At 69.5% G+C, this 225691-nt stretch carries 215 protein-coding genes, 2 tRNA genes and 1 other RNA gene (2 of these 218 running past the window's edge); 88 read left to right on the top strand and 130 right to left on the bottom strand.

Annotated features, from left to right (window positions below; genetic code table 11):
• Positions 1–137, bottom strand: partial view of a hypothetical protein gene (locus A3862_RS18810; RefSeq protein ID WP_043757743.1) — the 5' portion only. It extends 379 nt beyond the left edge of the window; the window shows 137 of its 516 coding nt (coding positions 1–137); its start codon is at positions 135–137; the stop codon falls past the left edge of the window.
• A gap of 677 nt (positions 138–814) precedes the next feature.
• Between A3862_RS18810 and A3862_RS18805 the strand changes: the two genes are divergently transcribed.
• Positions 815–2971, top strand: a complete 2157-nt coding sequence (locus tag A3862_RS18805; protein ID WP_043757746.1) for a methyl-accepting chemotaxis protein — start codon at positions 815–817, stop codon at positions 2969–2971.
• Between the two features lie 23 nt (positions 2972–2994).
• Here A3862_RS18805 and A3862_RS18800 read toward each other — a convergent pair whose 3' ends face one another.
• Together A3862_RS18800 and A3862_RS18795 are read right to left on the bottom strand one after the other, a co-directional pair.
• Positions 2995–4404 carry an ATP-binding protein gene (locus A3862_RS18800; protein WP_043380636.1) on the bottom strand — a complete coding sequence of 470 codons (1410 nt, stop codon included), beginning with the start codon at positions 4402–4404 and terminating at the stop codon, positions 2995–2997.
• The gene (locus A3862_RS18795) at positions 4401–5156 is read right to left on the bottom strand and encodes a response regulator (protein WP_170861821.1); all 756 of its coding nucleotides are present in this window, start codon (positions 5154–5156) and stop codon (positions 4401–4403) included. Before A3862_RS18795 ends, A3862_RS18800 begins: the two co-directional genes overlap by 4 nt.
• A 125-nt stretch (positions 5157–5281) precedes the next feature.
• Between A3862_RS18795 and A3862_RS18790 the strand changes: the two genes are divergently transcribed.
• The 3 genes from A3862_RS18790 to A3862_RS18770 all read left to right on the top strand — a co-directional run bounded on the left by A3862_RS18790 (position 5282) and on the right by A3862_RS18770 (position 10805).
• Positions 5282–6526: an acyl-CoA dehydrogenase family protein gene (locus A3862_RS18790; protein ID WP_043757749.1), complete on the top strand. Its 1245-nt coding sequence runs from the start codon at positions 5282–5284 to the stop codon at positions 6524–6526.
• 106 nt (positions 6527–6632) lie between these two features.
• Positions 6633–8495, top strand: a complete 1863-nt coding sequence (locus A3862_RS18785; protein WP_111473893.1) for a glycoside hydrolase family 15 protein — start codon at positions 6633–6635, stop codon at positions 8493–8495.
• Positions 8496–9692: 1197 nt separating this feature from the next.
• On the top strand, positions 9693–10805 hold the full coding sequence (locus A3862_RS18770; RefSeq protein ID WP_111473892.1) for a hypothetical protein: 1113 nt from the start codon (positions 9693–9695) through the stop codon (positions 10803–10805).
• A gap of 728 nt (positions 10806–11533) precedes the next feature.
• On the opposite strand, the gene ssrA is transcribed toward A3862_RS18770, so the two are convergent.
• The 4 genes from ssrA to A3862_RS18750 form a co-directional block, all read right to left on the bottom strand.
• Positions 11534–11706, bottom strand: a transfer-messenger RNA (tmRNA) gene (gene ssrA / locus A3862_RS32625).
• Positions 11707–12178: 472 nt separating this feature from the next.
• A tRNA-Lys gene (locus tag A3862_RS18760) sits at positions 12179–12254 on the bottom strand.
• Between the two features lie 100 nt (positions 12255–12354).
• Entirely contained in the window at positions 12355–13920 is a 1566-nt protein-coding gene (locus A3862_RS18755; RefSeq protein ID WP_043757805.1) for a 2-isopropylmalate synthase, read from the bottom strand.
• A 341-nt stretch (positions 13921–14261) separates the two neighbouring features.
• Entirely contained in the window at positions 14262–15146 is an 885-nt protein-coding gene (locus A3862_RS18750; RefSeq protein WP_111473891.1) for a winged helix-turn-helix domain-containing protein, read from the bottom strand.
• Positions 15147–15340: 194 nt separating this feature from the next.
• Between A3862_RS18750 and A3862_RS18745 the strand changes: the two genes are divergently transcribed.
• The 4 genes from A3862_RS18745 (at position 15341) to ubiB (ending at position 19773) form a co-directional block, all read left to right on the top strand.
• The gene (locus A3862_RS18745) at positions 15341–16069 is read left to right on the top strand and encodes a carbonic anhydrase (RefSeq protein WP_043757808.1); all 729 of its coding nucleotides are present in this window, start codon (positions 15341–15343) and stop codon (positions 16067–16069) included.
• Between the two features lie 100 nt (positions 16070–16169).
• Complete coding sequence (leuB, locus tag A3862_RS18740) at positions 16170–17279, top strand: 3-isopropylmalate dehydrogenase (protein WP_043380654.1); 1110 nt, start codon at positions 16170–16172, stop codon at positions 17277–17279.
• A 114-nt stretch (positions 17280–17393) separates the two neighbouring features.
• Positions 17394–18179, top strand: a complete 786-nt coding sequence (gene ubiE / locus A3862_RS18735; protein WP_043345890.1) for a bifunctional demethylmenaquinone methyltransferase/2-methoxy-6-polyprenyl-1,4-benzoquinol methylase UbiE — start codon at positions 17394–17396, stop codon at positions 18177–18179.
• Between the two features lie 31 nt (positions 18180–18210).
• Positions 18211–19773 carry a 2-polyprenylphenol 6-hydroxylase gene (gene ubiB / locus A3862_RS18730; protein ID WP_043345888.1) on the top strand — a complete coding sequence of 521 codons (1563 nt, stop codon included), beginning with the start codon at positions 18211–18213 and terminating at the stop codon, positions 19771–19773.
• Between the two features lie 93 nt (positions 19774–19866).
• Here the strand turns inward: ubiB and A3862_RS18725 are convergent, their stop codons facing one another.
• Together A3862_RS18725 and zapE are read right to left on the bottom strand one after the other, a co-directional pair.
• The gene (locus A3862_RS18725; protein ID WP_043757813.1) at positions 19867–22824 is read right to left on the bottom strand and encodes a response regulator; all 2958 of its coding nucleotides are present in this window, start codon (positions 22822–22824) and stop codon (positions 19867–19869) included.
• Positions 22821–24053: a cell division protein ZapE gene (gene zapE, locus A3862_RS18720; RefSeq protein WP_043757815.1), complete on the bottom strand. Its 1233-nt coding sequence runs from the start codon at positions 24051–24053 to the stop codon at positions 22821–22823. Before zapE ends, A3862_RS18725 begins: the two co-directional genes overlap by 4 nt.
• Before the next feature lie 295 nt (positions 24054–24348).
• Here zapE and A3862_RS18715 point away from each other — a divergent pair, with 295 nt between their 5' ends.
• Positions 24349–24942: a GNAT family N-acetyltransferase gene (locus A3862_RS18715; protein ID WP_043757817.1), complete on the top strand. Its 594-nt coding sequence runs from the start codon at positions 24349–24351 to the stop codon at positions 24940–24942.
• A gap of 36 nt (positions 24943–24978) precedes the next feature.
• On the opposite strand, the gene A3862_RS18710 is transcribed toward A3862_RS18715, so the two are convergent.
• A complete protein-coding gene (locus tag A3862_RS18710; protein WP_043757819.1) occupies positions 24979–25740 on the bottom strand; it encodes a ComF family protein in 762 nt (253 codons plus the stop codon).
• Positions 25741–25770: 30 nt separating this feature from the next.
• The gene (locus tag A3862_RS18705; protein ID WP_043355746.1) at positions 25771–26016 is read right to left on the bottom strand and encodes a hypothetical protein; all 246 of its coding nucleotides are present in this window, start codon (positions 26014–26016) and stop codon (positions 25771–25773) included.
• Between the two features lie 158 nt (positions 26017–26174).
• On the opposite strand from A3862_RS18705, the gene A3862_RS18700 reads away from it, so the two are divergent.
• Positions 26175–27065, top strand: a complete 891-nt coding sequence (locus A3862_RS18700) for a methyltransferase domain-containing protein (protein WP_043380670.1) — start codon at positions 26175–26177, stop codon at positions 27063–27065.
• Positions 27062–27424, top strand: a complete 363-nt coding sequence (locus tag A3862_RS18695; RefSeq protein ID WP_043757821.1) for a DUF427 domain-containing protein — start codon at positions 27062–27064, stop codon at positions 27422–27424. Before A3862_RS18700 ends, A3862_RS18695 begins: the two co-directional genes overlap by 4 nt.
• A gap of 27 nt (positions 27425–27451) precedes the next feature.
• On the opposite strand, the gene A3862_RS18690 is transcribed toward A3862_RS18695, so the two are convergent.
• Entirely contained in the window at positions 27452–28966 is a 1515-nt protein-coding gene (locus A3862_RS18690; RefSeq protein WP_043761194.1) for a DUF6880 family protein, read from the bottom strand.
• A gap of 52 nt (positions 28967–29018) precedes the next feature.
• The gene (locus tag A3862_RS18685; RefSeq protein ID WP_020092122.1) at positions 29019–29258 is read right to left on the bottom strand and encodes a hypothetical protein; all 240 of its coding nucleotides are present in this window, start codon (positions 29256–29258) and stop codon (positions 29019–29021) included.
• 140 nt (positions 29259–29398) lie between these two features.
• Here A3862_RS18685 and A3862_RS18680 point away from each other — a divergent pair, with 140 nt between their 5' ends.
• The gene (locus tag A3862_RS18680) at positions 29399–29650 is read left to right on the top strand and encodes a hypothetical protein (protein WP_043380675.1); all 252 of its coding nucleotides are present in this window, start codon (positions 29399–29401) and stop codon (positions 29648–29650) included.
• A 3-nt stretch (positions 29651–29653) separates the two neighbouring features.
• Here the strand turns inward: A3862_RS18680 and fabI are convergent, their stop codons facing one another.
• From fabI to fabA, 4 genes are all read right to left on the bottom strand, one after another.
• A complete protein-coding gene (gene fabI, locus A3862_RS18675; protein WP_043757822.1) occupies positions 29654–30484 on the bottom strand; it encodes an enoyl-ACP reductase FabI in 831 nt (276 codons plus the stop codon).
• Between the two features lie 186 nt (positions 30485–30670).
• Positions 30671–30793: a hypothetical protein gene (locus A3862_RS32395; RefSeq protein ID WP_257787406.1), complete on the bottom strand. Its 123-nt coding sequence runs from the start codon at positions 30791–30793 to the stop codon at positions 30671–30673.
• A gap of 57 nt (positions 30794–30850) precedes the next feature.
• Entirely contained in the window at positions 30851–32077 is a 1227-nt protein-coding gene (gene fabB, locus A3862_RS18670; RefSeq protein WP_043380680.1) for a beta-ketoacyl-ACP synthase I, read from the bottom strand.
• Positions 32078–32217: 140 nt separating this feature from the next.
• Entirely contained in the window at positions 32218–32754 is a 537-nt protein-coding gene (fabA, locus tag A3862_RS18665; RefSeq protein WP_043355013.1) for a 3-hydroxyacyl-[acyl-carrier-protein] dehydratase FabA, read from the bottom strand.
• A 215-nt stretch (positions 32755–32969) separates the two neighbouring features.
• On the opposite strand from fabA, the gene irr reads away from it, so the two are divergent.
• Entirely contained in the window at positions 32970–33485 is a 516-nt protein-coding gene (irr, locus tag A3862_RS18660; RefSeq protein ID WP_012319639.1) for a Fur family transcriptional regulator Irr, read from the top strand.
• Between the two features lie 218 nt (positions 33486–33703).
• On the opposite strand, the gene A3862_RS18655 is transcribed toward irr, so the two are convergent.
• Entirely contained in the window at positions 33704–34267 is a 564-nt protein-coding gene (locus A3862_RS18655) for an SH3 domain-containing protein (protein WP_043355011.1), read from the bottom strand.
• A gap of 270 nt (positions 34268–34537) precedes the next feature.
• Between A3862_RS18655 and A3862_RS18650 the strand changes: the two genes are divergently transcribed.
• On the top strand, positions 34538–35536 hold the full coding sequence (locus A3862_RS18650) for a 2-hydroxyacid dehydrogenase (RefSeq protein WP_043380685.1): 999 nt from the start codon (positions 34538–34540) through the stop codon (positions 35534–35536).
• A gap of 24 nt (positions 35537–35560) precedes the next feature.
• Here A3862_RS18650 and A3862_RS32390 read toward each other — a convergent pair whose 3' ends face one another.
• The 3 genes from A3862_RS32390 to A3862_RS18640 all read right to left on the bottom strand — a co-directional run bounded on the left by A3862_RS32390 (position 35561) and on the right by A3862_RS18640 (position 38016).
• Positions 35561–35695, bottom strand: coding sequence for a hypothetical protein (locus A3862_RS32390; protein WP_257791599.1), 135 nt, complete (start codon positions 35693–35695; stop codon positions 35561–35563).
• Between the two features lie 257 nt (positions 35696–35952).
• Positions 35953–36579: a Crp/Fnr family transcriptional regulator gene (locus A3862_RS18645; RefSeq protein ID WP_043380688.1), complete on the bottom strand. Its 627-nt coding sequence runs from the start codon at positions 36577–36579 to the stop codon at positions 35953–35955.
• An 87-nt stretch (positions 36580–36666) separates the two neighbouring features.
• Positions 36667–38016: a flavin monoamine oxidase family protein gene (locus A3862_RS18640; protein WP_052083848.1), complete on the bottom strand. Its 1350-nt coding sequence runs from the start codon at positions 38014–38016 to the stop codon at positions 36667–36669.
• Between the two features lie 201 nt (positions 38017–38217).
• Between A3862_RS18640 and A3862_RS18630 the strand changes: the two genes are divergently transcribed.
• Both A3862_RS18630 and A3862_RS18625 read left to right on the top strand, forming a co-directional pair.
• Entirely contained in the window at positions 38218–38919 is a 702-nt protein-coding gene (locus tag A3862_RS18630; RefSeq protein WP_043757826.1) for a sulfate transporter family protein, read from the top strand.
• Between the two features lie 107 nt (positions 38920–39026).
• A complete protein-coding gene (locus A3862_RS18625; protein WP_043757828.1) occupies positions 39027–40301 on the top strand; it encodes an efflux RND transporter periplasmic adaptor subunit in 1275 nt (424 codons plus the stop codon).
• Positions 40302–40729: 428 nt separating this feature from the next.
• Here the strand turns inward: A3862_RS18625 and A3862_RS18620 are convergent, their stop codons facing one another.
• From A3862_RS18620 to A3862_RS18590, 7 genes are all read right to left on the bottom strand, one after another.
• Positions 40730–42112, bottom strand: coding sequence for a class II 3-deoxy-7-phosphoheptulonate synthase (locus tag A3862_RS18620; protein ID WP_111473890.1), 1383 nt, complete (start codon positions 42110–42112; stop codon positions 40730–40732).
• Positions 42113–42227: 115 nt separating this feature from the next.
• On the bottom strand, positions 42228–42545 hold the full coding sequence (locus tag A3862_RS18615; protein ID WP_043380700.1) for an RNA polymerase sigma factor region1.1 domain-containing protein: 318 nt from the start codon (positions 42543–42545) through the stop codon (positions 42228–42230).
• A gap of 55 nt (positions 42546–42600) precedes the next feature.
• Positions 42601–43983 (bottom strand): glutathione-disulfide reductase, encoded by a 1383-nt coding sequence (gene gor / locus A3862_RS18610; RefSeq protein ID WP_043380702.1) that lies wholly within the window; start codon positions 43981–43983, stop codon positions 42601–42603.
• Positions 43980–45200, bottom strand: coding sequence for an O-antigen ligase family protein (locus tag A3862_RS18605; RefSeq protein WP_100793964.1), 1221 nt, complete (start codon positions 45198–45200; stop codon positions 43980–43982). The genes gor and A3862_RS18605 overlap by 4 nt, the downstream gene beginning before the upstream one ends.
• 42 nt (positions 45201–45242) lie before the next feature.
• On the bottom strand, positions 45243–45833 hold the full coding sequence (locus tag A3862_RS18600) for a DUF2059 domain-containing protein (RefSeq protein ID WP_043380704.1): 591 nt from the start codon (positions 45831–45833) through the stop codon (positions 45243–45245).
• A gap of 44 nt (positions 45834–45877) precedes the next feature.
• Positions 45878–46591, bottom strand: coding sequence for a ribose-5-phosphate isomerase RpiA (gene rpiA / locus A3862_RS18595; RefSeq protein WP_043757834.1), 714 nt, complete (start codon positions 46589–46591; stop codon positions 45878–45880).
• Between the two features lie 130 nt (positions 46592–46721).
• Entirely contained in the window at positions 46722–47186 is a 465-nt protein-coding gene (locus A3862_RS18590) for a hypothetical protein (RefSeq protein ID WP_043380709.1), read from the bottom strand.
• A gap of 173 nt (positions 47187–47359) precedes the next feature.
• Here A3862_RS18590 and A3862_RS18585 point away from each other — a divergent pair, with 173 nt between their 5' ends.
• Positions 47360–48058 carry a phosphoglycolate phosphatase gene (locus A3862_RS18585; RefSeq protein ID WP_043345943.1) on the top strand — a complete coding sequence of 233 codons (699 nt, stop codon included), beginning with the start codon at positions 47360–47362 and terminating at the stop codon, positions 48056–48058.
• A 3-nt stretch (positions 48059–48061) separates the two neighbouring features.
• Here A3862_RS18585 and A3862_RS18580 read toward each other — a convergent pair whose 3' ends face one another.
• Complete coding sequence (locus A3862_RS18580; RefSeq protein ID WP_111473889.1) at positions 48062–49216, bottom strand: pyridoxal phosphate-dependent aminotransferase; 1155 nt, start codon at positions 49214–49216, stop codon at positions 48062–48064.
• Between the two features lie 210 nt (positions 49217–49426).
• Here A3862_RS18580 and A3862_RS18575 point away from each other — a divergent pair, with 210 nt between their 5' ends.
• The 4 genes from A3862_RS18575 to aat all read left to right on the top strand — a co-directional run bounded on the left by A3862_RS18575 (position 49427) and on the right by aat (position 53060).
• Positions 49427–50209, top strand: coding sequence for a DsbA family protein (locus A3862_RS18575; protein ID WP_043345940.1), 783 nt, complete (start codon positions 49427–49429; stop codon positions 50207–50209).
• Positions 50210–50366: 157 nt separating this feature from the next.
• Positions 50367–50840 (top strand): acetyl-CoA carboxylase biotin carboxyl carrier protein, encoded by a 474-nt coding sequence (gene accB / locus A3862_RS18570; RefSeq protein ID WP_043345938.1) that lies wholly within the window; start codon positions 50367–50369, stop codon positions 50838–50840.
• Between the two features lie 104 nt (positions 50841–50944).
• Entirely contained in the window at positions 50945–52297 is a 1353-nt protein-coding gene (accC, locus tag A3862_RS18565; RefSeq protein ID WP_043380714.1) for an acetyl-CoA carboxylase biotin carboxylase subunit, read from the top strand.
• Between the two features lie 79 nt (positions 52298–52376).
• Complete coding sequence (gene aat, locus A3862_RS18560) at positions 52377–53060, top strand: leucyl/phenylalanyl-tRNA--protein transferase (RefSeq protein WP_043757844.1); 684 nt, start codon at positions 52377–52379, stop codon at positions 53058–53060.
• Between the two features lie 66 nt (positions 53061–53126).
• Here aat and A3862_RS18555 read toward each other — a convergent pair whose 3' ends face one another.
• Complete coding sequence (locus A3862_RS18555; RefSeq protein WP_083683462.1) at positions 53127–53492, bottom strand: hypothetical protein; 366 nt, start codon at positions 53490–53492, stop codon at positions 53127–53129.
• A 69-nt stretch (positions 53493–53561) separates the two neighbouring features.
• The gene (locus A3862_RS18550; protein ID WP_043345928.1) at positions 53562–53768 is read right to left on the bottom strand and encodes a DUF2842 domain-containing protein; all 207 of its coding nucleotides are present in this window, start codon (positions 53766–53768) and stop codon (positions 53562–53564) included.
• A gap of 186 nt (positions 53769–53954) precedes the next feature.
• Between A3862_RS18550 and A3862_RS18545 the strand changes: the two genes are divergently transcribed.
• The 4 genes from A3862_RS18545 to A3862_RS18530 all read left to right on the top strand — a co-directional run bounded on the left by A3862_RS18545 (position 53955) and on the right by A3862_RS18530 (position 58894).
• On the top strand, positions 53955–55058 hold the full coding sequence (locus tag A3862_RS18545; RefSeq protein ID WP_053610676.1) for a COX15/CtaA family protein: 1104 nt from the start codon (positions 53955–53957) through the stop codon (positions 55056–55058).
• Between the two features lie 150 nt (positions 55059–55208).
• Positions 55209–55892: a PAQR family membrane homeostasis protein TrhA gene (gene trhA / locus A3862_RS18540; RefSeq protein WP_043345925.1), complete on the top strand. Its 684-nt coding sequence runs from the start codon at positions 55209–55211 to the stop codon at positions 55890–55892.
• Positions 55893–56032: 140 nt separating this feature from the next.
• Positions 56033–57232 (top strand): glycosyltransferase family 4 protein, encoded by a 1200-nt coding sequence (locus tag A3862_RS18535; protein ID WP_043757850.1) that lies wholly within the window; start codon positions 56033–56035, stop codon positions 57230–57232.
• 144 nt (positions 57233–57376) lie between these two features.
• A complete protein-coding gene (locus tag A3862_RS18530; RefSeq protein WP_111473888.1) occupies positions 57377–58894 on the top strand; it encodes an undecaprenyl-phosphate glucose phosphotransferase in 1518 nt (505 codons plus the stop codon).
• A gap of 42 nt (positions 58895–58936) precedes the next feature.
• Here the strand turns inward: A3862_RS18530 and A3862_RS18525 are convergent, their stop codons facing one another.
• The 9 genes from A3862_RS18525 to A3862_RS18485 form a co-directional block, all read right to left on the bottom strand.
• Positions 58937–59290: a hypothetical protein gene (locus A3862_RS18525; protein ID WP_078947280.1), complete on the bottom strand. Its 354-nt coding sequence runs from the start codon at positions 59288–59290 to the stop codon at positions 58937–58939.
• A gap of 212 nt (positions 59291–59502) precedes the next feature.
• Positions 59503–62073 (bottom strand): TonB-dependent receptor, encoded by a 2571-nt coding sequence (locus A3862_RS18520; RefSeq protein ID WP_043757855.1) that lies wholly within the window; start codon positions 62071–62073, stop codon positions 59503–59505.
• Between the two features lie 247 nt (positions 62074–62320).
• On the bottom strand, positions 62321–62959 hold the full coding sequence (locus A3862_RS18515) for a hypothetical protein (protein ID WP_043348195.1): 639 nt from the start codon (positions 62957–62959) through the stop codon (positions 62321–62323).
• Between the two features lie 13 nt (positions 62960–62972).
• Positions 62973–63866, bottom strand: a complete 894-nt coding sequence (locus tag A3862_RS18510; protein ID WP_043348198.1) for an ABC transporter permease — start codon at positions 63864–63866, stop codon at positions 62973–62975.
• Positions 63863–64612 (bottom strand): ABC transporter ATP-binding protein, encoded by a 750-nt coding sequence (locus A3862_RS18505; protein ID WP_043757857.1) that lies wholly within the window; start codon positions 64610–64612, stop codon positions 63863–63865. Before A3862_RS18505 ends, A3862_RS18510 begins: the two co-directional genes overlap by 4 nt.
• Positions 64609–64851: a hypothetical protein gene (locus A3862_RS18500; protein WP_043757860.1), complete on the bottom strand. Its 243-nt coding sequence runs from the start codon at positions 64849–64851 to the stop codon at positions 64609–64611. Before A3862_RS18500 ends, A3862_RS18505 begins: the two co-directional genes overlap by 4 nt.
• A complete protein-coding gene (locus A3862_RS18495) occupies positions 64851–65285 on the bottom strand; it encodes a hypothetical protein (RefSeq protein WP_100793965.1) in 435 nt (144 codons plus the stop codon). Before A3862_RS18495 ends, A3862_RS18500 begins: the two co-directional genes overlap by 1 nt.
• Before the next feature lie 67 nt (positions 65286–65352).
• Entirely contained in the window at positions 65353–66336 is a 984-nt protein-coding gene (locus tag A3862_RS18490; RefSeq protein WP_043348205.1) for a YVTN family beta-propeller repeat protein, read from the bottom strand.
• Between the two features lie 121 nt (positions 66337–66457).
• Positions 66458–67729 (bottom strand): ABC transporter substrate-binding protein, encoded by a 1272-nt coding sequence (locus A3862_RS18485; protein ID WP_111473887.1) that lies wholly within the window; start codon positions 67727–67729, stop codon positions 66458–66460.
• Positions 67730–67915: 186 nt separating this feature from the next.
• Here A3862_RS18485 and A3862_RS18480 point away from each other — a divergent pair, with 186 nt between their 5' ends.
• Genes A3862_RS18480 through A3862_RS18450 form a run of 7 tightly spaced genes read left to right on the top strand, consistent with a single transcriptional unit; the run spans position 67916 to position 73406 of the window.
• The gene (locus A3862_RS18480) at positions 67916–68443 is read left to right on the top strand and encodes a DUF3280 domain-containing protein (protein WP_043380837.1); all 528 of its coding nucleotides are present in this window, start codon (positions 67916–67918) and stop codon (positions 68441–68443) included.
• Between the two features lie 27 nt (positions 68444–68470).
• Positions 68471–69172 (top strand): (5-formylfuran-3-yl)methyl phosphate synthase, encoded by a 702-nt coding sequence (locus A3862_RS18475; protein WP_043757868.1) that lies wholly within the window; start codon positions 68471–68473, stop codon positions 69170–69172.
• On the top strand, positions 69169–69744 hold the full coding sequence (locus A3862_RS18470; RefSeq protein ID WP_043757870.1) for an amino acid kinase family protein: 576 nt from the start codon (positions 69169–69171) through the stop codon (positions 69742–69744). Before A3862_RS18475 ends, A3862_RS18470 begins: the two co-directional genes overlap by 4 nt.
• A complete protein-coding gene (locus A3862_RS18465; protein ID WP_111473886.1) occupies positions 69741–71303 on the top strand; it encodes a DUF6513 domain-containing protein in 1563 nt (520 codons plus the stop codon). The genes A3862_RS18470 and A3862_RS18465 overlap by 4 nt, the downstream gene beginning before the upstream one ends.
• A 4-nt stretch (positions 71304–71307) precedes the next feature.
• Positions 71308–71898 carry a DUF447 domain-containing protein gene (locus tag A3862_RS18460; RefSeq protein WP_043757877.1) on the top strand — a complete coding sequence of 197 codons (591 nt, stop codon included), beginning with the start codon at positions 71308–71310 and terminating at the stop codon, positions 71896–71898.
• A 21-nt stretch (positions 71899–71919) separates the two neighbouring features.
• Complete coding sequence (locus A3862_RS18455) at positions 71920–72453, top strand: SRPBCC family protein (RefSeq protein ID WP_043380734.1); 534 nt, start codon at positions 71920–71922, stop codon at positions 72451–72453.
• Positions 72450–73406, top strand: a complete 957-nt coding sequence (locus tag A3862_RS18450) for a YncE family protein (protein ID WP_043380736.1) — start codon at positions 72450–72452, stop codon at positions 73404–73406. The genes A3862_RS18455 and A3862_RS18450 overlap by 4 nt, the downstream gene beginning before the upstream one ends.
• Before the next feature lie 3 nt (positions 73407–73409).
• Here the strand turns inward: A3862_RS18450 and A3862_RS18445 are convergent, their stop codons facing one another.
• The 8 genes from A3862_RS18445 to A3862_RS18410 form a co-directional block, all read right to left on the bottom strand.
• Positions 73410–73610, bottom strand: coding sequence for a hypothetical protein (locus A3862_RS18445; RefSeq protein ID WP_043757880.1), 201 nt, complete (start codon positions 73608–73610; stop codon positions 73410–73412).
• A gap of 74 nt (positions 73611–73684) precedes the next feature.
• Positions 73685–74860, bottom strand: a complete 1176-nt coding sequence (locus A3862_RS18440) for a poly(ethylene terephthalate) hydrolase family protein (RefSeq protein ID WP_043757883.1) — start codon at positions 74858–74860, stop codon at positions 73685–73687.
• Positions 74861–74976: 116 nt separating this feature from the next.
• The gene (locus tag A3862_RS18435) at positions 74977–75177 is read right to left on the bottom strand and encodes a hypothetical protein (RefSeq protein ID WP_043347064.1); all 201 of its coding nucleotides are present in this window, start codon (positions 75175–75177) and stop codon (positions 74977–74979) included.
• Positions 75178–75254: 77 nt separating this feature from the next.
• The gene (locus tag A3862_RS18430; RefSeq protein WP_043347066.1) at positions 75255–75710 is read right to left on the bottom strand and encodes a response regulator; all 456 of its coding nucleotides are present in this window, start codon (positions 75708–75710) and stop codon (positions 75255–75257) included.
• A gap of 189 nt (positions 75711–75899) precedes the next feature.
• Complete coding sequence (locus tag A3862_RS18425) at positions 75900–76772, bottom strand: dienelactone hydrolase family protein (protein WP_111473885.1); 873 nt, start codon at positions 76770–76772, stop codon at positions 75900–75902.
• A gap of 81 nt (positions 76773–76853) precedes the next feature.
• Positions 76854–77258 carry a hypothetical protein gene (locus A3862_RS18420; RefSeq protein ID WP_043347060.1) on the bottom strand — a complete coding sequence of 135 codons (405 nt, stop codon included), beginning with the start codon at positions 77256–77258 and terminating at the stop codon, positions 76854–76856.
• 118 nt (positions 77259–77376) lie between these two features.
• Positions 77377–77871, bottom strand: a complete 495-nt coding sequence (locus A3862_RS18415; RefSeq protein ID WP_043757887.1) for a DUF192 domain-containing protein — start codon at positions 77869–77871, stop codon at positions 77377–77379.
• Between the two features lie 148 nt (positions 77872–78019).
• Entirely contained in the window at positions 78020–78625 is a 606-nt protein-coding gene (locus A3862_RS18410; protein ID WP_043757891.1) for a cold-shock protein, read from the bottom strand.
• 353 nt (positions 78626–78978) lie between these two features.
• Between A3862_RS18410 and A3862_RS18405 the strand changes: the two genes are divergently transcribed.
• Positions 78979–79986: a heparan-alpha-glucosaminide N-acetyltransferase gene (locus A3862_RS18405; protein ID WP_111473884.1), complete on the top strand. Its 1008-nt coding sequence runs from the start codon at positions 78979–78981 to the stop codon at positions 79984–79986.
• A 45-nt stretch (positions 79987–80031) separates the two neighbouring features.
• Here the strand turns inward: A3862_RS18405 and efp are convergent, their stop codons facing one another.
• On the bottom strand, positions 80032–80655 hold the full coding sequence (gene efp / locus A3862_RS18400) for an elongation factor P (RefSeq protein ID WP_197739341.1): 624 nt from the start codon (positions 80653–80655) through the stop codon (positions 80032–80034).
• Positions 80656–80853: 198 nt separating this feature from the next.
• Here efp and epmA point away from each other — a divergent pair, with 198 nt between their 5' ends.
• From epmA to A3862_RS18375, 5 genes are all read left to right on the top strand, one after another.
• Positions 80854–81909 carry an EF-P lysine aminoacylase EpmA gene (gene epmA, locus A3862_RS18395; protein WP_111473883.1) on the top strand — a complete coding sequence of 352 codons (1056 nt, stop codon included), beginning with the start codon at positions 80854–80856 and terminating at the stop codon, positions 81907–81909.
• The gene (locus A3862_RS18390) at positions 81906–82949 is read left to right on the top strand and encodes a lysine-2,3-aminomutase-like protein (RefSeq protein ID WP_043757902.1); all 1044 of its coding nucleotides are present in this window, start codon (positions 81906–81908) and stop codon (positions 82947–82949) included. The genes epmA and A3862_RS18390 overlap by 4 nt, the downstream gene beginning before the upstream one ends.
• A gap of 16 nt (positions 82950–82965) precedes the next feature.
• The gene (locus tag A3862_RS18385; RefSeq protein ID WP_111473882.1) at positions 82966–83577 is read left to right on the top strand and encodes a glutathione S-transferase family protein; all 612 of its coding nucleotides are present in this window, start codon (positions 82966–82968) and stop codon (positions 83575–83577) included.
• Positions 83578–83667: 90 nt separating this feature from the next.
• On the top strand, positions 83668–84318 hold the full coding sequence (locus A3862_RS18380; RefSeq protein ID WP_043356989.1) for a dimethylmenaquinone methyltransferase: 651 nt from the start codon (positions 83668–83670) through the stop codon (positions 84316–84318).
• 5 nt (positions 84319–84323) lie between these two features.
• Complete coding sequence (locus tag A3862_RS18375; RefSeq protein ID WP_043356991.1) at positions 84324–85139, top strand: YdcF family protein; 816 nt, start codon at positions 84324–84326, stop codon at positions 85137–85139.
• Here A3862_RS18375 and A3862_RS18370 read toward each other — a convergent pair.
• The 8 genes from A3862_RS18370 to A3862_RS18330 all read right to left on the bottom strand — a co-directional run bounded on the left by A3862_RS18370 (position 85088) and on the right by A3862_RS18330 (position 91695).
• Positions 85088–85384: a DUF3253 domain-containing protein gene (locus A3862_RS18370; protein WP_043356993.1), complete on the bottom strand. Its 297-nt coding sequence runs from the start codon at positions 85382–85384 to the stop codon at positions 85088–85090. The two genes, A3862_RS18375 and A3862_RS18370, sit on opposite strands and share 52 nt — an antisense overlap.
• Complete coding sequence (locus tag A3862_RS18365) at positions 85381–86154, bottom strand: DUF599 domain-containing protein (RefSeq protein WP_043380763.1); 774 nt, start codon at positions 86152–86154, stop codon at positions 85381–85383. The genes A3862_RS18370 and A3862_RS18365 overlap by 4 nt, the downstream gene beginning before the upstream one ends.
• Positions 86155–86233: 79 nt before the next feature.
• Complete coding sequence (locus tag A3862_RS18360; RefSeq protein ID WP_043356998.1) at positions 86234–86518, bottom strand: acylphosphatase; 285 nt, start codon at positions 86516–86518, stop codon at positions 86234–86236.
• A gap of 56 nt (positions 86519–86574) precedes the next feature.
• A complete protein-coding gene (locus A3862_RS18355) occupies positions 86575–87423 on the bottom strand; it encodes a formate/nitrite transporter family protein (RefSeq protein WP_043357000.1) in 849 nt (282 codons plus the stop codon).
• 146 nt (positions 87424–87569) lie between these two features.
• Positions 87570–88001 carry a gamma-glutamylcyclotransferase family protein gene (locus A3862_RS18350; RefSeq protein WP_043757905.1) on the bottom strand — a complete coding sequence of 144 codons (432 nt, stop codon included), beginning with the start codon at positions 87999–88001 and terminating at the stop codon, positions 87570–87572.
• Between the two features lie 408 nt (positions 88002–88409).
• Positions 88410–90413, bottom strand: a complete 2004-nt coding sequence (locus tag A3862_RS18340; RefSeq protein WP_043380765.1) for an acetyl-CoA carboxylase biotin carboxylase subunit — start codon at positions 90411–90413, stop codon at positions 88410–88412.
• Between the two features lie 100 nt (positions 90414–90513).
• Positions 90514–90954, bottom strand: coding sequence for a hypothetical protein (locus tag A3862_RS18335; protein ID WP_043355628.1), 441 nt, complete (start codon positions 90952–90954; stop codon positions 90514–90516).
• Between the two features lie 162 nt (positions 90955–91116).
• Positions 91117–91695: a L,D-transpeptidase gene (locus tag A3862_RS18330; protein WP_043380766.1), complete on the bottom strand. Its 579-nt coding sequence runs from the start codon at positions 91693–91695 to the stop codon at positions 91117–91119.
• Positions 91696–91887: 192 nt separating this feature from the next.
• Here A3862_RS18330 and A3862_RS18325 point away from each other — a divergent pair, with 192 nt between their 5' ends.
• Positions 91888–92817: a histone deacetylase family protein gene (locus A3862_RS18325; RefSeq protein WP_111473881.1), complete on the top strand. Its 930-nt coding sequence runs from the start codon at positions 91888–91890 to the stop codon at positions 92815–92817.
• Positions 92818–92968: 151 nt separating this feature from the next.
• On the top strand, positions 92969–93586 hold the full coding sequence (locus A3862_RS18320) for a LysE family translocator (protein ID WP_043355632.1): 618 nt from the start codon (positions 92969–92971) through the stop codon (positions 93584–93586).
• A gap of 6 nt (positions 93587–93592) precedes the next feature.
• Here A3862_RS18320 and ribB read toward each other — a convergent pair whose 3' ends face one another.
• The 4 genes from ribB to A3862_RS18300 all read right to left on the bottom strand — a co-directional run bounded on the left by ribB (position 93593) and on the right by A3862_RS18300 (position 97786).
• Positions 93593–94669 carry a 3,4-dihydroxy-2-butanone-4-phosphate synthase gene (ribB, locus tag A3862_RS18315; protein ID WP_043380842.1) on the bottom strand — a complete coding sequence of 359 codons (1077 nt, stop codon included), beginning with the start codon at positions 94667–94669 and terminating at the stop codon, positions 93593–93595.
• A gap of 32 nt (positions 94670–94701) precedes the next feature.
• Positions 94702–95802 (bottom strand): chorismate synthase, encoded by a 1101-nt coding sequence (gene aroC, locus A3862_RS18310; RefSeq protein WP_111473880.1) that lies wholly within the window; start codon positions 95800–95802, stop codon positions 94702–94704.
• Positions 95803–96038: 236 nt separating this feature from the next.
• Entirely contained in the window at positions 96039–96656 is a 618-nt protein-coding gene (locus tag A3862_RS18305; protein WP_111473879.1) for a DUF3578 domain-containing protein, read from the bottom strand.
• Positions 96653–97786 (bottom strand): anhydro-N-acetylmuramic acid kinase, encoded by a 1134-nt coding sequence (locus tag A3862_RS18300; RefSeq protein WP_100793966.1) that lies wholly within the window; start codon positions 97784–97786, stop codon positions 96653–96655. Before A3862_RS18300 ends, A3862_RS18305 begins: the two co-directional genes overlap by 4 nt.
• A gap of 123 nt (positions 97787–97909) precedes the next feature.
• Between A3862_RS18300 and tyrS the strand changes: the two genes are divergently transcribed.
• Complete coding sequence (gene tyrS / locus A3862_RS18295) at positions 97910–99181, top strand: tyrosine--tRNA ligase (protein ID WP_043757916.1); 1272 nt, start codon at positions 97910–97912, stop codon at positions 99179–99181.
• 40 nt (positions 99182–99221) lie between these two features.
• Positions 99222–99905 (top strand): response regulator, encoded by a 684-nt coding sequence (locus A3862_RS18290; protein ID WP_043757918.1) that lies wholly within the window; start codon positions 99222–99224, stop codon positions 99903–99905.
• Positions 99906–99920: 15 nt separating this feature from the next.
• Here the strand turns inward: A3862_RS18290 and tatC are convergent, their stop codons facing one another.
• From tatC to argS, 6 genes are all read right to left on the bottom strand, one after another.
• Entirely contained in the window at positions 99921–100721 is an 801-nt protein-coding gene (gene tatC, locus A3862_RS18285; RefSeq protein ID WP_043355639.1) for a twin-arginine translocase subunit TatC, read from the bottom strand.
• Positions 100718–101281 (bottom strand): Sec-independent protein translocase protein TatB, encoded by a 564-nt coding sequence (tatB, locus tag A3862_RS18280; protein ID WP_111473878.1) that lies wholly within the window; start codon positions 101279–101281, stop codon positions 100718–100720. The genes tatC and tatB overlap by 4 nt, the downstream gene beginning before the upstream one ends.
• A 103-nt stretch (positions 101282–101384) precedes the next feature.
• Complete coding sequence (locus A3862_RS18275; protein ID WP_043355642.1) at positions 101385–101657, bottom strand: twin-arginine translocase TatA/TatE family subunit; 273 nt, start codon at positions 101655–101657, stop codon at positions 101385–101387.
• A 156-nt stretch (positions 101658–101813) separates the two neighbouring features.
• Positions 101814–102818: a beta-N-acetylhexosaminidase gene (gene nagZ, locus A3862_RS18270; protein WP_043757921.1), complete on the bottom strand. Its 1005-nt coding sequence runs from the start codon at positions 102816–102818 to the stop codon at positions 101814–101816.
• Positions 102819–103088: 270 nt separating this feature from the next.
• The gene (locus A3862_RS18265; protein ID WP_043757923.1) at positions 103089–104462 is read right to left on the bottom strand and encodes an SPOR domain-containing protein; all 1374 of its coding nucleotides are present in this window, start codon (positions 104460–104462) and stop codon (positions 103089–103091) included.
• A gap of 48 nt (positions 104463–104510) precedes the next feature.
• Positions 104511–106262 carry an arginine--tRNA ligase gene (gene argS / locus A3862_RS18260; RefSeq protein WP_043349127.1) on the bottom strand — a complete coding sequence of 584 codons (1752 nt, stop codon included), beginning with the start codon at positions 106260–106262 and terminating at the stop codon, positions 104511–104513.
• A gap of 279 nt (positions 106263–106541) precedes the next feature.
• Here argS and A3862_RS18255 point away from each other — a divergent pair, with 279 nt between their 5' ends.
• A complete protein-coding gene (locus tag A3862_RS18255) occupies positions 106542–106970 on the top strand; it encodes a hypothetical protein (RefSeq protein WP_111473877.1) in 429 nt (142 codons plus the stop codon).
• A gap of 25 nt (positions 106971–106995) precedes the next feature.
• Here the strand turns inward: A3862_RS18255 and A3862_RS18250 are convergent, their stop codons facing one another.
• Positions 106996–108243, bottom strand: coding sequence for a deoxyguanosinetriphosphate triphosphohydrolase (locus tag A3862_RS18250; RefSeq protein WP_043757929.1), 1248 nt, complete (start codon positions 108241–108243; stop codon positions 106996–106998).
• A gap of 153 nt (positions 108244–108396) precedes the next feature.
• Between A3862_RS18250 and A3862_RS18245 the strand changes: the two genes are divergently transcribed.
• The 3 genes from A3862_RS18245 (at position 108397) to A3862_RS32385 (ending at position 110976) form a co-directional block, all read left to right on the top strand.
• Positions 108397–108723, top strand: a complete 327-nt coding sequence (locus A3862_RS18245) for a HesB/IscA family protein (RefSeq protein ID WP_043349135.1) — start codon at positions 108397–108399, stop codon at positions 108721–108723.
• A gap of 145 nt (positions 108724–108868) precedes the next feature.
• The gene (locus tag A3862_RS18240) at positions 108869–110791 is read left to right on the top strand and encodes a hypothetical protein (protein WP_111473876.1); all 1923 of its coding nucleotides are present in this window, start codon (positions 108869–108871) and stop codon (positions 110789–110791) included.
• 59 nt (positions 110792–110850) lie between these two features.
• A complete protein-coding gene (locus A3862_RS32385) occupies positions 110851–110976 on the top strand; it encodes a hypothetical protein (RefSeq protein WP_257791598.1) in 126 nt (41 codons plus the stop codon).
• A gap of 162 nt (positions 110977–111138) precedes the next feature.
• Here A3862_RS32385 and A3862_RS18230 read toward each other — a convergent pair whose 3' ends face one another.
• From A3862_RS18230 to A3862_RS18220, 3 genes are read right to left on the bottom strand one after another with little or no spacing between them, the layout of a single operon-like run.
• Positions 111139–111873: an ABC transporter ATP-binding protein gene (locus A3862_RS18230; protein ID WP_043757934.1), complete on the bottom strand. Its 735-nt coding sequence runs from the start codon at positions 111871–111873 to the stop codon at positions 111139–111141.
• Positions 111854–112591, bottom strand: a complete 738-nt coding sequence (locus A3862_RS18225) for an ABC transporter permease (protein ID WP_043349142.1) — start codon at positions 112589–112591, stop codon at positions 111854–111856. Before A3862_RS18225 ends, A3862_RS18230 begins: the two co-directional genes overlap by 20 nt.
• A gap of 51 nt (positions 112592–112642) precedes the next feature.
• A complete protein-coding gene (locus A3862_RS18220) occupies positions 112643–113623 on the bottom strand; it encodes an ABC transporter substrate-binding protein (RefSeq protein WP_043380795.1) in 981 nt (326 codons plus the stop codon).
• A 187-nt stretch (positions 113624–113810) separates the two neighbouring features.
• Between A3862_RS18220 and A3862_RS18215 the strand changes: the two genes are divergently transcribed.
• A complete protein-coding gene (locus A3862_RS18215) occupies positions 113811–114188 on the top strand; it encodes a 4a-hydroxytetrahydrobiopterin dehydratase (RefSeq protein WP_043349148.1) in 378 nt (125 codons plus the stop codon).
• A gap of 16 nt (positions 114189–114204) precedes the next feature.
• Here A3862_RS18215 and A3862_RS18210 read toward each other — a convergent pair whose 3' ends face one another.
• The 4 genes from A3862_RS18210 to A3862_RS18195 all read right to left on the bottom strand — a co-directional run bounded on the left by A3862_RS18210 (position 114205) and on the right by A3862_RS18195 (position 119898).
• The gene (locus A3862_RS18210; RefSeq protein WP_043349150.1) at positions 114205–114426 is read right to left on the bottom strand and encodes a hypothetical protein; all 222 of its coding nucleotides are present in this window, start codon (positions 114424–114426) and stop codon (positions 114205–114207) included.
• A gap of 180 nt (positions 114427–114606) precedes the next feature.
• The gene (locus A3862_RS18205; RefSeq protein ID WP_043380799.1) at positions 114607–117672 is read right to left on the bottom strand and encodes an efflux RND transporter permease subunit; all 3066 of its coding nucleotides are present in this window, start codon (positions 117670–117672) and stop codon (positions 114607–114609) included.
• 22 nt (positions 117673–117694) lie between these two features.
• Positions 117695–118798 carry an efflux RND transporter periplasmic adaptor subunit gene (locus A3862_RS18200; RefSeq protein WP_043757936.1) on the bottom strand — a complete coding sequence of 368 codons (1104 nt, stop codon included), beginning with the start codon at positions 118796–118798 and terminating at the stop codon, positions 117695–117697.
• On the bottom strand, positions 118795–119898 hold the full coding sequence (locus A3862_RS18195) for an efflux RND transporter periplasmic adaptor subunit (protein ID WP_111473875.1): 1104 nt from the start codon (positions 119896–119898) through the stop codon (positions 118795–118797). Before A3862_RS18195 ends, A3862_RS18200 begins: the two co-directional genes overlap by 4 nt.
• Positions 119899–119995: 97 nt before the next feature.
• Between A3862_RS18195 and A3862_RS18190 the strand changes: the two genes are divergently transcribed.
• Positions 119996–120559 carry a TetR/AcrR family transcriptional regulator gene (locus A3862_RS18190; RefSeq protein WP_043351415.1) on the top strand — a complete coding sequence of 188 codons (564 nt, stop codon included), beginning with the start codon at positions 119996–119998 and terminating at the stop codon, positions 120557–120559.
• A gap of 10 nt (positions 120560–120569) precedes the next feature.
• On the opposite strand, the gene A3862_RS18185 is transcribed toward A3862_RS18190, so the two are convergent.
• From A3862_RS18185 to A3862_RS18175, 3 genes are read right to left on the bottom strand one after another with little or no spacing between them, the layout of a single operon-like run.
• Positions 120570–121634 (bottom strand): sensor histidine kinase, encoded by a 1065-nt coding sequence (locus A3862_RS18185; RefSeq protein WP_051975973.1) that lies wholly within the window; start codon positions 121632–121634, stop codon positions 120570–120572.
• Positions 121631–122044 carry a response regulator gene (locus A3862_RS18180; protein ID WP_043351430.1) on the bottom strand — a complete coding sequence of 138 codons (414 nt, stop codon included), beginning with the start codon at positions 122042–122044 and terminating at the stop codon, positions 121631–121633. Before A3862_RS18180 ends, A3862_RS18185 begins: the two co-directional genes overlap by 4 nt.
• 36 nt (positions 122045–122080) lie before the next feature.
• Entirely contained in the window at positions 122081–123967 is a 1887-nt protein-coding gene (locus tag A3862_RS18175) for an MHYT domain-containing protein (RefSeq protein ID WP_043757941.1), read from the bottom strand.
• 430 nt (positions 123968–124397) lie between these two features.
• Between A3862_RS18175 and A3862_RS18170 the strand changes: the two genes are divergently transcribed.
• Positions 124398–125156 (top strand): hypothetical protein, encoded by a 759-nt coding sequence (locus A3862_RS18170; protein ID WP_236961373.1) that lies wholly within the window; start codon positions 124398–124400, stop codon positions 125154–125156.
• A gap of 5 nt (positions 125157–125161) precedes the next feature.
• Here A3862_RS18170 and A3862_RS18165 read toward each other — a convergent pair whose 3' ends face one another.
• Positions 125162–125440, bottom strand: a complete 279-nt coding sequence (locus tag A3862_RS18165) for a hypothetical protein (protein WP_043380811.1) — start codon at positions 125438–125440, stop codon at positions 125162–125164.
• A 447-nt stretch (positions 125441–125887) separates the two neighbouring features.
• Here A3862_RS18165 and frc point away from each other — a divergent pair, with 447 nt between their 5' ends.
• Together frc and A3862_RS18155 are read left to right on the top strand one after the other, a co-directional pair.
• Positions 125888–127165 (top strand): formyl-CoA transferase, encoded by a 1278-nt coding sequence (frc, locus tag A3862_RS18160; RefSeq protein ID WP_043351422.1) that lies wholly within the window; start codon positions 125888–125890, stop codon positions 127163–127165.
• A 182-nt stretch (positions 127166–127347) separates the two neighbouring features.
• Complete coding sequence (locus A3862_RS18155) at positions 127348–128280, top strand: methionyl-tRNA formyltransferase (protein WP_043757947.1); 933 nt, start codon at positions 127348–127350, stop codon at positions 128278–128280.
• 75 nt (positions 128281–128355) lie between these two features.
• Here A3862_RS18155 and A3862_RS18150 read toward each other — a convergent pair whose 3' ends face one another.
• On the bottom strand, positions 128356–129027 hold the full coding sequence (locus A3862_RS18150; RefSeq protein ID WP_043757949.1) for a class II aldolase/adducin family protein: 672 nt from the start codon (positions 129025–129027) through the stop codon (positions 128356–128358).
• Between the two features lie 100 nt (positions 129028–129127).
• Positions 129128–130405 (bottom strand): oxalate/formate MFS antiporter, encoded by a 1278-nt coding sequence (gene oxlT / locus A3862_RS18145; protein ID WP_043380816.1) that lies wholly within the window; start codon positions 130403–130405, stop codon positions 129128–129130.
• Between the two features lie 480 nt (positions 130406–130885).
• Between oxlT and A3862_RS18140 the strand changes: the two genes are divergently transcribed.
• The 4 genes from A3862_RS18140 to A3862_RS18130 all read left to right on the top strand — a co-directional run bounded on the left by A3862_RS18140 (position 130886) and on the right by A3862_RS18130 (position 133950).
• Positions 130886–131578, top strand: coding sequence for a GntR family transcriptional regulator (locus A3862_RS18140; protein WP_043357745.1), 693 nt, complete (start codon positions 130886–130888; stop codon positions 131576–131578).
• Between the two features lie 414 nt (positions 131579–131992).
• A complete protein-coding gene (locus tag A3862_RS31570) occupies positions 131993–132145 on the top strand; it encodes a hypothetical protein (protein WP_164706380.1) in 153 nt (50 codons plus the stop codon).
• Positions 132146–132254: 109 nt separating this feature from the next.
• A complete protein-coding gene (locus tag A3862_RS18135; RefSeq protein ID WP_043757952.1) occupies positions 132255–133328 on the top strand; it encodes an HD-GYP domain-containing protein in 1074 nt (357 codons plus the stop codon).
• A 166-nt stretch (positions 133329–133494) separates the two neighbouring features.
• On the top strand, positions 133495–133950 hold the full coding sequence (locus A3862_RS18130; protein WP_210274774.1) for a CAP domain-containing protein: 456 nt from the start codon (positions 133495–133497) through the stop codon (positions 133948–133950).
• A gap of 11 nt (positions 133951–133961) precedes the next feature.
• Here the strand turns inward: A3862_RS18130 and recJ are convergent, their stop codons facing one another.
• From recJ to A3862_RS18095, 7 genes are all read right to left on the bottom strand, one after another.
• Entirely contained in the window at positions 133962–135779 is a 1818-nt protein-coding gene (recJ, locus tag A3862_RS18125; protein ID WP_083683471.1) for a single-stranded-DNA-specific exonuclease RecJ, read from the bottom strand.
• Between the two features lie 132 nt (positions 135780–135911).
• Positions 135912–137309, bottom strand: a complete 1398-nt coding sequence (locus tag A3862_RS18120) for an NAD(P)(+) transhydrogenase (Re/Si-specific) subunit beta (RefSeq protein ID WP_043357739.1) — start codon at positions 137307–137309, stop codon at positions 135912–135914.
• 4 nt (positions 137310–137313) lie between these two features.
• Positions 137314–137769 carry a proton-translocating transhydrogenase family protein gene (locus A3862_RS18115; protein ID WP_043379880.1) on the bottom strand — a complete coding sequence of 152 codons (456 nt, stop codon included), beginning with the start codon at positions 137767–137769 and terminating at the stop codon, positions 137314–137316.
• A 24-nt stretch (positions 137770–137793) separates the two neighbouring features.
• Positions 137794–139011, bottom strand: a complete 1218-nt coding sequence (locus A3862_RS18110; RefSeq protein WP_043357735.1) for a Re/Si-specific NAD(P)(+) transhydrogenase subunit alpha — start codon at positions 139009–139011, stop codon at positions 137794–137796.
• 207 nt (positions 139012–139218) lie between these two features.
• Entirely contained in the window at positions 139219–139512 is a 294-nt protein-coding gene (locus tag A3862_RS18105; RefSeq protein ID WP_043357734.1) for an aa3-type cytochrome c oxidase subunit IV, read from the bottom strand.
• A gap of 122 nt (positions 139513–139634) precedes the next feature.
• Positions 139635–140996, bottom strand: coding sequence for an ABC1 kinase family protein (locus tag A3862_RS18100; protein ID WP_043757960.1), 1362 nt, complete (start codon positions 140994–140996; stop codon positions 139635–139637).
• A gap of 107 nt (positions 140997–141103) precedes the next feature.
• Entirely contained in the window at positions 141104–142975 is a 1872-nt protein-coding gene (locus A3862_RS18095; RefSeq protein WP_091955064.1) for a M3 family oligoendopeptidase, read from the bottom strand.
• Positions 142976–143225: 250 nt separating this feature from the next.
• Here A3862_RS18095 and A3862_RS18090 point away from each other — a divergent pair, with 250 nt between their 5' ends.
• The 3 genes from A3862_RS18090 (at position 143226) to A3862_RS18080 (ending at position 148609) form a co-directional block, all read left to right on the top strand.
• Positions 143226–144710, top strand: a complete 1485-nt coding sequence (locus A3862_RS18090; protein ID WP_043757964.1) for a sigma-54-dependent transcriptional regulator — start codon at positions 143226–143228, stop codon at positions 144708–144710.
• A gap of 246 nt (positions 144711–144956) precedes the next feature.
• Positions 144957–146966 carry a L,D-transpeptidase family protein gene (locus A3862_RS18085; RefSeq protein ID WP_043757967.1) on the top strand — a complete coding sequence of 670 codons (2010 nt, stop codon included), beginning with the start codon at positions 144957–144959 and terminating at the stop codon, positions 146964–146966.
• A 143-nt stretch (positions 146967–147109) separates the two neighbouring features.
• Positions 147110–148609 (top strand): DUF882 domain-containing protein, encoded by a 1500-nt coding sequence (locus A3862_RS18080; protein WP_111473874.1) that lies wholly within the window; start codon positions 147110–147112, stop codon positions 148607–148609.
• 88 nt (positions 148610–148697) lie between these two features.
• Here A3862_RS18080 and A3862_RS18075 read toward each other — a convergent pair whose 3' ends face one another.
• From A3862_RS18075 to A3862_RS18005, 15 genes are all read right to left on the bottom strand, one after another.
• Complete coding sequence (locus tag A3862_RS18075; protein WP_043379889.1) at positions 148698–148949, bottom strand: hypothetical protein; 252 nt, start codon at positions 148947–148949, stop codon at positions 148698–148700.
• A gap of 193 nt (positions 148950–149142) precedes the next feature.
• Entirely contained in the window at positions 149143–151833 is a 2691-nt protein-coding gene (gene ppdK / locus A3862_RS18070) for a pyruvate, phosphate dikinase (RefSeq protein WP_111473873.1), read from the bottom strand.
• A 165-nt stretch (positions 151834–151998) separates the two neighbouring features.
• Entirely contained in the window at positions 151999–152142 is a 144-nt protein-coding gene (locus A3862_RS18065; RefSeq protein WP_075380395.1) for a DUF3096 domain-containing protein, read from the bottom strand.
• A 108-nt stretch (positions 152143–152250) separates the two neighbouring features.
• Positions 152251–153348: a photosynthetic reaction center cytochrome PufC gene (gene pufC / locus A3862_RS18060; protein ID WP_043379892.1), complete on the bottom strand. Its 1098-nt coding sequence runs from the start codon at positions 153346–153348 to the stop codon at positions 152251–152253.
• 10 nt (positions 153349–153358) lie between these two features.
• Entirely contained in the window at positions 153359–154339 is a 981-nt protein-coding gene (gene pufM / locus A3862_RS18055) for a photosynthetic reaction center subunit M (RefSeq protein WP_043379895.1), read from the bottom strand.
• 80 nt (positions 154340–154419) lie between these two features.
• Complete coding sequence (pufL, locus tag A3862_RS18050; RefSeq protein ID WP_043379897.1) at positions 154420–155244, bottom strand: photosynthetic reaction center subunit L; 825 nt, start codon at positions 155242–155244, stop codon at positions 154420–154422.
• A gap of 82 nt (positions 155245–155326) precedes the next feature.
• The gene (gene pufA / locus A3862_RS18045) at positions 155327–155518 is read right to left on the bottom strand and encodes a light-harvesting antenna LH1, alpha subunit (RefSeq protein WP_012319766.1); all 192 of its coding nucleotides are present in this window, start codon (positions 155516–155518) and stop codon (positions 155327–155329) included.
• A 10-nt stretch (positions 155519–155528) separates the two neighbouring features.
• The gene (pufB, locus tag A3862_RS18040; RefSeq protein WP_043349888.1) at positions 155529–155765 is read right to left on the bottom strand and encodes a light-harvesting antenna LH1, beta subunit; all 237 of its coding nucleotides are present in this window, start codon (positions 155763–155765) and stop codon (positions 155529–155531) included.
• Between the two features lie 127 nt (positions 155766–155892).
• Complete coding sequence (locus A3862_RS18035) at positions 155893–156114, bottom strand: hypothetical protein (RefSeq protein ID WP_170861823.1); 222 nt, start codon at positions 156112–156114, stop codon at positions 155893–155895.
• Between the two features lie 35 nt (positions 156115–156149).
• Entirely contained in the window at positions 156150–157616 is a 1467-nt protein-coding gene (gene bchZ / locus A3862_RS18030; protein ID WP_043757976.1) for a chlorophyllide a reductase subunit Z, read from the bottom strand.
• Complete coding sequence (gene bchY, locus A3862_RS18025) at positions 157616–159145, bottom strand: chlorophyllide a reductase subunit Y (RefSeq protein WP_043757979.1); 1530 nt, start codon at positions 159143–159145, stop codon at positions 157616–157618. Before bchY ends, bchZ begins: the two co-directional genes overlap by 1 nt.
• Before the next feature lie 3 nt (positions 159146–159148).
• Positions 159149–160153, bottom strand: coding sequence for a chlorophyllide a reductase iron protein subunit X (locus A3862_RS18020; RefSeq protein ID WP_043761204.1), 1005 nt, complete (start codon positions 160151–160153; stop codon positions 159149–159151).
• Entirely contained in the window at positions 160150–161088 is a 939-nt protein-coding gene (bchC, locus tag A3862_RS18015; RefSeq protein ID WP_111473872.1) for a chlorophyll synthesis pathway protein BchC, read from the bottom strand. Before bchC ends, A3862_RS18020 begins: the two co-directional genes overlap by 4 nt.
• A 94-nt stretch (positions 161089–161182) precedes the next feature.
• Positions 161183–162319, bottom strand: coding sequence for a methyltransferase (locus tag A3862_RS18010; RefSeq protein ID WP_043757983.1), 1137 nt, complete (start codon positions 162317–162319; stop codon positions 161183–161185).
• Positions 162320–162339: 20 nt separating this feature from the next.
• The gene (locus A3862_RS18005; RefSeq protein ID WP_043352586.1) at positions 162340–163209 is read right to left on the bottom strand and encodes a polyprenyl synthetase family protein; all 870 of its coding nucleotides are present in this window, start codon (positions 163207–163209) and stop codon (positions 162340–162342) included.
• A gap of 109 nt (positions 163210–163318) precedes the next feature.
• Here A3862_RS18005 and crtD point away from each other — a divergent pair, with 109 nt between their 5' ends.
• Positions 163319–164854: a 1-hydroxycarotenoid 3,4-desaturase CrtD gene (gene crtD / locus A3862_RS18000; protein WP_043757985.1), complete on the top strand. Its 1536-nt coding sequence runs from the start codon at positions 163319–163321 to the stop codon at positions 164852–164854.
• A complete protein-coding gene (locus A3862_RS17995) occupies positions 164851–165711 on the top strand; it encodes a carotenoid 1,2-hydratase (protein ID WP_043757989.1) in 861 nt (286 codons plus the stop codon). The genes crtD and A3862_RS17995 overlap by 4 nt, the downstream gene beginning before the upstream one ends.
• Here A3862_RS17995 and A3862_RS17990 read toward each other — a convergent pair.
• Complete coding sequence (locus A3862_RS17990; RefSeq protein WP_236961372.1) at positions 165671–166924, bottom strand: glycosyltransferase family 87 protein; 1254 nt, start codon at positions 166922–166924, stop codon at positions 165671–165673. The genes A3862_RS17995 and A3862_RS17990 overlap by 41 nt on opposite strands.
• Before the next feature lie 226 nt (positions 166925–167150).
• On the opposite strand from A3862_RS17990, the gene A3862_RS17985 reads away from it, so the two are divergent.
• Genes A3862_RS17985 through A3862_RS17950 form a run of 8 tightly spaced genes read left to right on the top strand, consistent with a single transcriptional unit; the run spans position 167151 to position 178444 of the window.
• Positions 167151–168401 carry a glycosyltransferase family protein gene (locus tag A3862_RS17985; protein WP_043757995.1) on the top strand — a complete coding sequence of 417 codons (1251 nt, stop codon included), beginning with the start codon at positions 167151–167153 and terminating at the stop codon, positions 168399–168401.
• A complete protein-coding gene (locus A3862_RS17980) occupies positions 168398–169675 on the top strand; it encodes a glycosyltransferase family 4 protein (protein ID WP_043757997.1) in 1278 nt (425 codons plus the stop codon). Before A3862_RS17985 ends, A3862_RS17980 begins: the two co-directional genes overlap by 4 nt.
• On the top strand, positions 169663–171615 hold the full coding sequence (locus A3862_RS17975) for a glycosyltransferase (RefSeq protein WP_111473870.1): 1953 nt from the start codon (positions 169663–169665) through the stop codon (positions 171613–171615). Before A3862_RS17980 ends, A3862_RS17975 begins: the two co-directional genes overlap by 13 nt.
• Positions 171612–173453 (top strand): ABC transporter ATP-binding protein, encoded by a 1842-nt coding sequence (locus A3862_RS17970; protein WP_111473869.1) that lies wholly within the window; start codon positions 171612–171614, stop codon positions 173451–173453. Before A3862_RS17975 ends, A3862_RS17970 begins: the two co-directional genes overlap by 4 nt.
• Positions 173453–174319: a hypothetical protein gene (locus A3862_RS17965; RefSeq protein WP_043355095.1), complete on the top strand. Its 867-nt coding sequence runs from the start codon at positions 173453–173455 to the stop codon at positions 174317–174319. The genes A3862_RS17970 and A3862_RS17965 overlap by 1 nt, the downstream gene beginning before the upstream one ends.
• Complete coding sequence (locus A3862_RS17960) at positions 174316–176271, top strand: ABC transporter substrate-binding protein (RefSeq protein WP_043355097.1); 1956 nt, start codon at positions 174316–174318, stop codon at positions 176269–176271. The genes A3862_RS17965 and A3862_RS17960 overlap by 4 nt, the downstream gene beginning before the upstream one ends.
• Positions 176268–177284 (top strand): ABC transporter permease, encoded by a 1017-nt coding sequence (locus A3862_RS17955; RefSeq protein WP_043758002.1) that lies wholly within the window; start codon positions 176268–176270, stop codon positions 177282–177284. The genes A3862_RS17960 and A3862_RS17955 overlap by 4 nt, the downstream gene beginning before the upstream one ends.
• Positions 177285–177295: 11 nt before the next feature.
• A complete protein-coding gene (locus A3862_RS17950; protein WP_043761206.1) occupies positions 177296–178444 on the top strand; it encodes an ABC transporter permease in 1149 nt (382 codons plus the stop codon).
• Positions 178445–178489: 45 nt separating this feature from the next.
• On the opposite strand, the gene A3862_RS17945 is transcribed toward A3862_RS17950, so the two are convergent.
• Together A3862_RS17945 and A3862_RS17940 are read right to left on the bottom strand one after the other, a co-directional pair.
• Positions 178490–180706 (bottom strand): sensor histidine kinase, encoded by a 2217-nt coding sequence (locus A3862_RS17945; protein ID WP_111473868.1) that lies wholly within the window; start codon positions 180704–180706, stop codon positions 178490–178492.
• Positions 180707–180761: 55 nt separating this feature from the next.
• Complete coding sequence (locus A3862_RS17940) at positions 180762–181103, bottom strand: SelT/SelW/SelH family protein (RefSeq protein WP_083683805.1); 342 nt, start codon at positions 181101–181103, stop codon at positions 180762–180764.
• Between the two features lie 258 nt (positions 181104–181361).
• Here A3862_RS17940 and A3862_RS17935 point away from each other — a divergent pair.
• Together A3862_RS17935 and A3862_RS17930 are read left to right on the top strand one after the other, a co-directional pair.
• Positions 181362–181436: transfer RNA gene (locus A3862_RS17935), tRNA-Val, on the top strand.
• A gap of 158 nt (positions 181437–181594) precedes the next feature.
• The gene (locus A3862_RS17930; RefSeq protein ID WP_043379941.1) at positions 181595–183127 is read left to right on the top strand and encodes an acyl-CoA carboxylase subunit beta; all 1533 of its coding nucleotides are present in this window, start codon (positions 181595–181597) and stop codon (positions 183125–183127) included.
• A 38-nt stretch (positions 183128–183165) separates the two neighbouring features.
• Here the strand turns inward: A3862_RS17930 and A3862_RS17925 are convergent, their stop codons facing one another.
• From A3862_RS17925 to A3862_RS17915, 3 genes are all read right to left on the bottom strand, one after another.
• A complete protein-coding gene (locus A3862_RS17925; RefSeq protein WP_111474369.1) occupies positions 183166–183627 on the bottom strand; it encodes an ABC transporter ATPase in 462 nt (153 codons plus the stop codon).
• A gap of 76 nt (positions 183628–183703) precedes the next feature.
• Positions 183704–184258: a tellurite resistance TerB family protein gene (locus A3862_RS17920; protein WP_043761211.1), complete on the bottom strand. Its 555-nt coding sequence runs from the start codon at positions 184256–184258 to the stop codon at positions 183704–183706.
• 201 nt (positions 184259–184459) lie between these two features.
• Positions 184460–185380 (bottom strand): metallophosphoesterase, encoded by a 921-nt coding sequence (locus A3862_RS17915; protein ID WP_043758005.1) that lies wholly within the window; start codon positions 185378–185380, stop codon positions 184460–184462.
• 186 nt (positions 185381–185566) lie between these two features.
• Here A3862_RS17915 and hemC point away from each other — a divergent pair, with 186 nt between their 5' ends.
• Positions 185567–186490, top strand: coding sequence for a hydroxymethylbilane synthase (gene hemC / locus A3862_RS17910; protein ID WP_043758008.1), 924 nt, complete (start codon positions 185567–185569; stop codon positions 186488–186490).
• A 207-nt stretch (positions 186491–186697) separates the two neighbouring features.
• On the opposite strand, the gene A3862_RS32380 is transcribed toward hemC, so the two are convergent.
• From A3862_RS32380 to A3862_RS17895, 4 genes are all read right to left on the bottom strand, one after another.
• The gene (locus tag A3862_RS32380; protein ID WP_257791596.1) at positions 186698–186826 is read right to left on the bottom strand and encodes a hypothetical protein; all 129 of its coding nucleotides are present in this window, start codon (positions 186824–186826) and stop codon (positions 186698–186700) included.
• Between the two features lie 21 nt (positions 186827–186847).
• Positions 186848–187918 (bottom strand): phytoene/squalene synthase family protein, encoded by a 1071-nt coding sequence (locus A3862_RS17905; protein ID WP_043758012.1) that lies wholly within the window; start codon positions 187916–187918, stop codon positions 186848–186850.
• Positions 187899–189422, bottom strand: a complete 1524-nt coding sequence (locus A3862_RS17900) for a phytoene desaturase (protein WP_111473867.1) — start codon at positions 189420–189422, stop codon at positions 187899–187901. Before A3862_RS17900 ends, A3862_RS17905 begins: the two co-directional genes overlap by 20 nt.
• A 73-nt stretch (positions 189423–189495) precedes the next feature.
• Positions 189496–190920, bottom strand: coding sequence for a hypothetical protein (locus tag A3862_RS17895; protein WP_111474368.1), 1425 nt, complete (start codon positions 190918–190920; stop codon positions 189496–189498).
• A 277-nt stretch (positions 190921–191197) separates the two neighbouring features.
• Between A3862_RS17895 and fcl the strand changes: the two genes are divergently transcribed.
• From fcl to A3862_RS17880, 3 genes are all read left to right on the top strand, one after another.
• Positions 191198–192169 carry a GDP-L-fucose synthase gene (fcl, locus tag A3862_RS17890; protein WP_043357622.1) on the top strand — a complete coding sequence of 324 codons (972 nt, stop codon included), beginning with the start codon at positions 191198–191200 and terminating at the stop codon, positions 192167–192169.
• 75 nt (positions 192170–192244) lie between these two features.
• On the top strand, positions 192245–193267 hold the full coding sequence (locus A3862_RS17885; protein ID WP_111473866.1) for an SGNH/GDSL hydrolase family protein: 1023 nt from the start codon (positions 192245–192247) through the stop codon (positions 193265–193267).
• A 3-nt stretch (positions 193268–193270) separates the two neighbouring features.
• Positions 193271–193948 (top strand): GDSL-type esterase/lipase family protein, encoded by a 678-nt coding sequence (locus A3862_RS17880; protein WP_111473865.1) that lies wholly within the window; start codon positions 193271–193273, stop codon positions 193946–193948.
• Here A3862_RS17880 and ilvD read toward each other — a convergent pair whose 3' ends face one another.
• Positions 193949–195778, bottom strand: a complete 1830-nt coding sequence (gene ilvD, locus A3862_RS17875; protein ID WP_043357638.1) for a dihydroxy-acid dehydratase — start codon at positions 195776–195778, stop codon at positions 193949–193951. It lies immediately after the preceding gene.
• A gap of 128 nt (positions 195779–195906) precedes the next feature.
• Between ilvD and ade the strand changes: the two genes are divergently transcribed.
• Together ade and A3862_RS17865 are read left to right on the top strand one after the other, a co-directional pair.
• Complete coding sequence (gene ade, locus A3862_RS17870; RefSeq protein ID WP_111474367.1) at positions 195907–197628, top strand: adenine deaminase; 1722 nt, start codon at positions 195907–195909, stop codon at positions 197626–197628.
• Positions 197629–197714: 86 nt separating this feature from the next.
• Entirely contained in the window at positions 197715–198140 is a 426-nt protein-coding gene (locus tag A3862_RS17865) for an organic hydroperoxide resistance protein (RefSeq protein ID WP_043357630.1), read from the top strand.
• A 170-nt stretch (positions 198141–198310) separates the two neighbouring features.
• On the opposite strand, the gene A3862_RS17860 is transcribed toward A3862_RS17865, so the two are convergent.
• The 6 genes from A3862_RS17860 to A3862_RS17835 form a co-directional block, all read right to left on the bottom strand.
• The gene (locus A3862_RS17860; protein WP_111473864.1) at positions 198311–199144 is read right to left on the bottom strand and encodes an FAS1-like dehydratase domain-containing protein; all 834 of its coding nucleotides are present in this window, start codon (positions 199142–199144) and stop codon (positions 198311–198313) included.
• A gap of 1 nt (position 199145) precedes the next feature.
• Entirely contained in the window at positions 199146–200294 is a 1149-nt protein-coding gene (locus A3862_RS17855; RefSeq protein ID WP_111474366.1) for an acyl-CoA dehydrogenase family protein, read from the bottom strand.
• 10 nt (positions 200295–200304) lie between these two features.
• Positions 200305–201054, bottom strand: coding sequence for a glucose 1-dehydrogenase (locus A3862_RS17850; RefSeq protein WP_043356292.1), 750 nt, complete (start codon positions 201052–201054; stop codon positions 200305–200307).
• A 42-nt stretch (positions 201055–201096) separates the two neighbouring features.
• A complete protein-coding gene (locus A3862_RS17845; RefSeq protein WP_043758026.1) occupies positions 201097–202233 on the bottom strand; it encodes a CaiB/BaiF CoA transferase family protein in 1137 nt (378 codons plus the stop codon).
• Between the two features lie 154 nt (positions 202234–202387).
• Complete coding sequence (locus A3862_RS17840; RefSeq protein WP_043758030.1) at positions 202388–205552, bottom strand: efflux RND transporter permease subunit; 3165 nt, start codon at positions 205550–205552, stop codon at positions 202388–202390.
• Between the two features lie 49 nt (positions 205553–205601).
• Positions 205602–206855: an efflux RND transporter periplasmic adaptor subunit gene (locus A3862_RS17835; RefSeq protein ID WP_111473863.1), complete on the bottom strand. Its 1254-nt coding sequence runs from the start codon at positions 206853–206855 to the stop codon at positions 205602–205604.
• Positions 206856–207109: 254 nt separating this feature from the next.
• Between A3862_RS17835 and A3862_RS17830 the strand changes: the two genes are divergently transcribed.
• Positions 207110–207337, top strand: a complete 228-nt coding sequence (locus tag A3862_RS17830) for a hypothetical protein (RefSeq protein ID WP_043353185.1) — start codon at positions 207110–207112, stop codon at positions 207335–207337.
• A 454-nt stretch (positions 207338–207791) separates the two neighbouring features.
• Positions 207792–207971, top strand: coding sequence for a hypothetical protein (locus A3862_RS17825; protein ID WP_111473862.1), 180 nt, complete (start codon positions 207792–207794; stop codon positions 207969–207971).
• Here the strand turns inward: A3862_RS17825 and A3862_RS17820 are convergent, their stop codons facing one another.
• Genes A3862_RS17820 through A3862_RS17810 form a run of 3 tightly spaced genes read right to left on the bottom strand, consistent with a single transcriptional unit; the run spans position 207972 to position 209948 of the window.
• Positions 207972–208160 (bottom strand): hypothetical protein, encoded by a 189-nt coding sequence (locus A3862_RS17820; protein ID WP_236961371.1) that lies wholly within the window; start codon positions 208158–208160, stop codon positions 207972–207974. It abuts the gene before it with no gap.
• Between the two features lie 19 nt (positions 208161–208179).
• Positions 208180–208794: a cysteine hydrolase family protein gene (locus tag A3862_RS17815; protein ID WP_043353190.1), complete on the bottom strand. Its 615-nt coding sequence runs from the start codon at positions 208792–208794 to the stop codon at positions 208180–208182.
• Positions 208791–209948 carry a GNAT family N-acetyltransferase gene (locus A3862_RS17810; protein WP_236961370.1) on the bottom strand — a complete coding sequence of 386 codons (1158 nt, stop codon included), beginning with the start codon at positions 209946–209948 and terminating at the stop codon, positions 208791–208793. Before A3862_RS17810 ends, A3862_RS17815 begins: the two co-directional genes overlap by 4 nt.
• Positions 209949–210141: 193 nt before the next feature.
• Here A3862_RS17810 and A3862_RS17805 point away from each other — a divergent pair, with 193 nt between their 5' ends.
• From A3862_RS17805 to ureG, 6 genes are all read left to right on the top strand, one after another.
• Positions 210142–211155: a LysR family transcriptional regulator gene (locus A3862_RS17805; RefSeq protein ID WP_043379981.1), complete on the top strand. Its 1014-nt coding sequence runs from the start codon at positions 210142–210144 to the stop codon at positions 211153–211155.
• A 126-nt stretch (positions 211156–211281) separates the two neighbouring features.
• On the top strand, positions 211282–211902 hold the full coding sequence (locus tag A3862_RS17800; protein WP_111473859.1) for an urease subunit gamma: 621 nt from the start codon (positions 211282–211284) through the stop codon (positions 211900–211902).
• A 2-nt stretch (positions 211903–211904) separates the two neighbouring features.
• Complete coding sequence (ureC, locus tag A3862_RS17795; protein WP_111473858.1) at positions 211905–213632, top strand: urease subunit alpha; 1728 nt, start codon at positions 211905–211907, stop codon at positions 213630–213632.
• Positions 213633–213645: 13 nt separating this feature from the next.
• Positions 213646–214143, top strand: a complete 498-nt coding sequence (locus tag A3862_RS17790; protein ID WP_111473857.1) for an urease accessory protein UreE — start codon at positions 213646–213648, stop codon at positions 214141–214143.
• On the top strand, positions 214094–214819 hold the full coding sequence (locus tag A3862_RS17785) for an urease accessory protein UreF (RefSeq protein WP_442919044.1): 726 nt from the start codon (positions 214094–214096) through the stop codon (positions 214817–214819). Before A3862_RS17790 ends, A3862_RS17785 begins: the two co-directional genes overlap by 50 nt.
• A gap of 9 nt (positions 214820–214828) precedes the next feature.
• Positions 214829–215446, top strand: a complete 618-nt coding sequence (gene ureG, locus A3862_RS17780; RefSeq protein WP_043353197.1) for an urease accessory protein UreG — start codon at positions 214829–214831, stop codon at positions 215444–215446.
• 39 nt (positions 215447–215485) lie between these two features.
• Here the strand turns inward: ureG and A3862_RS17775 are convergent, their stop codons facing one another.
• The gene (locus tag A3862_RS17775; RefSeq protein ID WP_043379988.1) at positions 215486–215716 is read right to left on the bottom strand and encodes a hypothetical protein; all 231 of its coding nucleotides are present in this window, start codon (positions 215714–215716) and stop codon (positions 215486–215488) included.
• Between the two features lie 200 nt (positions 215717–215916).
• On the opposite strand from A3862_RS17775, the gene A3862_RS17770 reads away from it, so the two are divergent.
• The gene (locus A3862_RS17770) at positions 215917–216120 is read left to right on the top strand and encodes a DUF3311 domain-containing protein (protein WP_043353201.1); all 204 of its coding nucleotides are present in this window, start codon (positions 215917–215919) and stop codon (positions 216118–216120) included.
• Entirely contained in the window at positions 216117–217577 is a 1461-nt protein-coding gene (locus A3862_RS17765; RefSeq protein ID WP_111473856.1) for a sodium:solute symporter family protein, read from the top strand. The genes A3862_RS17770 and A3862_RS17765 overlap by 4 nt, the downstream gene beginning before the upstream one ends.
• A gap of 6 nt (positions 217578–217583) precedes the next feature.
• On the opposite strand, the gene A3862_RS17760 is transcribed toward A3862_RS17765, so the two are convergent.
• From A3862_RS17760 to A3862_RS17745, 4 genes are all read right to left on the bottom strand, one after another.
• A complete protein-coding gene (locus tag A3862_RS17760; protein ID WP_111473855.1) occupies positions 217584–218357 on the bottom strand; it encodes an ABC transporter permease in 774 nt (257 codons plus the stop codon).
• A complete protein-coding gene (locus A3862_RS17755; RefSeq protein ID WP_043353208.1) occupies positions 218354–219268 on the bottom strand; it encodes an ABC transporter permease in 915 nt (304 codons plus the stop codon). The genes A3862_RS17760 and A3862_RS17755 overlap by 4 nt, the downstream gene beginning before the upstream one ends.
• Positions 219269–219332: 64 nt before the next feature.
• Complete coding sequence (locus A3862_RS17750) at positions 219333–220391, bottom strand: ABC transporter ATP-binding protein (protein WP_111473854.1); 1059 nt, start codon at positions 220389–220391, stop codon at positions 219333–219335.
• 4 nt (positions 220392–220395) lie between these two features.
• Complete coding sequence (locus tag A3862_RS17745; protein ID WP_043353212.1) at positions 220396–221082, bottom strand: Crp/Fnr family transcriptional regulator; 687 nt, start codon at positions 221080–221082, stop codon at positions 220396–220398.
• A 244-nt stretch (positions 221083–221326) separates the two neighbouring features.
• On the opposite strand from A3862_RS17745, the gene A3862_RS17740 reads away from it, so the two are divergent.
• On the top strand, positions 221327–222229 hold the full coding sequence (locus A3862_RS17740) for a UDP-3-O-acyl N-acetylglycosamine deacetylase (RefSeq protein ID WP_043353213.1): 903 nt from the start codon (positions 221327–221329) through the stop codon (positions 222227–222229).
• A 27-nt stretch (positions 222230–222256) separates the two neighbouring features.
• On the opposite strand, the gene A3862_RS17735 is transcribed toward A3862_RS17740, so the two are convergent.
• Positions 222257–223303 (bottom strand): HD-GYP domain-containing protein, encoded by a 1047-nt coding sequence (locus A3862_RS17735; RefSeq protein ID WP_236952950.1) that lies wholly within the window; start codon positions 223301–223303, stop codon positions 222257–222259.
• Between the two features lie 276 nt (positions 223304–223579).
• Between A3862_RS17735 and A3862_RS17730 the strand changes: the two genes are divergently transcribed.
• On the top strand, positions 223580–225445 hold the full coding sequence (locus tag A3862_RS17730) for an ABC-F family ATP-binding cassette domain-containing protein (protein WP_043761218.1): 1866 nt from the start codon (positions 223580–223582) through the stop codon (positions 225443–225445).
• 108 nt (positions 225446–225553) lie between these two features.
• Here A3862_RS17730 and A3862_RS17725 read toward each other — a convergent pair whose 3' ends face one another.
• Positions 225554–225691 carry the 3' portion of an aspartate aminotransferase family protein gene (locus A3862_RS17725; RefSeq protein WP_043761220.1) on the bottom strand. 1164 nt of this gene lie beyond the right edge of the window, so the window shows 138 of its 1302 coding nt (coding positions 1165–1302); its start codon lies off the right edge, out of view; it ends in the stop codon at positions 225554–225556.

Here is a 225691-nt window from a genome sequence, read left to right as displayed (position 1 = left end):
GGCATGGACGCCAATGCCCGACAGCGCGCGACAAGGCTGACCCAGACGAGATGCGCGACGATCACACCCCCAAGCAGGACGATCGCGATCCAGAGGAGTCGCAGGACGCCGGCGAGGGCGTCGCTATTGATGAACATACCGTGCCTCCGCCGACGCGGCAGATGCGACCGAACTTACCGCCGCCAAGGGTCGCGCGGCAGCACCCGACTTGTCCAACCTCCGGATATCGGCTGCATCGTCGGCGGATGCTGCATCACAGCCCGAGATGGCGGGCTCACGAGCGGCCGAAGGCCCGCGCGGCGGGCCAGATCGCGGCGCGGTCTCGGGGATCCAGATCGCGCGTACGGCCGCGCAGGGCGGTCGACTGTTGCCTTTCGACAGTCGCAAACCGTTCGTTCGCCTGCCCCCAGCGGCGGCCCAACCGTCGCGCATCGGATCGCCGCCGGCCCGTGCGCATCCACGCCTTGGGTTCGGAGCCCGACCGGCACTGGGTCACCGTCAGATGGCGGAGTGCTTTCGAGGACGGTCCGTGGACATGACCGTGATGATCCGAGATTCCGGGAGCAGGAGAGCCAGCACGCGCGCCGGCCGGGTCCGCAATGCTGCAGACCCTCCGCCATGGCCGCAGGGCGGGTGACTATCGAAAACCGAAGGGGGCCCGTCCACAACTTGAATTCTTGGCAGAGCACGTTCTTTCAGGTTGTATAGTGCCAGTGCTCGATATCCGCGCGCTGCATCGATGTTTACGAGATTTTTATAAGAGTCGGGCCATTGGACTGGTTGGATCGCCGTCATTCAATAGTTCAGGGTCATCATGAAAACGCTTTCGCGGCTGAGCACGCGCCTTCCCGCGACGACCGTCGGCCTCGCGCTTCTGAGCGCCACCGCCATGGGTGGATTCAGCTGGTACTCGGCGCGGTCGGGCTTGATCACCGCGGCGCACGAGCGCCTCGAACTCGCCGCGGCGGCGCGGCGGGACGCGATCGAGCTGGTGGCGGACCGGATGCAGGCGGACTTCCAGGCGGTGGCGACCCATCCGCAGATCGTCTCGAATTTCACGGACCTGATAGAGAATCTCGACCCTGCGAAGCCCGACACCGCGAGCGTCATCGAGGCGTTCCAAACGCCTCAGACGGCTGAGGCGCGGATCGCCCTCGACGGCAGCGGCATGACGTCGATGTATGCCCGGCGCCACGTCAAGGTCCAGGAAGTGGCCCACAAGCTCGTGGCCCAGCCCGGCTACGCCGACCTGATGTTCGTCGATAACAACGGCCGGATCGTCTACACCACGACCAAGGGCGCCGATTTCGCCAAATCGGTCTCGGAGGATGGCTTGGCGGGCTCGGCGCTCGCGCGGCTCGTCGAGCGTCTCAAGTCCGCCGATCCGGGCGCGGTTCTCTTCGAGGATTTCGCCGCCTACCCGGTGGATGGGACCCCGGCTGCCTTCATCGGCCGTGTCATGACCAAGCGGGCGAACGTCGCCATGGGCACGGCGCAGGCGGCCGAGCGGACCGGCTACATCGTCATGCGGGTCACGCCGACCCTGTTCGATCAAACGCTGTCCAAGCGGACCGGTCTCGGCGAGACCGGGCAGATCCTGGCGGTCGGGACAGACGGCCTGTTGCGCAGCAATCCACCGCTGAACCCGGCTCTGCATGCCGGTGCAGGCCTCGCCGGAATCGGCCTGGCCGCCGACCGGATCAAGGTCGGCGGTCCGGTCGATTTCACGGCCGAGAACGGCGCACACATGGCGGCCGCCTCGCCGGTGACGGTCCTCGGCGCGCCCTGGACCGTGCTGGCTGAGCAGACCCAGGCGGAGGCGATCAATGCCGTGCAGGCCCTGTCTCGGACGCTGATCCTGACCGGTCTCATCGTCCTGGCCGTCACGGCGGTGCTCGGCCTGCTGCTCGCGCGCTCGATCGTGTCGCCGCTGGGAGCCCTGACCCGCGCGCTGAAGGCCCTCGCCGACCGCCAGGCCCTGACCGACGTTCCCGGCAGCAAGAGGCGGGACGAGATCGGCGACATCGCCCGCGCGGTCGTCACCATCCGCGACATGTCGCTTGAGGATGCTGCCCAGCAGCTTCAGACGACCGAGGCCGCGCGTCTGCGCGAGGAGCAGAGCCGCCGCGCCATGCTGAAAGACCTCGCCGACGGCTTCGAACGCTCGGTCGGGGCCATCGTCGAGGGCCTGACGGGGGCCGTCACGGAGCTTCAGGGAGCCTCGGGTACCATGCGGAGTGCGGTCGCGGGCACGTCCGAACGCTCGACCAGCGTCGCCAGTGCCGCCCAGCAGACCTCCGAGAACGTCAACACCGTTGCGGCCGCGGCCGAGGAACTCGGCGCCACCGTGCAGGAGATCGGCCGCCAGGTCGAGCAGGCGGCCGGGATGTCGGCGACGGCCGTCGGTGAGGCGCGTCGGGCCGAGCAGACCATGACGGAGCTGGCCGCCGCGGCGACGCGGATCGGCGACGTCGTCGGGATGGTCTCGACGATTGCCGGTCAGACCAATCTGCTGGCCCTGAACGCCACGATCGAGGCGGCCCGGGCCGGCGAGGCCGGGCGCGGCTTCGCGGTGGTCGCCTCCGAGGTCAAGGAACTCGCCGCCCAGACCAGCCGGGCCACCGAGGAGATCAGCCGGCAGGTCGCGGCGATCCAGACCGTCACCGGCGATGCGGCCGGTGCGATCCAGGGAGTTACGGCTCAGATCGAGGCGATGAATCACGTGTCGACCAGCATCGCGGCCGCGGTGGATCAGCAGGGCGTCACCACGCAGGACATCGTCCGCAGCATGGGCCAGGCGTCCGCCGGCACCGGCACGATGACCGTCGAGATCGCCGAGGTCGCCCGGGTCGCGGGCGATGCGGGTCAGGCCGCGGCTTCGGTTGCTCAGGCGTCCGATGCCCTGGCGACGCGCTCGGAGCAGCTCCGCGCCGAGGTGGCGCAGTTCCTGCGCAACGTGCGGGCCGCGTAGACCGGACGAGACCCGAGGCGGCCTCAGGCCGCCTCGGCCGGACGCGGCACGGGCTTCTGCGCCGCGCGCCCCGCGAAGGCCTGTGCGGCCAGGGGCAGTTCGATCGCGGCGCAGAGCCCGCCCCCGGGGCGATTTTCCAGCTGCAGGCGCCCGTTATGGGCCTCGACGATCGCCTGCACGATCGACAGGCCGAGTCCGAAGCCGCTCGCCTCGTTGAGGTTGCGGGCGCGGTCGCCGCGCACGAAGGGCTGGAGCATGGCCTCCCGCTCCGCCTCGGGAATCCCGGGGCCCGAATCCAGGATGCAGACCCGGACGCCGCGCTCGGACGCTTCCATCTGGACTTCGGCGCGGCCGCCGTACTTCACGGCGTTGTCCACGAGGTTGGTCACCGCCCGCTGGAGTTCCTCGGGCCTTCCCTGGACCAGGACGTGCCGGCTGCGGCTGACGCTGACCGGGGATCCGAAATCCGAGAAGTCGTCGCAGACCGTCTGGACCACCGATGCGAGGTCCACGAGGCTGTGGCTGTTCGCATCCCGGATCTGGCCGTCGCGCACGAAAGAGAGCGCTGCCTCGACGAGGCCGTTCATCTGGTCGAGGTCGCGCAGGGTGGAGGCGCGGGCGTGCTCGTCCTCGATGAACTCGGCGCGCAGGCGGAGCCGGGTGATCGGCGTGCGCAGGTCATGGCTGATCGCCGCCAGCATCTGCGTCCGGTCGTCGATCAGGCGGCGCACCCGCGACCGCATCCGATCCAGCGCCCGGGATACGGCGAGCACCTCGCGCGGGCCCGCCTCCGGCAGCGCCACGTGGTCGTCGCGGGCGCCGAACGCCTCGGCGGCACCGGCGAGCCGCTTCAGCGGCGCCGTGAGGGCCCGGGTGGCCCAGACGCAGAGCAGCGCCAGGGTCAGCGCCAGGAAGACGACGGTGAAGATCAGCGCACCCTGGCGGGGCCCCCGGAGGGGATCGTTCGGCAGCGTCGCCTGGAGCCGCGCGCCCGCCGGCGTGACGATGCCGATATGCAGCCGCGCGTCCGACCGCTCCCCGTCCGGATCGGCCGCGGAGAGGTCGGTGATTGTCACCGGCCGGCCGGCGCCGTTGCGCAGCCGCCGGATCACCGGCAGGTCGGGCGGCGACGTCGCCCCCGGCAATACGGTGCCGTCCCAGGGCTCGACATGGATCAGCGGCAGGCTGCGACCGCTCGCGAGCAGGGCCGGCCGCGCCGCCGGATCGGCGGCGTCCAGCAGTCTCACCAGCACTCCGAGGCGGCTCGCGGCCACACCCGGCAGCGTGTCGGGGTTCTGCGATTCGTGCAGAATCAGGAATGCCGCGGTGGCGACCACATGGGCGACCGCGATGCCGGCGACCACGAGCAGCGCGATCTGGCCCGCGATGGTCTTCGGACGCAGCCGCGCGCGAAGACGGCGCAGACCGCTCATGACCGCGTGACCTCCGGCGTGAACAGATAGCCGCCCGACCGGATCGTGCGGATGAATTCCGGATTGCGGGTGTCGCGCTCGATCTTCTGACGGATCCGGGAGATCAGCACGTCGATGCTGCGTTCGAACGGGCCGGCAGAGCGGCCCTGCGTGAGGTCGAGGAGCTGGTCCCGCGACAGAACCCGCCCGGGCCGGAGGCAGAGGGCGTGCAGGAGATCGAACTCCGCCCCGGTGATCGAGATGCGGGCGCCCTCGGGGGACAGAACCTGGCGCAGGGACACGTCGAGCGTCCAGCCCGAGAAATGCAGCCGCCGCCGCTCGTCCGCGTCGGGTGCCTCGGCCGCGACCCGCCGCAGGATCGCGCGGATGCGAGCGAGCAGCTCCCGCGGGTTGAACGGCTTGGCGAGGTAATCGTCGGCGCCGAGCTCCAGGCCGAGGATCCGGTCCACCTCCTCGGATTTCGCCGTCAGGATCAGGATCGGGATCTGCGACGTGCCGCGCAGGCGCTTGCACAGGCTCAGTCCGTCCTCGCCGGGAAGCATCAGGTCGAGGACGATCAGGTCGATCCGCGCTTCCGCAAGGACCCGGTCCATCTCGGCCCCGTCACCCGCCAGCGTGACCCGGCAATCGTTGCCGCGCAGGTAGCGCGCGATCAGGGCCGAGATCTCTCGATCGTCCTCGACCACGAGGATGTGGGGTGTTGCGGGTGCGTTCATCGCGAAGGAATCGGTCAGCGGTTCGGCCTGCATCATCAGGCTATTATGGCCCGATCCGCCGATTATTCGAAGGTGGGCGACGGAACCAATTTGTAAGCGCGTGTTTCCCGCACGGGCCTCAACTGAGTTGCCACATGGCGTCAAACCATACGGGGGTAACGATGACCGGATCCGAGGATTGGAAGGACCTGATCGCGCCGCAGCCTCCGGAACTCGCCTCGCCCTGGCGGACCGAGGCCCGGGCGGCGCTTCAGGCCGAGGCCCGCGCCTTCGCGCGCGACACGGTGCTGCCGATGGCCGACACGCTCGACCGGCAGAAGGCCGAGATGCCGCGTACGCTCATCGACGCCATGGCCGAGAAGGGCTGGTTCGGCATCACGATCCCCGCGGAGCACGGCGGCCTGGGCCTCGGCGTGTTCGAGTACTGCCTCGTCTCGGAGGAACTGGCACGGGCGTGGCTCTCGGTGGGCAGCATCCTCGCGCGCGGCCAGGGGCTGGGCACCCAGACCCTTGACGCGGAGCGCCGGGCGGAGCTGCTTCGCCGTTCGGCCCGGGGACAATGGATCGGCTCAATCTCCCTGTCGGAGCCCAATGCCGGCTCCGACCTCGCCGGCGTGCAGACCCGGGCGGTGCGGGACGGCGACCTCTGGCGGCTCACCGGCACCAAGCGCTGGGCCGGCTTCGCAAAGGGCGCCGATTTCATCGAGGTCCTCGCGCGCACCCGCGATCCGGAGCCCGGGGAATCGCGCTCCGCCGGCCTGGAGCCGTTTCTGGTGCTCAAGGAACGCGACAGCTTCCCGCCCGGCGTGACAGGCCGAGTGATCGACAAGATCGGCTACCACGGCTTCCAGACCTTCGAACTGACCCTCGAGGACGTGTGCGTGCCCGAGAGCGACCGCCTCACCGGACTCTACGGTGACCAGGGAGCGGACGCGGATTCCGGCGGCTTCGCCGCGGTGCAGCGCGGCCTCAACATCGCCCGGGTCCACACGGCGGCCCGGGCCGTCGGCGTCGCGCGGGCGGCGGTCGAGGATTGCCAGAGCTATCTTCAGGAGCGGGTCCAGTTCGGCCACCCGATCGGCGATTTCCAGGCGCTGCGCTTCGCCCTTGCCGACATGGCGGCCGAGGTCGCGCAGGCGCGGGCCTTCTGGCATCAGGTCGCCCACCTCCTCGACCAGGGCGAGGCCGCCGAGAGCGAATCGGCGATGGTGAAGCTCCTGGCCACCGAGATGGCGGTGCGGGTCACCAACCAGGCGATGCAGCTGCATGGCGGCAACGGCTACACCACCGAGCGTCGGGTCGAGCGCTACTGGCGCGACGCGCGGCTGACCACGATCTTCGAGGGCACGAGCGAGATCCAGCGCCGGATCATCAGCGACCGGATGCTGCCCCGGCCGGCGGCCTGATCGCTCGTGCGGCGAATCGTCGAGCGGGACTCCCCGCCCGGCGTACTCCGGCTACCTCAGGACTCTGTACTGCCCGGCGGACCGGGTGCCGCCAGCCGGAAGCCCTGTGTCGAAGCCCATCAGCGATTACGCCCTCATCGGTGACACCCATTCCTGCGCGCTGATCGCCCGCGACGGATCGATCGACTGGCTGTGCTGGCCACGTCACGATTCGCCGGCCCTGTTCGTGAAGCTCCTCGACGACGACACGGGTGGCTCGTGCAGCGTCGCCTTCGACGGGCCGACCGAGGCCGTGCGCCGCTACCTGCCCGACACCAACATCCTGGAGACGACCTTCACGACGGCGACCGGCCGGGCGCGCCTCGTCGACCTGATGCCGGTCAACCCGCCGAGCCCGGAGCCCGACGAGGGCCCGGATGGCGAGAGCGAGAGCCGGCTGATCCGGCTGCTCACCTGCGAGCAGGGCCGGGTGACGGGCGCGTTCCGGGTGCGGCCGACCTTCGATTATGCGCGACGCCCCTGCACGCCCCTGATGGCGGGCGGGTCCGTCCTGTTCGAGGCCGGAGACTGGCGTCTGCGCGTCAACGCGCAGCCCTGTCCCACCCTCGACGGGGATGCCGCCGAAGTGCGGTTCAGCCTGTCGGCCGGAGAGACCGCCTATCTGGTCCTGACCCATGGCGAGGATCAGGACGAGGCCTGCATCGAGGATTACGCCGGCGCCCGACGCCGTCTGGAGACCACCGCCGATTACTGGCGTCGCTGGTGCGCCCGCAGCACCTATCGCGGCGCCTACCGGGAGGCGGTGATGCGGTCCGCCCTCTGCCTGAAGCTGCTGACCTACTCGCCCTCGGGCGGGATCGTGGCAGCGGCCACCGCCGGTCTGCCCGAGGCGGTGCCGGGCAACCGCAACTACGACTATCGGTTCACCTGGATGCGGGACGCCGCCTTCACGGTCACCGCCTTCGTGATGCTGGGCTACGTCCGCGAGGCGTCCGAATTCCTGCGCTTCCTGCGCGAGCGCGACGGCACCTACGGGCGGGAGACCCGGCTGATGTACGGTATCGCCGACGGCATGCCGCCGGAGGAAGAGCTGAGCCATCTCGCGGGCTGGAACGGCGTGCGGCCGGTGGTGATCGGCAACGTCGCCGAGGCTCAGGACCAGCACGACATCTACGGCGAGCTGCTCCGGGCGCTGTGCATCTTCCTTGAGGCTGTGGACTACGACCCGCCCGAGAAGGTCAACGACCGCCTGCCGGAGGTGCTGCACAACCTCACCGCCCGCGCCATCCGTCACCGCCACGATGCGGATCACGGCATCTGGGAGCTGCGGACCGGGCCGCGCCAGCAGGTCCACACCAAGGCGATGATCTGGGTGGCCCTAAGGGACGCCGCCCGGATCGCCCGCAACATCGCGGGCGTGGCCGCGGAGACGATTGCCGAATGGGAGCGGATCGCTGCCGAGATCCGGGCGGAGTATCTCGAACAGGGCTGGAACGCGGAGAAGCAGGCCTATGTCGGCGCCTACGGCTCGCATCATCTCGATGCCGCGGTGTTGCGCGCGGCCCTGTTCGGCGCCCTCGATCCGACGGAGCCGCGCATGCGGGCGACCCTCGCGGCGGTCGAGCGGGAACTCGGTGTCGGCGACCTGATCTATCGCTACCGCATGGACGACGGCCTGGAGGGTGACGAGGGCACCTTCACGGCCTGCGCCTTCTGGCGGGTCGGCTGTCTCGCCCTCGGCGGACGGGCGGCCGAGGCCAAGGCCGCTTTCGAGCGGCTGATCGCCCGGGCCAACGATGTCGGGCTGCTCGCGGAGGAGATCGATCCGGCCACAGGGGCGCAGCGCGGTAACATGCCGCAGGGCTTCTCCCACATGGCCCTGATCAACGCGGCGCTGCGGCTCGAGAGCAGCATCGCGCGCTTCGAAGCCGACGATGGTGCCGATGCCATGGCCTCGGCGGCGGAATAGGGATTCGGATCTGCGATGGCACCCACCCGTCGGGCGGGAGGTTCGTCTCGACTTCTGTGTATGCGCGCGGATCGCGCTGGCGCCCCTCAGCCTGACGCGGCTGCGTCGGCGGTCCGCACGGATACGCCCCGCGATGCAGCCTCTCTCCGCCCTCCGGAGAGAGACGATGTCACGCGATGGACACCGGCCGTATCGGCCGGCAGATCAGCCCGGGTCCGGACCACATCCGGATCCGCGGGACCCGGACGGCGCCCCTGATCGGGCTGCCTCCGGGCCCAGCGCACGGTCCCCTCGAACTTCGGGACCTCTGGGCCGTTCCTGTGCCGCAGCACGCAGCACGGACACTTGTATGACCCGCACCACCATGACCTTCGCCGGCGTCCTGAGCATCGTTCTGGCCGTCCCTGCCGTTGCCCAGGTGGTCACAGGAGGCGCCGGGAACACCGGTGTCGCCCCACCCGCGACGGTCGGCGGCGTCCCTCCCGGCACCCGGGATCTGGGCCCCAGCCCGATCACACGGGGGAACGAAGCCAATCCCAGCAACTCATCGGTGCCGGGCACGACGCCAGATGTGAACATCGGCGGCACGCCCACCAGCGGGCCGCCCGGCACCGGGGGGACATCCGGCGGCCCATCGCTCGGTCGATAGCGGTGGGTAATATCCCCGCTGCTGACCAGCAGATCTGTGAGGTGAAGGTGGGCGAGGCGTGGACGCCGGTTAGCCTCGCGGAGGCACGCGGATTGTACACGATGACCCCGAAGCGATGCCCGGCCTGCCATGGCCAAGTGATCGTCGCCGGGAGCTACACCGGTACCGGTCGTTTGAAGCTACAGCACCGCCGCGCGCATACCGGCTGCCCCCTGAGGCCTCAGGGCTATGTGGGGACGCCGTCACCGCACCCCCAAGCGCTGACCTGACGGCCAAGCCTCGGCCGCTCGCGCCTGTCACGGCATAAACCGGCCTTCCGGGACAAGGGGCGAACCGGGACCACCCAGGCTCGGCGCTGCAATTCGGCCGATCCTCGGCATGTCGAAAAGAGACGTCTCGCTTTCCGAGATGGCCGGGCCGATGTCCGCGCTTGTGAGCCTGTGGGCTGACGCATGGCCAATCGCGCCGGCTGGCTTGGCTCCGGGGTCATGGTACCGGGTCGGCGATGCCGTAAATGGGTACGGCCTCTCTCGGACAGGGACCACCACATGATCCGTCGTCTGTCTATCGCGCTCGCGGCGTCCAGCCTTCTCGCCGTGCCTGCCCTCGGACTCGATACCTCCAAGTCTCCGTCCGGCGTCTTCAAGAGCCTGGAGATCGGCGCTCAGCGTCTGAACGGTACGCAATCTCTTGCCGTCGACCCGATCGATAATCCGACCGGAATCAATCAATCTTCATCCTACGGGGAGACATATTCGGCCTTCGAGAACAAAATGGAAATGATGCACCTTTGGAACTGTTACGCCACCAAAGGAGGAACACATACACATCCGCCCGATAGCTACTTCGTGAGCAAGGTGTGCGGCACTTTCGCGATGAAGCAGCGCGTCGGTTCCGGTCCGGCCTATGCCTTCAATACCATCCTCGGTATTGACCCCGGCGTTGGCGCACATGACAGCATTGGCCTGGAGGTCGACGTCAACAACAACAATATGGATTATGGAGTGCGCGGGCCGGGTGGCGAGAGCGGTGCAGTCGGTGCGGGGATCTACGTCTCGGGCAATGGTTCGAAAGCGCTCGGCTCGGGCCTGCTGATCAACATGGCGCAGGGTCAGTTCAAGCTTCGCCGCGGCATCAGCATATATAACGGCACCGTAGCGACGAACACCTACGAAGACCTGACGAACTCCGGTGGATCCGGCATTTATCTCGGTGGCACAAAGATTTTTGGCATCGATATGGGCGCGATGATCGCGCGATCCGCTGCGCTGCATTTTGCCAGCGCTCAATCCATAGCGTGGCGCAACAATGCCAACACAGCCGATCTTAACCTGGTCGGAAAAGACACCTCGGATCAGTTGATGCTCGGATATGGCAAGACGACCCGGATACAGGCTGCGGCCGATACCAACCTGCTGATGCGGGGGCCCGTGAGCCTTGCCGGTGGCTCTTCGATCACGTCGGCCAATGACGCGAACAGCGCTCTCAAGCAGCTGGAAATCGTGGCTTCAACTGTGCAAATTAGTTCGCCTTTGACGACTGCTGGGACCGTCACCGCACCCGCATACAACACATCGACCGCGGCCGGTGTTTCATGCGCAGCCGGAACGGTCAGCCTCTCCACGCTCGTCGTGACGAACGGCATCATTACGCACTGCTAGATCGGGCCCCTCCCCGCCCTCCTCGCCAACCTGCCGCGGTCGACATGGCGGCGGCTTCCGAATGGCTGACCGCTCGTCGTCCTTCGCCGCCAGGAAGCCCGATTGTTCGGCCCGGGACACTGCTCTCGGCGATCGCCGCGGTGCTGCACGTGATCCTGAAGAGGGTAGCCGATGGCGTCGTGCCAAAGAGCTAGGGGAACGGGGCGGGCTGATCGATGGCGGTCGCGATCCGGATCGCCGGGCCGATCCTCGTCACCACGCCCGACCCGAAGCCCGTCATCCAAATCATGCCCGAACCGGGCGTACGACGCGCTGCACGCCGCTACCCGGCCGCAGAGCCTCGGGGCTGAAGATCCGGATCCATCCCGGCGGGCCCCTGGTGGGGTGGGCATCGGCTTCTTGGTCGCCGGGTGGGCCGTGGATGAGCAGCGACCGCCGCCTGGCCGACATTCGGTCGCCAATGCCCGCGCCCGCGCCCTGGCTTCAGCTGCAGGGCCGATCGTCGTTCCTGGAAGAGAATTAGCGGGCCCCGAGGCCGAAGCCTCGGGTTCTGTTGCTAGGCGTGCCCACGCCCCGGAAGATTACGCCGCGAGGCGCATCTCCATGCCGACGTTGTCGTTGGCATTTAGAGTTTTGGTCAGGTGCTCGGAACGAGGGTTACCCGCGCCGAACCGGTCGAGTCCTTACCGAAAGCCGCATCTTACCCTGCCGAGGCAGGGCAGAACTCGCGATCCCTTTACCGTCCAGTCGAACCTGTTTCGCCCCCAGCAGAAGCACCCTGGCAGCGCGCTGTCCGCAACGCCGGACGCTCGCCCTCACCCCCGTGCGGTATCCGGGGCAGGATGCTTCTGGTGGAGGCGCCGGGTACCGCCCCCGGGTCCTGAAACGTTATTATGAACCGGTCATCAACCTCGCGGACACCTTACGCAGAAAGCGGCGCTCAGGTCTACTGGCCCACCGCCTGCCCTGGCCCGATGGCTCTGCGCTGGCGTCTCAGCCCGCTGGCTCGACCGCGAACCCCGGGTCTGACCGGAACCGCCCCGGCCGGCCGCGCGTAGATGGGCCTCTGATCCTCAGCACGACCCACCTTGAACCGCCCGGCTCCGGCCGCGGCGGTTTTTTCGTGTCTGGTGTCCTGCTGGCCTGCAGCGTGTGTCGGTTCGACCGTTTCTTCCAGGCCAATGAGCCCCGCCGGCATCACCGTGCGGGGCTTTCTGCTGATCACCCAGACCGTCACGATGAGCTGCCAGTGACGGCCGCAAATTAGCGCGATCAGTTCTGAGAGCGTCGATGAAGGAAAGCTAAACAGCTCGCCCCTCTTACCATGTGCCTACCAGACTGAATTACCGGTAATCAGGAAGTGGGCTAGATCTTGGTGGGCGCACTAGGGTTCGAACCTAGGACCCGCTGATTAAGAGTCAGCTGCTCTACCAACTGAGCTATGCGCCCGATCGCGTCTGCGACCGCCCGGTGGCCACCAAGTCCGTCCGGGGTGACGGGCTGATACCAACGCGGCCGGGGGGTGTCCACCCCCCGCCGCCGCTTTTTCTCATTCCGCCGCCGCATGCTGTGCATGCACGCGCACCGAATGGGCCGAGAGCTTGTTCAGCGCCGAGAGATACGCCTTCGCGGAGGCGACCAGCGTGTCGGGATCGGCGCCGCGGGCCGTGACGCTGCGCTCGCCGTCCCGCAGGCGCACCGAGACCTCGGCCTGGGCATCCGTGCCGCCGGTCACGGCATGGACCTGATAGAGTTCCAGCTGCGCCTGATGCGGAACCAGCGCCGAGATCGCGTTGAAGACCGCATCCACCGGCCCGTTGCCGTCCGCCTCCTCGATCCGCGTGCCGGCCTCGTCGGCGATGCGCAAGGTCGCGCGCTGCGGCCCGCGGGTGCCGGCGATCACCGACAGGGAGACCAGCCGGATGCGGTCGTGGGCCGTGGCGAGGTTCTCGTCGACCAGCGCCTCGATATCCTCGTCGTAGACGTTCTTCTTGCGGTCGGCCAAAGCCTTGAACCGGTCGAAGGCGTCCTGGAACTGGTTGTCCGACAGGTGCAGGCCGAGATCCTCCAGCTTGGAGCGGAACGCCGCCCGGCCCGAGTGCTTGCCCATCACCAGGGAGGTCTTGGTCAGCCCCACCGAGGCCGGCGTCATGATCTCGTAGGTCTCGGCGTTCTTGAGCATGCCGTCCTGGTGGATGCCGCTCTCGTGGGCGAAGGCGTTGCGGCCGACGATCGCCTTGTTGAACTGCACCGGGAAGTTCGTGGCGTGGCTCACGAGCTTCGAGGCGCGGGTCAGCATGGTCGATTCGACCCCCGTCTCGTAGGGCAGCACGTCCGCGCGGGTGCGCAGGGCCATCACGATCTCTTCCAGCGCCGCGTTGCCGGCCCGCTCCCCGATGCCGTTGATCGTGCACTCGACCTGCCGGGCGCCCCCCTCGATGCCCGCCAGGGAGTTGGCGATCGCGAGACCCAGGTCGTTGTGGCAATGGACCGAGAACACCGCCTTGTCGGCGTTCGGCACGCGCTCACGCACATTCGCGAACATGTCGCGGTACTCGGAGGGCGTGGCGTAGCCCACCGTGTCGGGGAGATTGATCGTCGTGGCGCCGGCCTTGATCGCCGCCTCGACGCAGCGGCACAGATAATCGAGGGGCGTGCGCGTCGCGTCCATGGCCGACCATTCCACGTCCTCCACGAGGTCGCGGGCCTGGGCCACGGTCTTCAGGATGATGTCGACGACCTCGTCCTGGCTCTTGCGCATCTGGTGCGCGAGGTGGATCGGCGAGGTCGACACGAAGGTGTGGATCCGCGCCCGCTGGGCATGGCGCACCGCCTCGCCGGCCCGGGCGATGTCGGCGGGAATCGCGCGGGCGAGCCCCGCGATGGTGGCGCGCTTGGTCCGCCGGGCGATCTCCGACACGGCCTCGAAATCGCCGTTCGACGCGATGGGAAAGCCGGCCTCGATGATGTCGACGCCCATCGTATCGAGCAGCTCGGCCACCGCGAGCTTCTCGTCGAAGGTCATGGTGGCGCCGGGGCATTGCTCGCCGTCGCGCAGCGTGGTGTCGAAGATTACGATGCGGTCGCGGGCGGAGGTGGTGTTCGTCGTGGTCATGGCATTACCCTGTCGCGGGCCGCCCGGCTCGAGATGGCGCGGCGCGGCGTGGTGCCCTCGCGGGCGGATTCGCGAATGGAAGAACTCCCCTGAAGGCCCAGGCGCGCGCCCGGACGGCCCTCAGGGGCGGGTAAGCAGAAGCGGAAGAGCAAGCCCGGCGCGGCGCGCGCGCGACCGCGGCGCCGTCATGGCGGCGCGGGCGATCTCGGGCGCTGAGCCGGCTCTGGCCAAGGCTCGTCTCTCCTGTCGGCGACCCACGCGGGATGGTCTCACGGCGCGGTGCAGCCCGTAGGTATCCCCGGAACGGCCGGAACACAAGCGAGCGCCGCGCACCCGGTGGATCAGGAGGTGCAGGCACAGTCCGGAACCCGTACGGCCGGCGGATCCGCGAGAACCGCCGCCGCCAGATCGTCGTAGAACAGCATCTGTCCGGCGGCCCAGTCCTCGAATTCCGCCAACACTGTCGGATCGAAAAAGGTCAGGCGTCTGTCGGCGATCCGGATCCATCCGGCCGCCTCCGCCTCGGCGAGCAGGTTGCCGACATGCGCCCGGGACACGTCCAGCCGCTCGGCGAGGCCGCGCCGGCTGAGCGGCGCGGCCGGCGGCGCCCCGGGAATCGTGGCGGCGTAGTGGGCGCCGACGAGGGCGGCGAGCAGCGGGTAGCCGCAATCCCGGCCGGCGAAATGCAGCACCCGGGGGAACGGCGCGATGAGCGTCCCGTGCCGCAGCACATGGGCCGCCGACCGGCGGACGAGTTCCCCGAGCCGGCCGGGCCCGTCGAGTCCTTCCGCGCGGCCCGGATCGCGACCCGCGACGGCATCCATGGCGACGACGAACAGGCGCCCGGACCGGCCGATCTCGGTCACCAGGGCCGGCGAGGCCTGCAGGCATTTCACGCGTGCATCATCCGGATCCGCCACCGCCGTGACGAACCGCCCGGCCTTCAGGGTCGACACGAAACCGGCCGTCTGCCGGTGGCTCAGTCCGACCATCGCCTGGATCGCCGTCAGGGTCGGACGGGGGCCGCCATGGTGGCGCCATGCGTAGTCGTTGTGGATCAGCATGAACGAGACCACGTAGCGCCCGATCTGATTGAGCAGCTTGTGACTCGGCCAAACAATCTGCGACGGCTCGATCATCCCCTGGCAGTAACCGGCGACCGCCCGACGGAAATCGCGCTCGGACCGAAGCAGAGCGATCCGGTCCCGAAAATGATCGTCCAACATCCGCGCCTCGCAGCAGCCGGATCCATGCCTTCGGGATGCCCGGCGCAGCCCCTTCGGTCCAGTATTTCCTGCAAAGTTTGGACTCGGCGGTGAAGATCCGCAGGGGATACGATCCGGAGTGCTCGGCCCGCTGCTGCCGGGACGAGCGGCTCGCCGGGCTCGGCCGGCAAGGACGACGAAGGGGACCGCCAAGCGTGTGCGATCTGCATCGACCCTCCCTCTCACGGCGACTCTCACGGCGCGGCCTGTTGACGGCCGTCGCCGTCGGCACCCTGGCCGGCGCGTCCGCACCGCCGTTTCGCGCCGAAGCGGCCTCCGACGGGGCTCGGTCGAAGGCCATCACGCCCGAGGAGGCTCTGGCTCGGCTGCTCGACGGCAACGGCCGCTACGCGGCCAACGCGCCCGCCAACAGGGATTTTTCGGCCGGTCGCGCGGCGCGGGCCGCGGCTCAGCATCCGATCGCCTGCATCGTCGGCTGCGCCGATGCCCGGGTCGCCCCGGACTTCATCTTCGACCAGGGACCGGGCGACCTGTTCGTCGTCCGCGTCGCCGGCAACTTCGTCAACACCGACGGCCTCGCCAGCCTCGAATACGGCGTGTCCGTCCTGGGCGCCCCGTTGATCCTGGTCCTCGGCCATTCCGAATGCGGGGCCGTGAAGGCGACGATCGACGTCATGCGGACCAAGGCGGTGCTTCCCGGCCATCTCCCGGTGCTGGTCGACGCGATTCGGCCCGCGGTCGATCTGGCCGCGAAGGCCCGGGCGCAGGATCCCCTCGCCGAGGCCATCGCCCAGAACGTCCGGCACACCGTCGGACGGCTGGAGCAGTCCGGGCCGATCATCGCGGAGGCCGTCGCCGCCCAGCGGGTGAAGGTCGTGGGCGGCTTCTACGACATCGCCACCGGCAAGGTCGCGCTCCTCTGAGAGGACGGACGCGCATCGACGATCGGGCCGGCGCCTTGCCAATGACGGGCCAGCCTCGATAAAGCCCGCCGGCACGTCGAGACCAACCCGCGAGACCGTCATGGCCAGCTACAAGCTCCTGCTCCTCCCCGGCGACGGGATCGGTCCGGAGGTGGCGGCCGGCATGCAGGTCGTGCTCGAGGCGCTCAAGGAGACCGGTCTCGCGACCTTCGAGACCGAGACCGACCTCGTCGGCGGCTGCGCGCTGGATGCCCATGGCAGCCCGCTCGCCGACGCGACCCTGCAGCGCGCCAAGGATGCGGACGCGATCCTGCTCGGCGCGGTCGGTGGGCCGAAATGGGCCGGCGTCGCCTACGAGAACCGCCCGGAGGCCGGCCTGCTGCGCCTGCGCAAGGAACTCGACCTCTTCGCCAACCTCCGTCCGGCGATCTGCTACCCGGCCCTGGCCGAAGCCTCGGCCCTGAAGAGGGAACTGGTCGAGGGCCTCGACATCATGATCGTCCGGGAGCTCACCGGCGGCGTCTATTTCGGCGAGCCGAAGGAGATCACCGTGCTGGAGGACGGCTCCAAGCGGGCGGTGGATACCCAGGTCTACACCACGGCCGAGATCGAGCGGATCGCCCATGTGGCCTTCGACCTCGCGGGCAAGCGCTCGGGACGGGTCGCCTCCGCCGAGAAGCACAACGTGATGAAGTCCGGTGTCCTCTGGAAGGAGGTCGTCACCAAGGTCCATGCGGAGCACTATGCCGACCTCCAGCTGGAGCACATCCTGGCCGACAACTGCGCCATGCAGCTGGTGCGCCGGCCGAAGCAGTTCGACGTGCTGGTGACCGACAACCTGTTCGGCGACGTGCTCTCCGACATCGCCGCCATGCTCACCGGTTCCCTGGGCATGCTGCCCTCCGCCTCGCTCGGTGCGGTCGATGCGGGCGGCCTGCGGCGCGCGCTGTACGAGCCGGTCCACGGCTCGGCCCCGGACATCGCCGGCCAGGACAAGGCGAACCCGATCGCCATGATCGGCTCGCTCGCCATGTGCCTGCGCTATTCCTTCGGCCTCGGCGACGCCGCCGACGCCCTCGACGGCGCCATCACCGACGCCCTGTCGGGCGGTGCGCGCACGGCCGACATCGCCGGCGAGGGCACGAACCCGATAGGCACCCGGGCCATGGCGGCGGCGGTGGCGGACGCGCTCCGCGCGCGCGTCGGCTGAGACAGGACTTCGGCGCGTCTCAGCATCGGGGTCGGTCCCCAAGCCGCGTGTTTCGACGCATGGCGGCCGGGCCCGACCTTCGCTATGACGCGCCCATCGAGGAATGGGAGCGTCATGAAGGCCGGAAACGGGGCGTCTGAGCGCGCGAGCGCGGATTTCGGCTTCGAGCGCGTGGCGCTCGACGAGAAGCAGGGGCGCGTCGACAGCGTCTTCCACTCGGTCGCCCGCCGCTACGACATCATGAACGACCTGATGTCGGCGGGCCTGCACCGGGCCTGGAAGGCGCAGCTCGTCTCGATGCTGCGGCCCTCCCAGAACCGGGCCTTCGCGCATCTCGATGTCGCCGGCGGCACCGGCGACGTGGCCTTCCGGGTCCTGGCCGCGGGCGGCCCCCGCACCCGGGTCACGGTTCTCGACATCAACGAGTCGATGCTGCGCGTCGGCGCGGAGCGGGCCCGGGAGCGCAAGCTCGACGAGGCCGGCGACCGGATCGCGTTCGTGACCGGGAACGCCGAGGCGCTGCCCCTACCGGACGCGACCTTCGACGCCTACACGATCGCCTTCGGCATCCGGAACGTGCCGCGGATCGAGACGGCGCTCGCCGAGGCGCGGCGGGTGCTGAAGCCCGGCGGGCGCTTCCTCTGCCTGGAATTCTCCGCCGTCGACATCCCGCTGCTCGACCGGATCTACGACGCCTATTCCTTCAACGTGATCCCGCGCATCGGCGCCCGGGTCGCCGGGGATGCGGAATCCTATCGCTACCTCGTGGAATCGATCCGGAAGTTTCCGACGCGCGGCGCCTTCGCGGGCATGATCGAGCGTGCCGGCTTCCGGCACGTCACCGACCGGCCGCTCACGGGCGGGATCGTGGCGATCCATTCGGGCTGGAAGGTCTCTTGACCGCCGCCGTGCGCGACGGGAGCCAGCACCGGTGATCAGCGCCGCCATCAACCTGTTCCGCGGCGCGCGGGTCGGCTTCGTGCTGGCCCGCGAGGGCGCCCTCGCCTTCGCCGATCCCGCGGAGCTGCCGCCGCATCTGCGGCTCGCCCTGCGGCTCGGCCGCTCCCTCGAGCGGCCGGGTCTCGACGACGGCGCCGCTCGGCTCTCGGCGGCCATGACCCGCCTCGGCCCGTCCTACGTCAAGTTCGGGCAGTTCCTGGCGACGCGGCCCGACATCGTCGGCATGCGGGCGGCCTTCGACCTGGAGAAGCTGCAGGACCGGGTTCCGCCCTTCCCGCAGGAGGTCGCGCTCCGCACCGTCGAGACGGCGCTCGGCAAGCCGGTCAGTCAGCTCTTCGTGTCGTTCAGCGAACCGATCGCCGCCGCCTCCATCGCGCAGGTCCACAAGGCGATCGTCCAGGATGCGGACGGCACGCAGCGCGCGCTGGCCGTGAAGGTGATGCGGCCGGGCGTCCGCGAGCGCTTCATGCGCGACCTCGAGGTCATGCGCTTCATGGCCCGGGTGGTGCACGCCCTGTCCCCGCAGGCGGAGCGGCTGCGTCCCCGCGAAGTCGTGGAGATCCTCGCCCGCTCGGTGCTGATGGAGATGGATTTCCGCCTGGAGGCGGCCGCCGCCTCCGAGCTCGCCGAGAACACCAAGGACGACCTCGACTTCCGCGTGCCGAAGCCCGAATGGGAGCTGACCGCCCGCGAGGTGCTGTCGGCCGAGTGGATCGAGGGCACCCGCCTGCACAGCGCGGCGGAGATCGCCGCCCAGGGGCACGACCCGCAGACCATCGGGCGGACCGTCATCCAGAGCTTCCTGCGGCACGCGATCCGCGACGGCTTCTTCCACGCCGACATGCACCAGGGGAACCTGCTGGTGGACGCCGAGGGCCGCCTGGTGGCGGTGGATTTCGGCATCATGGGCCGCCTGGGCCCGAACGAGCGCCGGTTCCTCGCCGAGATCCTGCTCGGCTTCATCCTGCGCGACTATCGCCGGGTGGCGAAGGTCCATTTCGAGGCGGGCTACGTGCCGGCCCACCATTCCGTGGAGGATTTCGCGCAGGCGATCCGGGCGATCGGCGAGCCGATCCACCAGCGCCGGGCCGACGAGATCTCGATGGCCAAGGTCCTGACCCTGCTGTTCGACGTGACGGCCCTGTTCGACATGAGCACCCGCACCGAGCTGGTGATGCTCCAGAAGACCATGGTGGTGGTTGAGGGCGTCGCCCGCTCCCTCGACCCGCGGCTCGACATGTGGACCACGGCCGAGCCGGTCGTGCGCGCCTGGATCGCCCGCAACATGGGCCCGGTCGGCCGGGCGCAGAGCGGCCTGGAGGCCCTGCGTGTGGTCTCCGACGTGGTCGGCGATATTCCGGATCTCGCCATGCGGTTGAAGCGCGTGCTGGTGCGCCTCGACGAGGCCGGAACGGGCGATGCCCGCCGCCTGGAGCGCTTCGCCCGCAACGAACGCTATCGGGCGATCTGGTCGACGCTGGCTCTCTGGGCGATTGCCGCCGGGGCGCTGATGCTGGCGTTCCGCGGTGGGTGAATCCGCACCGCGGGTCCGCGCGACGGGGGTGATCGCACGGTCCCGTCGGGCGCTGCCGGGTCGGCTCGCCCGGCTCGTGTTGCGGTTTCCCGGTCAGCCCGCGCCGTCCATCGTCGGGACCAGGGCCCGCAATTCCCGGGCAAGTTCGCCGAGACCGGTCGATCCTTTGGTGAGCACCCGGTCGGCCTGACCGGCCAGTCGGCGCCGATCCTCGGCCGTGATGTCCTTGGCGGTGAGCACGACCACCGGCACGTCGCGGCTGTCCGGGCGCGCCCGGAGCGCCCGCAGGAAGGCGAAGCCGTCCATCTCGGGCATCATCAGATCCAGCAGGATCAGGCACGGCCGTTCCGACTCGAGGGTCGCGAGGGCGCGCAGGCCGTTCTCGGCCTCGCGCACCGGAAAACCTTCGCGCTCGAGATAGGCGCAGACATGGCCCCGAACGTCCGCCTCGTCCTCGACGACGAGGATCGGCCCGCTACCGGCCGAAGGCCGGAAGCGGTCGACGATCTGGCGCAGACTTCCCCAGTCGATCGGCTTCTGCAGGTAGTCGGTGGCGCCGAGCGAGAAGGCGAGGTTCTGCTCGTCCAGGACCGTCACCATCACGATCGGTGTCGCGCCGATCTCGGGATCGGCGCGCATGGCCCGCAGCACTGCCCAGCCGTCCATCTGCGGCATGGTCACATCGAGGAGCACCGCCCGCGGGTGCAGGCTGCGGGCGAGATCGAGCCCCCGCCGCCCGTCCTCGGCGACCGTTACCGAGAAGCCCTCGCGCTCCAGGAAGCGGGCGAGCAGATCCCGGGTCGCGGCGTCGTCGTCGATCACCAAGATGGTTCCGCGTTCGCCGGGACCGGCGGCGCTGTCCGCATCCGCTTCCTCCGCCGCACCGGTCTCGAAGCGGACCGGCAGGGTCAGCGTGAAGGTGGTGCCCTCCCCTTGCCGGCTCTCCACGGCGATCGCGCCGCCCAGCATCTCGGCGAAGGCACGGGTGATCGCGAGGCCGAGCCCGGTCCCGCCGAAGCGGCGCGTCGTCGAGGCGTCGGCCTGGGTGAAGCGCTCGAACAGCCGCCCCACCTGCTCCGGTGTCATCCCGATCCCGGTATCGGTCACGGAGAAGCGCATCGTCGTGTCGGCCCGGGCGACCGACAGGGTGATCCGGCCGTTCTCGGTGAACTTCGCGGCGTTGCTCAAGAGATTGATCAGGCACTGGCGCAGCTTGGTGACGTCGGTGTGGGCGCTGCCCAGATCCGCCTCCAGCGCCAGCGCCAGGGTGTTGCCCTTCTTGGCGATCAGACCTTCGACCGTGACGGCGACCTCCTGCACCACGGTGGCGACGTCGAAATCCTCGGCGTAGACCTCGACCCGGTCGGCCTCGATCTTGGAGATGTCGAGCACGTCGTTGATCAGGCCGAGGAGGTGCCGGGCGTTGGTCTCGATCTTTTTCATGTCGGCGACCAAGTCGGCCTCGCCGATATCCTCCAGCTCCTCCTGCACCATCTCGGAATAGCCGATCACCGCCGAGAGCGGGGTGCGCAACTCGTGGCTCATATTGGCCAGGAACTGGCTCTTGGCGGCGTTGGCGGCCTCTGCGGCGGCCCGGGCCGCCTCGATGGCGGCCTCGGCCTCCTTGCGCTCGGTGATGTCCGTATGGGTCCCGACCCATTCGCGCAGGGTACCGTCGGATTCGAGGATCGGAACGGCGCGCACGCTCATGTGCCGGTATGCCCCGGAGGCCGCGCGGATCCGGTGCTCCGTCGCGTAGGGCTCAAGGCTGCTCAGGGCGCGGGACCACGCGGCCCGGGTGTGCGGGCGATCCTCGGGATGGACCGCATCCAGGAAGCCGAGCCCTGCATAGGCGGCCTCGTCCTGACCTGTGAAGCGGCTCCAGGCCACCTGGCGTCGGTGCAGGCTGCCCTCCGGGTTGGCGGTCCAGACGATGGCCGCGCTGGCCTCGATTAGCGAACGGAACCGCTCCTCGCTGCGGCGCAGACGGGCCTCGGCCAAATGGCGGATGGTCTCGTCGACCACGACGAGGCCGACGCCCTCCACGTTCTCATCGGTCGCGGCGCTCTCCACGCCCCGGAGCGGGTAGAAGCTCATCGAGAAGTGGCGGACACCGCCGGGAGCGGAGGGAGCCGGCACGGCCACCGGGACGTTCGGCGAGACCAGGCCGTCCTTCAGGGCCGCGGCGAGCTTCAGGGCGAGTTCTTCCCGGAGGGTCGGAAGCATGGCCCAGATCGGCGCGCCGAGATCGGCCCCGAAGCCGCGTTCGCTCATCGTGGCGAGCGCCCGGTTCATGTGCCGGATCTTCAGGTCGCGGTCGAGGAAGCCGAGGCCCACCGGCGCGTTGGCGAGCACGCCGTCGAGCAGGCGCGACATGCGCAGGGATTCCTGCCGGCGCACCAGAGCGAGGCGCGCGAGCAGCACGATCGCGCCCAGCGCCGCCGCCCCCGAGAGCAGGAACAGCAGGAGCCCGCGCCAACCCTCGATCGCCTGAAGGGTGGCGAGACGCTCCAGCGTCGCGGCCTGACGGGCCGCCGCCTCGGCGCGAATCGCGTCCATCAGCTGCTTGCCTTCGCCGGTGCGGACCAGCTCGATGGCCGGCTCGAACCCCTGATTGCGCCGCGCCGCCACGACCCGGGCCGCGAAGTCCCGCTTCTGCGCGATCAGTCCGGCGAGAGAGGGGCCGCCGGCGCGGACCGGATCCTGCGCGGCCGAGCCGAGGCCGGCGAGTTCCGTCTCGATCTTGGTGAGGGCGCTCGTGTAGGGGGTGAGGTAATCCTCGCTGCCGACCAGGACGAAGCCCCGCTCGCTCGTCTCCAGGTCCTTCACCTCGGAGATCAGGCGCTCGATCCCGGCGACGGTGTCGTTCGCGTGGGCCGTCGCGGTCCGGTCGGCCTCGCCGGTTAGGTAGTTCGCCGTGCCGCTGCCCAGGGCGACGACCAGCAGGACGAACGCCGCCGGGGAGCCCAGGAGCCAGCCGAGCGGGCCGGCGCTGCGCCAGTTCCGCCGACGCAAGGAGAAGATCGATCCGACGCGAGACGGGGCGCTCACGTCTCCACCAGCCCGGTGCTGGCACCCGACGCCTCGGAATCGGGCCGGCCGTGCGGCTGGGCGAGGTATTCCCGCGACCGCATCTCGATGAGGCGCGAGACGGTCCGGTCGAACTCGAAGGCCTCGCGGCCGGTCTCGGCGGTGTAGAGCTCCTGCGCGTCGGCGTCCGCGGAGGCCACGAGCTTCACGTGCCGGTCGTAGAGCGTGTCGACCAGCGTGATGAAGCGCTTGGCCTCGTTCCGGTCCGCCTCAGCCATGACCGGGATCCCGTCCAGAATGACCGTGTGGTAGGCGCGGGCGAGCGCCATGTAGTCGGAGGCGCCGAGCGGCTTGCGGCAGAGATCGTCGAAACCGAACCGGGCGACGCCGGTCGCCTGCTCGGGGACCTCCACGGCCCGGCCGTGAACCGTGACCGTCGCCGGAAGGCCCCGAACCTTTCCGGTCAGTCCCTTGAAGGCGGCGTCGAGGGCGGCGCGCGCCTTGGCGTCGGCGGGAACGTGATAGACGGCCGCGCCGCCGAGCTTCTCCAGTCGGAAGTCGGTACGGGCGTCGAGCCGGACGACGTCCACGCGCTCCTTCAGGGTCGCGACGAACGGCAGGAACAGCGCCCGGTTCAGCCCGCCCTCGTAGAGCCTGTCCGGCTCGACGTTCGAGGTTGCGACGATCGTGACGCCCCGCCGGAACAGGTGGTTGAACAGGCGACCCAGGATCATCGCGTCGGCGATGTCGGTGACGGTGAACTCGTCGAAGCACAGCAATGTCGCCTCGTCGGCGAGCTGGTCGGCCACCGGCCCAATCGGGTCGTCGCCCTTGACGGTGCCGGCCTTGAGCGCCTGCCGGTAGGCGTGGATGCGTTCGTGTGCGTCAGCCAGGAAGCCGTGGAAATGGACCCGCCGCTTCGGCTCGGGGGCCGCCTCGTGGAACAGGTCCATCAGCATGGTCTTCCCGCGCCCGACCGAGCCCCAGACGTACAGGCCCCGGATCGGTTCGGCTTCGTCCTTGCGCCGGAACAGCCAGCCGAGGGCGCTCGTCTTGCTGGCGCGCTTGCGACGCTGCAGGTCCAGGACCAAGCGGTCGAGGGCGCGCACCAGATGACCCTGGGCCGGATCGCGCTCGATCGCCCCGGTGGCGACCAGGGCCTCGTAGCGCTCGTGGACCGGCCCAGGCGAGACCGCGCTGGCCCGCGCCGCCGGCGACGGGGCGATGTGCTTGCCGGATCTGTCGTTCACGCCGCCGGTTCCTCGCTGCTGGTCGCGGCACCGGTTCGGCACCCCCCGCGCCCGCGTCGGCGGTCAACGACCCGGGACCTGTTCCAGTGCCGCGCAAGCTCGGCCTGAATCAACCCCGCGGCTGAACAGTCGCAGGAAAGCGTCCCATCGGCCCTGCGCATGGCAGATCCGCGGAGGGTCAGCCAAGCGTTTCGCTGCATTGCACAACGACTTTGAGGATGCGAGATCCGCTCCGTCTTTGGGAGGAGCGTCCGGATCTCCCTGCGCGGCACCGCGCACGAACCGGAGCTTCATCATGGCGGCACAAGCCCTCGAGGGTCTGGCCCACACCGTCCGCCGTCTGTGGCCGGCCGACCGCACGGCGGTCCTGAACTATTTCTTGCGGCTGGATCCGGAGACCCGGGCGAGCCGCTTCATGGGCAATGTCAGCGAGGCCGGGGTCCGGGCCTACGCCACGCAGGCCCTGACCGCCGAGGGCGTGATGTACGGCGCGTTCGTGGGTGGTGCGCTGCGCGGCCTCGGCGAATTGCGGCCCATGGGACCGGGTGCCTCGCGCTACGTCCTGGGGCCGCATGCCGAGGCGGCCTTCGCGGTGGAGCGGGCATTCCGTCGGCGCGGCATCGGCGCCGCCCTGTTCGCGCGGATCGCGCGCTCGGCGCGGCATCGCGGCGTCGTCGATCTGCACGTGCGCTGCCTGTCGGGGAACGGACCGATGCTGCGCCTCGCGGCCAAGCACGGGGCGGCCCTCCAGCACGAGGGGCGTGAGATCGAGGGCGCCCTCCACCTCGCGCGTCCGACGCCGTTCTCCCTCTGGTACGAAGGGATCGCGGAGGCTTTCGACTTCACCCTGGCGGCAAGCTTTCCGGAGCAGATGCGGCCCCCGGCCTGAATCCGCGAGCGCCTTCCACGCGGAGAGCCCGCGCGCTTACCCGGCGGCGTCGCCGACGAGCGCGAAGGTCAGGAGATCGACCGACCGTGCCCCGCCGCGCAACAATGCCCGAGCGGCGGCGTTGCCGGTCGCGCCGGTGGTCATGACGTCGTCCACGAGGAGGATCCGGCGCCCGCGGATCCGGTGCTGTTCGGCGGTTGCCACGCGGAAGGCGCCGCTCAGGTTCTCGGCGCGGGCCGCACGGCTCAAACCCACCTGGGACCGCGTCGCGCGGACGCGCACGAGCGCCGTGGCGACGAAGGGGAGCCCGGCCGGTCCGGCAATCGCCCGGGCCAGAAGGGCGGACTGGTTGAACCGCCGGCGCCACAGGCGTCCGCGGTGGAGCGGTACCGGGATCACGCATTCGGCGTCGGCGATCAGGGTTCGGCCGCTCGCGGCCATCATCCGGGCCATGACGCGGGCCAGATCGAGGCGGTCCTCGTATTTCAGGCGATGGACGAGGCGGCGCGCCACCGCGTCGTACAGGGCTACAGACCGGGCACGCTCGAAGACCGGCGGCTCGGCGATCGCCCGGGGTGAGAGCAACGGGCCGACCCCGAGATCGACCGCGAACGGCGTCCCGTAGCGCTGGCAGACCGGCTCCTCGATCAGCCGCAGGCTCGACCAGCAGGCCGGGCACAGGGCGCCGGGATCCGCGGTGGCGCCGCCGCAGCCCGCGCAGGTGGGCGGATAGATTAGCGAGACGACCCCGCGCGGCAGTCCGCGCAGGGTCCTTGCGACGGCCTCGAGAGCCGTCATGCGGCGGACGCGCCGCCCGAATCCGCGCCTCTACTGGGCCGAGACCGGGCGCGCCTGCGGCGCCATCTGCTGCTGCTGCATCTGGCGGTCGCGGGCGTTGGCGCGGTGACGGCCGATGGCGCAGCCGGCCGCAGCGCCGACGAGGCCGTGATGGCCGGCATAGTGCCCCGCGATGCCGCCGACGATGGCGCCCTTGATGCAGCCCTTGGCTTCGGCACCGCCGGCGGCCGCGAGGGTGGTGAGGGCCACGGCGGCCCCGACGAGCATACGCTTCATGATCAATGCTCCATGACGAATCTCGGCCGTTTAAGCCGGTTGCAGCAGGAACAGCGACGCTGCCGAGTCGTTCCGACATTCTAGCGCGGCTCACGGATCCGTGCGCGCGGCCGTGCGAGAGGTGGCGCGGGACGGCTTCAGATGCCATCTCCCCCGCAATGGATGCTCCCTCCGCCCTGTTCGACACGGCCCTCGCCCGCCGTCGCCTCGCCCGAGCCCAGGGCCGCGGCTACGCGGGCTTCCTCGTTGATCGGCTCGCCGAGGATCTCGATGACCGCCTGGGGGCGGTCCTGCGCCGCTTCACTTCGGTGCTCGACCTCGCGACGCCCGTCCCGGTGGCGGCCCGGATGCTCGCGGCCCGGTATCCGGAGGCGCGGCATCTCCGTCTCGCGGCCCGGCCCGAGACGGGCGGCGGCCTGATCGTCGGCGACCCGGAGGCGCTGCCGCTGGCGGCCGGAAGCCTCGACCTCGCCGTCTCGCTGCTGAGCCTTCACGCCGTGAACGACCTCCCGGGCACGCTGATCCAGCTGCGCCGCGCCCTGCGGCCGGACGGGTTGTTCCTCGGCTGCCTGCTCGGCGGCGCCACCCTGACCGAGCTGCGCCAGAGCTTCGCCCAGGCCGAGAGCGAGGTCGAGGGTGGGATCAGCCCGCGCGTGGCGCCCTTCGCGGCGGTGCGTGAGGCCGGCGGGTTGCTCCAGCGGGCCGGTTTCGCCCTGCCGGTGGCCGATACCGATACGCTGACGGTCCGCTACGCCGATCCGTTCGGCCTGATGCGCGATCTGCGAGCCATGGGCATGACCAACGTGCTCACCGAGCGGCGGCGGACGCCGCTGCGGCGGGCGACGCTCCTGCGGACGGCCGAGATCTATGCCGAGCGGTTCGCGGATCCGGATGGGCGCGTGCGGGCCACCTTCGAGGTGCTGTGGCTTTCGGGCTGGGTCCCGCACGAGACCCAGCAGAAGCCGCTTCGGCCCGGGACCGCGAAGACGCGTCTCGCCGACGCGCTCGGAACCGTCGAGTTGAAGCCCGAGGGAGGGAGCACGCCATGAAGGTGCCTGGACCGGACCACCCGATCACCATCGAGCCCGAGCCCCGCCGCGTCCGCGTCGTCGTGGCGGGTGTCGCGGTCGCCGAGAGCCGGAACGCCCTCCGGCTGCAGGAGGCCCAGTATCCGCCGGTCTTCTACGTGCCGCGGAGCGACATCCGGGCCGATCGCTTCGTCGCCTCGGCGCGCACCACACACTGCCCGTACAAGGGCGACGCCCACTATTTCGACCTCGTCGTCGACGGTACCCGGCGCCCCGACGCGGTCTGGAGCTACGGGGACCCGTACCCGGCCGTCGCGGCGATCCGGGACCACGTGGCGTTCTATCCGGACCGGGTCGACGCCATCACGCTGGAGGACTGAGCCGGTCACCCGCCCGGTTTACCCGATTCAATCCCGGACGAGGCTCCAGAACCCGTGCTTGCGGCCGTGCGTCTGCCGCAGCGCCGCGCGGTAGGCCTTCGGATCCGGCTCGGCATCGCCGGCCGCGAGGCGCCCCGCCAGGGCGTCGAGTTCCGCGAGGTAGCGCGCCCCATGCGGGTAGGCGGCGCTGCGGCCGCCCTCGAGGATGGAGTCGAGGAGCCGGCGATACAGGATCGTGGCCGCCCGGGGGTGTTCCTGGGCGAGCGCCTCGGCCGCCGGCGCCAGCACCGCGTACTGATCGCCCTGCCAGATCCCGGGCCTCGCGACCACCAATGTGGCGGCGCGGCGAAGATCCGGCCAAGCCGTCAGGAAGGTCAGAGCCCGGTGCGGCTGCGGGAAGGCCTCGGCATGGTCGAGGGCGCGCTGGAGCGCCTCCTCGTCCTCGAAATCCGGAAGCTTGGCGAGGAAGGTCCGCAGCATCGGCGCGTCGAGTTCCCGCTCGAATCGGGTCCACCGGAGGAGCTGTGCCTCGTCGGACCGGCCGAGGGCATCGAGGATCTCGATCTCCAGCGTCTGCCGTTCGCGCTCCGGCCCGCGCGTATCGAAACCCGCGATCAGATCCGCCCGCGTCGCGATGCGCAATCCCGGATCCTGCATGCGCCGGATCCAGTCCAGCGCCTCTTCCGTCCGTCCGGCGGCGAGGAGGCGCCGGGCAATCTCGACGCGGTTCTCCCGCCCCGGCAGCACCGTGCGCTCCAGGGCGATGAAGGCGTCCGGATCGCCGCGCCGGTCGGCTATGGCCTGCCGGAGGCGCAGGATCTGGATCCGGGCCGCCTGCCGATGATGCGTCGCCTCGCGGCGGGGATCGCCGCCCGTCGGCATCGCGGCGTCGGCCGCGGCGAGCCTGTCGTCGATCTCGGCAAGGGCCGACTCGGGCAGCGTCGGGATCATGTCCCCGAGGACGAGTCCCAGTGGACCGAACGGATCGGCCGCGAAGGGCTCGACGAGGCGTGCCGCCAACCCGGCGGCCTCCGCCGGAGGCAGGTTGCCCGCGATCTCCACGAAGGCCGTCGAGGCGCGATCGAACACGCCCTGCACCGCGCCGGTGCTGTCGTCGACACGGTTCAGGACCGCGTCGGCACCGTTGAGGAAGCGCCTCAGGCGATCGAGGGCGGCGCCCGCATCGAGGGGGCGCAGCTCGTCGAGGATCACCGTCACGGTGGCGTTGAGATCGGCCGCGAAGGTCCGTCGCTTTTGCCAGTCGATATAGCCCTGGGCCCCCTCCAGGGCCGTCAGCCGCCGGTCGACGATGGCCGCCACGGCGTCCGGCCCCTGGAGGGAAGCCAAAGCGGCGCTCACCAGCTTCTTGAAGGCGGGATTGCGCGCGGTCTCGCCGAGGATCAGCCCGATCAACCGGTCCGGGCCGAGCGCCGCCAGCGTTTCCGGCGACGGTGTCGTGCGGCGCACGCCCTTCGGGAGGGCGGGCGCCTTCCGGCGTCCCTGCGGCGGCGGTTCCGGTGTCACCCGCCGCGCGCGCGCCACGATGGCCTCCATCGATACGTCGGGTTCCACACGGCCGTCCCGTCCGCGCCGGCTACTCCACCACGCGGGCGCGGGGCCGATCGCTGCCCTGGGCGGTCTCGTCGTGCCAGCCGCCGGCCTGATCCTGGTAGCGGATGCCCTCGGTCGAGCCGGGGACCTGCTGCTCTGCCGCCGCGGCCTGGGCCGCCTGCAGCGCCTCCTCGCGACTCGGGAAGGTCTCGGAAAAGACGTCGCCGACCTTGTAGGCGAACCCGCCGTCGTGCTCGACGATGCGATAGGTAACCTCAGACATCACGCCTCCTGTTCACGCCCGGCATTGTTGAGCGCGAACCCGCCGGATGCGCTGGGGGTTCCAGGCGTGGTGCGTGGCGGCCTCCGATCCGCCGGAAAGTGCCGCTATCGGCAGCGGATCCCGATATCCAGACGATCCCGATGCAGCTTCGCCCGCTTCTCGCCCTCGCCCTTCTCCTGGTCGCCCGGCCCGCCAGCGCCGAGGAGGGGTTCCTCGACAAGCTCTTCGGCGGTTCCGGGCGCGGGACGCCGCCCAATCCGTTCGCCTCGAACTACCCGTCCGCGCCGCCCTCCGCGGAAGAAATCCGCGCCGTGCGGGCGCGGCGGGACGTGCGCGACGAACGCGGCGTCCGGCGCGGCCCGCTGCCTCCGGGCCGCATCCCGGAGGAGTGAGGCTCAGGCGTCGCCGACGACTCCGGCCGCGTCCTGGGCCTGAAGCACGTCCGGGCGCGGCATCGAGATGATGTTGTAGCCGGCATCCACGAAATGGACCTCACCGGTGACACCGCCCGAGAGCGGCGACAGGAGGTAGAGGGCTGAGCCGCCGACATCCTCCAGGCTCACCGTGCGCCGCAGCGGCGCATGGGCCCGCTGGTGATTGAACATCAGCCGCGCGTCGGCGATCCCGGCGCCCGCCAGCGTCCGCATCGGGCCGGCGGACAGCGCGTTGACGCGGATCCCGTCCGGACCGAGATCGCTCGCGAGGTAGCGGACGGACGCCTCCAGCGCCGCCTTGGCCACGCCCATCACGTTGTAGTTCGGCATGACCCGGGTCGCCCCGCCGTAAGTCAGGGTCAGCAGGGACCCGCCCTGCGTCATCCGCTTGGCCGCGCGCTGCGCGATCTCGGTGAACGAGAAGCACGAGATCGTCATCGTCCGCACGAAATTCTCGCGGGTGGTTACGTCGACATAGCGGCCCTTGAGCTGCGCCTTGTCGGAGAAGCCGATGGCGTGGACCACGAAGTCGAGGCTGCCGTCGAATCGCGCATCGAGGGCCTCGAAGGTCGCATCCACGGAGGCGAGGTCCTCGACGTCGCAGGGCAGGACGAGATCCGAATCGAGTTTGGCGGCGAGCGGTGCCACGCGGCGTCCCAAAGCCTCGCCCTGGTAGGTGAAAGCCAGGCGCGCGCCCTCAGCGTGCAGCGCCTTGGCGATACCCCAGGCGATCGAGTGATCGTTCGCGACGCCCATGATCAGGCCGCGCTTGCCTGCCATCAATCCCGTCATGCCGACTCACATCCTGACCAAGCACGCCGCCCCTACCAGGCGGGGACGGTCCGCGATCCGCGCAAGCGAACCGCCAAAGGGTGCCTTAGCGCGGCTCGCCGTGCGTTCCAAACCGGTCGGCGGTCGGACGGCAGGCAAAAAAAAGCCCCGCCTGTTGGCGGGGCGTTCCTGGCGGGGCGGCCGAACTCAGAAATGGCCGTCCGTATGCGACTGCGCCTCGTCGATGAGGGCTTGCTTCGCGTAGATCGCGGCGCAACCGGCGATGACCAGTCCGCTCAGCGTTCCGAAGATGAAAGTCCCCATTGCCACCACCAGATCTCAACATCCAGTAAACGCCGACCTCGAGCCGGCGGTTCCCTTCAGTAATCAGGCGTCGACGTGCTTCAGGACCAGGGTCGCGTTGGTGCCGCCGAAGCCGAAGGAATTCGTCAGCACGTGCCCAAGCTGCGCGTCGTCCCGACGCGCCCGCAGGATCGGCATGTCGGCGAAGGCGGGATCGAGTTCGTCGATATGCGCGCTCTCGCAGATGAAGCCGTTGTTCATCATGAGCAGGCTGTAGATCGCCTCCTGCACGCCGGTGGCGCCGAGCGAGTGACCGGTGAGCGACTTCGTGGCGGCGATCGGCGGGCATGCGTCGCCCCGGCCGAAGACCTCGCGGATCGCCTCGATCTCCTTGTCGTCGCCGACCGGCGTCGAGGTGGCGTGCGGGTTGATGTAGTCGATCCGCGCGCCCTTCAGGCCTTCCATGGCCTGCCGCATGCAGCGGACGGCCCCTTCGCCCGACGGCGCCACCATGTCGTGCCCATCCGACGTGGCGCCGTAGCCGGCCACCTCGCCGTAGATCCGGGCGCCCCGCGCCTTAGCGTGCTCCAGCTCTTCGAGGACCAGAACGCCCGCGCCGCCGGCGATGACGAAGCCGTCGCGGTTGGCATCGTAGGCGCGGGAGGCCCGGGACGGCGTGTCGTTGTACTTGGACGACATGGCGCCCATGGCGTCGAACAGCACCGAGAGGGTCCAGTCGAGGTCTTCGCACCCACCCGCGAAGATGATGTCCTGCCGCCCGCCCTGGATGATCTCTGCGGCGTTGCCGATGCAGTGATTCGACGTCGCGCAGGCGGAGGAGATCGAATAATTCACGCCGCGGATCTTGAACCACGTCGCCAGGGTCGCCGAGGCGGTGGACGACATCGCCTTCGGCACCGCGAACGGGCCGATGCGCTTGGGGCCCTTCTCCCGGGCGATGGCGGCGGCCTCGACGATCACCCGGGTCGACGGACCGCCCGAACCCATGATGATGCCGGTGCGCTCGTTCGAGATGTCGCCCTGTTCCAGACCCGCGTCCCGGATCGCCTGATCCATGGCGACGTGGTTCCAGGCGGTGCCGCCGCCGTGGAAGCGCATGGCGCGCCGGTCCACCACGCCTTCGGGGTCGAGGGTCGGCGCGCCCGAGACCTGGCTTCGGAAGCCGTGCTCGGCGTAGCTGGCGTCGCGCGCGATGCCCGAGCGGGCTTCGCGCAGGGAGGCGAGCACCTCCTGCGTGTTGTTGCCAATGGACGAGACGATGCCCATCCCGGTGATGACGACACGGCGCATGATGGTGACACTACCTCCGTCGCGGCCTCGGTCGCCCGGGCCACGTACCGGTCAGCTAAGGTGACGCGGACACAATCTCAACCACCGAGATCGTCCGGCGTTGCGGCCGAGCCGCGAACCGGACGCCCGGCCGACGCGTTTCAGCTCTGGAACAGGCCGACCCGCATGTCCTGAACCTGATAGACGCGCTCGCCGTCCGCTTCGAGCCAGCCGTCGCCGATCCCGAGGACGAGCTTGCCCTGACGGACGCGCTTCACGTCGACATTGTAGACCACCTTCTTCATCGTCGGCAGGACTTGGCCGGCGAGCTTCACCTCGCCGACGCCGAGGGCGCGGCCACGACCCGGCGAGCCGAGCCAGCCGAGATGGAAGCCCAGCATCTGCCAGAGCGCATCGAGCCCGAGGCAGCCCGGCATCACCGGATCGCCCTGAAAGTGGCAGGGGAAGAACCAGAGGTCCGGCCGAATGTCGAGTTCGGCGGTCACGTGGCCCTTCCCATGGGCGCCACCCTCGGCCGCGATGGACGTGATGCGGTCGAACATCAGCATCGGCGGAAGCGGCAATTGCGCGTTCCCGGATCCGAAGAGTTCGCCGCGCCCGCAGGCCAGAAGATCCTCGTAAGAATAGTGCGACCGGCGGTTCGCGTCCTGCGCTTGTGTCTCGGCGTCTGGCGGCATTGGGTTGGCTGTTTCCTCGGATGTGCGCGATCTTCACGTCGCGGGCGACTATACTCGGCCCGTCGGCTGGCGCGCGGGTTAGCACGGGGCGTCGCGCCTTCAAAGCCTGCGGCCGCAGGCATGCGGCAACGCTCGGGTTGCGACAGCCTGACCACTTCAATATACTCGGGCGACATCCGTTCCTTCAGGCCCCTCGTCGAGCGTTCAGTCCAGCGATGTCCGAACCGGTGCCATTCCAGGCCGTCTTCAACGGCCGGGTCCCCGCCCCCCAGTTGGAGGCCAACGGGACTCCGCGGCGCGGGTGCCCGCTGTCCGACCTCCGCGACCGCCTGCGTCGGGCCGGCCTGCGGCCGACGCGGCAGCGTCTCTCCCTCGGCTGGCTTCTGTTCGGCCGCGGCGACCGCCATCTCACGGCCGAGATGCTCTACGACGAAGCGATGCGCGCCAAGGTGCCGGTGTCGCTGGCGACGGTGTACAATACCCTCCATCAGTTCACCGAGGCGGGGCTGCTGCGCCAGCTCGCGCTCGACGGGTCGAAGGCCTATTTCGACACGAACCCGACCGAGCACCACCACTTCTACCTGGAAGACGAGAGCCAGGTCATCGACATGCCGGATTGCGGCATCACGGTTGATTCGCTGCCCGAGGCCCCCGAGGGGATGGAGATCGCCGGGGTCGAGGTGATCGTACGCCTGCGCCGCAGCCGGCCGGCGGGCCGCCGCCAGGGCTGACGCCACGGCACGGCTCGAGGAACCATCAGGATCGTCGCGAAGGCCCGGGTTCGTCCGGGCCTTTGCGTTTGCGCTCGGTCGCGCGACACCGGAGCGCCGGCCATTCCGGTCGGGGTGCGGCGCTCGATGCGGAAATCGGATACCGTCTGCTGCGCGGTCCCGGGATGGGAGTGTACGTGCCGGCCGGCATCGCCCGACGGCGATGATCGCGCCGGACGCTACTCCACGACCTCGTTCGGATAGACGCCCCACAGGCGGTTCTGACGGATATAGCCATCCACGTCCCGCTTGTTCGGCAGGGCGACGATCAGGCGGCACCACGTGCCGGTGCAGCTCTTGACGCTGCCGATCACCCCGGTCTGAAGCTTGGCCTCGTCCTCGGCGCCGTCGTCGGCCTTCGCGCGCAGCGATACGGCAGCCTTCTCGACGCCCTTGTCGGGGCCGGCATTCACGATGGCAGTCCGGCGGCCGGACAGCAGGGAGTGCAGCACCCAGCCTTCGGTCCCCTCCGAATCGCGGATCCGGCGCCAGGTCTCGAACTCGCCGATGATCTCGACGGGCAGGCCGGCCCGCTGGAAGACCCAAAGGGTGCGGTGATCCTTGGAGGGGCCCTCGCGGAGGTTGACGCGATCGGTCTTCAGGCTCGCGTAGCGCGGCAGCGGCAGCTTGGTCACCGGTCCGACCCCAGCCTCGGGGCCTGCGGGCGGCGCCGCCCGGGCACCGGTCGCGAGGCCGCCGGCCAGCATCGCCACGACGGCGAAGCTGAGGCGTGACACGCGCATGGTCGTCTCCCTATCCAGACGTGGCGTTGGTGGGCGCCGGACCTGTCGAAAGCAGGGCCGGTTCGACACGCGGACCGGGCCGCATCCGATTGTGTTCCGGCCCACCTCTGGTAGAGAGGCCGATGGGTCGGAACTGGCTCCGGAACCGGCGCCTCGTGACCGATCCTGTCTGGCCGAGTTCGGTTAACGGACGCTTGCGGGAAGCGGTTCGGGCGGAAGCCGCCGGGCGCGTGCCGCAATCAGGGCCGCGGGGCTGACGGGGAGAGAGACGTGTCGAAGCGCAAGCCGCTGGTGGTCGTGACGCGGCGCCTTCCGGATGCCGTCGAGACGCGGATGCGTGAGCTGTTCGACGTCAGGCTCAATGCCGACGACGCTCCGCTGGCGGCGGACGATCTGGCGGCCGCTTTGCGCGAGGCCGATGTCCTCGTCCCCACTGTCACGGACGAGATCGATTCCGGCCTGATTGCCCAGGCCGGACCGAACCTTCGGCTCATCGCCAATTTCGGTAACGGCGTCGATCACATCGACGTGGCGGCGGCGCTGGAGCGCGGCATCACGGTCACCAACACGCCCGGCGTGCTGACCGAGGACACCGCCGATATGACGATGGCGCTGATCCTCGCGGTGGCCCGCCGGGTGACCGAGGGCGCGCGGATCATCCCGGATGACGAGTGGACCACGGGCTGGTCGCCGACCTGGATGCTCGGCCGGCGCATCACCGGCAAGCGGCTGGGGATCGTCGGCATGGGCCGGATCGGCCAGGCCCTGGCCAAGCGCGCCCGCGCCTTCGGCTTGCAGGTCCATTACCACAACCGCCGCCGGGTGCCCGCCGCCATCGAGAGCGCCCTCGACGCCACGTACTGGGAATCCCTCGACCAGATGCTGGCGCGCGTCGACATCGTGTCGGTGAATTGCCCGCACACGCCGGCCACCTACCATCTGCTCTCGGCGCGGCGCCTGAAGCTGCTCAAGCCCGAGGCCATCGTGGTCAACACCGCCCGCGGCGAGGTGATCGACGAGAACGCCCTGGCGCGCCTGATCGAGGGCGGCGAGGTTTCGGCGGCCGGCCTCGACGTGTTCGAGCAGGAGCCCGCAGTCAGCCCCCGGCTCGTCAAGCTCGCGCGCCAGGGGAAGGTCGTGCTCCTGCCGCATATGGGTTCGGCAACCTATGAGAGCCGCACCGACATGGGCGAGAAGGTCATCATCAACATCAAGACCTTCATGGACGGCCACAGGCCGCCGGACCGCATCCTGCCCAGCATGCTCTGAGCAGCGCTGCGCCTTCGAGGGGCCTCAGGCCGCCAGCGGCTTTCTGGCGGCCTCGACGCTTTGGAACAGGCGCTCCGAGGTCGGCGCGAGGAAAGCGAAGCCGCATTCCGGGCTCTGATCGGAGAGGTCCTTCAGATCGGAATGGCCGACGCACAGCACCTTGCCCGGCTCCGCGCAGACCGCGAGGCGCTGCGCGCGTGCACCGGCGACGGAAGGCCCAATTCGCCCACGACACTGCCCGCGCCCGCCGCGAGACCGACTTCCGGAACCCGGAAGACGCCGCTCTCGATGCGGCAGATGGCCGGCCGTGTTTCCCTGGGGCAAGGCGCGGAGCCGGCGAACGGGATGGTTCGATCGCGCGGCGTGGACGGCCGGTCCGGAAGCGCAGAGGGTCCGCACGGGCGGTCTTGCCGCGATCAGAGGGCGTCGCCGGTCACCGCCTGGGGCTTGGCCATGCCCTGAACGCCCTGGAACAGGCGTTCGCTTGTCAGCTTCAGGAAGTAGAACCCGAATTCAGGGTTCTGGTAGTAGAGTTGCTTCACGTCCGAATAGGACACGCACAGCGCGTGACCCGCCTCGACGCAGACCAACGACGCGGTTCGGGCATTGCCGGGTGACAGCAGACCCAGCTCGCCGACGATCCCGCCCTTGCGCACCTCGAGGCCGACTTCCGGGATCCGGAACACGCCGCTCTCGATGTAGTACATCTCGTCGGCGAGATCCCCCTTGCGGAACACCACCTCGCCGACACCGAACGGGCGCCGCGAGCCGAAGGGCCGCAGCCATTCGAGGGACAGGTCGCCGTCGGCGGCCGTCTCAACGTCGCGGACGAGGCGCATCATCTGCCAGAGCCGATAGGCGTTGAAGGGCATCTGGATCAGCTCTGTGAGCACCACCGGCATGCTGCCGATCAGGATGCCGTAGGTGATCACGGCACAGCTTGCGCAGAGCGAGATGATCCGCAACGGAATCATCGTGCTCATGGCCGTCGCCGAAATGGTCAGCGCCGTCCCGAGATAGCCGATGCCCTCGACCCAATCCATGGCCGCCCCCTGAAGCGTGTCAGCCGGGGGATGCCTGTCTTGCCCCGCTCCGGCAAGCTTTTCGGGGCTTTCCGCGCAGCGGGGATCTCAGCCTGTGCCTGCACGGATACGCGTCCCGGCCCCGTCCGTGACGACCGCGGCCACGGCCTCGGCGGCTCGAACGCCCTCCTCGTAGGCGCCGCCGACGGTGCCCCACTGTTCCCGGGACAGCGCCTCGCCGGCGAACCAGACCGTATCGGCCACCGCGCCGCGCAGGGCCTGTCGCGCCGGCGCATGGCCCGGCGGGACCACCGCCCACGATCCGCGCGACCATCGGTCGTGGCGCCACGCGCTCACCGCCGGGATCGTGAGGTCGCGCAGCCGTGCGCCGCCGAAATGCTCGGCCAGGACCGCGCGGACATGGCGGCGCACGCCGTCTGCGCCGGAGCCAGCGGCGTCGATCGCCGCCGCCTCGTGCAGGTCGAGTTCATAATAGTGGAACGGCGTTCCGTCGATGCGGGTCAGAAGCCCCGGCGGCGCGTGACGCCCGCCATGGATCGCCGCGAGCCGGTCGCGGCCGCGGAACGGGCTCGACGGCCAGTGCAGCACCGCGTGCTCGTAGATGCCGGTGGTGAACCCGTCGATGGCGGCGCGGGCCGCATTCGGCAGCGGCGGCGAGAAGACCGGCCCCTCACGCAACACCATCATCGGTACGGTCACGATCACGGCGCGCGCGGCGTGCTCGGCTCCGGCCGCGGTTGTCGCGCGGACCCGGCCGCCCGACCAGTCGATCCGCGTCACCGCTGTCGCGAGCGCCACCGGCAACCCGTCCGCCAAGCGGGCGAGGTAGCTGCCGTAGCCGTCGGCGAGGAAGTAGTTGTCGCCGTATTCGAGGCTGGGGAAGTCCTGAAGCGAGACCTCGTTCAGCGGCCGGCCCGACACGAGGCCATGGACCTGCGCCACCCGCGCCCCCCAGGGCCCGAGCCCCGGCGGCAGCGCGCTGCCTGCCTGCCGGTCGAGACCGGGCTGCGCGGCGCCGCGGGTCATGGCCCGGTCGGCCCGGTCGAAGGCACGCCCGTTGGCCCGGATCTCGGCGGCGCGGCCGGGCCGACGCCCGACCCAGACGTGGCTCTCCTGCGGCGCACGGCGCAGCCGCTCGCCGCGCGTCCGACCGAGCGTCACCAGGGGATTGATCGGCCCGGCATGCAGCCAATGGGCTCCGAGATCGAGGGCATGTCCGCGCAGGGCGACAGTCAGGGCGCGGCCACCGACGCGGTCCCGTGCCTCCAGCACGGCCACCGAAACCCCCCGTGCGGCAAGAGTCCGGGCCGCGCCGATCCCCGCGGCACCCGCACCGATCACCAGCACGTCTGCCACTTCGGGAAGCGGCGCGAGGCGCGGCCTGTAGGCGGGGCGGAACGCCGGGTCGATCCATCGGGACTCCGCAGCCTGCGGCATCGCGACCTGTCCGGTGGTGCCCTGTCCGGTGGTGCCCTGTCCGGTGGTGCCCTGTCCGGTCGTGTCCTGTCCGGTGGTATCCTGCACGCGTTCTCCCCGCACCCTCTCGCCCCTGCGACGGCTCCCGGCCTTGCACCGGTCGCCACACCGCTCCACAACGCGCCTGCGCCGCTTTCGGCGCGGGCCGGAACACTTCGCCCGATGCTCGTCGAGTCCGCCGCGGCGGCGTTGCGCCAGACCTTCTCGCCACCGCTGCGGGCGATCCTGTGGAAATCCCTCGGCCTGACGGTCGGGCTCCTGCTCCTGGTCTGGCTCGGCCTGACCCGGCTCATCCAGGCGTTCCAGGCGAGCCACCACATCTCCACCCAGTACCCGATCCTCGACAACCTCGCCTACTATCTGGCGGGGGTCGGTCTCGTCGTGGTCCTCGCCTACCTGATGCCGGCGGTCTCGATCCTCGTGGCGGGCTTCTTCCTCGACGATGCCGCCGAGATCGTCGAGCGCACCGATTTCCCGAATGACCCGCCCGGACGCCCCATGCCGTTCGGAACCGCCATGCTCTATGCGGTGCGCTTCGCCGGCCTGACGCTTCTGGTCAATCTCGCGGCGCTGGTGATCTTCTTCGTGCCGGTGATCGGAATCGCGGCCTTCTTCGCGGCCAATGCCTATCTGCTCTCCCGCGAGTATTTCGAGATGGCGGCGGCCCGGTTCCGGCCCCTTCCGGAGGCCGCCGAGATGCGCCGCGCTTTCTCCGTCCGGACACTCGGTGCCGGTTGCCTGCTGGCGGCCCTGATGGTCGTTCCGATCCTCAACTTGCTGACGCCGCTCTTCGGAATCGCGCTGATGGTCCACCTCCACAAGCGCCTCGGCCGACGCCCGCTGGTGACCGGACCCCTGCGTTAGGCCCACGCATCTGCGAGGATGCGGCCCGTGACCGCTCTGGCCGGCCCGGCCGTCGCCCGCTACCTTCACCGTGACCCGACCGGACGTTCGGGGCGGAGAGCCGATCGATGAAGGCGCACGACGCGGGTGCGGACGTTCCACCGCCGCCCGGCAAGGTCCCGTTCTTTCTCGTAGGGCTTGCCGCAATGGGACTCCTGGCCTGGGGCGCCTACGGCCATTGGCAGCGCGACGCGGAGGCGACCGCGACGCTGGAGCGGATCAAGACCCTCGTGCCCCAGGTGCGGACCGTCGCGGCCGTGCGGGCGGAGGGCCCCGTCGATCTCGTGCTTCCCGGCGAGATGCAGGCCTTCACCACGGCGGCGATCGCCGCCCGCGCCACCGGCTACATCGCCGAACGCCGGGTCGATATCGGATCGCGCGTGAAGGCGGGCGAGCTGCTCCTGCGCATCGCCGCACCGGATCTCGATCAGCAACGCGCGCAGGCCGAGGCGCAGGTCGGCCAGTTGAGGGCGCAGTTGCTCCAGGCACAGGCGCAGGTCGAGCAGGCGCGCGCCAACGTCAACCTCGCCAACCTCACCAATAACCGCACCTCCACGCTCGCGGTGCAAGGTTGGGCGTCGCGGCAGAACGCCGACAACACCCAGGCCGGTGTGCTCAGTCAGGCCGCGGCGCTCGCCGCCGCAGAGGCCGGCGTGAAGGTCGCCACAGCCAACATCAAGGTGCAGGAGGCCGTCGTCGACCGCCTGAAGGCGCTCACTGCGTTCGAGCGCGTCGTAGCCCCGTTCGATGGCGTCGTAACGGTGCGCAATGTCGATGTCGGGGATCTTGTCCGGGCCGATAACGGCGGGACGCCGCTCCTGAGCATGGATCAGGACAGCACCCTGCGGATCACCGTCAACGTCCCGCAGAACGACGCCATCGGCGTCAAGCCCGGTGTCCAGGCAGCGATCACCGTCCCGCAGATGCCGGGCCGCCGCTTCGAGGGTTTCGTGGAGCGCAGCTCCGTTGCGCTGAACGCGGCGTCGCGTACGTTGACCACCCAGGTGGACGTGCCCAATCCCGACCGGACCCTGCGCGCCGGGCTCTATGCCTACGTCACCCTCAAGATCCCCCGGACCGAGCCCGGCGTAACGATCCCCGCCGAGGCGACGGTGTTCAACAGCAACGGCCTGCAGGTCGCGACCCTGGGCGACGATGACCGGGTGACATGGCGGACGATCCGCGTGCGGCGCGATCTCGGGCGCACGCTGGAGCTGGATTCCGGTCTCTCCGCGGACAGCCGCATCATCTACAGCCCGGCTCCGGACTTGCGCGACGGCCAGTCGGTCGAACCCGTGAAACCGCCGCAGTCGATGGAGCCGCTCCGATCGGCGCAACGCTGATCGGCCGGGAACAGCCCTCTGCAATCCGCGTCGGGCTCACCATCGGCCTCACCCTCGCGCCGAGCGACGGGACGAGCTGTGAGAAGCGCATCAAGAACGCCGAGGCCACCCGCGATCGCGGAAAAGGCCGAGGCGTGCGGCGCGTTGCGGTTCTTCGGGCCTGCGATGGATGAGCGCCCCCAGGTTCGCAGGATCCCGGAGTGCGATCTGCCCGATGTGCTCGCCGGGGAGATCTTCGAGGCCTGTGATCGGCTGGTCTACAGCCTCGGGGCGGATCGCATCTGCGCGTTCACGTCGGCACGCCTCATCACCGCTTTGCACGCGTCACTGCGGCGGACCGGATTGCCAGGACGGCGGCCGAAGCCGGACGCGCGCCGCCCCCGCGAGGAGGCCGCGCGCGCCATCGGTCTGTGGACGGAGGGACCGCCCTATTCGGCGGCGTCGAGGCGCGGGCGCTCCACGTGGCTGCGCTCGGCCTTGACCAGCTCGGCGGTCCGGAACGCCACCTCGAGGGCCTGCTCCGCGTTGAGGCGCGGGTCGCAGTAGGTGTGGTAGCGGTCCTGAAGGTCGTCGGCCGTCAGTGCCCGGGCGCCGCCCGTGCATTCGGTGACGTCCTTGCCGGTCATCTCCAGATGGATGCCGCCCGCGAAGGTGCCCTCGGCCCGGTGAACGCCGAAGAAGCCTTCTATCTCCTGCATCACCCGCTCGAAGGGCCGGGTCTTGTAGCGGCCCGCCGGGATCGTGTTCCCGTGCATCGGATCGCAGATCCACACCACCGAGCGCCCTTCCCGCTCGACCGCCCGGATCAGCGCCGGCAGGTGGTCGCCGACCTTGTCGGCGCCGAAGCGGCAGATCAGGCTGAGGCGCCCCGGCTCATTCTCCGGGTTGAGCAGGTCGATCAGCCGGATCAGGCCTTCGGCCTTCATGGACGGGCCGCACTTGAGGCCGATCGGGTTCTTGATGCCGCGGGCGTATTCCACGTGGGCGTGGTCGGGCTGCCGGGTCCGATCGCCGATCCACAGCATGTGGCCGGAGGTCGCGTACCAGTCGCCCGTGGTCGAATCGACGCGGGTCAGCGCCTCCTCGTAGCCGAGCAGCAGTGCCTCGTGGCTGGTGTAGAAATCGGTGGTCCGCACCTCCGGATGCGTCTCCGGATTGATGCCGATCGCCCGCATGAAGTCGAGGGCGTCGGTCATGCGGCCGGCCACATCCTGGTAGCGCGAGGATTGCGGCGAATCCTTCACGAAGCCCAGCATCCAGCGGTGCGCGTTCTCCAGGTTGGCGTAGCCGCCGGTGGCGAAGGCGCGCAGCAGGTTCAGGGTCGCGGCCGACTGACGGTAGGCCTCGAGCTGGCGGCGGGGATCCGGAACCCGCAACTCCTCGGTGAAGCCGATGCCGTTGATAATGTCGCCCCGGTAGCTCGGCAGGCTCACGCCCTCGAGGGTCTCGGTGGGCGAGGAGCGCGGCTTGGCGAACTGGCCGGCGATGCGCCCGACCTTCACCACGGGCGATCCGCCCGCGAAGGTCAGCACCATCGCCATCTGCAGGAACACCCGGAAGAAATCCCGGATGTTGTCGGCGGAATGCTCGTCGAAGCTCTCGGCGCAGTCGCCGCCCTGCAGCAGAAAGGCTTGGCCCACGGCGACGCGCCCCAGCGCCGCCTTCAGCTTGCGGGCCTCACCTGCAAAGACCAGCGGCGGAAAGCTCGCGATCTGCGACTCGACGGCACCCAGGGCGGCAGCGTCCGGATAGGCGGGCACCTGCTCGATCGGCAGATGTCTCCAGCTTTTCGGTGTCCAACGCTCGCCCATGGTCTCTCTCCGCGCACCTCTTCGTGCGATCGCGCCGTCGCGCGAAGCGCGGCTTATAGAGAGGTTCCTTCACACTTGCGAGTGCCGCGAAACCGGGGGCAGGCGCGCCTCGGCGTCAGGCCTCGCCGTCTTCCACCTCGATCCCGTGCTCGGCCAGGATCCAGAAGATCGCCTCCAGGTCTTCCGCCGACACGTCCCGGGGTGGCAGCGCCTCCTCTAGATCGTCGTAGGTCAGGTTGCGGCTGCGCTGCGCCTCAGCCTTGGCGAGCAGGCGGTCGATGGCCTGACGGATATCGGGCGGCAGGGCATCGTGGCTCGGTGGCCGATGGAAGGCCGGCCGCAGGGCGTCCGCCAGCAGGCCATCGATGATCGCCTGCCGCCGCGCATGCGCGTCGTCCTCGCGTCGTCCCTTGCCTGTGCTCGGCTTGCCCATGCCACAGATATGGCTCGGTCGCGCACCGCGTCGAGGCCCCGCCCGCACGGAGGTTTCAGCCGACGCCGACCGGATGCTTGGTGACCTCCGGAACCCGCATGGTCACGAGTTCCTCGGCGGCTGTCGGATGGACCGCGATGGTCCGGTCGAAATCGGCCTTCGTGGCACCCATGGTCACGGCGATACCGACCGCCTGGATCACCTCCCCGGCATCGTGGCCGAAGATGTGGACGCCCACCACCCGGTCGCTGGCGCAGTCGACCAGCACCTTCATGAGGATGCGTTCCTCGCGCCCGGACAGGGTCGCCTTCATCGGGCGGAAGCGCGCCTTGTAGACGTCGATCTTGCCGTAGATCTCCCGGGCGGCCGCCTCGTTGTGGCCGACGACGCCGATCTCGGGGGTCGAGAACACCGCGGTGGGGATCAGGCGGTGATCGACGCAGGAGGGCCTGCCGCCATAGACCGTGTCGGCGAAGGCGTGGCCCTCGCGGATCGCCACCGGCGTCAGGTTGGCGCGGTTGGTCACGTCGCCCACCGCATAGATCGACGGGACCTTGGTCTGCGAATAGGCGTCCACCGGGATCGCTCCGACCCCGTCGGTCTCGATCCCGACGCGATCGAGGCCGAGCCCGTCCACGTTGGGCCGCCGGCCGGTGGCGATGAGCACCTGATCGACCCGGATCTCGCTGCCGTCGTCGAGCTCCGCGCAGAGGCCGCCGTCCTGCCGTGCGATGCGCCGCAGCGTGCGCCCGAGCCGCAGGTCCATCCGTTGGCCGTAGGCCTCGGCGAGGGCGTCGCGGATCTCGTCGTCGAAGCCGCGCAGCAGCCTTTCGCCCCGGTGCAGCAGCGTCGTGCGGCTGCCGAGCGCCGCGAAGATGCCGGCGAATTCCACCGCGATGTAGCCGCCGCCGATCACCAGGATGCGCTCCGGCAGGCTCTCCAGCTCGAACACCTCGTTCGAGGTGATCGCCAGATCGATCCCGGGCACCGCCGGCTCCTTCACCGGATGCGCGCCCACCGCCACGAGGATGCGTTCCGCCCGGACCGTGCGGCCGGACTTCAGCAGGCGGACCGTGTGGGGATCCTCGATCACCGCCCGCTCGGGCACGATCTCGACGCCGGCGCGGATCAGGTTGGCGTCGTAGATGCCTTCGAGCCGGGTCACCTCCGCGTCGCGCCGGCTCTTGAGGGTGCCCCAGTCGAAGCGGGGCTGTCCCACCGTCCAGCCGAAGCCCGCGGCATCCGCGAACTCGTCGGCGAAGCGGCCGGCATAGACCATCAGCTTCTTCGGGACGCAGCCGCGAATCACGCAGGTGCCGCCGACGCGGTACTCCTCGGCCAGCATCACCCGCGCGCCGTATCCGGCCGCGATCCGCGCCGCGCGGACACCACCGGACCCGCCGCCGATGACGAAGAGGTCGACGTCGAACGCGCTCATGCCGGACCGTCCCGCTCGGATCTCTCGTTCGCGTCGGCAGGAGACGCCGCACGCATCCAGGTGATGGCAGCGCCGAGCCCCGCCGTCCACCATGCCGCCCAGCCGTTGTGCTCGACGAAGGCGATCGCGGCCGCGCAGGCCACGAGACCGAGGGCCGCGGCGCGGTCCGGCTGCGTCAGCCGCGCGATCCGGGCAAGCATCAGCATCAGCGTCAAGGCGGCGAGGAGGGCGCCGGGCAGGCCCAGCTCGGCCCAGATCTGCAGGAAGCTGTTGTGCGGATGCCCGACCCCGAGCAGGACCCGCATCTCGGGGGGCACCGTCTGCGCGACGGGCGTCTCGGCGAAGCGCGCGCTGGTGCCGAAGCCCGCGCCGCGCCAGGGATCGGCCGCCACGGCGGCGCCGAAGCTGCGCGCGATCGCGACCCGTGCCCGGGAGGAGGACTGGACGAGCCGCTCGTGCGCCGCCTCCGGCATGGCGCGGGCGAGAAGGTCGCCCTCAACCGGGGCGAGCGCCACGGCGAGGCCGAGACCGAGGCCGGCGAGGCCGAGACCTACCCGCAGGGGCAGCATCCGGGCCAGGGCGGCCATCGCGGCGCCGGCCAGCAGGCCGAGCTGGGCGGCGCCGCTGATCGAGCGGAGGACGCCGAGCGCCGCGAAGCCCAGCACCGCCGCCGCCAGGCCCCGGGCGCTGCCTTTCCAGAGCACCAAGGCCAGCGGACCGGCCACGAGATCGAGGGTCAAGGCCGGCCGGTTGTGAACGAAGGCGGCGATCCGGCGCCCGAGCGCACGCTCCAGGGCAAGATCGGAGGCGAGGTCGATCGCGATCAGGAGGCCTGCGAGCCCGACCGCGATCGCGCCGAGGCGCGGCGCGAAGGCCGGTATGCGGCCGGGCGCCAGACAGGCGAGCAGGTAGGCGGCCAGCAGCGTCGGCAGGAACTCCCCGAGAACCCGGAGCGACGCGGCCGGGAACGGGCTCCAGGCGAGTGAGATCAGGGCCCAGGCCAGGAAGGCGAGCGCTGCGCCGGCGAGCGGCGTCCGGAGCGGTCCCAGCAGATGGCGGCGCAGGGCGGCCGCGTCCTCCGCCCAGCGCCCGGCCAGGAAGGCGAGCGCCGCCAGCCCGCAGATGAGCGGGCTCGACCGGTTGGCGAGCACCATGGCGAGCGGCATGACGGCGAGGAGCACGCCGCCCGCCGCGTAGAGGCGGCCGGCCGCGCTCATGGTCGACCTCTCACGGCGATCGACCCGCGGGGGCGGCCACCCTCACTGCATCTGATGCCCGCGCTTGCCCATCTCGGCGCGGACGCGGACCATGACGTATTCCGAGACGTCCTGCGTCCAGTCCTGCATCTCCTGCACCATCTCGTCGAGAAGCTGCGGCTGCGCCTCGACATAGTGCTTCCCGGCGGGCGAGCGGAAGAAGGTCGCGATCTCCTTCAGCTCGGCTTCGGAGAATTTCGACGCGTAGGTCCGCGCCGCGATGTCGATCATGCGCTGCTTCTGCAGTTCCATCTCCGGCTGCAGCGAGGCCAGGACTTCCTCGAGATCCTTGGAAAGCTCGGGCCGGGTGACTGTCTGCTTGCGGATCTGATCGGCGAAGGCGGGCAGCACCGAGTCGAACGAACGGGCGATGCCGGAGCTGAGCATCACCTCGCGGGCGAGTGCCAGATGGCTCGGCGAAAAGGTGGAGGCCGCCGGCGTATTGGCGGCCGGGGTGCCGCCCGCCGGGGCATTCGGCTGCGCCGTCGGCTTGGTCGGCGCGGGTTTTTGAGGCTGGGCTGCAGCTGGATGCGGAAGCGCCAGGAGCGCGAGGCCGAGCGCGAGGCCGGGCGCGGCGATGAGGCGTCGGGACATGCTGGACTTTCTTGCGAGGATGACCTGCGATTGAGGACGGCGCCTCAGGCGAGGCTGCCGAGAACGGTGACCTCGGCCTGCCCGTCCCGCGCCGCCGCCAGGATCGCGGCGTCGGCGATGCCGAGGAACAGGCCATGCTCGACCACGCCCGGCACGGCCCACAGCGCGGCGCCGAGAGCCTCGGGATCGGGAATCGCACCGAGATGCGCGTCGAGGATGTAATGGCCGCCGTCGGTGACCAGGGGCTTGCCATCGGGCCGGCCGCGCAGCCGGACCGCACCGGAGCAGCCGGCCGCCGCGACCGCCGCCTCGACGGCCCGGTGCGTGGCCTTGAGGCCGAAGGGATTGACCTCGATCGGAAGCGGGAAGGCGCCCAGCCGCGCCACGTGCTTGGCCGCGTCGGCGATCACCACCATGCGGCGGCTCGCGCAGGCGACGATCTTCTCCCGCAGCAGGGCCGCGCCGCCGCCCTTGATCAGGCGCAGCTGGTCGTCGACCTCGTCGGCGCCGTCGATGGTCAGGTCGAGTTCCGGCTGCTCGTCGAGGGTCGCGAGGCGGATGCCGAGGCTCTCCGCCTGGGCCCGGGTCGCCTCGGATGTCGGGACCCCGAGGATGTCGAGTCCGGCGCCGACCCGCTCGCCAAGGAGCGCCACGAAGGCCGCCGCCGTGGATCCCGTCCCGAGGCCGAGCCGCATGCCCGGCTCGATGAGGTCCAGGGCGCGGGCGGCCGCAGCCCGGCGCAGATCCGGCCCGCTCACCGGGACACCGCCCGATCGGCGAGGTTGGGCGAGGAATCGCGCGTCATGGGCAGCCGGTCTCTCCGTGAGATTCGGTCGGCCCGTAGCACGGGACCGGGCCGACCGGAACGCCCGCGCCGGCAAGGCGGCATCACGGCCGCCCACCCTGTGTCGGCGTGGCGCTGGCCCCGGCCCGACCGGGCGCGGGTCCGGTCAGCGGCGCATCGGACGCGCTCTCGACCCCGGGCTTGCCCTGCTGGGTGCAGACGACCTGCTCCTTCTTAACCAGCACGAAGCAGATGCTCATCTCGCCGGTCCGGTAATTCACCCGGAAGACCCCGGCTTCGCGGGTGTGGCGGCTCGCCACCAGCCCGTATTCCGACGGGGTCTGGGGCCCGGCACCCTCGCCCGGCCCGAAGCAGACCGTCTGGCCGATTCCCCCCGCCGATTCCTGAAGCCCGTACTGGCAGGAGGTGACCTCTCCGGTCACCTTGTCGACCCGGTACATCCGGTTCAGGTCGGTCTGTGGCGCGGGCACGAACTCGAAGGAGGTCGCGGCCGCCGGCAGGGTTTGGAGCACGGCGCAGGCGGCCAGAAGGGGCAGAGACGGTTTCATCGCGGATCCCGGGGCTGGTACGCACTGCGTTTCGCCGCGCTTTCAGGCGAGTCTGGGGCGCTGGGTGAGACGATCGGTGCATCTGCCGCGTCCCCTCCGCCGGCTTGCCCCGCATCGCCGGCCCCGATAGCGACGCCGTTTCGAGATCCCGGCCAGCACGGAGCCCCGCAGGCATGCCCACCGAACCGACGACCCCGCCCCCGATCGCCGTGTTCGACCTGGATGGGACCCTCGCGGAGACCGCAGGCGACCTGATCGGCACGCTCAACGTCCTGATGGCGCGCGAGGGGTTGTCGGAGCTGCCCCTTTCCCAGGCGCGCGGGCTGATCGGTGCCGGCGCCCGGGCGCTGATCCGGCGCGGCTTCGAGGCCGAGGGTCGGCCGCTCTCGCCGGAAGACCACGACCGGCTGTTCGATGCCTTCATCGACCATTACGGGGACCACCTTGCCGACACGACCTACCTTTTCCCCGGCGTGGTCGAGGCCCTCGATTCTCTCGAGGCGGCAGGATTCACGCTGGCCGTCTGCACCAACAAGTTCGAGGGGCAATCGGTGGAGCTGCTGCGCCTCCTGGGCATCGGTCACCGCTTCGCGGCGATCTGCGGCCGCGACACCTTCCCGCAAGCCAAGCCCGATCCGCGCCACCTCACCGGCACGATCGCACGCGCCGGTGGTGATCCGGCGCGCGCCGTGATGGTCGGCGATTCCCGGACCGACATCGACACCGCCAAGGCCGCCGGCATCCCGGTGGTGGCGGTCACCTTCGGCTATACCGATCGCCCGGTTTCCGAACTCGGGCCCGATCGGGTGATCGAGCACTTCTCGCAGCTTGTCGAGGCGGTGGGCGCCCTCGTACCGGCCGCACTCGCCTGATCCTCAGCGCAGCCAGGTCTTCAGCCGCGACACCGCTTCGCGGCACTCGGCCTCCGAGCCCGCGAACGAGAACCGGACGTGGTGGTGGCCGAGATCCGGGTCGAAATCGAGACCCGGCGTCGCCGCGACATCGGCCTCGTCCAGCATCCGCCGGCAGAAATCCGAGGCGTCGTCGGTGAGGTTCGAGACGTCGGCGTAGAGGTAGAAGGCGCCGTCGGCGGGATGCACGCGGCCGAGGCCGAGGCCCGGGAGCGCATCCAGCAGGATCGCGCGGTTGCGCGCGTAGCTGTCGCGCACGGCGTCCAGGTCCTCCGTGGCGTCGAAGGCCGCCAGCGCACCGACCTGCGAGAGGTAGGGCGCCGAGATGTAGAGGTTCTGCGCCAGCCGCTCGATCGGGCGGACCAGCGCCTCCGGCACGACCATCCAGCCGACGCGCCAGCCGGTCATGCAATGGTATTTCGAGAAGGAGTTGATGACGACCGCGTCGGGGTCGAAGCGCAGGGCCGTGACCGTGGGCAGGCCGTAGCTGAGGCCGTGATAGATCTCGTCGGAGATCAGCGGCAGGCCGAGGTTGCGCGTCGCCGCGCAGAGATCCTGCAGGGCGGCCTCCGTGATCACCGTGCCGGAGGGATTGGCCGGGCTCATCACCAGCGCCCCGGCGACCGGCGCGCGGGCATGGGTCTCTCGGAGCAGGGCGGCGGTCGGGGCGAAGCGGTCCTCGGCGCGCAGCACCATCGGCGCCGGAACCAGGTCGAGGGCCGTCAGGATGCTGCGATAGGCCGGGTATCCGGGCTGCGGCACGGCGACCCGGTCGCCGGAATCGAACAGGCTCATGAAGGCGAGGACGAACCCGGCCGAGGATCCGGTCGTGATCACCACCCGCTCCGGGCTCACCGCGACGCCGTGCCGCTCGGCATAGCTCCGGGCGATGCGGGCCCGCAGGGCGGGCAGGCCGAGGGCCTCCGTGTAGGGGATGCGGCCGGTGGCGAGCGCCGCCTGCGCGGCCGCGATCACCGGGCCGGGCGCGGGGGCGGAGGGCTGGCCCACCTCCATCCGCACCACGTCGACGCCAGCCCGCGCCTTGGCGGCGGCGGCGGCCATGACATCCATCGCGAGGAACGGCTGGACTGCGGCGGCCCGCCGGGAGATCGGGGTCATGGCATCCCTCGCTGCAAAGTCGTCTGCGCCGCGCTGCCGGCGCGCCGGGGGTAGACCCTCGCGGCCCGCGCCTCAACCGGATGCCGAACCGGCAGCCGCGACCGATTCGATCGGCACGGGCAGGATTTGACCGGACGCCGCGAAAACGCCTAACCCAGCCCCTACCGCTCGCGCCACGCGCGGGCCGGCCTGCCGCGCAAGCGAGGATCCATGCCTTTCATCCGCCCCCTGCCCGCGCTGGTCCTGGCGCTCGGCCTCGTCGCCGTCCCCGCCCTCGCGCAGACCGCGACGCCCCCCGCCGCGCCCTTCACGGACGCGCAGCGCGCCGGCATCGAGGCGATCGTCAAGGACTACCTGATCAAGCATCCCGAAGTGCTTCAGGAGGCCCTTGCCGAGGCTGAGAAGCAGCAGGCCGAGACGCAGCGTCTCGCCCAGGCCGCCGCGTTGAAGGAGTCGCGCGAGGCGCTGCTCAACGGGCCTCACGATGTCGTCGCCGGCAACCCGTCGGGCGACGTCACGCTGGTCGAGTTCTTCGATTACAATTGCGGTTACTGCCGCAAGGCGCTGGCGGACGTGCAGACGCTGATCAAGTCCGATCCGAAGCTGCGGGTGGTGATCAAGGACTTCCCGGTGCTCGGCCCGGAATCGCTCGAGGCGAGCCAGGTGGCCATCGCGGTGCGCCAGCAGCTCAAGGGCGACAAGCTGTGGGAGTTCCACCAGAAGCTCCTGGAGACCAAGGGCCGGGTGAACGGCGCCCGGGCTATCCAGGTCGCCAAGGACCTCGGCGCCGACACGACCAAGCTCCAGAAGGACATGGCCTCCCCCGAGGTGAAGGCCGCGCTCAGCGAGAACCGCGGTCTCGGCGATCGTCTGGGCCTCTCGGGCACGCCGGCCTTCATCATCGGCGACGAGGTGATCCCGGGCGCGGTCGGCGTCGAGCCGATCCGCAAGACCATCGCCGACGTGCGCCAGTGCGGCCACGCCTCCTGCTGAGCTGACGGATCGACCCGACGGACCCCGAAGGCGTTCCGCGCAGCCTTGTCGCGCCGGGGCGCCTTCGTCTAAGAGCCGCCAGCCGCAGGGCCGCGGTGGAGGTCCAGGGCCGAGCCCGGATGGACGCACCGACGTGCCGCGAGACGAAGTAGGCCGGATGCCAAAGAACGACGCCATCGATCCCGAACTCGTGCGCGAGCTCGCCAACCTCGTCACCGAGACCGGCCTGTCCGAGATCGAGGTCGAGAAGGGCGACCTGCGCATCCGTGTCGCGCGGCGGCTCGAACCCGTGAATGTTCAGGTGGCGGCGCCCGCGCCCCTCGCGGCCGTGGCCCCGCCCCCGGCGGCGGCCGCGGCGCCGTCCCCCCTCGCCCCGGCCGAGCCGGCCCGCGCGCAGCCCGGCACCGTGCCCTCGCCGATGGTCGGGACCGCCTATCTCCGGCCCTCGCCCGACGCCAAGGCCTTCGTGGATGTGGGCTCGAAGGTCGAGGTCGGCGACAAGCTTCTGCTCATCGAGGCGATGAAGACCTTCAACGAGATCGTGGCGCCCCGCGCCGGCACGATCAGCGCGATCTTCGTCGAGGACGGTCAGCCGGTCGAGTTCGGCGAGGCCCTGCTCGTCATCACTTAGGACGTCCGCCGGGCGCTCGCCGCTCCGTCCCGGACGATGCCGCAACTCAAGAGGATAGAGCATCCTGCGCGGTCCGGGATCGCCAGGACGCCCTAACGGGTCCGATGTTCGACAAGATCCTGATCGCGAACCGCGGCGAGATCGCCCTGCGCATTCTGCGGGCGGCGAAGGAACTCGGGATCGCCACCGTGGCGGTCCACTCCACCGCCGACGCGGATGCCATGCATGTGCGGCTGGCCGACGAGAGCGTCTGCATCGGGCCGCCCGCCGCCCGCGACAGCTACCTCAACATCCCGTCGATCATCGCGGCCTGCGAGATCACCGGAGCGGATGCCGTGCATCCCGGCTACGGCTTCCTCTCGGAGAATGCCCGCTTCGCCGAAGTGCTGGCCCATCACCAGATCGGCTTCATCGGCCCCAAGGCGCAGCACATCCGCACCATGGGCGACAAGATCGAGGCGAAGCGCACGGCGCTGAAACTCGGAATCCCCTGCGTGCCGGGCTCGGAGGGCGGGGTCGAGGATCCCCATGAGGCCAAGCGCGTCGCAGCGGAGATCGGCTATCCGGTCCTCGTCAAGGCGGCGGCCGGCGGCGGCGGCCGCGGCATGAAGGTCGCGCGCACCGAGGCCGAGCTTGAGCAGGCGATCGGCATGGCCCGGTCCGAGGCCAAGGCCGCCTTCGGCGACGACGCGGTCTATCTCGAAAAGTACCTGGAGAAGCCCCGCCACATCGAGGTGCAGGTGCTGGGTGACGGGCGCGGCGGCGCCGTCCACCTCGCCGAGCGCGACTGCTCGCTCCAGCGCCGTCACCAGAAGGTGTGGGAGGAAGGCGGCTCGCCGGCGCTCAACGAATCGATGCGCGCCGAGATCGGCGGCATCTGCGCCAACGCCATGAAGGAACTCGGCTATCTCGGCGCCGGGACCGTCGAGTTCCTGTACGAGGACGGCCGGTTCTACTTCATCGAGATGAACACCCGCATCCAGGTCGAGCATCCGGTGACCGAGATGATCACCGGAATCGACCTCGTCATCGAACAGATCCAGGTCGCCTCGGGGGGGGCGCTCTCGGTCAGCCAGGCGGACATCAAGGTCGAGGGCCACGCCATCGAGTGTCGGATCAATGCCGAGCACCCGGAGACCTTCCGGCCTTCGCCGGGCGAGATCACCCATTATCACACGCCGGGCGGCCTCGGCGTCCGGGTCGATTCGGCGGCGTTCCAGGGCTACCGGATCCCGCCGAACTACGATTCGCTGATCGGCAAGCTGATCGTCCATGGCCGGACCCGCAACGAGTGCCTGATGCGCCTGCGCCGGGCGCTGGACGAGTTCGTGATCGACGGCATCGACACGACGCTGCCGCTGTTCCGGACGCTGGTCCGCAACCCGGACGTGCAGAACGGCCTTTACGACATCCATTGGCTGGAGCATTTCTTGGAAGACGGCGGCATGAAAGCCTGACCGGACCGGGGCGGGGCTGCGGCGACCGCTCCACGCGCGGGATCTGGTCTTCGCGCCGGCCGCGCGCGACACTCACGGCATGCACGATTCCGCCCGCGTGGACATCACCCCCGAGATCCTGCTGAAGGCCTACGCGGCGGGAATCTTCCCGATGGCGGAGGACGCCGACGACCCGACGCTCTACTGGGTCGAGCCCAAGGCGCGGGGCGTGTTGCCCCTCGATGCGTTCCGTGTCCCCCGGCGCCTCGCCCGGACGGTGCGGTCCGACCAGTTCGTGGTCCGCTGCGACACCGACTTCGAAGCTGTGATCGACGGTTGCGCCGCGCCGCGCCGGGACAGCGAGCGCACCTGGATCAACGCACGAATCCGCGAACTCTACGGCGCCCTGTTCGATCTCGGCCATGTCCACACGGTCGAGGTCTATGCGGGCGCGGACGGGCGGCTCGTCGGCGGCCTGTACGGCGTCTCGCTGGGGGCGGCCTTCTTCGGGGAGAGCATGTTCCACGAGGTGCGCGACGCCTCGAAGGTCGCCCTCGTCCACCTGATGGCCCGCCTCCGCGCCGGGCACTACCGGCTCGCCGATACCCAGTTCGTCACCGACCATCTCACCCAGTTCGGCGCCGAGGAGGTGCCGCGGCACGTCTACAAGCGGCGGCTCGCCGAAGCCCTCGATCAGGTCGCCGACTGGAACGTCTGGCCCGGCGACGGCTCGATGCCGGGCGCGCGGGTCCTCGAGGCTCTGGAATCTCCGGACCTGCCTTAAAGTCGAGATCCCAGAGGATCCCGGTCGAGATGCCAGGCGTCGGAGCGGCCGATCCGGAGGCCGGCGTCAGCGCCGGCGCCGGTGCCGGTAGCCGGTCGAGAACGAGGCGTATTGCCGGCCGCGCGCGGACCGGTAGCGCCGGCGGCGGCTGGTGCTGGCCTCGGCCGTCTCCTCCACCTGCGGGATCGGCTCTGCCATGGCGGCCGCCGGGGTGGCAGCCGTGGCCACAGCGGTGTCGGCCGAGGCGTAGCCGCCGGCGACGTTCTTGGCCGCGGGGCCGAACATCGCGAGGCATTGATTGTAGGCGAGGTCGTTCTTCAGGCGCTCGCATTCACCGATAGAGCGCGGGGTCCCCTGAGCCAGGACCGGCAAGGGCGCCAGCATCACGACGAGGGCAGCCAGAGGCGTAAGGCATAGGGACGGGCGGTGCACGGAGCGGGATCTCGAGCGGGAACGGGCAGGCTTGTGATCCCCGAGTGCGGCAAAATCGAGGGATCGGCGTCAGCGATCGGGCCGCTCCATCCACCGGATCAGCGGCATCAGCGGGAAGATCCAGGCGATGCCGAGAATCGAGTAGATCACCGCCTGCACCGGCGCGGGCGTCTCCGCGATGCGGCTGTCGGCCAGGGCCATCGCCAGCGGGCCGTAGAGGCAGACGAAGGCGAGGATCACGAGGGTGCCGATCAGGGTTCGGGTGCGGCGGCGCATTGCTGTGTCCGTGGCCTCGCGGCCGGCGCTCCCGGCGCCGACCGGGGACGGCTACCGTCCTGTGATCCGGTTGGCAACGCGCCCGCTGACGCGGGCTGCGGCGCCGGCGCCGTTGCTGGGCGGTCGGACATCCCCTAACCCGAAGGCGGCGGCCGGGGCATCCCGGCATCCGCGGAAGGGACGGGCATGGACATGAGTGGCGCGGGCGACCGGCGGTCGGGGGCGGTGCGAACCTGGCTCTACGTGGTCGCGGCCATGGTCGTCGCCATGGTGGCGGTCGGCGGCGCGACGCGTCTGACCGGGTCCGGCCTGTCGATCACCGAGTGGCGCCCCGTCACCGGGGCGATCCCCCCCCTCACCGAGGCCGACTGGGCCGCCGAATTCGCCAAGTACAAGGACACGCCGCAATACAACATCCTCAACCAGGGGATGGGGTTGTCCGCGTTCAAGGTCCTGTATGGCTGGGAATGGGGCCATCGCGTCCTCGGCCGGCTCATCGGCCTCGTGTTCTTCCTGCCGCTGATCGTGTTCTGGTGGCAGGGCCGGATCAGCCGGCGTCTCGGATTCGGGCTGCTCGGCCTCGGCGTGCTCGGCGGCCTTCAGGGCGCCATCGGCTGGATCATGGTCGCTTCGGGCCTCCAGCCCGGCATGACCGCGGTGGCCCCGCTCAAGCTCGCCCTGCACCTCACCACCGCCAGCCTGATCCTGGCCGGCCTCGTCTGGCTGGCGGCGGGCGAGCGCCGCGGCGTCCTGGCACCGGTCCCGGCGCGCCTGCAGGCGACCGCGATGGTGCTCCCGATCCTGGTGCTGGTGCAGATCTTCCTCGGAGGGCTCGTCGCCGGCTCCCATGCCGGCCTCGTCTTCAATACCTGGCCCACAATGGACGGCGCTTTTGTGCCGCCGCTGGACAGCCTGTTCGCAATCCGGCCCTGGATCGAGAACTTCGTCGACAACCACGCCCTGGTTCAGTTCGACCATCGGGTGACGGCCTATCTGGTCCTGGTCGTGGCGATCCTTCACGCCATCGACGCCCGCCTCACCGGGCCGGCGAACGCGGCCGGCCGCGCCAACGGTGTCGTGATCCTCGTTCTCGCCCAGATGGCGCTTGGAATCGCGACGCTGCTCCTCGCCGTTCCGCTCTGGGCGGCGCTCGCGCATCAGGTGCTGGCTATGGCCGTGCTGACGATGGCGACAGTCCATGCCCGGATCAGCCGGGGATCCGGCGTAGTGATGCCGGCGGCCGCGGAGCCGCCCCTGGGGTTCGAGGGGCTGGCGAGAGGCCGGATCTAGGCTATCGTGCGGTGCGGCCATCGTGCTGCGCTGCACGAGACTTTTACCGCTTTTAGTGGAACCTTGGGATAACTCCGCATCAGCAATCTGCACGGGGAACGACTTAGACTTCTCAAGCTTTATGCTGCAAGCGTTGCAGGAGGCTTCAAGATGTCTCTCGCGGAAGATGGCCGACCCCTCTCCCTGACCTGGCACTACACGCCGCGGGAGATCGTGGCGGATGGCGTGATCCACGGCCTCGGCGTTCTCCTCGGTTTCGCCGGCGCGGTAGCCCTGGTGGCAACGGCGGTCACCACACATCTCGGCCTCGGCGAGCGGGCGGCGGTCGTCGTCTACGCCGCGGCACTGGTCCTGATGCTCGGCGTCTCTGCCCTCTACAACCTGTACCCCGTGAGTCCGCGCAAATGGCTGCTCCGCCGCGCCGACCACGCCCTGATCTACCTGATGATCGCCGGCACCTACACGCCGCTGGTCGCCCTCGTGGGGTCGGGGATCCGAGCCTATGCGCTGCTGGCGATCATCTGGGTGGTGGCGCTGATCGGGATTGCGGTGAAGCTCCTCTTGCCGGGCCGGTTCGATCGGCTGTCGATCGGCCTCTACCTGCTGCTGGGCTGGAGCGGCCTGCTCGCTTACGAATCCGTCATCGCAGCGCTCCAGCCCACGGCTCTGTGGCTGTTGGGCATCGGCGGGGCGCTCTACTCCATCGGTGTGATCTTCCACATCTGGCGGACCCTGCCCTTCCAGAACGCGATCTGGCACGGCTTCGTCCTGGCCGCGGCGGCCTGCCATTACGGGACGATCTGGGCCAGCCTGAACGGCGCACCGCTGACCTAGGGCAGGATCGGTTGCGGCCTCGCACGTAAAACTCCGCTTACCGTCCCGACCGAAAGGTCGAGCCCCCCGATCCTGCTTTAAGTGTCCCGCGACCGCCGGTGGATCATAACCTGGGAACTTATATTTCCGGGAGCTGAACCGTGGTCCCGAAGTCGAACGCCTCTGGCAGTGCTGAGCGTTACCGGATCCTTCACTTGTTCCGGGCGCCCGTAGGCGGCCTGTTCCGGCACGTAATGGATCTCGCCCGCCTGCAGGCCGCCGCGGGCCATCAGGTCGGGATCGTCTGCGACGCCACCACCGGCGGCGAGCGCGCCGCGGGAGCCCTGGCGGATCTGCTGCCGATCCTGGATCTCGGCCTCCTCCGCATACCCATGCGCCGCAATCCGCATCTGTCGGACTGGTCCTGCCTCCGGAACGTCGCACAACGGGCTGCCGCGGTCGGCGCGGAGGTGCTTCACGGTCACGGCGCCAAAGGCGGTGTGTATGCACGCCTTGCTGGGGCGGGACCGGCGATCCGCGCGTACACCCCGCATGGCGGCAGCTACAATTACCGTCCGGGCACTGGGCTCCACCGTCTCTACATGGGGGCCGAGGCGATGCTGGCCCGCCGCACCGACGCGTTCCTGTTCGAAAGCGAGTACGTCGCCGGCCGGCACCGGCGCTTCGTCGGCGGCCCCGAGCGTGTGACGCGGATCGTGCACAACGGTATCGCCGAGGCCGAGTTCGCGCCCCTGGACCGCGTCGCGGAGCCCTTCGACCTGCTCTATGTCGGCGAGCTGCGGGAGGCCAAGGGTCTGCCCTATCTGCTCGAAGCCCTGGTCCGGCTCCGCGCCGAGGGCCGGGCGCTGCGCCTGCTGATGGTCGGCTCGGGCCCGGATGCCCAGAGCCTCCGCGAGACCGTGGCACGCCTCGGTCTCGCCGACGCGGTGGCATTCGAGCCGCCCCAGGCGATTCGCTCCGTCCTCGCCCGCGGACGGATCCTGGTCGTCCCGTCGCTGGCGGAATCGCTGCCCTACGTCGTGCTGGAAGCCGCGGCGGCGGCGCAGCCCCTGGTCGCCACCCGAGTCGGCGGCATACCGGAGATCTTCGGTCCGGCCGCATCCGATCTGGTCTCGTCCGGGGATGCGGGCGCGCTCGCAGACGGCATCCGGCGCGTCCTCGACGCCCCACCCGATGTGCTCGCCGCCCGGACGCAGAGCCTCAGCGCATCGATCCGGCAGCGCTTCTCGCTGGAGCGCATGGGCAGCGAGGTGATCTCCGGCTACGCCGCGGCCTTCGAGGCCCGCGCGCAAAGCCGCAAGCCTGCCCCCGGTGAGATCGCCGGAGCCCGGACCGCCTGAGCTCGGTCGCAGGGACGTGATGCGCCGGGGCTTGTGCGTCGCAGTGGAAAAGGCGGCGACAGCCTCGCCCTTAAGTCTTCAATCAATGCCCCGTGCCAAGCTCCGTTCGAAGTGGCGGCTGCAGGGCTCGGGGGGAGCCGATCGATGAGCGCGTTCGATATTCGCGATCTTCTCGACGCCGCCGTGCCGATGGAGGCCTCTTCGGCGCCGGCTCGCGACAGCGTCCCCCTCGCCGAGGCTGCGGTTCCCGGGCCCACGGCGATCTCGCCCGTCGTCGTGGCCGGGCTGGTGCGCGCGCTGGAATGCGCCTTGATCTTCGGCCTCGGCACGCTCCTGCACGTGCTGATGCTGCGCGGTCGCGTGCCGTTCGGTCTGACCTATGCGGGCGTCATCGGGATGATCGCCGTGACCACCGTGACGCTGATTCAGGCGTCCGGCGGCTATCGGATCGCCGCCTTCCGGAGCTTCTTCAGGACGGCGATCCGGCTGATCGTGGCGTGGTCGCTGACCTTTCTGATGGTCGCCACCGGCCTCGTGCTGGCCAAGGTGGCCGACCATTACTCGCGCCTCTGGCTGGGAACCTTCTTCGGCGCCGGACTCGCGATGCTGCTGGTCGGGCGCTTCGTCCTCTTCCGGATCATCGACGCCCAGACCCGGGCCGGTCGGTTCGACCGGCGCACCGCCATCGTGGGCGGCGGCCAGCCCGCGGAAGCCCTGATCGCCGCCCTGGAGACACAGAGCGAGAACGGCATCCGCATTGTCGGCGTGTTCGACGACCGCAACGCCGATCGGTCATCGGACGTGGTGGCGGGGCATCCAAAGCTCGGCAATGTCGACGACCTCGTGGCCTATGCGCGGCACGCCCGGCTCGACCTGATCGTCTTCACGATCCCGATCACCGCGGAGGCGCGCATCCTCCAGATGCTCGCCAAGCTCTGGGTTCTGCCGATCGATATCCGGCTCTCGGCCCACGCCGCCAAGCTGCGCCTGCGTCCTCGCAGCTACTCGTATCTGGGCTCGGTTCCGGTGCTCGACGTCTTCGACAGGCCGATCGCCGATTGGGACGTGGTGGTGAAGGCGGTGTTCGATCGGTGCGTCGGTCTGATGATGCTTCTGGCGCTGTCGCCGCTCATGCTGGTGATCGCCCTCGCCGTGCGCCTGACCTCCCGCGGGCCGGTCCTGTTTCGGCAGAAGCGCCACGGCTTCAACAATGAGCTGATCGAGGTCTACAAGTTCCGCTCGATGTACGTGGATCAGTGCGACGCCGGCGCCGCCAGGATGGTCACGCGGGGCGATCCGCGCGTGACGCCGGTCGGCCGCTTCATCCGCAAGACCTCGCTCGACGAGTTGCCGCAGCTGTTCAACGTGCTGAAGGGCGACCTGTCGCTCGTCGGCCCACGCCCGCACGCCCTTCAGGCCAAGGCCGCCAACACGCTGTACGATCAGGTGGTCGACGGGTACTTCGCCCGCCACAAGGTCAAGCCCGGCATTACCGGCTGGGCCCAGGTCAACGGTTGGCGCGGCGAGACCGATACGTCCGAGAAGCTGCAGCGGCGCGTCGAGCACGACCTCTACTACATTGAGAACTGGTCGGTGCTGCTCGACCTGCAGATCCTGCTCACCACGCCCTTCGCGCTGTTCAAGACCGAGAACGCCTACTGAGCGGAGGGGCCGGCACCCGGACGGTGCCGGCCACGGGTGCCGCTACGGCAGGGCGCCCGCCTTCTCCTTGGCCTTCATGATCGTGTCGCGGCAGCCCTGAGCGTCCCCGGCCTTGTCCTGCTGGCTCGCCTGCGCGACGAGCTTCTTGGCCTCCTCGACACCCGCAGCCGTGGGCTTCACCGCGGCATCCGACTCGGTGAGCTTCGGAGGCGTGTCGAGCGCCTTGGGCGAGTTGGACGAGGTTGGGCCGCCGGGCGGCGTCTTGCCCGTCACTGCGACGGCGCCGGCGCTGTCGAGCCGCCTCTGCAGCGTAGAGACCTCGTCGGCGCACGGGGTCGCCAGGGCCGGCGTGGCGGCCGCCAGGGCCAGGGCTGCAACGGCGAAACGCATGATCATCAGGATGAAACTCCACGGTGTCGGATTGCGGCCGGCGCTGACATCCCGCTCCTGAGCGGATTGTGACGCGCCGGCGCGGCTACCGGGGAGACGCCGGGCAGACGGGCCCGTTCCCGAGACAGGAGGCCGCATGCAGGGCCGCGAAACGCGACGGGCGCCCCGCGCGGCCGGTCGGCCGCGGGAGGCGCCCGCTTCTGGACACCTGGGACGGATCAGTACTTCCGGATGATCGGCTCCGGCGACATCGGCACGGGGTCGGCACCGAAGGCGTAGCGGATGCCGGCGTAGACCGAGAACGGCTGCGCCAGGGTCGTGGTCCGCGGATCGCTGATCCGCAGGTTGCCGGCCACCGCGCCCGGCTCGGCAAAGGTGCCGAACGTGGCGTAGCGGTTGTTGGTCAGGTTGGTGATCAGGCCGAAGACCTCGAGGTTCTTCGTCACCTGATACTTCGTCTGGAAGTTCAGCACGTAGTAGGGCGGCAGCTTCCGGTTCAGGTTCGACTCGTCGCCGCGGAAGTAGGACGAGGAGAAGGCCTGGAGGTAGAGGCCGAACTGCCAGTCGGGCGTGACGAAATAGTCGAACCCGGCCTTGATCTGATGGGTCGGCACCAGCGGCACGATGTTGCCCTTGCGGACCTGGATCGCGCCGTCATCCGCCAGCGGGTTGTTGGGCGACGACAGGGTGCCGTTGAACTGGAAGGTCGCATCCACCAGCGCGTAGTTGGCGTAGACCCGCAGGTAATCCGCCGTGTACTCGCCGCCGACCTCGATGCCCTGCCGCTGCGTCGACGGCACGTTGACGAAATAGGCGCGGGCGGTGTTGCCGGGGGTGGCCAGCGACAGGATGTCGTTGGCGAGGTCGGTGCGGAAGGCGCCGATCTTGTAGGTGATGATGCCGCCGTCATAGGTGTTCGGCAGCTGGCCGCGGAAGCCGACCTCGTAGGTCCGCCCGGTGACCTGCTTGAGCGGCGGGTCGGCCACCAGCGAGTTCGGCAGCAGGCACGGCCGGTCCGGGTTGGCACAGGCCAGTTCCAGCGGGGTCGGGGCGCGGTTCGACTCCGAGTAGCTGCCGTAGAGGTTCAGCGCGTCGAAGAACCGGTAGGTCAGGCCGGCGACCGGGTTGATCTTGTTGAAGTAGTGCGTGCCGGTCACGTCCGGCGAGAAGCCGGTCAGATCCTCGCTCTGGATGCGCGCGAAGTTGAGCCGGGCACCGGCGGTCAGCGACAGCCGGTCGGTCACGTCGAGCGTGTCGAGGGTGTAGAGGCCCATATAGAGGTTGGAGCCGTTGACCGAGCTCGGCGCGATGCCCAGCGCGCCCGCGGTCCGCAGCTGCGGCGTGCCGAGGCCCGGGATGTTGCCGTAGAACGGGTTGCTCGGATCGGTGGTGATCGACAGGTTCGGGTTGATCACGCCCAGGGTGCTGGACGACTTGAACGAGTAGTTGGCCGCGTCGATGCTGCCGCCGACCACGAACGTGTTGGACAGGCCGAAGATCCGGTCGCGGTTGGCCGCCTGCAGCGAGCCGCCGAAGCCGGTGGCTTCCGTCCGGGTCGTGTCCAGCGTGCCGTACGGGATGCCCGCCCGGAACGGGATCCGCTGGTTCTGCTGGCCCAGGATCAGGAACTGGTTGCGGAAGGCGTTCTGCGACTGGCCGGCAGCCGGGCTGAAGCCGTCATCCTCGAAGCAGAGATTCCCGCGGAAGCTCGACCGTGTACTGCAATTCTCGAAGTTGCCGTCGTTGCCGTCGACGTAGGTCTGGCTGAAGCGGCGGAAATAGGCGTTGCCGGCGAGATCCCAGGTCGGCGAGATGTCCACCCGGCCGGTGAGCTGGAGGGTGCCGACCTCGGTGGTGGTGGTCTGCGGGTAGGTGAAGATCGCCCGCGGGTCGCGGTGGGTGAAGTCCACCGGGGTCGCGGCGGCGGCGCCGTAGAAGCTGCGGGCGGCGAGCCCGATCAGGTGGAACTCCGAATCCTGGGAGCGGTAGCCGATGTCGCCGTAGATCCGGCCGATCGTGCTCGGGCTCTCGTAGCGCCAGCCGCGGTCGTTCAGGCCGTCGCCGGTGAAGTAGACGCTCCAGGGGCCGGAGACCTTGCCGTATTCGAGGTAGCCGGCGGTGCGCGCGTCCGAGCCGCCCCAGGCCGAGATCTCGGTCCCCTGCCAGGTGAAGCCGTTCTTCATCTGGATGTTGACCGCGCCGCCCAGCGCGTTGAGGCCGAAGACCGGGTTGCCGGTGACGACGTCGATCCGCTGGATCGCCTGCGGGGGGATCAGGTCGAAATTGACGATGTCGCCGAAGGCTTCGTTGATGCGCACGCCGTTCTGGTAGACGGCGAGTCCCTGCGGCACGCCCTGGACCGGCGAGGCCGTGAAGCCGCGATAGGTGATGTCGACGCGGTTGTTGTTGCCCTGCGAGTCGGAGACGTTGATGCCGGGGGTGCGCCGGGCCAGCGTCGTGGTCAGGTTGTTGCTGGCGCGATCAATCGTGAGATCGCTGGCGGTGACCGACTCGACGGTGCTGGGGATCTTGTAGAGGGGCTGCTCGGAGCCGCGCAGCCGCGTTCCGATACTCGGTCCCACCGAACCCGCCGGCGGCACCGGGCCGGGCCCGTTGAAGATCTGCGCCTGGCTCGAATTGCCGCCGCCGGACCCGACCGGCGACGTCGAGACGACGCTGATCTCGCCGAGCGTCACCGATTGCTGAGCCTGCACGGCGGTGGGGAGAACCGTCCCCGCCAGGACCGATGCTGACGCGACCAGGCTGCTCCGAAGCGCCCGAAGTGACATCCCCAACCCCCTCAAGACCGAACACATGCTCGTGACTTCCGAGCTTGGGTCTCTCTTGGCGGGTGCCGGGGACGCACACAATTGGTTCAAGAACACGCGAGCCGCGTTTCGGCTCTATTTCCGGTCGGAGCCAAGCTAAGCCGTCACGACGTGGTGAAACGGCAACAGTTTCGATAACGATCTCAGAGGCTTAGGGACGTTTCGGCAATGTGCCCGGGATGAATCGGCAAGAGGAGGCCGAACGCTGTCAGAGTCGCGCCTGGATCAGGCGGGCGAGCTCGCCGAGCCGCTGCTCCAGCAGCTGCGGAACCTCGCAGACATAGGTCAGTGACTGGCTTCGCTCCTGGAAGATCCGGCGATCCCAGGCGAACTTCGTCTCCAGCTCGGACTGGTCCTTGGGAAGCTCGGTGGCGTCCGAGGCGCTCGGCGCGTCCTTCACCTGGCTGATCTTGTCGGCCTCGTCGCGGATCCGCTCGGCCATCCGGCGCTGCCCCTGCGCGTAGCGCGCGATGCCGCTGACCACCTTGTCCCGCTCGCCGTTCAGCACCTCGAACACGCCCGCGAAGACGCGCGTCAGGGCCTTGTCCTTCGCGTCCTTGTCGGACCCGAATTTCTCCACGAACGTGTCGAGGAGCGGCCCGACCTGCGACAGGTCCGTGCGCCGGGAGGCGATTTTCTGCGCCAGGACCGCCGCATCGTTGTCGCTGCCCCAATCGCCGGCCGCCGCGACGTCCGGTCCGGTCCAGAACTGGCCGGCGCTCAGGGTGGCGACCTTGCGCTGGACGCAGGGCCAATTCGGGTCCGGCTTCGGCTGAGCCAGGGCGGGGCCGGAGAGAAAGGCCAGCCCCAGCACCGGGCCGAGGATGCGGGTGAGGAGGACGTTCATCAGGCAGGCTCCATCAGGTGTTGTCGCCGGCCGGGCCGCCGCGCCGGGCCATGATGCCGCGACCGGGATCGTAGGCGACCACCGCCATGCCGAAAAAGGCGAGCCCCACGCCCACCACCACGGCGCAGGCGACCGGCTCGAACTGGACGTAGAGGGCGTAGCGGACGAGCTGGACCGCGTGGCTGAACGGGTTCAGCTCACAGATCCAGTACAGGGTCTCCGAGGATTCCCGAATCCGCCACAGGGGATAGAGGGCCGAGGAAGCGAAGAACATCGGGAAGATCACGAAGTTCATCACGCTGGCGAAGTTCTCGAGCTGGCGGACCAGCGAGGACAGGAACAGCCCGATCGCCCCGAGCATGAGCCCGGTGGCCAGGAATGCCGGGAGCGCCGTGAGGTAGCCGAGCACCGGGATGTCGCTTTCCCAGAAATAGGCCACGGCGAGGAACGCGTAGGCCTGCACGATCGAGACGGCGACGCCGGCGATCAGCTTGGCAAGCAGCAGCAGCCAGCGCGGATAGGGCGAGGTCAGCAGCACCTTCATCGAGCCGACTTCGCGGTCGTAGACCATCGACAGGGACGACTGCATGCCGTTGAACAGCTGGATCATCACGGCGAGGCCCGGCACCACGTAGACCTCGTAGAGCACGTAGGTCTGGTAGGGCGGCTCGATGGACACGCCGAGCGTGTTGCGGAAACCCGCCGCGAAAATGAACAGCCAGACCAGCGGCCGGACCAGCGCCGAGAAGAACCGCTCCTTCTGATTGAAGAAGCGCAGCAATTCGCGGCGGACGATGCCGCCGAGGCAGATCAGGTAGCCCACCGCGTCGAGGCGACCGATCCGTTCCGTCTGGCTCCGCGGCGGGGCGGCGCCGATCCGTGTGGCGAGGGGTGTCGGATGGGTCATGCCGCCGCCCTCCCCGGTTCGGCCACGAGGCGGCGGAACGCGTCGGCGAGCGCCTCGCCGGGCATGCCGATCTCGCCGGCCCGTCCCCGGGCGACGATCCGGCCCCGGTGCAGGACCACCGCATCGTCGTCGTCCGCGATCTCCTCGAAGATGTGGGTTGCCCAGAGCACCGACAATCCCTCCTCCCGCACCAGGGCGCGGACGATCGCCACGATGTCGGCCCGCGACTCGAGGTCGAGTCCGACGGTGGGCTCGTCGAGGAGCAGCAGGTCCGGGCGATGGATCAGCGAGCGGGCGATCTCGATGCGGCGCGACTGCCCGCCCGAGAGCGTGCGCACCTTGTCGTGGCGCCGATCCGCCAGACCGACGCGATCGAGGAGTTCGCCGACCCGGACCTTGGCGGCGGTGCGGGTGATGCCGTGCAGGCTCGCATGGTAGAGAAGGTTCTGCTCGACGGTGAGATCGGTGTCGAGGGTGCGGGCCTGGAACACGACGCCGAGTCGCGCCAGCGCCCGGGACGGCTCGCGATCGAGGGCGTGGCCGAAGATCGAGACCCTCCCCGTCTGGTTGTTGTAGAGCCGGGTGATGACCGAGAACAGCGTCGTCTTGCCGGCGCCGTTCGGCCCCAGCAGCGCGGCAAAGTGCCCGCGCTCCACCGTGATCGAGACGTCGTCCAGCGCGGCGCGGGCGCCGAACCGGTGGCCGACATGCTCGATCAGGAGGGCCGCCGCCTCGGATGCGCTCATCGGCCCAGGACCTTCCGGGCGTCGGCCACGGCGTCGAGGCACTCGTCGAACTCGCCCTCCTTCTGCTCCCGCTCGGCCACCCGCAGGGCCTTCTTGAGCTTCGGCACGGCCGCCTCCGGCGGATTCAGCGCAAGGGCGTCGCGGATCATCGTGATGCCTTCGGCACAGGCGGAGGCATCGTCGGCCGCGAAAGCCGGACCGGCAGCGAGGAGGCAGGCGGAGAGCAGGAGGATGCGCATCACTTCACCGTCAGCGTGCCGGTCATGCCCTTGGATTCCAGGCCGCGCGCCGCCCAGGTGTAGGTGCCGGGCTTGATCGCCACGAACTCGATGGCGATCTCGCCGGGATCGTCGAACTCCAGGTGATCGGGCGGTCCGCCGCCGTGGATCTCCTTGTGCTCGATCACGATCTGGTTGAACCAGATGTAACGGAAGAACTCAGGCGCGTAGAACTTGTATTCCTGGCGCCCCTTGGCGACGATCCGCAGCCGGTAGGCCTTGCCGGATTCCAGGGTGATGTCCTTGTTCTCGACCACGAAGTCGTTGCCCTGATCGTCGCCCAGGACGAGGTCGGGCAGGTTCTCCCGTTTCTTGGTCAGGTCGAGGGCACTCGCCGGGGATGCGGCGAGCAGCCCTGCCAGGCCGAGGGCCGCCGTTCGAAACATGCGCGTCATGTCGTGTTCCACCCTAGGGCCGCTTCGCACGCGGCCGTCCTCGCTTGGCGCCCGGAGGTCGCGCGGATCAGTTCGGCGAGATCGCCACGCCCCAGGGCAGGAGCCCGACCGGGATGCTCTTCACCACCTTCTCGGCGGCCACGTCGATCACCGAGACGTCGTTCGAGGTGCCGTTCGTGGTGAACAGCATCTTCTGGTCCGGCGTGAAGGCCAGTTGCCAGACGCGCTGGCCGACCGGCAGATACTTCTCGACCTCGTAGGTCTTGGCATCGATCACCGCGACGCGGTTGGCCGGACCCAGGGCTACGAAGGCCTTGCTGCCGTCCTTGGTGATCCGGATGCCCACCGGCTGGATCGCCTCGTCGTTCACGCTCGGGATCTTGAAGGTGATCTTCTTGATCACCCGGCGCTGCGCCACGTCGATGACGCTCACCGTGCCGCCGACCTCAGCCGAGACCCACAGGTACTTTCCGTCGGCGGTGAACTCGGCGAAGCGCGGCCGGGCATCGACCAGCACGTTGTCGATGACCTGGAAGGTCTTCGTGTCGATGAAGTGGGCCATGTTGGTGGTTTCGGAGGTGTTGACCAGGACCTTGCCGTCCGGCGACAGGCCCATCCCCTCCGGCTCGACACCCACCGGCACCTCGGCAAGCACCTTGTTCTTCTCGATGTCGATGATCGTGACCTGGCTGTCGTCCTCGTTGGCGACGTAGAGCGGGTTGCCGGAGGCATCGAGGATGAACTGCTCCGGATCCGGCCCGGAGCGCAGCGAGCGCACCACCTTGCCGGAACTCGTATCGAGCACGTCGATCCGGTCGTCGTCGCTGGCGCAGACGTACACCTCCTTGCCGTCCTTGGAGACGGTCACGCCGCGCGGGCGCCGCCCCACCTTCCAGGTCGCCGTCACCGCCATCGTGTTGGTGTCGATGACGCTGACCGAGTTGCCCTTCTCGTTCGTGACGTAGGCGGTGAAGGCGGCGGCCGGACCGCACAGGGCGAACCACGCCCCAAGGGCGATCCCACTCAGACATGCCTCGACGGGGCGGCTCATCCCAATTCCTTCCCTTGCGGCTTCCCGGCGTCCTCGGCGGACGTTCTCTCCGGTGGTTTGTAGTGCGATTCCCGCGCGTTGCGAGGGCCTTGGCCGCTCTCCATCGCCGCAGGCCGCGGGCCTACTTGAATTTGCAGGTGGTCTCCGGGAGGTCGACGCCCAGCGTGTCGAGGGGCGTGCGCTGGTGCAGGAAGCCCTGCTCGGGCGCGACGGAGACCAGCGCCTTGGGCTGCACGACGATGATCGCTTGGCGCAACTGATGGTCCCAAGGCCGGAAACTCAGCGGCACGCCCTTGTAGGCCGGAAGGGTGAAGGCGGGATCGACGAGGTACGGGGCGATCACGGCCGGATCGTTGGTCTTCTTCGCCGTGACGGCTTCGCCGACTGTCCGCACCGCCGCCCAGGCTTGGTAATCCAGCGGGCGCATCAGCCGCGATGCGAGCCGGCGGAAGCGGTTCTGGGCCTGCGCGGCGCCCCAGGTCTCCAGGACCGGCGACCACGTCGTGGGCGTCAGCGCCTGCGTTCCGCCGACGGGCCGCGGATCGACGGTGCGGTAGGGAACGTAGTCGCCCCAGTCGCCCTCCTCATCCGCCACGACGGCCATGTCGTAGTCGAGGCCCCGGGTGAAGACCATCGCCTCGGCCCGGGTCGGCGTGTCGCCGCGCGCCTTGGCGAGCGGGCCGAAGGTCCAGGGCTTCTCGGCGGTGATCTTCAGCGCGAATTTCCGCGCCGAATTGCGCATCGCGTCGGCGTAGGCCTTGTCGGCCTCGGTCGGGCCGACGATCAGGAAGAGCTTCCGCCAGCGCATCACGGTCAGGTACTGCGCCAGGGCATCGGTCAGCATCGCCCGGGACGGCAGGATGTGGAACACGTTGGCGCGGCAATCGGCGCCGCGCAGACGGTCGTCGGCAGCCCCCGCGTTGAGGATGACGGACCCCGTGTCCTTGATTGCGTCCGCGACCGCCAGGACGGAATCTGCGGGGAGCGCCAGGACGAGGTAGCGGACGCCGTTGCCGATCAGCGTCTTGGCGGCCGCCACGGCGTCCGGCTTGTCGTCCGTCAGCGCCACCTCGTCGAGGACGTAGGACTGCTTGGTGAAACGGCCGGTGGTGTTGTTGTCGGCGATGCCCATCTTGGCGCCGGCCAGGCCCTCGTCCTCGGGCGCCGCCTCAGCATCGTAGGAGGACGGCGCAGGCTGCGGCCGGTAGATCAGGCCGATATGGGTCTCGATCCCCTGCGGGGCCGCGTGCTGGGCCGGTTGCGCCGCCGCAGCCGGGGCTTGGTCCTCGGCCCATGCCGACGGCGGAGCCAGGGCCAGCGCGACGAGGGCAGCGCGCAGCCAAGCTGGGCGCGTCGGAGGCCGGAAGACGGTGTCGGGTGCAGGATGATGCATGTGGGCGGCCTCTATCAGCTTCCGCTCTGGCCGCTCAACCGCGGCGTGTCGTCCCGACGTTCACGTTGCCGTCGTGGGATAGGTGGACGCGGAAGTACATTGCCAAATTGTCCCTTCGCCCGACCTATGGCGGGAACGACGCCGCCGATACGGGCGGCCGAACGCCTCGAGAGGAAGCTCCCGCCGATGCGCCTGACGTCTCTCCGCGCCGCGATTGCCTGCAGTTTCGTGGCGCTCTCGGCCGCCCTGCCCGGCGCGGCCAGCGCCGCCGAGAAGGCGGCCGTGTTTCCGGTCGAACTCTTCGATCCCGGCGCCTCCTATGGAACCCGGACGCGGCCGGTCGATGCGCGGAAACTCACACTCGTCACGGACGAATTGCGCAACGCCCTCCGTGACAGGGCCGGGCTGGAGATCGTCGATACCGCATCCAAGGCCGACGTCGTCGCCAAGGAGGGGCCGCTCTACAAATGCAACGGCTGCGCGGCGGACATCGCCAAGAGCCTGGGTGCGGACCTCGTCGTGACCGGTTATGTGGAGAAGGGGTCCGGTCAGATCTTCAACCTGAGCGTCACGATCGCCGAGGCCGATACCGGCAAGGCGGTGCGCGGCGGCCAGGTGACGATCCGCGCCGACACCGACGATACCTGGGCGCACGCGATGCGCTGGGTGGTGAAGAACCGCCTGCTCGCCGAGCCGCTGCCCGGGAAGTCCTGAGACGGTCCGTTCAAGTCCGAGTGTTTCGTGCCCACGTTTTCAACCCAGCAAGATCCTCTGCCCCGGCTCCTCGTCAGCGTCCGCGATCCGGCTGAGGCCGAGGCCGCTCGCCTTGCGGGTGCCGACCTGATCGATGCCAAGGATCCGGAGCGCGGGGCGCTCGGCGCCCTGGACGACGGGATCGTGCGGGAGATCGTCGCCCGCGTGTCCGGCGGTGCCGCGACGAGTGCGGTGGCCGATCCCGCGGTCCGATCCGTGGCCGCCCTGGCGCAGACCGGCGTCGACTGGGTGAAGGTGGGCATCGCGCCAGCCCTGCTCCGGGATCCGTCGGCCCTGGTCGACCTTGTCGCGGCGGCACCGCGGCGGCTGATCGCCGTGCTGTTCGCCGAGGACGGCACGACGGCCCCGCATGTGCCCGCACTCGCAGCCGCCGGCTTCGCGGGCGCCATGGTCGATACCGCAGGGAAGACCGGCGCCCGCCTGCCCGATCTCGCCGCTCCCGCGGATCTCTCGGCCTTTACCGCCGCCTGCCGGGTGCACGACCTGATGAGTGGCCTCGCCGGGTCGCTCCGGGTGATCGACATCCCGGTTCTGTGCGCATACCGGCCGGATTATCTCGGCTTCCGCGGCGGCCTGTGCCGGGACTTCGACCGCCGCAACGGCATCGATCCCCTGCGCGTGGCCGAGGCGCTGCGCGCCCTCCGGCCGAGCCGGCAGGACGCGGCGTGACCACCGTCATCAAGATCGGCGGCAGCCTCGAAGCGGATCCGCATCGCCGCCGCGCCCTGCTGACGGCGATCGGCGACGGGGCGCACGGGCGCTGCATCGTGGTCCCGGGCGGCGGCGCCTTCGCCGACGCCGTCCGTGCCGCGCAGGCACGGGAGCGGTTCGGCGATGCGGAGGCCCATCGCCGGGCCCTCGATGCCATGAGCGACGCGGCCGGAATCTTCCGCGGGATCGAGCCGCGTCTGGCGCAGAGCCTGGAGCCCTGGGCGGAGACCGCGCCCGCCCGGATTCGGGTTTGGAATCCGCGCGGCCTGCGCGGCGGCCAACCGGACATTCCGGAAACCTGGGACGTGACCTCGGACAGCCTCGCCCTCTGGCTCGCGACGCGGATCCGGGCCGAGCGCTGCGTCCTGGTGAAATCCATCGATGTACCGCAGGGCCGGGATCCCGTCGCGCTGGCGCAGGAGGGGATCGTGGATGGCGCCTTCCCGGGCTTCGCCGCCAAGTTCGAGGGGGCGATCGAGATCTGGGGCCCGCAGTGCCGCGTTGCGGTCGAGACGAGGACGGCCGCGTGAGCACCCCCGAGCACATCGTCTTCGTCACCGGCCGTCTGGCCCGGGCGCGGCTCGAGAAGGTCGCGGCGGGGCTGCCGGAGAATCTGCACTGGAGCATCGCGGATGCCGGCGTGAAGGTCGCGGCGCTGATGACCGAGGAGATCATCCGCCGACGGATCGTCCTCCCCGAGGGCGCCACCCGGATCATCCTTCCGGGCCGGTGCCGGGCCAACCCGGAGCATCTCGCCGCCCATTTCGGTGTGCCCGTGGAGCGGGGACCCGACGAGGTGGTCGACCTGCCGGCCTGGCTCGGCCTGACCGCGCGCAAGGTCGATCTGTCCCGGCACGACCTCCGGATCTTCTCGGAGATCGTGGATGCGTCGAAGATGAGTGTCGCGCAGATCGTCGCCAAGGGCCTCGATCTCGCCCAGCGCGGCTCGGACGTCATCGATCTCGGCGGCTTGCCCGACACTCCGTTTCCGCATCTCGAGGAGTCCGTCCAGGCCCTCAAGGGCGCAGGCCTGAAGGTCAGCGTCGATTCCTTCTCCCGCGAGGAGCTGGTCCGGGGCGCCGGGGCCGGCGCCGACTTCCTGCTGAGCCTGAATGAGGAGACCCTCGATCTCGCCTTCGAGACCGACGCGGTGCCGATCCTCGTGCCCCTGCGGCCGGACGACCTGCCCTCCCTGGATCGCGCGATCGAGCGCATGCTGAAGGCGGGACGCCCCTTCCTCGCCGATCCGATCCTGGAGCCGATCCATCACGGCTTCGTCGATTCGATCGCGCGCTACCGCGACACCCGCGCCCGCTGGCCCGAGATCGACATGATGATGGGCACCGGCAATCTCACCGAGCTGACCGAGGCCGATTCCCTCGGCGTCACCGCGCTGCTCGTCGGCATGTGCTCGGAGCTGTCGATCGGCAACGTGCTGATCGTGCAGGTCTCCAACCACACCCGGCGCACCGTCGAGGAGCACGACGCCGCCCGACGGGTCATGTACGCGGCCAAGGCCGATTCCGCGCTGCCCAAGGGATACGGTCGGGCGCTGCTTGCCCTCCACGACAAGCGCCCGTTCGTGCAGACGGCCGACGAGATCGCCCAGGCCGCCGCGGAGGTGCGCGACCCGAATTACCGGATCGTGACCGCCGAAGACGGGATCCACCTCTACAATCGCGACATCCACAGGGTCGGCACCGACGCGATGGCCTTCTTCCCCGAACTCGATGTGGCTAGCGACGGCGCCCACGCCTTCTATCTCGGCGCCGAACTGGCCAAGGCGGAGACGGCGTGGCGGCTCGGCAAGCGCTACGTCCAGGACGAAGCGCTCGACTGGGGCTGCGCCGCGGACGCCGACATCGAGGATGCCACCGCCTTCAAGAAGGCCGGCCATACCCGGCATTCGGGACCCGATGCGCCGCCACCGGGGACACGCGATGCCCGGCTGACCGGGCCCGAGGCCGGCGCAACGCCGCCCGAGACCATTCCCGAAGCCCGGGTGCGGGCCGAGGCCGCGCCCGAGCGTCCGCAGGACCCGCCGACGAAGCTGGTCTGCGGGCGCCTCGTCCCCGCCGACAAGGCGTGAGGCCATGCCGCTGATCCTCGAGACCATCGTCACGACCCTGTCCCCGGCGGGCGAACTGCACCTCGTTCCGTTCGGACTGATCGGCGAGGATGACGGCTACGTCCTCGCGCCGTTCCGGCCGTCGCCGACCATCGCCAATCTGGAGGCCAACCCCTGCTTCGCAGCCTCGAGCCCCCGCGACATCCGGGTGATCGCCGGCGCGGTGACCGGCCGACGCGAATGGCCGACGCTGCCCTGCACGGCGATCGAGGGCCGCCGCCTCGCCGACAGTTTCGGCCACGCGGAGTTCGCCGTCGCCGCCGTCGAGGCCCACGAGACGCGGCCGCGCTTCCGCGGCCGCATGGTCCACAGCGCCGCGCATCAGCCGTTCATCGGCTATAACCGCGCGCAGGCCGCCGTCCTCGAAGGCGCCATTCTTTCGACCCGGCTCCACATGTTGGAGCCCGATAAGGTGTTGACGGAGATGGCCTACCTCGCCATCGCCATCGGCAAGACCGCTGGACCGCGCGAGCGCGAGGCCTGGGGTTGGATCGAGGACAAGGTCGCGGCGGCGCTCGGCCCCGAGGCGCGCGTTCTCGATCGCGACGACCGCTGAGGGCGGGAGGAGAAGGACAAGATGAAGAAAATCACCCTGGCCCTGGCGGCCACGGCAGCCCTAGTGGCGGCTACCGCGCAGGCCCACGGCCCAACCCGGCGCAAGATCACCGAGTCGATCGAGATCAACGCCCCCGCCGACAAGGTCTGGGCCGTGCTCGGCGATATGAAGAATTCCGACTGGATGCAGAACGTCACCAAGACGGAGCTCAACGGCGATCCGGCCGGCAAGTTCAAGCGTGTCCTGACCCTGAAGAACGGCGATCAGATCCAGGAGACCAGCAACAAGTACAAGCCCGATGACAAGCTGTTCTCCTATTACATCGACAAGGTCGACGTGAAGGATCTTCCGGCGAACGACTACTCGGCGACGATCACGGTCGAGCCCGAGGGCAACGCCAAGTCGAAGGTCGAGTGGAAGGCGGCCTTCTATCGCGGCTACATGAACAACGATCCGCCGCCGGATCTGAACGACGAGGCTTCCGAGAAGGGCGTCGGCGACTGGATCAAGGCGAGCCTCGCCAACCTGAAGGCCAAGGTCGAGAAGGGCTCGTGAGCCTGTCTCGGGGCCGCGCGGCCCTCGCCGCCGGCCTCGTTCTCATCGCAACCGCCTCCCGAGCCGAACCGGCCCGGGAGGCCATCGTCACCGCGCAGCTCGGCGGCGCGGTCGAGATCGTCGATCTGGCCACCCGGACGGTGGTGCGCCGCATCCCCGTCGACGGGGCCCCGGCCGGGATCGCCCTGTCGCCCGATCGCCGGCGCGCCTACGTCACGCGTCCGGAGGGGCACGGTCTCGCGATCCTCGATCTCGATGCCGGCCGCGTCCTCGCCGAGGTGCCGCTGCCCGGCGGGCCGCTCGGCGTCGCGGCCGACCCGCGGGGCGGCACCGTCTACGTGGCCGACTGGTACGGGCACCGTCTGTTCGTGCTGACCGAGCGCGACGGTACGCTGGTCCCGGACGGCGAGATCGCGGTCGGCGCCTCGCCCTCGGGAATCGCCGTCAGCCCCGATGGCGGAACGCTCTATGTCGCCAACCGCGAGGCCGACACGGTCTCCGTCGTGGATACAGCGACCCGACGGGAGAGCTCCGTCATTCCCGTGGGGCAGCATCCGTTCGGCATCACCCTCGATGCCGCGGCCGGGCGCGCCTACACGGCCAATGTCACCGGGGACGATGTTTCGGTTCTGGATTTGAAGACCGGGCGCGAGATCGGCCGCGTGCCGACCGGCCGCCGGCCTTACGTGATCGCCCTCGCCGGCGGGCGCGGCTTCGTCACCGACCAATATGCCGGCAGCGTCACGGCGTTCGACCTCGCCACTCTGAAGCCGATCGCCGACGTCGATGTCGGCGATCATCCGGAAGGGATCGCCGCGGATTCGGACGGCCGCCTCTACGTGGCCAATTGGGGCGACAACACCCTGAGCGTCCTCGATTCCAAGACGCTCAAGGTGCTGGCGACCATCCCCACCGGCAACGGCCCGCGCTCGTTCGGCGCCTTCCTGCGCTGAGGCTCAGCCCATGCGGCGGTGCGGCGCCCGGCGGTAGGCCGCCCGGGCCATCACCAGCGCGCCGCCGATTTGCAGGAGGCCGGTCTCGCCGAGATCCGAGGGCGCGAAATGCGCCTGGATCAGCAGCCGCGTCAGCGCGTTCAGCGCGAGCAATGTCAGGCAGAAGGCTGCAGCGGCCAGCAGGCTGGCGACGAACTCGGGCATGATCGCGCTCCCGTGTCGAACGGAAGGAGATTAGCAAGCCCCGCGCCAGGGCCAAGCTGCCGGAACCGCCGATCTCAGCGCTTGCGGCCTGCGGGCGCGGATGCCGGCGTCCCCGCCTGCGCGGCCGGCGTGGGCCGGGGCGTCTCGACGGCGAGCCGCTTCACCGGCCAACCGTCGCTCCAGCGCTCCATGTCGGCCAGGCGTGGATTGTTCTTCAGCGCCGTCGCATCCGACCCGGCGAAGGCCGCGGCGGCGGCGAGGTCGAAGGTCTTCCAGAAACCGAGATAGTCCAGGGCATCGACCCGGGCGAGATTGATCTGCGAGACCAGCGTCTGCTGCTCGCCGGTCAAGGCCATGTCGGCGGACCAGCGGAACGGCGGCGGCTTGGTCGACTCCTTAGGCGCATCCTTGGGCTCCGGAGCGGGCTTGATGTTGCCCCCGTCATAGGCGCTGTCGACGCCCGCAGGGGCGGCCAGCGTCGCCGTAAGGGCCGGGAAGCCATGATCGTCCGAAAGGACCCGCACGAACAACTTGCGGTCCAGCGGCACGCCGCTGGCCTCGCGCAGGAGACGCTTCGCCGCGAGGTCGGCAGCCCGCGTGTCCTTGTCGCCGACCATGGCCACGAGGAGCGTGGATGGGTCGATCGCCGCCAGGTCGGTCAGCGCGATACCTCTGGATTTCGGCCCGCTGGCGATACCGCCGGGCGTCGCCGCAAAGATCAGCTTCGGAACCGGTAGGCCCTGCGCCTTCGCGGCCGCTGCGAGATCCATGGCGAGCGGCGCGCCGGCGAGGTGGCCGATCATCGCGACGCGGCCAAGATCGGGCTTGGCCTCGCTCTCCGTCGCAAGTTCCGCAAGCGCGGCCTTGACCAAGCCTTCCGCGATGGCCGGGGCATCGGCCGGTCGCGTCCGGTTGACCTCCTGAAACCGGGGGAACAGGACGAGCCAGCCCTGGCGGGCGAGATGGTCGATCCAGCCGCCATAGCTCTGCGGATTGACCGCCCCCCAGCCGTGCAGGACGATGGCGACGGGCCGTCCCGCCTCCGGCGCAGCGCCCGCTGCGTAGAACGCATAGGTGGAGGCCGTGCCGCGCCCGAGCAGCCGCTTGGTGATCGTGGCCTTGCGGTCACCCGCACCCCCCGCCCCATCGGCAGGCTGGGCGGGCGGCGTCGCCGCCTGGACGGATACGAGGCCGGCCAGGGTCATGATCGCGGCTGCAGTCAGCGATCCGCGAAGAACTGTGAGACGCATCAGGGACTCGACTGAGAGACGCTTGGCGTCGGCAGGTCAGAATGCGCTGAATAGCAGATTCTCTCGCCTTGGCGACTCATCGCCTCAGTCTTCCGCCAAGCTTCGGCGGTCGAGCCTCAGGACAGCATGCACCGCGTCATATCCGGACGGTCGAGCCGCCGCACGATCGCTGCCATCTCCGCCGGAATGTCGTGCTCCGCTGCGCCGTAGACGCTGAGCAGCCCCTCGCGGACCGTATCGAGAAGGACGGACTCGACCGTATCCCGGGCGCCGGGCCGGCGCAGGGAATCGGCGTGGTTGATTGCAACGATCTTCATGGCGGTGCCGCGGGTCAAGTGTACTGCGCATGTCCGGGGGCTGCTGCTCCGGAGTGGCGTACAACTGTGTGGCCGCCTCAGGTTTCCAGGCCGGTGGGGATTATTTTGCCGCCCGGTCCGATAACGGACGGTCCGGGCTCGGTGGACGGCCGGCCGGCGGCCTGTTCCACCCAGGCGAGGATGTCTTCGGCGCGCCAGGGCTTCGGGATGAACGTCGCCGAGACGCGCAGGTCGCTCGGCTGGTCGCCGGCATCGCCGGAGGTGAGGAGGACCCGCACGCGCGGCCAGGTCACGCCGATGATCCGCGCCAGTTCAAAACCGCCGATCGGCCCGGGGGTCCGGACGTCCGAGAACACCACGCTGACCTCGTCCGCGCGATCATTGAGAATGGCCAGGGCGCGATCGGCGGTCTCGGCTTCGATGACCGTGAAGCCCGTATCCTCCAGCAGCGTGGCCGCGAGGAAGCGCTCGTCGGGCTGGTCTTCCACGACGAGGATCACGGGCTTCTGGCCAGGCTGTACCGATTCGCTCATGGGCCAGGACACTCTACAGGGGCTGAACGGCGGTCGCTTCGATCGGTTCAACGCCCGAACGCCGCGAAGGGCCACACCCGCGCGGGCACAGATCCTCCTTTGATCCTTGCACAATTGAGAAATTGAGGCCGTGTCTTGGGCAACACAGCCAACGCAGAACGCGTTCGCTCGACCGTCGATGACGTCTTTTCAGCCGACACCGTGTGACTTCAGGAAAGCCAGAGCGCGTGTCCAGCCATCCTCGGCAGCCTCACGCCGGTAGCTCGGACGGTAATCCGCGTGGAAGCCGTGCGGCGCATCCGGATAGATCACGATCTCGACGCTCTTGCCCGCAGACAGAGCACGATCGCGCGCCTCTTCTACGGCCTTTACCGGGATACCGGTATCGGCTCCCCCATACAGGCCGAGCAGCGGAGCGTGGATCTCGGCGGCCACGTCGCCGGCGGTGCGCGGCTGAATGTCGGTGCGTTCGCCGCCGACAGGCCCGTACCAAGCGACCGCCGCCTTCAGGTCGCGACGATGCGCCGCGTACAGCCACACGTCGCGTCCACCCCGGCACCAGCCCATGACGCCGAGCCGGTTCGGATCACCCTTCGCCGCCGAAGCCGCCCAGGCGGCCGCCGCATCGAGGTCGCCGATCCACTGCGCGTCCGGCGTCTTCGCGATGACGTCCCGGATGATCTGCGTGGGATCCGACATGGTCGAGAGATCGCCCTGGCGGGCGTAGAGTTCGGGCGCCACCGCGCAGTAGCCGGCCTTCGCGAGCCGGCGGCAGATGTCCTTGATATAATCGTGGACGCCGAAGATCTCCTCGATCACCAGAACGATCGGGAAGGGGCCGGTGCCCTCCGGAACCGCCCGATAGGCCGGCATCGGCCCGTCTGCGGCCGGAATCTTGACCTCGCCGGCCTCAATGCCGGTCGGGTCCGTGTGGATCACCTGAGCTTCCACGCGGGTGGTCGCGAGGGTCAAGCCACTCATCAGGCTCGTCATCACGAAGCCTCGCCGGGACAAGGGCGGCGTGATCAGCCCGTCGAGTCCAGCCCGGTCGTGATCCGCCATGATGCTCTCTCCCTTGCTTCAAGGATGAGGGCTATCCGCGTGCGGCGGCCCGGGTCAAATCATCCGCCCGCCGCTGGTCCGTCACGCCCCTGCGGCAGCCAGGGCCCGCGCCGGCCGGCGCACGGTCACCCGGATCGGTTCAAGCGTCTCGCGCGGCGTCAGCATCTCACCCAGGCTGACGAAGGTGTCGGCGGCCGGTGCGACCACCGCGCGGATGCCGTAGCCCAGTGCGAAGGACCGGATCAGCTCGGCGTCGCGCGCAATGCCGAAGCGGTCGAGGGCCGCCAGGAAGGCTTCCCGGAACAGGCTCGGCCGGCACCAGCGCTTCTCGGCCATCTGCAGCGGCCAGTCCCACAAGCCCTCGGCCCGGCGCATTGCCAGGGCGCCGCGCGCGATGAAATAGCCGGTCTCCCGGTGCTCGATCCCGTCCGTCTGGACCGACCAGTCGTCATTGCCGAACAGTTCGGCCGCGGCTGCGTTGCCCATCGGGTCCTCCGCCCTGAACCTGCCTTCCGGCGCACCGGAACATTGCCGGAACACTGGCGCGGAATTCGGCGGCGGTCAAGGCACTTGTTCCCGGTGCGTTCGCGGGCCGGGATGGACGTCAGCGGGCCTTGAACATGGCGTGCTCGATCCGGTCGCCCGGCGCGATCCCGAGCTTCGCCGCGGTTCCCGCATTCAGTTCCAGGACCGCGAGGACGGGGCCGCCCGAAGCGATGATCGCGGTGGAGAGCGGCTCGGTATCGGCCGCGATCCGGCTGATCGTCCCGTCGGCGCGGATGAAGACCATGTCGAGAGGCAGATAGGTGTTCTTCATCCACATGGTGACGGGCTGGTCCTGCTCGAAATCGAACAGCATGCCGTGGTCCCCCGCCATGTGCCGACGGAACATCAGGCCCCGGGCGCGGGCGGCGTCGTCGCGCATCACCTCGACGTCGAAGCGCTTGGGTCCGGACTTCGTGATGATCGTCAGCGGCTCCGACTTGACCGCAGCGGCGCGCGCCGCAGCCTGCGCCCGAGCAGCCGGGGCCGGGCCGACCGCGCTCAAGGCGAGACAGGCTAGTGCGGCCGCCGAGGCGGCGCGGAATATGGATCTCACAGGCTCAAGCCTCTCGAGGAATGGCGCGCGGGCCCGCGCGCCCGGCGCCGGTGTTAGACCAGGATGTGCGACAGGGGAATCCGGCGCTGGATTTCCGCCGATTCGCCAAGCCTATGGCGCAGGCGGCGCGCCGCCGGGAGGGCGCAAACTAATGCGAGGCGGGCATCGCCCCGTCGATCAGCCGGACCTCGGCCGCCATGACGCCCTTCGAGCCGTCGCCATAGCGGACGAGGACGGACTCCCCGGGCTTCAGCTCGGCGATCCCGTAGCGCCGCAACGTCTCCATGTGCACGAAGATGTCAGGCGTTCCGTCGCCCCGCGTGAGGAAGCCGAACCCGCGCAGGCGGTTGAACCACTTCACGACGGCCGTTTCCAATCCGCTGGTCGGCGTCACGGTAACGTGGGTGCGCGGCATGGGCATCTCGGACGGATGCACCGCCGTGGCCTGATCGAGGGAGATCACCCGGAACGCCTGCCAGCCCCGTGGGCGCTCGACGGCTTCCACGACGATGCGTGCGCCCTCGCTCGCGGCCTGATACCCGTCGCGACGCAGACAGGTCACGTGCAGCAGGATGTCCGGCGCGCCGTCGTCGGGCACGATGAAGCCGAAGCCCTTCGAGACGTCGAACCACTTGATGCGCCCCGCCACCTCGACGAGATCGAGAGCCTCGTCCTCGTACTGACCCTGTTCGCCGGTTCGGGCGACCGGCAACCGTTCGGGGTTCTCTGGCCCGGATCCGCGTTCGTCAGACATGGCCGAGCAACCTACACCGAATCACGCCGCGCGCTCTCCCGGCAAGATTAACGAAGTCCTGATGTCCGGGAAGCCCATTTGGCCGGCTGATGAGCCCCGCGAAGTTGCAATCTTGGCGCACGGAGGCGGGGCCGCAACAGTCGATCGGTCGCAGCTACCGGGGAAACCGGGGTTTAAGCGCCGCGGCCGCCGAAGGGTTTTTCCGATCCCCTGCTGCGGACCGTCGCCGCGCATTCGCCCGCCCACCGCCTTCACGTTTCCGAGAGCCTTCGCGCCTGCGTCACGGTGGGCCGAGGCGACCCGAGCCGGTTCCGGTGGAAAGGGCGGCGCCGACATGGTTTGGGAGCACCATCATGTCCGTTGACGTCACCCTCGACCGCCCCGTCTCCGTATCACCGGCTGCGCAGCGCCGATTGCCGGTCATCGACGCCGCCCGGGCCGCAGCCCTGGTGGCGATGGCGAGCTACCACACGGTCTGGGATCTCGGCCATCTGCGGCTGACGGCGGAGAATTACGCGCTGACCCCGTTGGGCCGGCACGCCGCCGAGGCGATCGCCGGAAGCTTCCTGCTGCTGGTCGGCGTCGGGCTGGTGCTGATGAACGGCCGGGGCGTCCGGGTCCGGCCGACCCTGCTGCGGTTCGCGCGGATCGGCGGGGCGGCGCTGCTCGTGACCCTCGGCACCTTGGTCATGTTCCCGGACGCCTTCGTGTTCTTCGGCGTGCTCCACTGCATCGCCGTCTCGAGCCTGCTGGGGCTGCCGTTCCTGTTCCTGCCGGTTCCCGTCACGGCCGTCACGGCCGCCGCTTTCCTCGCCGCACCGCATGTTGTGCACGCGCCCATCTTCGACGCCGCAGCCCTGTCCTTTCTCGGCCTGGGCTCGGTCGTGCCGCGGACGAACGATTACGTGCCGCTCTTCCCCTGGTTCGGGCTGGTTCTGGCCGGGATCGTCCTGGGTCGTCTGGCGCTGCCGAAGCTTGCCCGTTCGCGCCTCGGGGCCTGGGCTCCACGCACGCGCCTGGGGCGCGCCGCCACCTTCGCGGGCCGCCACAGCCTCGCGATCTACCTCATCCACCAGCCCGTTCTGCTGGCCCTGCTGACCGGTGTCGTCACGGTGATCGGCGCCAATCCACGCGCCGGGCTGCGGGCGTTCCGCGCCGATTACGTGACGATCTGCACCCGCACGGGCGGCGAGCCGGCGCTCTGCCGCATCGCCGCGCGCTGCACGTCGGAGGCGCTGCTCCGCGAGGATCTGTTCCGGGAGGATGGGCGCCCCTTCAGCGGGACGGAGCGCCTGCGCGCGCAGGGGCTCTCGCAGGCCTGCTACGCCACCCTGGACGCGGCCGCGCGGGCCGCGCCTTGAGCCCGGCGCCGAACCGCCCGGGCCCGGCGACCGGCGAGGACCGGATCAGTCCTTGGCGCGCTCGACGTAGGAACCGTCGGCCGTCATGACGACGACGCGGGTGCCGGCCGCGATATGGGGCGGCACGGTCGTGCGCACGCCGTTCGACAGGGTCGCGGGCTTGTAGGACGAGGAGGCGGTCTGGCCCTTGAGGACCGGCTCGGTCTCGGCGACTTCCAGGGTCACGCGCTGCGGCAGCTCGATCGTCAGCGGGACGCCGTTATGGACCGAGAGCATCACCGCCATGCCCTCCTGGAGATACGGGGCGGCATCGCCCACCACGTCCTCCGGTACGGCGATCTGCTCGTAATTCTCGGGGTTCATGAAGTGGAACCCCTCTCCATCGCTGTACAGGAAGGTGTGCTCGCGATCCTCCACGAAGGCGCGCTCGACCTGCTCGGTCGTCCGGTAGCGCTCGGACACCTTCACGCCGTCCGTGATCCGGCGCATGTCGAGCTGGGTCACCGGCGTGCCCTTGCCGGGGTGGATGTTCTCGGCGAACAGGATCACGTAGAGCTTGCCATCCTTCTCGACGACATTGCCCTTACGGAGCGTTGAGGCGATCACCTTCACGGAATTGCGTCCTGCATTGACATGGGGGCCGGCACGCGCCAAGCGCGGGCGCTGCATCTCGGACCCCGCCACTATCGCATCTGCGCCGCGGTTGCCAGCGGGCGGGCGTGAACCGTCGATGGCACACAGCCTCGGCCGCGGCGCGTCTCCGCGGTCCGGAGCCAGTCAGGGCCGAGGATTGAGAGTGCTCCAGAACGCGACGCCGTACGGTCGGAGCCGGCCGGACTCGCTCCGTAGCGGACGCGGAGGCCGGTCGTGACGGGCGCGGCCTCCCCCTGGTGGTCAGCCGGCCGCCACGCCGACCGGCGCCCGGCATTGCTCCTGCGCAACCGCATCCTCGCGGCGTTCCGCGCATGGTTCTCCGACCGCGACTTCATCGAGGCCGAGGCCGCCTGCCTCCAGGTCTCGCCCGGCAACGAAGCGCATCTGTCGGCCTTCGCCACGGAGGCGATCGGCGCCAGCGGTGCCCGCACGCCCCTCTACCTTCACACCTCACCGGAGTTTGCCTGCAAGAAGCTTCTGGCCGCGGGCGAGACGCGGCTGTTCAGCGTCGCCCGCGTGTTCCGCAACCGCGAGCGCGGGCCGCTGCACCATCCCGAGTTCACCATGCTCGAATGGTATCGGGCCGGCGCCGCCTACACGGCGCTGATGGCGGATTGCGCCGCGCTGTTCGCCTGCGCGGCCGAGACCGCGGGCGCCCGTCGTCTCGTCTTCCGCGGCCGGGAGACGGATCCCTTCGCGGAACCGGAGCGCCTGACCCTGGCGGAGGCCTTCGACCGCTTCGCCGGGATCGACCTCCTGTCCAGCGTCACGCCGAGCGGTGCGACCGATCGAGATGCCTTGGCCGCCGCCGTCGCCGGGGTCGGGCTCCGGGTCGTCCCGGACGACACCTGGGCCGACCTGTTCTCCCGCGTCCTCGTCGCGCGGATCGAGCCGCATCTCGGCCTCGGCCGCCCGACCATCCTGTGCGAATACCCCATCAGCGAGGCCGCCCTCGCCCGTCCGGCGCCGCACGATCCGCGCGTGGCCGAGCGCTTCGAGCTCTACGCCTGCGGCGTCGAACTCGCCAACGCCTTCGGCGAGCTGACCGACCCGGAGGAGCAGCGCCGCCGGTTCGAGGCGGAGATGGCTGAGAAGCAGCGCGTCTACGGCGAGCGCTACCCGATCGACGACGATTTCCTCGCGGCGCTCGCCGTCATGCCGGAGGCGTCCGGGATCGCCCTGGGCTTCGACCGCTTGGCGATGCTGGCCTGCGGGGCGACCCGGATCGAGGACGTGATCTGGACACCCGTGGCGGAGACGCGGCCATGAACCGGGCCCTGCGCAGCGCGGACGACCTTCTCTCCGCCGGCCTGATCTCCGGGGCGGAGGCCGAAGCCCTCGGCGCCGTCCTCGCACGCTACGCCGTCTCGGTGACGCCCGACATGGCCGAACTGATCGACCCGCAGGATCCCGACGATCCGATCGGCCGCCAGTTCGTCCCCCGGGCCGAGGAGGCCGTGGCGACGCCGGAGGAGCGCGCCGACCCGATCGGCGACGCCGCCCACGCCCCCGTGACCGGGATCGTGCATCGCTATCCCGACCGCGTGCTGCTGAAGCCGCTCCATGTCTGCCCGGTCTATTGCCGCTTCTGCTTCCGCCGGGAGATGGTCGGACCCGACGGCCTCGGGACGCTCACCGACGCCGAGCTCGACACCGCCCTCGCCTACATCGCGCAGGATCCGCGGATCTGGGAGGTGGTGCTCACCGGCGGCGACCCGTTCGCGCTCTCGCCGCGCCGCCTCGGCGTCATCGCGGAGCGCCTCGCCGCCATCCCGCATGTCCGGGTGATGCGGGTCCATACCCGCGTGCCCGTGGTGAAACCCGATCTCGTCTCCGATGCGCTCGTCCAGGCGCTCAAGCGCTTCGGGCGGGCGGTCTTCGTCGCCATCCACGCCAACCATCCGCGGGAATTCACCGCCGCTGCCAGCGCCGCCTGCGCCCGGTTGGTCGATGCGGGCATCCCCCTGGTGAGCCAGTCGGTGCTCCTGCGCGGCGTCAACGACGAGGCCGCGACCCTCGAGGCGCTGATGCGAGTTCTCGTCGAGAACCGGATCAAGCCCTACTACCTCCATCATGGCGATCTGGCCCCCGGAACGGGCCATCTCCGCACGGGTGTACCCGAGGGGCAGGAGCTGATGCGCGCCCTGCGCGGCCGCCTCTCGGGCCTCGCCCAGCCGACCTATGTGCTCGACATTCCCGGCGGGCACGGCAAGGTGCCGATCGGCCCCGGCTACCTCCGCGAGACGGGGGACGGGGTCCGCGTGACCGATCCGAACGGGCAGGATCATGCCTACCCGCCCAAGGTGTGACGGAGACTCTTCGACCATGCGCAGGCTTTGGGGCCGCCTCACCTCGGTGAACGTGCAGAAGGCCGTATGGGGGCTCGACGAGGCCGGCCTGCCCTACGAGCGGGTCGCGGCCGGCGGTGCCCACGGGGTCGTCAACGATCCCGGCTACCGCACCTTGAACCCGAACGGTCTCGTCCCGACGCTGGAGGAGGACGGCTTTGTCCTCTGGGAATCCAACGCGATCCTGCGCTACCTCGCGGCGACCAGTCCGGCCCTGGCCTTGCCGGCGGATCCGCGGGCGCGCGCCCACGTGGAGCAATGGGTCGATTGGCAGGCCACGAGCTTCACGCCCGCCATGCGCGACGCGTTCTGGCAACTCTACCGGGCGGCCGAGCCCGACCGTGCCCTGATCGCCGCCTCGCTGGAGAAGAGCGAGGCCATGGCCGCGATCCTCGACCGCCATCTCGCGGAGCGGACCTACATGGTCGGCGAGGGCTTCAGCATCGCCGACATCGCCCTCGGCTGCGCGGCGCATCGCTGGCTGAACCTGCCGGCCGAGCGGATCGAGCGCCCGGCGCTGCACCTCTGGTACGAGCGGGTGGCCGCCCGGCCCGGCGCCGCCCGCGCCCTGGGCGAGCCCATCGCCTGACGGCCCCCTCGGACTTGCCGGCGCGCCGGCGCGATCCACCTTTCCCGACCGCGCCGCCCGGACCGGGGCCGGCCTTTCACGGAGCCCCCGATGGCCATCGATCCGACCCTGCGCGATGCGCTCTCCGCCGTCACCCCGGCGAGCCTCGCCCGCGCCTTGACGCGGGCCGGCGTGAAGGCCTTCACCCCGCACGGCCTCTCGGCGCGCGGCAGCGGCGCCGTCGTCGGCCCCGCCTACACGATGCGGATGATTCCAGCCCGTGACGATGCCGCCGGCGACCTCGCCGCCGCCATCGACGCAGTGCCGGACGGCGCGGTCGTGGTGATCGATGCCGCCGCGTCCGGCCTCGCCCTGCCGTTCGGGGCGATATTGGCCGCGCGGCTCGCCCAGCGGGGCGCCGTCGGCCTCGTGACCGACGCGGCCCTGCCGGACGAGATCGGCATCCCGGCCTGGAGCCGGCCGGCAGCCGCCGGGGGCACCCTCGCCCTGGTCGGCACGCAGGAGCGGGTGGCCTGCGGAGGGGCGGCGATCCATCCGGGCGACATCCTCGTGTGCGAATCCACCGGAATCGTCGCCGTGCCGGCCGCGATCGCCGAGCGCGTCGCCCTCGAAGCCGTGGAGCAGCAGCGTCTCGATCTCTGGATCCAGCGCGAGGTGGAGCGGGGCGCCACGCTCGCGAGCCTGCTTCCGCCGGATGCCGCCGCCCTGGCCCGGTTCGAATCCGAGACGAAGCCGGCTTGAGATCCGTGTTTTTCCCCGCTTCGAAGCTGATCTTCTTCCTGATCACGCCCTCCAATTTCTGCATCTTCGCCATCCTGGTCGGCCTCGGCCTGACGGCGATGACGCGGTGGCGCAGAACCGGGTTCGGATGCGCGCTCTTCGGCGCGCTGCTGCTCGCCGCAGGCGGCCTGTCGCCGGTGTCGGAAATGGTCCTGCTGCCCCTCGAGCAGCGGTTCCCGCCCTATCCGGCCGACGGTCCGGCACCGGCGGGGATCATCGTGCTGGGGGGCGGGATCGAGGCCGGCCTCTCGGAAGCGCGGGATCAGATCGTCGTCAACGATGCCGGCGAGCGACCGATCTACCTCGCCGACCTCGCCCGCCGCTTTCCCGGGGCGCGGCTGGTCTTCTCCGGCGGCAGCGGCTTCATCGCCGGCGGCATCGCGGAGGCCGACATCGTCAGTCGGCAGGCGGATGTGATCGGCGTGCCGCGGACGCGCCTCATCCTGGAGAACCGCTCACGCAACACGCAGGAGAACGCCGCCTTCTCGGCCGCTCTGGTGCAGCCGAAGCCCGGCGAGCGCTGGCTGCTCGTCACCTCGGCCTGGCACATGCCGCGGGCGATCGGCTGCTTCCGCCAAGCGGGCTTCACGGTGGACGCCTTCCCGGTGGATTACCGGACCCGCGGCTGGGGTGACGTGACCCGTGTCCACGGCTTCGCCTCGGACGGGCTCCTCCAGTTCGACCTCGCGATCAAGGAGTGGATCGGCCTCGCCGTCTACCGCTGGTCCGGCTACACGCCCGACTGGCTTCCCGCGCCCGAGCCCGGCAACGACAGCCGGTAGACGCCCCGGAAATCGTCCGGATCGACGGCCTTTCCCTTTCGCAGGATCGCGATGCGCCCGGCATGGGCGAGCCGCACCGCGATCCGTCGCACGGGCTGCATCAGTGGCCCCCAGCCATCCGGATGCGGACCGCCGAGGGCGCGGGCGACTTCCGAGGGGCAGACGGTCTTGTCGGCGCCGCGCTCGGTCACGAGGCGCAGCATCGTCGTCTCGATGGCGTCGTCGTCGGGTCGTGCGTCGGTCATGTGCGTGCCTCCTCGGCGGGCGACAGGAGCGGAGCGTCGAGCGGCCCCTCGTGCGGTCCCTCCCCGGCTTCCAGAAGCGCCTTGCGGATCTCTGAGGCGAATTGGCGGCGCCACATGATGATCACCACGGCGGTCGTCGAGACGAACAGGATGTAGGGGCTGATGAACCAGCCCAGATAGGCGAGCGCGAAGAAGAACGCCCGCTGTCCGCGGGCGAAGTGACGCCCGGCGCTGACGTTCATGGCCGCGAGCCGCCGCACGGCCCGCAGCATCTCGGTGTCGCTCGCGCCGGATCCCTTCGGCGGCACGGCGCCGAGCAGGATGGCCGTGTAGTTGAACAGCCTGTAGGCCCAGGCGAACTTGAAGAACGCGTAGACGAAGATCAGTGCGAGGCCGGCGACCTTCAACTCCCAGGTCAGGCGGTTGGCCACCGTCCCGAAGGGCAGCGTCGCGAACAGGTTCAGGACATCGTCCCCGGACCGCGACAGGGTGAGGACGGAGCCCAGGGCGATCAGTGACGTCGAGGCGAAGAAGGCCGTGCCGTTCTGCAGGGAGGCGTTGATCTGCGTATCGACCACCCGGTTGTCGCGGCCGATGACCTGGCGCGCCCAGTTGGCCCGGTGGCCGTTCATGATCTGGCTGAGGGAGACCATCCGTCCGCGCAGCCGGCCCACGGAGAGGCCGTAGGCGACCCAGGCGACGATGAAGTAGAGCAGCGCCCCGAGGTCGAGGTGCGAGAAGGCGGCGCTGCCGGCGGAGAAGTCGTTCATGGTCTCCGGATGGCGGATTCGCGAGGGGGCGATCCCGCATATCAGCCCGCGGGCGCGTACTGAACCCGCGCCGCCGAGGTCAGTCGCGCAGGATCCGGAATCCGCCGCCGGGCGGCACGTCGCCGCCGGCACGCACGGCCACGTCGGTCACGCGCGCACCGGCGGGACCCGACCGGCACAGGGCCTCCATCGCCGCCACGGCCTCCGGTGGGCCGCTGAACACCGCCTCGACCGTGCCGTCGTCGCGGTTGCGCACGGAACCCGAGAGGCCCCGGGCGCGGGCTTCCGCCTGCGTCCAGGCCCGGTAGGAGACGCCCTGGACGCGGCCCGTGACGATGACTGAAATCGTCCGGGTCTCGCTCATGCAGGCGCCGCTTCGTCTCTCTGGGCCCGCGCCTGGCGACGCGGGCCGGGATGGCCTTACTCGGCCGCGATCGGGCGACGGACGCCGGCACCCAGGGCCGGGCTCCGCGTCGCACCGGTGCGGACATGGGTGGAGTAGAGCATCAGGCCCGTGAAGGCGATGCCGCCCACGATGTTTCCGATCAGCGTCGGGATCTCGTTCCAGAGCAGGTAGTCCATCACCGTCAGGTGGCCGCCCATGAGGATCGCCGACGGGAACAGGAACATGTTCACCACCGAGTGCTCGAAGGTCATGAAGAAGAACACCGTGATGGGCATCCACATCGCGATGACCTTGCCGGGCACCGAGGTCGACAGCATGGCGCCGATGACGCCGGTGGAGACCATCCAGTTGCACAGCATGGCGCGGACGAAGAGGGTCAGCATCCCGGCGGCGCCGTACTTCTCGTAGCCGAGGGTGCGCGCCTCGCCGATGCCGGCGATGAGCTTGCCCACGGCGTTCGGCTCGGTGGCGAAGCCGAAGGTGAAGACGATCGACATCAACACCGCGGTGGTGAGCGCGCCCGCGAAGTTGCCGAAGAAGACCAGCACCCAGTTGCGGGCGACGCCGGCGACGGTGACGCCCGGCCGCTTGTCGATCAGGGCGAGCGGGGTCAGCACGCAGACGCCGGTGAACAGGTCGTAGCCGAGAAGGTACAGCATCGAGAAGCCGACCGGGAACAGCAGCGCCGCGACCAGAGGCTGACCGGTCGCCTGGTTGACGGTCACCGCAAAGGCGGCGGCGAGCGCCAGGATCGCGCCGGCCATGTAGGCCCGGATGAAGGTATCCTTGGTCGCCATGAAGACCTTTGCCTCACCGGCATCGACGGCCTTCTTCACGAAATCGGCGGGCGCCAAATACGACATGTACAACTCTCCCTCGCAGGCGCACGCCAATCATCGTTGGCCGACGGGCGCGCTGCGCAATCATGGATGGCTGGCCAGGCGTGGTGCTGCCGTTCGCCCTCCAGCTCGATCGTGGGCAAGCATGTCGCGTACCAAGTGCGCGGCGCTCAGGCGGGGAGGCCGCGGGCCCAACTGCTGAGTTCCCGGAGATAGGCCGACGGCAGCTGCGCCGCGCGCGCCGCCGCGACGACGGCGTCCAGATATCCGGGCCGCGGGCGGCCAGGCGCGGTCGAGCATCCGCGATAGATCAGAGCACGCTTGACGCCCTCCCCCGTGCGGACCGGGAGCGCCGCCTTCGTGTAGAGCCCCCCGGCGACGCCCTCGTAGCGGTCGAGCGCCGGGATGTCGTCGACAGCCAACTCCCACAGGATGCCCCAGACGGTGCGTCGGGGATCGGGCACGACGGAGGCGTAGCCCTCACGCATGATGATGAAGCGGTAATTCGGCAGGTGCCCGCCACCGATCAGCCGCGAAACCGGGCAGCGGAGCGCCATCGCGGCGGCATCCATGTTGGCGCCGTAGGCGAAATAGAGGGGCATGTGGCCGCGCTTGGTCGGCCGAGCGCCCGAATTACCGTCCGGGCTTGCGCTCGTCGCGCTGGACCGACCACTCGTTCGCCCGCATGGCCGCACAGGCGAGTGCCAGCGTGAAGGCGGGGATCACGAATGTCACGAAGATCTCCCCCGAGCCCATGGTCTGATGCGCCGCAGCACGCGCCTCCCGATCCAATGTAAGCCCATCGCCGCGCAAGGCCAGATCGCCGCGAAGAAAGCGATCGCCGGCCGCTGGACGGGCGCATTGGCGATCCCGAAGCTCATGGCGGTGATCGGCGTGACGCAGCCGATCACCGCGAAGCACCGGCGACGTTGTTCAGCGCCGTCGCCAGGAGCTTGGTCTGCGCGTCGTGAACCGCCGTCGCGACGGCGGATGCGACGCGCCTGCCGCGATCAGGCGAATTCCAGGATCACCGCGTCGACGGCGAGGCTGTCGCCCTCCTTGGCGTGGATCTTCGCCACCGTGGCGTCGCGCTCGGCGCGGAGCATGTTCTCCATCTTCATCGCCTCGACGACCGCGATCGGCTCACCGTTCTTTACCTCCTGGCCCTCGGTGACCAGGATCTGCTTCACGAGTCCGGGCATCGGGCAGAGCACCTGCTTGCCCGAGCCCGCCTGCTCCTTCACCGGCATCAGAGCGGCGAGCTCCGCCTCGCGGCGGGTATAGACCCGGCCCTCGGCGGCCGCGCCTGCATGCTGCAGGAACACGCCGTTGAGCAGGCTGCGCACCTGGATCGCCACGCGCTCGGAGCCGATCGTGCCGATCCAGACCGGCTCGCCCGGGCGCCACGCGCTCGCCACCGTGAGCGCCGTGCCGTCGTCCCGGGTCACGAGGATGTCCTCGCCCTCCGGCTCGACGGTCACGGGATAGGATTGGCCGGCCAGGATCACCACGCGCTCGCGCTCGAAGGCGAAGAGGCCCGGGGCGCGCATCTGTCCGGAGATGCCGCGCTTGCGCTGGTTGAGCTTGTGGTCGATCGCCGCCGCGGCGGCCATCATGCGGATGGCCACCGGCCCGGCCGGCTCCGGCGCCGTGAAGCCTTCGGGAAATTCCTCGGCGATGAAGCCTGTGGACAGCCGCCCCTCCTGCCAGCGCGGATGGGCCATCAGCGCCGAGAGGAACGGGATGTTGTGGCGGATGCCGTCGATGGCGAAGGCGTCGAGGGCCTCACCCTGCGCGGCGATCGCCTCGGCGCGCGTCGGCGCCCAGGTGACCAGCTTCGCGATCATCGGATCGTAGTGGATGGCGATCTCGCCGCCCTCCTCCACGCCGGTATCGTTGCGCACGATCGCCGTGCCCTGCCGGCCCTCCTCCGGCGGACGGTAGGTGGTCAGCCGGCCGATCGAGGGGAGGAAGTTGCGGGTCGGGTCCTCGGCATAGACGCGGCTCTCCACCGCCCAGCCGTTCAGCTTTACGTCGTCCTGGGTGATCGGCAGCTTCTCGCCGGCCGCGACCCGGATCATCAGCTCGACGAGGTCGAGGCCGGTGATCATCTCGGTGACCGGATGCTCGACCTGCAGACGGGTGTTCATCTCCAGGAAGTAGAAGGACTTGTCCTGCCCGGCGACGAACTCGACCGTTCCGGCCGAATCGTAGTTCACCGCCTTGGCCAGCGCGACCGCCTGCTCGCCCATCTTGCGGCGGGTCTTCTTGTCGAGGAGCGGCGACGGCGCCTCCTCGATCACCTTCTGGTTACGGCGCTGGATCGAGCACTCGCGCTCGCCGAGATAGACGACATTGCCGTGCTTGTCGCCGATCAGCTGGATCTCGATGTGGCGCGGGTCGGTGATGAACTTCTCGATGAAGACGCGGTCGTCGCCGAAGGAGGAGGCCGCCTCCGACTTGGCGCGGGCGAAGCCCTCCGCCACCTCGTCGCCCGAATAGGCGATGCGCATGCCCTTGCCGCCGCCGCCCGCGGAGGCCTTGATCATCACCGGGTAGCCGATCTCGTCGGCGATCGTCTTGGCGTGCTCGGGTGATTCGATCACGCCGAGGAAGCCCGGAACGGTCGAGACCTCGGCGGCGGCCGCCGCCTTCTTCGACTCGATCTTGTCGCCCATGGCGGCGATGGCCCCCGGGTTGGGGCCGATGAACACGATGCCGGCGGCTTCGAGCGCCTTCGGGAAGGCCTCGCGCTCGGACAGGAAGCCGTAGCCGGGATGGACCGCCTGGGCGCCGGTCTTCTTGCAGGCCTCGACGATCTTCTCGATCACGAGATAGGATTCGGATGCGGCAGCGGGGCCGATATGGACCGCCTCGTCCGCCATGGCGACGTGCACGGCGTCGCGATCGGCATCCGAGTAGACCGCTACGGTCTTGATGCCCATCCTCCGGGCGGTCTTGATCACGCGACAGGCGATCTCGCCCCGGTTGGCAATCAGGATCTTTTCGAACATCGCTGGCGCACTGCTTTCGAGATCGCCGGATTGCGCACCGGCTTGACTGTCCCGATAGATCAGTTGCGCCGCGGACGGAAGCTGTGCGTTGCTCCGAGGCTCACGCCGCCAGGGCAAAGGTCATCCGCGGGGCCGAAACCGTGTCCCGGGCGCGGCGGTTGGCTTCGAGGGCGAAGGCCACCAGCGATTCTGCGCTGCTCTGCGCCTCACGGACGACTTCCATGGCGATCCGGGCGCCCACCGCGCTCGGGCCGTCGCGGCCGCTGAGCGAGGCGGCCAGCCAGGCGGCGACGTCGCGGTCGATGTAGCCCGTCGGGCGCGAGCCCCACACGGCGAAGTCGACGACCGAGGCCACCAGGAAGTCGGCGAAGGCGTCGGAGCCGATCACGGCCCGCTCGAGGGCGATCAGCAGGTCGGCGTCCTCGCGGTTCATGAGGCCTTCCGGAAGAACCTCGCGCTTCAGGACCAGCAGGTCCTCGTCGCTGATCGTGCCGGTCGAAACAGCATGGTTGCAGAACTGTTGAACGGAGATGGTGGTCATGATCGCCTGCTCCTCCGACCTTTGCTGCGGCCGGTGCTAGTCCCTGTGTGTCTTCAACTTACGGGACCGCTTCCCTTCCAGAGGTTAATGGCGAGATCTGAACGGAAGTTCAGGTAAACACCCCCCGAGCAAGCAGGCTTATTGGGACGTTGACCGGTTGCGTTACCGGACGATGACCGAGGCCCCGACGGGGACCCGGTTGTAGAGGTCGACCACGTCGATGTTGCGCATCCGGATGCAGCCGGAAGAGACCGCCTGCCCGATCTTCTCGGGCTCGTTGGTGCCGTGGATCCGGTAGAGCGTGTCCCGGCCGTGATCCGACAGGTACAGGGCGCGGGCGCCGAGGGGATTCATCGGGCCGCCCTGCATGGCGTGGACATGCGGCCAGCGCTTGATCATCTCGGCCGGGGGATTCCAGGCCGGCCATTCCGCCTTGCGGTCGATTCGGGCGGTGCCGGTCCAGCCATAGGCCTCGTCGCCCACCGACACGCCGTAACGGATCGCCTTGCCGCCCGGCAGCACGAGGTAGAGCTGCCGCTCCTTCGTCTCGACCACGATCGTGCCGGGCGATTCCCGGGTCGGATCGGCGACCTCATAGCGGGCGAAGTGCGGATCGAACTCGGCATCCGGGACCAGGGCCATGAATTCGGCATCGCGGGCCGAAAGGGCCGGATCGGGCACGCCCTTGAAGGTGCAGCCCGCCAGCAACAGCGCGCAGCCGATGACCGATGTGATGCGCATGGTCCTGCCCCGAAGATCCTCGGGGCCGTGGACGGAGCCTCGATGGATTGATGATCCGGGTCCGTCCCACGGAAGAATCGCGCAACCATAAGGGGGCAACGGCACCCCGCCGTAGTCCGCGCGTTGGGCCCGTGGCACATTGCCGGCTCCTGTTGCAGGTGCGCGACAGGAGAGCATCCGGGAGCGACCCTCGTGACCACCCTCTACGTGAGCCATCCCGCCAGCTTCGATCACGAGGTCCCGGAGGGACATCCGGAACGGCCGGCCCGGATGCGCGCCGTGGAGCGGGCCCTGGAGGATGAGCGCTTCGCCGGCCTCGTGCGGGCCTCTGCACCCAAGGCTGAGATCGAGGCGGTGACGCTCGCCCATCCGCGCGCCTACGTGGACGCGCTGGTGGCGGCGGTGCCCGAGCACGGCATGGTCGGCATCGATTCCGACACGATCCTGTCGGCGGGGAGCCTGGAGGCGACGCTGCGGGCGGTGGGCGGCGGAATGCACGCCGTCGATGCCGTCGTCGGCGGCGGGTGCCGCAACGCCTTCGTGGCCATGCGCCCGCCGGGCCACCATGCCGAGCGGACCCGGTCGATGGGCTTCTGCCTGTTCAACCATGCCGCCATCGCGGCCCGCCACGCCCGCCAGAAACACGGGGCCGAGCGGGTGGCCCTGGTGGATTGGGACGTCCATCACGGCAACGGCAGCCAGGACATCTTCTGGGACGACGCCACGGTGCTCTACTGCTCCACCCACCAGATGCCGCTCTACCCGGGGACCGGGGCATCGTCCGAGCGCGGCGAGAAGGACACGATCGTCAACGTGCCGCTGCGGCCCAACGACGACGGCGAGGTGTTTCGCGAAGCCTTCGAAACCGGCATCCTCCCGCGCCTGGAAAGCTTCCGGCCGGACGTGATCGTGATCTCCGCCGGCTTCGACGCCCATCGGCTCGATCCGTTGGCCAATCTGCGCCTCGAAGCGGAGGATTTCGGCTGGGCGACCCGCCGGCTCATGGACGTCGCGGACCGCTGCGCCGGCGGGCGGATCGTCTCGATCCTGGAGGGCGGCTACAGTCTCGAGGGGCTCGGCAAATCGGTGGCGGCCCATGTTGACGCGTTGATGGGGCGCTGACGGGGGCGCTGCATCCCGATTGCACCCGCTCCCGCGCGCGCCGTAATCTGCGCTTCGGGGAGACCGCCGCTATGCTGCCGCTGAGCCGGATGCCGTCGCTTGCGCGCCAGCGCGTCGACCGCACCGGCGCAGCCCCTCCGGGTTTCGGCCGATGACGCTCACGGGCTTCCTGACCTATGCGCTGGCCCTGGGCGTTGCCGCCGCTGTGCCGGGACCCGGCGTCGTCGCGCTTGTCGCGCGGGCCCTCAGCTCGGGCTTCGGCGCCGCGATGGCCTTTTCGGCCGGTCTGATCCTGGGCGACCTGACCTATCTCGCCGCCGCGATCTTCGGCCTGTCACTGATTGCGGAGGCATTCGGCGCAGTCTTCGCCGTCATCCGCTACGGCGCGGCGCTCTATCTCGCTTACTTGGCGTTCCGGCTCTGGCGCGCCGCCGGAACGGCTGTCCGGATCGCGGGCGAAGCCCGCGACCGGCCGCTGACCAGCTTCGTCGCTGGCCTGACCATCACCCTGGGCAATCCGAAGACGATCGTCTTCTACCTCGCGATCCTGCCCACGCTCGTCGATCTGCGGCGCGTGACGGCGGCCGATGTCGTCGCACTCATCCTGATCACGGCCGCGATCCTGCTGGCCGTGATGACGCCCTACGCGGCGCTGGCGGCCCGGGCGCGCGAGACCCTGCGACGGCCCGCCGTCCGCGTGCGGCTGAACCGGGGTGCCGCCGCCATCATGGCCGGCGCCGCGGTCTGGACCGTCCTGCGCCGCGCCTGAAGAGCGTCAGCCCTCCAGGGGCTCGTCGCCCAAGAGCTCGATGCCGAATCCCGAAAGGCCGACATAGGAGCGCGACGAGGTCGCGAGGTTGCGGATCGAAACCACGCCGAGATCGCGCAAAATCTGGGCGCCGAGCCCGATCTCGCGCCATTGCCGCGCCCGCAGGGCCTCCGTGCCCTCGTCGGTGACGGTCTTCACCGGCACGCCCGCAGTCCCGTCCCGGAGATAGACCAGCACGCCGCGCCCGGCGGCCGCGAAGCGCTTCAGCACGGCGTCGATCTGCTTTCCCCCGCCGATCACGTCGGCGGCGACGTTGGAGCGGTGCAGGCGCACCAGCACGTCCCGGCCGTCGCCGATGTCGCCCATCACGAAGGCGAATTGCTGGATCGATTCGAAGGGCGTCGAGAACACGTAGGCGTTCACGTCGCCGTGGTTCGAGCGGACCGTGAAGTGGCCGACGCGCTCCACCAGCCGGTCGCGTGCCTGCCGGTAGGCGATGAGATCGGCCACCGAGACCTGCTTGAGGCCGTGCGTCTCGGCGAAGGCCTCGATCTGCGGCCCCTTCATCACGGTGCCGTCGTCGTTGGCGAGCTCGCAGATCACGCCCACGGGCGGCAGCTCGGCGAGGCGGCACAGGTCGACCGCGGCCTCGGTATGGCCCGAGCGCATGAGCACGCCGCCGTCCCGGGCGATGAGCGGGAAGACGTGGCCGGGCCGCACGAAGTCGCCCGCACCCATGTTGCCGTTGGCCAGCGCCCGCACCGTGTTGCAGCGCTGCTCGGCCGAGATCCCCGTGGTCAGGCCGTGCTTGACGTCGACCGTGACGGTGAAGGCCGTACCCAGCGGCGCGTCGTTCGACGCCACCATGGGAGCGAGGTGCAGCCGCCGCGCCTCGCTCTGCGTGATCGGCGCGCAGACGATGCCGCAGGTGTTGCGGATGATGAACGCCATCTTCTCCGGCGTGCAGAGCGAGGCGGCGACGACGAGGTCGCCCTCGTTCTCGCGATCGTCATCGTCGGTGACGACCACGATCTCGCCGCGGGCGAAGGCCGCGATGGCCTCTGTGACGGAGCAGTGGGGCACGGGCATTCTCGAATCGTTGGGACGGACCTGGATCAGGGCTGCGATCCGACCTGTCCGCGATGGCGCAGATAGTGATCCGCCAGCACGCAGGCCATCATGGCCTCCGCAACCGGCACGGCGCGGATGCCGACACAGGGGTCGTGCCGGCCCTTGGTGACGAGATCGACCTCGCTGCCGTCGCGGGCGACCGAGCGGCGGGGCGTCAGGATCGAGGAGGTTGGCTTCACGGCGAAGCGCACCACGACCGGCTCGCCGTTGGAGATGCCGCCGAGGATGCCGCCGGCATGGTTCGCGAGGAAACGCGGCCGATCGCCGTTGCCGGCGCGCATCTCGTCGGCATTGTCTTCGCCCCGCAGGACCGCCGACGCGAACCCGTCGCCGATCTCGACGCCCTTCACGGCGTTGATCGACATCATCGCCGCGGCGAGATCGGCGTCGAGCTTGCCGTAGACCGGCGCGCCGAGGCCAGGCGGCACGCCCTCGGCCACGACCTCGATGACGGCGCCGACCGACGAGCCGTCCTTCCGGATCTCGTCGAGGTAGGTCTCGTAGAAAGCGGCCGTCTCGGCATCGGGGCAGAAGAACGGGTTGTCGCCGACCGCGGCCCAGTCCCAACGGGACCGGTCGATGGCGTGCGGTCCCATCTGCACCAGGGCTGCCCGGATGGTCACGCCGGGGATGACCTTGCGCGCCACGGCGCCGGCCGCGACCCGGGCGGCGGTCTCGCGCGCCGAGGACCGGCCGCCGCCGCGATAGTCGCGAATGCCGTACTTCACGTCGTAGGTGTAGTCGGCGTGGCCGGGGCGGTAGCTGTCGCGGATCTCCGAATAGTCCTTCGAGCGCTGGTCCGTGTTCTCGATCATCAGCGCGATCGGCGTGCCGGTGGTGAGCTGGCGGCCGCCGGTGCGGTCGTCCGCGAACACGCCGGACAGGATCTTCACCTGATCGGGCTCGCGGCGCTGCGTCGTGAACCGCGACTGGCCGGGCTTCCGGCGATCCAGCTCGGCCTGGATCTCCTCGGCCTCCAGGGGCAGGCCCGGCGGGCAGCCGTCGACGACGCAGCCGAGCGCGATCCCGTGGCTCTCGCCGAAGGTCGTGACGCGGAACAGGTGGCCGAAGGTGTTGTGCGACATGGCGCCGTTGCCTTAGCGCGGGAGCGCCGGGGGCACAAACGCGGTGCCTGCAAGGGGCCGGGCGGAGGGCTGGGTAGAGGGCTGGGCGGAGGGCTTGGCGGAGGGCTTGGCGGATGCGTTCGCTCGCTCGGTATCCCCGTCCCTGTGGGCGCAGCGCAGCGATCCCGGGCAGCGGAACAGCGGCGCTCCCGGATTGCGTCGCTGCGTCAGGACGGCCCTCGCGGCGGCCTGCGATCTCATGCCGTCCCATCCGAACGGGGCAGGTCGAGCCCGCCCCGCGCCTTCAGCGCCCGATACGCCGCGACCGCCACAGCGAGATCCCGGTGCAGCCGGCGCTCGTCGCCGAGATCGGGAAGGTCGTAGGTGAGGCCGAGGATGTGGGCGGCCTCGTAGCCTTCCGGCAATTCGCCCGCGCTGCCGAGGGCGATCGTCGCGTTCGGCAGCGCGTCGGCGAAGTCCGAGAGCCGCGCCTTGAGCGCAGCGCCGCTGGCACGGAGATGGGCGCCGGCCGCCGCTGGACCGTGGCTCCGGATCGCCGCCACCGTTCCCTGCGCCAGCGACAGGTGCACCGCCTCGCGATGGGCCGGGAACAGGTAGACGAGGTAGTAGCCCCGCGTGGCGCTGGTGGTGATGGCGGGGTCGAACACGGCGAGCCAGGGGATCGCGGCCCAATGGCTTCCGCGCCCGGGACTGCCCTTGACCAGGAACGGCCCGTCGATCGGCGCCAGTGCGGCGCGCAGCTCCTCAGGCGCGCCCTTGCGGATGACGGAGGCCAGCGGATGGCCGGCCGGCGGGTCGAGCCGGGCGAGCGGGTATTCCTCGATGATCCGCCGGAGCGCGTGGCCGAGACTCACGGCCGCGTCAGGACCCCACCGGTGATCGCCTCGCGCACCCCGGTGGTCGACGGCAAGGTGATCGGCAGGCCCTTGAGCGAACGCACCGCCAGATACGCGAAGGCCTGCGCCTCCAGGTAGGCCGAGGACCAGCCGATGGCGTCCGCGGTCGTGATCTCCGCGCGCAGATGATAGTTGAGGAGCCGCACCAGCTCGCCGTTGCGCGCGCCGCCGCCGGCCACGATCCAGCGGGTCGGGATCTCGGGGGCGTGGTCGAGGGCGCGGGCCACCGCGCGCGCCGTGAAGGCCGTCAGGGTGGCGGCGCCGTCCTCGGTGGAGAGCTGGCCGGCGAGCTTGTGGGAGAACCAGTTCCGGTCGAGCGACTTCGGCGGTTTGCGGAAGAAGAACGGGTGCGTCAGCAGCCAGGCCAGCAGCTGCTCGTCGGGACGGCCCCGGGCCGCGGTGCGGCCGCCATCGTCGAGGTTCTTGCCCTCGCGCTCCTGCATCCATTCGTCGATCAGCGCATTGCCGGGACCGGTGTCGAAGGCGATGACGCCGCCCTTCGAGTCGATCAGCGTCGCGTTGGCGACGCCGCCGATGTTGAGGATGCCGAACGGCCCGTCGAAGCCCGAGGCCTCGGCGAGCGCCTTGTGGAAGACCGGCACCAGGGGCGCCCCCTGCCCGCCCGCCTCGATATCGGCCCGGCGCAGGTCCGAGACGACCGGGATGCCGAGCCGGGTCGCCAGCGCCTGCCCGTCGCCGATCTGGATCGAGATGCGCTGGTCCGGCCGGTGGATCACCGTCTGGCCGTGGAAGCCGATCACGTCGATCTCGGAGGCTGACAGGCCATGCTCCTCCAGGAAGCGCTCCACGGCCTCGGCATGGGCCAGGGTGACGAACGCTTCAGCCTCCGGCAGCCGCCCGGGCCGGTCGCCGGGATGGAGCACGGATTCGGCATCCTTGGTGGCCGCGCGCAGGAGCGCCTTCTCGTCGTCGGCGTAGCCGCGGTAGCCGGTGGGACCCAGCGGCTCCAGGAAGTTGTTGTGGCCCTTGACCACGTGGACCCGCTCGCCGTCGGTCTCGATCAGCGCGATGTCGACGCCGTCCAGCGAGGTGCCGCTCATCAGTCCGATCGCGCGCATCATCGCCATGCCGCCCTGCCCCGTGCCTTTCGGCCAACGCCCTGCTAAGAGCGCGCCGTATCCTGAACCCAGCGCGAGCTAGCATGCGGGGCCTCGGCCTGTCGCGCCAGCGCGCGACCCGAGATGGCAGCCATGACCGCCGAGAGCTTCGCGCCGAAATCCGACTTCCTGCGGATCCTGACCGAGCGCAGCTATATCCACCAGACCTCGGACCTGGCCGGCATCGACGCCGCGGCCCTGGAAGGGCGGCTGACCACCTATGTCGGCTACGATTGCACGGCGCCCTCGCTGCATGTCGGGCACCTGCTGTCGATCATGATGCTGCACTGGCTGCAGGCCACGGGGGGGCGGCCGATCGCCCTGATGGGCGGCGGCACCACCCGGGTCGGCGACCCGTCGGGCCGCGACGAGACCCGCAAGATCCTCACCGTCGAGCAGATCGACGCCAACAAGGCCGAGATCCGCAAGACCTTCGACCGGTTCCTCCGCTTCGGCGAAGGGGCCGGCGACGCCGTGATGGTCGACAACGCCGAGTGGCTGACCAAGCTCAACTACATCGAGATGCTGCGCGACATCGGCCGGCATTTCTCGGTGAACCGGATGCTGTCGATGGACAGCGTCCGCCTGCGCCTGGAGCGCGACCAGGAGCTGTCGTTCCTGGAGTTCAACTACATGATCCTCCAGTCCTACGACTTCGTCGAACTGAACCGTCGCTACGGCTGCGTCATGCAGATGGGCGGGTCGGATCAATGGGGCAACATCGTCAACGGCATCGATCTCGGCCGCCGCATGGGCACGCCGCAGCTCTACGCCCTGACCTGCCCGCTGCTGACGACATCCTCGGGCGCCAAGATGGGCAAGACCGCGGCCGGGGCCGTCTGGCTCAACGCGGAGATGCTGAAGCCGTACGATTACTGGCAGTTCTGGCGGAACACCGAGGACGCGGACGTGGCCCGCTTCCTCAAGCTGTTCACCCTGCTGCCGATGGAGGAGATCGCGCGTCTCGCCGCGCTCGCCGGCTCCGAGATCAACGCGGCCAAGACGGTGCTGGCCACCGAGGCCACCGCGCTGATGCACGGCCGCGAGGTCGCGGAGGCCGCCGCGGAGACCGCGCGCAAGACCTTCGTGGAAGGGACGCTGGCCGCCGACCTGCCGAGCGTGACCGTGCCGTCGGCCACCCTGGAGGCCGGGCTCGGGGTCCTCACCGCCTTCGGCCCGGACGTCGCCAAGCTCGTGCCCTCCACCAGCGAGGCCCGCCGGCAGATCAAGGGCGGCGGCCTGCGGGTCAACGATGTACCGGTCACGGATGAGAAGGCGATGCTCGGCCAGGGCGACCTGACCCCGGACGGCGTGATCAAGCTGTCCTTCGGCAAGAAGCGGCACGTGCTGCTCCGGCCGGAATGAGCCGCCCGACCGCCTGGATCCGCGACGGGAAACAGCCCGCGTGAGCCTTGCCCGGATCCTGGTGATCGACGACGAGCCACCGATCCGCCGGCTGCTCCGCACCGGCCTCGGGACGCAGGATTACGCGGTCGCCGAGGCCGCCGACGGGGCCGCGGCGCTCGCCGCCCTGGAAGCCGGTGGCGTGGATCTCGCGATCCTCGATCTCGGCCTGCCGGACATGCCCGGCCATGCCCTCCTTGCGGCGATCCGCGAGCGCTGGCCCGACCTGCCGGTCGTGATCCTGTCGAGTCGCGACGACGAGCGCGGCAAGGTCGAGGCCCTCGATCTCGGGGCCGACGATTACGTCACCAAACCCTTCGGCATGAACGAGCTGCTGGCGCGCATCCGCACGGCCCTGCGCCATCGCCTGGCCATGCAGGGGGAGCGGGCGGTCTTCCGGGTCGACGACCTCTCGGTCGATCTCGTCCGCCGCGTCGTCCGGGTCGGCGAGCGCGCGGTGAAGCTGTCGCCCCGGGAATACGAGTTCCTGCGCGTGCTGGTGCAGCATGCCGGCAAGGTGCTGACCCACGCGCAGCTCATGCGCCACGCGCCGGCCTCGTCGGATCCGCAATACCTGCGCGTCTATATCCGCCAGCTGCGCCAGAAGCTGGAGCCCGATCCGGAGCGCCCGCGCTACCTGCTCACCGAGACCGGCGTGGGCTACCGCCTGCGTGCGCCGGACTGAGCCCGGCGCGCCGCCTCACGGCTCCAGGCCTTCCGCCGCGCGCCGCGCCGCCCGCAGCTTCTCGACCCGCGCCACCGAGAACACCGAGGCCTCGTACAGCAGCAGCATCGGGATCGCGAGGGAGAGCTGGGAGATCACGTCCGGCGGCGTCAGGATCGCGGCGGCGACGAAGACCAGCACGATGGCATAGCGCCGCTTCTCCCGCAGGAAGGCCGCGTCGATGATCCCGATCTGACCGAGCAGCGTCAGAATCACCGGCAGCTGGAACGCGATCCCGAACGCGAAGATCAGCGTCATGATCAGCGACAGGTATTCGTCGACCTTCGGCAGCAGCTTGATCGTCGGCTCCCCGGCCACGCCCACCTGCTGGAGCGACACCGAGAATTTGATCAGCAGCGGCATCGCCAGGAAGAACACCACCAGCGCGCCGAGCACGAAGAAGATCGGCGTGGCCACGAGGTAGGGCAGGAACGCCTTCCGCTCGTTGCGGTAGAGGCCCGGGGCCACGAAGGCGTAGATCTGCGTGGCGATCACCGGGAAGGCCAGGAAGGCCGCCCCGAAGACGCTGAGCTTGATGTTGGTGAACACCTGCTCGAGGAAGTGCGTGGCGATCAGCTCGGCGTTCTGCGCACCAACGATCGAGACATAGGGGTAGACCAGAACGTTGTAGATATCGCGCGAGAAGAAGAAGCAGGCGAAGAACATCAGCACGAATGCGATCAGCGACTTGATCAGCCGCGCCCGCAATTCGATCAGGTGTTCGAGCAGGGGCGCCCGCGACGCCTCGATCTCGGCCTCGTCCGCATCGCTGATCATCGGGCGGCCGTGCCGTTCTGGGACTCTTCGGTGGCGTGATGCGGGGCGGGCGGAGGCCCGAACGGATCGTCCACCGACCCGGGCACGGGCAGGGGTGCCTCCGCCATCTGCGGTGCAGGATCATGGGACAATTCGGCGGGCGGCGTCCCCGAGACCGGGGCCGGTGCTGCGGCGTCCTGCTCGGCCTTGAGCTGCGCCGTGGCATCGGCGAGGGATCGGGTCTCGACCGACGGCTTCTCCGGGCCGAGCTTCTCCGGGCCGACCTTGGCCCGGCCCTCGACGGCGCCCTTCAACTCGTCGCGAATGGTCTGCACGGGATTGAAGGTCGAACTCGCATTCCGGACCGTGTTGCGGATCCCGTCGACCTCGCGCCGGACATCGTCGAGCTCCGCCTCGCGGATCGCCTCGTTGAACTGCATCTGAAATTCGCCGGCCATGCGGCGCAGCTTCGAGGTGATCTGCCCGACGGTGCGCAGCGCCTTCGGCAGATCCTTCGGCCCGATGACGATGAGGGCGACGCCGCCGATCAGCATCACCTCGCCCCAGCTCATGTCCAGCATGTCGTCGACGGTCCTGCTGCCCTGAGATCCGGCGCGGTGGCCGGACCCCGTCAGGCTCTACACGAGCGCGTGCGCTCTGCCAGTCCTACAGTCGCGCCCGCCGTCAGACCGGCTTGCGCTCGCCGCCGGGAAGATGGCTCGCCGGGATCGCCGTGCCGGGGCTCGTCTCGGTGGCGTGCGGGATGGTGCGGACCGGTTCGGCCGGCGGCGGCGCGGCCTGGCTGACCGGAGGGGTCTCATCCTCGGCCATGCCCTTCTTGAAGGCTTTGATGCCCTTCGCGACGTCGCCCATCAGATCGGACACCTTGCCGCGTCCGAAGAGCAGCATCACGATGACCGCGACGATGACCCAGTGCCAGATACTCATGCTGCCCATGGCAACCTCCTGCGGGCGCCCCGAAGAAGCGGGAGCGCGACGCCACGTCCGGTTGAGGATTTCGGGGCGAACCTAGGGATCGCGCCGCCCGAACACAAGCAGAGGCGATGCCACGGCCGGTGGAAGGCCGCGGTGGAAGGCCGCAAGGGGCTCAGGTCAGGCGGCGGCGAGGGCCGCGGCGAAGCGCTCCCGGGCTTCCGGAACGTCGAGTCCGTCGCCTGCGGGGTCGAGCTGCGCCAGCGCGGAGGCGGCGCGGCGCGCGGCGTCTCCGGTGAGCGCGGGCGCCGCCTCGGCCACGGCGCGCATTTCGTCCATGGCGCCGTTGCAGTGGAGCCCGATATCGATCCCCGCCGCGAAGGCGCGCTCCGTCCGGTCGCGGAACGAGCCGGTCAGCGCGTGCATGGAGAGATCGTCGGTCATCAGAAGCCCGTCGAAGCCGATCGCGCCGCGGATGATGTCTCGGATGACGATGGCGGACTGAGTGGCCGGCCGGTCGGGGTCGATGGCGGTGAAGACCACGTGGGCGCTCATCGCCATCGGCAGGTCGGCGAGCGCCCGGAAGGTCCGGAAATCCTGCTCCGCCAAATCCGCGCGCGTCGCATCCACCACCGGAAGGCCGTGGTGGCTGTCACAGGTGGCGCGCCCATGCCCCGGGATGTGCTTCATCACCGGCAGGACGCCCCCGGCCATCAGGCCCTCGGCGACCGCGCGGCCGATCTCGGCCACCCTGTCCGGGCTGGTCCCGTAGGCCCGGTCGCCGATGATGTCGTGCGAGCCCGGCGCCGGCACGTCGAGGACGGGGGCGCAGTCCACGTTGATGCCGACTTCCGCGAGGTCGTGCGCCATCAGGCGCGCGCCGAGGCGGGCGACGGCCGCGGCGCTGCCGTTCAGGCGTCCGTAGCGGCCGCCGGCCGGGTAGGCCGGCCAGTGGGGCGGACCCATGCGCTGGACCCGGCCCCCCTCCTGATCGATCAGGATCGGCGCGCGATCGGATCCGACGCAGTCCCGCAGCGCGCCGGTGAGGGCGCGGACCTCGTCCGGGGTCCCGATGTTGCGCTTGAACAGGATGAAGCCCCAGGGCTTCACGTCCCGGAAGAAGGACCGCTCCTCCGCCGAGAGCGACGAGCCGGTGCAACCGAGGATCAGGGCGCGGGAGGTCATCAGGAACGGCTCGGAAACTGCTCGGTGGCGGCGCGAAGACGGCGGCGGGATCGCCGGGCGGTTCGGCTCGATGGCGACAGAGTCGGGCGGGAACGGGGAGCCGGCAAGACCAAACCGCGGCTCCGGGCGGAGGCCGGAGCGATGCCGCCGCCGGTGTGGCCTGCAAGACTCGGTCGGCAAGACTCGGTCGGCGAGCCTCGGTCGGCGGGGCGCCCGATCGGATCACCGCGGGCGGGAGCGCTGCCCCGACCGCGGCTTTCCGTCAGAACCTCAGTTCTTGGCCACGAAGCACTGGCCGCCCTCGCCCTGCAGGGCGCTGCACAGGCTCGCGGCCTGAGCCTTCTCCAGGGGTCCGACGCGGACGCGATAGATCGTCTTGCCGTTCACCTCGGCCTGCCGGATCAGCTCGGGCTTGCCGGCGAGCTGTGTGTACTTGGCCTGCATCTGCCGGAACGCGGCCTTCGCCTCGGCGGCGGAGCTGCGCACCCCGAGCTGCACCGAGAAGCCGCTGACCGGGCCGGACTTCACGGCCTCGTCGTCGGTGGTAGTGCTGGCGGTGGTGTCGGGCGCGGCCGCCCCGGCCGGGGCGACGGCGGCGATCCGCTGGGCAGCCTTCGGCGGCGGCTTCACGGCCACCGGCTTGGGAGCCGGCGGCTCGACCGCGGCGTCCGGCTGCGCGTCGACGGGCGTGGCCGTGGTCGCCGGCATGGCGGCGGCGGCCTGGCGCATCGGCTTCGACTTCGCGGGCGCTGCCGGCGGCGGCTCGTCGCCGGGCAGAACCATGGTGGGGATCGGGGCCGGCCCGGCGTCGACGGCCTGCTGCTCCCGCGGCGGCGGTGCGGGCGGCGCCTCGGGCTTGACTGCGACGGTGCGGACGCGGCGGGGCTCCCCGAACGCTTCGAACGGGCCGTTGCCCGGCGTCGTGCCGCCCTGGGCGCCGGTCGGCTGCGACGGGCCCTGGGCCGCGCGCGCGGCCTCGGCCACGTCGAGGGGCTGCTCCTCGCGGTTGACGATCTTGATCTGGCCGTCCTTCTTGCCCTTCGGATCGTAGATCTGCCGGTTCTGATCCGGGATCTCGACACCGTCGGCCACCTTCGGGGCGACCTTGAGCGGGGTGGAATCGGCCTGCACCACCGGCACGCCGCCATGGCCCGAATTGCTCATGCCCTTGTAGGTGAGCGCACCGGTGACCGCGAGCGCCACCACGGCGACGCCGGCGCCGACCGAGACGAGGCGCCGGCGCGGATTCGCGCGACGCAGGGCGTGGCTGTCCGCATAAGCGTCGTCGCCGCTCGATACCGCGACGCCATCTGGCGCGTAGGCGCCGCCTTCGCGATGCGTGTCCTGCTCCACGGAGGCGAGGTACTGATCGAACGCGTCGGCCGGCGTCGCCTTGGCGGGCTCCGGCGCGAAGCTCGGCTCCACCCGGGCGTTCCAGCCGGCCTGCGGCTGGGTGTCGGGCGCGACGGCGCGCATCTCGTCGCGCGCGGCGAGCAAAGCCCGGAACGGATCGTCCTGGCCGACGATGCGGGCGAGTTCCGCCAGCGGATCCGCCTTGGCCGCCTGCGGCGCCTGACCCGTCTCCTGACGCAGATCGCGCGCGAAAGCGTCCAGATCGACCTGAGCGCGCGAAGCGTTCGTCATGGCAGCATCCTCACATCAACGCCGGTGACCGGCCCGATGCGCTCGGGCCTATCGCATCTCGTCCGGCGCGGTCACACCGAGAATCGCAAGGCCGGCCGCCAGCGTGCTCCGCAGAGCTTCGATGAGCGCCAGCCGGGCCCACGTCGACTTTCGGTCGGTTGCATTAACAAACCGTAATTGCGGCAAGTCTTTGCCCTTGTTCCAGAAACTATGTAGCGCCGAGGCCAGTTCATAGAGGTGGAATGCGATTCTGTGCGGTTCGTGCGCCAGGGCTGCGGATTCGAGAACCCGCGGGTACTGGGCGATGAGGCGCATCATCTCGATCTCGCCCGGATCGCTCAGCACCGCGAGGTCCGCCTCGCGTGCCAGCGCCGCGGCCGAGAGGTCGGCCTCGGGAAACGCCTCGCGCGCCTGCCGCTGCACCGAGCGGACGCGGGCATGGGCGTACTGAACGTAGAAGACCGGATTGTCCTTCGACTGCTCCACCACCTTGGCGAGGTCGAAATCCAGGGTCGCGTCGTTCTTCCGGTAGAGCATCATGAACCGGATGGCGTCGCGGCCGACCTCGTCGATCACGTCCCGCAGGGTCACGAATTCCCCGGCCCGCTTCGACATCTTGACCGGTTCGCCTGCGCGCAACAGCCGCACGAGCTGGCAGAGCTTGACGTCGAGCGTCGCCGCGCCGTCGCTCACCGCCTTCACGGCAGCCTGCATGCGCTTCACGTAGCCGCCGTGATCCGCGCCGAGGACGTCGATCAGCTCGGTCGCGCCCGCGAGATACTTCGCCCGATGGTAGGCGATGTCGGAGGCGAAATACGTGTACGAGCCGTCCGACTTCAGCAGCGGCCGGTCGCTGTCGTCGCCGAATTCCTTGGTGCGGAACAGCGTCTGCTCGCGGTCCTCCCAATCCTCCGGCAGCTGGCCCTTGGGCGGCGGCAGGCGGCCCTCGTAGACGAGGCCCTTGGCGCGCAGCTCCGCGAGCAGCGTCTTCACGGCACCGCTCTCCTGGAGCGTGCGCTCGGAGAAGAACACGTCGTGGCGGATGCCGATCGCCTCCAGATCGGCCCGGATCATGGTCATCATCATGTCCAGCGCGGTCTCGCGCACCGTGGGAAGCCACGCGGCCTCGGGCTGGTCGAGGAGCGCGCGGCCATGGGTCTCCGCCAGCTTGGCGCCCACGGGCTTGAGGTAGTCGCCCGGATACAGGCCGTCCGCGATGGCGAAGGGCTCGCCCAGAGCCTCGCGGTAGCGCTGGAAGGCGGAGCGGGCCAACACATCGACCTGAGCGCCGGCATCGTTGATGTAATATTCCCGCGTCACCTGCCTGCCGGCCGCGACGAGCAGATTGGAGAGGGCGTCACCGAAGACCGCGCCGCGGCCATGGCCGACATGCATCGGCCCGGTGGGATTGGCCGACACGTATTCGACATTGATCGGCCCGCCGGGCAACTCCGCCCGGCCGAACGCCTCCGGCGCGGAGAGCGCGTCGCGCACGACCGCGTGAAAGATCGCGGGGTCGAGCCGCAGGTTGATGAAGCCGGGCCCGGCGACGCTCGCCTCCACGATCCGCGGATCGGCGCGGAGTTCCGCCGCCAGGGCTTCGCCCAGCGCCTTCGGGTTGGCCCGCGCCTCCTTGGCCAGGACCAGCGCCGCGTTCGTGGCGAGGTCGCCGTGCGCCGCGTCCCGGGGCGGCTCGACGACCACGCGGCCCAGGTCGAGGCCCTCGGGCAGATGGCCGGCGCGGGTCAGCGCCTCCACGGCCTCGCGCACGCGCGCCTCGAACAGGGCGAAGATGTTCATGGGTCTCGATCTCGCTTGCGCGGGGGTCTCGTCGCCCGGCCCGTCCGGCCTGTGCCCGCCCGGGCGGTCTAGCAAGGGGGCGGGAGGGTGTCACGGCGCCGAGCGGTTCGCCGGCCTGGAGGAGCCCACATTCCCGGCATCGGTCCGGTAACCAAGCGCGCGGCGCTCCCACGTTATCCCACGCGACGAATACGGATCGCGCAGTGTTCGGCTTGTTTTGGCCGGGACGACACTGTGTCATCGCCGACGATCGCGCGTGGGCCGATCGCGGAGTTACTGATGAAGACCTTGACGATTGCGGGTACGGCGCTCTGCGCCCTGATCCTGGCCGCGCCGGGTGCGGAGGCGGGCGGCTTCCACGGCGGCGGCTTCCACGGCGGCGTCCACGGTGGTTTCCGGGGCGGCTACGGCTACCGGGGCGGCTACGCGGCCCGCGGCTTCTACGGGCGCGGCTACGGCTACGGCTATCGCCGCGGCTACGGACGGGCCCTCGGCTACGGGCTGGCCGGTGCGGGGATCGGCCTCGGGCTCGGGCTCGCCGCCGGGAGCGTCTACGGCGGCTACGGATATGGTGGTTACGGGTACGGCGGCTACGGCTACCCGGCCGCCTATGGCGGCTACGGCTACCCGGCGGCCTACGGCGGCTACGGCTACGGCGGTGGCTACGGCGGGTGTTACGGCAGCTTCACCTGCGGCTGCGGCTGCTGATCCCAACCCATCCCGCGCCGGGCCCTCAGGGCTCGGCGAGGGGCAGGCCCCGGCTGGGCAATTCCCAGTGCAGGTCCGGCGTCGTCGCGTAGAGCTTGCGATGCGCAAGGACCGCATAGGTGTCGGTCATGCCGGCGATGTAGTCGGCGACCCGGCGGGCAACCCGCGCCTCGCTGGCCTCCTCGAGACCGGCGCTCCACTCCTCCGGCATCCGGGACGGCGCCGCGGTGAACGCGGCGAACAGGTCGTTGACGATGGCGTCGGCCTTCTTCCGCACCGCCACCACGCCGGGATGCCGGTACATGCGGTCCCACAGGAAGCGCATGATATCGGCATCGGCCGCCGCAATCTCCGGCGAGAAGACGATGACCGCCTGATCCGCATTCCGGATGTCCTCGACGCGGCGCGGATCCAGTTCGGCGATGCGGCGTCCGCCCTCGCGGATCACGTCCTCGACGAAGCGGGTGATCACCCGCCGGGCGAGTTCGTGGATCATGCGCGAGGGCTCCAGGCCCGGATGCAGCCGGTCGATCTCGTCGAGCAGCCCGGCCAGGAACGGGACCGCGCGCAGCTCCGGGATCTCGAACAGGCCGGCCCGCAGCCCGTCGTCGAGGTCGTGGGCGGCATAGGCGATGTCGTCGGCGAGGGAGGCCGCCTGGGCCTCGGGGCCGGCCTGGCTCCACAGGTCGAGGGGGTTCAGCGCATCGTATTCCAGGATCGCCGCCGGGATGCCGCGCGCGGCGTAGCGGGGCGTCGGCTGGCCGTCGGCCGTCAGCAGCGGGCCGTTGTGCTTGACGAGGCCCTCCAGGGTCTCCCAGGCGAGGTTCAGCCCGTCGAAGCCGGCGTAGCGCCGCTCCAGCCGCGTGACGATCCGCAGGGCCTGGGCGTTGTGGTCGAACCCGCCGTAGCGGGCCATGCAGGCGTCGAGGGCGTCCTCCCCGGTATGGCCGAAACAGGTGTGGCCGAGGTCGTGGCTGAGGGCCAGCGCCTCCGCAAGATCCTCGTCGAGCCCGAGGGCGCGGGCGAGCGCCCGGCCGATCTGGCTGACCTCGAGGGTGTGGGTGAGGCGGGTGCGGTAATGGTCGCCCTCGTGATGCACGAAGACCTGCGTCTTGTGCTTCAGCCGCCGGAACGCCGTCGAGTGGATGATCCGGTCCCGGTCCCGCTGGAAGTCGCTGCGGGTCGGCGAACCGGCCTCAGGGATCAGGCGTCCCCGGGTGCGGGCCGGATCGGTGGCGTAGGCCGCGCGCCAGCGCTCACCGTTGCGTCGCACGGCATCCGCTCGCAAACTCACGCACCCTACTCATGACGGCTCCTCGCCCGGCGCGTTGCGGCGCGGGCTTGCGCCTCATATCTTGTGGGCCGGGACGCCCTCGGCAACAGGCGGGGTGCGCCGTCCACCGAACGATTGCGTGGCCAGAGACTGATGGCTGATATCACCCTGACCGCCCGCGCGGCCAAGCGCATCAACGAGATCATGGGGGCGGAGCCGGCCGGCTCGTCGCTGCGGATCAGCGTCAATGGCGGCGGCTGCTCGGGCTTCTCGTATGCCTTCGACATCGCCCGCACCCGTGAGGCGCAGGACGTCGCCATCGAGCGCGACGGCGCCACCGTCATCGTCGACCCCATCTCGATGGAGTACATGAACGGCTCCACGATCGACTTCGTGAACGATCTGATCGGCCAGTCCTTCAAGATCGAGAACCCGCTTGCCACCGCCTCCTGCGGCTGCGGCACCTCCTTCTCGTTGTAGCGACCCGCCCGGCGCATCCGCGCCGTTGCGTCCATACGACACCGGTGCCGGCACGGTCGCCCGGGCCGGCATGCCTGATTGCCTCGCCTCAAAAAACCCGGCACGGCTAGGGAATTCCCGCGCGAGCCCTGGTCCGGATGCAGCCATGAACCACCCGAAGGCCCGCCTCCGCCTCCGGTCGGCCTGGGCGATAACCGGTATGCTCGTCCTCCTCGGCCTCGCTCCAGCGCCACTCGCCGCGCAGGAGGGCGCCGCCGCCGTCCAGGACGTGACGGTCACCGACGTGGTCATCCCGCTCGGCGGCACGCTGCTGAAGGCCCCGAAGCTCACGGCGAGCGGCACGCGCCTCTCCAAGGAGGATCTCGCGGCGATCCTGCGGCCCGATTCCAACGTGCCCTGGGAGCAGCGGCTCGCCCGGCTCGATGCGGGCAGCCTCACCGTGCCGGTCCTCACCTCCGAGAATGCGGGTCCCGGCGACAACCGGCAGACCGTCACCTACCGCGATGTGGTCGCCCGCGACATCCGCGCCGGCCGTGTCGGGGAACTGACGGCGGCCGGCGCCACGGTCAGCTCCGTCGCCGGGCCGAACCGCGGTTCCGGAACCTACGGGCAGGTGCGCGCCACGGATCTGGATCTGGCGGCCCTCAGCCGGCTGTACACGGTTCCGGGCGACGGCAAGGGACCGGTCCAGCGGGTCTATGGCACCATCCAGGTCTCCGATGTGACCTATTCCGACGCGCGCGGCACGACGGTGAAGATCGCACGCCTCGACGGGCGTGATCTCGGCGGCCGGCAGATCCCCGACGGCTGGAGCGGCGCCTTCGCGATCGTGGCCGGCGGTTTCGATGGCTCCAGCGACCGGCGTCCCCTGGCCGCCGCGGCGGCCGATCTCATCGCCGCCACCGCCGTCGGCAGCCTGGAGATGCAGGGCCTCAGCGTCAGCGACTCCGATCCGAAGGGGCCGGTTCTGTTCGAGATCGGCCGGGCCGCCTACACCTCCGCCGGGTCGGAGGGCAGCACCGTCCTGGACAACCTGGCGTTGTCGCGCGGCAGCCTGCGTGTCCATGTCGGTCGCCTCGCCGTCCTCGGGACCTCGCTGGTGCCGACCGTCGCGGCCCTCCAGGGGATCGCCGCCGAGCCGACGGCCGGGCCCGGCTTCTCCGATATCGAGATGCGCCGCCTGACGCCCAAGCTCGGCAATCTGACCCTGAGCGACCTGTCGATCGAGCTGCCGCCCGAGGGCGAACTCGAGCGGGCGCCGCCGCGTGATGGTCGGGCTCCGGCCCGCGGCGGCCTCTCCGACTCTGGCCGGGCGGGGCCTGGCAGGCCGGCAGATCCGAGGACGGGCGACACCGCCGCCGACCCCCTCGCCCTGTCGGTATCGCCCCGGCCGGTCCGCCGGATCGCCCTGCGCGAGGCCACACTCGCTCTGGGGGCGCCGAATGACGGCGTGCCCAGCGCGACCCGCCTCAGTCTCTCCGGCCTCAGCCTGCCGGCGGATCTCGTGGCGGGCGCGCCGATCATCGGCATGCTGCCGGTTTACGGGTACCGGGATCTCGACCTCGACCTCGTGGCCGACGCCACTTTGGATGAGAAGGCCCGCGACCTCGCCCTGCGCGAGGTGACGGTGTCGGGGCGCGACATCGGCACCGTCCGGCTATCCGGCACGCTGGGCGGTATCGGGCCCGAGCTGTTCTCCGGCACCCTGCCGGCCGCGACCATGGTGATGTTTTCGGGAAGCGCCAAGGCCCTCGACCTGACGGTGGAGAACGCGGGCCTGTTCGAGCGCTTCCTGGCCGCGCAATCGAAGGATCTCAGCCTCAAGCCGGACGAGCTGCGCAAGGAGTACGTCACCGCCAGCCTGCTCGGCGTGCCGATCATCCTGGGCAACAGCGCGGCCGCCAAGGGCATCGGCGCCGCCATGGGCCAGTTCGTGATGAAGCCCGGCAAGCTCGTGGTCCACGCGAAGTCCAAAGAGCCCGCCGGGATCGGTTTCATCGATCTCGGCGCGGCGCGCTCGCCGGCGGCCGTGCTCGACCGGCTGGACGTCGAGGCGAAGGCGAACTGAGGCGACCGTGACCGGTCTCCGGGCTGTCGCAGCCGGAAGACCGGCCTTGAGGAGGCCCCATGCGCGCCATCCGTCTCGCGAAGGCTGCGCTCGCCGCCGCCCTGGCGCTGACCTGCATGCCGGTCGTGTATGGCAACGTCGCAGACGTTGCCGCCGCGCGATCTGGCCTGCGGCCGGTCGGGTAGATTCCCGTCTCGCCGATCGGGCTTGGCTCTCGAACTGGACGGAGCCGAGACAGCCCAAGGCTGAAAGCTGCCGCGCCGGCTGTCGGAGCGTTCGTCGTCGACCGCGGAACGGCCTGCGTCGAACGTCGCTGCTCAAGCGATCACGCAGGCCCGTTGCGGAGGTTACAGCGCGATGATCTCCGGATGCTGCCCTGCGAGGTTCGCCCGGGTCGCCTCGGCCCAGGCGCGGTCGCGTTCCCGGCGCGGTCGATCGAGGGACACGGCGGCGATGAGACCCGCCGGACGCCGGGAGACCAGCAGCAGACGGTCGGCGATCCCGATCGCCTCGGCGACGTTGTGGGTCACCATCAGGACGCTCATGCCGGACCGATCCACCGTATCCACCACGAGGCCGCGCAGCTCGGCGGCGGCGGCATCGTCGAGGGACACGAAGGGCTCGTCGAGGACCAGCACCCGCGGCCCGTCGGCCAGGGCCCGCGCCAGTGCCACGCGGCGTTGCATCCCCAGGGAGAGCGCCTTCGGATAGCTGGCCCGCCATGCCGTCAGGCCGAGCTGCGCGAACAAGCCGTCAAGGTCGAGCCCGCGCCGCGCCCGAGGGAGCCCGAGGCGGACATTATGCTCGACGCTGCGCCAGGGGAGCAGCCGCGGGTCCTGGAATACGATACCGGCCCGCTCCGCCCCGGAGACGCGTCCCTCGAACGCGGTATCGAGGCCGAGCAGGATCCGCAGCGTCGTGGTCTTTCCGGCGCCCGATGGCCCGATCAGGCAGACAATTTCCCCGGCTGCGACCTCGAATTCGAGGTTGCGAACCGCCTCGACCGGTTCGGCATCGCGCGGCCGATACCATTTCGACGCGATCGCGACCTGAAGAACGGGCTCAGCGCCAGCGACGGACATAGGCTTCGAGCCGCTGCAGCAGGAGGACGTCGATGCCGATCATCACGGCCATGAAGACGAGGCTGTAGCCGATGATGGCCGCCACGTCGGTGCTCTGGACGAAGTAATAGTTGATCGCGAAGCCGACTCCGTCGGGACGACCGAGCAGTTCCACCACCAGCACGATCTTCCAGGCGAGGGAGAGGCCGGACCGCGCCGCCGTGACGATGTAGGGCTGGAGCTGCGGGATCAGGAGGTCGCGGGCCCAGGTAAGCCGGTCGAGCCGATAGGCGCGGGCCATCTCGTCGAGGCCGGGATCGAGATTACGGGCCCCTTCCCGGACAATCACCGCGACATTCGGGAGCTTGTTGAGGACCACCGCCAGGATCGCCGCGGTCTCGGTGAGCCCGACCCAGACATAGGCCAGTACGGTGATCACCAGGGCCGGCGTGTTGAGGAGGACGAGAAGCGGCGTGTCGAGCGTGAGATCGGTGACCTTCGAGCGTCCGAGCGCGACGCCGAGGACCACGCCGAGAAGCATCGCCACCGTGAATGAGATCGCTACGCGGAGCAGCGTCATGCCGACATTGTGTGCGAGGTCGCCGCGCTCCGCCTCCTGAACGATGAAGCGCAGCACCGCCAGCGGCGCCGGCAGCAGGCGCGATCCCGCCTCGAGTGCAGCCAACTGCCAGGCTGCAAGGAGCACGACCAAAGACGCGATGCGGGTCAGCACGCCCAGGCGATCCCGAGTGTCTGGACCGCTGCAACGGTGGCCCGCTGGGCCGGCGCATCACCCATTGCGACCGGTGTAGTACAGGTCGGGAGGCAGTGCGTCGCCCTTTCCGACGAGGCGCGCTCCGCCGAGCCGCGCCATCACGGTGTAGAGTTTCTCGGCATCGGCGCGCTCCTCCGCCACGGGGCGCCGCGGGATGCCGGCGAGGAAGTTGCGCTTGAGCGCCTCGAAGGTCGCATCGTCCTCGGCCGCCATCAGCGGGCGCACGATCTGCCACGCGCTCGGATCCGAGGCCAGGATGTCCTTGGCCGCCCGCGACGCCCGCGCGAAGGCCGCCACGGCAGCAGGCTTCTCCTTCACGGTGGTGTCCTGAAACAGGTAGCCGATCAGCGCCACGTCACCGGGGACGCCGAGGGCGTGCATGATGTCCTCGGCACCGACCAGTTGGCGAAACCCCTTCGCCTGAAGGCGGGCGCAGTAGGTCCAGTAGGTGAGCGCTGCGTCGAGGGCGCCCTGCTCCAGCTTCAGCGTGATCAGCGGGGGCGCGCCGTAGGCGATCTCGGCTTCGCGCTCCAGGTCGATTCCGGCCGCGTCCTTCGCCTGCGCCCGGAGCAGCAGCCAGTTCTTGTCCAGGGGACCGCCGGCCACCCCGAGGCGCTTGCCGGCGAGATCCTTGAGGCTCTTCACCGCGCTCCCGGCCGGTACCATCACGCCGCCCTCGGAGGTCGAGTACGGGATGAAGCGCACCGCCTGCCCGTCATTGCCGAGGCGGGCGGCCCAGAGCAGGTCGCCGATGATCGTATCGACCTGTCCTCCGATGAAGCTGATGCGGGCCGCGTCGTTGCCGGCGAGCTTCACGGCATCGAGCTGAAAGCCGTTGTCGGTGTCGAGGCCGCGGGCCTTGATCACCGCAGCCTCCCAGGTCGACGTCCCGAAGGGCAGACTCCCGAGACGGATGGTCGGCACGTCCGCGCGCGCCGCCCGCAGGCCGAGGCCGCCCAGCAGGCCGCCGGCGAGCATCGCGCGCCGTGACAGCATCACGCCTTCTCCCATCGTATTACGCAGTCTTCGACGGCGGTAGACTGACGTGCCGCATGAACGGGACGCCATTGGAAAAAGGTCATAGGGCTCACACCGGTTTCCGTCCACCGTGCGGAACACGCTTGCGCGCAACCGGCTGCGGCGGCACCCTCGACCGAGACGCCATCAGGGGAGACATGCGATCATGACCGAGCGACGCGAGGGAGTTCTGGACGAGGCGACCGTGGAGGCGCGGCTGAAGGCCGAACTGCCCGCCTGGCGCCTGGAGGATGGCTGGATCCGCCGCACCTACAAGACGGCCGGCTGGAAGGGCACGCTGATGGTGATCAACACCGTGGGTCACCTCGCCGAAGCAGCCTGGCATCATCCCGACATCACGGCGTCCTATGCCTGGGTCGAGGTCCGGCTGATGAACCACGCCGCCAAAGGCATCACCGAGAAGGACTTCGCCCTCGCCCGGAAAATCGAGGAGGTCGTGTCCTGGCAGCCGGCCCTGGAGGGACAGGGCCTCGAAGGGACGCCCACGGATCCGCGCTTCGCCTACATCAAGTACGACAAGTAACCGCGCGGCGCGGGCGTCACTGCGGGTCCTTCACGCGGCGGCACTCGGTCTTGAGGTAGGCGGTCTTGCCGATCTCGTCGCGGCGCTCGGTGCGGGCGATGATCTCCTGCCAGCCGGTGGCGCATCCGAGCTCGTTGGCAACTCGGACCTTGCGAACCTCAAGGGCCTGGTCGTCCGTGCAGGCGTCCTGTGCGAGGCCGTTGGCGCAGACCAATACGACGGCGATGAAGGCGTTCATGGATGGGGCGGTCCTCGTTCTCGCCGCACCCTACGCGCCAAGCGACCGCAAGGTTTCCGATGACGGGCTGCGGCCCGCGATCAAGCTTTCGTCACGGTCGGCCCGCCCTGAGGGGGCGGAGGGACGGGCCGACCGTTTCTCGCAGCACCCGCGGGCGCTGCGATCGCGTGAGCCGGGCGATCAGCCGGCGTGGGCCGCCGGACGGGCGCCCGCATCCGGGCGGATGCGGTAGCAGCCGATGTAGAGGGCCGGCAGGAACAGGAGCGTGAGGAAAGTCGCCGCCAGGATCCCGCCGATCATGGCGAAAGCCATCGGACCCCAGAAGACCTCCCGGGCGATCGGAATCAGGCCCAGACTCGCGGCGGCTGCCGTCAGCAGGATCGGCCGCATGCGGTGGTGGGTCGCCTCGAAGACCGCTTCCCAGGGGGCCATCCCCTCGGCCCGGAACTCCTCGATCTGGCTCACCAGGATGACCGCGTTGCGGATGATGATCCCGATCAGCGCCAGGATGCCCAGGATGGCGACGAAGCCCATCGGCTTGTCGAACAGGAGCAGGGCCGGCACGACGCCGATCAGACCGAGCGGCGCCACGGTGAAGACGAGGATCATCCGGCCGAAGCTCTGGAGCTGCATCATCAGCAGGAACGCCATGGCGAGCAGCATGACCGGGACGACGGCCGCGATCGGGCCCTGGCCCTTGGCGGATTCCTCAACGGCGCCGCCGGTCTGGACGGTGTAGCCCTCCGGCAGCGCCTTGATGAAGGCGTCGATGCCGGGCTGCAGAGCGGCGACGATGGTGGCCGGCTGTGTCGCGTCGTGGATCGTGGCGCGCACCGTCACGGTCGGCAGACGGTCCCGGCGCCAGACGATCGGCTGCTCGAGATCGTAGCCGATCCGTGCGAAGGCGAGCACGGGGACCACGGTGCCGTTCGCGAGACCGACCTGCAGCGATTGCAGGGTGTCCAGCGAAGACCGCTCCACCGCGCGGGCACGGCCGACGACGTTGACCAGATAGATCGAGTCCCGGACCTGCGTGATCGCCTGGCCGCCCTCGATCCCGTTGAGGATTCCGGCGACGTCCTGGCTGGTGACGCCGAGCTGACGCGCCTTGTCCTGAAGGATCTCGACCCGCAGCACCTTGCCGGGCTCGTTCCAGTCGAAGGTCGGCACGTCGAGCCGCTTGTCGCCGGCCACCACGTTGGCGAGGTCGAGCGAGAGGCGGCGCACCGTCTCCATGTTCGGGCCGCTGAGGCGGTACTGCACCGGCCGGCCTACGGGCGGTCCGAGGCTCAGGGGCTGCACCAGCACGTCGGTGCCGACGAAGTCGCGCAGGGCGATGGCCTGGAGACGCGCCATCACGCGGTCGCGCACCTCGAGCGACTTCGTGACGATGACGATCTGACCGAAGAAGGCGTTGGCGAGCTGCTGATCGAGGGGTAGGTAGAATCGGACCGCGCCCTGACCGACATAGGACGACCAGCTCGACACGTCCGGATCGCCCTTCAGGTTCGTCTCGAACCGGTCCATCTGCGCCCTGGTCTCGGCGATGGTGGCGTTCTGCGGGAGGGTGAGGTCGACCAGCACCTCGGAGCGGTCCGAGGACGGGAAGAACTGCTGCTGCACATGCCCCATCCCGACGATGGCGGCCGCCATCAGCGCGAGGCAGACCACCACCGTCGTCCAGTGCCAGCGCATGGCGACGCGCAGGGCCGCCATGAACAGGCGCGTGAAGATGCCGCGCTTCTCCGTGTGGTGCTTCATGGTCTTCGGCAGCAGCGTGACGCCGACGAGCGGGGCGAACAGAACCGCCACGACCCACGATACCAGCAGCGATGCGGCGATCACCACGAACAGCGAGTAGGTGTATTCGCCCGCGCCGGAGCCGTTGAAGCCGATCGGCAGGAAGCCCGCCACGGTCACCAGCGTTCCGGTCAGCATGGGGAACGCCGTCGACGTGTACGCGAAGGTGGCGGCCTTGCGCAGCGTGTCGCCCCGCTCCAGCCGCGCGACCATCATCTCGACGGTGATCATGGCGTCGTCGACCAGCAGGCCCAGCGCGATGATCAGTGCGCCGAGCGAGATGCGCTGCAGGGTCACGTCCATGATCTGCATGACCACGAAGACGATCGCCAGCACGAGGGGGATCGACACCGAGACGACGAGGCCGGCCCGGATGCCCAGGCTCACGAAGCTCACGGCCAGCACGATGACCACGGCCTCGACCAGCGCCTCGGTGAAGCCGCCGACCGCATGCTCGACCTGCTTGGGCTGATCCGAAACGAGGTGGACGCCGACGCCCACCGGCAGCGTCGCCTCGATCCGCCGCATGCGCTCCTTCAGCGCTTCACCGAAATGCAGCAGGTTGGCGCCCGGACGCATCGCGATGGCCAGCCCGATCGCGGGCTTGCCGTCCACCCGGAACAGGGGCGCGGGCGGATCCTCGTAGCCGCGGCTGATCTCGGCGATGTCGGCAAGACGGAAGAAGCGATCGTTCACCCGCAGATTGAAGTCCTGAAGCGAGGCTTCGGAGGCGAAGGAGCCGCTGACCCGCAGCGAAATGCGCTCCGGTCCGGCCTGAACGACCCCGGATGCCGAGACGGCGTTCTGCGCTTGAAGCGCCTTGATCAGGGCCTGGAGATCGATGCCGTAACCGGCGAGCTTCCGGGTCGAGAAGTCGAGATAGATGGTCTCGTCCTGGGTGCCGAGCAGCTGCGTCTTGCCGATATCGGGCACGCGCAGCACGTCGGTGCGGATGCTCTCCACGTAGTCGCGCAACTGCCGGTGAGTCAGGCCGTCGGCCGTGAAGGCGTAGACGTTGCCGTAGACGTCGCCGAACTCGTCGTTGAAGAACGGCCCCTGCACACCGTCCGGGAACTGGCTCTTGATATCCCCGAGACGTTTGCGGACCTGGTAGAAGGCGGGCTGGACCTCGCCCTTCTTCAGGGTGTCGCGGAAATTCACGAAGACTGTGGAGGATCCCGGGGTCGTGTAGCTGCGGACGTAGTCGAGGCCGTTGAGCTGCTGGAGTTCCTTCTCGACCCGGTCGGTGACCTGATCGAGGGTATCCTTGATGGTCGCGCCCGGCCAAGTCGTCTGCACGACCATCGTCTTGATGGTGAACGGAGGATCCTCCTCGCGGCCGAGGCGGCCATAGGCCATCACGCCCGCCACGAGCGAGACCAGCATCAGGAACCAGACGAACGAGCGGTGCTCGAGCGCCCAGTCGGAAAGGTTGAAATCCTTCACGCGAAAACCCCGTGCGGCCGGATCAGACGGCGCCGTTGGCCAGGCGCACGGCCTGGCCTTCCTTGAGGACATGGACCCCCGCGACCACGACGCGTTCGCCGGCCTTCAGCCCATCGACGACCGCGATGCGACCGTCCTCCGCGTTGTCCCGCGCCGCCGCTACGGTCACGTCGCGACGCGACACGGACTTCCCGTCGGCGGACACGACCCAAACCGAGCGGCGGCCGCCGTCCTCGAGCAGTGCCGATGCCGGCAGCAGCACGGTGGGCGAGACATTCCGCGTCAGCGACACGTTGATGGTCGCGCCGAGCCGGAAGGCCGGGCCGGGCTGGTCGAGGCTGATCCGGATACGCTTGGAGCGCGTCCCCGATTCGGCGAGCGGCGCGATCTCGCGGACGCGCCCACGCGCCGTGAGCTCCGGGGCGCTCTGGAGAGCGACGGTGAAGATGCCGTCCGCCGGCAGCGCTCCGACATAGACCTCGGGAATGTCGACCACGGCCTCGCGAACGTCCGGCCGTGCCACGGTCACGACACCCTGGCCGGCGGTGAGCACCTGGCCGACTTCGGCGAGGCGCTGGGTCACGACACCGTCGAACTCGGCCTTCAGCTCGGTGTAGCCCATCTGGTCGCGGGCCTTCTGCAGGCTGGACAAGGCCTGGTCCACCCGCGCCCGGGCCGTCTCGCGCTTGGCAACCGCTTGGTCGAGCGTGGCCTGGGCGACGCTGTTGCCCGACATCAAGCGCCGGGTCCGCGCCTCGGCGGCCTCGGCGTTCTCGGCCTGGGCCTTCGCATCGGCGAGATCCGCCTCGGCACGGGTCAGGTCGAAGCGTGTCACGATCGTGTCCAGGGCCGCGAGGCGTTGGCCCCGGGTGACGAGGTCGCCGATCGTCACGTCCCGCGCCACCATGCGGCCGGGAATCTGGAAGCCGAGCTGCGCCTGATAGCGCGGCTCGATCGTGCCGGCGAAGGGCCCGAACATGACGGTGTCGCTCGGCACGACCACCTGCGTGAGCACCGGACGTATCGGGGCCGCTGCCGCGGCTTCGCCGCCCTCCTCGCCGTGCCCGTTGCAGGCCGCCAGCGCTGCCGCGACGAGGCTCAGGGCGAGATACGTGTGCGCCTTCACGGGCGAGCTCCAATCTCGGCGGCCGCGACGGTCTGACCGGGGCGCAGGAACTGGATGCCGGCGACGACCACGCGCTCGCCCGGCTCGACGCCGCGCTTCAGCGCGATGATGTCGGGCCCGAAGCGGTCGATCTCGACGGCGCGGACCGAGACTGTCCGCTGGTCGGGGTCGTAGATCCAGACGGACGGTTGCCCGTCGTAGCGGTACAGCGCCGACCAGGGCAGGATCACCGCTTCATGGGGCGCGAAGCGTCCGCGGCCGACCACGACGGCACCCAGCCCCATCGCGGCCGGAGTCGATTTGAGTCCGATCTTGACCCGGACGGTGCCGCTCGCCGCATCCACCGTCGGCGAGATCTCGCGCACGGTCCCGACCGCGGTGGTCGCCGGATCCGACTGGAGCGCGACCGCGATGGTGTCGCCCGCCGGCGGCTGGGCCAGCAGCGATTCGTAGACATTGAAGACCGCATCCCGGGGGCCGTCCTGCGCAATCACGAGAACGGTCTGCCCCGATTGGACCACTTGGCCGACCTCGAAGCTCCGGCTGGTCACGACACCGGCCACGCCGGCGCGCAGTTCCGTATAGGAGAACTGCTCCTGCGCGGTTCCCAAAGCGGCCTTCGCCGAATCGACGGCCGCCTGTGTCGTGCGCAGCTCCTGCTCGGCATTGTCGTAGGTCGAGCGCGTGGTGAAGCCGCCGGCAAGAAGTTGCTTCTGGCGCTCGAAGGACATCTTGGCCTGGGTCAGGAGTGCCTCGGCCGAAGCGAGGGCGGCTTTCGCGTTGTCGAGATTCGCCTGCTGGGTCAGGGGCTCGAGAACGGCGAGGACCTGATTGGCGGTGACGTGATCCCCGACCTCGACCCGCCGCTCGGCCACCTTGCCGTTGGTCCGGAACGAGACGTTGACCTGCGCCTGGGCCTGGATGTCGCCGGTCACCACGACCTCGAGCGCCTGGGGCGTACGGCGTGCCTGCACCACCCGCACGCGCGCCATCGCGGGATCGAGCGCGGCGTCCGGTTCGGCCCGTGCGCACCCGATCGACGCGAGCGCGGTTAACACCAGTATAACGGATGGGGGTGGACGGAAGACGATGCGGCTCATGCGATCGACCGTGTCGGCGCGGCTCGTGCGAAATGCGTGGCGCGTTCCTACGCCATCCGTTACATACCGTCCAGACGGTTTTTAGTGCAGGTCAGCGATGCAGGTGAAGCGACAACGGCTGGCGGCCCGGCCCGAGATCATCCTTGAGGCCGCCGCCGCGGTGCTGCTCAAGGCGGGCGTGCGGGGGTTGACGATCGACGCGGTTGCCGCCGAGGCCGGACTAAGCAAAGGCGGGGTTCTGCACCATTTTGCGTCGAAGGATGCGTTGGTGGTGGCTCTGGTCGCCCGCAAGCTTGCGGATGTGCGCGAGGAGATCGCGGCATGCGCTGCGGCGATCCCCGCCGGCCCGTCTCAGTTCCCGAAGGCGATGGTGGCGCATGTGCGCGGGCATTATTGCGAGGACAACGAATCCGCGCGCGCACTCCTGCTGGCCTCGATGGAGTCGCCGGAGGCGCAGAAGGGGTTCCAGGCCTTCGTGGTGGATCAGCTGGATCAGCTCGGTCAGATCGACGGCGCCCGTCCGGGCGAGGGTTCCGTCCTGTTCTTCGCGATCCTCGGCCTGTTCATGAGTCGGGCCCTGGGCTTCCACCAGCTCGGCGAGGATTCGCTCGTGCCGATGCTCGACGCCCTCGATCGTATCGCGAGCCGGACCGACGGCTGAGATTGCGCGCTCAGACCTGAAAGGCGAGAACCGCCCGCGTGCCCGGAGATCCGGGAGCATACGACAATGCCGAGCGCAGGTTCGACGCCATCGCCCGCACGATCCGTGAGCCGAGCCCGGTGCCGCGGATCTCACCCTCTCCGGTCCAGCCGATTCCATCATCCTCGACGGCGAGCCGCACGGTGTCGGCGGCATCGCACTCGATCGCCACGCGGATCTCGCCCGACGTGCCGACCGGATAGGCGTACTTGTACGCGTTGGTGACGAGTTCGGTTACGACCACGCCCACCGAGACAGCCTTGTCCGTCGAGAGGCGCACGGGCGCCGCCCGGAGCCGGATGGCATGATCCCGCCCGCTCGCCCGCATGGCCGCCTGCAATTCCTCGACGAGGCTCTGCAGGTAGGCGTCGAGCTCCACGGACTCGACGTCGTCCGAGGTGTAGAGGCGCCGATGGATCCCGGCGATCGCCGAGATCCGGGCCTGCATCTCGTCGAGCGCAGCCTTGGCAGCCGAATCCGTGACGGCGTTGCGCTGCATATGCGCAAGGGCCGCGACGAGGGCCAGGGAATTGGCGACGCGATGGTTGACCTCGCGCAGAAGCAGTTCGGCGCGGTCGCGCGCCTCACGCACCTCCGCTTCGGCGCGTTCCTTGTCGCGCCGCAGGCTCTCCTGCCGCAGCGCCGTGGCGACGGCCTCGCCCAGCAGCTCCCGGAACTGCCCCTGAACGTCCTTCCAGACGTAGTCGACCGCGCCGGCCTTCAAGGCCGCGACGGCGACGCGGCTGTCCTCGGAGCCCGTCACGTAGATGACCGGGGGCGCCTCAGGCAGGGCACGGATTTCCGGCAGCAGATCGAGGCCGGTCTGGCCGGGCATGTGATGGTCCAGGGCGACGGCATCGATACCGCCCTGCGCCAGCCGTGCCAGCCCCGCGGCGCCGTCGGGACAGATCTCGACCGCGTAGCCCCGGGCCTCCAGGGCGCGCCGGACCAAGCGACCGAGGCCTGGATCGTCGTCGATGTAGAGGATGCGTGCCGCCGCGGCGGTCCCGTCCCCGCTGACACGCCCGGTGCTCATGGGTTCTGGGGAACCTGCATGACCGAGAAGAACAATCCGAGCTGACGGATCGCGTTCGCGAAGCCGTCATAGCTGACCGGCTTGGTGATGTAGACGTTGGCCCCGAGATCGTAGCAGCGCTGGATCTCGCGGCTGTCATCCGTGGTGGTCAGCACAACCACCGGGGAGCGCCGCGTATGCGGGTTCGCCTTGACCTTCTCCAGGATGTCGAGGCCGGTCATGTCGGGCAGGTTGAGATCGAGCAGGATCAGCAGATGCCGCCGGGCACTCGCCTCGCCGGTGCCGTCCGCGCCGAACAGGTAGTCCAGCGCCGATGTGCCGTTCCGGAACGGGACGATCTCGTTGTTGACGCCGGCGCGACGGATGTTGCGCTCGATGAGGCGCGCATGCCCCTCGTCATCCTCGATCATCACGATGCTGACAGGATGCACGGGCGGGCTCCACGCTCATTCGGCGGCGATGGGCGCCGGTTCGGGGTCTATCTGGACCGCTGTAGCCGGAGCGCGGGGCAAGGTCACGTCGAACGTCGTGCCGACGCCGAGTTCCGAACGGACCTCGATCCGGCCGCCGAACGAGCGCACCAGGGCTTTGACATGGGCCAGGCCTATCCCATCGCCCGGGCGATCCTGCAGGCCGGAGCGTCGGAAGAGTTCGAAGACGCGGGCATGATCCCGTGCGGCGATCCCCCGGCCGTTATCGGCGACGGAGAAACAAACCCGCCGGTCTCCGACGGCCGTGGCGGTCACGGTCACGCGTCCCGGCCGGCCGGGGTCGAGATACTTCACGGCGTTGTCCAGCAGGTTCCCGAAGACCTGCTCGACGGCCACGCGATCGGCGACGATCGTCGGCAGGTCGGGGGCGATCGTCACGGTGGCGCCCGTGGCCTCCGTCTGGTGCCTCTGAGCGTCCGCCACGTCGCGCAGCAGATTCGTCATGTCGAGGCGCTCGGGGGAGAATTGCCGCCGCCCTTCTCGGGAGAGCTTCAGGATGGCGGCGATCAGCCCTTCCATCCGGTTCACCGCCGCCTTGATGAAGCCGAGCGCCTCGGCGAGATCGCCGTCGAGCCGCTCCGCCTCCGGGTGCCCGCGAAGGGCCGCCTGGATCTCGGTCCGGGTCGCCTCCAGCTCGCTGGTGAACCCCATGACGTTGACGAGCGGCGCGCGCAGGTCATGGCTCACGATATAGGCGTAGCGCTGGATCTCCTCGTTGGACTCGCGCAAGTCGGCTTCGGCCTGCCTCTGTTCGGTGATGTCCGTATGGACGCCGACCCATTCCCGGATCGCGCCGCGTGCATCGAGCACCGGAATGGCGCGGATCGCGAAATGTCGCCATGATCCGTCGCGGGACCGGACCCGGTGTTCGTGGACATAGGTTTGTCGCGCTCGGACGGTTGCGTTCCAGCTCTCGATGGAGGCCTGCACGTCGTCCGGATGCACCGCGTCGGCCCAGCCGTAGCCCTGGTACTCCGCCCGCGTCTGGCCGGTGATCGCGCTCCAGCCGGGCTGGTCGCCGAGCATCCGGCCTTCGGCATCGTTGGTCCACAGGACGCCACGCACGGCCTGCACCGCGGCTCGAAACCGTGCCTCGCTCGCCAGCAATTCGCGTTGCACCCGCTGCTGGTCCAGGGACGAGGCGAGGATCGCCAGGAACAGGATGAGGAAGGTCGCGCCGGCGACGTAGAGCGCGAGATTCTGCTGGCCCTGTACGCTCGTCATCGCATGGGCGGCGTGGGTGCCGCCTTCATCGACGGTGATCGTCGCGGCGGCCATGCCGGTGTAGTGCATGCCGGCCACGGCAACCCCCATGACGCAGGCCGCGACAAGCTTCTGCCAGACGCCGTGCTGGTGAAATGAGAGCCACAAGGCCGCGGTCGCCGCGGTCACGGCGATCGCCACCGAGAGCGCGACCATGGGCTGATTGTAGGAAAGGTCGCCGGGGATCCGAAGCGCCGCCATGCCGGTGTAGTGCATGCCGGCAACCCCCAGGCCCATCAGCACGCCCGCCACGAGGATGCTGCCGAGCCCCTCCCCGGTCCGCTCCACCCACAGAAAGCCGGCGCCGGTGGCCGCGACGGCGATCGCGAGGGAGAGGAGGGTCAGGCCGATGTCGTAGGTGGTGGGCATGCCGGTTTCGAAGGCCAACATGCCGACGAAATGCATCGACCAGATGCCGCCGCCCATGGCGAGCGCAGCGCCGGTGATCCACGGCCAGCGGGGGTCCGCCGCGACGGGCCCTCGGATGCGACTGCCCAGATCCAGCGCTGTGTAGGACGCAAAGACGGAGAGGCCGATCGACAGGGCGACGAGCGCCGGATTGTAGCCTGTATGGACCATCGACTGGGATCGACGTGTGGAGCGCGCAGATCGGGATGTATCCTGAGCCCTTGAAGCGCGCCATCGGGAATCGAAGGCCCCGTGGTCTCCCGCAGCCAGGATCGTGAGCGCGGGGCCGACCTGCCGGTCGGCTGCGGCTGGCGCGACGTGGCGGAAGCCCGGGCCTTCCCGTCGCCGCGGCGATCGCGCATTGTCCCGCGCGGCGGCCTTCGGCCTGTCCCGACAGGTTGCGGCAAGCAGGAGGAGCGACGATCCATCGTGGCCCCGCCCGAGCCGAAGATCCGCCGCCCCGACGCGGGTTCGCGGTGGAGGGGGAGCCCAGATGCGGGCCCCATCCGGGCAAGCCGACGGCCGGGCCCCGAACGATCCTGGGCGCCGCCGCCGGCGCGCCCATAGACTGCGTAGAAAAATCCGCGTTCGCCAGACCGCGATGGCCTCATCGGTCGCGCGCGCGCGTTCTAGAGTTCCGTCGATCGCTCATCGCGAATGCAGGTTCATGAACGGACACGCTGCGGCACGACTTCCGGACGACCTGCGCGACGCCCTGGCGCGGACCCTTTACGATCACGACCGGCCGGCGGGCGAGGCGTGCGCGGGCTGGGAGGCCGCGGATTTCGAGATCCGTCACCCGGGTCTGCGCGAGCGCTATCGCCGCTCCGCCGACGCCCTTGCCGACGGCCCGCTCGCCGAATGGCTTCTGAGCCGCCTCGCCGACGAGGAGGAGTTGCGGGTGCTGCGTCGGCAGCGGATGTCGCCGGAGCGGGAGCGCGAGCTTCTGGAGGCCAACAACCGTCTTCTCGCGCGCGCTGAAACGGCCGAAGCGGCCCGGGAGGCGGCCGAGGGAGCGCTCGCCACGCTCCGCCGCGAGCGCGACGTTGCCCGGGAGGCGGAGGCGTTCTGGCAGCAATTCGCCTTCGATGCCGACGATCTCGCGACCCGCCGCCTCATCGAGCAGACGGATGCGCGCGCCGAGGCCGAGCGCCGGGCCATCGCGGAACGGTGCCGCAGGGAGCGCGCGGAGGCGGCGTTGCGCCTGTTCGCCGACCGCGCCGACGTGATGCCGAAGGAAGGCTGGGCCTCGGAACTGGCCCAGGCCAACCGCGACATACCGCTCTGGTGGTTTCACGCGGCGCGCGTCGCCCTGGACCCGCCGGATCTCTCCCGGCCAGCCGAAGACGGAGAGGGTTGAGACCCTCAGGCGGCGGCGGACTGCTTGGCGGACTGGTCTCGGAACAGCGCCGTGCATCCCGAACCGCGGTGCATGCTCAGGATCGACGCGCGGTCGATCTCCGGGTGCGACTTGAGCACGTTCTGGACGCAGGCCAGGACACGCTCGTACTGCGCGGCATCGTAGTTCGGCTCGAGCGGACTGACCGCGATGTAGGTCTCCACGACGAGGACGCGCTCGGCGCGGTCTCGGGCGACGTCGACGGCGATCCAGGAGGATTTGATCAGGCTGGTGCTGGCGAGCATGGGCGTTCCTCGTGCAGCGTTGCGACTTTAATCCCGCGGCGGCGGGCCAATTTTGGCGAAATCATGGACCGCCCGGCCGCGAATGCCAAGGGGCGCTCCCACCTGGTCCGAGGCTGCAAGCTGTCTGTTGAGCGCCGCGGCTGGCCGGCTTACGCTTCGTCACGGGCCGCCACAGGCCCGATCCACAATCGGCACTCGCATCCGGCGAATGGCATGTGGTATACAAATTCGAGGACTCGTCACCCAGGGTCCGAGTGACGGTGTCGCGACACGACGAGACCGCGCATTGGGAGGGATAGCAGACATGATCCGTTCGAGGATGAGAGGTCCCTGCCCCGGCGTCGCGCGTTGCCCGTCACCGACCCGTGCAGGCAGCATGCCGGCATTCCGCGCGGCCTGAGCCGCCCTCCGACATTCCCGAATCCGACTCCAGCTCCGAGACCGATCATGACCAAGGCCCTCGAAGGCGTCCGCATCCTGGACTTCACCCACGTTCAATCCGGCCCGACCTGCACGCAGCTCCTGGCTTGGTTCGGTGCAGACGTCATCAAGGTGGAACGGCCGGGCGTCGGCGACGCCACGCGTCAGCAGCTTCAGGACATTCCTGACGTGGACAGCCTCTATTTCACGATGCTGAACCACAACAAGCGCTCGATCACGCTGGATTCGAAGAATCCGAAGGGCAAGGAGGTCCTCTGGCGCCTCATCAAGGAATGCGACGTCCTGGTCGAGAACTTCGCACCCGGCGCGCTCGCCCGCATGGGCCTCACCTGGGAGAAGATCCACGAGGCCAACCCGCGCATGATCCTAGCCTCCGTGAAGGGCTTCGGTCCCGGCCGCTACGAGGACTGCAAAGTCTACGAGAACGTCGCGCAATGCGCCGGCGGCTCGGCCTCGACCACGGGCTTCCGGGACGGTATCCCGATGGTGACGGGGGCGCAGATCGGTGATTCCGGAACGGGTCTGCACCTCGCGCTCGGCATCGTCACGGCGCTGTATCACCGGACCCAGAGCGGCCTCGGCCAGAAGGTCGACTGCGCGATGCAGGACGGCGTGCTCAACCTGTGCCGGGTGAAGCTGCGCGATCAGCAGAGGCTCGAGCACGGGCCGCTGAAGGAATACAGCCAGTTCGGTGAAGGCATCCCGTTCGGCGAGGCGACCCCGCGCGCCGGCAACGATTCTGGCGGCGGTCAGCCGGGCCGCATCCTGCGCTGCAAGGGCTGGGAGCAGGATCCGAACGCCTACATCTACGTGATCACCCAGGCCGCCGTGTGGGAGCCGATCTGCGACATCATCGGCGAGCCGAGCTGGAAGACCGACCCGAACTACGCCACGCCGAAGGCCCGACTGCCGCATCTCAACGAGATCTTCACGCGGATCGAGGCGTGGACGATGAAGGTGTCCAAGTTCGAGGTGATGGACACGCTGAACAAGTACGACATCCCCTGCGGCCCGATCCTGTCCATGAAGGAGATCGCCGAGGACGAGTCGCTGCGGAAGACCGGCACGATCGTGGAGGTCGACCATCCGACGCGCGGCAAGTACCTGACGGTGGGCAATCCCATCAAGCTGTCGGCGAGCCCGAGCGACGTGAAGCGCTCCCCGCTGCTCGGTGAGCATACCGAGGAGATCTTGCGCAGCGTGCTGGGCTATTCCGAGGCCGAGGTCGGTGAAATCTCCGAGTCCGGCGCGATCGGCGTCGTTCAGAAGATCGCCGCAGAGTGAGCGGCGTGCGGCGATCCCGGGCTCCGGCCTGGGTTCGCCGCCGTCGTGTCCGGGGCCGCACCGTCCCGGACTTCGGATGACGCCGTCCGACCAACGGGGCACGACCGTTCGCCGCCGCGCCCCGCGCTCCGACCGTCCCTTTCCCGGGCCGCCATGGGCCCGGTCGAAGCCCAGGAGATTGCATGCGCATCGCCTTCATCGGCCAACAGGATTTCGGCAAGGCGGTCCTGGAGGCGTTCCTCAAGCGAGGCGATGAGGTCGCCGCGGTGTTCTGCGCGCCCGAGAAGCCCGGCGCCAAGCCGGACGTCCTCAAGACCGCGGCGGTCGAGAAGGGGTTGACGGTCTTCCAGTTCCCCAGCCTGAAGAGTCCCGAGGCCGAGGCCGCGATGCGCGGGCTCGATGCCGACATCGGCATCATGGCCTACGTGCTGCAATTCGCGCCCCAGAGCTTCGTCAACATCCCGAAGCACGGCACCATCCAGTATCATCCGAGCCTGCTGCCGCGGTATCGCGGCCCGTCCTCGATCAACTGGCCGATCGCCCGCGGCGAGCTGCAGACCGGCCTCACGATCTTCCGGCCCACCGACGGGCTCGATGAAGGGCCGGTGATCCTGCAGAAGACCTGCCCGATCGGCGCCGATGCGACGCTGGGCGACGTCTACTTCGACAACCTGTTCCCGATGGGCGTCGAGGCGATGCTCGAGGCGGCCGATCTCGTCGTTGCGGGAGAGCATGTCGAGATCGACCAGGATGAGGACGCCGCCAGCTACGAGGGCTGGTTCCGGGGGGCGGAGGCGGAGATCCACTGGTCCGCTCATGCCGAGCAGATCTACAACCTGATCCGCGCGGCCAATCCGGCGCCGGGCGCCTGGACGACGCTCGACGGCAAGAAGCTCCAGATCTTCGATTCCACCCTGCATCGGGTCCGTAAGCTCGCCGATGTCGTGGGTAAGCCCGGCGAGGTGATCGCCATCGACGACGCGGGGTTCAGCGTCTGCGCGCAGGGCGGCCGGATCGAGATCCGCAAGGTCAAGGCGGAGGGCGGCAAGAAGATCACGGCCGCCGCATTTGCCCAGGAGGTCGGGCTGGCGGTCGGGCAGGTGCTCGGGCGATAGGATGCCCGCGCCGGCGGCGGAGAGCATCCGACCTTAGACGGCGCGGCGCCCGACCGATCCCGCGGGGCCTCTCGGCTACGCGGTCGTTGAGCCTGTGCTCCCCGCCGCATTCAGCCCATAGCCGCGAAAGCGCTCGACGGTGATGCCGATCTCTTCATCGGACAGGACGATCGGCGTCCCGATCTGCCGGGCGACGGCGTATTGCTGGCAGAGGGTTTCCAGCTCGACGGCGAGCCAGAGGGCCTTCTCCAGATCGGTGCCGGCCGCGATCATGCCGTGGTTGGCGAGGAGGCAGACGTTGCGATCGGCCAGCGCCGTCAGGGCCAGGTCCGAGAGTTCAGCGGTGCCATAGGGCGCATACGGCGCGCAGCGCACGCTCGGGCCTCCGAAGGCGGCGATCATGTAATGGATCGCCGGTATCGCCTGACCGCACATGGCGAAAGCGGTGCAGTAGACCGGATGTGCGTGGACCACCGCACCGAATTCCGGACGGGACACCAGGATGTCCCGATGGAAGCGCCATTCCGAAGAGGGCTTCTGATCCGGCGGGTGGGTGCCGTCGAATGCCATCGGGACCACATCGTCCGGTCCCGTCCTGTCGGTGGGCATGCCGGAGGGTGTGATCAGGAGCCCATCGCGGAACCGCACCGAGACGTTCCCCGACGTCCCGCGGTTCAGCCCCTGGGCGTCGAGCGCCCGTGCCGCCGCCACGACGCTCTCCCGCGCGATCCGCTCGTCCCTGTCCATGCCCGATCTCCGGAAAGCCCGGTCCCCGGTATGCAGGAAGCCCGGCGCCGTAAAGACGGCGCCGGGCTCATTCTCGTCGGTTCGTGTCGCCTGGACCGCGCTACTGGGCCAGGACCGGCGCGAGGCTCGCTTCGCGCTTCTTGGTATAGGCGGCCCGCATCGGCTTCAGGACGAAGAGCGCCAGCAGAGCCGCGACGATGTTGAGGGCCGCTGCCGCCAGGAACACCGCGTGCCAGCTCCCGGTCATGGTCGTGAGCACGCTGGTATAGGGGACGATCAGCGCCGCCGTGCCCTTGGCCGTATAGAGCAGACCGGCATTGGTGGCGGCGTATTTCGAGCCGAACGTGTCTCCGCAGGTCGCCGGGAACAGGGAGTAGATCTCACCCCAGGCAAAGAACACGAGACCGGTCAGAAGCACGAAGGCGATCGGGTTCTGGCCGAACTGGCTGAGCGCGTAGATGCCCAGGCCTTCGATCGCGAAGGACAGGAACATCGTGTTCTCGCGGCCGATATGGTCGGAGACCCAGCCGAAGAACGGACGCGTCACGCCGTTGAGCACCCGGTCGAGCGTGGCCGCGAAGGTCAGCGCCGGCAGCGTGATCCCGAGCAGCGAGACCGGAACGTCGGCGATCTTGAAGTCCTTGGCGATCGGGCCGAGCTGCGCGGTCGCCATCAGGCCGCCGGCCGCCATCATGACGAACATCGCGTACATGACCCAGAAGATCGGCGTGCGGACCATCTCGGAGGGCTTGTAGTCGCGCTTCGACTGGCTGACCCGGGCGATCTCCGGAACCTGCCCCTTCGCGGGCGACCGCAGGAACAGGGCGATGAGCATCACGATGACGCCCTGCCCGATACCGAAGTAGAAGAACGCCGCCTCGTAGCCCTGCGACTTGATCATGGCCTGGATCGGCACGACGGTCAGGGCCGAGCCCGCGCCGAAGCCCATCGCGGTGATGCCCGCGGCGAGGCCGCGTCGGTCGGGAAACCACTTCAGCGAATTGCCGACGCAGGTTCCGTAGACCGCACCGGCGCCGGTGCCGCCGATCGCGGCCGCGATGTACAGGACGGTGAGCGAGTCGGCGTAGGAGTTGATCACCCAGGCGATGCCGCAGAGCAGGCCGCCGAACAGCGTGACGATCCGCGGGCCATACTTGTCGACAAACCAGCCCTCGATCGGGACCAGCCACGTCTCGGTGACGACGAACAGCGTGAACGCCACCTGGATCGCCGCGCGATCCCAGCCGTGCCGCTCCTGCATCGGGTTCACGAAGAAGGTCCAACCGTACTGCATGTTGGCGATCATGCACATGCAGACCACGCCGAAGGCGAGTTGCAGCCATCGGCCACGCCCCGCCGGTTTGACGATCTCGGACATACCCATCCCTCCTTGGCAGTATTATTGTTGGGGTCTGTGCTCAGACCGGCTGTATGCCCTGCCGCGGCCCAGCTTGGCAGAACAAGATGACCGGGATTCTTCGAAAAATTCTTGGCCCGCAGGCAAATAAAGTCTCAAGTACTCCAGCATCCGCATTGGACTCAGCAGCGCGGGACTGATGGTCGACGGTATGCCAGCAAGATGGTGCTGGTATCCCTCCAGGCTGTCAATCGAACCGGCATAAAAATACACGTTTTGGCGCCGGGATTAAAACCGATCGGCCGAACGTGCGGCCAAAATGGCGGATGGGGAGCCGCGCCTGCACAACTTCCGCGAGGCGAAAAGTCGGCAAAGGTCACAGGTCTGTGGGGCCGCCCCGCAATTGACTAGGATCTGGCCAAGGTTTGGGTTAGTCCGCTTGGGAGCGCACGACAGAGAATGCGTGCGAGACATCATACGTGTGAGCTGACTGGACGAGGGATGTCGAATTCCGAACCGCTGAGCGTGAAGCCCATCGTCGCCAGCTCCAGTCTCCGGACCTTGGCCTACGAGGCGCTCAAGACAGCCATCACCAACATGGACATCTACGGACGTCCGGACGAGGTCCGCCTCGACGAGCGGAAGCTGTCGCAGGATCTCGGCGTCAGCCGGACGCCCGTGCGCGAGGCGCTGACGGTTCTGGAGCAGGAAGGCTTCGTCCGGTCCGAAGCGCGGCGCGGTGTCTTCGTGATCAAGAAGAACAAGCGCGAGATCGTCAGCATGATCCACGCCTGGACGGCGCTGGAAAGCATGGCGGCTCGCCTCGCCTGCACCCGCGCCACCGATGCCCAGCTTCGCGCCCTGCGGGAGTCCTTCCCGGAATTCTTCGAAGGACAGCCCTCAGAGCACATCGATGAGTACTCGGACGCGAACATCCGCTTCCATCAACGCATCATCGCTCTGGGACACTGCGATGCGATTGCCGATCTGACCAGTAATCTTCTGATGCATGTGCGGGGCATCCGCAGCACGGCGCTCCGGCAGGGCGACCGGGCCGAGCGTTCGATCCGGGAGCACGTCGCCATCATCTCGGCTCTGGAAGCGCGAGATGCCGACCTGGCCGAGCGTCTCGTGCGCGAGCATGGCCTCGGGCTGGCTCAGCACGTCGACACCTACGGCGACTACCTGGACTGATCGGCGTCGAGACCGTCCCACAGGGTCCGTTTCGACCGACAAAGCCTCGCCGACCACTTTGCCGACCGCATCGGGAATCGTCGGCGAGGGCCGCACGGTCGTGCGCTTCGGCTGCGACAGCACCGACCGACCCGGTGGTCTGAACCCCGACCGAGTGCTTGGTACAAATTAAATCGCGCGCAAGCGTTGCCGCACTGCAAAAATTTTGAAAGGCGCGAAGTCTCTGTGCGCCACTCTCAACTGCGAGCGTGGCGCATGCGATGTGCGGCTTCTGTGCGGAATGCGGTCGCATCTCCGCCTTCCATGCATAGGCCGCATGAACGGTATTCGTTATCTGGCATACCAGTTTGCGGGGCGGCATGACATCTCTCGCACCGCAACATATCGCGGTGCCCGGCCGCCCTGGAGAGTCCGATGATCGCCAGCTTCCTCGCCATCTTTGTCGCTTTCGCCGTTTGCCAGGCGCTGCTGACCGTGAAGTTCGCCGACTTTCTGAGCTCCGAGGGCACGTCCGGTCGTTCGACCGTCGCACCGACCGGCGACGTCGCCTCCGCCAAGCTGGCCTGACGGGATCCGTCGATGTTTCAGTGAGGGCGCCGAGCACGGTTAACGCTTTCCTCAAAACTTGCGCGTAGGGTAAATGGATCGTTGACCCTGCGGGCGAGGAGCGACCGCGTTGGCCCTCGGCGCCGCATCGCGATTCTCGGACGGCCCCTACGTCCTTCTGATTTCGGATCGCCCATCCGAGCAGAGAGCCCTTGAGCGCGCGATCGCGCTGGTGATGGATTGCCGGGCGCTCTCGCCGGGCGCGCCGATCCCGGCCGAGCGGCCCCACCTCGTGGTTCTGGATCTTCCACCGGTCCAAGCTGCATCGTTGCGGACCACTCTCGACCGGTACACGCCGTCACTCCCGCTCCTGGTTCTCGTACGCGGCGAGCCCATGGCGGGGGCGTCCAACCTCCGCCAGCTCCCCGCCGCGGCACCGCGCCAGATCGTCCTGGCGAATGTCTTCGCCATGATCGAGGAGGCGACGCGCTCGGCCGAGGCGCGTCGGCGACAGCTCGCGGAGCGCGTCACGGGTGCCACCGCAATCGTCGCGGATCTGTTCGACAGCGCCGCCCTCGGCGCCCGACTCCGGCGTGCCGACGTGGACCGGGGAACCGAGCTGGTCCTCGCTGCCGTTTCCGAGGTCGGCATCGGGACGTGGCTCGCCGAAGTCTGGCGCCACGAGATCGGCGTCTATCAGCACACGCTCGGCGTCGCCGGACACGCCGCGACCTTCGGCGCTCAGATCGGCCTCAATCGGACCGACCTCGCGCGACTGGTTCGATCTGCGCTGCTGCACGACATCGGCAAGTCGCGCATTCCGGTCGAGATCCTCAACAAGCCGGGGCCGCTCAATCCTGAGGAGATGCGGCTCATGCAGCGCCATCCCGATATCGGCGCCGACCTTCTGGTCGCTCAGGGTGAGTTCGAGGCGGCAATCATCGATGTGGTCCGGCATCACCACGAGCGCCTGGACGGCAAAGGTTACCCCGACGGCCTGGCCGGCTCGGCCATCTCGGACCTCGTGCGCATCGTGACGATCTGCGACGTGTTCTCGGCCCTGACCGAGCGGCGCACGTATCGGCAATCGGCGACCCCCGCCGACGCCCTGGCGACGATGGTCGGCGGCACCGGTCATCTGGACCTGGATCTCCTCCGCGCCTTCGCACCCTCGATGCTGGCCGGCATGTCCCTGGCGGCGTGATCACGCCGGGTGCGTGGCGCGCGTGCCACGCGCGAGTGCGGCATCGTGCGGGCGCGCCGCGTGCCGCGCTTTCGCCGCAACCGCCCTGGAGGGAGGCGGGTGTCTGTCACCGATCGCCGTCCGGACCGTGCCGAAATTCAAGTTCGCCCTCGCCGCCGCCCTTCTGATGAGCCTCACCGCATGCGGCGGCGTCTCCGTCATGCCGGATGCGTCCGTTGAGAATGCGACGCACACAGCCGTGCTCGACGAGGTCGCGGCCGCGGCCGCGATTTCGGCCTACCGGGTTCAGAACGGCCTGAGCCCCGTCGTGGTCGATCCGGTTCTCGTGAAGGCGGCGGCCTTCCAGGCCGGCAACAACGCGCGCCACGGCCAGCTCAGCCACGAGATCGGCGGCAGCTTCACGTCGCGCATGGCCTCCGTCGGTCTGGCGAAAGCCTGGGCGGCGGAGAATCTCAGTGCCGGCTCCGAGACCCTCGAGCAGGTGCTCGCCCGCTGGAAGGCGAGCCCCGAGCACAACAAGAATATGCTGCTGCCGCAGATCCGCAGGATCGGGATCGCCCGCGTGGATGCGCCGACCACGCGCTACAAGCGGTTCTGGGCCCTTGTCATGGCAGGAACCTGACGCAGCGGCTCTCAGGGGTCCACCGGCGCCAGATCGACGATCCGGAGCTGGGCCCGCTCGGCCCCGCGCCAGCGGTCGCAGGACAGCGTTCCGGCCACGTGCAGTTCCCGACCGATCCCGTTCAGCAGCGCGAGGCCGAGGGGGCGCTCGGCGGCACGGAAGCAGATGGCGCCCACCGCCTGTCCGTCGCGGCTGCGCAGGCGAGCCCTGACATGGCTCGACCCGACCACGCCGGCATCGACCAGGCGATGGCGCCCGAGGGCGAAGATCGGCTCCGGCGCGCCCTGTCCGAACGGTCCGGCCTGCTGGAGCAGCCGGACCGTTTCCGCGGTAGCGCCCCCGGCGCTGAGTCCGCCGTCGATCAGCAGGGCGTCGGCCGCCCGCGCCACGGTCACGCTCGCCCCCAGCAGCATGACGAGATGCGCCTCGAAGCGGGGGATGTCGTCGGTCCGTACGGTGACGCCGGCCGCCATGGCGTGTCCGCCCCCCTTGAGGGCGATCCCGGCCTCGACGCAGGCGCGCACCGCAAGCCCGAGATCTGACCCCGGGATCGAGCGACCCGAGCCGGTGGCGCTGCCGTCGGGTCGGATCGCGAAGGCGAAGGCCGGGCGGTTGAACCGTTCCTTCAGGCGCGACGCGATGAGTCCGACGATGCCGGGATGCCACTCAGGACTGGCCGTGACCAGCACGGTGCGGGTCGGGTCGAGCGTCAGGGCACGGTCCATCTCGGCCTCGGCCTCGGAGACGGCCTGCGCCTCGATCGCCTGACGCTCGCGATTGAGGCGATCGAGGTCGGCGGCGATCCGGGCCGCTTCGTTCGGGTCCGCCGTCGTCAGAAGCCGGGCACCGAGGGCCGAATCGCCGATGCGGCCACCGGCATTGATGCGCGGCCCGAGGACGAAGCCGAGATGCCACGATTCCGGCGGTTCGCTCAGCGAGGCCGCGTCCAGCAGGGCCGCCAGGCCGATGCGGCCGCGATGGCGCATCACCGTCAGGCCCTGCGTCACGAAGGCCCGGTTGAGACCGGTGAGGGGCACGACGTCGGCCACGGTCGCCAGCGCTACGAGGTCGAGGGCGTCGGTGAGCTGCGGTTCGGGGCGGTCCGGCCCGAAGAAGCCCTCCAGCCGCAGGGCACGGTTCAGTGCCACCAGGGTGAGGAACACGATCCCGGCGGCACAGAGATGGCCGAGGCCCGACAGGTCGTCGAGGCGGTTGGGATTGACCACGGCGCGGGCCGGCGGCAGCACCTCGGAGGCCGCATGATGGTCGAGGACGATCACGTCGAGGCCCGATTTCTCGGCTTCTTCCAGAGGCGCGTGGCCGCTCGTGCCGCAATCGACGCAGACCAGAAGCGTCGCGCCGTCCGCCGCCAATGCGGTGATCGCAGCGATGTTGGGGCCGTAGCCCTCGGTGATCCGATCGGGGATGTGGATCGGAGCCCTCAGGCCCACACCGCGCAGGTAGCCGGCGAGCAGGGCCGCGCTCGCAGCGCCGTCCACGTCGTAGTCGCCGAAGACCGCCACGGTCTCGCCGCGGCGCACGGCCCGGACCAGGCGGCGGACGGCGGCGTCCATATCGAGCAGCGTATTCGGGTCCGGCATCAGGTCGCGCAGACGCGGCGCAAGGTGGCGCGGCGCGGCCTCCGGACCGATCCCGCGCCCTGCCAGCACACGGGCGAGCAATTCCGGCAGGCCGTGGGCCTGAACCATCTTGGCGATGTGATTCTGGACCGCCGCGCCGCCACAGCGCTCCTGCCAGCGCCGGCCGGTGATGGAGGCGGCGACCCCCAGGAAGGGCGGCGGATCGACGGAGAGCGGGGCGGATGACACGGATGCCACCCTACACCGGGTGGGCCGCGGAATCTTGCGCACCGCCGCAACAGCGTCGGCGAACGCGCGCTGCCGCAACGAAAAAGGGCGGGCATCGCTGCCCGCCCCGGAAATCCGCCCGAGACCCGGGCCTCAGAGCGACTTCAGGATGCTGTCGACGACCTTCTTGGCATCGCCGAACAGCATCATGGTGTTGTCCCGGAAGAACACCTCGTTCTCGACGCCCGCATAGCCGGAGCCCATGCCGCGCTTGATGAACAGCACGGTCTTGGCCTTCTCCACATCGAGGATCGGCATTCCGTAGATCGGCGAAGCCTTATCGGTCTTGGCCGCCGGATTGGTGACGTCGTTGGCGCCGATCACGAAGGCGACGTCCGCCTGCGGGAACTCGCCGTTGATGTCCTCCAGCTCGAACACCTCGTCGTAGGGCACGTTCGCCTCGGCGAGCAGCACGTTCATGTGGCCCGGCATGCGCCCCGCCACCGGATGGATGGCGTACTTCACGTCGACGCCCTCCTTCTTGAGCATGTCGGCCATCTCGCGGAGCGAGTGCTGCGCCTGGGCGACCGCCATGCCGTAGCCCGGGACGATGATGACCCGCTCGGCATTCTTCATGATGTAGGCGGCGTCGTCGGCGGAGCCCTGCTTCACGGGGCGCGTCTCGACCTGGCCCGTGCCGGCCGCCGCGGTGTCGCCGCCGAAGCCGCCCAGGATGACCGAGATGAACGACCGGTTCATCGCATGGCACATGATGTAGGACAGGATCGCACCCGAGGAGCCCACCAGCGAGCCGGTGATGATCAGCGCGAGGTTGCCCAGGGTGAAGCCGATGCCGGCTGCCGCCCAGCCCGAGTAGGAGTTCAGCATCGACACGACCACCGGCATGTCGGCGCCGCCGATCGGGATGATGATCAGGCCGCCGAGGACCAGCGCGGCGATGACGATCAGCCAGAAGATCGCCTTGGACTCGGTGCCGATGAACAGGGCGATGAGCAGGACGAGGCCGGCGGCCAGCAGCGCGTTGATGAGGTGGCGCTGGGGCAGCATGATCGGCTTGCCGGACATGCGTCCGTCGAGCTTGGCGAAGGCGATCACCGAGCCGGTGAACGTGATGGCACCGATGGCGACGCCCAGGCCCATCTCGAACAGCGACTGCTTGTGGAAGTGGCCGTTCTCGATGATGCCGAAGGCCTGCGGCGCGTAGAGCGCGCCGGCCGCCACGAAGACCGCGGCGAGACCGACCAGCGAGTGGAAGGCGGCCACAAGCTGCGGCATCGCGGTCATCGGCACGCGCTTGGCGATCACCGCGCCGGCGCCGCCGCCGATGCCGAGGCCGAGGAGCACGAGGATCCAGGCGCCGAACCCGGCCGGCGGGTGGCCGACCAGCGTGGTGAGGATCGCGAGACCCATGCCGACCATGCCGTACAGGTTGCCCTGCCGGGAGGTGGTAGGGTGCGAGAGCCCCCGCAGCGCCATGATGAACAGGACGCCGGCGACGATATAGAGGAGGGAGGAGACGTTCTCAGACACCGGCTCAGCCCTTCTTCTTGTACATGCCGAGCATGCGCTGCGTGACGAGGAAGCCCCCGAAGATGTTCACGCTGGCGAGCACGATGCCGATGAAGCCGAAGAACCGGGCCAGTCCGGTGCCCTTCTCGATCAGGGGAACGCCGACCGCCAGGATCGCGCCGACGATGATCACCGACGAGATCGCGTTGGTGACCGACATGAGCGGCGTGTGGAGCGCCGGCGTCACCGACCAGACCACGTAGTAGCCGACGAAGATCGCCAGCACGAAGATCGCGAGCCGGAACACCGTGGGATCCACGGCGCCGCCGGTCGCGGCACTGAGCCCGTGGCCCATGCCGTCGGCGATGGCCTGTGCCTGGTCGGCGGCGTTGCGGGCCACCGCGGCCGCCGCGCGCGCGGCGTCGGCCAGCACGCGGGCCTGATCGGCTGCCTGATCGGGAGGGACGATGACGGTTGCCATTCTGCTACTCCTCTCGGCCGGGCTTCACTGTGCGCCGGCCGGAGCGGCCGTGCCGGTCTCCGGCTTGGCGAGCCCCACGGACGCGGCTTCCGAGGTCGCTCCCTCGGTCTTGGGCTGGAAGGATGCGTGGACGACCGAACCGCCGCGGGTGAGGTTCGTGGCCTTCACCAGCTCGTCGTCCCAGTTGATGGCGAGCGCTTTCGAGTCCTTGTCGATCAGGGTCTCGACGAAGGCGTAGAGATTGCGCGCATAGAGGCTCGAGGCTGTCGCGGCGAGGCGCCCCGGAACGTTGACGTGGCCGACGATCTTCACACCGCGGTCGTTGGTGACGACCTCACCGGCCTTGGCGCCGGCGACGTTGCCGCCACGCTCCACCGCGAGATCCACCAGGACCGAACCCGGCTTCATCGAGGCCACCATCTCCTCGGACACCAGCTTGGGAGCCGGGCGTCCGGGGATCAGCGCCGTGGTGATGACGATGTCCTGCTTGGCGATGTGGCCCTTGACCAGCTCCGCCTGCTTCTTCTGGTATTCGGCCGACATCTCCTTGGCGTAGCCGCCCGCGGTCTCGGCCTGCTTGAACTCGTCGTCCTCGACGGCCACGAACTTGGCGCCGAGTGATTCGACCTGTTCCTTGGTGGCGGGCCGGACGTCGGTGGCCGTGACCACCGCGCCGAGGCGGCGGGCGGTCGCGATGGCCTGGAGACCGGCCACGCCGACGCCCATCACGAAGACGCGGGCGGCCGGTACCGTGCCGGCGGCGGTCATCATCATGGGCATCGCCCGCCCGTACTCGGCGGCACCGTCGACGACCGCGCGGTAGCCGGCGAGGTTCGCCTGCGAGGACAGCACGTCCATCACCTGGGCCCGGGTGATTCGGGGCATCAGCTCCATGGCGAAACCGTCGACGCCGGCCTCGGCCATCGCCTTCAGGGCCGCCTCGTTTCCGTAGGGGTCCATGATCGCGATCACGGTGGCGCCGCGCTTCAGCTGCGGCAGCTCTTCGGCGCTCGGTCGGCGGACCTTGAGCACGAGATCGGCGTCACCGGCGGCGTCGGCCGCGCTGCCAGCGATGCTGGCGCCGGCCGCCTCGTACTCGCTGTCGAGGATGCCGGCTCTCTTGCCCGCACCGGACTGCACCACGACATCGGCACCGAGCGAAATGAACTTCTTGACGGTCTCAGGAACCGCGGCGACGCGCGGCTCCGCGGAGTCCGTCTCGGACAGCACAGCAATGCGCATGCGAGGGTTCCCCTGGAAAAGCTCGGCCTTCGAATGCGCGAACCGGCGACGCTTTTCGAGAGGCGGATCTACGATACCGCGTTGGAAGCGGCCGGAATGTAACTTGTGCTCAATTTAATTGCCAACAATGCGTCAGCGGCCCGCTCGGCGAATGCGAGCGAGCTCCTCATCCGAGGCAGCCAGCGAACCGGCCGCTCGGGCCTCGCTTCAGGCGAAGAACAGGTAGAGGACGAGGAGGATGCCCACGACCAGCGGCGCACGCCAGCCGACGGCCGGCGCCAGGGCACCGACGGCTCCTGCCGCTCCAGCGACGATCACGCCGACGATGGCCAGCAGCCACGCCTCGCGGATTCCGCCGATCGCAAGGGCCAAGACCCAGCAAATCACGACGCCGGTGGCAATTTCGACGAACCGGACGAACCCGCGATAGGTCTGTTCGTGAGTCCTCGCGTCCATCGCCGGGCTGTAGGTGTGCCCGGCCACCGTGTCACTCTCGGCCATCGTGCGCTCGTTTCCCTAAGACGCGACTTCTTGCGGTCAGGGTCGGATGTAGCTCAAGCGTTTATCTGCCGCAATCGGACGCACGCAAGTTGATCGCTCTCTCGGTGGATCTTCGATCCCGATCAGACCGGTTCCGGCAATCCCGCCTCGGCAAGGGCCCGGCCCTGGCGATCCGACAATTCGTCCAGCGAGAAATGTTCGATCTCGGCCTCGAACAACCGGTGGTAGTTGAGTTCCGACCTGAGGTGGAGAAACACCGCGCCGAGGCCGACGGCGGCGCGGTCCATGAAGACGAATTCCTGCGGAACGGTCACGGGTCCGCGCTCCTTCAGCGCCTGGTGGACCTGGAAGGCCTGCCGCCGGCCATATTCTCCGGGCTTCACCCCGTCCGCGACTGTGCGGGTCCGATCCTCCAGCAGGGGGCCGTAGATGAACCGGGCCCAGATATTCAGGATCTCGATCTTCTCCTTGTCGAGGTCCTTGAAGCCCCACACCTCGTAGGCGTGGACGATGCGGGCCTCGTCGTTCTCCAAGAGGCCGCGATACAGATCCACGACACCGCCCACGAATCGCGGATGGAAGATGCGGACGCAGCCGTAATCGAGCAGGTTGATGCCCGCGGCCTCGCCGCCTTCTGAAAAGACGGTGTAATTGCCGAGATGCGGATCGCCGTGGATCACGGCCGCGCGGCTGAACGGGTGCCACCACGCCTTGAACATCGCCTGGGCGATCCGGTTGCGCACCTCCACCGGCTCGTCGGCGAAGCCCAGGATCTTGTCTCCGTCGAGCCAGCCGAGCGTCAGGAGGCGCTTGGTGGAGAGGTCCGGAAAGACCCGGGGCACGCGCACCGCCGCGATGTCCTTCAGCACGGCCCCGTAGAGTGCCGCGTGCTTGGCCTCACGTTCGTAGTCGAGTTCCTCGCGGACCCGGGCGCCGATCTCCTTGGCGATCTCGCGGGTGTCGAGCCACGTGTTCATCCGGCGATGCAGCGCGAAGGCGACTTCCAGCTGCTTCAGGTCGGCCTCCACGGCCGATTGCATGTCCGGATACTGAAGCTTGCAGGCGAGCCGTTCACCATCCTGGGCGGTTGCGCGGTGCACTTGGCCCAACGAGGCGGCGGCTGCGGGTTTGAGGTCGAAGCTGCCGAAGCGGCTCTGCCACCCGGCTCCGAGTTCCGATTGCATCCGGCGCCGGACGAAGGCCGCGCCCATCGGCGGCGCGTCGGCCTGGAGCTTCTGCAACTCGGTGGCGTATTCCGGGGGCAGGAGGTCGGGGACGGTGGCCAGCAACTGCGCCACCTTCATGATCGGACCTTTCAGCCCGCCCAGCGCCTGCGCGAGCGCGGCCGCGTTGGTCGTGCCCTCCTTCCCGAACAGCCGTGCCATGGCCATGCGAGCGGCCACGCCGCCGACATTGGCGCCCACGCTGGCGTAGCGCCCGGCACGGGCGGAGAAGCGGTTGGCTTCGCGGTCGGTCTCGGCCATCTCTCGATCTGCTTGTCGTGTGATGGTCCGGAGATAAGCCGCGCCCCCGCGTGAACCAGGGGCGTGGGGCCCTGCGCCGCGGGGGGGGGCACCCCGGGGCGTCGCTGTCAGGGCTGGCCTTCCATGCCTTCCAGTTCGGCGATCATCCCTTCGATCATGCCGAGCCCGATCTGCCAGAAGCCCGGATCCTTCGCGTCGAGCCCGAACGGCGCAAGCAACGTGCCGTAGGGCTTGGAGCCGCCTGCCGCGAGCAGCGCGAAGTAGCGCTCCACGAAGCCCTCCTCCGCCTGGGCGTAGACGCCGTAGAGCGAGTTCACCAGGCAATCGCCGAACGCGTAGGCGTAGACATAGAACGGCGAATGGATGAAGTGGGGGATATACGCCCAGAACGGCTCGTAGCCGGAATCCAGCGTGATGGCCGGACCGAGCGACTCGGCCTGCACGGACAGCCACAGGGCATTGATCTGATCGGTGGTCAGCTCGCCCTTCGCGCGGGCGAGATGCACCTTCCGCTCGAAAGAGTAGAAGGCGATCTGGCGCACCACCGTGTTGATCATGTCCTCGACCTTGGCGGCGAGCATGGCCCGGCGCTGGGTCGTGTCGGTGGTGGCGGCGAGGAGCCTGCGGAAGGTCAGCATCTCGCCGAACACGCTGGCGGTCTCCGCGAGCGTCAGGGGGGTCGGCGCCATCAGGGCGCCGTTCGGCCCGGCGAGAACCTGGTGGACGCCGTGGCCGAGCTCGTGCGCCAGCGTCATCACGTCCCGCGGCTTGCCCTGGTAGTTCACCAGGACATAGGGGTGAACCGACGGCACGGTCGGATGCGCGAAGGCGCCCGGCGCCTTGCCGGGACGGGTCGGCGCGTCGATCCAACGCTCATCGAAGAAGCGCTTCGCGATCCCCGCCATCTCCGGCGAGAACGCGTCGTAGGCGGAGAGAACCGTGTCGCGGGCCTCCGTCCAGGGGATCGTCCGCTGCTCGACCCGCGGAAGAGGCGCGTTCCGGTCCCAATAGGGCAGCGTCTCCTGCCCGAACCACTTCGCCTTCAGCTTGTAGTAGCGGTGGGAGAGCCGCGGATAGGCCGCCCGTACGGCGTCGACGAGGGCTTCCACCACCTCGGGCTCGACCCGGTTCGACAGGTGGCGCGCGTCCGCCACGTCCTTGAAGCCGCGCCAGCGGTCGGAAATCTCCTTGTCCTTCGCCAGCGTGTTGGTGATCAGCGTGAAGACGCGCAACTGCCCGCGCAAAACCTCACTGATCGCACCGGCCGCCTCCTTGCGGACGGCTCCGTCCGGATCCTGGAGCTTGTTGAGCGTCGGCTCCAGCGGCATCTCCTCGCCCTGCACGGTGAAGCGCAGCGAGGCGATCGTCTCGTTGAACAGACGGTCCCAGGCGGCGTTCGACGTGACCGACTTCTCGAGGAAGAGCTTCTCGGTCCGGTCGTCGAGCTGGTGCGGCTTCTCCTTGCGCAGGTCCTCGATCCACGGCGCGTAGTGGGCGAGCGGCCCCTCCGCCATCGCGGCATTCATCGCCGCGTCGTCGACGCGGTTCAGCTCCAGGGCAAAGAACAGGAGATCCGCGGAGGCGCTGGTCAGGCGCTCGCGCGTGTCGCCGTAGAACTTGGCCCGTGCCTCGTCGGTGGTATCGCCGGAATAGACGAGACCCGCGAAGGACATCAGCTTGCCCAGCAGGTCCTCGATCCCCTCGTAGGTGCGCACGGCCTCCGCCAGTCGGGCGGACGCCTCCGGTCCCGCGGCGAGCTCGGCTATGCGGCCGGCATAGAGTTCGGAGAACCGGCGGCACTCCTCCTCGGCCCGGGTCATGTCGCCGGAGAATTTGGGGTCATCGAGGCCGGAATAGAGGTCCGACAAATCCCATTCCGGAAGATGGCCGAGGTCGGCAGCCTTCGCGGCGGCGCGCGCGGCGCTCACGCCCTCCGGCAGGCGGACAGTCACCGGCGATGCGGCGTGGCTCGGCATCATGTCGTGCAATCCTCTCTAAGGGCAGCGGCCCCGTACCCTGATATCGAGCGTGCCGCCACGCGTTCAACGCGGCGTGTCGGTTCGAAGCCCCGCGCGATCGTCGACGACACGATGCAAACGTCGTTAAGCGCCACTTTACGTCTGTGGGTCACCCTACGGCTCGAAACGAAACAGTCGCCGAATCGGAGCCCGTGACGGGGTTGAGCCCATGTCGCGAGCCCGGCCTTCGCGCGCCGTTCAGGGAGCCGCTATGTCCGCCACCGTGCTCATTGTGGACGACGATCCGGTCCAGCGGCGGCTCGCCGAGGCGGCGGTGCGCCGCTTCGGCTTCGACCCCCGGGTCGCCGAAACGGGCGCGGACGCACTGGCCCTGCTCCGGTCCGAAGGCGCGGACGTCGTGCTCCTCGACCTCGTCATGCCCGGTCTCGATGGACTTGGCGTGCTGGCCGAGATGCGCAAGAGCGGCCTCGCCACCCCGGTGATCGTCCAGACCTCCAACGGCTCCATCGACACGGTGGTCGGCGCCATGCGGGCCGGCGCCGTGGATTTCGTGGTCAAGCCGGCGGGTGCCGAGCGCCTGCAGGTCTCGATCAAGAACGCCCTGCGGGTCGATACGCTGGAGGAGGAGGTGCGTCGCATGCGCCGCCGGGCCTCCGGGGCGCTGACCTTCAAGGATCTCACGTCCAAAAGCCCCGACATGGAGCGGCTGATCCGCCTCGCCGAGCGGGCGGCAAAATCGAACATCCCGGTCCTGATCGAGGGCGAGTCCGGCGTCGGCAAGGAGGTGCTGGCCCGGGCGATCCAGGGGTCCGGCGACAGGCGCGGCAAGCCGTTCGTGACGGTCAATTGCGGGGCGATCCCCGAAAATCTCGTGGAATCCACGCTGTTCGGTCACGAGAAGGGCGCGTTCACCGGTGCGACCGAAAAGCATGCCGGCAAGTTCGTCGAGGCCTCGGGCGGCACACTCTTCCTCGACGAGATCGGCGAGCTTCCCCTCGACGCGCAGGTCAAGCTGCTCCGGGCCCTGCAGGAGGGCGAGGTGGATCCCGTCGGCGGCAAACGCTCCGTGCGGGTGGACATCCGCCTCGTCTCCGCCACCAATCGATCGCTGCTCGACCTCGTCAAGCAGGGCAAGTTTCGCGAGGATCTCTATTATCGCCTGAACGTCTTCCCGATGACGCTGCCGCCGTTGCGGGCGCGCCGCGAGGACATACCGGACCTCGTTCGCTCGTTCTGCGCGCGGTTCTCGGCCGAGGAAGGCAAGCGCGTCCGGGCCATCACGCCGGAGGCGATGGCGCTGCTGACGCGCTATCCCTGGCCGGGGAATGTCCGGCAGCTGGAGAATGCCCTGTTCCGCGCTGTCGTGCTCGCGGACGGCGACGAGCTGACCGTCGCCGAATTCCCCCAGATCGCCGCGCAGGTGGAAGGCTTCGACGTCCGCATCCCGGCCCTGCCGGTTCAGACGCAGATGCCGGCCTACGCCCCCGAGCCCGTGCGCGAGATCGTCCGCGTGGAGGTGCGCGACCCTCACGCCATGTCCCTCGTGACCGAGGAGACCGGCGAGATGAAGCCGATGGACGTCCTGGAGGCGGAGATCATCCGTTTCGCGCTCCAGTTCTATCGGCAGCGGATGTCGGAGGTGTCGCGTCGCCTCGGCATCGGCCGCTCCACCCTCTATCGAAAGCTCAAGGATCTGGGCTTGGAGGACGACGCGAAGACCGAGGACGCGGCCTGATCGAGCGCCGCGTGCGCTAACGCACCGACCGCATTCGGTTGGTGCGGTGGTGCGGGAAATTCACCTGATGCTGCACGCAATCGATCGACGATTAGGTAGATCATAAGCTGAGCAGCATTAGAAATGACACATTCATCTGCGCGACAGAGGTTCTATTCGCGACGACTGCGGTTGCTGAAAGCCACGCTTGCGCGGATAATCACACTCTGAGCGTGCGGTCCTACCGCCGCACCCCGGGAGATCACGATGCGCGTCCCGCGCTCCAGCCTCATGGCGCTGGCCGCCCTTCTCTGCGGCACGCTGGCCCCGGCCGCCTCCCTTCGTGCGGAGACCGTCTCGCTGGACCAGCCCTCCGCCGATGTCCCGGCAGCTCCAGCCGCTTCGCCGCCTGGGCAGGCGGCTCCCTCGGCTCCGGCCACGACGGCGCTACCCGACTACAAGCCTGAGGCACCGGCGGCCGAGCCGTCGCCGGCCCCCGCCGCCACGGCGCCGGTCGCCCCAACGGATCCGCTCGGTGCTGCGGTCTTCGCCCGCTTCGCGGATCCCGCCCCCCTTCTGCTCCGTCTGACCGGCAAGGATCGCGATGCGGTCCGGACGTTCTACGAAGCCCGCACCTACAAGCCGCTCTGGATCTCCAGCGGGGCGTGGACCGAGGCCGCAAAGTCGGTGTCGGCCAGGCTGGCGGCTGCCGCCGAGGACGGTCTCGACTCGCGTGCCTACACGGTCCCGTCGCTGCCCGATAAGCCGGACGAGAAGGCGCTCGCCGATGCCGATCTCCGCCTGTCCGCGGCGGCCGTGCTTTATGCCCGGGACGCCCGTGGCGGCCGCGTCAACCTGGCCTCGATCTCGCGGCTGATCACGCCGCATCTCGATCTTCCCGCCGGGGACGCGGTGCTGGCGAAGCTCGATGAAGCCGGCGCGAAGGCCGGCGAGGCGCTCCAGGGCTACAATCCGGCGACGCCCGGCTATCTCGCCCTCAAGGCGCGTCTCGCCGCCCTGCGCGGTCCCGTGGCGACCGCCGTGAAGCCGCTGCGTCTTCCGGCCGGGCCGGCCTTGCGCGTCGGCATGCGCGATGCCCGCGTGCCGCTGCTCCGGACGCATTTCAATCTGGAGAGCCGCCCGGCCGGAACGTTCGACAAGCCCCCCGGCGAGCCGGACGAGTACGATACCGTCGTCGCCGACGCGGTCGCGAAGTTCCAGCGCGGCCGCGGGCTGCCGGGCAACGGGGTCCTGAACGTCCAGACGGTCCTGGCCCTGGCCGATGCCGGTCGCGCCGCACGCCCGACGGGGGGCGAGGCCGAACTCATCGTCAACATGGAGCGGTGGCGGTGGCTTCCCGGCGATCTGGGATCCGACTACATCCTGGTCAACGTCCCGGAATACCGCCTGCGCGCCTACCGGGGCGGCGTCCTGCGCGATGAGGCGCGGGTCATCGTCGGCAAGCCGGAATCGCGGACGCCCCTGTTCTCGGGGCTGATGGAATACGCGGTCGTCAACCCGTCCTGGTACGTGCCGCCCTCGATCCTGAAGACGATGGCGCCGAAGCTCGCCGGCTACGGTGGCAAGACCTGGGGGGGCTACGAGGTCGTCCGCCGCGGGGGGCACATCTCGCTCCGCCAGCCCCCCGGCGAGCGCAATGCTCTCGGCTTCATCAAGTTCATGTTCCCGAACCAGCACGCGGTCTACCTGCACGATACGCCCAACCGCTCGCTGTTCTCAGCCTCGAAGCGGGATTTCAGCCACGGCTGCGTGCGCGTCGACGACCCGTTCCGCCTTGCCGACGCGGTGCTGCCGGACTGGTCTCAGGACAGGTTGAAGAAGCTGATCGGCAAGGGCGAGCGGACGATCCGGCTGCCGGAGAAGCTGCCGGTCCATCTCGCCTACTTCACCGCCTTCGTGGACGATGGCGGCACCTACCGTACCTTGCCGGACCTTTACGGCTACGACGCGCCGATGCGCGCGGCCCTCGGGCTGCCCGGCGGCGGCGGACCGGCGATCGCCCGGCTGCCGGACGAGCCGCCGCGGCGCAAGGCCGAGCCCGCCCCGAAGCCGACCGTGGCGCGGACGGTCCATCGCCGCGCGCCCGAGCGCCCGGTGGCCAATGCCGAGGCGTGGCCCGAAGGGCGCTACGAGGACGCGGACACGCGGCGCCGGTCCCTGCGCCGCGCCGCTCGGGCCGACAGCGCGCCGGAATACGGCGAGCCCGGGCTCTGGACGCCTGCGCCGCAGCAATCGGCGCCGCGCGGGTGGTGGTAGGCCACCCGCGGAACCCGCAACTTTCGCGTGCGCAGACGCACAGCCGGGCACGATTTCGCCACGGTCGAGCCTTAGCCGTTTCGACCGACAGCCCGGGCTGAGATGCGTTCGGGCGAGGGTTTCGGGAGAGGATCAGGACCGTCGTGCCCAGTCTCCCGCGTCCCCTCCGTCATCTCGCCCTCGGCTTGTCCGGCCTCGTGCTCGGAGTGCTGGTCGGGACGGCCGAAACCGAGGACGCGGTGGCCAACGGCGACACCCGCTCGCTGACCATCTACCACACGCACACGCAGGAAAGCGCGACCATCACGTTCAAGCGCGATGGCCGCTACGACCGCGCGGCCCTCGATCAGCTGAACTGGCTGCTCCGCGACTGGCGGATCAACGAGCCCACCAAGATGGATCCGCGGCTGTTCGATACGGTCTGGGAGGCCTATCGCCAGGTCGGCTCGTCGCAACCGATCCACATCGTCTCGGCCTATCGGTCTCCCGGCACCAACGCGATGCTTCGCCGCCGCTCCAAGATGGTGGCCGAGTACAGCCAGCACATGCTCGGCAAGGCGATGGACTTCTTCGTGCCGGACGTCTCGATCGACCGGATCCGCGAGGTCGGGCTCCAGATGCAACGGGGCGGCGTCGGCTGGTATCCGCATGCCGGAACGCCCTTCGTGCATCTCGATGTCGGTTCCGTGCGGATGTGGCCGCGGATGACCCACGATCAGCTCGCCCGGCTCTTCCCCGACGGCAAGACCGTGCTGCTCCCGAGCGACAACCGTCCCTTCCCGCGCTATGAGGAGGCCAAGGCCGAGATCCTGGCCCGCGGCGGTACCGTGGCGGGGATCACGACCCAGATGGCCGGCGGCGAGGAAGAAGACGGTCCCGGCCTGTTCGGCTTCCTGGCGAGTCTGTTCGGCGGCGGTCGATCCAGCCCCGAGCCCGCTCCGGCACCGCCGCCGGTGGCGATCGAGAAGAAGGGACGGCGCGCCCCCGTCGTCGCCGTGGCGAGCGCCGATCCGCAGGATCCGGTGGGCGCACGGACGGCCCTCGCCTATGCGGCTCCCGCCACCGACGACGCGCTGCGCGGTTCGCTGGCGGCGCGGGCTCAGGCGAAGAGCGCGGAGATCAAGCCGATCGACGCCAAGTCGCTTCTGACGGCCGATCAAACCGCGCCCGCCGACGACGCCATGCCGGCGGTCACGACGCCGCTGCCGCCGCGGCGTCCCTCGGACCTCGCAGCCGCGGTTGCGAGCCTGAACATGCCGCTTCCGCCACCGCGCCCGGTGCAATTCGCCGCGCTCGAACGGGGGATGGCCAATCTTCCGTCCGCGAGCGAGATTCGCGCCCTCGGCAAGCCCACGGCGCCGGACCCGGTTCGTCCGCGTTCGCTCGTGGCTCCGGACGCGGACGCGAAGGCCCAGCTGCGCGCCCTGTTCGATTCCGTGTCCGCCGGTCCCGTTGCGACGCCGGCGAGCCGCGCTGTCCCCGTGCATGTGGCTGCCACCCGTCTCCGCGGTGCAGCCCCCGACTCGGTCGTCGCTGCGGTTCCGGACCGCGTCACGACGCGGTTCAGCACGCGCAGTCCGGGCGATGACCTGACAACCCGGTTTACCGGCTCCGCCGCGCGCGCCTTGCCCGGAGCACGCTGATCGAGGGGTCGGTCTGACGGGGAGGTGCGCTTCGCCTGCCCGTCCGCGTCGGACGGCTCGTGCGGGGCGGCCAGAGCGCCCGTTCGACTCAGCGCAGGGGCTTGGACAGGTTGACCGCCAAGGCGCCGACCAGCGTTGCCGCGTAGCTGTCGTCCTGCGTCCCGGCGATGCGTTCGGCTTCGCCGCCGCTGTTGGCCGCGACCGACATCATCAGCATCACGGCGGTCACCAAGCCGCCCAGGCCGCCGACCAGGGCGAGATACGCACGGACGGCCGCGCGCGGCACTGACGCGGCCGCATCGGTCCCGGTGAGGCACAGCGGCGATGGGCTGTGAGACATCTTGACGGCCGATTCTGACGGGCGACGTTGACCCGACGCAGGCCGAATAGGCGCACGCCAGACCGCCTCGTTCAACGAAAGAACGCCTCACAAAGAGTCGAGTTCAACCGAAAGGCGAGGTTTTTCCACTGGTCTTCATTCGGATGGTTGGTCGCCATCCGGAGGCCGCCGCGCGGCGGCCTCCGGCGCGCGCTCAGCCTTCCTTGCCCGAGACCTTGCCCAGCGCCGCCTGGGCGGCCGCGAGCCGGGCGATCGGCACCCGGTAGGGCGAGCAGGACACGTAATCGAGGCCGACCTCCTGGCAGAAGCCGATCGAGGCCGGATCGCCGCCGTGCTCGCCACAGATCCCGAGCTTGATGTTCGGCCGGGTCTTGCGGCCGCGCTCGACGCCGATGCGCACCAGTTCGCCCACGCCTTCCTGGTCGATGGTGATGAACGGATCGGCCGGCAGGATGCCCTTCTGGGTGTACGGACCCAGGAAGGTTGCCGCGTCGTCGCGGGAGATGCCCAAGGCCGTCTGCGTCAGGTCGTTCGTCCCGAAGGAGAAGAACTCGGCCGTCTCGGCGATCTCGCCGGCCTTGAGCGCTGCGCGCGGCAGCTCGATCATCGTGCCGACCTGATAGTCGAGGGTCGCGCCCTTCTCCTCGGCGACAGCCTTCGCCATCGCGTCGATGCGCGCCTTCACGATGTCGAACTCGGCGCGCGTGAACACCAGCGGCACCATCACCTCGGGCGTGACCGGGCTACCGGTATCGGCGGCGGCCTGGACGGCCGCCTCGAAGATCGCCCGGGCCTGCATCTCGGCGATCTCCGGGAAGGCGATGGCGAGCCGGCAGCCGCGGAAGCCGAGCATCGGGTTGTGCTCGGACAGCTCCCGCATCCGGTGCCGGATCTTCTCCTCGGCGACCCCGGTCGCCTTCACGACCTCGGCGACCTCGGCATCGGTATGCGGCAGGAACTCGTGGAGCGGCGGGTCGAGCAGACGGATCGTGACCGGCAGCCCGGACATGATCGTGAACAGCTCGAGGAAGTCCTGGCGCTGATAGGGCAGGATCTTCGCGAGTGCCGCACGGCGGCCCTCGGCGTCGTCTGCCAGGATCATTTCGCGCACCGCGATGATGCGGTCGCCCTCGAAGAACATGTGCTCCGTACGGCAGAGGCCGATGCCCTCCGCGCCGAAGTTGCGCGCCGTGCGGGCATCCGTCGGCGTATCGGCGTTCGCCCGCACCTTCATGCCGCGGAAGGCGTCGGCCCATTCCATCAGGGTGGCGAAGTCACCCGACAGCTCGGGCTCCAGCATTTTCACCTCGCCCTGGATCACCTGTCCGGTGGACCCGTCGATGGTGATCTTGTCGCCGGCCTTGAGGGTATTGCCGCCGACCGTCAGGGTCTGCGCCTTGTAGTCGATCCGGATGGAGCCGACGCCGGAGACGCAGGGCTTGCCCATGCCGCGGGCGACCACGGCCGCGTGGCTCGTCATGCCGCCCCGGGTGGTCAGGATGCCCTCGGCGGCGTGCATGCCGTGGATGTCCTCGGGCGAGGTCTCGATCCGCACCAGGATGCACTTGCGCTCCGCCTTGCGATGCGCCTCCGCGTCCTCGGAGCTGAACACGATCTCGCCGGTCGCCGCGCCGGGCGAGGCCGGCAGGCCCGAGGCGATGACCTTGCGGTCCGCCTTCGGGTCGATGGTCGGATGCAGGAGCTGGTCGAGCGCCCCGGGCTCGACCCGACCGATCGCCTCTTCACGGGAGATCAGCCCCTCGCCCGCCAGATCCACGGCAATGCGCAGGGCGGCCTTGGCCGTGCGCTTGCCGTTGCGGGTCTGGAGCATCCAGAGCTTCCCCTTCTCGATGGTGAATTCCATGTCCTGCATGTCGCGGTAGTGCGACTCCAGGATCCCGTAGATCCGGGTCAGTTCCGCGAAGCTCTCGGGCATGGCCTTCTCCATGGAAGGCTTGTCGCTCTCGGCCTCGATCCGGGCTTTCTCGGTGATGTTCTGCGGCGTGCGGATACCCGCGACCACGTCCTCGCCCTGCGCGTTGATCAGGAACTCGCCGTAGAGCGCCTTCTCGCCGGTGGACGGATTGCGGGTGAAGGCGACGCCGGTGGCCGACGTGTCGCCCATGTTGCCGAACACCATGGCCTGCACATTGACGGCCGTGCCCCAGCTCTCCGGAATGTTGTTCAGCTCCCGGTACTTCTTGGCCCGGGGAATCATCCAGGAATTGAATACGGCGCTGATCGCGCCCCAGAGCTGGTCGTCCGCGACCTGCGGGAAGTCGGATCCGTGCTCGTCGCGCACGATCTTCTTGTAGGTCTGGATGAGCGTCTTCCAGTCCGCGGCGCTGAGCTCGGTGTCCAGCTCGAAGCCCTTGGCTTCCTTGTACTGCTCCAGCGCCTCCTCGAAGGCGTGGTGCTCAACGCCCAGCACCACGTTCGAATACATGGTGATGAAGCGACGGTAGGAATCGAAGGCGAAGCGCTCGTCTTCGGCCTCCTTGGCCAGCGCCAGCACGGTCTCATCGTTGAGCCCGAGGTTCAGGACCGTGTCCATCATGCCGGGCATCGACGCCCGGGCGCCCGAGCGGACCGAGACGAGGAGGGGATTCGTGGCATCGCCGAACTTGCGGCCGGTGAGCGTACCGATCTGGGCGAGCGCAGCGGCGATCTGATCCTTCAACTCCGGCGGGTAGGACTTCCCGTGATCGTAGTAGTAGGTGCAGACTTCGGTGGTGATGGTGAAGCCGGGCGGAACCGGCAGGCCGAGATTGCACATCTCGGCGAGGTTGGCGCCCTTGCCACCGAGCAGGTCGCGCATCTGCGACTTGCCCTCCGCCTTGCCGTCGCCGAAGGCGTAGACCCACTTCGCGCTTCCGGTCGCCATGTCGATCCCGTCCGTATCTGGTGCCCGGCGCTGGCCGAGCTGATGGGCGGGGTTGGACCATCCCGCAGCGCAACGCAAGATGAACGCGCGATGGCCCTGTGCGTGCGTGGATGACGGGTTCGACGGTCTGTCAGGCCCCCCGCGTCGCGGTGCGGGCGCTGCCCCTCAATGGAGGATTCCGAGCCCGATCACGCCGACGATGATCAGGTAGATCGCGACGATGTAGTTGAGCAGCCGCGGCATCACCAGGATCAGGATCCCGGCAAGGATCGCGATGAGCGGTTGGAGGTTCGAGATGGTGATAGTCACGGGCGCCTCCTGAGGCCGAGCTTGGCCGCCGGTATCGACGCCTTTACCCAACAGAGGTTCCCCGGAGCTTGAGCGGAGCGGCCGGACGGTCCGGCCGCTCCGGTCCGATCACGGCTTCGGCGTCTCGGTGCCGGGGATCGGGTCCTTCGCCTCGCCCGTGGGCAGGTTCGCCGAAATCGTCGGGTGCGACAGTTCCGGATAGGGCTCGATCACGTTGGCGCCGTTGAGCGGCTTGTTGGCGCCGTTGTGACAGGTGGCGCAGTTGATCTTCGGCACGTCGCCCAGAACGCCGAGGCGATTCCGCGGAAAGACCGAGGTCAGCGGCGTCATGTAGTCCTGGTTCAGATCGCGGACCATGCGGATGCCGTACCAGGCATGGACGCGGTTCGGCGTGCTCGTATCCCACTGCGCCACCGAGCGGGTGTTGTGGCAGAAGGTGCAGTTCACGCCCAGTGACTGCGACATGCTGATCATGATTGCGAAGGTCTTCTCCGCGTCCTGGATCGGCTTGCCCTTCGTCTCCGGCAGCGCCGTGGTGGCGTTGACCCGCACCGCATCCTCGGGCGTGTCCTTGTGCTGGTAGAAGGCCTGATAGACGTCGTAGGGCAGCGACGTGTTGCCGACCTCCGCGGACGCGAGATTCTGGCTGTTGTTGCGCGGGATGAAACGCCCCGCCCCCTGAACCGGGTGGTCGAACCAGATGTTCGCCGGCACCGGATTGCCGCGGTGACACGTGTAGCAGGTCACACCCGCCTCGTGGACGTGCTTCTCCTTCCAAGTGGAATTGATGTACTGGGTCATCTGCAGCATGCGCCGGGCGACGCGCTTCTGGTAGAGCTCGTCCGAAGCCATGTTCTCGGTGCTGTGGCAGTACGTGCAGCCCTGCTGGGGTGCGACCCACTCGGTGATCGACACCATCAAGCGGTTGAACTGCTCAGCCGAGAGATCTCCCAGAACTTGCACATTCTGGTAGACCGCAGAAGCCTTGTCGCCCCCTGCCTCAGCCGGGTCGGCCGGCGCCGGCGCGACGTTGGCCGCCGACAGCGCCGCGTTCCCGGCCCGGGTGCGGATCAGGTCCATGCCCGTTCCGCGAAAGCCGGTCTGCTTGTTCGCCATCGGCGGATGGGTCCAGCCCGCGCCGCCGAACATCGCGATGGTGAGGAACAGGGCCAGAGCCCCGCCGATGACCGCCAGAATCGTCTTCATGACGGCCTCCTCACGGCTTCATGCCGGGTGCGAGATGAGCGGGATCCACGATCGGACCGTAGACCTGCGGATAGGAGGGCGCGACGCCGTGCTTGACCGCCCAGAGGTACCAGTTGTCCACCACGGTTCCGGTGAGCAGGATGCCGATGCCGCCCGTGAGCGTAGTCAGGACCGCGAACCACCAGGCCCAGCGGTGGATCGACTCCATCGTGGCGTTGAAGCCCATGGTCCAGCGCCAGAACAGGGCTGCGCGTTCGGTGGCCGTGCCGCGGTCGACGATCTGATCGATCTCCCGTTCGGCGCCGTAGCGCGAGCAGGCCAGGATCGTGCCGCCATGCATCGCGAACAGCAGCGTCGATCCGTAGAGGAACGTGATCGAGAGCATGTGGAACGGGTTGTAGAACAGGTTGCCGTAGCGGAGCGAGAAGGCCGCGGTCCAATCGAGGTGGGGGAAGATGCCGAAGGGCACGGCTTCCGACCACGATCCCATCAGCACCGGCCGGATGAAGCCGAGGACGAGGTAGAGCCAGATCGCCGACGCGAAGGCCCACGGCACGTGGGTGCCGAGCCCGAGCGCCCGCGCCCGCCGATAGAGGTGGACCCACCAGAGGAGGATCGAGGCCGTCAGGAAGAAGCCGGCGATCAGCCACCAGCCGCCCTCGTTGAGGGGTGGAAGGACCTTCAGCCCGTACTTCGGGAGCGGCGGCTCCAGGGCGAGCCACGGCAATTGCCGGACGAACTGGACCGGATCCCAATTCACCGAGGCCCACATGTTGAGCCCGATGATCTCGAAGGCGATCAAGCCGCAGACGATCGAGAGCGCCGCGATATAGCCGATATAGATCGGACCGACTTGGCTGTTGCCGATGAGCCCGAACAGGTAGCTGTTGAACGGCTTGCCGATCCGGTCATCGACCGCCACCGGAACGCCGTGCTCCGGTACCAGCGGGCGCACCTGAACCTGCGTGAAGATGTTCTGGTAATAGGCCATGGCCTGCCCTCCCCCGGAGTGCCGCGCGCTCGACGGCGGCGACCCGCGTTATGTCCTTCGTTCCGATCGCGTCCGGCTTGTCATCGCCACACCGGCAGATTGAGCCACCAGCCCCACCATTGCGGCCAACCCTGCGTCCAGAACGGCCCGCTGATCACGATGCAGACCGCACTCCAGAACCCCGCCGAGAGGGCCAGGAACAGGCCGAGGCGGTGAACGCCGAGCGTGCCGATCGAGTAGCCGATCGTGTCGCGGAAGAAGGTGTCCTCGTGCTCCGGCGTCTTCACGACCTCGCCCTTCTTCGGGTTGGTCGCCGACAGGATCAGGCCGCCGTGCATCGCCAGGGCGAGCGTCGTGGTGAAGAAGAACGTCACGGCCAGCATGTGCGCTGGATTGTAGTGGAAGTGCAGATACTGATAGCCGGTGTTGGAAACCCAATCGAGGTGACTGAGGATACCGTAGGGAAAGCCGTATCCCCAGGCGCCCATCAGGAACGGCCGGACCACCACCAGCGTGAAATACGCGAAGATCGCCATCCCGAAGGCCGCGGGCACGTGGTAGCCGATACCGAGCTTGCGGCAGATCTCGACCTCGCGCAGCGCCCAGGACACGAAGGACCCGAGCGCGCAGAACGTGATGATCTGCCAGAGACCGCCCTCCTTCAGCGGGGCGAGCCTCAGGCCGTAGCTGATATCCGGCGGCGCGATGTTGATCTGCCAGACGTTCCAGGTCGGCCCGATCGCCGCGCCGTAGATGACGAGGGCGGTGCCCAGCACCGTGAAGAACAAACCGACGACCCCGAAGAAGCCGACGAAGAACGGCCCGACCCAGAAGTCGAACAGGTCGCCGCCGAGCAAGGTGCCGCCGCGGACCCTGTATTTGCGCTCGAAGCTCAGCATCGCCATGGCGGCTGCTCCTCAGTCAGGCCGGAGAAAGGGAAGGTTTGGGGTGACCGCGGCCCTCGCGCGCCGCGGTCCGGACCGGCGGTCAGGCCGGCATCTGCGGCAGCGCGAGCGTGATGGTGTTCTCGGCCGCCTTGTTGTTTCTCGGACCGTCAAGCCAGTTGAACCGGTCGGTCGAGAGCAGGATGAAGTGGATCAGCAGCGCCAGGATGAAGAGGAAGGTGAACAGAGCCACCAGCGTGCGCCGCGGATCGAAGAGCAACCAAACCTTGTGCATTCGATCCTCCTCAGCCGATCATCGTGACGAGGGCGTGGGCCGCATCGCGGACGCCGTCGAGAGAGGCGTAGCCCTGCGGTCCGGGAAGCCAGGGGCGCCACAACCAGACGAGGATGTGAGCGACCACGGCAATCGCCGTGAAGATGAGGAAGCTCGTCAGGAAGATCGCATGGAACTCCTTGGCTTCCGGTTCCGTCAGCCCGGACAGGCTGCTCGGTCTTTCTGTTGTGACGGGTCCACTCGCCATCGTTCAGACCTCCGTGTGTTGGCCGCGCCTCTGACGAGGCGCGACGGGTTCAGCCACGATGCCTTGCAGCGGTCGCGGCTCGACTTCCCCCGCGTGACCGGACGGAAGTGTCTCGCTCAGGGGCGTGTCAGCCCATGAAGGCGAAGGGGATCGCCTGAACCGCCATGGCGCGGGCCTCGCCGAAGACCGAGCGCCGCGCCGGTGCCAGGCCAGGACGGGCCGCCTCGCGCGCCGGCCGGAACCGGTTCAGCGCGGCCGCGGCGAGGAAGAACGGGTAGGTCGCCGTCAGGATCAGCCGGAACTGAATGGCTTCCTGATGCTGGCGGCCGGTCGGGACCATCGTTCTCATCGTCAGGTCTCCTCTGGGTGAAACGGAAAGGCGGCTCACGCGGGGATCCCCCCGGCGAGATCGGCCCGGGCCCGCGCCACATGGGCGGGCGCCACGGCGGCGGATTCTGTGTCGCGGGCGGCGCGCTCGGCGGCGTCGCGCAGGCGCTTGGCGGCGGAGATCCGCGCCAGGACCGGCTGGGCCTCCACGAGGCTGTCGAGGGCCTGACGGGCGGCCTCGTCCCAGGGCAGCTCGCGGTGGAGGCGGGCCGGTGTGGCCTCGACCTTGTCCATGTCGCGGGCGAGCGGCAGGATGTGGAAGAGGGTGTCGAACAGGGCGTTGCAGACTTCCTGGACTAGGTAGGTGGCGCCCGCGTAGCCCATGAACGGCGTCCCGGTATGCCGCCGGATGATGGCGCCGGGGAACGAGGCCGGAACATAGGTCGCCCGGGCGCCGCACTCCGCGAGGTACATCCGCTCGTTGAACGACCCGAAGAGAACCAGAGGCGGCTTGGCCGCGATTGCGGCCCGCACGGCGTCGTTGTCGGGCTTCAGCCCGGCGGAGCGGCCGAAGGCGAAATGGCAGGGCAGGCCCATCTCGTCTTCGAGGAAATGGCGCACGCCCCGGGCGTAGGTCTCGGTGGCGACGATGCCGAAGCTCGCGGTACCGAAGAAGTCCTGGGTCACCGACCGCCAGAGATCCCAGACCGGCTTGATGGTCGTATGCCGCTCCCGCTCGATGAACGGCTCCGGGTCGAGGCCCAGAATGGCACCCAGCGAGCGCAGGAACTTCGTCGTCGAGAGGATGCCGATCGGCGCCTGCAGGTAGGGCCGCTCCAAGTCTTCGCAGAGCAGGCGGCCGAATTCCCGGTACAGACAGATGTTGGCGTCGGCGTTGACCAGCTTGGGCACGTCCGCGAGGTGCGAGCCCAGCGGGAAGGTCAGGTTCACCTCGGCGCCGATCCCCTCCACCAGCCGCCGGATCTCGGCGAGGTCGGAGGGCATGTTGAAGGTGCCGTAGGCCGGACCGATGAGGTTGACCCGCGGCCGCTCGCCGGGCTTGCGCTCCGGCCGGGCCGGGATGCCCTTCTTGGCGAACTTCTTCGCCCCATATTCCTGCCACAGCCAGCGCATCGCCCGGTCGGCGGCCTGCCACTGGTCCTCGTCGATGGTCCGGGGCAGGAAGCGCTGGAGGCCGGTGCCCTCGGGGGTGACGCCGCCGCCGATCATCTCGGCGATGGAGCCGGTGACGACCACGCTGGGCTGGCCGGGATCGAGGGTCGCGTGGGCGCGCTTCATGGCGCCCTCGGTGCCGTGCCGTCCGAGCTCTTCCTCGGCGAGGCCCGTGACCACGATCGGCAATTCATGGGGCGGCAGCGCATCGGTGTAATGCAGCACCGACGTCACCGGCAGGTTCTCGCAGCCCACGGGGCCGTCGATGACGACCTGCAGGCCCTTGATCGCCGTGAAGACGTAGACCGCGCCCCAGTATCCGCCGGCCCTGTCGTGATCGAGGATCAGCATTATGCCATCTCCCCGATCGGCTTCTTCGGGCCCTCGATCTTCGGGCCCTGCCGCCGCTGCGGCACCTCCTGCCAGACCCCCGCGGCGTAGCCGGTCCCGACGCCCTCGAAAAAGTCGCGCATGGCATCGAACCGCGCCTTGTTGCCGAGCGCGGCGTTGATCACCGTGGCGAGCGACCCGGCACCGGCCGCGCCCATCAGCGGGCGGGCCGAGATCAGGTTGGTGAAGTAGAGGGCGGGCGTGCCGCGCTCCTTGGCCCGCTGCACCACCGGCGTCGTGCCGATGGCGAGGTCGGGCTTGAGCGAATCCAGGGCGTAGAGATCGTCCTCCAGGGAGGCGCGGTACTGAACCTGCGTGCCCCGCGCTTCCAGCCATGCGCGGTCGGACTCGGACCAGGGCGTGCGCGGGCAGGCGGTGCCGACATAGGGGACCTCGGCGCCGCTCTCGACCAGCAGCCGGGCCACCAGCAGCTCCGAGCCCTCGTAGCCCGAGAGGGTGATCCGGCCCTTGATCGGCATGGCGGCGAGCGCCCCGCGGATGCCGGGCAGGATCCGGTTCTTGGCCGCCTCGACGGTGGCGCGGGGCACCGCGCAGGCCTCGCCGATCCGGTCGAGCCAGTCGGCGGTTCCGTCGACGCCCACCGGGGCCGAACCGACGATCGGGCGGCCCGCCGCCTCGAATTCGCGGATGGAGGCGGTGTAGAACGGGTGGATCGCCGCCACGGCGGCGCAGTCGAGGGCGGCGTAGAGCTCGCGCCACTCGCGGGTCGGCACCACCGGGCCGGCCGCGAGTCCGAGCGGCTCCAGGAGCGACGCGATCACCACCGGATCGGCCGGGAAGACCTCGCCGAGGAGCGCCACGCTCGGGCGCTCCGAACGGCCGCCCCGGGGCGCCGCCACCGGTCCCTGCTCGGCTTCCGCGCGGGCGACCTTCAGCATGGCGCCGGCGAGCACGTCCTTCGCCTCGGCATGGGTCGGGACGCCGAAGCCCGGCACGTCGATGCCGATCACCCGGACGCCGTCGATCTCCTTCGGCAGAAGGCGCAGCGGGACGCCGGAGGCCGTGGGCACGCAGAGATTGATGACGACGACGGCGTCGTAATCCTCGGGCTTCGCCGTGGCGTAGACCGCCTCGCGGATATCCTCGAACAGCTTGCCGGTGACCAGGGTCTCGGAATTGAACGGCACGTAGCCGACGCTGCGCCGGGCCCCGTAGAAGTGCGAGGTGAAGGTCAGGCCGTAGACGCAGCAGGCCGACCCGGAGAGGATCGTGGCGGTCCGGCGCATGCGCAGCCCGACCCGGAGCGAGCCGAAGGCGGGGCACATGCTCTGGGGCTGGTCGTGCGGACCCTGCGGATAGTCGCTGCGGAGTTGTGCCAGGGTGTCCGACAGGCCGGCGGCCTCGGCGGCCGCCCGCATCGCGTCCTTGCCGGCGTGGCAGCCGAGCCCGTCGCCCTCGGTGGCGGCGCGATCGATGGTGGGCGCCGCCTGGCGGGCCCGCAGATCGGCGATGTCGAGGGAGACGGCCATCGCTCAGACCTCGTCGTAGACGACTTCGAGGGACGGCTTGGACACGTGGGCGACGCCGCACATGTCCTCGTGGGTTGCAGGCACCAGCACCACGTCGCGGCCGGTGACGTCGCTGGAGAACAGGCCGAGCAGCCCATCCTGTGTCAGCGGGGTCGGCCGGTGCGGCGCGGCGTCGGCGACGTTGGCGGCCAGATCCGAGAACAGGCTGCCCCAGCGGCTCTCCGGCCGGCCGATGATCTCGTAATTCGCGCTCTTGCGGCGGATATCGTCGTCGGCCGGGATCGAGGCGAGGACCGGGATGCCGGCGGCATCCGCGAAGGCCTGCGCCTCGCCGGTGCCGTCATCCTTGTTGATCACGAGGCCGCCGACGCCGACATTGCCGCCGAGCTTGCGGAAATACTCCACCGCCGAGCAGACGTTGTTGGCGACGTAGAGCGATTGCAGGTCGTTCGAGCCGACGACGATGACCTTCTGGCACATGTCCCGGGCGATCGGCAGGCCGAAGCCGCCGCAGACCACGTCGCCCAGGAAGTCGAGCAGGACGAAGTCGAAGCCCCATTCGTGGAAGCCGAGCTTCTCCAGCAGTTCGAAGCCGTGGATGATGCCGCGGCCGCCGCAGCCGCGCCCGACCTCCGGGCCGCCGAGTTCCATGGCGTAGACGCCGTCGCGCTTGAAGCAGACGTCGCCGATGGCGACCGCCTCGCCGGCCAGCTTCTTCTTGGTCGAGGTCTCGATGATGGTCGGGCAGGCCTTGCCGCCGAACAGCAGCGAGGTGGTATCGCTCTTCGGATCGCAACCGATGAGCAGGACCTTCTTGCCCTGCTGGGCCATCATGTAGCTGAGATTGGCGAGGGTGAACGACTTGCCGATGCCGCCCTTGCCGTAGATCGCGATGATCTGGGTCTCCTTCTTGGCCGGGCTCGTCGCGACGGGATCCGGTTCGACCGCGGCCTCGGCGCGGAGCTGCGCGGCTTGGGACAGGGCGGCCTTGTTGAGCTGAACGTTCACGCGGCGTCCCTCCAATCGAGGATCATCTTCAGGCAGGCCGGATCCGCGAATGCGGTGCGGTAGGCGTCCTGGGCTCGACCCGCGGGAAGACGGTGGGTGATCAGTCCGTCGAGGGACAGGCGTCCGCGTTCGATCAGTGTCGTCACCGCCGCCGTGTCCTCCGGACGGAACTCGGCGGAGATCCGGATGCGCGCCTCGCGCATGAAGGCGGGCGGGAAGGCGAAGCTCAGGGGAGCCTCGTAGAACCCGGCCAGGACGATCTCGCCGCCGGGCGCCAGCCGGGCGATCAGGTCGTCGAGGCCGGCGGCGTTGCCGCTGACGTCGGTGATCGTCGCGTAGTCGCGGCGCGGGTCGGCGTCGGGCGCCACGACCGCGTAGCCATGGTCTCCCGTGGCCCGGGCCGGATCCGTCTCCCAGACCGTCGGCTCCGCGCCGGCCGCCAGGGTTAGGCGGGCGAGCAGCCGTCCGAGGACGCCGTGCCCGACGATGAGCGGGGTCGCTCCGGGCCGGATCCCGCCGAGGGCGCGATAGGCCGTCGCCGCCAGGGCCAGGAGGCAGGCCCGGTCGCCCAGCGACGCGTCCACCGGCACGAGCCGGGCGGCCGGCGCCACCAGATGAGAGGCCGCGCCGCCGAACAGGCCGCGGATGGAACCGAAGCAGCGCGCCCCCGGAACGTAGACGGTCTGGCCGACCCGAACCGAGGTATCGGCGCCGGCCTCGATGACGGTCCCGACGGATTCGTAGCCGGGTACGAGCGGATATCCCATCCCGGGAAAGGGCGGCATGCGACCCGACCAGAGCAGGCGCTCGGTGCCGGTGCTGATCCCGCTCCAGGAAATGGCCACCACGGCATCGGCATCGCCGGGCGGCGTCAGAGCCAAGCGCTGAACCGAAAGGTGCTCCGGGTTTTCCAGAATGACGGCCAGAGCGTCCATGGCTGGAATCGTCCACCCTTTGCCTTGCGACTCTCTCTGATGCGAAGCCGCTAAGTGTCATCCTAGATAGACACAGGCCAGCGTCAAGTGACACTTACTTGAGGCGGCCTGTTTTTTGGGCTTTCAGAACTCGGGTGAGCAGCGGGCGTCGGGTTGGATGTTCATGCGTCACGGCGAATCCTGCCGTCCGGAGCATCGCGCGGAGCTCCTCCGCACGGCGCGGGCGCCCGGATCCCATCGCCAGGAGATAGAAGCCGAAATAGGCGTCCCCGACCGGTTCCGCGCCCGGCGTTCCGGCCATGGGTTCCGCGAGCAGAAGCGTTCCGCCCGGCGGCAGAGCCGCGTGGGCCGCTCGGAGCAACGCCAGGGCGGGCTCGTCGTCGTGGTCGTGGACGATCCGAACGAGGGAGATCGTGTCGGCGCCGGTCGGCAGGCCTCCGTGGAAATCGCCGCCGCGGCAGGCGATCCGGCCTTCGAGGCCGGCCTGCGCCAAGCGGCTGGCGGCGCGTTCGGCCACGGCGGGGAGATCGAACAGGGTCAGGCGCGGCGTCGCGTGCCGTCCTGCCACCGCTTGCAGGAAGGCGCCCTCCCCGCCTCCGACGTCCATCAGGTGCCGGACCCCTGACAGGTCGCAGGCATCGAGCACGTCCTCCGCGATCAGCGCCTGCGAGGCGCCCATCAGGCCGCTGTAGGGGGCCACCGTCGGCGCATCGCCCGAGAGGCCGGAGGCATAGGGCCAGTAGCGCGCGAGTCCGGTCGGCGGGGCCTGGCCGCGCAGCAGGGCCACCGGATCCGCAAGGTCTGCGTAGAGCAGCGCGTGATGCTCGATCATCGCGGCGATCCCGGGATTGCCGACGAGAGCGGCACCGAGATCGGCCAGCCCGAACCGCTCGCCCGACAGGGCGCGGACAAGCCCGAGGGATTCCGCGGCCCGAAGAAGGCGCTGGGTGTTGTCCGGCGGCAGGTCGAGCCGGCGAGCGAGGGCTTCGATCGTCAGGGGGCCTTCGGCCAGGATCGCGAACAGGTCGAGGCGGACGCAGGCGGTCAGAACCTGCGCGTAGACGAAGCCCGCGCAGAGATCGAAGAGGGCGCGCGTGTTCCGGCGGGCGATGCCCCGCGTGAGGGGGAAGCCCGCCGCCCAGCGCTGGAAGCGGGGGCTCGCGACCAGGCGGCTGCGCCAGGCGTTCCATCGATCCGTCCAGGCGGACGGGACGGACGCCGCCGCACCGATGCCGGAGAGCGATCGGCCGGTCAGGCCGTCACCGCCCGCAGGCTCGCGGGCAGGAACAGCCGCGCCTGCGCCTCGATCTCGGCGGTCAGCGCGGCCATGCCCGGGCAGGCCGGAATCGCCGCCACGGCCTCGCGCGTCAGTCTCGACAGCCGATCCAGCGCGCCGCCGGTGCCCAGAAGCGCCGCAGCGTTGGGCCGCCCCAGAGTTGCGTCGCGCCCGGCAGGCTTGCCGATCTCCTCCTGGCGGCAGGCGACGTCACGCAGGTCGTCGGCGACCTGATAGGCCTCGCCGAGGCACTCGCCGAGGCGGCGCCAGGGCTCCGAATCCGCTCCCGCCGCGGCGGCGCCGGCGACGGTGGCGGCGGCGAACAGGGCCCCGGTCTTCGCCTGCTGGTAGTCGCTGAGGCTGATATGGGCCTCCGATTCCCAGGCTTGCCCTGCGGCGATGCCCGACGGCGACCCGGCGGCGCGACCGAGGAGGCCCACGAGCCGTCCCAGGCGCGCGGGATGGGAGCCGGCGGACCGGGCCAGTGTCTCGAAGGCAAGGACAATCAGGGCGTCGCCGGTCAGGACGGCGATGGGCTCGCCGAAGGCGACATGGACGGAGGGCTTCTGCCGCCGCATCGGCGCATCGTCGAAGCACGGCAGGTCGTCATGGACCAGGGAGGCGCAGTGCAGAAGCTCGATGGCTGCGGCCGCCGCTTCTGAGCCGGCCGGATCGTCATCGCCGCAGGCGCGGGCGACCGACAGGCACAGCCGCGGCCGGATCCGATGCCCGCCCGGGAACACCGCGTAACGGAGCGCCTCCGCCAGAAGGGGCGGCGCGCCCGGCGCCTCCGCGTGAGCAACGGCGCGATCCAGCGCCATCTCGATCCGCCGACCGGACTCCATCGCGTTGCCTCCCGTGTTGTGTGCGGTTGTCAGCAACAAGTGTCATTTCTTATTGACACTTTGGCGCCGGCAGATCAATCCCGTTTCCGGGGGAGAAGGTGGAGCGACCGTGGCGCAGGAGCGCGTCGTCGTGATCGGAGCGGGGATCGGTGGTCTCGCCGCGGCCGTGCGGCTCGCTCATGCCGGATTCCACACCACGGTCCTCGAGCGGGCGCAGCAGCCTGGCGGAAAGATGCGCGCCATCCCCGTCGGAGACCGCGCCATCGAGGCCGGCCCAACCGTCTTCACGATGCGCTGGGTCTTCGAGGAGCTTTTCGCGGAATGCGGTGCAGAGCTCGGGGACCGGGTCTCCCTGGCGCCGGCTCGGCTCCTCGCCCGGCATGCCTGGAGCCGGGACGAGCGCCTCGACCTGTTCGCCGACATCGAGGCGTCCGCCGACGCCGTCGCGGCCTTCGCGGGACGGCGTGAGGCGGACGGCTATCGGCGCTTCTGCGCCCGCTCGGCGGAGGTCTACCGCACCCTCGAAGGGCCGTTCATCCGCGAGGGCCGGACCGGCCCCGCCGGCCTCGCGCAAAGGGTCGGCCTGTCGGGCCTCGGCGATCTCTGGCGGATCCAGCCCTTCACCACGCTCCAGTCTGCGCTGGGCAGCTACTTCCGCGATCCCCGGCTGCTCCAGCTGTTCGGACGCTACGCCACCTATTGCGGCGCCTCGCCCTACACCGCGCCGGCGACGCTGATGCTCGTCGCCCATGTCGAGCAGGCCGGAATCTGGACCGTTTCGGGCGGCCTCAGCGGCCTCGCGCGGGCCGTGGCCGATCTCGCCGCGGAGCGGGGCGCGGCCTTCCGCTACGCTGCGGAGGCCGAGCGGATCCTCACCGCGGGCGGTCGGGTCGTCGGCGTGCGCCTGGCCGACGGCACGACGGTTCCGGCCGACCGCGTCGTCTGCAATGCCGATTGCGCCGCCCTCGGCGCGGGCCTGTTCGGACCGGACGCCGCCGTCGCCGGCGAGCGGCTCGCGCCCGGCGAGCGCTCGCTGTCCGCCGTCACATTCTGCGCGGAGGCGGTGCCTTCCGGCTTCCCGCTGGCGCACCACACGGTCTTCTTCTCCCGCGATTACCGGGCCGAGTTCGACACGATCCTGCGCGACCGTCGCCTGCCCGACGATCCCACGGTCTACGTCTGTGCCCAGGACCGGGACGCGGCGGGGACCGCGCCGCAGGGGCCCGAGCGCCTGCTCATGCTCGTCAACGCACCGGCGGATGGCCGGGAGCGAACGCTCACGCCGTCGGAGACCCAGAGATGCGAGACGACCCTGATCCGCCGGTTGGAGGCCTGCGGGCTCACCCTGACCTTCGCGTCGTCGGCGGTGACCACGACGCCACGGGATTTCGACGCCCTCTTTCCCGGGACGGGCGGAGCGCTCTACGGGCGGGCGGCGCAGGGATGGGCGACGACCTTCAAACGCGCGGGCGCCCGGACGGCGCTGCCGGGCCTCTATCTGGCGGGGGGCTCGATCCATCCCGGCCCGGGCGTGCCGATGGCCGCGCAATCGGGTCGGCTGGCAGCGGCGGCGATCCTGGAGGACCGCGATTCGATGGCCCGGTCGCGCGGGGCGGCTACGCGTGGTGGTACGTCGATGCGGTGAGCGACGATGGCCGTCACGGCCTCACGATCATCGCGTTCATCGGAAGCGTGTTCTCGCCCTACTACGCGTGGAGCGCCGAGAAGGACCCCTTCGCCCATTGCGCCATGAATGTGGTCCTCTACGGCGATCGCGGCCGCTTCGCGATGACCGAGCGGCGCGCCGCCAGCCTGTCGCGCGGCCCCGACCACATCGCCATCGGCCCGAGCGCGATGCACTGGGATGGCACGGCGCTGACCGTTCGCATCGACGAGCGCGGGGCGCCGCTGCCCCATCGACTCCGCGGCACCGTCCGTCTCGAGCCGCGCGGTTTCACGGCGGGCCCGTTCCATCTCGACAGGGCGGGCCGCCACCGCTGGTGGCCGATGGCGCCGTCCTCCCGGGTCGAGGTGGATTTCGACCAGCCGGATCTGCGCTGGAGCGGCGGAGGCTACTTCGACACGAATGACGGCGACGAACCGCTGGAGGCCGCCTTCTCCCGGTGGACGTGGTGCCGGGCGGACCTGCCGGACGGCGCCGCGATTCTGTACGACGTCCACCACCGAGACGGCGGCGGACAGAATCTGTCGCTCCGGTTCTCAGCCGACGGCAGCCGGCGCGAGATACGGCCGCCGCCCGCGGCGTCGCTACCGGCGACCGGGTTCTGGCGGATGCCGCGCGAGACCCGCAGCGATGACGGGCGGTCGCGGGTGCTCGCGACCTACGAGGACACGCCGTTCTACGCCCGCTCGCTCCTCGCCTCGACGCTGGGCGGCGAGCCGGTGCGGGCCATGCACGAGAGCCTGTCGCTCGACCGGTTCCGCAACCCGCTGGTGCGGCTCATGCTGCCCTTCCGGATTCCCCGGCCGCTGGCCCCGTGAGGGCCTGGATGTCGACGCCGCCCCTCCCGGTTCGGTGCCGACCTTCGAAGACCGTCCAGGGCCGGATGCGGTGGGCAATGCAGGCGAGCGTTGCGACGCTCAGCACGAATCCGAGGGGAAAGCCGGTCAGCCCCGCCACCTCCCGCGTGACCGCGAAGAGCGGCGCACAGCAGATCAGGACGCGTTCGTGCGGTCGCAAGCCGTCCGCCCGGTGCGCGGCGAGGGCCAGCAGGAGCGTGGCCGGGACGACGGGCGCCAGATCGTAGACCGGCAGGTACGGCGACAGCATCGGCGCTGCGGCGACGAGCGCCGCCGCGCGCAGCGCCGCGTCGGTGGGGCGGCACCAGGCGCGGCAGGCCACCCCGAGGGCCAGTGCGGCGACGAGCACCTGCGCGATCCAGGCTGTGGCCATCGCGCCGCCGACCAAGCGCACGGCCCCGAACGCGCTGGCATTGAGGTCGAGGCCCGCGGCGGCGTTCTGCAGGATGATCCGATTCGTGTCTCCGAGCGTGCCGAAGAAGCCGCTCCAGGGCGCCGTGCCGAAGAGGGCCAGCGATGCGAGGCAGAGGACCAGCACCGTGGCGAGGCAGGCCGCCAGACAATCCCGCCGCCCGGTCGCCAGCAGGAGCACGGGCGCCAGCGCCGCGAAATGCGGCTTGTAGGCCAGCAGGCCGAAGCAGAGCCCGGCCAGCCAGGGGCGCCGGTCCACGAGCACCGCGCCGAGGGTCAGAAGCGACGCCGTGAACAGAGCGTTCTGGCCGTAGGCGAGGTTGCTCAGGACCAAGGGATGCGCGAGCGCGACGAAAGCCACATCCATCCGGCCGGCTGCCACGCGCATCGTCAGCGCGAACAGGGCGACCGAGAGTGCAATCCAGAGCAGATAGGCCGGCTGCGGTTCCATGAGCGCCATGGCGGCCGCCGGCAGGAGGAACACCGGCGGGTAGTGCCAGGCGAAGCGGCAATCCTGCCCGAAGGCGGCCTTCATGTTCGCCAGATGCACCGGCAGATCGTAGGGCTCGCCGCCCCGGCCCTCCAGAGCGGAACGGCCCGCCGTCCAGACCTGAGCGAAATCGTTTCCGAGCGGATCGCCGTACCAGTTCCGCCGCGGCTCCGGGCCGGTCCCGTAGACCAGCAGGACCAGGGCGAGGCCGAACGGGACCAGCACACGGGCCGCGCGCATGGCAAAGGCGGACAGTCGGGCGTCGCTGCTCACGAGATCCGCGAGGTCGGCCCATAAGGCAGGCAAACGTGCGGTCGCGGGGCCCGGCGCGCGGGACTGGGGAGGCGCAGGCATCGGGCGATTTCGGTATCCGGACTTGGCGGAAGCTTAGGTTCCCGCGGTTTGAAGCCCGTTAACAGCGCTGTTTGCGGCCCGGCCCGGCTTGTGCGAGAGGGCGGCGGCTGCGATCCTTGCGCCGTCAACCGGGGCGGTCACCTTGATGCGACTGGACGAGGCGTCTTCGGCCCCGCGCGTCCTGATTTACAGCCACGACACCTTCGGGCTGGGGCATCTGCGCCGCTCGCGGGCGATCGCCAACGCGATCGTGGCGTGCAACCGCGGCGCTCAAGCGATGATCGTCTCGGGCTCGCCGGTGGTTGATCGCTTCGCCTTTGCGCCGGGCGTCCGGACCGTCCGGCTGCCGCCGGTGACCAAGTTCGCGGATGGCAATTATGCCAGCCTCGACGCGGCGACCCCCCTCGCCCGCACGGTCGAGCAGCGGTCGGCGATCATCGCCCAGGCCTGCGGAACCTTCCGCCCCGACCTGATCATCGTCGACAAGGAACCGGCTGGCTTCCACGGCGAGTTGCTGCCGGTGCTGGAAGGCGCCGCCGACCGCGACATCCGCCTGGTCCTCGGACTGCGCGACGTCCTCGACGACGCCGATCGTCTCGTGCCCGAATGGGAGCGCAAGGGGGCGATCGAGACGATGGTGCAGTTCTACGACGAGATCTGGGTCTATGGGCTGAGCCGCATCCATCAGCCCCTCGCGGCGCTGCCGATGGATCCCGAGATCGCCGCGCGCATCGACGCGCGCCTGATCTATACCGGCTATCTGCGCCGGGACCTCCCGGAGCGCCGCGCCGACCGCGAGGAGCCGGCCATCGCCGACGGCCCGTTCATTCTGGTCACGCCGGGCGGCGGCGGCGATGGTGCCGCCCTGATCGACTGGGTGATCGCCGCCTACGAGGCCGATCCGGCGATCCCTTTGCCCGCCCTGATTGCCTTCGGTCCCTTCCTCGATACCGCCACCCGCGACGGTTTCGCGGCGCGCATCCGCGCGCTCGGCGGAAAGATCGCCGCGATCACCTTCGACAGCGAGATCGAGTTCCTGTTGCGCAAGGCCGCCGGCATCGTCGCCATGGGGGGCTACAACACCTTCTGCGAGATTCTGTCCTTCGACCGTCGCGCAATCCTCGTGCCCCGGACCGAGCCGCGGCGGGAGCAGGCGATCCGGGCGCTCGCGGCCGAGCGGCTTGGCCTCGCGCGGGTCCTGATGGAGGCCGAGGGCCGGACGCCCGGGCGCATGGCGGCCGCGCTCCGCGACCTGCCGGAGCAGGATCCGCCGTCGCGGGTGCTGGTGCCGGGTCTGCTCGACGGCCTCGACGCGGTCGCCCGCCGCGTGCGGGCGCTGACGGCGCGCGGCAGCGCGGACGAAGAGGCTCGCCCGTGCCTGCAGGCCTATTCGTGAGCGCCAAACGGGTCGCCGTGGTGCTGAAGGGCTATCCGCGGCTCTCCGAGACCTTCATCGCGCAGGAGCTGCTCGCCTTGGAGCGGCGCGGTCTGTCCCTGGAGATCTGGTCCCTGCGCCGCCCGACCGACCGGGCGCGCCATCCGATGCACGGGCAGATCCGAGCCGAGGCCGCCTACCTGCCCGAATATCTGCGCGATGCGCCGCTGCGTGTGCTCCGCGGACTCGGTGCGGCGCTCCGGCGGCGGAACCTCCCGGCGCTTCTCGCGCTGTTCGTCCGCGATTTCCGGCGCGACCCGACGGCGTCGCGGCTGCGCCGCCTCGGGCAGGCCCTGGTCCTCGCCCGGGAACTGCCGGCCGACATCGCCCATATCCATGTGCATTTTCTGCATACGCCGGCCAGCGTCGCCCGCTACGCCGCGCTGCTCACCGCGCGCCGGTGGAGCTTCTCGGCGCATGCCAAGGATATCTGGACGACGCCGGACTGGGAGCTGACCGAGAAGCTACGCGACGCCGCTTGGGGTGTGACCTGTACCCGCGACGGGCTTGCACGTCTGGACGCGCTCGCGCCCGGCCGGACGCTGCTCGCCTACCACGGGCTCGACCTCAGCCGCTTTCCGATCCCGCCGCCGCATGAAACGCGCGACGGCACGGATCCGGTCCGGCCGCTCCGGCTCCTCTGCGTCGGCCGGCTCGTCGCCAAGAAGGGACACGACGATCTCATCGACGCCCTGGCCACCCTGCCCCCAGGCCTGCATTGGCAGCTCGACCTGATCGGCGGCGGAGAGCTGCGCGCTGCCCTGGAGGCGCGGGTTGGCACCTGTGGCCTCGCGGAGCGGATCCGCTTCCGGGGCGCCCTGGCGCAGCCTGCGGTGATCGAGGCCATGCGCGCGGCCGACCTGTTCGTCCTGCCGACGAAGCCGGCCCCGGGCGGCGACCGCGATGGATTGCCGAACGTGCTGATGGAGGCGGCAAGCCAAGCGTTGCCGATTCTGGCGACCGCATTCGCCGGCACGCCGGAATTCATCACCGATGGCACGCACGGGGTCCTGGTCCCGCCGGGCGACCCGGCGGTGCTGGCGGCGGCGCTGATCCGTCTCGCCGACGATCCGGGCCTCCGCCGGAGGCTGGGCGAGGCCGCCCGGGCGCGGCTTGTGCGAGACTTCTCCGAGGAGGCCGCGATCGCGCTGATCGCCGGCCGGCTGCGTGCCTCTGCGGGTCTGTCGTCGGACGTGGCCGCACACGAATCGGAGCTGCCCGCGTGCGCGTCCTGATCGCGGTCACGCATCTCTTGGGCGCGGGGCATCTCACCCGCGCCGCCGCCCTCGCCCGCGCCTTCGCGGCGGCCGGTCACGAGACACTGCTGATCTCGGGCGGCGTTCCGGCGCCGATGGTCCGCCGCGACGGCCTGCGCCTCGTTCAGCTGCCGCCGCTCCGGATCGCCGGCACGGAGTTCTCGACGCTGCTGGAGCCCGACGGCCGTCCGGCCGAGCCGCCGCTGCTGGCACGCCGCAGCGCCCTGATGACCGAGACCGTGACGGCCTTCGCACCGGATGCCGTCATCACCGAGCTGTTCCCCTTCGGCCGGCGCGCCCTGGCACACGAGTTCCTGGCTCTGGTGGATGCCGCTCGTGCAGGTCGGCCGCGCCCGCTCGTCCTCGCATCCGTCCGCGACATTCTCGTCGCCTCGACGAAGCCCGCGCGCATCGCCGAGGCGCATGCACGCGTGGCGGACCTCTACGACGCCGTTCTGGTACACGGCGATCCGGCTCTCGTGCCCCTCGATACCTCCTGGCCCGTCGATGCGGCCACCGCCGCGAAAGTCCGGTACACCGGCTACGTGGACGAGGGCACGGTCGCTTTGCCGGCAACCCGTCGCGCCGGCGTGCTGGTCGCCGCCGGATCCGGGCCGGCCGGGCTGGTTCTGCTCGGCGCTGCCGCCGAGGCGGCCCGGCAACGGCCGGATCTCGGCTGGCGGATCCTCGCCGGCCACGGTGTGCCCGAGGCGGCGCTGTCCGGGATCGGCCGCGATCTTCCTCCGGGCGTCCTCGGCCGTGCCCGGCCTGACTACCGCGCCCTCCTGGCCGGGGCTGCCGTCTCTGTGAGCCAGTGCGGCTACAACACGGCCATCGATCTCCTCGCCACGGGCACGCCCGCCGTGCTGGTGCCGTTCGAGGCCGGCGTCGAGACCGAGCAACGCCTGCGCGCCGCGTGCCTCGCCGCCCGCGGTCTCGCCCGTGTGCTGCCGGAATCGGAGTTGACGGCCCAAACCCTGGTCCAGGCCGTCGAGGCCCAGGCGGCTGCACCCGTCCCCGGTCCGCACGGCATCGACATCGCCGGCGCCCGGCGCACGGTGGAACTGGTCGAGAGCCTGCACGGCGTCGGTCCGGCGCGGCGCGGATCCGTTCCCGCGACGGATCCGGCCTTCGCGGTCATCGATCGCGCCCTGGATTCCGTGGCCGCCCGCGGCGGGCGTGTTCCGCTGTTCTGGCGCGACGACGATGCGATCGCGGCGAGCCCGAAGCTCGATCGGCTCGTGGGGCTTGCGGAGGCGCATGGCATCCCGCTGCTCCTCGCGGCGATTCCGTCCGGGATCGAGCCGTCGCTCCAACGGCGCCTTGAAACGGCTCCAGGCGTGAGGGTCGCCATTCATGGCCTCGCCCACAGCAACCATGCGCGCCCCGGCGAGAAGCCGGCGGAGTTCGGTGCGCACCGGCCCCTCGATATCCGGATCGCGGAGGCCGCGGCCGGCTTGCGGATCGCCCGCGCGCGGCTGGCGGAGGCCACGGTGCTGCCGGTCTTCGTCCCACCCTGGAACCGCCTCGCGCCGGATCTCGCCGCCGCCCTGCCTGATCTCGGCTATTGCGGCCTCTCGGCCGTACCCGGCCCACCGGTTCCGGGTCTGCGCCGGCTCGACGCCACGCTCGACCCGATCGACTGGCGGGGCACCCGGTCCCTGTGCGATCCGGAGGCGCTGCTGACCGGCGTCGCCGACGTCATCGTCCGTGCGCCGGAGCAGCCGGTCGGTCTGCTGACCCACCATCGCGTCCATGACGACGCCCTCTGGAGCTTCGTCGCGGCGCTGATCGCGCACCTCGTCCGGCACCCGGCGATACAGCTGCTGGATCTTCGCGAGCACTTCGGCGTCGCCGCGATGGACATGGGCCCCAAGGCGTCTAAGTCTCGGGTCTCACAGATCGCGAGGACGGGTTGAGCCCGCTATTGTCCATCCGCGACCTCGCGGTCGCGTTCCGCACGGAGAGCGGCCCGTTCGAGGCGCTGCACGGCCTGTCCCTCGACGTTCACCGCGGCCGGACCCTTGCTCTCGTCGGGGAGTCCGGCTCGGGCAAATCGGTGACCGCCCAGGCGATCCTCCGGATTCTGCCCCCGGCCGCCGCCATCACCCGTGGCCGGATCCTGTTTCGGGATGGCGAAATGGAGACTGACATCGCGCGCCTCCCCGCCGACAGCGAGGCGATGCGGGCGATCCGCGGCCAGCGGATCGCGATGATCTTCCAGGAGCCGATGACCTGCCTGTCTCCGCTCCACACGGTGGGCGATCAGATTGGCGAGGCCCTGCGGATCCATACCGGTGCCGACCGCAAGGAGGCGGATGCCCGAACCGAGGAGGCGCTGGCCCGGGTCGGCTTCCCCGATCCGCACCGCGCCCTGCGGACCTATCCGTTCGAGCTGTCCGGGGGCCTACGCCAGCGGGCCATGATCGCCATGGCGCTCATCCTGAAGCCCGCCCTGCTGGTGGCCGACGAGCCGACCACCGCGCTCGACGTCACAACGCAGGCTCAGATCCTCGCCCTGCTCGCCCGGCTCCAGGAGGAGATCGGGATGGCGATCCTGCTGATCACGCACGATCTCGGCGTGGTGGCCAACATCGCCCACGACGTGGCGGTCCTGTATCGCGGCCGCCTCGTGGAGGCGGGCCCGCGCGACACGGTGATGCGGACGCCGGGCCATGCCTATCTCCGCGCGCTCCTTCACGCGGTGCCCCGCTTCGACATGCAACCCGGCGAGCGCCTGACGCCGATCCGCCCCGCGCGGGCCGAGATACCGCCCGGGCAGAAGCCCGCGCCGCTGGCGGGGCCGCTCCTCCAGGTCGAGGGCGTCAGCAAGAGCTTCACCCTGCGCGCGGGACGGATGTGGCAGAAGCCGCGGACCGTCCATGCGGTCTCGGACGTCTCGCTCAGCCTCGCGGGCGGCCAGACGCTCGGGCTCGTCGGCGAGTCCGGATCGGGCAAAACCACCGTCTCGAAGATGATCATGCGGGCGCTGCGGCCGGATGCCGGGCGGATCCTGTTCGACGACGGCAGCGGCCCCCGGGACGTCCACGCCTTGAGCGGCGATGCGTTGTTCGCCTATCGCCGCACGGTCCAATTCGTGTTCCAGGACCCCTACGCGTCCCTGGATCCGCGCATGACCGTGCGCCAGATCCTGTCCGAGCCGATGGAGATCCACGGCGTCCCGGCAGGAGAGCGACGGGAGCGCTGTCGTGCCCTGATGGCGATGGTCGGTCTGGAGTCGAGCGGTCTCGGCCGCTACCCGCACGCCTTCTCGGGCGGCCAGCGGCAGCGCATCGGCATCGCCCGGGCCCTCGCCCCGAAGCCGCGGCTGCTGGTGCTCGACGAGCCGGTCTCGGCCCTCGACGTCTCGGTCCAGGCCCAGATCCTGAACCTGCTCAAGGATCTCCAGGCGGCGCTGGGTCTCTCCTACCTCATCGTCTCCCACAATCTGGCAGTGATCGACTACATGGCTGACACCATCAGCGTGATGTGCCGGGGGCGCATCGTCGAGGAGGCGCCCCGCGCCGCCCTGTTCCGCCGTCCGGTGCATCCCTATACGCAGGCGCTGCTCGCGGCCGTGCCGGATCCCAGCCTCGACCATCCGCTCGATTTCGCGGCGGTCGCGGGCGACCAGAACGATCCGATGCGCTGGGAGGAGCCTTTTCGCCTGGCCCCCGACGAGGCCGGGGCGATGCGCGCGGTCGAGACCGGCCACCGGGTGCGCTTCGGCGCCGCCCACGCGGTCGAGGCCGCGTGATGCAGGCCCGGCCACCCGTGATGCTGGAGCGCCTGCGCCGCAAGGTGCTGTCGCCGCTCTTCGACCGCCTGGGCTACGACCTCGTCCCGGCGGCCCCCGACTGGAGCCACCGGCCGACGTCACCGCGCGAGGTGGCGACGCTGCTCGAATCGGCCGCCGCCATCCTGGAACGGGATCTCGCCGCCGCCGGCCTGGTTCCGGATGGCGACGTCCTCGAACAGGTCCAGGCGTTCTGGGCGCTGATCCCCACCGCGCCCGTCCGCCAGCGCAGGGGCGGGAGCGGCTTCAACGGCGCGCTGCAGCTCTACATCGCGATGCGGGCGCTGAAGCCGGATTTCGTGGTCGAATCCGGCGTGTTTCGCGGCCTCACCACCTGGGTCATCCGGCAGGCCCGCCCGCAGGCACAGATCTTCTGCCACGATCCCGACCTGTCGGGCCTCCAGTACCGCGACCGGCAGGCGCGCTACAGCACCGCCGACTGGTCGAAAGCCGACTGGTCCATGCTGGACCCGGCGCGGACGGTGGCGTTCTTCGACGACCACGTCGCCCAGGGGCGGCGGGTCGTCGAGGCGCAGGCCCGGGGCCTAACCCGTCTGCTCTTCGACGACGATGCGGCCGGACACCGGATCCACGCCCATGGCGGACCTGCGCATCCGACCATCGCGATGATCACCGGCCCCGAACGCAGCCCGGAGCCGATCCGCTGGACCCGGAACGGTCGCCACTTCGAGCAGCCGGCCGACGATTCTCTTCTCCGGCAGGCTGCAGACCTGATCGTGCGGTCGCATGCCTTCGATGACCTGCACCGGGCCACGGGCTACTCGCCGGCGCGGCTGACCTCGGTGACGCTTCGGGGCAGCCCATGAGCGCCGGGGATTTCCGGGACGATTCTTCCGCCTCCCTCCCTCGCCGCGGCAGGCGGGACGGCACGGTCTCCCGCCGCGCCCTCCTCGTCGGCCTGGGCGCCACATTGAGCTGGTCGCGTGCGCCGTCATGGGCCTTCGCAGAGACGCCGCCGACGGATGCGCCTGGTCCGCCGACCAAGCCCGCCGTCGCCGACCTCGCTGCCCATGGCCGCCGTCTCGGGACGGCAGGCGGCACGATCCGGACCCTCATCGCGAAGGCCCGGGATGTCCGCTACCTGTCGGTCTACGGCTATACCCGCTTGGTCGGCTACGATGCCGCGCTGAACCTCCGTCCCGACGTGCTGGAACGTGTCGATGTCGAGGGCGGGCGCTTCACCTTCACGCTCCGCCAGGGCCACCGCTGGTCGGACGGCCATCCGTTCACCACGGAGGATTTCCGCTATTACTGGGAGGACGTCGCCAACGAGAAGGCGCTGAATCCCGATGGGCCGCCGGCCTTCTTCCGGGTCGACGGCAAGCTGCCGCAGGTGGAATTCCTCGACCCGGTCACGGTCCGCTACAGCTGGGACCGGCCGAACCCGATGTTCCTGCCCGCCCTGGCGGCGCCGCGGGACCCGCTGATCTACCGGCCGGCGCACTACCTGAAACCGTATCATGCCCGCTACATCGGCAAGGAGGCGGCCGACGCGAAGGCCAAGGCGCTCAAGCTCCGCAGCTGGGCGGCGCTGCACAACCGCCTCGACGACAATTACGAGCTCAACAATCCGGAGTGTCCGACCCTGCAGGGCTGGGTGCCGCGGACCCGCTCGCCGGCCACCCGGTTCCGCTTCGAGCGCAACCGCAGCTACCACCGGGTCGACACGGCCGGCACGCAACTGCCCTATGTCGACACCATCGTGATGGACGTGGCTTCGCAGGGCCTCCTGGTCGCCAAGACCAACGCCGGCGAGGCCGACCTGATGTTTCGCGGCCTGACGATGCCCGATATCCCGAGCCTCAAGGAGGGTGAGGCGGCCCATCGGTACCGCACCAACTTGTGGCCCGTGGCCCGGGGATCGGAGATCGCCCTCTACCCGAATCTCACCACGACGGATCCGGCCTGGCGGCAGCTCAACCGCGACGTGCGCTACCGGCACGCCCTGTCGCTCGCCATCGATCGCCGGACCCTGAACAACACGCTGCTGTTCGGACTGGGCACCGAGGGGAACGACACGATCCTCTCGGACAGCGCCCTCTTCGAGCCGGAGATGCGGACGCTGAACGCCGCCTACGATCCGGCGCAGGCGGCGAAGCTCCTCGATGAACTCGGTCTGACCGGACGCGACGGCGCGGGCACGCGGCTGCTGCCCGGTGGGCGGCCGCTGGAGATCGTGGTGGAGAGCGACGGCGAGGCCGAGATGGTGCTGGACGCGCTGCTCCTCATCACGGAGTTCTGGCGCGAGGTCGGCATCCGGCTGATCACCAAGCCGCAGGAGCGCACCAACCTGCATCGGCGCTCCATCGGCGGCATGACCATCATGGTGGCCGCCCAGGGGCTCGACCTCGCGGTGCCGACCGCGATCATGCCGCCGACCGAGCTGAGCCCTGCCCAGCCGGAGCACTATTCCTGGCCCCTCTGGAGCATGAACGTCGAGAGCCGCGGCAAGAGCGGCGAGCCATGCGACGTTCCGGAGGTCCAGCGACTGCTCGACCTCGACCGCCAGTGGCGCGACACCGACGACGCCGCCAAACAGGCCGCGATCTGGCGCGAGATGCTGACGAATCACGCGCGCAACACCTGGGTGATCGGCACGGTGGCGGGGGCGCTCCAGCCCGTTGTCGGCGCGGATCGCCTGATCAACCTTCCGAAGCGCGCCCTCTATTCCTGGGAACCCACTGCGATGATCGGCGTGCAGCGCCTCGACGAGTTGTTCTGGGAGACAGGCGCCGACACCCGCGCGGAGGTCCGGTGATCCGTCAGATCCTTCGCCGGATCGTCACCATGGCGGTGACGCTGCTGGTCATTTCGGCGCTCGTCTTCATCATCATCAAGCTGCCGCCCGGCGACTACCTGTCCAACCGGATCATGGAGCTGCGCGCCACCGGCGATGCCAGCTCCGTGGCGAAGGCGGAGTTGCTGATCCAGCAATACGGGCTCGACCGCCCGGTCTGGCAGCAATACCTGATGTGGATCGGGGTGATGCCCGGCTCGGTTGGGTTCTCGGGCCTGCTTCAGGGCGATTGGGGCTGGTCGTTCGAGTACGACAAGCCGGTGGCCGACGTCGTCGGCGACGCCCTGTGGCTGACTCTGCTGATCAATCTGACGGCCGTGGTGTTCGTCCACCTCGTCGCGATCCCGGCCGCGATCTACTCGGCGACGCACCGGAACACGGTCGGCGACGCCGTCGTGACCCTGCTGGGCTATGTCGGCCTCGCGGTCCCGGGCTTCCTGCTGGCGCTGATCCTGCTCTTCTACGCCAACCGCTGGTTCGGGCTGTCGATCGGCGGCCTCTACGATTCGGCCCTCACCAACCAGCCCTGGACCTGGGAGAAGGTCCGCTCGCTCCTGGCGCATCTCATCGTGCCGACCCTGGTGATCGGACTCGGCGGTACGGCGGCCATGATCCGGCGGATGCGTGCCAACCTGCTGGACGAGCTGGCCAAGCCCTATACGGTCACGGCCCGCGCCAAGGGCCTGCCGCCCCTGCAGGCGTTGCTGAAGTATCCGTTCCGGATGTCGCTGAACCCGTTCGTGGCGGATATCGGCAACCTGCTGCCGCACCTCGTCTCGGGTTCGGTTCTGGTCTCTCTGGTGCTCAGCCTGCCGACCGTCGGGCCGCTGCTCCTCGAAGCCCTGCGCAGTCAGGATCAGTTCATGGCCGGCTTCCTCCTGATGTTCGTCGCGGCCTTGACCCTCGTCGGCATGCTGATCTCGGACCTGATCCTGGTCTGGCTCGATCCGCGCATCCGCATGGGCCTGCGATGAACCGGCCCGCCATGAACGACGCGCTCGCCGCATCGGGACATTTCGTCGATCCGGCCCCCTTCGAGCCTGAGGCCAGGGCCGAGAGCCCGGTCGCGACGGCGTCCGCCTGGCGGCTGATCCTGCGTAAGTTCCTGCGCCATCGTCTGGCCGTGGCCTCGGCCCTGATCCTGCTCGCCCTCTACGCGATCGTGCCCTTCGTCGAGCAGCTGGCACCCTACGGCCAGACCCGCCGCAACGGCGACTACCTCTATGCGCCGCCCCAGGGCGTTCACCTGTTCCATGCGGACCGCTTCGTCGGCCCGTTCGTCTATCCCTACCGGGCCCATCTCGACCTCGACACGTTCCGCCGGGACTACAAGGTCGACGCGTCCGCGCCGCAGCCGTTGCGGTTCTTCTGCCGGGGCGACGGCTACGACTGGCTCGGGCTCGTCCACACCGACTGGCACCTCGTCTGCCCGCCGGAGAACGGGACGCTGTTCCTCCTCGGAACCGACAAGCTCGGGCGCGACCTGTTCTCCCGCATGGTCTACGGGGCCCGGATCTCCCTCACCATCGGCCTGGTCGGCGTGGCGATCTCCTTCACCCTCGGGCTCTTCTTCGGCGGTATCGCGGGCTATTTCGGCGGCATGGTCGATGCCGGGGTGCAGCGGCTGATCGAGGTGGTCCGGTCCCTGCCCGAGCTGCCGCTCTGGCTCGCCCTGTCGGCGGCCCTGCCGCCGAACTGGAGCCCGCTGCTGATCTTCTTCGGGATCACGGTGATTCTCGGGCTGCTCGACTGGCCCGGGCTCGCCCGGGCGGTGCGCGGCAAGCTGCTGGCGCTGCGCGAGGAGGATTTCGTCCAGGCCGCCGAACTGATGGGCGCCTCGCCCGCCCGGGTGATCGGCCGGCACCTGATCCCGAACTTCATGAGCCATCTGATCGCCTCGGCGACCCTGTCGATCCCGACCATGATCCTCGGCGAGACCGCCCTGTCGTTCCTCGGCCTGGGCCTGAGGCCGCCGGTGACCAGCTGGGGCGTGCTGCTCAACGAGGCGCAGAATCTTGCGGCGGTGCAGCTCTACCCTTGGCTGCTCCTGCCGGTCCTGCCCGTGCTGGTGACGGTGTTGGCCTTCAATTTCATGGGCGACGGCCTGCGCGACGCGGCCGATCCCTATCACTGACGGAGGCGGCCGTCCCCGCGCGTCCGGACGGGCGCCTCGAAACCCCTAACCCGCGAGCGGCAACGGTGCGATCCGTGTCGGTGCGGCGACGCCCTTGCGCTCGAGCAGGCCCGGCGGCGGCACCGGGGCGTCGATGGTGCAGACCACGCCGGTCGGCTCGTAGCTGAGGACGACCTCGCCGGCGAGTTCCCGGGCGAGGCTGCGCTCGATCAGACGCGAGCCGAAGCCGGTCCGCGTCGGCTTCTTCACCGGCGGACCGCCGCGCTCGGACCACCGCAGCGACAGCTGCATGTCCTCCGCGCGCCGGACGGTCCACGAGATCTCGACCACGCCGCCCTCCGCGGAGAGCGCGCCGTACTTCACGGCGTTCGTACCGAGTTCGTGCAGGGCCATGGCGATGGACAGCGCGAGCCGTGGCGGTAGACGCAGGGCCGGTCCCACGACATGGAACCGCGAGTCCCGGCCGGCGCCGGCCTCCAGAGGCCGGATCGCGTCCGCCACGACCGCGGAGAGTTCCGCGCCCTCCCAGCTCTCCCGCGTGAGGACATCGTGGACCCGCGCCAGGGCCAGGAGGCGCGCCTCGAAGGCGGCGCGTGCCGCATCGGCCTCCGCGCCCTCCAGCCCGCGCAGCGACTGGGCGGCGATCGACTGGACCGTCGCCAGGGTGTTCTTCACCCGGTGGTTCAACTCGTGGATCAGGAGCAGCAGGTGCTCCTCGGCATTCTTCGTGTCGGTGATGTCGATGTTGCAGCCGGTGTAGCCCAGGAAATTCTGTCCGTCGTCCAGCCGCGGGACACCCTCGCACTGGAGCCAGCGCACCGCCCCCGTCCGGTCGATCACCCGGGCCTCCGTGCGGAACGGGATCCGGGCCTCGAAGGCCTCCGCGAAGGCGGTCCGGAAGCCGTCCAGATCATCGGGATGGACGATCTGGTGCCAGCCATCGTCGTTGAACTGGTTGGCCGGCAGCCCGAACAGGTGCTCGAAATGAAGATTGGCGAAGCTGACCGCCCCGGTCTCGTCGGTCATCCAGATCAGGGCCGGCGCCGAATCGGCCATGTGCCGGAAGCGCGCCTCGCTCTCGCTCAGGGCGCTCAGGCCGCGCTTGGTCTCCGCCAGCGCCCGGTCGCGCTCCTCTTCCCGGGTCCGCAGCCGGAGCGAGGCCTCGGACAGCACGACGGCGAGTCGCTGGATCTCGTGCACCGGTGAGGACACCCGCGGGATCGCCTCACCCCGGGCCAGGGCCGGCCCGGAGGCGGCCAGCAACCGGAGGGGGCGCGAGACCCGCGACCAGAGATTCACCGCCAGGAGCGACGACGTGGCGAGGACCAGCAGGCCGAAACCGGCGAACGCCCAGATCCAGCGCCGCACCCGCGCATCGACGACAGTCTGCGGGATGCTGGTGGCGACCATCCAGCCGGTGAGCCGCGAGCGCGCCTCGATCACCACCACCGGCTTGTGCTGGCGGTCCTGGCCGTCCCAGACGCCGGGCGTCGCCGACTGCACCTGTCGAAGGCTGGCAAGGCGCGGCTTGCCGACCACCGCCTCGGGATCCGGCAGCCGGGCGAGAACGATGCCGGCCCGGTCGCTGATGCCGGTGGTCCAGCCCGGGACGACCTCACGGGACAGGATGCCTTGGAGGCGCGACAGGGGCACCGTGAAGCTCAGGATGTAGCCGACCTCGCCGTCGATCATCACCGGCACGCCCACCGCGTAGGTCGCCTCGCCCGGCATCGGACCCGGCACGTAGCCGCTCACCATCGCCCGTTGCGTGCCCCGGGCGAGGTCCTGATCGAAGGGGAACGCGACGATCGGCATCGGCGCCCCACGGGGAACGCCGGTGTTCACCACCTCCTGACCGTTGGGCCGGCGCAGCAGGACGTCCAGATCGATCGATTCGCGCACCAGACGCGCCTGCGCGTCGAACGCCTCGAAATCGCCCTGCCTGATCCGCGGCGAGGTGGCCAGCGTCTGGAGCACCGAGACCAGACCGGCGGTGTCGCGGTCGAGGGACAGGCCGATGCCGCGCACGTTCTCGCGGGCGTCCTGCTCGAAGCGCGCCCGCTCGGCAGAGGCGTAGCGCATCAGCAGGATGCTGGTGAACAGCAGGCCCGGGCCGATCAGCGCGATCACCAGCGCGATCAGGTAGACCTGCGTCGAGAAGCCGTTCCGCCCGAAGCGATGCAGCCGCCGCGACAGCCACGACCGGCGCGCGGGGATGATCGCCGGGACGCCCGCCCCCTCGGCTTGGTGATCCGGACTCAAGCGGGGTCCGTCCCCGGCCCGCAGTGCCCCGCAGGCGCCTTGCCGTTCCCTCGCCTCATGATCGGTCGATATGGCCGAGATCGCGCGCCGGGTCGAGGTGGTCGCGCACGCGTTGCTTCAGGGTCTTCACGTCCGGGAAGCCGCCGTCCCGCACCCGTTCCCAGAGGAGCGCATCGCCCAGCGTGATGCGGAACAGGCCCCCCGAGGCTGGGACGAGGGCGACCTCGCCGAGATCGTCGCGAAAGGTTGAGAGGAGCTCCTGCGCCATCCAGGCTGCCCGCAGCAGCCAGTTGCACTGGGTGCAGTAGGTGATCGCCACGCGCGGCCGATCCGGCCCCGTCGCGCAGGCCGCCGTCACGTCGCTGCCCTGTCTCGCGCCCGCTGGCCCATCGTGCATGGCCCCACAGCGCACCGGGCCGCGGGCCTTGTCAACCTCGCCGGCGCCCGTGGTGGCGCGCCTGCCGCCGGCGACGGCCGAACCCGGACTCGGCAATCCGGGACGCGGAGGCGCTTCGCCGGCCCGTCTCCGTGCGGCAAAGATCGTCGGCCGCGCTTGACGTCCCGGGCCGCCGCGCTCTAGAACGCCGGCCACCGGGTTGCGGCGCCCTCGAGGGCGAGCGGCTCGATCGCGTGCGTTGAAACGGCACGCCGGTACGGACGGTTAGCACAGCGGTAGTGCGTTCCCTTCACACGGGAAAGGTCGCAGGTTCGATCCCTGCACCGTCCACCATCCCGCTCCCATCCCCAGACGGTCTGATCCCGCGGACCACCGTGTCGGTTTGCCACCCGAAATGCGCGTGCTAAGGGCGCTCGATCGGTGAACGCATAAGCTTGGACCCGGCCCGATCCGGGTCGCAGGTTACGGGCAGGGGAAGGGCGGGAACAGCCATGAAGGATATCCTCGACAAGCTCGAAGAGCGGCGGGCGCAGGCCCGGCTCGGCGGCGGTGAGAAGCGCGTCGAGGCGCAGCACAAGCGCGGCAAGCTCACGGCGCGCGAGCGGATCGAACTCCTCCTCGACCACGGGTCGTTCGAGGAGTTCGACATGTTCGTGCAGCACCGCTCCACCGATTTCGGCATGGAGAAGCAGAAGATCCCGGGCGACGGTGTCGTCACCGGATGGGGCACGATCAACGGCCGCACGGTCTTCCTGTTCTCCAAGGACTTCACGGTGTTCGGCGGCTCCCTGTCGGAGGCGCACGCCCAGAAGATCGTGAAGGTCCAGGACATGGCGCTGAAGATGCGCGCCCCGATCATCGGCATCTTCGACGCCGGCGGCGCCCGCATCCAGGAGGGCGTCGCGGCGCTCGGCGGCTACGGGGAGGTGTTCCGCCGCAACGTCATGGCTTCGGGCGTGATCCCGCAGATCTCGGTGATCATGGGCCCCTGTGCGGGCGGCGACGTCTATTCGCCGGCCATGACCGACTTCATCTTCATGGTCCGCGACACGAGCTACATGTTCGTGACCGGCCCCGACGTGGTGAAGACCGTCACCAACGAGGTCGTCACGGCCGAGGAGCTCGGCGGCGCCAAGGTCCACACCACCAAGTCGTCCATCGCCGACGGCTCGTTCGAGAACGACGTCGAGGCGATCCTGCAGATCCGCCGCCTCCTCGACTTCCTGCCGGCCAACAACACCGACGGCGTGCCGGAGATCACGAGCTTCGACGACGTCAGCCGCATCGATGCATCCCTCGATACGCTGATCCCCGACAATCCGAACAAGCCCTACGATATGGGCGAGTTGATCCGCCGCGTCGTGGATGAGGGCGACTTCTTCGAGATCCAGTCCGCCTACGCCCGCAACATCATCACCGGCTTCGGCCGGATCGAGGGGCGCACCGTCGGCTTCGTGGCGAACCAGCCGCTCGTGCTTGCGGGCGTCCTCGATTCGGACGCCTCGCGGAAGGCCGCGCGGTTCGTGCGCTACTGCGACGCCTTCGATATCCCGATCGTGACCTTCGTGGACGTGCCGGGCTTCCTGCCCGGCACGGCCCAGGAATACGGCGGCCTGATCAAGCACGGCGCGAAGCTGCTCTTCGCCTATTCGCAGGCGACCGTGCCGCTGGTGACGATCATTACCCGGAAGGCCTTCGGCGGCGCCTACGACGTCATGGCCTCCAAGCACGTCGGTGCGGACGTCAACTACGCTTGGCCGACCGCCCAGATCGCCGTGATGGGCGCCAAGGGCGCGGTGGAGATCATCTTCCGCAGCGAGATCGGCGACCCGGAGAAGATCGCGGCCCGCACCGGCGAGTACGAGGACCGCTTCCTGTCACCGTTCGTGGCGGCCGAGCGCGGCTATATCGACGAGGTGATCATGCCGCACTCGACCCGCCGCCGGATCGCCAAGGCCCTCGGCATGCTCCGCACCAAGAAGATGGAGCAACCCTGGAAGAAGCACGACAACATCCCGCTCTGACACGGGCGCGGTGGCCGGCGGCACGCTCCGCCGGCCTCTCAACTGCGGTCGCTGTTCTCGATCACCGCGCACAGGGTCAGCGGACCCTTGTCGGGCGACACCATGGCCGAACAGGTCACCCGAGCGCCGCCGAGATCGACATTGCTGTGGCGCAGCTTGGTCGCGGTGGCCTGGGCCCGGTGCGCGGCCTCCGTGATGACGGAGGCATCGATGCCCGTCACCACGTGGCCGGCCTTGCCGAACACGTCGAAATAGCGATCCGGCGGAGTGGCGCCCCGATATTGGGCGCCGACCGACGAGTGGTCCGGTCCGCCGCAGGCGAGGGTCAGGGTCATGTCCTCACCGGCCGTGAAGCTGGCATAGTCGCTCCGGCGATCCGTAGTCTTGGCCGCAGTCTCGCCGGTCACCTTGTCGATCAAGGTGTCGCAGGATTGCGCCCGGGCCGTTCCCGAGCCGGCCGCGAGAAGTGTGAAGACGATCAGGGGGAAGAGTGCGCGCATTCCCGCGAGGTAGCGCGACGGCGCCCAAAAGCGAGCCAACCGGCGCTTCGGCGCCTCCGACCCGCCATGGTCCGGATCAGGCGGATTCGCCCCGCCGCGTGTCGAGAGCGGCCCCCGCGCCGGCGAGAAGCCGTCGCTTCAGGCGGGCGATGCCCTCGCGCTGCAACTCACTCGGCGGAGAATGCGCGCCAGCCACCTGGGTCAGCATCGCGATCAACTGCTCCCGCTCGGCCGGTGTCAGCGCGTCGCGCAGCAGCGGAGCCAGCGCGTCGGCGACGTGCGAGAAGGGAAGCCGCGCCTGCGTGTAGCCCCAGGCCCGCTCGAAGGTCGCCGAGATCCGCTCCACCTCCAGGGGCGTCTCCATGTATTCGAGGATCCGCGTCTTCTCGCTGGCGGTCAGGGGGCTGCCCGTACGGACCAGCTGAATCATCAGGATGATCGCGGCCAAGCGGGGATCGCGGACACGCTGCAGCGGCGTTCCGACGAGGTTCTCGAAGGTGGACACGGCGCGGCGCTGGAGCCCCTTCGTGTCCCGGTTGACCTCCTGCAGACCCTTGACGGTCCCGTGCGTCCGCAAGATCCAGAACAGTCCCGCAACGATGAGGCCGATGAGGCCGAGCAGGATCGGCATGAACGTCCCCAGATCGAATCGATGCGGGACGGTCCCATGCACATCTCGATGTGTCAAATTGCCGCCGAAAGCCTCCGGGCACCGGAATTCATCATTTGATCTACAGAATTACGATCGCATGACTTGCGCGCGGCTGGATTGTGCTTCGACGATCCATCGATCGTCTGACAGTCGAGCGGCGGCCCCGCGAATGCCCCGCGTTCAGCTGGCGGCTGTCACCGCGTCCGTCTTGCCGAGTTCGAGGAGGACGATCTCGGGAGGGACGCCCATCCGCACCGGGATGCGGCTCATCCCGAACCCGCCCGAGACGATCATGTGGCGGCCGTCCTGGATGACATGGCCGTAGGAATAGTCGTGTCCCTGCACCTTGCGGATCGCGGGGGCGTGGCCGAACAGGCGAATCTGGCCGCCATGGGTGTGCCCGGCGAGGGTCAGGGAGACGCGGTCGGGCACGGCGACGAAGATGTCGGGCTCGTGCGCCATCAGGATCACGGGTGCCGAATCGGTGATCGGATCGAGCGTTCGCGGCAGGTCGGCCAAGCTGAACGTGTTCCACGCGTCGAAGAAGGGCTGTTGGTCGCCGAGACCGGCGAGCCAGAACGGCCGGCCGTTCTTCACCAGGCGCACCGCACGATTCTCGAGAACCGGGATACCCTGTGCCTCCAGCAGGCGCCTGACCGCGGGCACGCCGCGGCCGTTCCTCTGGACCGTATGGTCGTCCCACCAATCGTGATTGCCGAGGATCGCGTGCGTGCCGAGGGGCGCCTTGAGTTCGGTCATCATCCGGGCGAACTGATCGAGCGGCAGCTTGCGCCACGCGATCCGCCCGGCCGGATAATCGCCGAGCAGAAGCACCAGATCCGGTTCGAGCGCGTTGGTCGCTTCGACGATCTGCGCCACCCGGTCGAACGGCATGAACGGCTCGCAGATGTGGAAATCCGCCAGGACCGCCACCCGTAGTTGCAGCGACGGATCCCACCGCGGCAGGGTCGGCGCATAGGATGTCACCACCAGCCGATGCAGCGGCTCGATGTCGAGGGCATAGACGCCGGTGGCGGCGGTGATGCCCGCGCCTGCAGCGAGCCCCGTCAGGACTTGCCGTCGGCTCGGCATGATCAGCATCGCGACAACACCCGTTGGCTCCGAACTACGCCGGTGTCCCGCTAGGAGCGCAGTCCGGCGAAAGCGGGGCAAGACTGGATTTCACGATCGCGCTTTGCCGCTTCGAAACCGCGAGACGGACCATGGCCTGCCGCCCCGCTCGGTTTATAAGGCAGTGTCTCGTCCAGCGAAGTGATCCGGAACCAGATGTTGAACCGCCCCCTGCGCATCGGCACCCGCGGCTCTCCGATGGCGCTCGCGCAGACCGGCATGGTGCGGGACCAAATCGTCGCCGCCAATCCGGGCCTGGAGACCGAGTTGGTGGTCGTGACCACCGTGGCAGACAAGATCCTGGACCGGCCGCTCTCCGAGATCGGCGGCAAAGGGTTGTTCACCAAGGAACTCGAGCAGGCGCTGTTCGCCGGCGAGGTCGACGTCGCCGTGCACTCGATGAAGGACGTGGAGACCTGGCTTCCCGACGGGCTCACCATCGCCTGCATCCTCGAACGTGACGATCCGCGGGACGCATTCCTGTCGCCGCACGCGGACGGTCTGGCGGGGCTGCCGGCGGGCGCGCGGATCGGGACCTCGTCGCTGCGCCGCGGCGCGCAGGTTCTGATGCGGCGGCCCGATCTCCGGGTCGTGCCGCTGCGGGGCAACGCCAACACCCGGATGCGCAAGCTCGAGGCCGGGGAATGCGACGCGACGCTGCTCGCCCTGGCGGGCCTCCAGCGCCTCGGGCTGGAAGACATGGCCCGCAGCGTCCTGTCGGTCGAGGAGATGCTACCGGCCGTGGCACAGGGGGCACTGGGCATCGAGTGCCGTACGGACGACACGGTCATCCGCGACCTCCTGGCGCCCATCGCCTGCGCCCGGACCACCATCGCCGTGTCGGCCGAGCGATCGCTGCTCGCGGAACTCGATGGATCCTGCCGGACGCCGATCGCCGCCCTGGCGCAGATCGACGGGGATGTCCTGCGGATCGACGGCTTGCTGTTCCTGCCCGACGGCAGCCGCCACTGGTCCGCGTCCCGACAGGGGCCCGTGACGGATGCGGAGCGGATCGGCCAGGAGGCGGGAGCCGCCCTTAAGGCGGCTGCCGGCGACACCTATACCCGTCACCTGCAGTAGAAGACGGGCCGCAGGACCCACCCTCCCGATCGCCCTCACGCAGGCCGGTGCGGATGGCGACCGGCCGCCGCCCTGTGGCGGGGAGCGTGACGTGCTGGAGGGCGAATTTGGGGCCTGACGTCGCCCGTCGCTGACAGAGCCCGGATCCGCCGACGGGCGCTTTCAGCGCCTGGTCAGTCGGCCGGGACCTGTGCGGTGCGGATCGCCTCAGTCCGGCTCGCGATCGCGATCACGCCGGATGCTGCGGCGGACCACGATGAGCTGCCAAATCCCCACCCCGAAAGCCAGGGCGAAGACGAGGCCGATATCGAAAGCCGCGAACAGCCCGTCGCTCACCGATGTCCTCCAGGCCGCAGGTCAGGACGGCGCCGAGCGGCCGAACGTCTCGCGCTCACGCATCCGCTCGATCAGATCGAGGACGTGCACGACCCGGCCGCCGACATCCCACCACGGCCGCAGCGCCGGGCGCCGACGCGTCGGCACGAGCGGTTCGCGCGCGACAGCCTCGATCAGGAAGGCGGCTTCCGGCAGTGAAGGCCCGCCGAGGCCGGCCGCGACCGCGGGCGTGCGGGCTGCGCGGGCGATCAGAACCAGCTTCCGTGCCGTTCCGACCCGGGCGCGGTGCTGGACCGAATCGTAGTCGTGCGCCGCCACCACGCGGCCGATCTCGGAATAGATCAATCCGGCCGCCCGGATCGACGACCGGCAGCCGCGCGGCAGCGCTGCGATTCCGGCCTCCGCGCGGGTATAGAGGACGTCCGCTTCGGCGAGGAGGCGGGCCACCACCTTGGCCAGCGCCGGGCTCGGCCGCGGATCTGCGAGGAATGCCTCCGGATCGAGCCCGGCCGCATCCATCCAGTCCAGCGGAAAGTAGAGACGGCCCATCCGGGCATCCTCGCCGACGTCGCGGGCGATGTTGGTGAATTGCATCGCGGCGCCGAGGTCGCAGGCGCGGGCCAGGGCGTCCGGTTCGCGGGTGCCCATGATCAGCGCCATCATGGCACCGACGGAGCCGGCGACACGGGCGGCGTAGGCATGGAGCGCCCCCAGATCGGCGTAGCGCCGGCCTTCGGCGTCCCAGGCAAAGCCTTCGATCAGGGCACGCGGCAGGGCCTCCGGGATCGCGTACGTGGCGACGATCTCAGAGAAGGCCCGGTCGGCGGGAGCGTCGGCGGGTCGCCCGGCATAGGCACGGCCGATGCGTGCCTCGAGGCGGGCCACGGCGTCGCGTCGTCCGGCCGGATCGGCCGCGTCGTCGACGAGGTCGTCCGAGAGTCGGCAGAAGGCGTAGAGGCCGTAGGCCGCCTCGCGGACTTCGGCCGGCAGCAATTGGCCGGCGGCGAAGAAGCTCTTCGAACCGGCCCGGATCGCGACCCGGCAGGCGGTGCGGTCGGCCGCGGCGGCGAATTCAGGCGGTAACGCGGGCATCGGGGACCACGCTGTCGAGAATACGGGCAGAGGAGAGCACGCCGGGCAGGCCCGCACCCGGGTGTGTGCCGGCGCCGACCAGGTAAAGGTTGCGGACGGTGTTCGACCGATTGTGCGGCCGGAACCACGCCGATTGGGTCAGCACCGGCTCCAGACCGAAGCCCGAGCCCCGGTAGCTCAGGAAATCGTCCTGAAAATCCAGAGGGGTCGTCACCTTGGACGTGACGATGGACTCCGACAGGCCGGGCATCACACTCGCCTCCAGCATGGCGGCGATCCGGCGCCGATACGGTTCGGCAAGCGCCTGCCAATCCTGGCCACCCGCGAGATTCGGCACCGGGGCCAGGACGTAGAAGGCGTCGCATCCCGGGGGGGCGAGGCTCGGGTCGGTGGCGGTCGGCCGGTGCAGGTAGAGGCTCGCGTCCTCGGCCAAGACCTTCCGGTCGAAGATGTCGGCCAGCAGTTCGCGGTACCGCGGTCCGAGCAGGATCGTATGATGATCTACCCCCGGATACTGCCGATTGGTGCCGAAATACCAGACGAAGAGCCCCATCGACGAGCGGGCCCGCCGAAACCGGGTGCGGCTCCAGCGCTGCGCTTCCGGCAGAAGACTCGCATGCGTCACGGCCGAGTCGGCGTTGGAGACCACGAGGTCGGCGCCGATCACCTCGCCGCTGGTCAGTACGACACCCGTGGCAGCGCCCTCCTCCACCTGGATGCGCGCGACGTCGACGCCGAGGCGGAGGCGGCCGCCCTGTGTCCGGATCAGACGCACCAAGCCATCGACCAGCTGCCCGGTCCCGCCCATGGCGAAGTGGACGCCCCAACGCCGCTCGAGATCGGCGATCAGGCAATAGATGGCGCTGGCTCGGAACGGGTTGCCGCCGATCAGCAGCGGGTGAAAGCTGAACACCGTGCGCAGCCGCTCGTCGCGGATGAACCGCGCCACCACCTCGTAAACGGAACGGTGTCCGGACAGGCGCAACAGGTCGGGTGCGATCTTGAGCATCGATCCGACACTGCCGAAAGGCACATGACCGAGCTGCTCGAAGCCGATCCGGCAAACGGCCCGGCTGTAAGCCATGAAGCGCTCGTAGCCCGCGACGTCGTCCGGTGCGAAGCGCGCGACCTCGGCGCGCATGCGATCCACGTCGCCGCTGTACGCGAAGGATGTCCCGTCGGCGAAGCGGATCCGGTAGAACGGATCCATCGGCACCAGCGTCACATCGTCCGCGAGCTGGCGACCGGCGAGCTGCCAGAGTTCCTCGAAAAGCTGCGGGGCCGTGACGATCGTCGGACCGGCATCGAAGGTGAAGCCGTCCAGCCGGTGGACCCGGGCACGGCCCCCGGCCTGGGCCAGGCGTTCGAGGACGGTGACGCGGTAGCCCCGCGCACCCAAACGGATCGCGGCGGCGAGACCCCCGAAGCCTGAGCCGACGACGACGGCGTGCGGACGCCCATCGATCGAATGCGCAACCCTGTGGTCGACCGCGAGTGTCAGCATTGGTTGACACTACTGCGGCCTTTCACCGACGCGCAAGGTCGAAGTGCCGTCCGCCGTGCCGGGTCCCAGTCGTTCAGAACTCGCCGGCCAGTCCGGCGCGGACGCCGACGGCGTTGTCGCCGCCATAGGCCATGCCGGCCGTGACCGCGATCGGGACGCAGCAGGTCGGCAAGCGGTGCGCCACCGCAAGGCCGCCGGCCCACTCGCCTCGATAGGTCGCGCCATTCGTCGCCCAGGTGGTCTTGCCCGGCGCGGACGGCATCGGCGCGGTCGCCATCGCGATGGCCATCGCCACGCCCTGCCGGGCCTCCTTGCGGGTCTGGATGGCGTAGCGCTGCACGGAGTCGGTCTTGGCCTCCAGAGCGTTGACCTGTCCCTGGACCGAATCGATTCGGTTGCCGAGACCTGCGATCGTCGACGGCCCGTAGGCCGAGGCCGCAAGGTTGCCGCTGGCATCGGTGGTCACGAAGGCCGTCGCTCCGCTCTGAGCGGCAGCGCTCGCCTGAGATGCGACGCCGGCCAGCCGGTAGGTGTTGGCGGAATTGCCGATCGCCACTTGGTTGGCCTGCGTGGTCTTCACGTTGGCGCCGATGGCGATCGTGTTGGCTTGGTCGGCGGCAGCCCCGTTGCCGAGCGCGACGCTGTTGTTTCCGGCGGCCGAAGCGGCCGCGCCGATGGCGGTGGAACCTGTCCCGGTCGCGCCGGCGACGAACCCAAGCGCGGTGCTCCCGGCCCCCGACGCCGCAGATGCCGTACCGATGGCCGTTCCGCCGAGGCCCTGAGCGCTCGCCGCAAAGCCGAGGGCGACGCTGCCGGTATTCGCCGCGCTCGCGCCGGTGCCCACGGCGGTCGATGCAGAACCGGCCGCACTTGAACCGGCGCCCACCGCGAGGGCGTCGGCGCCGACAGCGATCGGGGCGGCCAAGCCGCTGGTGTTGTTGGCGGCGACGCCGGTGATGCTGGACAGCTGTGAGAGCCTCAGGTCGGTGATTACGGTCTGGCCCTGGGACTGCGTGGTGCTCCCTGTGACGATGTAGAGACCCTGATTGGAGCTGGCGGCTGCTCCGCTTCCCGCTGTTCCGCCGGTCCCGCCGCCGGTCACACTTCCGCCGGTTCCGCCGGTGGTTCCAGTTCCGCCAGTTCCGGTTCCGCTCGCCGTCCCGAGGTTGAGACCGGTGCCGAGCAGTCCGTCGCCTGGGCCAGTCGTGCCGACGACCAGACCGGTTCCGAGGACGCCTCCGCTCGTGGTCCCGACGTTGAGGCCGGTCCCGAGGATGCCGGTCCCGGGAGCGGTGGTGCCGAGCGTCACGCCGGTGCCCAGAATGCTACCCGTGGTTGTGTCCAGGGTGCCGCGAAGAAGCTGCGCCTGGACCGGTGTCGTCTGCGCCGTGCAGATCAGGAGGCCGGCGGTGAGCGGGATTGTCGGGGTGATCCACCAGCGGGGGACGGCGAGCCAGGCAGCCCGGGCGCGAGCCGGCACGAGGGTCGAGGGACGCATCTGGAACTCCATTGCTGCGCAGCGGGACGGGGTTCCGAACCGGCCATGCAACTCAGCGATCAGCGAGCGGGAACAGAATGCATCTTCTAGTGGAATGATTAACGCTAACTTTCGGTTGTATTGATATCGGAAGTGCCCGCACAGATAGGTGTTCTCCCGGCGGCCGAGGGGGCACCGGCAGCCGCCTCAGAAAACGCGTGTTTGCGCGGCGATATCCCGACGGAAAGGGGCTATAGGGGCTTGGAAATCCGAGCTTTCGGCAGGGAACGGACGCGTGATGGACGGTCGAGGTCAGACCATTTTCGTGGCGGGCCATCGGGGCATGGTGGGCTCGGCGATCGTGCGTCGGCTGCGTGAGCTGGGCCACGAGCGCATCCTCACGGCCGACCGCCAGAGTCTCGACCTTCTCGATCAGGCGGCGGTCCGTCGCTTCTTCGCCGACAACCGCATCGATCAGGTCTACCTTGCGGCCGCCAAGGTCGGCGGCATCCACGCCAACAACACCTATCCCGCCGAATTCATCCACGAGAACCTGCTGATCCAGTCGAACCTGATCGACGCCGCGCACACGCACGATGTCGACCGGCTGCTGTTCCTCGGCTCGTCGTGCATCTACCCGAAGCTGGCCCCGCAGCCGATGCGCGAGGACGCGCTCCTGACCGGGCTTCTGGAGCCGACCAACGAGCCCTACGCGATCGCCAAGATCGCCGGGATCAAGATGTGCGAGAGCTACAACCGCCAATACGGGCGGCGCTACCGCAGCGTCATGCCGACGAACCTGTACGGGCCGAACGACAACTTCCATCCCGAGAACGCCCACGTCCTGCCGGCGCTGATGCGCCGCCTGCACGAGGCGAAGGTCGAAGGCCGCCCGTCGGTCACGGTCTGGGGCACCGGCCGCGCGATGCGCGAGTTCCTGCACGTGGACGACATGGCCCGCGCCAGCGTCTTCGTGATGGAGATGGACGACGGGGTCTATGCGGCCAACACGCGGCCGGACCTGTCGCACATCAATGTCGGCACCGGCGAGGATTGCACCATCCGGGAGTTGGCCGAGGCGCTGGCCCAGGTAATCGGCTACGCAGGCCGGCTCGACTTCGACGCCACCAAGCCCGACGGGACGCCGCGCAAGCTGATGGACGTGTCGCGCCTCAGGGCCATGGGCTGGCGGCCGGAGATCGGCCTGGAGGACGGGCTGCGCCAGACCTATGGATGGTTCCTCGAGAACCACGCCTCGATTCGGAGCTGAACGGCCGCGCCGGCGCGGCCGCCTCATCCTTTCACTCCATCGCCACCGACCATCCGCTCGGGGAGGAGACGGTTCATGGCCCATCGGCCACCCGATGACAGCGCCGATGCGCGACGCCGGAAGTTCCTGCAGAGCTTCCAGAACTTCGACGCGAACAGCCGGTTTCCCGCACCGTACGTCCAGTTCGCCGGCAAGCCGCTGACGGTCGCGGGCGGTCAGGACTGGCGCTACGACGCCCTCGGGTATCGCAACGACGCGCATGCGGATACGCGGCCATCATCCGAGACGCTGCGGGTCTTCGTCGTCGGCGACAGCACCCTGATCGACGGACAGGTCTTCGCCGATACCGTGCCGGGGCGGCTGGAGACCGGGCTGAAGCAAGCCCATGGGGCGGGGGCGCGCGTCTACAATTTCGGCGCCGTCTCGGCCTGCCTGAATCAGATGATCGCCCTGGTCACGACGCGGCTGATGGATCTTCAGCCCGACGTCATCCTGATCGTCGGCGGAGCGACCGACATCTTTCAGCCCTGGAGCTTCGATCCGCGGGCCGGCGTTCCATACAATCACTTCGCCAATGAAAGTCTTTACGATTACTTCTTCGACTCGAGGAAGAGCGCAGAGGACACGGTAGCACTGTCCTATGACGGCCTGCAGGCGATGATCTTCAACCGTCTCGAGAATCTGCGGGCGCTGACGAACTGGCAGTCCGAGATCTGGGAATGGGAGGTCGTGCGGCAGTTCGAGCTGGCGCTCAGGCGGCTCGCGCGGCTCGCTCCCGGCATCGGTGCCCCGGTTCGGTTCCTCCTGCAGCCCACGATCGTCCGCAAGGGCGCGCCCGTCGGCACGGAGGCGGGCACGGCCTCCGACGCGTTCCTGGCCTATCTCGATCGCCAGTATGCACGTTTCGAGGGTGTTCTCGGCCGGCTGGATACGCAGGATTCAGCCTTTGCGGCCCGGGACCTCAGCCGCCTGTTCGAAGGCGACGCCCGAAACCTTTTCACGGACATCGTTCACGTGACCTCTGAGGGCCGCCAGATGATGGCGGACCGCCTCCAGGCGGAGGTGGCCGAGACCCTCGAGACCGCGACGCCGGCCTGAACCGTGCGCGAACCGATCGTCTTCATCGGGGATTCGATCACCGAATTGTGGGGCTTCCACCGGGCCGGCACCTTCGAGGCCTACAACCTGATCCCCCGCGGCGGGTCCGGTCAGACGGCCCGCTGGATCACCATGCGGTTTCGGCGCGACCTCGAGGAAACGCGAGCCTGGGGCGTGCATCTTCTGTGCGGTGTGAACGATATCGGCCGCAATGAGGGCTTCTTCGTCCCGGCCGACGAGATCGCCCGAACGCTCGCCGGCATGCTCGACGAGGCCCGTGCCATGGGCGTGCAGGCCTGGATCGGCTCGATCATGCCCGCCGCCAGCATCCCCTGGAATCCGGAGGTGCGCGACGCGCCGGCAATGATCGCGGCGGTCAATGCATGGTTGCGAGACCATGCGCATGAGCACGGCGCGACATTCATCGACTACCATGCGGTGCTGGCGACCGAGACAGGCGGACTCCGGCCCGAATACGGCACCGACGGGCTTCATCTGAGCCCGGCCGGCTACGCCGCCATCGAGCCGCTGATGCTCGCCGCGCTCGGGCGCATCCCGCCGCCGACGCCCGGAGGGGTGGGGCGGGGCGCAGCCAAGGTCCGCCGACGGTGGATCGGTCTTGCGGTGGCGGCGGCAGCGCTCCTCGGTGCTGCCGCCGTTCTGGTTCTCGGCGCCCGCTGATCAGAGCCGGCGCACCGCCCCGTGGGCCGCGCTGGTCGTCAGCATGGCATAGGCACGCAATGCCGTACTCACCTTGCGCTTGCGCGGGGTCGCAGGCTGCCAGCCCGCCGCGTCCTGCGCGATCCGCCGCCGATCCAGCTCCGCCTGATCCACGTCCAGATGAATGCGCCGGTTCGGGATATCGATGGCGATCCGATCGCCGTCGCGCACGAGGCCGATCAGGCCACCCTCGGCGGCCTCCGGCGAGACGTGGCCGATGGACAGGCCCGAGGAGCCGCCGGAGAACCGCCCGTCGGTGACGAGGGCGCAGGCCTTTCCGAGCCCCTTCGATTTCAGGTAGCTCGTCGGATAAAGCATCTCCTGCATGCCGGGGCCGCCGCGGGGCCCCTCGTAGCGGATCAGCACCACCTCGCCAGCCGTGACCTTGCCGTTGAGGATGCCGTCGACGGCCGCGTCCTGGCTCTCGAACACCCGCGCCGTCCCGGTGAAGGTCAGGATCGAGGCATCGACGCCTGCGGTCTTCACGATGCAGCCCTGCTCGGCGAGGTTGCCGTAGAGGACCGCGAGCCCGCCATCCTGCGAATAGGCGTGTGCGGCATCGCGGATGACGCCGCCTTCCCGGTCGAGGTCGAGCTCGTCGAAGCGGGATTCCTGGCTGAAGGCCACCTGGGTCGGCACGCCGCCCGGGGCCGCCCGGTAGAAGGTCTGGACCGACGCGCTCGGCGCGGCGCGCACGTCCCAGCGGGCAAGGGCGTTGCCCAGCGTGCCGGCCGAGACGTTGCCGACCTCGGTGTCGATCAGACCGGCCCGGTCGAGCTCACCGAGAATCCCCATGATGCCGCCGGCCCGGTGCACGTCCTCCATATGGACGTTGGCCACCGCCGGGGCGACCTTGCACAGCACCGGCACCCGCCGGGACAGCCGGTCGATATCGGCCATGGTGAAGGGCACCTCGCCCTCGTGCGCCGCCGCCAGCAGGTGGAGGACCGTGTTGGTCGAGCCGCCCATGGCGATGTCGAGGGTCATGGCGTTCTCGAACGCCTTGAAGCTCGCCACGGCGCGCGGCAGCACGCCCGCGTCGTCCTGCTCGTAGTGGCGGCGGGCGAGATCCACGATGAGGTGACCGGCCTCCACGAACAGGCGCTTGCGGTCGGCATGGGTGGCGAGCACCGAGCCGTTGCCCGGCAGCGCCAGGCCCAGCGCCTCGGTGAGACAGTTCATGGAATTCGCCGTGAACATGCCCGAACACGATCCGCAGGTCGGGCAGGCCGAGCGCTCGATCACCGCGACATCCTCGTCGGAGATGCGGTCGTCGGCTGCGGCGATCATCGCGTCGACGAGATCGACCTTCCTGGCGATGCCCGGCAGCTGGACCTTGCCGGCCTCCATCGGGCCGCCCGAGACGAACACCGTCGGGATGTTGAGGCGTAAGCTGGCCATCAGCATGCCGGGTGTGATCTTGTCGCAGTTCGAGATGCACACCATCGCGTCGGCGCAATGCGCGTTGACCATGTACTCGACGGAATCGGCGATCAGCTCCCGGGACGGCAGCGAGTACAGCATCCCGTCATGGCCCATGGCGATGCCGTCATCCACCGCGATGGTGTTGAACTCCTTGGCGACGCCGCCGGCGGCCTCGATCTCGCGGGCGACCAGCTGGCCGAGATCCTTGAGGTGGACATGGCCGGGCACGAACTGGGTGAACGAGTTCACCACGGCGATGATCGGCTTGCCGAAATCGGCATCCTTCATGCCGGTGGCGCGCCAGAGGCCGCGGGCGCCGGCCATGTTGCGGCCGTGGGTGGTGGTGCGGGAACGATAGGCGGGCATCGAGAGCTTCGACTGGTTCAAAGGTGAAAGGCTTCTGCGCCGGTGCTCGCGCCTCTGCAAGCGTCGCGGAAGGGGCCGCCCCCGTGGCATGCTCCTGTCAGATGGCAGGAGCGAGGGAGCATATGGTGATGACACAGGTGGAATCGCTCCGGCGGGCCATCGCGCAGGGCCAGGGTCGCACGGAGGCTGACCTCGTCCTGAAGGGCGGCCGTTTCCTCGACCTCGTCACCGGGGCGCTTGTCGCCTCCGATATCGCGATCTGCCGCGACCGCATCGTCGGCACCTTCGGCCACTATCGCGGCACGCGGGAGATCGACATCTCCGGCAAGGTCGTTGTGCCGGGCTTCATCGACACGCATTTCCACGTCGAATCCTCGCTGATGCCCCCGCAGGAATTCGAGCGCTGCGTTCTCCCCCACGGCGTCACCACGGGGATCTGCGACCCGCACGAGATGGCCAACGTTCTCGGAACGGACGCCTTCCGATGGTTCCTTGCTTCGTCCGAAACGCTGGCGATGGACCTGCGCGTGCAGCTCTCGTCCTGCGTCCCGGCCACCGACCATCTGGAAACCTCGGGGGCGCGGATCGACGCGCAGGACCTGCTGTCCTTCGTCGGCCACCCGAAGGTCATCGGGCTCGCCGAATTCATGAACTTCCCCGGCGTGCTGGCGGCCGATCCCGGCGTGCTCGACAAGCTCGCCGCGTTCCAGGGCCGGCATATCGACGGTCACGCCCCGCTCCTGCGCGGCCTCGGACTGAACGCCTACATCGCGGCCGGCATCCGCACCGAACACGAGGCCACCACGCCGGAAGAAGCCCTGGAGAAACTGTCCAAGGGGATGACGGTGCTGATCCGAGAGGGCTCGGTCTGCAAGGATCTGCACGCGCTGGCGCCGATCCTGACCGAGCGGACGGCGCCGTTCCTGGCCTTCTGCACCGATGACCGGAACCCCCTCGACATTGCCGAGGAGGGGCATCTCGACTTCGTCATCCGGACCGCCATCGCCCTCGGCGTCCCACCCCTCGCCGCCTACCGTGCGGCCTCGTGGTCGGCGGCCCGGGCGTTCGGGCTTCACGACCGGGGGCTCGTCGCCCCCGGCCAGCGCGCCGATCTCGTGGTGCTTGACGATCTCGACACCTGCGCCGTGTCCCAGGTTCTCAGTGCCGGACGCCCGGTGAACGAGGCGTTGTTCGCCACGCGACCCGCCGTGGAGCCGATCGGCCGCGGCAGCGTGCGGGCGCGGCGGGTCAGCGCCGCGGATTTCGCCGCGCCGGGCTCCGGGCCTTCGACGCCGGTGATCGGGGTGATCCCGGGCCAGATCATCACCCTGCGTCACGACCTCGCCCTGCCCTATTCCGGCGGGGAGCGCCGAATCGACCTGGACCAGGACGTCATCAAGGTCGCGGTGGTCGAACGGCACGGCCGCTCCGCGCCGGGGGTGCGCGGCATCGGGGTCGCGTTCGTGAAAGGCTTCGGCCTGAAGCGGGGGGCCATCGCCTCGTCGGTCGGGCATGACAGTCACAACATCACGGTCGTCGGGGCGGATGATTCCGACATGGCCGTGGCCGTGAACCGTCTGGGCGAGATCGAGGGCGGCTTCGTCGTGGTCGAGGGTGGCGAGGTGCGCGCCGAGATCGCGCTGCCCGTCGCCGGCCTGATGAGCCTGATGCCGTTCGACGACATCCGCCGGTCTCTCGTGACCCTGCGGTCGGCCGCCAGAGGCCTCGGAGTCGTGCTGCCGGAGCCCTTCCTGCAGGTGGCGTTCCTGCCGCTCCCGGTCATCCCCCATCTCAAGATCACCGACCGGGGGCTTGTGGATGTCGACCGTTTCGCCCTGATCGACCCTTGATTTCGATTGTGCGCAATTTAAATGGGGCTGTGCGAAGGCCCGCCGGCGCCTACATGCCGACTTTCTTCCTCCAACCGGAGATCGCTATGTCCGTAGATGTGAAGTATCGCACCACCGCCACCGCCACCGGTGGCCGCGACGGTGCCGCCCGCACGGCCGACGGCAGCTTCGAGGTCAAGCTGTCGACGCCGAAGGAGCTCGGTGGCGCGGGTGGCCCGGGCGCGAACCCGGAGCAGCTCTTCGCCTCCGGCTACTCGGCCTGCTTCCTCGGCGCCATGAAGGCCGTGGCCCCGTCGCTGCAGCTCAAGGTCCCGGCCGATACCAGCGTCACCGCTGACGTAGGCATCGGTCCGCGCTCCGAAGGCGGTTTCGGCATCACCGCCGATCTCACGATCAGCCTGCCGGGCCTCGACCGCGCGGACGCGCAGAAGCTCGTGGACGCCGCTCACCAGGTCTGCCCGTACTCCAACGCGACCCGCGGCAACGTCAACGTCGGTCTGAAGCTGGCCTAAGACGGTGTCCGGCGGGTTTCGCGTCCGCGAGGCCCGCCGTCGCACCACCCGCGGGCTCGTCCGCGGGTCGATGCCGTGCCGTCGTGGCGCCGCGACGCGTACGATGATGGCGCCGGCCCGCAATCCGTGCCGGACGAGGCCGCCCTCCGACTGACATCGCGCGCCGGATCTCACATGTCGGCGCGGGCGCGCATGCAGACCTTCCCTGCTGCATCGAGGGTCACACCCTCGAACTCGGACCCGCGGGTTCGGCCGCAGACGCGAAAGGTCTGGTTGGCCGTCATCGGCGAGACGCCGCGATAGGTGAACATCCGCGGCACGTGTCCCAGGAGCGTCGCGGCGAGGTTCATCAGCAGCGTGGCCTGCATCGGGCCGTGGACGACGAGATCGGCATAGCCCTCCACCTGCGTCGCGTAGGGCTGGTCGTAGTGGAAGCGGTGGCCGTTGAAGGTCATCGCCGAATAGCGGAACAGCAGCGTCGGCGTCGCGAGCACTGCCCAGATTGCCGCGTAGTCATCGGGATCGTCGCGTTCGGGCGCGGCATCGGTTCCGGTCTGCGCCCCGGCCGCCTCGCGATAGACGATGTCCTGCCGTTCACGGATCGCGACGCCCTGTCCCGTGGCGACGGCGTGCTCGACGGTGACGAAGCACAGGCTTCCGCTTCGCCCGTCCTTGAAGACGACGTCCCGTACTGTCTCGGTGCGGGTGACGGCGTCTCCCGCGCGCAGATCCGAAAGGGTCTCGATCTGTCCGCCCGCCCACATCCGCCGGGGCAACGGCACGGGCGGGAGGAACCCACCCTTCGCGACGTGGCCGTCCGGCCCGAGGGCGTCGGCGGCCGGCGTCTCCGGGGCGAGACACCAGTGCAGCGCCGGCCACGCGATGCCGTCGGCGACCGGGGCGAGATGCGGCCCGAGGGTCGCGCGGAACTCGGCCATCAGGCGTGGGGTGACGAGGTCGGAGGCCTCGCGTGTCCGGCCGATCCAGGCGGCGAAATCGGTCATGTCAGTACGAACGCGGCAGGCCGAGCACATGCTCGGACAGATAGGCGAGGATCAGGTTCGTGGAGATCGGCGCCACTTGGTAGAGGCGGGTCTCGCGGAACTTCCGCTCGATGTCGTATTCCTCGGCGAAGCCGAAGCCGCCATGGGTCTGGATGCAGGCATTGGCCGCCTCGAACGACGCGTCGGCCGCCAGCATCTTGGCCATGTTGGCCTCGGCTCCCGGATTCGCGCCGCCCTCGTAGAGGGCCAGCGCCTCCCGGACCATCAGCTCGGCCGCGCGCATGTTGGCGTAGGCCTTGGCGATCGGGAACTGTACGCCCTGATTGGCACCGATCGGACGCCCGAAGACCGAACGCTCGCCGGCATAGATCCGCGCCCTCTCGATGAACCACTTGGCGTCGCCGATGCATTCGGCGGCGATCAGGATCCGCTCGGCATTCATGCCCGACAGGATGTAGCGGAAACCCTTCCCCTCCGCGCCGATGAGATTCTGGGCCGGCACCCTGAGGTTGTCGAAGAACACCTCCGTGGTGGCATGGTTCATCATCGTGCGGATCGGCCGGATGGTGAGGCCGTTGCCCCTGGCCTCCCGCATGTCGACGAGGAGCACCGACAGGCCGTCGGTGCGTTTCATGCCCTCGGTCCTGGGCGACGTGCGCGCCAGGAGCAGCATCAGGTCCGAATGTTCGGCACGGCTGGTCCAGATCTTCTGGCCGTTGACGACGTAGTGGTCGCCCTCCAGGCGCGCCGTGGTCTTGAGGCTGCCGGTGTCGGTGCCGGAGGTGGGCTCGGTCACGCCGAAGGCCTGGAGCCGCAGGCGGCCTTCCGCGAGAGCCGGGAGATATTCGGCCTTCTGCGCCTCGGAGCCGTGCCGGAGGAGCGTGCCCATCGTGTACATCTGCGCGTGGCATGCGCCCCCGTTGCAGCCGGCCCGCTGGACCTCCTCCAGGATCGCGGCCGCGGCCGAGAGCGGCAGGCCGGAGCCGCCATACGCCTCGGGGATCAGAACCGACAGGTAGCCGCTCTCGGTGAGCGCGTTCACGAACGCGGTCGGGTAGGCCATCTCCCGGTCGAGGGCCCGCCAGTACGCGCCCGGGAAGCCGGCGCAGAGCTTGGCGACCGCCTCGCGGATCTCGGTATAGGCTTCCATCGACATCTCCTCAGGCCGTGCGGCCGCCATCGACCGGCAGATCGACGCCGGTGATGAAGGCCGCCTCGTCGGAGGCGAGGAACAGGGCGGCCGACGCGATGTCGCTCGCCTGGGACAGGCGGCCGAGCGGGATCGTGGCGATGAACCGGTCGCGGTTCTCGGGGGTATCGGGCACGCCCATGAAATGCTCGAGGAGCCCGGTGGCGCCCATGACCGGGCAGAGGGCGTTCACCCGGATCTTCCAGGGCGCCAGTTCGAGCGCCAGGGACTTCGAGGCGAGGCTCGCCGCGCCCTTGGAGGCGTTGTACCACGTCAGCCCCGGCCGCGGCCGCAGAGCCGCCGTCGAACTGACGTTCAGGATAACGCCGCCGCCCGCATCGCGCATGAGCGGGGCGACCTCCCGGACGTAGTGAAAGATCGACTTCACGTTGACCCGGAAGACCCGGTCGAAGTCTTCTTCGGTGACCTCCATCAGCGGCTTGTTGCGGTGTGTGGTGCCGGCGTTGTTGACCAGGATGTTCGGCAGACCGAAGCGCTGCCGTGTCTCGTCGACGCTGGCGATGACATCGGCGGCGAGGCCGACATCTGCGGCGATGGCGATGGCGTTGTCGCCCAGATCCGCCGCGACCCGCGCGGCGGCCGCGCCGTCGATGTCGATGCAGGCGACCTTCGCCCCCTCGGCGACGAAACGCTGGGCGATCCCCGCTCCAAAGCCGCTGCCGGCGCCCGTCACGAGCGCGATCTTGCCGTCGAGCCTCATCGTGTCCTCCCCGCGTGTCGTTCGGTGTCGATCTCTAGGTCCTCAGGTGCCGGGCGCGAACTCGGCCCGGATGCGCGCGCCGTGCGCGTCGATCGCCGGGACGGGGCCGAGGGCGCGGATCTGCCCGTCGACCAGCACCGGCGGCGCGACGATGCGGGCGGATCCGGCGGGTGTCCCGACCTCTGTGCGGATCAGCGCCGGGTGGGTGACGAGGTCCGCAAGCGTGTTGACGAAGCCGTAGGCGGTGCCGGCGGCCTTCAGCCGGGCGGCGGCGGCGTCGCGGCTCAGCCGCACCAGCTCGGCGCCGATGCGCAGGTCGACGGCGGCGCGGTTGGCGACCCGGGCGTTGTTGGACGCGAAGCCTTCGGCGCGGGCGAGATCCGGCTCGCCGAGCACGCCAGCGCAGAAGCGCGCCCATTCGCGCTCGTTCTGGATCGAGATCAGCACGAGGCTGCCGTCGGCCGTCGGGAAGGCGCCATAGGGACAGATCGAGGGATGGGCGAGGCCGACCCGCTGCGGCGCCTGCCCGGTTCCCTCGAAATAGAGCAGCGGCACGTTCATCCAGTCGGCGGCGGCGCTGAACAGGCTGACCTCGAGGGCGCAGCCCTGCCCGGAGATGCCCCGGGCGATCAGCGCCTCCAGCACGGCCGCATGGGCATCCATGCCGCAGGCGACGTCGCAGACGGACACGCCGACCCGGCCGGGTCCCGCCGGATGGCCGGTGATGCCCGCGAGCCCGCTCTCCGCCTGGACCAGCAGGTCGTAGGCCTTCATGTCGCTGTAGGGGTTGCCGGCACCGTAGCCCGAGATGTCGACGGTGATCAGCCGGGGATAGCGTGCACGCAGCTCCGCCGATCCGAAGCCCGCGCGCGCCGCGGCGCCGGGGGCGAGGTTCTGCACGAACACGTCGGCCCGCGCGAGGATCGCGTGCAGGAGCCGGGCATCGGCCGGGTCCTTGATGTCGGCGACGAGGCTCTCTTTACCGCGGTTGAGCCAGACGAAGTAGCTCGCCAGGCCGTCGACCGCCGCGTCATAGCCGCGGGCGAAATCGCCTTCCGGCCGCTCGATCTTGATGACCCGGGCGCCGGCATCGGCGAGCCGTGAGGTGCAATAGGGGGCGGCGACGGCCTGCTCCAGGGCGAGCACGGTGAGCCCTCGCAACGGCAGGTTCTGGCTCATCCGCACCCTTCGTCTTTGCGCCGCCCCGCGAGGCCGGAGCTGGAACAAGTGGAACGGCCGGAGGCTCCGCCAAGCGGGCGGCGGTGACAGGGCTGCCCGGTCGTGGGCCTCCGGCCGGGCTTTCACCCGGTGCCGGCGAGGCCGGCGGTCGAGCCTACTCGGCTGCGTGCAGCGTGGGCGGTCCGCGGACCTCCTCCACCGGCTCCGCGTCCGCGCGGGCGACCTGCGTCGCCTCCGGCCGGTCGCGGAAGGACAGGCGGTGGGCGAGCCGGTCGAGATAGATGTAGATCACCGGCGTCGTGAACAGCGTCAGCACCTGGCTCACCGCGAGGCCGCCCACCATGGCGTAGCCCAGGGGCTGCCGGATCTCCGAACCGGTGCCGGTGGCGACCATCAGCGGGATGCCGCCGAGGAGCGCCGCCATCGTGGTCATCAGGATCGGCCGGAAGCGCAGCAGCGCGGCCTTCCGGATCGCGGCCTCGGGGGTGAGCCCCTCCTCGCGCTCGGCGACGATGGCGAAGTCGACCAGCATGATGCCGTTCTTCTTCACGATGCCGATGAGGAGGATGATGCCGATCAGCGCGATCAGGCTGAAGTCGAACCCCGCCCACATCAGCACCGCCAGGGCGCCGACGCCGGCGGACGGCAGGGTCGACAGGATCGTGATCGGGTGGATGAAGCTCTCGTAGAGGATGCCGAGGATCAGGTAGACCACGAACAGCGCCGCCAGGATCAGGAGCGGCACCGTCGAGAGCGATTGCTGGAAGGCCTGGGCGGTGCCCTGGAAGCCGCTCACCACGGTCGGCGGCACCTGCAGCTCCCGCATCGCCCGGCCGATCGCCTCGGTCGCTTGGCCCAGTGCCACGTCGGGAGCGAGGTTGAAGCTGATCGTCACCGCCGGGAACTGGCCCTGGTGGTTCACGGCGAGCGGCGCCACCGGAACGGTCGTCCAGCGGGCGAAGGCCGCCAGCGGTACCTGCCCGCCCCCGATCGGCGCCTTGATGTAGATCCTGTCGAGGCTCTCGACGCTGCCCTGCAGCGCCGGCAGAACCTCCAGCACGACGTGGTAGCTGTTCAGCTGCGTGAAGTACTGGGCGATCTGGCGCTGGCCGAACGCGTCGTAGAGCGTGTCGTCGATCAGCTGAGGCGTGATGCCGTAGCGCGAGGCGGCGTCGCGGTCGATCGACAGCGTCAGCGTCGTACCGCGGGTCTGCTGGTCGGTGGCGACGTCGCGCAGCTCCGGCAGGGTCTTCAGCGTGTCGAGGATGCGCGGCGCCCAGGCGTTCAGCTCGGCGAGATCCGGATCCTGGAGCGTGTACTCGAACTGGGTCCGCGAGGTGCGGCCTCCGGTGCGCACGTCCTGGGTGGCCTGGATGAAGGTCCGGATGCCCTCCACGCGCTCGAGTTTCGGCCGCAGGCGGCCGATCACCTGGAAGGCATTGGCGTCGCGCTCGTCGCGCGGCTTGAGCGTGATGTACATGCGCCCGGAATTGAGCGCCTGGCCGTTGCCGCCGAGCGACATGCCGACGGTGGCCACCGCCGGATCGGCCTGGACGATGGCGCCGACCTTCTCCTGCAGCGCCTGCATCGCCGAGAACGAGATGTCTTGCGACGCCTCGGTGACGCCGATCATGAAGCCGGTGTCCTGCTGCGGGAAGAAGCCCTTCGGGATCGCGACGAACAGGTAGCCCGTCAGTGCCAGCGTGGCGAAGAACACCAAGAGCGTGACGCGGCGGAACCGCAGAGCCACGTCGAGGGCATCGGCGTAGAGTGCAAGCAGCCCGTCGAACGCGGCCTCGCTGATCCGGTAGAGGCGGCCATGGCGCTCGCCGTCGTGCGGCTTGAGAAGCCGCGAGGCCATCATCGGGGTCAGCGTCAGCGACACGAAGGCCGAGACCGCGATCGTCATCGACAGCACCACGGCGAACTCGCGGAACAGCCGGCCGATGATCCCGCCCATGAGCAGCAGCGGGATCAGCACCGCGATCAGCGACACCGAGATCGACACGATGGTGAAGCCGATCTCGCCCGCGCCCTTGAACGCGGCCTCCATGGGCCGCATCCCCGCCTCGACGTAGCGGCTGATGTTTTCGAGCACGACGATGGCGTCGTCCACCACGAAGCCCACCGAGATGGTGAGCGCCATCAGCGAGAGGTTGTCGAGGGTGTAGCCCGCCATCCACATGAGCGCGCAGGCGCCGAGCAGCGCGAGCGGCACCGTCACGCTCGGGATCACCGTCGCCCAGAAGCTGCGCAGGAAGACGAAGATCACCCCGACGACCAGCACGATCGTCAGCATCAGGGTGAATTGCACGTCCTCGACCGAGGCGCGGATGGTCTGGGTCCGGTCGCTGAGGATGCCGACCTTGATGGCGGCCGGCAGGGTGGCGGTCAGGCGCGGCAGCTGCGCCTTGATGCTGTCCACCGTGTCGATGACGTTGGCGCCGGGCTGCTTGAACACGACGAGGAAGATGCCGCGCCGGCCGTTGGTCCAGCCAGCCTGCTTGGTATCCTCGGGGCCGGCGACGGCTTGTCCGATATCGCGCACGCGCAGCGGCGCGCCGTCGCGATAGGCGATGATGACGTCGTTCCAGTTCTGCGCCGCAGTGAGCTGGTCGTTGGCGTAGATCGTGTAGCTGTGGCTGCCGCCGTCGATGCTGCCCTTGGGGTTGTTGACGGTGGTCAGCGTGAGCTGCGCGCGCACGTCCTCCAGGGACAGGCCCTTGGCCACGAGCTTGGCCGGGTCGATCTGGACGCGGACCGCCGGCTTCTGCTGGCCGCCGATGAAGACCTGGGCGACGCCGGAGATCTGGCTGATCCGCTGGGCCAGCTGCACGTCGACCGCGTCGTCCACATCGATCAGCGGCAGGCTGTCGGAGGTGGCCGAGAGCAGCAGGATCGGCGAGTCGGCCGGATTGACCTTGCGGTAGGTCGGCGGGGTCGGCAGGTTCTTCGGAAGCTGGCCGCTGGCGGCGTTGATCGCCGCCTGGATGTCGCTCGCCGCGCCGTCGATGTTGCGGTTGAGATCGAACTGGACCGTGACCGTCGAGATCCCGAGGGAACTCGTCGAGGTCATCTGCGCCACACCCGGGATCTGCGAGAACTGCCGCTCCAGCGGCTGCGCCACCGACGAGGCCATCGTCTCCGGGCTCGCGCCGGGGAGCTGCGCGGTCACCTGAATCGTCGGGAAATCGACCTGCGGCAGCGGTGCGACGCCCAGCAGCGGATAGGCCACGACCCCGAGGAACAGGATGCCGACCATGATCAGCGTGGTCGCCACCGGAAACCGGATGAAGGGTGCCGAGATGCCGCCTTTCACCGCTCGGCCTCGCGCGGAACTGCTCTCGTCATCGCCGCCTCGCTCACCCTCAACGCACCGCCTCCGCCTGCGCGGTGTGGGCGGCGTGCGGGTCACCCACGAGGCTGCCGTCCTGAACCTTGTACTGACCGGCGACGATCACCCGCTCGCCGGGCTGCAGATCGCCGCTGAGGATCCGGGTCCGACCGGAATCGGAGCGCCCCGCTTTCAGAGCACGCTGATGGGCGTGGTTTCCGTCATCCACCGAGAAGACGAACAGGCCGTCGGGACCGTGCTGGATGGCATTGTCCGGTACGGTCATGGCGACGGCGACCGTGCCGACCCGCATCTTGGTGGAGACCGACAGGCCCGGCCATAGGGCGTGGATCTTGTTCTCGAAAACGGCCTTGAGGCGGATCGTGCCGGTCGCCGTGTCGACTTGGTTGTTGAACAGGGCGAGCTTGCCGTCCGCGAGCTTCGTCAGCCCGTCCGAACTCCAGGCTTCCACCGGGACGTCGCCCTTGCGCAGGGCTGCGGCGATCGCGGGCAACTGATCCTCCGGCGCCGTGAAGACGACGAAGATCGGCTCCACCTGCGTGATCGTGACGATCGGGGTCTGGCCCGCCGCGTTGACGATGTTGCCGATATCGACCTGCCGGAAGCCGGTGACGCCGTCGATGGGCGCGCGGACCGTCGCGTAGCCGAGCTGCGTCGTGGCGTTGTCGATAGCCGCCTGATCGGACGCCACCTGCGCGGTGAGCTGCGCGACCAGGGCGGTCTGCGTCTCGGTCTGCTGTCGGGAGGCGTAGGCGCCCAGTCCGGTGTAGCGGACAAGGTCGGCTTTGGCGTTGCCGAGATTGGCCGTGTCCTGTTCCTTCTTGGCCTTCGCCTGAGCGAGCGCTGCCTGATAGGGCCGCGGGTCGATCTGCACGAGGACATCGTCCTTGTGGACGGTCTGTCCCTCCCGGAACGCCACCTGCTGGATCTCGCCGTCGACCCGCGTGCGGACCTGGACGGTGTTGTAGGCCTGCACGGTGCCCAGGCCGTTCGAGACCAGGGCGAACGGACCCTGCTCGACCGTCCCGAGGGTGACGGGCACAGGAAGCGGTGCCGCCGCCACGGGCTTCGCGACGGGCCGGTTCAGATACGTGTAGCCGTAGGCGGCGCCGCCCGTGATGGCGAGGAGGAGCAGGCCCAAACCGGCCGCGCCGGAGCGTCTCGATGCGGGGCCCGGCGCCGGTCGATGGACGCCGTCGTCGTCCGTGCGCGTCACCGGCGCGTCGGATCGAAAAGTGTCGCGCTCACGCCCGTCCTCATTCAGCATGCGCCGTTATCCGCCCCTTGGCCCGAAAGCTCCGCACAGCCGGAAGATTTTGCATCCATTAGCATACAATCCGCGTTCCGGACATCGTGGCGTCCCGCCGATCACGGCAAAGTCCCCCGACGTAACGCGTGCAAGCGCCGACGGCAGAGGGTAGCGTCACGCCGTCCGACACCCCGTCCGGACGATCCGTGCCTGGTGCGGCGGCGCGGAACATCCGCCGATGCCGCGCCGAGGATGTGAGACCGGGACGCCGCATGGCCTCGACGCTGGAACTGGATGGCCTGAACGAGCTGCGCGATGCGCTGATCGAGGAACGGCAGATCATCGTCGCATCGGTGCGGAAACTGCGCGACGCGCGGCGCCGGAAAGGCACGTTCGTACTGGGTGACGGCGCCGATGCCGGTCCGCGGCTGGTCGCCGTGCAGGAGCAGATCGAAGTGGTCGAATCCATCATCGCCGCGCTCACGCAATCCCGGACCTGACGCGATCCGGATCCGCATCGTCGGAAAATCCGTTCCGGGCGCCTCGTCCGGAATGCCGTTGTCCGGCATAGCCACAGTTCGATGTCCGGGATGTTTCTGGGGTTTTTGCTCGGCCTTCCCGGGATCGGATATGCGCCGCTCGGTTGGCCCTTGAAGTCAGACGCCGGTGTGCCGAGTCATCGATCAGTCCTGCGGCAGGATTCGACGCCGCGCTTTGCCGAAAAAGCGCCCTTGATCCAGCGCTGCACAATATTGGTGCCTCGGCGGTGCTGGCAGGTCCCGGCAGTCGAATGGGACGGCGCGTTGCCGCGGCGTCGGTGCTCGTTTGCCGGTTATGGATTCGCCCGGGCGTGACGATCCACGCGGCTTGTACAGGCTCTGCACATCTTTCGGGCTGGACGATCGCGATGCCGTGCTGTTAGCCCAACGCAACTCAAGGCGCAGGACTACGAAGATGGACGCCTTCGATCACGCCGGAACGGCGCACGACGCCGACGAAACCGTCGACACGCCTCACGAGACCGAGCTTCTGGCCCTCTGGCGCGCCCTCGCGGCCGACAGGCGCGCGCGGGACGAGCGCATGGCACGCCTGCGCGCCATGCGCCTGATCGGCGGAGACGACGGAACCGACTGATCAATCCGTCTCCGGCATCCCGTCCTGAATGCGGCTCGCCAGGACGAAGCCGACCGCCATCGCCATGGCTTCGGCCTGTGCGATCAGCGTCGGCTCGCCGGCATCGCGCGCCGCCTGCAGCAGCTGGATCGCGTGGCGGCCAAGACGGAGGTTCACGTCCTCTTCGCCCACTGGGTCGTCGTCCGGCATCCCGTGGCTCTGGGCGCGGTCAGTCATTGTCGTGCCTCGATCTCGGGGCGGCTGGCATGGGCTTGAACGGCGAGGAGGTCGCGATCCACGATTGCGTGTCCGTGACGTCGCCGAAGACCCGCATCACCGCGCTCACCGACCGGTGGATCTCTTCGGCGCCGATGTCCTCCAGATCGTGGCTGGCGGAGGCATCGGACAGGAAGGTCACGTCCTGACCCCGGTGGAAGCCGTCGACCGCCGTCGCGAGGCAGGAGGATTCGGCGGCGAAGCCCGCCATGACCAGGGGCGGGCTTCCGCGCTCCATCGCGTCGGCGAAGGCGGGGCTCGCGTAGCAGGAGGGGCGGTCCCGGTCGAAGATCATGTCGCAGCCGTGGGGCTCGAACCCCTCGATCCAGCGGGCGTAGCGGCTGCCCGCCTGGAACAGCGGCGCCCCGACCCAGCGGACATAGGCCACCTGTATGCCGCTCGCGCGGGCATGCGCGAGGGCGCGGCGGCAGTTTTGGAGCGCGGGCTCGATCCCCGACAGGGCGAGCGGACGCCCGGCGATCTCGTATTCCTGCTGCATGTCCACCAGCACCAGAACCGGGACGCTGCGGGGCCGGCGATACAGCGCCGGATTGATCGGCCGGTTCATCGCGCCGCCACCGTCCGGTCCACGGAGGGCCGCGTCACGGCCCGGCTGCGAGACCGGTCGAGGGTCCCCGCCCGGTGCCAGCGTCCTTCCGGCCGGATGATGACATAGGGGTCGGCGCCGAGCCCGATGGCCTGCGGATGCGGCTCTGCCTCCATCAGCATCTCGACGTAGTCGAAGTCCGAGAAGACCAGTTCCTGCGCACCGTCGAAGATCCGGAAGCCGAAGCGGCTCCAGAAGCCGACGAGGCGCTTCTGGGCGTGGCCGTAGAGCCGGCGGTAGCCCTTCACCCGCGCGAGTTCGATGCCGGCCCGGACCAGGGCGAAGGCCAAGCGGGTGTTGCGGAACTCGGCCCGGACCGCAAGTCGCTCGATCTTGGCGAAATCCGCGAAGAACCGGATGCGCAGGCAGCCCGCCGGCTCGTCCCCGACATAGCCGATCAGGTGCGTCGCCGAGAGGTCGTTGCCGTCGAACTCCTCCTCGTAGGGGCAGGCCTGCTCTGCCATGTACACGGCGGCGCGCAGGGCGATGACCCGAGACAGATCCTCCAGGTTCCGCGCGACCGCGACGCTGGTGCCGGCCCCGCCCGGCTTGTGGCTGTCGTAGAGCGGTGCGGCCTCCGTCTTCGGCCCGCGGGCGAAATGGTACAGGTCCACACAGCCGGTCTTGCGGACCGTGAAGCCGAGCGTCGTGAGCAGATCCGCGCCCTCGGGCGTCGCCGCCCGGGCGTAGAAGTCGACGCCGCGATAGGTTGGGCTCGACAGACGGTCGAAGACGAGGCTGACGCCACCGGCAAGCCGCCGCCGCGCGTAGACCGCCCAGACATAGATCCCGGCCGGACGTTCGTGCTGACCGGCCAGCATCGCGGCCGGTGGATCCGACGCATCGAGCGTTCCCGTCTTGAGCGCGGCCAGGCCGGCCGCATTCAGCATCAGGCAGGCGACGAAGCCGTCGCCCTGCGGACGTGCCGCATCGAACTTGTGTTTCTGGGCAATCGCCAGGACGCTGTCCGGATTGATCGACATCACGCGCTGCACGACGTGCAGGGGTGCCAGATCCGGCAGATCTGTACGCGCATCTTCGATCAGGCGTCTGAGATCGTCCGGCGCCGGCATGAATACGACGAGATGACGGGCGATACGATCAACGCGCAACATGCTCAGGTCATGCCGCGGCTCCACAGTGACTGACGCTGGACCAAGTTGATCCGTATCCCCCGCCACGAACTGGCCGCGAGCCATGTGCAGTGTCATCGGATGACCTGTCATTCGGTTTCGGATTGACGGTCCAGCACTTCGCATCTAGCGCTCTGGCTGTATGTGCAAAAATTGAAACAGGGGTGTTCCGTCGATGGAACAGACGGAGGCAAGCCGGGGCTCGATGCCCGACTGGCAGAGCATCCGAGTCTTCCTGACGCTCCAGCGGTCCGGAAGCTTCCGATCGGCGGCCGCCAAGCTCGGCCTGTCCGTGAATTCGGTGCGTCGCCGGATCGGCGATCTCGAGGCCCTGATCGGTGCCCCGCTGATGACGCGCCATGTCGACGGGATCCGTCTGACCACCGAGGGCCAGGCGATCCTGGACGCGGCCAACCGCATGGAGGCTGCGGCGTTCAGCCTGGTGCGCACGGGCGAGGTCGCTCCGTTCGCCGAGACCGGCGAAGTCCGCATCGCGGTGACGGAGGGGCTGGGGGCGTTCTGGCTCGCGCCGCGGCTCGTCGAGTTCCAGCGCGCCAATCCGCGCCTGACCGTCGACCTGCGCTGCGCCATGGAATCCGCCGACGTCCTGCGGCTCGAAGCGGACGTTGCCATCCAGCTGACGCGCCCGACGAGCCCGGACCTGCGCGTCGTCAAGCTCGGCCGCATCCACATGGTGCCCTATGCCGGGCGGAGCTACGTGGAGACGTATGGGCTTCCCGATCGCCCCGAGGATCTCGCGCGCCACCGGATCGTGGTTCAGGACGGCAGCCAGACCATGCGCCTCGAGGATTACGTGCGCTCAGTGCCGGGCTTTCCCGCAACGGTGCCGATCACCCTGAAGATCAATGTCAGCAGCGCGTATTACTGGGCGATCGCGAAGGGCGCCGGGATCGGCCTGCTGCCGACCTATGCCAGCGCGATCGGCGCGCAGGTCGTCCCGGTGGACAATCTCGGCCGCTTCGGCGTCGACATTTGGCTGACCTATCACCCGGATGCGGAGCGGATCGGCCGCGTGCGGCGGACGATCGACTGGCTGCGGGCGTCCTTCGATCCGAAGCGCTATCCCTGGTTCCGGGACGAGTTCATCCATCCTCGTGACCTGCCGGGCACCGTCAAGGGCGAGCCCCTGCCGGACCTGTTCGCCGGGTTCATCGCCATGACCTCGTGACGTCGCCGGGACCCTGAGCGGCCCCCGACCGTCGATGGCCCGAAGCGTCTCCACGGGGCCCGCCTTGGCCTTGACCGCGCAACGCGCATGATCCTTGCTCCGGCGGCCACGACGACGAGGTTGCCCGTGCTGCTGACACCCCGCGAAAAGGACAAGCTGCTGATCGCCATGGCGGCACAGGTGGCGCGCAACCGCCTCGCACGGGGCGTGAAGCTCAACCACCCGGAGGCGGTGGCACTGATCACCGATTTCGTGGTCGAGGGCGCCCGGGACGGCCGCACCGTGGCCGATCTGATGCAGGCCGGCGCCAAAGTGCTGACCAGCGATCAGGTCATGGAGGGCGTGCCGGAGATGATCCACGACATCCAGGTCGAGGCCACCTTCCCGGACGGGACCAAGCTCGTCACCGTGCACCACCCGATCCGGGGAACGGCCTCGGCAGACGTCCCCGGGGCCGTGACGACGCTGCCCGGCGAGATCGTCTTCAACGCAGGCGCCGAGCGGACCGTGCTCGAAGTCGCCAATGTTGGGGACCGGCCGATCCAGGTCGGCTCGCACTATCACTTCTTCGAGGTCAATCCGGGCCTCGTGTTCGAGCGGGAGCAGGCCCGCGGCAAGCGCCTCGACATCGCGCCGGGCACCGCCGTGCGTTTCGAGCCGGGATCGACGCGGGAGGTCGCGCTGGTGCCGCTCTCCGGCGGACGCACCGTGTACGGTTTCCGCGGCGACGTGATGGGCAAGCTCTGACCATGGCCAATTCGCCCAAGCCCGCCAGCCTGCCCCGGTCCGCCTACGCCGACATGTTCGGCCCCACGGTCGGCGACCGTATCCGCCTCGCCGATACCAGCCTGGAGATCACGGTCGAGCGCGACTTCACCACCTACGGCGAGGAGGTGAAGTTCGGCGGCGGCAAGGTCATCCGCGACGGCATGGGCCAGAGCCAGGCGACCAACGCCGACGGCGCCGTCGACACGGTGATCACCAACGCCGTGGTCCTCGACCATTGGGGCATCGTGAAATGCGATGTCGGAATCGTCCGCGGCCGGATCTTCAAGCTCGGCAAGGCCGGCAACCCGGACGTGCAGCCCGGAATCGACATCGTGGTCGGCCCGGGCACGGAGGTCATCGCCGGCGAGGGCAAGATCCTGACGGCGGGCGGCTTCGACAGCCACATCCACTTCATCTGCCCGCAGCAGATCGAGGAGGCGCTCTGCTCGGGGATCACCACGATGCTCGGCGGCGGCACCGGGCCGGCCCACGGCACCTTCGCCACCACCTGCACCCCGGGCCCCTGGCACATCGCCCGGATGATCGAGGCGGCTGACGCCTTCCCGATGAATCTCGCCTTCGCCGGCAAGGGCAATGCGTCCCGGCCGGATAGCCTCGTCGAGATGGTGCGGGCGGGTGCCTGCGCGCTGAAGCTGCACGAGGATTGGGGCACCACGCCCGCGGCGATCGACACCTGCCTGTCCGTGGCCGATGCCCACGACATCCAGGTCATGATCCACACCGACACGCTCAACGAATCGGGCTTCGTCGAGGACACGATCGCCGCCTTCAAGGGCCGGACGATCCACGCCTTCCACACCGAGGGCGCCGGCGGCGGCCACGCCCCCGACATCATCAAGGTCGCCGGGCTGCCGAACGTGCTCCCGTCGTCCACGAACCCGACGCGGCCCTACACGTGGAACACGATTGACGAGCATCTCGACATGCTCATGGTCTGCCACCACCTCGACCCGTCGATCCCCGAGGATCTCGCCTTCGCGGAGAGCCGGATCCGGCGCGAGACCATCGCGGCCGAGGACATCCTGCACGATATCGGCGCGCTCTCGATGATGTCCTCCGACAGCCAGGCCATGGGCCGGGTCGGCGAGGTCATCATCCGCACGTGGCAGACCGCCGACAAGATGAAGCGGCAGCGGGGCGCGCTGCCGGGGGATGCCTCCGGCACCGACAACCTGCGGGCGCGCCGCTACATCGCCAAATACACGATCAACCCGGCCATCGCGCACGGCATCTCCCGGCACATCGGCTCGGTGGAGCCCGACAAGCTCGCCGACCTCGTCCTCTGGACGCCGGCCTTCTTCGGGGTGAAGCCCGATCTCGTGCTGAAGGGCGGCAGCATCGCGGCCGCCCCCATGGGCGACCCGAACGCCTCGATCCCGACGCCGCAGCCGGTGCATTACCGGCCGATGTTCGGTGCCTACGGTCGGGTCCCCTTCGCCACCGCCCTGACCTTCGTCTCCAAGGCCGCCGTCGACGACGGCCTGCGGGAACGGCTCGGCGTCCAGAAGGACTTGGTGGCCGTGGAGAATGTGCGCGGCGGCATCTCGAAGAAAAGCATGATCCTCAACGACGCCACGCCCGAGATCGAGGTGGATCCCGAGACCTACGACGTCCGGGCCGACGGCGAGCTGCTGGTCTGCGAGCCCGCCGAGTTGCTGCCCATGGCGCAGCGCTACTTCCTGTTCTGAGCGGTCCCGTCCGATGCTTCGCGCCACCCGCATCCTTCGCCGGGACGCCCTGTCCGGCGGCGAGATCGTCGACCGCGTCGTGCTCGATCACGGCGACCGGCATCGCCGCCGGGTCGCCATGCGCGGCGCAGGCGGGCTGGGCTTCCTGCTCGACCTGCCGGAGCCGGCCGTGCTGGAGGACGGCGACGCCCTGGTCCTGCAGGACGGTCGCCTCGTCTGGGTCGAGGCGGCGCCGGAGCGCCTTTTGGAGATCCGCGCACCGGACGACCATGCCCTCAAGCGCCTGATCTGGCACATCGGCAACCGGCACATCCCCGCCGAGATCGGCGCGGACGCGGTGTGGATCGCCGATGACCATGTGCTCGCCGAGATGGTGCGCGGTCTCGGCGGCACCGCCGAGCCCGTGGAGCGACCGTTCCGGCCCGAGGGCGGTGCCTATTCCGGCGGCCACGCCCACGAGCATGACCATTCCCACGGCGGCCACCACCATCACCACCATGCCGGCGGCTGAAACCCTGGATTCGCTGCGTCTGATGGCGTGGCTGTCGCCGGGTTACCCGGTGGGCGCCTACGCCTACTCGCACGGCCTGGAATGGGCTGTCGAAGCCGGAGATATCCGCGACGAGGCCGGCCTGACGCTGTGGCTCGAGGACGTCTGTACCCGCGGCGCCCTGCGCAACGACCTGATCCTCGCGGCCGAAGCTCACCGGGCGGCAGGCGCCTCCGACGGCGTCGGCCTCATCGCCGTCAACGATCTCGCGCTCGCCCTCGCCCCGTCCCGGGAACTGCACCTCGAGACGAGCCAGCAGGGGCGGAGCTTTCTCGACGCGACACGCGGCGCCTGGCCCTCCCCGGCGCTTGCGGCGCTCTCCGAAGAACTGCCGGGTCCGGTCGCCTACCCGGTCGCCGTCGGGCTCGCCGCCGGGGCGCATCGCATGGCGCTGGCGCCGGTTCTCGCCGCCTACGGCCTCGCCTTCCTTCAGAACCTCGTCTCGGCGGCCCTGCGGGCGGCGCCCGTGGGCCAGGCAGCCGGGACCCGGGTGATCGCCGCCCTTGCTCCACGGCTCGTGCCGCTGGCTGCCGCCGCCGCTGCGGTAGGGCTCGACGCCCTCGGTACCGCTACCTTCCGCCTGGATCTCGGCTCCTTTCGGCACGAGACCCAATATTCCCGCATCTTCCGATCCTGAGCCTGAAGCATGACCTCCTCGAACGGCCCCCTCCGCGTCGGCATCGGCGGTCCCGTCGGCTCCGGCAAGACCGCCCTGATGGAGCAGCTCTGCAAGCGCTTCCGCGACCGCTACGAGATCTGTGCGATCACCAACGACATCTACACGAAGGAGGATGCGCGCATCCTGACGGTGGCCGGCGCCCTCCCCGAGGAGCGCATTCTCGGTGTCGAGACCGGTGGCTGCCCGCACACCGCGATCCGAGAGGACGCTTCGATCAACCTCGCCGCCGTCGCCGAGATGACCCGGCGGTTCCCCAAGCTCGATCTGGTCCTGATCGAATCCGGGGGCGACAATCTCGCGGCGACGTTCTCGCCCGAACTCGCCGACATCACCCTCTACGTCATCGACGTCGCCGGCGGCGAGAAGATCCCCCGCAAGGGCGGCCCGGGCATCACGCGCTCGGATCTGCTGATCGTCAACAAGACCGACCTCGCGCCCCTCGTCGGCGCCGACCTGTCGGTCATGGAATCCGACACGCAGCGGATGCGCGGCGCGCGGCCCTACGTGTTCGCGTCCTTGCGGGAGGGGGCGGGCGCGGATTCCGTCGCGCGCTTCGTCGAAGAGGCGGGCGGTCTCGGTCGCTGAACCGATGAGCCGGTCGCGTCGAACGCGTTGTGCTCGACTCTAGCGCCCGGCTTCGGCGGAGCGGGCGCGAACCGACGACGATTTCGGCACACCCATGAGCGCGTCGAGGCGGCTCATGCGGGCGTTGAAATCGTTCATGACGGTCTGGCGCGCCTTGAGTGCGGCGCTGGGCTGGACCTTGGCGGCCGCCTGACGCGGCCGTGCCTCAGCCTGGACCGTCGGAACGGCGAGAAGCGCCGCCAGCGCGGCGATGGTCAGGGTCGGTTTCATCGCGCGAAATCCCTCGTGCATCGGCGACGCCGAACGTCGCGAAGCTGCACGAGATTAGGCGTGCCGGACCCGGGGCCGCGTGCGCGAGCGCACAACACGTAAGATTGATCTGTCTGCGCATCGAGCTGGCTCCGTCAGGTTGACAGTCCGTCGCGACTGATTCAACCCGCGGTATCGGGGCCTTCTGGACGGTATCGCGCATGCGAAATCTGCGGTGGCTCGCCGCCCTGCCCTTTCTGGGCATCCTGATCGGTCCGTTCTTTCTGAATCGGGTCGAACCCTTCGTTCTCGGCCTGCCGCTGCTCCTCGCCTGGCTGGTGTTCTGCGTGATCGGGACCTCGGCGGTGATGGCGGTGATCTATCTCACCGATCCCCAGAACCGAAGCCCGGAAGATCCGCGATGAGCGTCGCCCTCATCATCGTGGCGGCCGGATTCGCGCTGGCGATCGGCCTCGGGCTCTACGCACGGTTGGGCCGTGAGATGGGCCTGGAACAGTGGACGGTGGGCGGCCGGGGCTTCGGCACCACCCTCGTCTTCCTGCTGATGGCCGGCGAGATCTACACGACCTTCACGTTCCTGGGTGGGTCCGGCATCGCCTACGGCAAGGGCGGCCCGGCCTACTACATCCTCTGCTACCTGACGCTCGCCTACGTCACCTCGTATTGGCTGCTGCCGCCCGTCTGGCGCTACGCGAAGCAGAACGGCCTCTACACGCAACCCGATTTCTTCGCCCGCAAGTACCGAAGCCCGGCGCTCGGCATGCTGGTGGCTCTGGTGGGGATCGTGGCGCTGGTCCCCTACCTCGTGCTTCAGTTCAAGGGCCTGGGGATCATCGTCTCCACAGCGTCCTACGGGGCCATCTCGTCGACCGCCGCGGTCTGGATCGGGGCGGCCGCCCTCACCGTCTACGTGGTCGTCTCGGGCGTCCACGGCTCGGCCTGGACGGCGGTGATCAAGGACACCAGCATCCTGTTCGTAGTGGTCTTCCTCGGGATCTACCTGCCGGTGCACTATTACGGCGGCTATGGAGGGCTGTTCCAGGCCATCGAGGCGGCGAAGCCCGGCTTCCTCGCCCTGCCCGATCGCGGCCAGAGCCCGACCTGGTTCACCACGACGGTCCTGCTCACCGCCCTGGGCGGATACATGTGGCCGCACACCTTCGCGTCGCTCTACACGGCGCGCGAGCCCGGCGCCTTCCGGCGAAACGCCGTGATCCTGCCGATCTACCAGCTGATCAATCTCTTCGTGTTCGTAATCGGCTTCACGGCCGTCATGCAGGTGCCCGGCCTCACCGGCCCGGATGTCGATCTGTCGCTGTTCAAGCTCGCCCTTGCGACCTTCCCGCCCTGGGTCATCGGCCTCATCGGCGCCACCGGCGTGCTGACCGCTCTGGTCCCGGGATCGATGATCCTGATCGCCGGCGTGACGCTGGTAGCCAACAACCTCGTCCGGCCCCTGCGACCCGGCATGGACGATGCCGCCACCGCCCGGCTGTGCAAGATACTGGTGCCGGTTCTGGCGCTGGTCTGCGTGTGCTTCACCCTGTCGGGCGGCGACACGATCGTGCAGCTCCTCTTGATGGGCTACAACTTCGTCACGCAGCTCTTCCCGTGCTTCATCGCCAGACTGATGCGGCGCAACCCGCTCGATCGGCGCGCTGCGATGGCCGGCATCGTCGCGGGCGTCGCCACCGTGGCGGCGACCGTTCTGAGCGGGTTCAGCCTGTCCAGCCTCTCCGCCCTCGGACCGCTCCAGGACGTGAATGTCGGCATCGTGGCGCTGATGGTGAATCTCGTGGTCACCCTCGCGGTGGCGCAACTGATGCGCGTCGGGGCGACCGCCGCGCAGGCCGCTGAGTGACGGGCCTCAGGCCTGCCCGCGCCGGGTCGTGAGCCAGGATGCCAGAAGCACCGCGGCGCTCACCAGCCCGACCAGGAGGGTCGAGGCCGCGTTGATCTCCGGGTTCACCCCGAGTCTGACCTGGCTGTAGAGCCGCATCGGCAGCGTGGTCGAGCCGGGGCCGGACACGAAGCTCGCGATGACGAGGTCGTCGAGCGACAGGGTGAAGGCGAGGAGGGCCCCGGCGGTCAGAGCGGGCGCCAGAAGCGGCAGGGTGACGGTCATCAGCACCCGTGCCGGCGTCGCGCCGAGGTCGGCCGCGGCTTCCTCCAGGGATCGATCGAGACCGCGCAGGCGCGCCCCGACCACCACCGCCACGAAGCCCGTGCAGAACGTCGTGTGGGCGATGACGATCGTGAGGAGGCCCCGGTCCAGCCCGATCCCGATGAACATCAGCAGGAGCGAGAGGCCGATCATCACCTCCGGCATCACGATCGGTCCGACGACGAGGCCGGTGAACAGCGTCCGTCCGCGGAAGCAGCCCTGCCGCTCGAGGACCAGGGCTGCGAGGGTGCCGAGGATCGTGGCGAGCAGGCTCGCGAGGATCGCGACCTTCAGAGACACCCAGGCGGCTGCGATGAGCGGCGCGTCGGACATCAGCGCACCATACCAGCGGGTCGAGAAACCGCCCCAGACCGTGACCAGGGGCGAGGCGTTGAACGAGTAGACGATCAGCACCACGATCGGCGCGTAGAGGAAGACGAGGCCGGCCGCGAGGGCGGTGCGGGTGACCCAGGTCACGGGGACTCTCCCTCGCCGGCGCGCAGGCTGTCCCGGAACAGCACCACCGGGCCGATGACGATGGCGAGGATCAGGACCGCCACCGCGGAGGCCAGGGGCCAGTCGCGGTTCGAGAAGAACTCGGTCCAGAGCACCCGGCCGAGCATCAGGGTTTCCGAGCCGCCGAGAAGGTCCGGGATCACGAACTCGCCGATCATCGGGATGAAGCACAAGCCCGCGCCGGCCGCGATCCCGGGCAGGCTGAGCGGCAGGGTCACGGTCCAGAACACCCGGGTCGGCGAGGCGCCGAGATCCGCAGCGGCGTCCCGCAGCGTCGGGTCGAGGCGGTTCATCACCGCGTAGAGCGGCAGGACCATGAAGGGCAGATACGCGTAGACGAGGCCGATGATCACCGCGGCGTCGGTGTTGAGGATCGTGAGCGGCTCGCCGATCAGCCCGAGCCGGATCAGCATGAGGTTCAGCAGACCCTCCGGTTTGAGGATCGCGATCCAGGCGTAGACCCGGATCAGGAAGCTGGTCCAGAACGGCACGACCACCAGCGCCACGAGGAGCGGCTGCCATCGGGACGGGGCGCGGGCCAGCGCGTAGGCGAGCGGTGTCCCCAGGGCGACGAGGATCAGGCTGGCCAGGGCGGCGTAGGTCAGCGAGCCGAGGACGGCGTCCCGATAGAGCGGGTCGGCGTAGAGCGTCAGGTAATTGTCGAAGTTCAGGGCTTCGAGAAAGCTCGACCAGCCGTCGAGGCCGGCCCGCCAGTCGAGCACCGGCAGATAGGGTGGGATCGCCGTCGCCGGCTCCGACAGGCTGATCTTGAGGGTGATCGCGAACGGCAGCAGGAAAAACGCCGCCAGCCAGAGGAAGGGTGGCAGCCGCACGAGACGATCGAACAGCCGTGCCGTTATCCGGCCGCTCACCGGTAGGCACCCGGATCGCGCCGCCCCGGGCGGGCATGCGGGTCGTCCGACGGCGCGATGGGCATCATGCGGGCAGGATCACGGCGGCCTCGGCCGCGAAGCCGGCATGCGATGCCGATCCGAGCGCCTGCCCGGCCTCCGTCGGTCGCCCGCTCGCCCGCAGCGTCGTGCCGTCGGGCAGGCGCAGGGTCCGACGCAGCCTGTCTCCGAGAAAGACGGAATCGGCGATCACCACCGGCAGCCCCTCCGTGCCGAGAACGAGGTCCTCCGGCCGCACGGCGACCACGACGGCGGCCCCCGTCTCCAACGTGCCCGCCGCGACGCCCCGAACGGCGCCATAAGCGGTCTCGACTTCGCGGGCGCCGCCGGGCCCTCCCGCGCCGAGGCGGCCGGGGATGAGGTTCACGTCGCCGAGCAGACCCGCGACGAAGCGGCTCGCCGGGCGTCGGTAGAGCTCCGCCGGAGGTCCGACCTGGATCAGGCGCCCGCCTTCCATGACGCCGATCCGGTCGGCAAGCATCATCGCCTCCTCGGGATCGTGCGTGACGACGATGAAGGCGGTGCCGAGCCGCCGCTGGACGGCGCGCAACTCGCCCTGCGTCTCCTCGCGCAGGCCGCGATCCAGGGCGCCGAGCGGCTCGTCGAGAAGCAGCAGCTTCGGCTGCCGGGCCAGCGCCCGGGCCAGGGCGACCCGCTGCCGCTGACCGCCCGAGAGCGTGTCGGGTCGGCGGTCGCCGAACCCGTCGAGGCGCACGAGCCGGAGCAGGTCCGCCACCCGGTTAGCGGCGGCGGCGCGGCCGAGGGCCTTGAGACCGTAGCCGATATTGCCGGCCACGCTCATGTGCGGGAACAGGGCATAGGACTGGAACATCATGTTGACCGGCCGCCGGTGGGGCGGCAGCGCGGTCAGATCGGCCTCCCCCAGCAGGATCCGCCCGGCGGTCGGTCTCTCGAAGCCCGCGATCATGCGCAGGAGGGTGCTCTTCCCGCAGCCGGATGGCCCGAGCAGGCAGAAGAACTCCCCCGGCTCGAGATCGAGCGTCACGGCCTCGACGGCGTGGTGCGTGCCGAAGCGTTTGCTCAGCTCCTCGAGCCGCAGGCGCGGCGCCGGCAGGCCGGACAACGGATCAGGAATCCTCGCGCAGCGCCTCGGCCACGCGCGCTTCCAGGAGATCCGGCCGCCGCAGGACGAGGGCGCCGCGGGTGCGGTCGACCAGACCCTCGGCGGCCATCGCGGTGAATTCCCGGGTCACCTGCTCCCGCCGGCAGCCGATCCGGGCGGCGAGGACGTGGTGGTAGGGCGGGGGCGACACCACCCGCTCGCCCCCGGCCCCGGCCCGCGGCACGGAGAGGCGCAGCAGCTCGGCATACAGCCGGTGCTTGAGATCGAGCAGGGCGTGCTCCATCAGCCGCGTGTTCAGCTCGCGCACGCGCTTGGCCAGGAGCCGGAACAGCCGGTCGGCGATCGCCTCCGACGCGAAGACGATCTGGCGGAACACCGGGGCCGGCACCACGCAGACCTCGCCGCGCGTCAGCGCCGTGACGTTGGCCGAGCGGCCGATCCCGTCGATCGCGGCGAGTTCGCCGAAGAAGGCCCCGCCTCGCATCTCCCCCAGGATGACCTCCTTGCCGGACTGGGTCCGGTTCAGGATGCGGACCTCGCCGGAGGCGATGAAGTAGACGTCGGTGGAGATGTCGTCGAAGTCGACCAGAACCTCGTTCTCGTCGAAGCGGCGCCAGTGGCAGCGGGGCTCGTAGGGCCCGAGCTCAATGCCCGGATCCTTGAAGAAGGGTATCGTCCCCAACCGCGCCATCGATCGTGTTCCCTCAACTCCGGCCTCCGTCCCTGCCCTGACGGGGGCCAGCCAGCAGATCTGGGGACGGGAGCAGCCCGTACAGTGACGTCGCGCTCCGCCGGGGCGGTGCTGGATCGATCGGGCATAATGATCGTGACGGTCGCGGGCTGGACGGTCAAGCCGCGTCCCGATGAACAGGAGTTTATTGGCGTGGATCACCCATGACGGCTAGGTTCCCTGTCCGCTGCGGCGGCCTGACTCGATGCATCAAGACGTTCCATTCCCGCTCTCGACAGCCTCTCCAGGCCCTCGTCTTCAGGCGACCTTGTCTCATCCGTTCGAGCGGTCGGGACGCAGCCTCCATTCGGGGCGACACGCCACGGTCCGCGTCAGCCCGGCGCCGGCCGGCCATGGCATCGTCTTTCGGCGTCGTCTGAAGGATGGTCGCACGGTCGATGTGCCGGCCGATTGGCGACTTCGGGAATCGCAGCCGCTGTCCTCGGCGGTGCGGCGGGAGGGGGTCCTTGTCCGCACGATCGAACACCTCATGGCATCGCTGAGCGCCTTGCGGATCGACAACGTGCTGGCCGAGATCGACGCGGACGAACTGCCGATCTTCGACGGCAGCGCCACGCCGTGGTGCGAGGCCATCCGGGCCGCGGGCCGGAGCGAGCAGACCTTGCCATGCCGGGTCATCCGCCTGCTGCGGACCGTTGCGGTCGAGAACGGGCGGCGGCGGCTTCAGATCGAGCCCGGCGACGGACTCCACATCAGCGGCCACCTCGCGCTGGCGCATTTCGGGTCGGTCGACTGGTCGGGTGCGATCACGCCCGAAGGCTTCGAGCGGGAGATTGCGCCGGCACGCAGCTTCGGTCGCTACCTGCGAGCCATGGCGGGGCGCGCCTACGGTTTCGTCCGGGGGACGGACTTCCTGCAGGGCGTATCGCCCCGCTCGGCGGCGCTCCTCGTGCGCGGGCACGTGCTCGGCGGGATGCGGGTCCCCGATGAGCCGGTGCGGCACCGCATCCTCGATCTCATCGGCGATCTCGCTTTGGCGGGCCACCCGATCGAGGGCCGCATCTCAGCCTTCCACACGGGACACGAACTCAACCACGCCCTGGTCGCGGCCCTGATGAGCGACAGCTCGGCCTGGGAACTCGTTTGAGGCGCGGCCGACAGACCGGGGGAGGCCTCAGGCGGAGGCAGGTCGAGGAGGTTCGCAGGCGGCCGCCACCTCACCGAAGGCTCGGACCAGATCGACATCGAGCTTCGCGGTCATCTGCCTCAGGATAGCGTAGGCCTCCGGGGCCGATTTCGGCGCCTTGTAGGGGCGCGCCTCGATCAGCGCGGCGAAGATGTCGCAAATGGTGATCAGCCGGACGAGATCCGGGATCTGCGACCCGCGCAAGCCGTCCGGATAGCCCGAACCGTCGAGATATTCGTGGTGCGAGCGGACCACCGACAGGGTCAGCGCGTCATAATCGCCCGTCAGCAGCATCGCGTGACCGAGCGCCGGGTGACGATCCATCTCCTTGCGCTCGAGGGGCGTCAGCGGTGCCGGCTTGTTCAGGATGGCGAGCGGGATCTTGGCCTTGCCGATGTCGTGGAGCAGCGCCCCTTTGACCAGGTACCGGGAATCGGCCTCGCTGAGCCCTAGAATACGGGCGAATTCGGCTGCGATCCCGGCCACGCTCAGGCAGTGGCGGTGGGTGACGTCGTCGAAGTTCGCGACGACGTCGAGCCAGTTGCGCACCTTCGCCTCGCGGATGGCCTGATTGACCAAGTCGGCGCCGCTTTCGACCACCGCCGGCGGGGGTGCCTGATCGGCCCGGAACAGGCTGACGAAGGCCGCATGTGCCTCATGGATCTGATGCCGCCACCGGCGGGCGGATCGCGTATCCGGCCCGCCGTCGGTCAGGGTCGCGACCGCATTCAGCAGCAGGGCGCTCGCCGTGGAGGCCGCCATCACCCGGGTCGCCCCCAGAGCCGTCGCCTGGATCTCGCCGCGCCCGAGATTGCCGTGGATCAGGGCGAGAAACGGGACCCCAGGGGCCCGCACCGTGGACAGGACCTGACGCAGGCGCCGGACGGATTCGGAGGTCAGTGCGCTGACGTCGCTGATGATCAATGCGGCGCCCGATGGCGGGGCCGCGTCGCCGTAGAGGTCGTGCAACATCACGGAAATGCCGCCGCCGAGGTTGCGCGCGAGCCGCCCGCCCCGCTCGAGATCGTCGGTCAAGATCAGGGTCTGGCCCAACAACTCCCCCCGTCGCTCGCCTCGTTCCGGGCGTCCAACGTGTGCGAGCGCACTCTAACCAATGATCGGCCTATCGAAATCTGGATAGACGTCGCTCAAGATAATTATAGTCGCATTACGTTAAAATTTTAGCCGCCCAGGCAGGTATTCTCCGCTTCAATCAGGTATCCAACCCGTCACGCCGAGGCCTCGCGAATCGTGCCGGTCGGCGCGGAGCCGGCGCTTGCCTCGCCGCGTCCGGACAGCCAGAACGCCGTCATGCTGCGCGTCAATGACCTCACCTATCGCATCGGCGACCGTCTGATCCTCGATTCGGCGAGCTTCACGATCCCGGAAGGCGCCCGCGTCGGTCTCGTCGGGCGCAATGGGGCCGGCAAGACCACGCTGTTCAAGGCCATTCTCGGCGATCTGCCGGTGGATGCGAAATCGGTGGCGCTGCCCAAGGGCATGCGGATCGGCGCCGTTGCCCAGGAGGCACCGGCCGGGCCGGAGACGCTGCACGCCGTCGTGCTCGCCGCCGACACGGAGCGCGCCCGGCTGATGGCGGAGGCCGAGCATGCGGACGGCTTGCGCCGCGCCGAGATCGAGACCCGGCTCGTCGATATCGGCGCCCACTCGGCGCCGGCCCGGGCCGCCGCGATCCTGCACGGCCTGGGGTTCGATGCGGCCGCCCAGGGGCGGCCCTGCTCGGACTTCTCCGGCGGCTGGCGGATGCGCGTGGCGCTGGCTGCCGTTCTGTTCTCGGAGCCGGACCTGCTGCTCCTCGACGAGCCGACCAACTATCTCGACATCGAGGGCACGCTCTGGCTGTACGATTACCTGGAGCGCTACCCGCGCACCGCCATCATCATCAGCCACGACCGCGACCTGCTCGACACCAGCGTCGATCACATCCTGCATCTCGACCGCGGCAAGCTGACGATCTACCGCGGCGGCTATTCGAGCTTCGCCAAGCAGCTCTCGGAGAAGCGGGTGCTCCAGGCCAAGGCGAAGGCCAAGCAGGATGCCGAGCGCGCGCATCTCCAGAGCTTCATCGACCGGTTCAAGGCCAAGGCCACCAAGGCGCGGCAGGCCCAGTCGCGGATGAAGCGGCTGGCCAAGATGGAGCCGATCGCGGCGCTGCTCGACGACGACGTGCCGGTGATCCACCTGCCGAGCCCGGAGAAGCCCCTGTCGCCGCCGATCGTGGCGATGGAGCGGGTCAAGGCCGGCTACGGGGACCGGATCGTCCTGACCGGGCTCGACCTCAGCCTCGCGCCGGACGACCGGGTGGCGTTGCTGGGCGCGAACGGCAACGGCAAGTCGACCTTCTGCAAGCTGATCGGCGGCCGGCTCGGCCCCGTGGCCGGCGAGGTCAAGCGCTCCTCCAAGATGGAGGTCGCCTATTTCGCCCAGCATCAGCTCGACGAGCTCCGGCCCGCCGAGAGCGCCTACGCGCATGTCCGAACCCTGATGCCGGACGTTCCGGAGGCCAAGGTGCGCTCCGCGACGGCGCGGCTGGGCTTCGGCGCCAACAAGGCCGACACGCCGGTCGAGAAGCTCTCGGGCGGCGAGAAGGCGCGCCTGCTCATGGGCCTCGCGGCCTTCCAAGGCCCGCATCTCCTGATCCTCGATGAGCCGACCAACCACCTCGATATCGAGAGCCGGCAGGCCCTCGTGGAGGCGATCAACGACTACGAAGGGGCCGTCATCCTCGTGTCCCACGACCGCTTCCTGGTCGAGGCCTGCGCCGACCGGCTCTGGCTCGTCGCGGACGGCACGGTGAAGACCTTCGACGGCGACATGGACGATTACCGGCGCTTCGTCCTGTCGGGGCCGGAGCGCGAGGCGGAGCGCGAGACCGAGCCGTCCGGCGGCCAGAAGGCCGAGGCGCGCCGGGCCGGCGTCGAGCGCCGCGCGGCCCTCGCGCCGCTGCGCAAACGCCTGGAGGCCATCGAGGCCCGCATGGCCAAGCTGACCGCGGCGATCCAGAAGATCGACGCGGCGCTGGAGGACGGGTCCGCCTTCCGCGAGAACGCCGCCAAGGCCGGCGAGATCGCCAAGATGCGCGCGGACGCCGCGCAGGCGCTCGCCTCCGCCGAGGAGGAATGGCTGAATGTGAGCGCGGAGATCGAGGCCGCCTGAGGCGTTCCCCGGCGCGCTCGAACCCCTCGCGGCCGGTGGTTCTCATCCGTTCGGGCGCTGCGAAACCATCCAGCAGCGCCACGGCAGGCCGGGCGGCGCGATGCTCGTTCAGAGCGCCACTTCGATCGCCCGCTCCAGGATGTCGACGCCGAGGTCGATCTCCTCGTCGGTGGCGGTCAGCGGCGGGGCGATGCGGAACACGCCGCCCATGCCCGGCAACTGCACGATGTTCATGCTCAGCCCGAG

Source organism: Methylobacterium sp. XJLW (assembly GCF_003254375.1).
Lineage (GTDB): Bacteria > Pseudomonadota > Alphaproteobacteria > Rhizobiales > Beijerinckiaceae > Methylobacterium > Methylobacterium fujisawaense.
This window is presented reverse-complemented; position numbering and strand designations above follow the sequence as displayed.

What these genes read in the sequence shown, in the direction of transcription:
- A3862_RS18805 (WP_043757746.1), top strand. Translation starts at nt 815, where the DNA reads ATGAAAACGCTTTCGCGGCTGAGCACGCGCCTTCCCGCGACGACCGTC.
- A3862_RS18800 (WP_043380636.1), bottom strand. Translation starts at nt 4,404, where the DNA reads ATGAGCGGTCTGCGCCGTCTTCGCGCGCGGCTGCGTCCGAAGACCATC.
- A3862_RS18795 (WP_170861821.1), bottom strand. Translation starts at nt 5,156, where the DNA reads ATGATGCAGGCCGAACCGCTGACCGATTCCTTCGCGATGAACGCACCC.
- A3862_RS18790 (WP_043757749.1), top strand. Translation starts at nt 5,282, where the DNA reads ATGACCGGATCCGAGGATTGGAAGGACCTGATCGCGCCGCAGCCTCCG.
- A3862_RS18770 (WP_111473892.1), top strand. Translation starts at nt 9,693, where the DNA reads ATGATCCGTCGTCTGTCTATCGCGCTCGCGGCGTCCAGCCTTCTCGCC.
- A3862_RS18755 (WP_043757805.1), bottom strand. Translation starts at nt 13,920, where the DNA reads ATGACCACGACGAACACCACCTCCGCCCGCGACCGCATCGTAATCTTC.
- A3862_RS18750 (WP_111473891.1), bottom strand. Translation starts at nt 15,146, where the DNA reads ATGTTGGACGATCATTTTCGGGACCGGATCGCTCTGCTTCGGTCCGAG.
- leuB (WP_043380654.1), top strand. Translation starts at nt 16,170, where the DNA reads ATGGCCAGCTACAAGCTCCTGCTCCTCCCCGGCGACGGGATCGGTCCG.
- ubiE (WP_043345890.1), top strand. Translation starts at nt 17,394, where the DNA reads ATGAAGGCCGGAAACGGGGCGTCTGAGCGCGCGAGCGCGGATTTCGGC.
- A3862_RS18715 (WP_043757817.1), top strand. Translation starts at nt 24,349, where the DNA reads ATGGCGGCACAAGCCCTCGAGGGTCTGGCCCACACCGTCCGCCGTCTG.
- A3862_RS18710 (WP_043757819.1), bottom strand. Translation starts at nt 25,740, where the DNA reads ATGACGGCTCTCGAGGCCGTCGCAAGGACCCTGCGCGGACTGCCGCGC.
- A3862_RS18705 (WP_043355746.1), bottom strand. Translation starts at nt 26,016, where the DNA reads ATGAAGCGTATGCTCGTCGGGGCCGCCGTGGCCCTCACCACCCTCGCG.
- A3862_RS18700 (WP_043380670.1), top strand. Translation starts at nt 26,175, where the DNA reads ATGGATGCTCCCTCCGCCCTGTTCGACACGGCCCTCGCCCGCCGTCGC.
- A3862_RS18695 (WP_043757821.1), top strand. Translation starts at nt 27,062, where the DNA reads ATGAAGGTGCCTGGACCGGACCACCCGATCACCATCGAGCCCGAGCCC.
- A3862_RS18685 (WP_020092122.1), bottom strand. Translation starts at nt 29,258, where the DNA reads ATGTCTGAGGTTACCTATCGCATCGTCGAGCACGACGGCGGGTTCGCC.
- A3862_RS18680 (WP_043380675.1), top strand. Translation starts at nt 29,399, where the DNA reads ATGCAGCTTCGCCCGCTTCTCGCCCTCGCCCTTCTCCTGGTCGCCCGG.
- fabI (WP_043757822.1), bottom strand. Translation starts at nt 30,484, where the DNA reads ATGACGGGATTGATGGCAGGCAAGCGCGGCCTGATCATGGGCGTCGCG.
- fabB (WP_043380680.1), bottom strand. Translation starts at nt 32,077, where the DNA reads ATGCGCCGTGTCGTCATCACCGGGATGGGCATCGTCTCGTCCATTGGC.
- fabA (WP_043355013.1), bottom strand. Translation starts at nt 32,754, where the DNA reads ATGCCGCCAGACGCCGAGACACAAGCGCAGGACGCGAACCGCCGGTCG.
- irr (WP_012319639.1), top strand. Translation starts at nt 32,970, where the DNA reads ATGTCCGAACCGGTGCCATTCCAGGCCGTCTTCAACGGCCGGGTCCCC.
- A3862_RS18655 (WP_043355011.1), bottom strand. Translation starts at nt 34,267, where the DNA reads ATGCGCGTGTCACGCCTCAGCTTCGCCGTCGTGGCGATGCTGGCCGGC.
- A3862_RS18645 (WP_043380688.1), bottom strand. Translation starts at nt 36,579, where the DNA reads ATGGATTGGGTCGAGGGCATCGGCTATCTCGGGACGGCGCTGACCATT.
- A3862_RS18640 (WP_052083848.1), bottom strand. Translation starts at nt 38,016, where the DNA reads ATGCCGCAGGCTGCGGAGTCCCGATGGATCGACCCGGCGTTCCGCCCC.
- A3862_RS18630 (WP_043757826.1), top strand. Translation starts at nt 38,218, where the DNA reads ATGCTCGTCGAGTCCGCCGCGGCGGCGTTGCGCCAGACCTTCTCGCCA.
- A3862_RS18625 (WP_043757828.1), top strand. Translation starts at nt 39,027, where the DNA reads ATGAAGGCGCACGACGCGGGTGCGGACGTTCCACCGCCGCCCGGCAAG.
- A3862_RS18620 (WP_111473890.1), bottom strand. Translation starts at nt 42,112, where the DNA reads ATGGGCGAGCGTTGGACACCGAAAAGCTGGAGACATCTGCCGATCGAG.
- A3862_RS18615 (WP_043380700.1), bottom strand. Translation starts at nt 42,545, where the DNA reads ATGGGCAAGCCGAGCACAGGCAAGGGACGACGCGAGGACGACGCGCAT.
- gor (WP_043380702.1), bottom strand. Translation starts at nt 43,983, where the DNA reads ATGAGCGCGTTCGACGTCGACCTCTTCGTCATCGGCGGCGGGTCCGGT.
- A3862_RS18605 (WP_100793964.1), bottom strand. Translation starts at nt 45,200, where the DNA reads ATGAGCGCGGCCGGCCGCCTCTACGCGGCGGGCGGCGTGCTCCTCGCC.
- A3862_RS18600 (WP_043380704.1), bottom strand. Translation starts at nt 45,833, where the DNA reads ATGTCCCGACGCCTCATCGCCGCGCCCGGCCTCGCGCTCGGCCTCGCG.
- A3862_RS18590 (WP_043380709.1), bottom strand. Translation starts at nt 47,186, where the DNA reads ATGAAACCGTCTCTGCCCCTTCTGGCCGCCTGCGCCGTGCTCCAAACC.
- A3862_RS18585 (WP_043345943.1), top strand. Translation starts at nt 47,360, where the DNA reads ATGCCCACCGAACCGACGACCCCGCCCCCGATCGCCGTGTTCGACCTG.
- A3862_RS18580 (WP_111473889.1), bottom strand. Translation starts at nt 49,216, where the DNA reads ATGACCCCGATCTCCCGGCGGGCCGCCGCAGTCCAGCCGTTCCTCGCG.
- A3862_RS18575 (WP_043345940.1), top strand. Translation starts at nt 49,427, where the DNA reads ATGCCTTTCATCCGCCCCCTGCCCGCGCTGGTCCTGGCGCTCGGCCTC.
- accB (WP_043345938.1), top strand. Translation starts at nt 50,367, where the DNA reads ATGCCAAAGAACGACGCCATCGATCCCGAACTCGTGCGCGAGCTCGCC.
- accC (WP_043380714.1), top strand. Translation starts at nt 50,945, where the DNA reads ATGTTCGACAAGATCCTGATCGCGAACCGCGGCGAGATCGCCCTGCGC.
- aat (WP_043757844.1), top strand. Translation starts at nt 52,377, where the DNA reads ATGCACGATTCCGCCCGCGTGGACATCACCCCCGAGATCCTGCTGAAG.
- A3862_RS18550 (WP_043345928.1), bottom strand. Translation starts at nt 53,768, where the DNA reads ATGCGCCGCCGCACCCGAACCCTGATCGGCACCCTCGTGATCCTCGCC.
- A3862_RS18545 (WP_053610676.1), top strand. Translation starts at nt 53,955, where the DNA reads ATGGACATGAGTGGCGCGGGCGACCGGCGGTCGGGGGCGGTGCGAACC.
- trhA (WP_043345925.1), top strand. Translation starts at nt 55,209, where the DNA reads ATGTCTCTCGCGGAAGATGGCCGACCCCTCTCCCTGACCTGGCACTAC.
- A3862_RS18530 (WP_111473888.1), top strand. Translation starts at nt 57,377, where the DNA reads ATGAGCGCGTTCGATATTCGCGATCTTCTCGACGCCGCCGTGCCGATG.
- A3862_RS18525 (WP_078947280.1), bottom strand. Translation starts at nt 59,290, where the DNA reads ATGATCATGCGTTTCGCCGTTGCAGCCCTGGCCCTGGCGGCCGCCACG.
- A3862_RS18520 (WP_043757855.1), bottom strand. Translation starts at nt 62,073, where the DNA reads ATGTCACTTCGGGCGCTTCGGAGCAGCCTGGTCGCGTCAGCATCGGTC.
- A3862_RS18515 (WP_043348195.1), bottom strand. Translation starts at nt 62,959, where the DNA reads ATGAACGTCCTCCTCACCCGCATCCTCGGCCCGGTGCTGGGGCTGGCC.
- A3862_RS18510 (WP_043348198.1), bottom strand. Translation starts at nt 63,866, where the DNA reads ATGACCCATCCGACACCCCTCGCCACACGGATCGGCGCCGCCCCGCCG.
- A3862_RS18505 (WP_043757857.1), bottom strand. Translation starts at nt 64,612, where the DNA reads ATGAGCGCATCCGAGGCGGCGGCCCTCCTGATCGAGCATGTCGGCCAC.
- A3862_RS18500 (WP_043757860.1), bottom strand. Translation starts at nt 64,851, where the DNA reads ATGCGCATCCTCCTGCTCTCCGCCTGCCTCCTCGCTGCCGGTCCGGCT.
- A3862_RS18495 (WP_100793965.1), bottom strand. Translation starts at nt 65,285, where the DNA reads ATGACGCGCATGTTTCGAACGGCGGCCCTCGGCCTGGCAGGGCTGCTC.
- A3862_RS18490 (WP_043348205.1), bottom strand. Translation starts at nt 66,336, where the DNA reads ATGAGCCGCCCCGTCGAGGCATGTCTGAGTGGGATCGCCCTTGGGGCG.
- A3862_RS18485 (WP_111473887.1), bottom strand. Translation starts at nt 67,729, where the DNA reads ATGCATCATCCTGCACCCGACACCGTCTTCCGGCCTCCGACGCGCCCA.
- A3862_RS18480 (WP_043380837.1), top strand. Translation starts at nt 67,916, where the DNA reads ATGCGCCTGACGTCTCTCCGCGCCGCGATTGCCTGCAGTTTCGTGGCG.
- A3862_RS18460 (WP_043757877.1), top strand. Translation starts at nt 71,308, where the DNA reads ATGCCGCTGATCCTCGAGACCATCGTCACGACCCTGTCCCCGGCGGGC.
- A3862_RS18455 (WP_043380734.1), top strand. Translation starts at nt 71,920, where the DNA reads ATGAAGAAAATCACCCTGGCCCTGGCGGCCACGGCAGCCCTAGTGGCG.
- A3862_RS18445 (WP_043757880.1), bottom strand. Translation starts at nt 73,610, where the DNA reads ATGCCCGAGTTCGTCGCCAGCCTGCTGGCCGCTGCAGCCTTCTGCCTG.
- A3862_RS18440 (WP_043757883.1), bottom strand. Translation starts at nt 74,860, where the DNA reads ATGCGTCTCACAGTTCTTCGCGGATCGCTGACTGCAGCCGCGATCATG.
- A3862_RS18435 (WP_043347064.1), bottom strand. Translation starts at nt 75,177, where the DNA reads ATGAAGATCGTTGCAATCAACCACGCCGATTCCCTGCGCCGGCCCGGC.
- A3862_RS18430 (WP_043347066.1), bottom strand. Translation starts at nt 75,710, where the DNA reads ATGAGCGAATCGGTACAGCCTGGCCAGAAGCCCGTGATCCTCGTCGTG.
- A3862_RS18425 (WP_111473885.1), bottom strand. Translation starts at nt 76,772, where the DNA reads ATGGCGGATCACGACCGGGCTGGACTCGACGGGCTGATCACGCCGCCC.
- A3862_RS18420 (WP_043347060.1), bottom strand. Translation starts at nt 77,258, where the DNA reads ATGGGCAACGCAGCCGCGGCCGAACTGTTCGGCAATGACGACTGGTCG.
- A3862_RS18410 (WP_043757891.1), bottom strand. Translation starts at nt 78,625, where the DNA reads ATGTCTGACGAACGCGGATCCGGGCCAGAGAACCCCGAACGGTTGCCG.
- A3862_RS18405 (WP_111473884.1), top strand. Translation starts at nt 78,979, where the DNA reads ATGTCCGTTGACGTCACCCTCGACCGCCCCGTCTCCGTATCACCGGCT.
- efp (WP_197739341.1), bottom strand. Translation starts at nt 80,655, where the DNA reads ATGCAGCGCCCGCGCTTGGCGCGTGCCGGCCCCCATGTCAATGCAGGA.
- A3862_RS18390 (WP_043757902.1), top strand. Translation starts at nt 81,906, where the DNA reads ATGAACCGGGCCCTGCGCAGCGCGGACGACCTTCTCTCCGCCGGCCTG.
- A3862_RS18385 (WP_111473882.1), top strand. Translation starts at nt 82,966, where the DNA reads ATGCGCAGGCTTTGGGGCCGCCTCACCTCGGTGAACGTGCAGAAGGCC.
- A3862_RS18380 (WP_043356989.1), top strand. Translation starts at nt 83,668, where the DNA reads ATGGCCATCGATCCGACCCTGCGCGATGCGCTCTCCGCCGTCACCCCG.
- A3862_RS18370 (WP_043356993.1), bottom strand. Translation starts at nt 85,384, where the DNA reads ATGACCGACGCACGACCCGACGACGACGCCATCGAGACGACGATGCTG.
- A3862_RS18365 (WP_043380763.1), bottom strand. Translation starts at nt 86,154, where the DNA reads ATGAACGACTTCTCCGCCGGCAGCGCCGCCTTCTCGCACCTCGACCTC.
- A3862_RS18360 (WP_043356998.1), bottom strand. Translation starts at nt 86,518, where the DNA reads ATGAGCGAGACCCGGACGATTTCAGTCATCGTCACGGGCCGCGTCCAG.
- A3862_RS18355 (WP_043357000.1), bottom strand. Translation starts at nt 87,423, where the DNA reads ATGTCGTATTTGGCGCCCGCCGATTTCGTGAAGAAGGCCGTCGATGCC.
- A3862_RS18350 (WP_043757905.1), bottom strand. Translation starts at nt 88,001, where the DNA reads ATGCCCCTCTATTTCGCCTACGGCGCCAACATGGATGCCGCCGCGATG.
- A3862_RS18340 (WP_043380765.1), bottom strand. Translation starts at nt 90,413, where the DNA reads ATGTTCGAAAAGATCCTGATTGCCAACCGGGGCGAGATCGCCTGTCGC.
- A3862_RS18335 (WP_043355628.1), bottom strand. Translation starts at nt 90,954, where the DNA reads ATGACCACCATCTCCGTTCAACAGTTCTGCAACCATGCTGTTTCGACC.
- A3862_RS18330 (WP_043380766.1), bottom strand. Translation starts at nt 91,695, where the DNA reads ATGCGCATCACATCGGTCATCGGCTGCGCGCTGTTGCTGGCGGGCTGC.
- A3862_RS18320 (WP_043355632.1), top strand. Translation starts at nt 92,969, where the DNA reads ATGACGCTCACGGGCTTCCTGACCTATGCGCTGGCCCTGGGCGTTGCC.
- aroC (WP_111473880.1), bottom strand. Translation starts at nt 95,802, where the DNA reads ATGTCGCACAACACCTTCGGCCACCTGTTCCGCGTCACGACCTTCGGC.
- A3862_RS18300 (WP_100793966.1), bottom strand. Translation starts at nt 97,786, where the DNA reads ATGGCGATGATGCGCGCGATCGGACTGATGAGCGGCACCTCGCTGGAC.
- tyrS (WP_043757916.1), top strand. Translation starts at nt 97,910, where the DNA reads ATGACCGCCGAGAGCTTCGCGCCGAAATCCGACTTCCTGCGGATCCTG.
- tatC (WP_043355639.1), bottom strand. Translation starts at nt 100,721, where the DNA reads ATGATCAGCGATGCGGACGAGGCCGAGATCGAGGCGTCGCGGGCGCCC.
- tatB (WP_111473878.1), bottom strand. Translation starts at nt 101,281, where the DNA reads ATGCTGGACATGAGCTGGGGCGAGGTGATGCTGATCGGCGGCGTCGCC.
- A3862_RS18275 (WP_043355642.1), bottom strand. Translation starts at nt 101,657, where the DNA reads ATGGGCAGCATGAGTATCTGGCACTGGGTCATCGTCGCGGTCATCGTG.
- nagZ (WP_043757921.1), bottom strand. Translation starts at nt 102,818, where the DNA reads ATGACCTCCCGCGCCCTGATCCTCGGTTGCACCGGCTCGTCGCTCTCG.
- A3862_RS18265 (WP_043757923.1), bottom strand. Translation starts at nt 104,462, where the DNA reads ATGACGAACGCTTCGCGCGCTCAGGTCGATCTGGACGCTTTCGCGCGC.
- argS (WP_043349127.1), bottom strand. Translation starts at nt 106,262, where the DNA reads ATGAACATCTTCGCCCTGTTCGAGGCGCGCGTGCGCGAGGCCGTGGAG.
- A3862_RS18255 (WP_111473877.1), top strand. Translation starts at nt 106,542, where the DNA reads ATGAAGACCTTGACGATTGCGGGTACGGCGCTCTGCGCCCTGATCCTG.
- A3862_RS18245 (WP_043349135.1), top strand. Translation starts at nt 108,397, where the DNA reads ATGGCTGATATCACCCTGACCGCCCGCGCGGCCAAGCGCATCAACGAG.
- A3862_RS18240 (WP_111473876.1), top strand. Translation starts at nt 108,869, where the DNA reads ATGAACCACCCGAAGGCCCGCCTCCGCCTCCGGTCGGCCTGGGCGATA.
- A3862_RS32385 (WP_257791598.1), top strand. Translation starts at nt 110,851, where the DNA reads ATGCGCGCCATCCGTCTCGCGAAGGCTGCGCTCGCCGCCGCCCTGGCG.
- A3862_RS18230 (WP_043757934.1), bottom strand. Translation starts at nt 111,873, where the DNA reads ATGTCCGTCGCTGGCGCTGAGCCCGTTCTTCAGGTCGCGATCGCGTCG.
- A3862_RS18220 (WP_043380795.1), bottom strand. Translation starts at nt 113,623, where the DNA reads ATGCTGTCACGGCGCGCGATGCTCGCCGGCGGCCTGCTGGGCGGCCTC.
- A3862_RS18215 (WP_043349148.1), top strand. Translation starts at nt 113,811, where the DNA reads ATGACCGAGCGACGCGAGGGAGTTCTGGACGAGGCGACCGTGGAGGCG.
- A3862_RS18210 (WP_043349150.1), bottom strand. Translation starts at nt 114,426, where the DNA reads ATGAACGCCTTCATCGCCGTCGTATTGGTCTGCGCCAACGGCCTCGCA.
- A3862_RS18195 (WP_111473875.1), bottom strand. Translation starts at nt 119,898, where the DNA reads ATGAGCCGCATCGTCTTCCGTCCACCCCCATCCGTTATACTGGTGTTA.
- A3862_RS18190 (WP_043351415.1), top strand. Translation starts at nt 119,996, where the DNA reads ATGCAGGTGAAGCGACAACGGCTGGCGGCCCGGCCCGAGATCATCCTT.
- A3862_RS18185 (WP_051975973.1), bottom strand. Translation starts at nt 121,634, where the DNA reads ATGAGCACCGGGCGTGTCAGCGGGGACGGGACCGCCGCGGCGGCACGC.
- A3862_RS18180 (WP_043351430.1), bottom strand. Translation starts at nt 122,044, where the DNA reads ATGATCGAGGATGACGAGGGGCATGCGCGCCTCATCGAGCGCAACATC.
- A3862_RS18175 (WP_043757941.1), bottom strand. Translation starts at nt 123,967, where the DNA reads ATGGTCCATACAGGCTACAATCCGGCGCTCGTCGCCCTGTCGATCGGC.
- A3862_RS18170 (WP_236961373.1), top strand. Translation starts at nt 124,398, where the DNA reads ATGGCCTCATCGGTCGCGCGCGCGCGTTCTAGAGTTCCGTCGATCGCT.
- A3862_RS18165 (WP_043380811.1), bottom strand. Translation starts at nt 125,440, where the DNA reads ATGCTCGCCAGCACCAGCCTGATCAAATCCTCCTGGATCGCCGTCGAC.
- frc (WP_043351422.1), top strand. Translation starts at nt 125,888, where the DNA reads ATGACCAAGGCCCTCGAAGGCGTCCGCATCCTGGACTTCACCCACGTT.
- A3862_RS18155 (WP_043757947.1), top strand. Translation starts at nt 127,348, where the DNA reads ATGCGCATCGCCTTCATCGGCCAACAGGATTTCGGCAAGGCGGTCCTG.
- A3862_RS18150 (WP_043757949.1), bottom strand. Translation starts at nt 129,027, where the DNA reads ATGGACAGGGACGAGCGGATCGCGCGGGAGAGCGTCGTGGCGGCGGCA.
- oxlT (WP_043380816.1), bottom strand. Translation starts at nt 130,405, where the DNA reads ATGTCCGAGATCGTCAAACCGGCGGGGCGTGGCCGATGGCTGCAACTC.
- A3862_RS18140 (WP_043357745.1), top strand. Translation starts at nt 130,886, where the DNA reads ATGTCGAATTCCGAACCGCTGAGCGTGAAGCCCATCGTCGCCAGCTCC.
- A3862_RS31570 (WP_164706380.1), top strand. Translation starts at nt 131,993, where the DNA reads ATGATCGCCAGCTTCCTCGCCATCTTTGTCGCTTTCGCCGTTTGCCAG.
- A3862_RS18130 (WP_210274774.1), top strand. Translation starts at nt 133,495, where the DNA reads ATGAGCCTCACCGCATGCGGCGGCGTCTCCGTCATGCCGGATGCGTCC.
- A3862_RS18115 (WP_043379880.1), bottom strand. Translation starts at nt 137,769, where the DNA reads ATGGCAACCGTCATCGTCCCTCCCGATCAGGCAGCCGATCAGGCCCGC.
- A3862_RS18110 (WP_043357735.1), bottom strand. Translation starts at nt 139,011, where the DNA reads ATGCGCATTGCTGTGCTGTCCGAGACGGACTCCGCGGAGCCGCGCGTC.
- A3862_RS18105 (WP_043357734.1), bottom strand. Translation starts at nt 139,512, where the DNA reads ATGGCCGAGAGTGACACGGTGGCCGGGCACACCTACAGCCCGGCGATG.
- A3862_RS18100 (WP_043757960.1), bottom strand. Translation starts at nt 140,996, where the DNA reads ATGGCCGAGACCGACCGCGAAGCCAACCGCTTCTCCGCCCGTGCCGGG.
- A3862_RS18095 (WP_091955064.1), bottom strand. Translation starts at nt 142,975, where the DNA reads ATGATGCCGAGCCACGCCGCATCGCCGGTGACTGTCCGCCTGCCGGAG.
- A3862_RS18090 (WP_043757964.1), top strand. Translation starts at nt 143,226, where the DNA reads ATGTCCGCCACCGTGCTCATTGTGGACGACGATCCGGTCCAGCGGCGG.
- A3862_RS18085 (WP_043757967.1), top strand. Translation starts at nt 144,957, where the DNA reads ATGCGCGTCCCGCGCTCCAGCCTCATGGCGCTGGCCGCCCTTCTCTGC.
- A3862_RS18075 (WP_043379889.1), bottom strand. Translation starts at nt 148,949, where the DNA reads ATGTCTCACAGCCCATCGCCGCTGTGCCTCACCGGGACCGATGCGGCC.
- ppdK (WP_111473873.1), bottom strand. Translation starts at nt 151,833, where the DNA reads ATGGCGACCGGAAGCGCGAAGTGGGTCTACGCCTTCGGCGACGGCAAG.
- pufC (WP_043379892.1), bottom strand. Translation starts at nt 153,348, where the DNA reads ATGAAGACGATTCTGGCGGTCATCGGCGGGGCTCTGGCCCTGTTCCTC.
- pufM (WP_043379895.1), bottom strand. Translation starts at nt 154,339, where the DNA reads ATGGCCTATTACCAGAACATCTTCACGCAGGTTCAGGTGCGCCCGCTG.
- pufL (WP_043379897.1), bottom strand. Translation starts at nt 155,244, where the DNA reads ATGGCGATGCTGAGCTTCGAGCGCAAATACAGGGTCCGCGGCGGCACC.
- pufA (WP_012319766.1), bottom strand. Translation starts at nt 155,518, where the DNA reads ATGCACAAGGTTTGGTTGCTCTTCGATCCGCGGCGCACGCTGGTGGCT.
- pufB (WP_043349888.1), bottom strand. Translation starts at nt 155,765, where the DNA reads ATGGCGAGTGGACCCGTCACAACAGAAAGACCGAGCAGCCTGTCCGGG.
- A3862_RS18035 (WP_170861823.1), bottom strand. Translation starts at nt 156,114, where the DNA reads ATGAGAACGATGGTCCCGACCGGCCGCCAGCATCAGGAAGCCATTCAG.
- bchZ (WP_043757976.1), bottom strand. Translation starts at nt 157,616, where the DNA reads ATGCTGATCCTCGATCACGACAGGGCCGGCGGATACTGGGGCGCGGTC.
- bchY (WP_043757979.1), bottom strand. Translation starts at nt 159,145, where the DNA reads ATGGCCGTCTCCCTCGACATCGCCGATCTGCGGGCCCGCCAGGCGGCG.
- bchC (WP_111473872.1), bottom strand. Translation starts at nt 161,088, where the DNA reads ATGGACGCTCTGGCCGTCATTCTGGAAAACCCGGAGCACCTTTCGGTT.
- A3862_RS18005 (WP_043352586.1), bottom strand. Translation starts at nt 163,209, where the DNA reads ATGGAGTCCGGTCGGCGGATCGAGATGGCGCTGGATCGCGCCGTTGCT.
- A3862_RS17985 (WP_043757995.1), top strand. Translation starts at nt 167,151, where the DNA reads ATGCGACTGGACGAGGCGTCTTCGGCCCCGCGCGTCCTGATTTACAGC.
- A3862_RS17965 (WP_043355095.1), top strand. Translation starts at nt 173,453, where the DNA reads ATGCAGGCCCGGCCACCCGTGATGCTGGAGCGCCTGCGCCGCAAGGTG.
- A3862_RS17960 (WP_043355097.1), top strand. Translation starts at nt 174,316, where the DNA reads ATGAGCGCCGGGGATTTCCGGGACGATTCTTCCGCCTCCCTCCCTCGC.
- A3862_RS17950 (WP_043761206.1), top strand. Translation starts at nt 177,296, where the DNA reads ATGAACGACGCGCTCGCCGCATCGGGACATTTCGTCGATCCGGCCCCC.
- A3862_RS17940 (WP_083683805.1), bottom strand. Translation starts at nt 181,103, where the DNA reads ATGCACGATGGGCCAGCGGGCGCGAGACAGGGCAGCGACGTGACGGCG.
- A3862_RS17930 (WP_043379941.1), top strand. Translation starts at nt 181,595, where the DNA reads ATGAAGGATATCCTCGACAAGCTCGAAGAGCGGCGGGCGCAGGCCCGG.
- A3862_RS17925 (WP_111474369.1), bottom strand. Translation starts at nt 183,627, where the DNA reads ATGCGCGCACTCTTCCCCCTGATCGTCTTCACACTTCTCGCGGCCGGC.
- A3862_RS17920 (WP_043761211.1), bottom strand. Translation starts at nt 184,258, where the DNA reads ATGCCGATCCTGCTCGGCCTCATCGGCCTCATCGTTGCGGGACTGTTC.
- A3862_RS17915 (WP_043758005.1), bottom strand. Translation starts at nt 185,380, where the DNA reads ATGCTGATCATGCCGAGCCGACGGCAAGTCCTGACGGGGCTCGCTGCA.
- hemC (WP_043758008.1), top strand. Translation starts at nt 185,567, where the DNA reads ATGTTGAACCGCCCCCTGCGCATCGGCACCCGCGGCTCTCCGATGGCG.
- A3862_RS17905 (WP_043758012.1), bottom strand. Translation starts at nt 187,918, where the DNA reads ATGCCCGCGTTACCGCCTGAATTCGCCGCCGCGGCCGACCGCACCGCC.
- A3862_RS17900 (WP_111473867.1), bottom strand. Translation starts at nt 189,422, where the DNA reads ATGCTGACACTCGCGGTCGACCACAGGGTTGCGCATTCGATCGATGGG.
- A3862_RS17895 (WP_111474368.1), bottom strand. Translation starts at nt 190,920, where the DNA reads ATGCGTCCCTCGACCCTCGTGCCGGCTCGCGCCCGGGCTGCCTGGCTC.
- fcl (WP_043357622.1), top strand. Translation starts at nt 191,198, where the DNA reads ATGGACGGTCGAGGTCAGACCATTTTCGTGGCGGGCCATCGGGGCATG.
- A3862_RS17885 (WP_111473866.1), top strand. Translation starts at nt 192,245, where the DNA reads ATGGCCCATCGGCCACCCGATGACAGCGCCGATGCGCGACGCCGGAAG.
- ilvD (WP_043357638.1), bottom strand. Translation starts at nt 195,778, where the DNA reads ATGCCCGCCTATCGTTCCCGCACCACCACCCACGGCCGCAACATGGCC.
- ade (WP_111474367.1), top strand. Translation starts at nt 195,907, where the DNA reads ATGACACAGGTGGAATCGCTCCGGCGGGCCATCGCGCAGGGCCAGGGT.
- A3862_RS17865 (WP_043357630.1), top strand. Translation starts at nt 197,715, where the DNA reads ATGTCCGTAGATGTGAAGTATCGCACCACCGCCACCGCCACCGGTGGC.
- A3862_RS17860 (WP_111473864.1), bottom strand. Translation starts at nt 199,144, where the DNA reads ATGACCGATTTCGCCGCCTGGATCGGCCGGACACGCGAGGCCTCCGAC.
- A3862_RS17855 (WP_111474366.1), bottom strand. Translation starts at nt 200,294, where the DNA reads ATGGAAGCCTATACCGAGATCCGCGAGGCGGTCGCCAAGCTCTGCGCC.
- A3862_RS17850 (WP_043356292.1), bottom strand. Translation starts at nt 201,054, where the DNA reads ATGAGGCTCGACGGCAAGATCGCGCTCGTGACGGGCGCCGGCAGCGGC.
- A3862_RS17845 (WP_043758026.1), bottom strand. Translation starts at nt 202,233, where the DNA reads ATGAGCCAGAACCTGCCGTTGCGAGGGCTCACCGTGCTCGCCCTGGAG.
- A3862_RS17835 (WP_111473863.1), bottom strand. Translation starts at nt 206,855, where the DNA reads ATGCTGAATGAGGACGGGCGTGAGCGCGACACTTTTCGATCCGACGCG.
- A3862_RS17830 (WP_043353185.1), top strand. Translation starts at nt 207,110, where the DNA reads ATGGCCTCGACGCTGGAACTGGATGGCCTGAACGAGCTGCGCGATGCG.
- A3862_RS17825 (WP_111473862.1), top strand. Translation starts at nt 207,792, where the DNA reads ATGGACGCCTTCGATCACGCCGGAACGGCGCACGACGCCGACGAAACC.
- A3862_RS17820 (WP_236961371.1), bottom strand. Translation starts at nt 208,160, where the DNA reads ATGCCGGACGACGACCCAGTGGGCGAAGAGGACGTGAACCTCCGTCTT.
- A3862_RS17815 (WP_043353190.1), bottom strand. Translation starts at nt 208,794, where the DNA reads ATGAACCGGCCGATCAATCCGGCGCTGTATCGCCGGCCCCGCAGCGTC.
- A3862_RS17810 (WP_236961370.1), bottom strand. Translation starts at nt 209,948, where the DNA reads ATGTTGCGCGTTGATCGTATCGCCCGTCATCTCGTCGTATTCATGCCG.
- A3862_RS17805 (WP_043379981.1), top strand. Translation starts at nt 210,142, where the DNA reads ATGGAACAGACGGAGGCAAGCCGGGGCTCGATGCCCGACTGGCAGAGC.
- ureC (WP_111473858.1), top strand. Translation starts at nt 211,905, where the DNA reads ATGGCCAATTCGCCCAAGCCCGCCAGCCTGCCCCGGTCCGCCTACGCC.
- A3862_RS17790 (WP_111473857.1), top strand. Translation starts at nt 213,646, where the DNA reads ATGCTTCGCGCCACCCGCATCCTTCGCCGGGACGCCCTGTCCGGCGGC.
- A3862_RS17785 (WP_442919044.1), top strand. Translation starts at nt 214,094, where the DNA reads ATGACCATTCCCACGGCGGCCACCACCATCACCACCATGCCGGCGGCT.
- ureG (WP_043353197.1), top strand. Translation starts at nt 214,829, where the DNA reads ATGACCTCCTCGAACGGCCCCCTCCGCGTCGGCATCGGCGGTCCCGTC.
- A3862_RS17775 (WP_043379988.1), bottom strand. Translation starts at nt 215,716, where the DNA reads ATGAAACCGACCCTGACCATCGCCGCGCTGGCGGCGCTTCTCGCCGTT.
- A3862_RS17770 (WP_043353201.1), top strand. Translation starts at nt 215,917, where the DNA reads ATGCGAAATCTGCGGTGGCTCGCCGCCCTGCCCTTTCTGGGCATCCTG.
- A3862_RS17765 (WP_111473856.1), top strand. Translation starts at nt 216,117, where the DNA reads ATGAGCGTCGCCCTCATCATCGTGGCGGCCGGATTCGCGCTGGCGATC.
- A3862_RS17745 (WP_043353212.1), bottom strand. Translation starts at nt 221,082, where the DNA reads ATGGCGCGGTTGGGGACGATACCCTTCTTCAAGGATCCGGGCATTGAG.
- A3862_RS17740 (WP_043353213.1), top strand. Translation starts at nt 221,327, where the DNA reads ATGCATCAAGACGTTCCATTCCCGCTCTCGACAGCCTCTCCAGGCCCT.
- A3862_RS17730 (WP_043761218.1), top strand. Translation starts at nt 223,580, where the DNA reads ATGCTGCGCGTCAATGACCTCACCTATCGCATCGGCGACCGTCTGATC.